We start from the raw sequence: 216,752 nt of genomic DNA, 5'->3' as shown, positions 1-216,752 counted from the left end.
TGGCGTCATTTCCCAATTGCTGCCCCTTTTCCGCCGCAACGAAAAGGTAGCCCCTTGCCGCACAGACCGCCTGTGAGGATGTGAGGAGACAGCCATGGCCAGACAAGAGGCAGAGCGCCGCTTTCTCTTCCTGCAGGGCCCGCACGGCCCCTTCTTCCACCGGCTGGGCCGGATGCTCACCGCCGCCGGGGCCGAGGTGCACCGCGTCGGCTTCAATGCCGGCGACCGGGCCTTCTGGATGGGCGCGCCGAATTACATCCCCTATTACGGCGGGCCGGAGGATTGGCCGGAAACCTTCGCCGGCATCGCCCACGCGCATGGCATCACCGATATCGTGCTCTATGGCGACACGCGGCCCGTTCATGCCGCGGCCGTCGCCCGCGCCAAGGCCTTGCGCCTGCGCGTGCATGTCTTCGAGGAAGGCTACATGCGCCCCTGGTGGGTGACCTACGAGCGCGGCGGCTCCAACGGCCATTCGCGGCTGATGGACATGAGCATCGCCGATATGGCGACGGCGCTGGAGATGTCCGACCTCGACGTGCCAGAGCCGCCCGCCCATTGGGGCGACATGCGCCAGCACATCTTCTACGGCGCGCTCTACCACTGGTTCCTGCTGTTCCGGAACAAGGACTATGCCCAGTTCAAGCCGCACCGCGAGCTGCCGATCTGGACCGAGGCCAAGCTCTACACCCGCCGCCTGGCGCTGATGCCCTGGCTGGCGCTGGAGCGCATGGCCCGCACCGCCCGCATCACCCGGGGCGGCTTTCCCTATCACCTCGTGCTGATGCAGCTGGAGCATGACAGCTCCTTCCAGGTGCATTCCCCCTTCGAGACGATGGAAGAGTTCATGAACGTGGTGGTCGAAGGCTTTGCCCGCGGCGCGCCCCGGCACCACCACCTCGTCTTCAAGGCCCACCCGCTGGAGAATGGCCGCGCCCCCTACCGCGCCCTGCTCGCCCGGCTGGCCGAGCGGCACGGGCTGACGGGCCGGGTGCATTACGTACCGGGCGGCAAGCTCGCGCGCCTGCTCAACCATGCCCGCACGGCGGTAACGGTCAATTCCACCGCCGCGCAGCAGGTGCTCTGGCGGGGCATCCCCCTGAAGGTGTTCGGCAAGGCTGTCTATGCCAAGGAGGAATTCGTCTCCACCCAGCCGCTGCCGGAGTTCTTCGCCCAGCCCACGCGGCCCGACGGGCGCGCCTATCGCGACTACCGGCGCTACCTGCTGGAAACCTCGCAATTGCCCGGCGGCTTCTATTCCACCTCCGGCCGCCGCCAGCTGATGCGCCAGGTCGTCGACATGATGCTGGCCGCCGAAGACCCCTACGATGCCCTCCGCTCCGGCCACGCCGGCCCCCGGCAGAGCTTGCGTCTCGTCCCCTAGCCGCAACGACATCTCGCCCCGGGCGGCCCCGAACGCGGCGCGGGCGCAACACCTTGGCGCCCCCGGGGCGGCGAAACCCCAAGGATATCTCGCTTTACGGTGAAAGTTCTTTAGGTTGCAGCCCAAAGCTGAGGCAAAAGAACAGGTCAGGAGACCGGGCAGTGATCTTTACATCCACGCGCATCGCGCGGGGCGTCGCAGCCCTTGCGGCCCTCACGCTCCTTGCCACCTGCGGCCTGCCGCGCAGCGGCCCCAGCCGCGACGAGATCTACGCCGGCTCGGTGCTGCGCGAAGGCGACAGTTTCATCCTCGTGGTCGATGACCGCATCAACCTGATCGCGGGCGTCTCGCCCTCGCTCGGCTTCTCGAACAGCTTCATCAACGCCGGCGTCCTCGGCTCCGATACAATCCAGCCGGGCGATATCCTCGGCCTGACGATCTGGGAGAATGTCGACGACGGCCTGCTGGTGCCCACCGGCCAGAACGCCACGGTGCTCGACGAGGTCCAGGTCGACGGGTCGGGCTTCATCTTCGTGCCTTATGCCGGCCGCATCCGCGCCGCCGGCAACACGCCCGAGGCGGTGCGCCGCATCATCTCCGAACAGCTCGAAGAGCAGACCCCCGACCCGCAGGTGCAGGTGCGCCGTCTCGCCGGCGACGGCTCCACCGTCTCGGTGGTCGGCGCCGTCGGCGCGCAGGGCGTCTATCCGATCGAGCGACCGACGCGCACGCTGGCCGCCATGCTGGCCGAGGCCGGCGGCGTGACCATCGAGCCCGAGATCGCCCAGGTCACCGTGGTACGCGGCGGCCAGCGCGCCACCGCCTGGTTCACCGACGTCTACGATTATCCGCAGAACGACATCCCGCTGCGCGCCGGCGACCGCATCGTGGTGGCAGAGGATACCCGCAGCTTCACCGCCCTCGGCGCCACCGGCGCGCAGGATCTGGTGCCGTTCGACAGCAAGACCATCAGCGCCATCGAGGCCATCGCCCAGGTCGGCGGCCTCTCGCCCACCTCGGCCGACCCGACGGGCGTCTTCGTCTTCCGCAACGAGCCCGAGGCCATCGCCCGCCAGCTTACCGGCGTGGAGACGCTGCAAGGCACGCAGCGCGTGGTCTATGTGCTCGATCTGACCCGGCCGAACGGCCTGTTCTACGCCCGCGACTTCGCCATCCGCGACGAAGACACGGTGTATGTGACAGAGGCGCCGTTCACCCAGTTCAGCAAGGTGATCGCCGCGATCACCGGCACGCTCACCTCGGTCGACACGCTCTCCTCGGCCGCCAGCTTCGAGTGACCGGATCAGGCAGCGCCGCCGCGGGGGAGACCTCGCGGCGGCTCTTTGTCTATAACGGCGGTTTCCTGAACCGCCGCATCCGCCGCATCCTCTCCCTCTCCGGCTACGAGCTGAGCTTCGGCCGCCCGGGGCCCGGTGATCTCGTCGGCCTCTGGGGCGCCTCGCCCACCAGCTGGCGGGGCGAGCGGGTGGCAGCCCGCTCCGGCGCCGGCATTCTGCGGGTCGAGGATGCCTTCCTGCGTTCGGTCCGCCCCGGCCGCAGCGGCGACGCGCCGCTCGGCCTGCTGATCGACGAGACCGGCCTGCATTTCGACGGCCGCGCGCCGAGTGATCTTGAGAACCTGCTCTCCACCCACCCGCTCGACGACCATGCCCTTTTGCAACGTTCCAAGGCGGTGATGGCCCGGCTTCGCGATGCCGATTTGTCCAAATACAACCAGCACGACCCAGGCCTCGCCCCGCCGCCCCCCGGCTACGTGCTGGTCATCGACCAGACAGCGGGCGACGCCTCGCTCCTCGGCGCGGGCCGCAACGACTTTCTGGAGATGCTCACCGATGCGCGCCTCGCCCATCCCGGCGCCCGCATCCTGCTGAAGACCCATCCGGAAACCCAGGCAGGTCACCGCCCCGGCCATTTCCGCGAGGGAGACCCCGGCGAACTCTATGACGCCCCCGTCTCGCCCCATGCGCTGCTCGAAGGCGCGATCGCCGTCTACACCTTCTCCTCGCAGCTCGGATTCGAGGCGATCCTCGCCGGCCACCGCCCGCATGTCTACGGCCAGCCCTTCTACGCCGGCTGGGATCTCACCGAAGACCGCGCCGATCTGCCCCGCCGCGGCCGCCGCCTGACCCGCGCCCAGCTCTTCGCCGCCGCCATGATCGTCGCGCCGCGCTGGTACTCGCCCTATCACGACCGGCTCTGCAGCCTGGAAGAGGTCATCGACACACTGGAGGCGGAGACGCGCGCCTGGCGCGAGGATCACCCCGGCTGGGTCGGCACGAACATTCGCCTCTGGAAGCGCCGCCCCCTCGGCGCCTTCCTCGGTACAGCTCACCCTGTGCGCTACGCCGACCCTCCGCCGAAGGCCGCCGCTCTTGCGGAGAAGACCGGCCGCCGCCTTCTCTCCTGGGCCGGCCGCGACGTGCCTGGCGCGGTGCAGGTGGAGGACGGGTTCCTGCGCTCGCGCGGCCTCGGGGCCGAGCTGGTGCCGCCGCTTTCCCTCGCCCTCGACGACCTCGGAATCTACTACGACCCGCGCCAGGAAAGCCGGCTGGAGCAGCTGATCAATGCCAGCGCCGCCCTGCCCGACCACGCCCGTGCCCGCGCCGAGGCTCTCGTCGCGGCGCTCATCGCCGCCGGCCTCTCCAAGTACAACCTCGGCGGCGCCACCCCCGCGCTGCCCGAGGGCCACCGCATCCTGGTGCCCGGCCAGGTGGAAGACGACGCCTCCATCCGCCTCGGCGCCGGAGAGGTGCGCACCAACCGCGCCCTCATCGAGGCCGCCCGCGCCGCCAATCCCGGCGCGCTCATCCTCTACAAGCCGCATCCAGACGTCGAAGCCGGCCTGCGCCCCGGCGCCGTCGAAGATGCCACCACCCTCGCCGACGCCGTGCTCAAAAACGCCGACCCCGTCGCTCTCCTCCGGGAGGTCGATGAGGTCTGGACGATCACCTCCACCCTCGGCTTCGAGGCCCTGCTCCGCGGCCTGCCTGTCACCACCCTCGGCCAGCCCTTCTACGCCGGCTGGGGCCTCACGACCGATCTCGGCGCCCCCCTGCCCCGCCGCACGGCCCGCCCAGATCTCACCGCCCTCGCCCATGCCGCCCTCATCGCCTATCCGCGCTACTTCGACCCCGTCACCCGCCGCCCCTGCCCGCCGGAGATCGCCCTCCACCGCCTCGCCACCGGCAGTATCCCGCATCCCGGCCGCGCCAACCGCCTCCTCGCCAAGGCGCAAGGCGCCCTCGCCTCCCGCGCCCATCTCTGGCGCTGAGCTTCCTCTCGCTTTTCTCGAAATATCCTCGGGGGGGCCGCAGGCGGGGGGCAGACAGCCCCCCTCCGTCCTCTCAGCCGGCGCTCCGCCAGACGCTCATCACATCGGCCCCCACCGGCCTGCTCTCCACGAGCCTGAGCCGCGGCGCCTCGGCCAGCGCACCCAACCCCATGGCCGCCAGCGCCGGGGTTCCCTCCGCGCCAATCGCGAGCCCCGCGGTGAAGAGCACCAGCTCATCCACCAGCCCGGCAGAGAGGAACGAGGCGGCCAGCCCGCCGCCGCCCTCGCAGAACACCCGCGTGATCCCCCGCGCGCCCAGCGCCTCCAACGCCCCGGCGGGGTCGATCTGGGTGCCCGCGACTGGCGCCTCGATCAGCTCCGCCCCCGCCGCAGCGAAGGGCTCCGCCGTCCCGGCGCGCAGCCCTGAGCCATGCAGCAGCCAGACCGGCGCATCGCGGGCGGTGCGCATCAGGTAGCTGTCCTGCGGCAGGTCGAGCCGGCGGGAAAGCACCACCCGCACGGGCTGCCGCCGCGCGTCGAAGCCGCGCAGGTTGAGCCGGGGGTCATCGGCCCGCGCCGTGCCGCCGCCGACCATCACCGCATCGTGCCGGGCGCGGAGCGCCTGCACGACGCTGCGGGCGGCGGGCCCGGTGATCCACTTGCTCTCGCCCGTCGCCGTGGCGATGCGCCCGTCGAGGCTTGCGGCGAGCTTCAGCGTCAGCCAGGGCCGCCCGGTGGAGAAGCGGCGGAGGAAACCGGCGAGGTCGTGCTCGGCTTCGTCCCGGCGCACGCCCTCGGTCACCTCGATGCCCGCCTCGCGCAGGATCGCCACGCCGCGACCCGCCACTCGGGGGTCCGGGTCGGAGGCGGCGATGACGACACGGGCCACCCCCGCCGCCACCAGCGCTTCAGCGCAGGGCGGGGTGTGGCCATGATGGGCGCAGGGTTCCAGCGTGACATAGGCGGTGGCGCCGCGCGCGGCGGCGCCGGCCATGGCCAGCGCTTGAGGTTCGGCATGGGGGCGGCCGCCCGGCGCTGTCCAGCCCCGGCCGACCACGCGGGGGCCATGGGCCATGACGCAGCCGACGGCGGGGTTGGGCCAGGCCTGGCCCATGGCGCGGCGGCCCAGCGCCAGGGCATGGGCCATGTGGCGCGCGTCGTCAGCGGCCACCGGGCTTACTCGTCGGGCGCTGTGCGGGGCCGCAGTTCGGAGACGAACTTGTCGAAATCGCCCGCCTCCTGGAAGTTCTTGTATACGCTGGCGAAGCGCACATAGGCGACCGTGTCGATGCGGTGCAGCGTCTCCATGACGATCTCGCCGATGACCTTCGAGGAGATATCGGTCTCGCCCATGCTCTCGAGCCGCCGCACGATGCCAGAGATGATCTGGTCGATGCGCTCGGGCTCGATGGGGCGCTTCTGCATGGCGATGCGGATCGAGCGCTCGAGCTTGTCGCGGTCGAAATCCTCGCGCCGGCCAGAGGTCTTGATGACGACGAGATCGCGCAATTGCACGCGCTCATAGGTCGTGAAACGCCCGCCACAGGCCGGGCAGAACCGCCGCCGCCGGATGGCGACATGGTCTTCCGCCGGGCGTGAATCCTTCACCTGCGTATCGACATTCCCACAAAATGGGCAGCGCATGTCGCCTCTTTCCGGCCCTCTTGGGGCAGCCCCTCGATTGTCCCACTGGCACTATAGGGGCCTTGGCAGGGGTTGGGTAGGGGCGAATTGGCGCCGCTAGATGCGGGGGTGGTCGGGTGCGGGGCGGTGACCCGACATCCGACCACCCCGCTCCATCCCCAATGCGGAATCGAGGCCGTCAGGCCGCCGCGCGAGCGCCTGTCCGTCCCGGCGGGCTGACAATCTGGTGACGGCAGCACGAAGCCCGCCGCTGAGAGGGGTGTGGCGGGCATAAAGCGAAGTAGCGGTGCCGTGGTTGTGCCACCCCACGGGCAGGCGTGAGACATGGTCACTTCCGCAGAGGCCTCCGGTGGACCGTCCAGAGACCCCTCACCGCAGCATCGCCACCACCTCGCGCCGGTGTGGTCTCCGCCGGTGCTCGAACAGGTAGATCCCCTGCCATGTGCCCAGCATCATCCGCCCCTCGACCACAGGGATATGCAGCGAGGTCGGCAGCAGCGCCGCCTTGATATGCGCCGGCATGTCGTCCGGCCCCTCGTAGGTATGCGTGAGATAGCTCATCGACGGATCGTCGCTCGGCGGCACCAGCCGGTCGAAGAAGTTGGCGAGGTCGGTCTGCACCTCGGGGTCGGCATTCTCCTGGATCACCAGCGAGCAGGAGGTGTGGCGCACGAAGAGCGTCAGCACCCCCTCGCCCTCGACCCAGCCGGCAACTGCCCGGGTGAATTCGTAGAGCCCGGGGCCCGAGGTTTCGATGGTGAAGCTGCGATGCATGGGGCCTCCCTTGGGCGCTCCGCCAAGTCTCTCCCGCCCGTCCATGCGGTGCAAGCTGCGGCCCCCGGCCCTCGCCCCTCGCTCAATTTCTCGGGAACGCTCTCACGCCGGAGGTGTTGGCCCAGCAACCGCGGAGGGCGCAATGGCCGAACGCAGCACGCAGACCGGCCGCCCCACGGGCGCGACCGATCACAGCCAGAACCCTGCCTGGCGAGACGGCCACAGCGTGGCCGGCTTCACCGTTCGGGTGCTCATCGTGCTGGGGCTCGCGGCTGCGTTCTTCCTGCTATGGCAGATGCGCCAGGCTGTTGCGCTGGTCTTCGGCGGCATCGTCGTCGCCACCATTCTCGACAGCCTCGCCCGCCCGCTCCTGCACATCCGCTTCATCAACCGGGGCATCGCCGTCGGGCTGGTCGTGCTCATGCTCGTCATCGCCCTTGGCCTCGCGGCCTTCTTCACCGCCGGCGACATGCAGCGCCAGGTCGCGATCCTCGCCGAGGGATGGCCCGCCGCCGTCGCGGCGGTGCAATCCTGGCTCGACGAAAGCTTCCCCAGTGCCCAGCTCCGCCTCGGCATGATGATGGACGAGATGACGGCCTATACCTTCAGCTTCGTCAACGCGCTGGCCGGCACGCTGCTGGTCATCATCACCGGCGCCTTTCTCGCCACCCAGCCGCGCGCCTATGCCGAGGGGCTGCTGCGCATCGCCCCGCCCAAGCGCCGCCCGCCGCTGGCCTTTGCGCTGGAGCGGGCGGGCCGGGGCCTGAAGGCCTGGCTGATGGGCAAGGCGATCTCGATGGCCATCGTCGCGGTGCTTACCGGCCTTGGCACCTGGTGGCTCGGGCTGCCGGCGCCGCTGCTGCTGGGGCTGATCGCCGGGCTGGCGGAATTCGTGCCGCTGATCGGGCCGGTGGTCTCGGCCATTCCGGCGGTGATCCTGGCGTTCAGCCTGGGCGGCAGCACGGTGCTGTGGACGGTGGCGCTCTACATTCTCGTGCAGCAGGTCGAATCGAACATCATCCTGCCGATCATCCACCAGAAGATCGCCTCGCTGCCCCCGGCGCTGCTGATGTTCTCGTTCGTCGGCATGGGGGCGCTCTTCGGCCCGGCCGGCATTGTCATTGCCGCGCCCTTCACGCTCACCATCTATATCCTAGTCCGCGCGCTCTGGGTCGAACCCATCGAAGACGCGCCGCCGCCCGAAAAAGGAGATACAGCATGACCCGCACCCTCTTCATCACAGGCGCCTCCACCGGCATCGGCGCGGCCACTGCCCGGGCTGCGGTAGCGGCAGGCTGGAACGTCGGCCTCTTCGCCCGCAGCGAAGACAAGCTGGCCGAGCTGGCCGGAGAGCTGGGTGAGGCCGCGCTGGCTCTGCCCGGCGATGCCACCGATCTGGAGGCGCAGACAGAGGCGCTCGGCCGCCTCGCCCGCCACTTTGGCCATGTCGATGCCGCCTTCGCCAATGCGGGGCGCGGCGCGAAGAAGGCCTCTGGCGTAGCGGAAGGCGACGCCGAGGATTGGGCGGGGATTATCGACCTCAACATCATGGGGCTGCTCTACACCGCCAAGGCGGCCCTGCCGCATCTGCGCGCCAGCACCGGCCATATCGTGCTGACAGGCTCTGCCGCCGGGCGGCGCCACCTGAAGGGCTCGATCTACGGGGCAACGAAATGGTTCGTGCACGGCTTCGCGGGCAACCTCGCCGAAGAGATGCGCGAATGGGGTGGGCGCTGCACCGTTGTCGCGCCCGGCATGGTCGACACGCCGTTCTTCGACAGCGGCGCCCCCGACAAGCTGCAGCCGGAGGACGTGGCGAATGCGGTCATGCATGCGCTGAGCGCCGATCCGCGGGCGGATGTGCGCGAGGTGTTCTTGATGCCGGTGAACTAGGGATGCCGGGCTGAGGCCGGGCCTACGCGATTTGCAGCGTAGGGCGGGCTTCAGCCTGCCAACTCAGACCTCAGTCGAAGATGCGCTCGCCCATCTGGTCTATCATCAGCTTGGCCTTGCCGAGGCTGGCCTGCACGGCCGCCTCTTCGCTTTCCAGCGTGTCTGCCCGGATCAGTTGGTGGACACGGCCATCTTTCTCGATCCGCGCCGCGATGCGCCACTTGTTCCCCTCGCGCATGGGCTCGGGATAGATGGCAAACCCCTCGTAGCGCTCGGGTTCGGCCTTGGCGCCGGCGGGGGCGTCGCCGCCCCTCCCGCCGAAGAGCTTGGAGAACAGCCCCACCTTACTGATCCAGGAAGCTGCGCAGCTTCCGGCTCCGGCTGGGGTGCTTGAGCTTGCGCAACGCCTTCGCCTCGATCTGGCGGATGCGCTCGCGGGTGACGGAGAACTGCTGGCCGACCTCTTCGAGCGTATGGTCGGTGTTCATGCCGATGCCGAAGCGCATGCGCAGCACCCGCTCCTCGCGGGGCGTGAGGGACGCCAGAACCCGCGTCGTCGTCTCCTTCAGGTTCTCCTGAATGGCCGAGTCCAGCGGCAGGATCGCGTTCTTGTCCTCGATGAAGTCACCGAGCTGCGAATCCTCCTCGTCGCCGATGGGCGTCTCGAGGGAGATCGGCTCCTTGGCGATCTTCATCACCTTGCGGACCTTCTCGAGCGGCATCTGCAGCTTCTCGGCCAGCTCTTCGGGCGTCGGCTCGCGGCCGATCTCGTGCAGCATCTGCCGGCCGGTGCGGACCAGCTTGTTGATCGTCTCGATCATGTGGACCGGGATGCGGATCGTGCGGGCCTGATCTGCGATGCTCCGCGTGATCGCCTGCCGGATCCACCATGTCGCGTAGGTGGAGAACTTGTAGCCGCGCCGATACTCAAACTTGTCCACGGCCTTCATCAGGCCGATGTTCCCTTCCTGGATGAGGTCGAGGAACTGCAGGCCGCGGTTCGTGTACTTCTTGGCGATGGAGATCACGAGCCGGAGGTTGGCTTCCACCATCTCCTTCTTGGCCTGACGGGCCTCTTTCTCGCCCTTCTGAACCTGCGCGACGATGCGGCGGAATTCGCTGATGTCGACACCGACATACTGGCCGACCTGCGCCATCTCGGCGCGGAGCTGCTCGATACGATCCGTCGAGCGCTCGATCAGGGCCTGCCAGCCGCGGCCGGATTTCTCGCCCATTTCGTCGAGCCAGTTGGGGTCGAGCTCGCGGCCCCGATAGGCGTCGATGAATTCGCGGCGGTTAATGCGGGCCTGGTCGGCGAGCTTCACCATGCCGCTGTCGATGGCCATGACGCGGCGGTTGAGGCCGTAGAGCTGATCCATCAGCGCTTCGATCCGGCCGTTGTGCAGGTGAAGCGAGTTCACGTGCACGACGATCTCGGAGCGGAGAGCCTGGTAGCTGCCCTCTTCCTTGTCGGAGAAACTGTCGTCCTCATTCAGGGTCGCCGACATGCGGGCGTCCTGCATCTCGGACAGGCGGCCGAAATCGTTGGCGATCTTCTCCAGCGTTTCCAGCACGCGCGGCTTCAGCGCGGCTTCCATGGCGGCGAGCGACATGTTGGCCTGCTCATCGTCATCGTCATCGTCGTCAGAGCGGATGGGGTTGCCGTCGGCATCGAGCTCGGTGCCCTTCTCGCGCTCGCCGCCGGAGCTTTCAGAGCCCGCGGCCTCAACGACCGGCTCGTCGTCGTCTTCATCACCCAGCTGGTTGCCGAAGGTCGCCTCGAGGTCGATCACGTCGCGCAGCAGAATGTCTTCGCTCAGAAGCTCGTCGCGCCAGATCGTGATGGCCTGGAAGGTCAGCGGGCTCTCGCAGAGGCCCGCGATCATCGTGTTGCGGCCAGCCTCTATGCGCTTGGCGATAGCGATCTCGCCCTCGCGGGAGAGCAGCTCAACCGAGCCCATCTCACGCAGATACATGCGCACCGGGTCATCGGTGCGGTCTAGCTTTTCCTGATCGCCCGAGCCCAGCGTAATCTCGCGGCCGCCGGAACTGGTGGTCGCAACCTCGCGGGAGCCCTTGTCGTCTTCGTCTTCCTCGTCATCCTCATCGGTGACCTGGATGCCCATCTCGGAGAGCATCGACATCACATCCTCGATCTGGTCGGACGAGACCTGATCGGGCGGCAGCACCGCGTTGAGCTGATCGTAGGTGATGGACCCTTTCTCGCGCGCCTCGGCAATCATCTTCTTGACGGCGGCCTGGCTCATATCGAGCGAGATGTCGCTGTCCTGCTCTTCGCTCTGCGGGGCGTCGTCGGTATCCTTCGCCATGGGGCGCTCCTCAAAACAGGGGATCGGGGCGGGCGGGTGATTCGCCCCTGAACCGATCTTCCGAATCAATCGCGCGTCCCGGTGATTCGCAACCGCTGCGCGCGAAAATCTAAATGACTGCGGCCCGGACATCGCCGGATCGCCCTCCCGGCCCTCACCGGGGGCCTAGCGCTGCCGCCGTTTTGGCGGTTTCATCTGGCCGATCTGGCCGATCAGCGCATCGAGAGCGGCGCTCTCTTCCCTGTCGACGGCAACGCCGTTCGGAGCGGTCAAGGTAGCCCGTTTGTCTCCCGCCTCAAGGCGCCGCGTCGGATCGAGTGCCGCGGCGGCCTCTTCAAGGCGGCGGGTGAGCCATTCATCCTCGACCTCGCCGATATCCTCCATTGCCTCGGCGAGCGCCGCCTGATGGCCGCGCCGCGCCTTCAGTCCCGCCAGGCCCTCCGCAACCGACAGACGCGCCAAATCGGCGTCGCCGGCACGGCGGATGGCGGGGATTACGGCCAGATGGCGGTCGGCCCGGAAGGTTTCAAGGGCTGCGGCCCCTATCTCTGCCTCCAGCGCAACGGCAGGGTCGTCCGCTTCGGCCGCGATCAGCAGCGCGCGGCGCAGGGTTTCATGCGGGCCATGGCGGCATTCGAACATCTCCAGTTCGCTCAGGAATTCGGGCAGCACGGCGGGCGTGGCGACGAGAATGCCGAGGATGGCGCCTTCCAGCATCCTGTCCTCGCTGCCCTCGGGCAGGACCATGGCGCGCGTCTCGGCACGCGCGGTGGCCGGCGGCGGCCCCTTCCAGTCGCGCCGGGGCTGCCACTCGCGCCGCTCGCCGCCGCGCCCGCGTCCCTGGTCACGCCCCTCATCACGCCCGCCGCCGAAGGCATCCCGGCGCAGGCGGCCGATCTCCTCGCCGTAATGGCGGCGGAGCGACTTGTCCTTGATGGTGCCGATCACCTCGCGCAGGCGCTTGTCGAGCGCGGCGCGCCGCTCGGGGCTGTCGAGCACGAGGCCCTCGGTCTCGCGCTGCCAGATGAGGTCGATCATCGGGCGGGCACCCTCGATCACCGCGGCCATGGCCTCGCGCCCTTCGGCCTTGATCAGATCGTCCGGGTCCTGCCCCTGCGGCATCAGCGCGATCCGCAGGCTCTTGCCCGCCTCGATCAACGGCAGGGCGAGGTCGACCACCCGCAGCGCCGCCCGCTGGCCGGCGGTATCACCATCGAGCGCCACGACCGGTTCGTCATGCATGCGCCACAGGAGGGCGAGTTGATCTTCCGTCACCGCGGTGCCGAGCGGGGCGACGGCGGCCTCGAACCCGGCCTCGCTGAGGGCGATCACATCCATGTAGCCCTCGGCCACGACCAGCGGATGCCCCTTGCCCGCCGCCTCACGGGCGCGCTGCTGGTTGTAGAGCGAGCGGCCCTTGTCGAAGAGCGGCGTTTCCGGCGAGTTCAGGTACTTGGCCCGCGCGTTCGGGTCCATCGCGCGGCCGCCGAAGGCGATGAGCCGCCCGCGCCCGTCGCGGATGGGAAAGAGGATGCGGCCCCGGAAGCGGTCATAGGGCGCGCCGCCATCGTCGGGCACGATGACGAGGCCCGCCTCGTCGGCCTGTTCGGTCGAGATGCCCTGGCCCTTGAGATGCTGCGTCAGCGCCTGCCGGTCGTTCGGGGCGAAGGCGATCTCCCAGCGGTCGAGGGCGGCGGGGCTCAGGCCCCTGCCCGCGAGGTAGTCGCGCGCGGCGGCGGCAGCGCCCGTCTTCAGCTGCAGGCGATAGAACTTGAGCGCGGCCTCCATAACATCGGCGAGCTTGGCGCGCGCATCGGCCTTTTCGACGGCGCGCGGGTCGCGGGCCGGCATCTCCATGCCGGCCTCGCGAGCCAGCACCTCGATGGCCTCCATGAAGCCGAGGTTCTCGGTCTCGCGCACGAAGGAGACGGCATCGCCCTTCGCGTGGCAGCCGAAGCAATAGTAGAAGCCCTTGCGGTCATCTACGTGGAACGAGGCGGTCTTCTCCTGATGGAAGGGGCACGGCGCCCAGAGATCGCCCTTGGCGGGGTTCGATTTCTTCCGGTCCCAGATGACCTTGCGCCCCACGACCTGGCCGAGGCTCAGGCGCGTCTTCAGATCATCGAGGAATGTCGGAGGGAGACTCATGCGCGCAGTATCGCCCCCTGGAGGCGGGCCAACAAGGCGCGGTGTTTGGGGGCGATGGCGGCGCATGCAGGAGACCTCGCCGCAGTCGCCCCGGTCGCGCGCCGGCCCGTGGGGTGGCGCCGCAACGCCCCCGCTAAAGCGCTTTATGCCTGCAACACCCCTCCTCGCGGAGAACTCGGCACTGCCTTCACCAGAGCGCCAGCCCGCCGGGACGGGCCGGCGCTCGCGCGGCGGGCTGAAGCCCTTGATACCGCGCGCGACAAGGAGCGGCCATGCGAGGCGTCGGCGCATCGCGTGCCTACAGCCCCCACCCTACAACCGACGCGCCCCGAAGAACCCGCGCATCAGCTCCGCCGCCTCCGCCTCCCTCACCCCGTCGATCACCTCCGGCACGTGATGCAACTGGCTGTGCGTGTAGAGCCTCGGCCCCTGCGCGATGCCGCCGCTCTTGGGGTCGGCCGCGCCGTAGACCAGCCGCCCGATCCGCGCGGCAGAGATGGCCGCCGCGCACATCGGGCAGGGCTCCAGCGTGACGTAGAGCGCCGCGCCCGGCAACCGCTCGCTGCTCAGCGCGGCGCAGGCGGTGCGGATCGCCAGCATCTCGGCATGGGCCGTCGGGTCGGCCAGCTCGCGCATCCGGTTGCCGGTGCGCGCCAGCACCTCGCCGCCCGGCGCCACCAGCACGGCGCCCACCGGCACCTCGCCGCGCCCGGCGGCGGCGCGCGCCTCGTCCAGCGCCTCGCCCATATGGCTGACAAAATTCATGACCCGCAGATGACCGCGCCCCGCCGCCGCTGGCAAGGGGCGCCAAGACCCTGTAGGGAGCGCACATGAGCACCCCGCCCCCGTCCTCTCCCCCTGGCGAACGCATCGCCAAGCGCCTCAGCCGCGCCGGCGCCGCCTCGCGCCGCGAGGCCGAGCGCATGATCGCCGAGGGCCGGGTCGCGGTGAACGGCACGGTCATCGACAGCCCGGCGCTCAACGTCACCGCCCGCGACAAGATCGCCGTCGACGGCAAGCCGCTGGCCGAGGCAGAGCCGGCGCGGCTCTGGCTCTATCACAAGCCGAAGGGCCTCGTGACGACCGCGAAAGACGAGAAGGGCCGCGAGACGATCTTCGACAAGCTGCCCGAAGACCTGCCGCGCCTGATGTCCGTCGGCCGGCTCGACCTCAATTCCGAGGGGCTGCTGCTGCTGACCAACGACGGCGAGCTCAAACGCAGGCTGGAGCTGCCCTCCACCGGCTGGCTGCGCCGCTACCGGGTGCGTGTGAACGGCGCCCCGGACGAGGCGCGGCTGGAGGTGCTTCGCCGTGGCATCGAGATCGAGGGCGAGCGCTTTCAGCCCATGCAGGTGGTGCTCGACCGGCAGAAGGGCGCCAACGCCTGGCTGACCATCGGCCTCCGCGAAGGCAAGAACCGCGAGATCCGTCGCGCAATGGAGGCGGTGGGCCTTGTCGTGAACCGGCTGATCCGCATCTCCTACGGGCCCTTCCAGCTCGGCAACCTGCCTGAGGGCGGCGTGGAAGAGGTGCGCGGCCGCGTGCTGCGTGACCAGCTCGGCGCCCGCGAAGGGGCCGAGGATGCGCCCGCCATGCCACGGCGGCCGACGGGCGGCGCCAAGAAGAAGAAGCCCGCTTTCCGAGGCGATCCGTCCAAGGCAGTGGCCCCTGCCTTTCGCGGTGAGGGCATCCGCGCCGGCTTCTCCTCGAACCGGGGCGGCGAGGCGAAGGGCGCCAAGTCCGGCGAGGCCAAGCCGCGCGTCTATGGCAAGCCGGCCGGCAAGCCCACCGGCAAGGTGGCCGATGCTGGGCTGGACAGGAAACCGGGCAAGCCTGGAGGCCGCGCTGCCGCCAAACCCGCCGGCAAGGCCGGGGAACGGCCCGCGGGCAAGCCGCCGGGCAAGGCAAAGCCGCGCCCCGCCTCGACCCGCAACAGCCCGGTGCCGCCAAAACGCCGGGGCTGAGAGGCCCTCTCTCCCGCCCGTGAGAGACATTTCGCCGTTTTCCCCCTTTCGAAACGGCCCGGCCGACCAAATCTATTGTCTGACCCCGCCCTCGACCTAATGTGAGCAGACATGATCCGTTTGATGCTCTTCATCTTCCTCGTCGCGCTCGTCGCCGTCTCCGCCCTGGCGGCGATGGTGCTGTTCCGCCTGGCCCGTGGCCGCCCCGGCCCGCAGGCATTGACGCGCGAGGGCGCCCTGCCCCCGGCCGTGACCGGCACCGCCTATGCGGCGCTGATCGCGCTGCTCGTCGGCGTCTCCAGCGGCCTGCTCGGAGGGCTGTGAGCATGGCGCGGCCCTACGGCGGCAAATATTCCCCGCGCGTGCCCAAGGCAGGCGAGCGCAACAACGCGCTCCGCGAGGCGACGCTCGACCAGGCGGCGATCGACAGCGCCGGCGGCGGCGCCAGCCTGCTCTACGTGCCGGCCGTGCTGCTGCTCGTCACCTCGTTCTTCGGCGGCGCCCTGTCGCTGGTCTCCGGCCTCGTGGGCGCAGCGCTGCTGGCCGGCGGCGCCACGCTGATGCGCGAGGGCCTTCGGGCCGAGGCGGCCTTTGCCGCCCGCGCCGCCGCCCGGCGCCCCCTGCCCCGCAAGATTCTCGCCGCGTTGCTCATCGGCCTCGGCACCCTCGCCGCGGGCTTTGCGCACGAAGACGGGCTGGCTGGCCCGGCGCTCTACGGCCTCGCCGCCGCCGTGCTCTCACTTGTGGCTTTCGGCATCGACCCGCTGCGCGACAAGCGCGCCGAGGGCGTCGATGCCTTCCAGCAGGATCGCGTCGCCCGCGTGGTGGATGAGGCGGAGAATTATCTCGCCCAGATGCAGGGCGCCATTGCCGCGCTGGCCGACCGGCGGCTCGACAACCGCGTCGCCGCCTTCCAGGCCACTGCCCGGCGGATGATCCGCACGGTGGAGGAAGACCCGCGCGACCTGACAGAGGCGCGCCGCTTTCTCGGCGTCTATCTGATGGGCGCCCGCGACGCCTCGACCAAATTCGCCGATCTTTACACCCGCCGCCGCGACGAGGCCGCCCGCGCCGATTACGAAGCGCTGCTGGCGGATCTGGAAGCGAATTTCGGCGCCCGCACCGAGAAGATGCTGGAAAGCGACCGCACCGGCATGGACATCGAAATCAAGGTGCTGCGCGAACGGCTGCAGCGCGAAGGCATTTGAGGGAGAGAGCATGTCCGATACCCGCACCCAGGCGAGTGCCGACATCAGCGAGATCGAGAAGGTGACAGCCGTCGTGCTGCCCGAACCGTCGAAGGCCGACGAGGTGGTGCCGCTGGAGCAGGCAAACCCCGAAGTCAGCGCCGCCATCCGCGAGCGGATGGAGCAGATCGACCTGTCCAGCACGCAGAGCATCGTCAGCTTCGGCTCTGCCGCGCAGAGCGAGCTGCAGAGCATCAGCCAGTCGATGCTGCAGGGCGTGCGCAACAAGGATGTCGGGCCGGCGGGCGACAGCCTGCGCCAGATGGTCTCGGCCATCCGCGGCTTCTCCGTCTCCGAGCTGGACATGCGCCGCAAGCGCAGCTTCTTCGAGCGGCTCCTCGGCCGGGCCACTCCCATGGCCAAGTTCACCGCTCGGTTCGAAGAGGTGCAGGGCCAGATCGACAAGGTGACCGGCGACCTCCTTAAGCACGAGCACCTGCTTTTGAAGGACATCGAGAGCCTCGACCTGCTCTACGAGAAGACGCTCGCCTTCTACGACGAGCTTGCGCTCTACATCGCGGCCGGCGAAGCCAAGCTGGCCGAGCTCGACAGCCAGACCATTCCCGCCAAGGAGGCCCAGACGGCAGGCGATGACGTGATGGCCGCACAAGAGCTGCGCGACCTGCGCGCCGCGCGCGACGATCTTGAGCGGCGGGTGCATGACCTCAAGCTCACGCGGCAGGTCACCATGCAGTCGCTGCCCTCGATCCGGCTGGTGCAGGAGAATGACAAGAGCCTCGTCACCAAGATCAATTCCACCCTCGTTAACACCGTACCGCTGTGGGAGACGCAGCTGGCGCAGGCGGTGACCATTCAGCGCAGCGCCGAAGCGGCGGGCGCAGTGAAGGAGGCCAACGACCTCACGAACGATTTGCTCACCGCCAATGCGGAGAACCTGCGCAGCGCCAATTCGGCGATCCGCACCGAGATGGAGCGCGGCGTCTTCGATATCGAGGCCGTGAAGGCGGCCAATGCCAACCTGATCGCCACGATCAACGAAAGCCTCGCCATTGCCGATGAGGGCAAGAAGAAGCGCGCCGCCGCCGAGCAGGACCTGCAGAAGATGGAGGGCGATCTGAAGACCGCCCTCGCCGCCGCCAAGTCGCGCGGCACCGGCACGGGGGAGGCGGTCGGCACCGCCGCCCCCCGCTGAGGCTTAGCTGAAGAGCTGCCCCACGCTGGTCTCGACCGGCGTGGTCGGCCGCCCGAGCAGGGTGGAGAGATCCTTCGAGCCCGGCGCCAGCACGCCCTCGCCGATGGAGGCATCGGAGGCGGCGAGCATCTCGGCGACCGGTGTGGGCAGGCCCATCTGCTCCAGCGCCTTGGCATAGGCCTCCTGCGGGAGCGGGGTGTAGGCGATGGTCTTGCCCGAGGCCTCGCTCGCGATCTCCGCCAGCTCCGGCATCGTGACCCCGTCATCGCCGGCAAGCTCGTAGGTCTTGCCCGTGTGGCCGTCGCTCGTCAGCACGATGGCGGCGGCCTCGGCGTAGTCGCTGCGGGGCGCCGCGGCGACCGGGGCATCGACATTGGCGCCGATGAAGCTGCCATGCTCGGCGCCCATCTGCAGCGATTGCGCGTAGTTCTCGAAATACCAAGAGTTGCGCAGCAGGGTGACTTTCAGCGGCGAGGCCGCCAGAGCCTCTTCCGTCGCCTGATGCTCCTGCGAGAGGATCGTGGCGCGATCACCCGTCCACTCACCCAGCTGGTAGAGCGAGGTATAGACCAGCTCGCCCACGCCCGCCTCTTCGGCGGCCTTGATGACAGCCTCGTGCTGCGGCCCGCGCCGGCCGACCTCTGAGGCGGAGATCATCAAGAGCTTGTCGAGCCCGGCAAAGGCGGGGGCTAGCGTTTCAGGCTTGTCGTAATCTGCGAGCCGCACCGTGACGCCCTTGTCGGCCAGCGGTTTGGCCTTCGCCTCGTCGCGCACGAGGGCGACGATCTCGCCGGGGCTCACGCGCTTCAGAAGCTCTTCGATCACCAGCCCGCCAAGCTGGCCGGTTGCACCTGTGACACCAATCATCTCTCGGTCTCCTTTATCCGTTGTCCCCCCTGACCTAGATGAGCTACTTACGAATAGTAAGTACCCACAGAAATGTAAGTGAGGGAAAAAGATGGCGACCCCCGAACAGGCTCAGACTCTCCGCGGCCGGCTGATGAGCGCCGACTGCCCCTCGCGGCAGGTGCTGCGCCATGTCAGCAGCCGCTGGGGGCTCCTGGTGATCCTCGCGCTGGGGGAAGGCGGGCAGATGCGCTTCTCCGAGCTGCGGAGCACCATCGGCAGACCTTTATATCAACAAACCAAATGGTGTTTGCGGTTATTGTGATACTGTGATGCGAAACATGCTGCCGAAAGGTTCAACGATGACAGTTCACTATCCGGGCGGAAGTGCCTCATATCTATGAGCAGTTCAGCTGTAAGTGCTAAACTGCTTTCGGATGGGAATTATATTCCAAACAAGAGAAGTATCACCTCAACCTCAGAAGCAATAGACCTTGCGAAATATACCGTTGAAACGGCATTGAAACGTCCGCTCCCAACTTACCTAGAGCTGAAGACCGAAAGGAATTCGATTGTTATACAGTCGAACCAATCAAGTCATTTCGTTCAATTATTTCGTGACGACGATAAGGACAGGGTGGGTTGGTTCACCGCAACTGAAGTTCCCTATTTGAATGACCAAGATGACGAATTGATCGTTTTGCGTTTTGAGGCTGATGTTGAGGCTGATGGTGATGTTGAGGAAGGCTACGTCAACTTGATCGGCGTCGAAGGAGTCTGTTTTTCGAAACAGTTATTGGTTTCAAAGGAAGCAGCGTTGAGCAGTTTGCAAGAGATTGATGACTACCTAACAAGCGGCACTTGGGCACCATTGGGAAAATGGGTGAATTTGGGATTGCTGTAGGTCGTCACTTCTGCACGCAGGGTCAGGACTCACAGCCAGTAGATGACCATGGCGGCGAGAGCGATAGCGGAGAGAGGGAAAAGATGGCGACCCCCGAACAGGCGCAAACCCTTCGCGGCCGGCTGATGAGCGCCGACTGCCCCTCGCGGCAGGTGCTGCGCCATGTCAGCAGCCGCTGGGGTCTCCTGGTGATCCTCGCGCTGGGGGAAGGCGGGCAGATGCGCTTCTCCGAGCTGCGGAGCACCATCGGCGGCATCTCCGAGCGGATGCTCACCGAGACTCTGCGCAACCTGGCGGAGGACGGCATCGTCACCCGGCAGGATCACCACGAGGTGCCGCCCCGGGTGGACTACACCCTCACCCCCCTCGGCCACGGGCTCGCAGAGCGGGTGCTCGGCCTCGGCGCCTGGATCGAGGAGAACATCGGCGAGATCGTCCGCGCCCAGCGCGCCATCGCTGCCGAGTAGGGTGGGATGCCGCACGGGCGCTCGGATATCTGGGTTTTGTCGGGGACCAGTGCCAAGCAGTCCTGACTTGGCTGCCAAACGTTTCCGACCCAAACCGGAGCTTCAACTTGGCTCGCACGAGTGACAGCGCTTTCTTTCGCTGCGGTTGCGCCAATGTCCGAATTGAAAAAATAGTTGTTCAAATCTCTGTAGAGGATGATCAACGAAAAGAGGATAAGCTTCTTGAACGGATCAAGGCGCCAATTTTTTCTGTGGATCGGGAGCTTTCTCCACTAATTCACCCGAATCGGGGTCCATGAAGAGTATGTCTTCAGTTTTGGTAAGAACCGAAACAAGCGTTGCCACCTGCCCAGCGGACATTTCCCGCGACAAATACCACATAGACACTCCGGTACGTGCCTCCCCTTCGGGCACTCCAATCCAGATGGTGCCAAGTTTTTCAACTTCTATAGGCAGCACTCGCCAGCAACCCAGACCATCCCGGGTCAATAGCTCTCCATGGACAGGTAAGTCATTCAGCGAACTCGCGCTGGAATCATCTGCTTTTGCAGCACCAGGTTGAAGGTTTCCGGCAGCCTCAAGTGCCCGGATTAAATCCGGAAATGTTATAGAAGCTTCCAAACGACTGTCAGCACCGTACTCTGCAAGTACGGCTTCAAATGATCCTATGTCTTGCTGCTGGACCATTCTTCGAACCATTCTATGGAGATAGCCGCGAAATTACCAATCAGACGCGCTTCTACACCTTCAATGTCAAGTCCCTTCGCCCCACATCCGACAACCAGGTCCGCGCCGCCGCGAGAGGGCGGCGGCGCGGCAAGAGGCGTCACTCGCAGGTGAAGCTCTCGGCACGCGCCTCGTCGCCGCTCTCGTAGCGGGCGACCTGCGGGTAGGGGCAGAGGGGCCGCGTGATGCTGCCGAGGTTCGCCTCGGCCTCGCTGCCGGGGAAGGTGCCGGCCACGATGGCGCCCGGCTGCTCGCCGCTCTCCACCCAGTCCACCAGCGCGGTGAAGAGGTCGAAATCGCCGGTCGAGTTCGCGCCGGCGCCATGCGGCATGCCCGGCACGGTGTAGAGCCGCGCGAACTCCGCCGCGTTGCCGCCGTTGTTGGCGTCGAGCGCCTCGTACCAGTCGATGGTGTCGACGACCGAGAACACCGGGTCGCTGATCCCATGCACGATGATCATCTTCGCCCCGGCATCGCGGAACTCGGCCAGCTCGGGGTCATCGGCGCCCGGCGGCGTCATCATCTCCATCGCCGATTCGGTGAAGGCGTCATCGCTGGCGTAGATCTTCGGCGCGTCCTCGTCGAAGTCGAACTCGAGGAGGAACGCCTCCAGCTCGGTCGGCGAGCCGCCCACCTCCGTCGGCGGCGTGGTGAAGACGGTTGCCAGCGAGCCGGCGCCCATCACCGCGATCAGGGGCATGTTGTCCCACGGCGGAATCGGGCTCTCCAGCTTCCAGAAGCGCCAGTCGCCGCTGCCGATGCCGGTATCGAAGACCCAAGGGGCGTAGAGCTGCTCGCCGGCGGAGTTCGTCGGCCCGGCATGGATGCGCGCCAGCACTTCGGTCTGCTCCGGCGCAAGGCAGCCGGCGTTCTGGCCGTCCTCGCAGGCCAGCGCGGTGACGTCGAAAGCCTCCTGGCAGGCGGGGCTGTCGTTGATGATCCCGTCCTCCAGCCCGTCGAGCCCGTCGCAGACGGCCAGCATCTCTTCGGCCACCAGCGACAGATCGTCGGTGGAGAAGGCGGTGCGCACGTCGCCGGTGATCGACTTGAAGGCCTGGATATCCCACGCGTGCTGCACGGCGGCCTTGGGCAGGTTGAAGCCCGGGTAGCCGATCAGCAGCCCGTCGAAGGCCTCCGGCATCCGCGCCGCCGCGATCATCGCGTGTCGCCCGCCGTTGGAGCCGCCGACGCCATAGGCATGGCCGATCTCGCTGCCGTAGAAGCCTTCCACCACGTCCCGGGCCAGCGGGTCGACAATGGCGACGGCGCCGTAGCCGTAGTTCCGCCGCGCCTCGGGATCGAGACCGAAGCGGTTGCCGGCGGCAAGGCCGGCCGTCTCGGCCTGGGCATCGCCCTCATGGCCGGCATCGCTGGAGACGACGGCATAGCCGCGCGACAGGGCGGTGTCGGAGCTGTCGGCGCTCAAGAGCGGCCCGAAGGCCGGCACGACGGCGCCGTCATTGCCGCCGTTGAACTGGTGCACGAAGTCGCCGTTCCACTCATCGGGCAGGCGGATCTCGAACATCACCGCATAGGGCTGGCCATCGGCGCCGGTGCGCTCGGCCGTCGTCAGGCTGATGAGGCAATGGGCGACAGGCGCCTCCTCGCCGCCCTCCACATGGCTCACGGCGGTGACACTCGTGCCATCGGGCACGAGGCCCTCGGCGGTGGCTGTGTCGCAGGCGGCCTGGGCCTGGGCGGCACCGCCGGCGAGCGACAGGGTGCCCGCCACCAGCGCGCCCGGCAGGCCGCGGATGATCTTGCGTTGCATTTGGTCTCCTCCCTTGCTGCGGGGACAGACCCCGTGGCAGGCAAATTGTTTACCGGGAAACTATTTCTGACAAGACAAATCCCGGGCGAGACATCGCCACCGGGGGGAACACTCTTGCCACGCCGCCAGTTGACTGGCCGGACCACAGGTTGGAATGGCTTCGGCGAGTTGCTACGACAGCCGCAAGAGCAGCGCAGATCAGGCGGGATGACGATGGGGCCAATGCCGACAGCACAGCGCATCCGCGCCGCGATCCGCCGCCCCGGCCTTCTGGGCCCCGGGCTTGCCGGGCTTCTTGCGCTTTCCGCCTGTGCCACGCCGCAAAGCACCGCTGTCATGGCCCCCACCACCGCACCGCCCAGCCGCCCCGTGGCCAGCGCCGCGCCCCCGCCCGCAGTGGCACCTTCCGCCGCCAGCGCCGACCTGGCGCAATTCTACCGGCGCGAGCAGAACCGCCTGTTGGCGCAGGGCCTGCTGCGCACAGATGGCGGCGGGGTGGATACGCCCTTCACCGACACGATGCTGGCGCGGAATTTCATCTCTATCGCGCTCTTCGACGAATATGTCGAAACCGGCGGCGCCTACACGGCCCGCGCCACAGCCAGCAAGCTGAACCGCTGGGAGAGGCCCATCGTCTTCAACGTCGAGGCGGGTGCCTCGGTGCCAGCGGCGCAGGCCGCCGCCGACCGGTCGACCATCGGCAGCTATGCGGCGCGGCTCTCGGGCGTCACGGGCCTGCCGATCAGCCTGAGCAACACGCCCGGCCAGGGCAACTTCCACGTGCTGCTGCTGGGAGAGGATGACCGGGGGGGCTATGCCGGCCGCATCCGCAGCCTGCTGCCCGGCATCTCGGAGGCCTCGCTGCGCGCCATCCTGAGCCCTCCGCGCGACACCTATTGCCTGGTGATCTCCTTCGCTGACAGTTCGGGCAACGCCTATGGCTCAGCTCTGGCGCTGATCCGTGCCGAGCACCCCGATCTGCTGCGGCTCGCCTGCATCCACGAAGAGCTGGCGCAGGGGCTTGGCCTGCCGAACGACAGCGCCACGGCCCGCCCCTCGATCTTCAATGACGATCAGGAATTCGCGCTGCTCACCCGGCAGGACGAGCTGATGCTGCGCATCCTCTACGACCGCCGCCTGCGCCCCGGCATGACGGCGAACGAAGCCTCCCCCATCGTGCGCCAAATCGCGGCGGAGCTGACGCGGGGCGGAGGGCCCGTCTGAGGGCTAGCCGCGCTGCAGCTTCACGGCCTCCTGCCGGGCCAGACGCACCAGATGCGCCATGAAGGGCAGCGTCGACTCCTCATCGCGCATCGCGGCATAGAGCCGGCGGGTCAGCCCGCCTTCCGTCACCGGCTTCACCACCAGCTCGGTCGAGCCCTTCAACTGCCGCACCACCCAGTCGGGCAGCACGGCGACGCCCCGGCCCGAGGCGACGAGCAGCAGGATCACCGCCGTCAGCTCGACCTGCCGCACGGCGCCGGGCTCGACGCGGGCTGGCGTGAGGAGCTGGCTGAAGATATCCAGCCGCGGCCGCTCGACCGGATAGGTGATCAGCGTCTCGCCGCGAAAATCCTCGGCCTCCACAAAGGGCTTGGCCGCCAGCGGATGCGACGAGGCGCAGATGAAGACGGGCGCGTAATCGAAGAGCGGCGCGAATTCGACGCCGGGCAGCGCCTCGGGGTCGGAGCTGACGACGAGGTCGACCTCCTCACGGCGCAGCGCGGGCAGAGCGTCGAAGGCGAGGCCGGGGCGGATATCGACATCGACATCGGGCCAGGCCTTGCGAAACTTCTCCAGCACCGGCAGCAGCCATTCGAAACAGGCGTGGCACTCGATGGCGATGTGCATCCGCCCCGCCTTGCCCGCCTGCAGCCCGGCAAACTCCGTCTCGAGCGCCGCCATGCGCGGCAGGATATCCTCCGCCGCCGCCAGCAGCTTCATCCCTGCGGACGAAAGCTTCAGCGGCTTGGAGCGCCGCACGAACAGCTCGACCCCCGCCTGATCCTCGATATTCTTGATCTGATGGCTGAGCGCGCTTTGCGTCATGCCCAGCTGATCGGCCGCCCGCGCCAACCCTCCGGTCTCGTGGATGGCGCGAATCGTGCGCAGGTGGCGGAACTCGATATGCATCGCCATGAAGGAAGCTCATCATAGAAGTGAAAGTTATGAGTTTGTCTCATGCCGCAGAAGCGAGCACAAGGGACCAACCCCGAACGGAGCCCCTGCCATGTCATCGCCGCGTATCAGTTTCGAGTTCTTTCCCCCCAAGAATATCGAGGGGTCGTTTCGCCTGTGGCATTGCGTGCAGGTGCTCTCGCCGCTGGCGCCGGAGTTCGTCTCCGTCACATATGGCGCCGGCGGCACCACGCGGCAGCTGACGCACGAGGCGGTGAGCGCGATCCACCGCACCTCTGGCCTCAACGTCGCCGCGCATCTGACCTGCGTGAACGCCAGCCGGGCGGAGACGATGGAAATCGCCGAGGCCTATGCCGCGGCCGGCGTGCGCGAGTTGGTGGCGCTGCGCGGCGACCCGCCCAAGGGCAGCGGCGCCTTCCAGCCGCATCCCGAGGGATTCGCCTCTTCCGTCGAGCTGATCGAGGCGCTGGCGGCGACCGGCAAGTTCCGTCTGCGCGTCGGTGCCTATCCCGAGCTGCACCCCGAGGCGCCGAGCCCCAAGGCCGATATCGAGCATCTCAAGCGCAAGCTCGATGCCGGGGCCGATGAGGCGATCACGCAATTCTTTTTCGAGGCCGAGACGTTCTTCCGCTTCCGCGATGCCTGCGCCGCCGCCGGCATAGACAAGCCGATCATCCCTGGGATCCTGCCGGTGGAAAACTGGGCCGGCACGCGCCGCTTCGCCGAGGCCTGCGGGGCCACGATCCCGGATGACATCGCCCGCGCTTTCGACAATGCCGCCCAGGCCGGCTGCAGCGAGCTGCTGGCCACGGCCCTGGCCACCGAGCTGTGCGAAGAGCTGGTTGCCGGCGGGGTGGATGGCCTGCATTTCTACACGCTTAACAAGCCCGAGATGAGCCGCGACATCTGTCACGCCCTCGGTCTCGCGCCCCGGCCCGCCCTCCAACAGGTGGCCTGAGGCGCCCCGCTCCGCGCCGACCAGGGAGGAGGGCGCGGAGCGTTCGGGATTGAAGACCGACGGCTATTCGCCCGGCACAGCCGTGTCGGGCATGGCCGCGGGCTTCGACCATGGCCAGCGGCGCGCCGGGGCGGCCTGAGCCTCTGCTGCCGTCGGGTGCAGCTTCTCCGACGGCCCAGTCAGCGCCACGCGGCGGCGGCGCAGCACCAGCGCCTTGCCCCAGCCGCGTCTTGTGCCCAGCGCCGGGGCGGTCGCGTCCATCGGGAAGCGTTCGTGCCAGCCCTCGGGCAGCGGCAGGCCATGCGCCTCCAGCTTCTCCAGCATCCAGACCAGCGGGATATGCGAGAGCGGTTTGGCAGGCGTGTAGCCATCGAGCTGGCCGCCGATGTCACCATGCGAGCCGCGAAACCACATCTGCTCGACATGGCCCTGAAAGCCCGGGTCTTCGGCGAAGAGCACGGGGTGGAAGGCCTCGCGTGTCTCGTCCAGCGCCAGCGCGTGGTAGGCATGGCGGATATGGGGGCCCAGCTCAGGCCGGTGAAAGGCCAGCGCCTCGCCCGCCGACGGCCGCCAGCCGGGCAGGCCGAAGCCGAGGGCTCGCACCGTGTCCCACGCGGCGATCACCTCGATCTGCACGGCCTCGTGGCAATAGAACGTGCTGAAGTCACGGGCCGCCGCGCTGCCCAACCCGCTGCGATAATGGCGGAAGGCCTGGCGGATGTTGCGCACCGTCGCCTCGTCGGCGCGCAGCAGCCCCAGCGCCCCGATCATCCCGGCGAGCGACCGGGCGGCGTAGGCGCCGCGAGAGAAGCCGACGAGGAAGATCCGGTCGCCCGGGCGATACCGGCTGGCGAGCACGCCATAGGCCCGTTCGATCTGCTTGTTGATGCCCTTGCCGGTGAGCACGTCGAGCGTGGAGGGCCAGTCCTTCCACTGGATGCCGGCGGAATACCAAGCGGTGACATTGGCCCCGCCGGCGCCGCCGGTCGCCTCTCGGATCAGCTTGAAGGTCTGGCCTGCGTTGGTCTCCCGCCCCTCTCGGAGCGAGGACATCGTGCCGTCGAGCACGATGACATGGCTTGCCTGCCCCCGCCGGCGCGGCTGCGTTTGTGCAACCTTGGGCCGGCGGCGGAAGAAGCCACGAAGACCGTCAAGCAGCGGCAACCCTGCTCTCCTCCATCGCCCGCCACACCCGTTCGGGCGTGAAGGGCATATCGATCTGGCGCACGCCGAGCGGCCAAAGCGCGTCGAGCACGGCATTCGAGACGGCGGCGAGCGCCCCCACGGTGCCAGCCTCGCCGCAGCCCTTCATGCCCATGGCATTGTTGGTCGAGGGCGTGCCCTCGTGGTTAAAGGTGATGGGCGGCATGTCGCCCGCCCGCGGCAGGGCGTAATCCATGTAGCTCGCGGTCAGCAGCTGGCCTTCGTCATCGAACACCACCCGCTCGTAGAGCGCCTGGCCAATGCCCTGCGCCACGCCGCCATGCACCTGCCCCTCGGCCAGCATCGGGTTGATGAGCACGCCGAAATCGTCGGTCACGCTGTAGCGCACCACCTTGGTCACGCCCGTCTCCATGTCGATTTCCACCTCGGCGAGATGGGCGCCATTGGGGAAGGACATGCTCTTCAACTGCCCCTTGTGCGTCTGCTTGAGCAGATCGTCGCGCCCCGCCTCGCGCGCCAGCTCGGCGGCCTCCAGCAGGGTCGGCGACAGGTTCGAGCCGGGGATGCGGAAGCGCTCGTCATCGAAGCTCACCTCACTGGCCTCGACGCCCTCGCGCTCGGCCAGGAAGGCGCTGAAGCTTTCGACGAGGCCGTCGCGGGCGGCCAGCGTGGCGGTGTTCTGCATGGTGACCGAGCGTGAGCCGCCGGTGCCGCCGCCCCAGGCGATGACATCGCTGTCGCCCTGGATCACGCGGATCCGCCCCATCGGAATGCCGGTCTGATCGGAGAGGAACTTGGCATAGACCGTCTCATGCCCCTGCCCGTTCGACTGGGTGCCGACGTGAAGCTCCACCACATCCTCCTTGAAGACCACGGTGGCGAACTCCTTTTTGTCACCCAGAATACTCTCGATGTAGTAACAAAGACCCAGGCCCCGGAGTTTCCCCGCCGCGCGGGATTCTTTCGCCCGCGCCTCGAAGCCGGCGATGTCGGCATCCTGCTCGGCCCGATCCAGCACCTTGGCGAAATCGCCGACGTCGTAGGTGACGCCGGTGGCGGAGGTGTAGGGGAACTTCTCGGGGGGGATGAAATTGGCGCGCCGCAGCGCCAGCGGGTCGACGCCGAGCTGCCGGGCGGCATGGCCCATGGCATGCTCCAGCACGAAGATCGCCTCGGGCCGGCCGGCGCCGCGATAGGCATCGACGGGGGCCGTGTTGGTGTAGATGCCCTTCACCTTCAGCAGAGCCTTGCCGATGTCGTAGGTGCCGGGCATCACCTTCGAGAACAGCTCCGACTGGATGAACTGCCCGTAGCTGGAATTGTAAGCGCCGAGGTTCGAGACGCTTTCCACCTTGTAGGCGGTGATCTTGTTGTCGTCGTCAAAACCCAGCGTGGCGACAGAGACGAGATCGCGCCCGCCATTGTCGGAGAGGAAGCTCTCCGTCCGGTCGCCCATCCACAGCACCGGCTTGCCGAGCAGCTTGGCGCCGGCGGCGACGGCCAGATATTCGGGGTAGGTGTTCGCCTTCATCCCGAAGCCGCCGCCGACATCGGGGTTGGTCACGCGCACCGAGGCCGCCTCGAGCCCAAGGCAATCGGCCAGCTCGTCGCGTGTGCCCCACACGCCCTGGCCGTTGACGCAGACGTGCAGCCGCTCGCCTTCCGTCTTGGCATAGCAGCCGCGCGGCTCCATCGGGCTGGCGGAGACGCGGTTGTCGGGGATCTCGACAGTGACGACGCGGGCGGAGGCCTTCAGCGCCGCCTCCACATCCGCCTCGTCGCCGAGCGACCAGTCGAAGGCGAGGTTGTCGGGCGCCTCGGGGTGAATGGGCTCGCCGCCGGGCTTGGTGCCGACCCAGACGGGCAGATCGTCGATATCGAGGCTGATCATCTCGGCCGCGTCGCGGGCCTGCATGTAGCTTTCGGCCACCACCATGGCGACCAGCTCGCCGACGAAGCGCACCTTGCTCTCGGCCAGCACCGGGCGGACGGGGGCGGCGCCCTCGCTGCCATCCGGCAGCTCAAGGATGTCGAAATCGAGCGCATTCTTGAAGCCGGCGCCGGTGAAGCTGTCGGCGGTCATAACCATCACGACGCCATCGGCCTCTTCGGCCATCGAGATGTCGAGCTCGGTGATCATGCCATGCGCGACGGGCGCACGCAGGAAATAGGCGTAGAGCCGCCCCTCGGGGGCGATGTCATCCACGTAGCGGCCCTTGCCGGTGAGAAAGCGCGTGTCCTCGACCCGTTTCACCGGCTGGCTCTTTCCGAACTTTTCCATGGCCGCAGCCTCCCGTCACATCCCGGCCGGCCCCCATGGCCAGCGCGTGTCGGGCGGCAGCCTATCGGGGCTTGCGCGCTTGTCCAGCGGTGCCGGTGCGAGAGGCGACGCCGCTCAGCTCAGCGAACTGACTGCGACCTCATCCCAGGCGCCATAGCCGTTGAAGGCCGTATTGACGCCAAAGAGATAGGCCCCCATCGCCGAGAAGATCAGCCAGTCGCCCTCCTCCACATCGGCGGGCAGCAGCGGCTCGCCCGGCAACCGGTCGAGGCTGTCGCAGGTGGGCCCCCACAGGCGGTGCGCGCTGAGCGACTCGCTCATCTCGCGTCCGTCATGCGCCATCACCTCGAAGGCCGGCAGGCCGAGCGTGATGAACTCGCTGAGGCCGCCATAGATGCCGTCGTTCAAGATGGCATCGCCCCGGTCGAGCGACTTGATGCGCACGGCATAGGAGAAGGCGTCGCCCACGAGGCCCCGCCCCGGCTCGCAGACAAAGCGGGCACCGGGGAAGCGCGGCTGGAAGCTGGCGATGGTTTCGAAGATCGGAGCGAGATCGACGGGCGTGCCCGCGCGCGACGAGGGGAAGCCGCCGCCCACGTTGACGCTGGCGAAACGCTGGCCGGTCTCTTCCACCAGCCGCGCGCCCTCTTCCAGGTAGGCGGCCCAGGCGGAGGGGTCTTCGCATTGCGTGCCGACGTGGAAGGTCAGCGACAGGCGGCGGCCTTCGGCGGCGGCGCGGCGCACCAGCCGCTCGGCCTCAACCGGGCCGGCGCCGAACTTGGCGGAGAACGCGTAGGCCGCGCCCTCGACCGGCAGATCGAGCCGGATCGCGAATTCCGCTTCGCGCGGCAGGTCGGAGGCGAGCAGCTTCTCCAGCTCGGGCATCCGATCGACGGAATAGGAGGCGACACCGGCGGCCTTGGCGATGGCGATCTCGCCCATGCTGCGCACGGGATTGTGGTAATGCAGCCGGGCCTCGGGCGCGATGCGCCGCACCAGCGCGATCTCTGCCGGAGAGGCGACGTCGAAGCCACCCATGCCGCCGGCGCTGAGCTGCGAGAGCACCACTTCAGAGGGGTTGGACTTCACCGCGAAGGTCACATCGCCGGGGAAGCCCTGGCGGAAGGCGCGGTGCTTCGCCTCGAGCGCCGAGGGGCAATAGAATTGCACCGGCGATTCGCCGCCCTGGCTCGCCAGCCAGTCTTGCGGCCTGTCGGCCAGGATCGCTCGTTCCAGCATCTGTCTCTCCTTGCCTGCCTGCTCGGGCCACCTTGCGGCGCTTTGGGTGAAATTAGTGCCAAGGCCTGTCAAATCGACGCGTCGGCTTGCTCGAAATGCTTCCGATTCTCGGCGCTTCGCCGTTAATATCGCCGCTATGACCAGTCTCGATGACAAAGACCGCGCCCTGATCGCCGTTCTGGCAGAAAACGCCCGGCTGCCTGTGGCGTCGCTGGCCAAGAAGCTGGGCCTCGCGCGCACCACGGTGCAGGCGCGGCTCGACCGGCTGGAGCGGCAGGGCGTGATCGCGGGCTATACGCTGAAGCTCGGCGACAGCGCCCTGCCCGGCGAGATCCGCGCGACGGTGCTCATCCAGATCACGCCCTCGGCGCAGGGGGCGGTGCTGTCGGGCCTGCGCAGGCTGACTGCGGTGGAGCGGGTATATACGACAGCGGGGCGCTTCGATTTTTGCTGCCAGCTTAGAGTGCCGAGCCCGCTGGCGCTGGACGAAGCGCTGGACGAGATCGGCGAGATCGACGGCGTGGTGACGCTGGAGAGCCTGATCCACCTGTCGACGCGGATCGACCGGGCGCTGTAGGGCGAAGTCTCACCATCACCTGCTCCGAACCTCGCCCGGCGCCTGCGGCTTGGTTCCGGGCGGGGAGAGAGCTGCACCCGTTGGCCGCAAAAGTGCCCATCACCACATCCCCCGCCCACACCTTCCCCTCGGCCCCCGCAAGGGTTATCTCCGCCCCGACCCGAAGGGAGCCCCGATCATGGCGATGGACAAGACATTCGACACGAGCGCCGCCGAGCCGCGCCTCTACGCCGCCTGGGAAGAGGCCGGCGCCTTCAAGGCCGGCGCCGGCAAGCGGCGCGACGAGACCTTCACCATCATGATCCCGCCGCCCAACGTCACGGGCGCGCTGCACATGGGCCACGGCTTCAACAACACGTTGCAGGACATCCTGACGCGCTGGCACCGGATGCGCGGCTTCGACACGCTCTGGCAGCCGGGGCAGGACCATGCGGGCATCGCCACGCAGCTGCAGGTCGAAAAGCAGCTCGCCGCCACCCAGCAGCCCAGCCGTGCCGAGCTCGGCCGCGCCGCCTTCATCGCCAAGGTCTGGGAGTGGAAGGGTGACTACGGCGGCCGCATCGTCGAGCAGCTCCGCCGCCTCGGCGCCTCCTGCGACTGGAGCCGCAATGCCTTCACCATGGCCGGCGCGCCGGGTGACCCGCGCACGGGCCACGAGAACTCCCCCGATTTCCACGACGCCGTCATCAAGGTCTTCGTCGATCTCTACGGCAAGGGCCTCATCTACCGCGGCAAGCGCCTCGTGAACTGGGACCCTCACTTCGAGACGGCCATCTCCGACCTCGAGGTCGAGAACATTGAGACCGCCGGCCACATGTGGCACTTCAAGTACCCGCTCGCCGGCGGCGAAACCTACGAATACATCGAGCGTGACGAAGACGGCACCGAGCTCTTCCGCGAAACCCGCGATTACATCTCCATCGCCACCACGCGTCCCGAGACGATGCTCGGCGACGGCGCCGTCGCCGTCCATCCGTCCGACGAGCGCTACGCCCCCATCGTCGGCAAGCTCTGCGAGATCCCCGTCGGCCCGAAGGAGAGCCGCCGCCTGATCCCGATCATCACCGACGAGTACCCCGACCCGACCTTCGGCTCGGGCGCGGTGAAGATCACCGGTGCGCATGACTTCAACGACTACGGCGTCGCCAGCCGTGGCGGCATCCCGATGTATCGCCTGATGGATACCAAAGGCCGGATGCGGGATGACGGCGCCCCCTATGCCGAGGCCGCCGCCCGCGCTCAGGAGATCGCGACCGGCGGCAGCTTCACCGGCGAAGAGGTCGACAGCCTCAACCTCGTGCCCGATCACCTCCGCGGGATGGACCGGTTCGAGGCCCGCAAGGCCGTGGTGCAGGAGATCACGGACGAGGGGCTCGCCGTGATGACGGAGGTCACCGACCCCCGCCTCGGCAAAAAGGCTGAGACGGCCCCCGTCGCCCCCGAGGAGGGCGGCGAGGCGCGCGACGAGAGCCAGAACTTCGTGCCGCTGGTCGAGGAAAAGCTCATCATGCAGCCCTACGGCGACCGCTCGAAGGTCGTCGTCGAGCCGATGCTGACCGACCAGTGGTTCGTCGATGCCGAGAAGCTCGCCGGCCCGGCGCTGGAGGCGGTGCGCTCCGGCGCCGTCACTATCATGCCCGAGAGCGGCGAGAAGACCTTCTACCACTGGCTGGAGAATATCGAGCCGTGGTGCATCTCCCGCCAGCTCTGGTGGGGCCACCGCGTGCCGGTCTGGTACGGGCTCGACCTCTCCGCCCCCGACTTCAAGGATGACGAGGGCGACGGCGAGCTCGACCAGGTCGAGCTGATGCGCCTGCTCACCGAGGGCGGGATGCTGCACCGGGGCGATGTCGCCCGCTGCGCCGCCTCGCTGGACGAGGTGCGCGACGGCTTCTTCGACGCCAATGCCGACGTGCCCGCGCCCATCTCCCACGCCCGGGTGATCGAGGTGGAGGACAAGCACGAGGCGATCCATCGCTTCGCCGAGGGCCTCGCCGAGTACAACGTCAGCCAGGACCTGACGAAGCTCGTCTACCCCGTCTGGCGCGACACCGACGTGCTCGACACGTGGTTCTCCTCCGGCCTCTGGCCCTTCGGCACGCTCGGCTGGCCCGAGAATACCGAAGAGCTGCGCCGCTACTTCCCGAGTGACGTGCTGATCACCGGGCAGGACATCCTCTTCTTCTGGGTCGCCCGGATGATGATGATGTCCCAGGCCGTGATGGGCGAGAACCCGTTCCACACCGTCTACCTTCACCAGCTCGTCCGTGACGAGAAGGGCAAGAAGATGTCGAAGACGGTCGGCAACGTCGTCGACCCGCTCGACATGGTGGACGAGTTCGGCGCCGACGCGCTACGCTTCACCATGGCGCAGATGGCGGCGATCGGCGGGGTGCTGAAGTTCTCGCGCGAGCGGATCACCGGCTTCCGCAACTTCGGCACCAAGCTCTGGAACGCCTGCCGCTTCGCCGAGATGAACGGCGTGTTCTCGGAGCCTTCGGACGGTATCCCGCAGCCCGAGCAGACAGTGAACAAGTGGATCCTCGGCGAAACCGGCCGGGTGCGCGAAGAGGTCGATGCAGCGCTGGAAGCCTACCGCTTCAACGACGCGGCCAACGCGCTTTATGCCTTCGTCTGGGGCAAGGTCTGCGATTGGTACGTGGAATTCTCCAAGCCGCTGCTGCTCGACGGCCCGCCCGACATCCAGGCCGAGACGCGCGCCACCATGCGCTTCGTGCTGGAGCAATGCGTGACCATGCTGCACCCCATCATGCCTTTCATCACCGAAGAGCTATGGGATGTCATGGGCGGGCACGAGCAGATGCTGATCCTCACGCCCTGGCCGGAATACACCGCCGATCAGCTCATCGACCCCGCCGCCGATGCCGAGATGACGCTCGCCATCTCGCTGATCGAAGCCGTCCGCTCGGCCCGCGCCCAGATGAACGTGCCCGCCGGCCTTTACGTGCCGCTGCTGGAGCTGGAGGCGGATGCCGCCGCGAAGGAGGCCTGGGCCCGCAACGAGACGCTCATCAAGCGCCTCGCCCGGATCGAGGGACTCACCCCCGCGGCCGAGGCGCCGAAGGGCTCGCTCAGCGTGGCCGTCTCGGGGGCACGCTATGCGATCCCGCTCGCCGATCTGATCGACGTGGACGCCGAGAAGGCGCGCCTGACCAAGGCGAAGGACAAGCTCGCCAAAGAGATCGGCGGGCTCACGGGGCGGCTCAGCAACCCGAAGTTTGCCGCCTCTGCCCCGCCAGAGGTGGTGGAAGAGGCCGAAGCCAATCTCACCGCCCGTCGCGAGGAAGAAGCGCAGCTGCAAGCCGCGCTCGCCCGGCTCGAAGAGATCGGCTGACCCCGGGGGAGCGAATTCCATATGGAATTCGCAGGCGGAAACCATATGGTTTCCGCCCTTCTCCACCCGGCGCGCGCTAAGGCGGCAAACGCGCTCCCGAACCAACTCGCACCGATTTCCGCGGGGAAATCGTGCCGGAAATCGCGCGATTTCCGGGGCCTAGCGGCGACCGGCCCGCGCCTGCTTTGGGAAGGCGAAAGCTGAACATTGGCCGATCCTTTGCCAATGCACCTTTCCTGAGGGCGTCCCCAACCCCAGGTTTCCCCTATGGCAAGCGCCGGCTTTCGGCGCCCGTCACCATGGGAGGAATTCACATGTTCAAGCAAACCACAGGCCTCGCTGCCGGCCTTCTCGCCCTGACCGCCGCCCTGCCGTCCGCTGCGCAGGAGGCAGAGGTATCCTGGAGCCTCGACGGCTTCTCGATGCCGGAATCGGTTATCTACGACCCCGACTCGGGCACGCTCTTCGTCACCAACATCAACAGCCCCGCGATGGCCGCCGACGGCGCCGGCTATGTCAGCCAGGTCTCGCTCGATGGCGAGATGCTCAACGCGGAATTCGCCACCGGCCTCAATTCGCCGAAGGGCACGCTGATCTCCGACGGCATGCTCTATGTCGCCGGCATCGAAGAGCTGGCGGTGATCGACCTGGCCACCGGCGAGGTGACCGAGCGCTATTCGGCCCCCGGTGCCACGTTCCTCAACGACGTGACGATGGGCGATGACGGCACGATCTACGTGACCGAAACCATGCAGAGCGCGATCTACGCCCTGAAGGACGGCGAGTTGACGGAATGGCTGGCCGACCCGGCCCTCGCCGGCGCCAATGGCATCACCTTCAATGACGGCATGCTCGAAGTCGCCACGATGGGCGATCTCAGCGGCGGGTTCGAGAACCTGACACCGAGCAACGTCAAGACGGTGAACATCGCCGACATGAGCGTCAGCGACTACGGCTCGGATGCCGGCATCGGCGCGCTCGACGGCATCGAGGCCTATGACGGCGGCATGCTGGTAACCGACAACATGGGCGGCAAGCTCGTCTCGGTTGCGCCAGACGGCACCGTAACCGACCTCGCCAATGTTGGCGGCGGCGCGGCCGACCATGAGTTCGTTGCCGACAGTGGCATGGCCTATGTGCCCGTCATGCAGGCGAACGAGCTGCTGGCAATTCAGGTCGAATAATGAACGCCCGCCCCCGTTCGCCGGGGGCCGGCGCCTAGCCGAGGGCGGTCTCGAACCGCCCCGGCAAGCTGACCTCGAGGATCTGCACATCCGCGCTCGGCTCGGCCCAGCGCGTGCGCATCCCGGGCGGGATGACGAAAGCATCGCCCGCGGAGAGGCGGTAGGGCTCTTTTCCCTCGCCCTCCAGCGTCATCGCCCCCTCCATGACAAAGCCGAACAGGATGTCGCCCTGATGGCTGGCCCAGCCGGACTCGCCCTCGCCCCGGCGCACCACCTGCACTCCCGCCACGCCCCCGGTGTTGTCGGCAATCGTGGTGTCGCGGGCCTCATAGCCCGGAAGGCGGAAAGGGAACCATTCCGCCCCGTCGGCAAGGCTATGCACGAAGCGCTGGCCCTGCCATTCCCGCTCCGGTCGATAGTCCGGCGTCGGCAGCGTCATCTCGTGGTCGATCTCGGTGACATGCTCGGCGGGCACGCCGATCTCGATCACCTCGATCCCGTCCGAGGCTTCCATCACCCGGTGGCGGATCTCGGGCGGCTGGATGAAGCAATCGCCCGCATAGAGCCGCCGCACGTCGCCCTGATCCTCGTAGAGCACGTCGACCCAGCCGCGCACGCAGAAGATCAGCTGAAAGCCGACCTTGTGGTAATGCACCATGTCGGGCACCGGCCCGCCATCGGGGATGCGGATGTGGCTGGCGATCATCGCGCCGCCGAGCCGCGTGGGCACGAGATCGCGGTACATCATGCCGGCCCGCCCGATCACCCATGGCGCCTGGTCGGCAAGCCGGCGCACGACGAAGGCATGCTCCGTCTGCGGCAGCACCAGCGGCGGGTTCAGCTCTTCCACAGTCACGCGGGTGCCGCCGGGGGCGGTCAGCTCACGCTGGCCGTCTGCGAACTCACCATCCGTGCGGATGCGGATGTGGCCGGGCGCGCCCTCGCCCTCCACCAGCCGCACCCGCAGGCCGTGGCCGGAATAGGTGGCGACCGAGGGCGCATCGGCGGGGTAGATGCTGTCGAGCCGCATCCCCAGCACCTTGCCGAAGAAGCCAAGATCCTGGCGCAGGTTGGCGGTGGGAAGCTCGATCTCGGCGCGGATTTCATCTGTCATGGCAAGATCATTGGCCTGCTGCTAGACGATTGGCAAGCACCCGCCCCGGGCGTAAGACCGGGGAGACCGTAGATAGTTTAATATTGAACAATCGGAGCGAGCGATGGACCGGCCAAAGGATTCCCTGCGCGAGGCGGCGCTGAATTATCACCGCTACCCCAAGCCGGGGAAGCTGGAGATCCGCGCCACCAAGCCGCTGGCCAACGGCCGTGACCTCGCCCGGGCCTATTCTCCCGGCGTCGCCGAGGCCTGCCTGGAGATCAAGGCCGATGCCGTCAGCGCCCGCGACTACACCTCGCGCGGCAACCTCGTGGCCGTCATCTCCAACGGCACCGCCGTGCTCGGCCTCGGCAATATCGGCGCGCTGGCGAGCAAGCCGGTGATGGAGGGCAAGGCCGTGCTCTTCAAGAAATTCGCCGATATCGATTGCTTCGACATCGAGGTGAACGAGCCAGACCCGGAAAAACTGGCCGACATCGTCTGCGCGCTCGAGCCGACCTTCGGCGCCGTCAACCTCGAAGACATCAAGGCGCCCGACTGCTTCATCGTCGAGAAGCTCTGCCGCGAGCGGATGAACATCCCCGTTTTCCATGACGATCAGCACGGCACCGCCATCGTCGTCGGCGCCGCGGCGACCAACGCGCTGCATGTGGCCGACAAGAGCTTCGAGGATATCAAGGTCGTCTCCACCGGCGGCGGGGCGGCCGGCATCGCCTGCCTTAACATGCTGGTGAAGCTGGGCGTGAAGCGCGAGAACATCTGGCTCTGCGACCTGCACGGGCTGGTGCACGAGGGCCGGGCGGAAGACATGTCGCCGCAAAAGGCGCTCTTCGCCCAGGGCAAAGACCCCGCCGGCCTGATCGACGTGATCGAAGGAGCCGACCTCTTCCTCGGCCTATCCGGCCCCGGCGTGCTCACCGCCGAGATGGTCCGCAAGATGGCGCCCCAGCCGATCATCTTCGCGCTGGCGAACCCGAACCCGGAGATCACCCCGGAAGAGGCGCGGGCCGCCGCGCCGGATGCGCTGATCGCCACCGGCCGGTCAGATTACCCCAACCAGGTCAACAACGTCCTCTGCTTCCCCTTCATCTTCCGCGGCGCGCTGGATGTGGGCGCGACCGAGATCAACGACGCCATGCAGATCGCCTGCGTCGAGGGCATTGCGGCGCTGGCCCGCGCCACCACCTCGGCCGAGGCCGCCGCCGCCTACCAGGGCGAGAAGCTGACCTTCGGCCCCGATTACCTGATCCCCAAGCCCTTCGACCCGCGGCTGATGGAGATCGTCGCAACTGCCGTCGCCGAAGCGGCCATGGCCTCCGGCGTTGCCTCGCGCCCGCTGGAAGATGTCGAGGCCTACAAGCGGCAGCTGCAGCACACCGTCTTCCGCTCGTCCTTCCTCATGCGCCCGGTCTTCGAGGCGGCCCGCACGGCGGAGCGTCGCATCGTCTTCGCCGAAGGCGAGGACGAGCGCGTCCTGCGCACCGCCCAGGCGATCATGGAGGAGATGACGGATCAGCCCATCCTCATCGGCCGCCCCGAGGTGGTCGAGCAGCGCTGCGAGCGCGCCGGCCTGACCATTCGGCCCGGCCGCGATTTCGAGCTGGTGAACCCCGAGGACGACCCCCGCTACCGCGACTATTGGGAGACCTACCACAGCCTGATGTCGCGCCGCGGAGTCTCGCCCGATCTCGCCCGCGCCATCATGCGCACCAATACCACAGCCATCGCGGCGGTCATGGTGCATCGCGGAGAGGCCGACACCATGATCTGCGGCACGTTCGGGCAGTTCCTGTGGCACCTCAACTACGTCACCCAGGTACTGGGCACCGATGCGATGGCCCCGGTCGGCGCGCTGTCGCTGATGATCCTCGAGGACGGGCCGCTCTTCATCGCCGATACGCAGGTAAACCCCGAGCCCAGCTCCGAGCAGATCGCCGAGACTGTGATCGCCGCCGCACGGCATGTCCGCCGCTTCGGGGTGGAGCCGCAGGTGGCGCTCTGCTCGCATTCGCAATTCGGCAACCTCGACACGGATTCAGGCCGCAAGATGCGCGGCGCCATGTCGATCCTCGACAGCCAGCCCCGCGACTTTGCCTATGAGGGCGAGATGCATATCGACGCCGCGCTCGACCGCGAGACGCGCGAGCGCATCTTCCCCGGCGGCCGTCTGACGGGCGAGGCGAACACGCTGGTCTTCTCCGGCGCCGACGCCGCCTCTGGCGTGCGCAACATCCTGAAGATGCGCGCCGGCGGGCTGGAGGTCGGGCCGATCCTCATGGGCATGGGCAACCGCGCCCATATCGTGACCCCCTCGATCACCGCGCGCGGCCTGCTCAACATCTCCGCTTTGGCGGGGATGCCGGTGTCGCACTACGGGTGAGGTGGCGCGGGGGGGGCTAGCCCCCCTCCCCGGCCCGCCCCAAGCCACCACGTCGCACGCCGGCCCGTGGGGTGGCATCACCACGGCTGCGCTATCGCGCTTTATTCCCCCAAGCCCCTCCTCGCGGAGGGCTAAGCGCCAACGTCACCAGAGCGCCAGCCCGCCGGGACGGGCCGGCGCTCGCGCGGCGGCCTGAAGGTCCTGATTCTGCACAAGGCAATGAGCGGCCAAATCGGTTTCATGCGCGCTGCCGCAATCCCACCCACACCAACCCCTTCCCAGCCCAGCATCTTTCCGGCTAACTGACCCAACGGGATGCCAGGGAGGAGACCATGGGATACCGCGAGACTTATGCCGCCTGGGCTGCCGATCCGGCCGCTTACTGGGCCGAGGCCGCCCGCGCCATCGACTGGGCGCGCCCCGCCACCCGCATCGCGCCCGAGGGCCACGGCCCCTGGTTCGCCGATGCCGAGGTCAACACATGCCACAACGCCGTCGACCGCCATGTCGCTGCCGGCCGTGGCGAGGCCATCGCCATCATCCACGACAGCCCGGTCACCGGCACCACCACCCGCCTCACCTTCGCCGAGCTGCAGGAGCGCACCGCCCGTCTCGCCGGGGCGCTCACCGCCCGCGGCGTCACGATGGGCGACCGTGTCGTCATCTATATGCCGATGATCCCCGAGGCGATCGTCGCCATGCTGGCCTGCGCGCGCATCGGGGCGATCCATTCCGTCGTCTTCGGCGGCTTCGCCTCGCATGAGCTGGCGGTGCGCATCGACGATGCCCAGCCCAAGGCCATCCTCGCCGCCTCCTGTGGTATCGAGCCGGGCCGCCTCGTCCCCTACAAGCCGCTGCTCGACGCCGCCCTCGACACCGCCTCGCACAAGCCCGATCTCTGCCTGATCCTCCAGCGCCCGCAGCTCGCCGCCGAGCTCACGCCGGGCCGCGACCTCGACTGGCACGAAGCGCAGGAAGACATCACCCCAGCCCCCTGCGTGCCCGTCCCCGGCGACCACCCCGCCTACATCCTCTACACCTCCGGCACGACCGGCGCGCCCAAGGGCGTCGTCCGCCCCACGGCGGGCCATCTCGTCGCGCTCACCTGGACAATGCGCAACATCTACGATGTCGGCCCCGGCGATGTGTTCTGGGCGGCCTCGGATGTCGGCTGGGTCGTCGGCCATAGCTACATCTGCTACGCTCCGCTCTTCGCCGGCTGCACGACGCTGGTCTACGAGGGCAAGCCGGTCGGCACCCCCGACGCCGGCGCCTTCTGGCGCGTCATGCAGGACCACAAGGTGAAGAGCTTCTTCACCGCCCCCACTGCCCTCCGCGCCATCAAGCGCGAAGACCCAGCGGGCGCGCTCGCGAACGGCTACGACCTCTCCGCCCTCAAGGCCCTCTTCCTCGCGGGCGAGCGGGCCGACCCGCCGACGCTGCACTGGGCGGAGGAGACGCTGGGCGTGCCGGTGATCGACCATTGGTGGCAGACGGAAACCGGCTGGGCCATCGCCGCCAACCCCTGGGGACTGGAGCAGCTGCCGGTAAAACCCGGCTCTCCCTCCGTGCCCATGCCCGGCTACGACGTGCAGGTCCTGGGGCCGAGGGGCGCACCCTTGCCGCCCGGCACGCTCGGCGCCATCGCCATCAAGCTGCCCCTGCCGCCTGGCTGCCTGCCGACGCTGTGGAATGCCGACGCGCGGTTCCGCAAGAGCTACCTCGCCCGCTTCCCCGGCTATTACGAGACGGGCGATGCCGGCTATATCGATGAGGACGGCTACATCTTCGTCATGGCCCGCACCGATGACGTCATCAACGTCGCCGGCCACCGCCTCTCCACCGGCGCGATGGAGGCGGTGATCGCGGGCCATCCCGATGTCGCCGAATGTGCCGTGATCGGCGTGGCCGACGAGGTGAAGGGCCAGCTGCCGATGGGCTTTCTCTGCCTCAACCGCGGCTGCACCCGCCCGGCAGAAGATATCGCGGCCGAGGCCATTGCCCGGGTGCGCAGCGAAATCGGCCCCGTCGCCGCCTTCAAGCTGGCGCTGGTGGTGCCGCGCCTGCCGAAAACCCGCTCCGGCAAAATCCTGCGCGCCACCATGGCGAAGATCGCCGATGGCGAGGCCTTCCGCCTGCCCGCCACGATCGACGATCCCGCCATTCTGGAAGAGATCGCCGCCGCCATGGCGCCCCTCGGCTACCCCCGCCAAGCCGACCCCGCTTGAAGCCGGCCCTGCCCCGCCCCACTTCAATGCCATCCAGGCGCTGAAGCGCGCCCCTGACCCAGGAGGACCACCCCATGGCCGACCAGAAGGACGACGTCGTCACCGAAGAGGTCGAAGTCTCGACCGACAATCTGATGGACAAGATCAAGGCCTGGGCGAATGACGCCTCGGTCAAGCGCGTCCGCATCAAGGAGCCCGATGGCGACATCGCCGTCGACCTGCCGCTCACGGTCGGCGCTCTCGCCGGCGGCGCCCTCGTGCTCGCCGCTCCCGCCCTCGCCATTGTCGGCGCAATCGTCGGCGCCTTCGCCAAGGTGAAGGTCGAGATCGTCCGCGACCCCAACGCCCCACGCGAAACCTGAGCAACAAAAGCGCTGCCCCCGCAGCCGCTCCCGTGTCTTTGCTCCAATAAATCCTGGGGTCCGGGGCAAAGCCCCGGGTCTCTCCACTTAGAGATCCCGGCCGATCTTCAGGGCCTCCCGCGAGGCGGCCCATCAGGGCCGACGAGCAAGCCTCAGGCGAATTGCTCGCGAATGAGCCGCTCCTCCAGCCCATGCCCCGGATCAAACAGCAACCGGTGCGCGATGTCGGGCTGCGAGCGCACCTCCACCTTCGACACCCGCCGCACCGAGCGGCTGTCGGCATCCGCCATCACCGGGCGCTTCAAGGGGTCCATCACCTCGAAGATCACATGCGCCGAGGCGGGCAGGATCGCGCCGCGCCAGCGTCGCGGCCGGAACGGCGCGATGGCCGTCAGCGCCAGCACCTCCGAGCGGATCGGCAGAACCGGGCCATGCGCCGAGTAATTATAGGCCGTCGAGCCCGCTGGCGTCGCCACCAGCGCCCCGTCGCACACCAGCTCGGCCAGCCGCAGCTTGCCATCGACGAAGATGCGCAGCTTGGCCGCCTGGGGCCCCGCGCGCAGCAGCGAGACCTCGTTGATGGCCAGCGCCTCCGTCGCCTCGCCCTCCAGCGTCTCCGCACGCATCGAAAGCGGGTTGATCACCGCCTCTTCGGCGCCGCGCAGGCGCTCGGGCAGACCGTCCTCGTGGTATTCGTTCATCAAGAAGCCGACGGTGCCGCGGTTCATGCCGTAGACAGGCGTGCCCTTCAGCTCGGCATCGTGCAGAGTCTGCAGCATGAAGCCGTCACCGCCCAGCGCCACGATCACATCGGCCTCACCCGTCGGCACATCGCCATAGCGCGCCGCCAGCCGCGATCGGCTGTCGGCCGCGATGGGGGCGTCGCTCGAGACGAAGGCGATATTCAGATCCAAGGGGCGCTCCTCTTCGGGCGGAGTGTTGGGGGAGCGGGTGCGGAATGGCAAGCCTCGCGGGGCCGCCGGCACCGCCCCGGTTTCCCAAAGGCGCCTGCCCGCGCCGATCGGCGCCGCGCCGTGCCGCCCGCGGTGCCTTCTGCGTCGCTTCGGCCCTTCCTTGCCTGCCCTGAGCGGTCTATTGACCCGCCAACCGTCACAACGGAGTGTCCCATGACCGCCGCCGAGACCGCCACCGCCTCTGAAGTCCGCGATTCCAGCTTCTTCACCGAAGACCTTCACAGCCGCGACCCCGAGCTCGCCGCCGCCATCGACAAGGAGCTCGGCCGCCAGCGCGACGAGATCGAGCTGATCGCCTCGGAGAACATCGTCTCCAAGGCGGTGATGGAGGCGCAGGGCTCCGTCCTCACCAACAAGTATGCAGAGGGCTACCCGGGCAAGCGCTACTACGGCGGCTGCCAATATGTGGATATCGCCGAGACTCTGGCCATCGAGCGCGCGAAAGAGCTCTTCGGCGCCGCCCATGCCAATGTGCAGCCCAATTCCGGCAGCCAGATGAACCAGGCGGTGTTCCTCGCGCTCCTTCAGCCCGGCGACACCTTCATGGGGCTCGACCTCAACTCCGGCGGCCACCTGACCCACGGCTCGCCCGTCAACATGTCGGGCAAGTGGTTCAACCCCGTGCCCTACGGCGTGCGCGCGCAAGACCAGCAGCTCGACATGGACGAGATCCGGGCCAAGGCGCTGGAGGCCAAGCCCAAGCTCATCGTCGCCGGCGGCACCGCCTATTCCCGCGTCTGGGATTGGGCGGCCTTCCGCGCCATTGCTGATGAGGTCGGCGCCTACCTGATGGTCGACATGGCCCATATCGCCGGGCTCGTGGCGGGCGGCCAGCACCCCTCGCCCCTGCCGCATGCGCATGTCGTCACCACCACCACGCACAAGAGCCTACGCGGCCCGCGCGGGGGCCTCATCCTCACCAACCACGACGACATCGCCAAGAAGGTGAACTCCGCCGTCTTCCCGGGCCTCCAAGGCGGCCCGCTGATGCATGTCATCGCCGCCAAGGCCGTGGCCTTCGGCGAGGCGCTGCGGCCCGAGTTCAAGGATTACGCCGCGCAGATCGTCAAGAATGCCCGCGCCATGGCCGATGAGCTGATGAAGGGCGGCATCGACATCGTATCGGGCGGCACAGACAACCACCTGATGCTGGCCGACCTGCGGCCCAAGGGCGTCACCGGCAAGGCGACAGAGGCCGCGCTCGGCCGGGCGCATATCACCTGCAACAAGAACGGCGTGCCCTTCGACCCCGAAAAGCCCTTCGTCACCTCGGGCATCCGCCTCGGAACTCCGGCGGGCACCACGCGCGGCTTCGGCGAGGACGAGTTCCGCCAGATCGCGCGCTGGATCGTCGAGGTCGTCGACGGGCTCTCGGCCAATGGCGAAGACGGCAACAGCGAGGTTGAAGAGCGCGTGAAGGGCGAAGTGACCGCCCTCTGCGCCCGCTTCCCGCTCTATAGCTGAGCGATCTTGCCGGCACCGTATTGATGGAGGCGCCGCCCCGCTTTATCCGGGGCGGCGGAGGTGCCCTGATGACGATACTCTGCTGCGGCGAAGCCCTGATCGACATGCTGCCCCGCGAGACGGCGGCGGGCGAGGACGCCTTCGCCCCCTATCCCGGCGGCTCTGTCTACAACACCGCCATCGCGCTTGGGCGCCTCGGCGCCGAGACGGCCTTCTTCTCGGGCCTCTCCACCGACCATTTCGGCACGGTGCTGCGCCGGGGTCTCGAGGCCTCCGAGGTCGACGCCTCCCCCGCCGCCCTGTCGGAGCGCCCGACCACGCTGGCCTTCGTGCGGCTGGTAAACGGGCAGGCCCGCTACATGTTCTACGATGAGAACACCGCTGGACGCATGCTGGCCGAGGCCGACCTGCCGCCTTCCGGCGCCGAGGCGCTGTTCTTCGGCGGCATCTCCCTCGTGGTGGAGCCCTGCGGCGCCGCCTACGAGGCGCTGCAGGCCCGCGAGGCCCCGGCCCGCGTGACGATGCTCGACCCCAACATCCGCCCGACCTTCATCACCGACGAGGTGGCCTACCGCGCCCGCATGGAGCGGATGATCGCCCGGGCGGATATCGTGAAGATCTCCGACGAAGACCTGCGCTGGCTCTCCGGCGAGGCGCCGCTGGAGGATCTGGCCGCCGAGATGCTCGCCAAGGGGCCGAAGCTCGTCTGCGTGACGGAGGGAGCCAAGGGGGCGACGGGGTATCACGCCTCCGGCGCCGTCTTCGTGGCGTCGCAGAAGGCCGAGGTGGTGGATACCGTGGGCGCGGGCGACACGTTCAATGCCGGCGTGCTTGCCAGCCTCTCCGCCGGGGGGCTCCTCACCAAGCCCGCGCTGGCCGAGCTTACCGAGGCGCAGATCGCCGCCGCGCTGGAGCTTGGCGCCAAGGCGGCGGGCGTGGTCGTGGCGCGGGCCGGGGCCAACCCGCCCTGGGCGAACGAGCTGTCGTGAGGGCGCTGGTTCAGCGCGTGACCGGGGCCGAGGTCGCCGTCGGCGGCGAGGTGATCGGGCGCTGCGGCGCGGGGCTGATGATCCTCGTCTGCGCCATGGCGGGCGATGACGACGCCAAGCCCGGCAAGCTCGCCGCCAAGGCCGCCAAGCTGCGCATCTTCGCTGACGAGGCGGGCAAGATGAACCGCTCGCTGAAGGACGTGGGCGGCGCGGCGCTGGTGATCTCGCAGTTCACGCTGGCGGCGGACACGCGCACCGGCAACCGGCCCGGATTCTCCACCGCCGCGCCCCCGGCGGAGGGCGAACGGCTCTACGAGGCCTTCGCCGAGGCGCTGCGGGCCGAGGGCGTGCCGGTCGAAACCGGACGTTTCGGGGCCGACATGGCCGTGACGCTCACGAATGACGGGCCGGTGACGATCTGGCTTGAGGTCTAACGCGCGGGGATCATTTGTAGCCCCACCCTAGCGCGCCTTCCCCGCCCGATGCGCGCCAAAGGCGCAGGGCGAGCGTCTGCCAATGTCGGCGCGCCCTACCCCGCCAGATACGCCTGCCGCAGCATGTCGGCCAAAGCCGCGACCGGGGTGCCGCCCTGCTCGCTGGCGTACATGTTCACCTTCACCGGCCAGAGCTCCGGCAGCGCGCCGCCGTGCTGGATGCGCTCGAAATGCCGCGGCTCGGTGCCCTCGATCATCGTGTGCACGGCAAGGTCGGCGCTGACCGTCGCCTCGATGGTGCGCGAGGAATTGGATGACACCGCCATCTCCCATTCCACCCCTTCCTGATCGAGCCGCTCCTGCACGCCGAGGCGGAAGATGCACTCCTGCTCATAGGCCAGCCGGAGCGGCCTCTGCTTCCACGCCTCGCCACCCGGCGCCCCGACCCAGCAGAGCGGACGCTCCACCAGAGTCTCGCCGCCCTGCCGTACCTCGCTTTCGGTCGTCAGGATCACATCGGCCTCGCCGCGCGAGAACTGGCTGACCAGCCGCCGCGTGAAGGAGGACAGAAGCTGCACCCGCACGCGCGGGAAATCGGCGGCGAACTTCTGCAGCACGAGCGGGATGGCGGGATAGATCACGTCATGCGGCACGCCGAGCACGACCTCGCCCTCGAATTCCTGCGCCGTGAGCCTTGCGTAGATCTCGTCATTCAGCCGCAACATCCGGCGCGCATAGGAGAGGAGCTGCTCACCTGTCGCTGTCAGCGCCACCCCGCGGCCGGCGCGCTCGAAGAGCGAGAGGTTCAGGCTCTCTTCCAGGCGCTTGAGCTGCATCGAAACGGCCGATTGCGTGAGGTTGAGAAAGCCCGCCGCCCTTGTAACGCCGCCCGTTTCGGCGACGGCGACGAAGCTGCGGAGGGCGACCATGTCGAGGTTCCGGGGCATATCACCAATCCTGATGGCTCAGATGCGAAACATTCGTTTTTCTTTTGGCATCCCGTCAACGATATATCAAGCATCGAAATACAGATAGCTCAGACATCACAAAAACCTTCGGAGACTACAATGACCACCGTTCTGCAAAACATCGCCCCGCTCGCGCTGCGGCTGCCCGCTGCTGGCATCGTGGCTGTCATGCACGGGCTGTGGCTTCAGCGCCGGGCTCTTGCCAGCCTAGATCAGGCCCGCCTCGACGATCTCGGCCTCAGCCAGGCCGACGTCGCCCGCGAAGCCGAGCGCCCGTTCTGGGACGTGCCGGCGACCTGGCGCTGCTGATACGGTGCCCTTGCTGCCCCCGTTCAGGCATCTGACGAAACCGTCAGGTCCAGGCGGCCTGAAAGCCTTGAAATAGAGGGCGCAGCCCCTCATATCTTGTCCAAAGCCCCGTGGCACACGGCTGCGGGGCACAGGCTTGTCAGGAGGGCTCGATGGCACAACCGAGATATGCACGTCCCGCCGCGGGTGTCCGCACCGCTGCGATTGATGAGGGCCTCAAGGCCCACATGAACAAGGTCTACGGCACGATGTCCGTGGGCATGGTGATCACGGCCTTGGCCGCGTGGGCAATCTCGGGCCTCGCCGTCACCAGCGATCCGTCCGGCGCCACGGCGCAGATCGGCGCCGATACCTATCTCACCAGCTTCGGCTACGCGATCTACGGCTCGCCGCTGAAATGGCTGATCATGTTCGCGCCGCTGCTGTTCGTCTTCGGCTTCTCGGCTGGGATCAACCGCATGTCGGCCGCCACGGCGCAGACGGTGTTCTATGCCTTCGCCGCCGTGATGGGCGTGTCGATCAGCTCGATCTTCCTGGTCTTCACCGGGTTCTCGATCGTGCAGACCTTCCTCGTGACCGCGGCGGCCTTCGCCGGCCTGTCGCTCTACGGCTACACGACGAAGCGCGACATCTCGGGCTGGGGGTCGTTCCTGATCATGGGCGTGATCGGCCTGATCATCGCCTCGATTGTGAACATCTTCCTCGCCTCTCCGGCGGTGATGTTCGCGATCTCCGCCCTTGGCGTGCTGATCTTCGCGGGCCTTACCGCCTACGACACGCAGAACATCAAGAACATGTATCTGGCCCACGCCGGCCAGGGCGATCAGGAGTGGCTCGGCAAGTCCGCCATCATGGGCGCGCTGAACCTCTACCTCGACTTCATCAACCTCTTCATGTTCCTGCTGCAGTTCATGGGCATGTCCCGCGAATAAGCGCAGACGAAGAGAGAGAGACTTTCGGAAGGGCCGGCATCTGCCGGCCCTTTTGCTATGCGCCCCTCAGAGCGCCCGCTGCATCGCCCGGCAGGGCAGCGACAGGGCGGGGCCGAGGGTGACCTGAGCGGGGCCGAGGCTGGTGAAGCCGCAGGCCTCGTAGAAGGGCACGGCGTTGAGCGTGGCGGTGCAGTGCATCGCGCTGCAGCCGGCGCGGCGGGCGGCGGCCATGCTGTGCTCCATCAGCGCCCGGCCGATGCCCCGGCCCGCAGCGGCGGCCTCCACGGCCACATGGCGGACATCGGCATGGCCGGGGCGAGACGGGCTCCACCCGCCCGCGCCGAGGATGCGGCCCGCCTCCTCCGCCACGTAGTAGCGGCCAGAGGCGACGAGCGCCGGCTGGGCGCGGGAGATGTAGGGGACAGCAAGGATGAGCAGCGAGGGCGGATAGGCGCTGGCCATCTGCTGCGACCAGGCGCGCGGCATCATGGCGTCGATCCCGGCGATGTCGGCAGCGGTGGCGGGACGGATCAGCATCGGCTCACTCCTGCAGCCGATCTGAGCATCGAGCGGCGGACGATCAAGAGACAGCGCTCAGCGCCAGCGCATGACGGGGCCACCGCAAAGAAAAAGGCCGCACCCGAAGGTACGGCCCGAACAGTCCCGGAAGGGGCAAGATTACTTGATCTTGCCTTCCTTGTATTCGACGTGCTTGCGCGCGACGGGGTCGTACTTCCGCACGCTCATCTTGTCCGTCATCGTCTTGGCGTTCTTCTTGGTCACATAGAAGTGGCCCGTGTCCGCCGTCGAGTTCAGGCGGATCTTGATGGTTGCCGGTTTGGCCATGACACTCTCCTTGCGAAGGCAGCAGCGCGCCCTGCGCCGCCTTCGTGAAATCCGTTGAAGCCTGCCTTTTACGGAAGGGCGGGCGCGAGTCAAGGGCGCCGGCGCTCTGCCGTGCGACATTCGGCATGGGCACGCCCCGGCAGGTCTGCCGGGTGGCCACGGAGTTTAAAGCGCGGAGGGCCTGTAAGCCGGATTCTGTGCCGGGCGAGCCCGGCGGCGACCATTCATCTCGTCGACGGATTGCTCCGCCGCTTTAGCTGCCAACCCGGACCGCTCGGGATCAAGCATCCCTGCCGGTTTCCCGGCGCGCGGCCCCTATTCGGCATTGCTCCCGGTGGGGCTTGCCATGCGGGCGCTGTTGCCAGCCCCCCGGTGGGCTCTTACCCCACCGTTTCACCCTGACCTGCCGCAGATCTCCGTTGGCGAACCTCCGGTGCGACAGGCGGTCTGTTTTCTGTGGCGCTGTCCCTCGGGTTACCCCGGCCGGGCGTTACCCGGCACCGTTGCCTGATGGAGTCCGGACTTTCCTCGAAGGTTACCCCCCGCGGCCGCCCGGCCCTCCGCGCCCCGCCTGCTAGGCCCGCGGGCGCAACGCGTCAACGGGAAAGCGCCGGGCCAAATCGACGGCGGCGCCGGCCTCGTCGGCCCCGGGCGCGCCATTGCGGCCCGGAAAGAAGCGCAGGCGAAAGGCGGCGAGCCTGTCAGCGGGATCGAGCGTGGGATCGTAGCCGAAAGCGACCAGCGAGCCCTGCAGCGCCGACAGCGGCGCCTGTGCCCCTGCGGTAGGCCAAATGCTCAGCCCCTGCCGCGCCAGACGCCGCCAGTCGAAGCGAGGCCCCGGGTCGGCCTTGCGCAGGGGGGCCATGTCGGAATGGCCGATGACGCGCTCAGGCGGGATCTCGTAGCGCTTCATCACGTCAGCCAGCAGCCGCTCAAGCGCCCGCATCTGCGGCGCGGCGAAGGGGGCGCGGCCGTCGTTGACCAGCTCGATGCCGATGGAGCGGGAGTTGACGTCCTTCGTCATGCCCCAGCGCCCTGCCCCGGCATGCCAGGCGCGCAGATGCTCTTCGACGAGCTGCAGCGATTCGCCCTCGGCAGAGATCAGGTAATGGGCAGAGACCTCGGAGGCCGGGTCGCAGAGCCGCTCAAGCGACTCGGCGAAACCCAGCACCGTGTAGTGCAGAACCACCATGTCGGGCCGGGGGCCCAGCCGCCGCTCGCCGGCATTCGGCGAGGGATAGGCGGTAACGCTCAGCCCCGCCCCACGGCGGCGCGGAACGGCGCCGGGTCCCATCCGCAGGCAAAGCCATCGCCATCGGGGTCGATGCCGCGCGGGTCACGCTCGGGCCCGCCGCGGGCGAGGAAGTCGCGCTGCGCTTCATCCGGCGAGTTGTAATCGGCGCAATGGCGGCTGAAGTTGCCGGGGATCTGGATGATCGAGCGGGAATACCATTCCTGCCCCTTCGCATTGGGGGCGGAGAGCGCGTATTCCACGATGTTCGGCCCGGAATCGCCCGTGCGCTGCGGCAGGGCGGTGGGCTGAACCACCTGATATTGCGCGGCATTCTCGGCAAGGCGCTCGGCGTCGCTCTCGATCGTCTCGCGGCTCGAGACGGCCTCGAAGCTGTTCTCGTCGGAGATGCCGGGGTTGTTGATCGGCGCGGCGTTGGCGGGCGAAGCCTCGACGCCTTGGCGCACCTGGTCGTTGTTGAGATAGCTCGGCGTCGGCGAAGCGGTCGTCAGCGGCGCGGCGGGCGTGATGGCCGGCGTGGCCGTCATCGGGGCGCCCGTGGTGCCTGCGCCACCGATACCGGCAGCGGCAAGATCAGTCGTGGTGACACTGCCGCCATTCGAGGGTGGCAGGGTGCTGGCGCCCGTGGGCGTGGGCCAGATGGCCTGGCCGGGCGTCACCTGAGCGGCTGACGCCGCCTCGGCCTGGGCCCGCTCGGTCTCGTACTGGGCATATTCCGACGGAAATTCCCCCGCCGGACGGTCGCTGCAGGCGGCCAGCAGAAGCGGCAGCCCCGCGAGGATCACCAGTTGACGCATGTCTCTCAAGATACCGATCCCTGAACGGCCCAATTGGGCGCGTGACCTACCACCACTTGGCCGGCTTTTCCACAAAACCTGCCTCACGCTCCAGTGCGTAGGCGGTATTCAGCAATTCGCCCTCTTCCCAGGGCTTGCCGATAAGCTGCAGGCCGAGCGGCAGGCCCTGACGGTCGAGCCCCGTGGGCACCGAGATGCCGGGCAGGCCGGCAAGGTTCACGGTGACCGTGAAGACGTCGTTGAGGTACATCTGCACCGGATCGGCCTCGGCCATCTCGCCCAGCCCGAAGGCGGCGGAGGGGGTGGCGGGCGTCAGGATCGCGTCGACACCATCGGCAAACGCCTGCTCGAAGTCGCGCTTGATGAGCGTGCGCACCTTGCGGGCGCGGTTGTAATAGGCGTCGTAAAAGCCGGCGGAGAGCACATAGGTGCCCACCATCACGCGGCGCTGCACCTCGGGGCCAAAGCCTTCGGCGCGGGTCTTCTCGTACATCTCGGTGATGCCGTCGCCCTGATCCAGCGCGGCGCGGTGGCCGAAGCGCACGCCATCGTAGCGGGCGAGGTTCGACGAGGCCTCGGCGGGGGCGATAACGTAATAGGTCGGCAGGGCGTATTTCGTGTGCGGCAGCGAGATGTCGCGGAGTGTCGCACCCGCCGCCTCCATCATGCGCCGGCCCTCGGCCCAGACGGCCTCGATCTCCTCCGGCATCCCGTCCATCCGGTATTCGCGCGGAATGCCGATGACCTTACCGCGGATGTCGCCGTCGAGCATCGCCTCGAAATCCGGCACCGCCAGATCGGCAGAGGTGGAATCGGCCGGGTCATGCCCCGCCATGCTCTGCAGCATGATCGCGCAGTCGCGCACATCCCGCGCCATCGGCCCGGCCTGATCGAGCGAGGAGGCGAAGGCGATGATGCCCCAGCGGCTGACACGCCCGTAGGTGGGCTTGAGGCCGGTGATGCCGGTGAACGCCGCCGGCTGGCGGATCGAGCCGCCGGTATCGGTGCCCGTCGCACCAAGGCAGAGGTCGGCCGCCACGGCCGAGGCCGAGCCGCCGGAGGAGCCGCCGGGCGTGAGCTTGGCCTCGTCATTGCCGCGGCGCCAAGGGTTCACCGCGTCGCCGTAGGTCGAGGTCTCGTTGGAGCTGCCCATGGCGAATTCGTCCATGTTCAGCTTGCCGAGCATCACGGCGCCATCGGCGAAAAGCTGGCGGGTGACGGTGCTCTCGTACTCCGGCTTGAAGTCCGTGAGGATCTTCGAAGCGGCCTGGCTGGGCACGCCCTTGGTGCAGAACAGATCCTTGATGCCGAGCGGGATGCCGCAAAGGCTGGGCGCCTCGCCCGCCTTGAGCCGCTCGTCGGCCTTAGCCGCCTGGGCGCGGGCAATGTCGGGCGTCTTGTGGGCATAGGCGTTCAGCGCATCGGCGCCCTCGACGCGGGCGATATAGGTCTCGGCCAGTTCGGTGGCGGAAACTTCGCCGGCGCGCAGGGCGTCGCGGGCGGCGGCAATGGTGCGATATTCGGTCATTCCACCACCTTCGGCACGGCAAAGAACCCCTCACGCGCATCGGGCGCGTTGCTCAGAACAGCCTCCGTCTGGCCGCCGTCGGTCACCACGTCGTCGCGGCGCTTCAGCCGCATCGGCGTGACCGAAACCATGGGCTCGACGCCATCGACATCCACTTCGTTCAGCTGCTCGATGAAGCCGAGAATGGCCGAGAATTCCTCGGCCAGCGCCGGCAGGCGCTCTGGTTCGACCTTGATGCGGGCGAGCTTGGCGACGCGCGCCGCGGTGCCTTCGTCGATCGACATGGGGGGCCTCGCTGGGGTCTGTATCCGGATCAGCCCGCCGTTTAGCCCGGCCCCGATGCCTTCGCAAGGCGCCCGGGCGCGCTGGCGGCCCAGCGCAGCCAGACATGGATCATCCAGCCGAGCATCATGGCGTTGAGGCAATGCCACAGGAAATGGGTGCCGAGCGGCCAGACAGAGCAGAGCCCCATGTCGACCGAGCGGATGGTGATCGACAGCGACAGGATCGCTGCGCCCACCGCCATCCCCGCCGCCACCTCCGGCAGGCGCCGGCGCAGGCCAATGGCATAGACAAACAAGAGCAGCGGCACCGTCCAGTAGAAATCCGAGATGCGGAAGAACGGCAGCGCATCGAGCAGCGGCACCATGACCGCCGCGTAGGGCGCAAAGCCCGCCGTTGCCAGCAGCGCGCCCCAGACCGGCAGGCCGATGAACTGCCGGTGCACCAGGTAGAGATAGACGATGATGAACAGCCCGATCGGCGCGGTATCCGCCAGCGAGGCCCATTGCGTGGCAAAGGTGTGGAAGAGGAACGAGCCGATGCCGATCACGAAGAGGATCGCGCAGAGCAGCATCGCCGGCCCCTGCCCCCGCGAGCGCGGCCAGAGCAGCAGCGCGGCGAGGACGAAGGCCAGGTTCGTCACCGCGTTCAGCGGCTCGGCCCAGAGGCCCGGCCCCAGCCGCTCGCAATAGATGTCGATCTGTTCCGACCAGTCCATGGCCACCCCGCCCCGCCTTGTCCGCCCTGCTTAGCAGCGGGGGCGGCGCCTGGGTAGCGCCGGGCTCAGCCGCCCTGCGCCGCCGCGGTCTCGGCAGCCAGCCCGAGCCGGCCGGCGGAGAAGCTGCGGCCCCAATGGCGCAGCGCGGCGTTCTGCAAGCCCCGCGAGCGGGCCAGCCAGGCGCTGGCGCCGGGAGGCGTCTCCTCCAGCGAATCCGCCGTCTCTTCGCGCAGCTCGTGGTTTACCGTCAGTGTGGCGAAGGCCAGATCCGCCGCGCCCATCGTGCGCTCGTAGCCCGCGAGGGCCGAGCAGAAGTTCAGCGTGCCGGTCTTGGCCTGCACCAGCGCCGGCGGCGGATCGAGCAGATTGCCTTGCGCATCCAGCATACGGATCGTCTTCAGCAGCGGCCGCAGCCTGTCTCGCGCCACCGGGTTGGCGAGGATCGCGGTGAGCTGAAGGGCGCTGACGCGGCTTTCGTCCGACAGGCCGGAATGGTCGACGAAATGCACCCGCTCGCCGAAGCGCTCGCGCACCCAGAGGTTCATCATCGCTGCAGAGACGCGCAGGGTCGCGGGCTGCAGGCTCCGCTCGGCGGAGGCAGCCAGGCCCAGCACCTCTGCCGTGAGGTTGGTCGAGTAATAGAGCATGTCGCGCGCGATCTCGGAAAGCTCGGGGCTCTCCACCCGCGCCAGCTCTCGGGCGCCCTCGGGCGCCGGGGCCGCGAGGGCCCGCTCGGGCGCCGGCAGGGTGATGCCCTGGAACTCCGCAATCGCGCGGAAGACCTGCCCCGCATAGATCCACGGCCGCCGCACCGGCAGCCAGCGCGACCCGCCGTTGCCGAGTGCGCCCTTGGCCACGGTCCATTCCTCGGTCTCGCCGCCATCGGCATAGGTGTAGATCGGCGCCGAGCGGTCGATCACGCTCATCCGCTCCGCCGGCACATCCGGCGAGTAGCGCGCGGCGCGGGCCTGCATCGTCACGTCATAGCCGGCGCCGGCGCGGGCCCACTCAAAATGGACCCGGTTGTAATTGAGGTTCAGTCCCGCCACGCCGGGATTGTAGCTGACATTGATCGGCTGGGTCGGCTCGATCTGCGGGAAGGTCGCGAGCGCCCCGTCCCAGATCAGCAGGCGGCCCTGCACCTCGGTGATGCCGGCCTCCTTCAGCTGGTCGACGAGCTCACCCAGCCCGTCGGAATCGAGCCCCGGGTCGCCACCGCCGGCCAGCACCAGATCGCCGGTCAGCACACCGCCCTCGATGGGCCCGAAGCTCACCACCCGGGTCGAGAACCGGTGCTGCTCACCCAGCGTGTCCAAAGCATAAAGCGTCGTCAGCGTCTTGGTGACAGAGGCCGGCGGCACGGCGACGTCGCCGGCATATTGCGCCCGCACCTCACCGGTGGCCGTGTCGCGCAGCGCGATGGAGACATCGCCGCCCAGCCGCGCCTGGCCGACGAAATCCTCCAGGCTGGGCCGGGCGAGCGGCCGCTTGCCGGGCACATAGGGCGCCGGCGGCTCGGTGCCGGGGCGGGCCAGTGGCCGTACGGATGTGAAAGGGGCATCGGCGAGAGCCATGCCGCCTGCACTGGCGGCGGCGCCTGTCAAAAAGGCGCGGCGGGAAAGACCTGGTCGCATCGGCGCAGACATTACCCGGTTTCGCCCCGGCTTCAACGCACGAGCCTGTCAGCTCGGCGGGTTTTCGGCGGCCTTCTGCCGGGCGCGGATGGCGGTGGAGCTGGCGGCGTTCATCGGCAGGTTCACGAAACACCAGGCCGGCGCCTCGGCCCGCCCCAGCCGCCCCGCCTCTGCCGCCGGAATTCGCGCCGCCCGGTAGGTGCGCGCCGCCACCGACAGCCGCGCCGAGATGCGCTGGCCGGGCCGGGCGAGCACGCCCACCGGCACGCTCTCCATGATCTCGCGCCAATCCTGCCAGCGATGAAACTGCGCGAGGTTGTCCGCCCCCATCAGCCAGACGAAGCGCACCTGCGGGTAGCGCCGGCGCAGGCCGCGCAGCGTCTCCGCAGTGTAGCGGGTGCCGAGCCGCGCCTCGACATCCGTCACCGTCACGCGGGGATGCTGGATCACCTCCTGCGCCGCCGCGATCCGCTCCGCCATCGGCGCCGGCCCGCGGGCCTTGAGCGGGTTGCCGGGGGAGACGAGCCACCACACGCGATCGAGCCCGAAGCGCAGCAGCGCCTGCCGGGTGATATTGGCGTGCCCCTCATGCGCCGGGTCGAACGACCCGCCGAGTAGGCCGATCACCTCGCCCCGCCGCGCTTTCGGATATGCCCATGCCTCGCTCATCGAGAGGTCACGTCCACCAAGCCGCCCCCCTTGTCAAACGCCGTCGAACGCCGCGCCCCCTCCGCCAGGGCGGCGCCCCTCTCGCTTTTCTCGAAATATCCTCGGGGGGGGCCGCAGGCGGGGGGCAGACAGCCCCCCTCCCCGCGCGCCTCAGGCGGCGCCCTCCGGCACGTAGTCGAACCGCGAGAACACGGCCTCCTTGGCCATCCCCGAGGTGTCCATCGCCACCATCCCCACGAAGGCGCCGGTGAAGGAGCCATGTTCCCCCCGCCCGCCTTCGTCGGAGATGACGGCGGCGTTCAGCTCCAGCCCGAAGGCCACCCACTCGCCGCCCTGCCGGTAGAAGAACTGCTGCACCGCGCCGCGCACCTCGACCTTCAGCTCGACCGGCCCATCGCCCAGCGCCACCGGCTCCGCGGGCCATTCCAGCTGCGCATCCGGCCAGTTGCCGGGGCAGGACATGAGCGTGAGCGCCCGCCCGATCCCCGGCTCGTCCGAGACGAGCGCGGCGTGGAACTTGTGGCGGTTGTAATAGGTCGTCAGGCCGGCGGCCTGCTGGTAGCTCTCCGGCGCGAACGCGGCGATCTCCGTCTCGGCGGTGTAGGAGATATCCTCCTGCCGCCGCGCCACCAGCGCCTGCTCGAACCAGCTGCCGATGCTCTCGCGCCCGATCAGGCTCAGCCCCTCCGGCCCCATGCGGAAGATCCGCTCCGGCTCCGGCGTGCGCAGCCACTGGAAGTCCATCGGCAGCGCGCCGCCGCCGAAGCTGTGCCGCACGGCTTCACGGGGCTTCGTCGGCACATCCACCGGTCCCGGCAGTTCCTGCCGCGGCACCAGTCCGCCCTCTTTCAGCCAGAGCCAGTCATCGCGCCAGACGACCTCCTCGATGCCGGTCTCGCGCCCGAGCGGGCAGAACCGCCCCGTGCCATCCGGCCCGGGGATCGGCCGGCCCATCAGGAAGGTGTGGAAATGGCTGCCCCAATGCGTCTCCACCCATTGGCCATGGCCCGTCCGCTGGATCGGCCCGTCCGTGCCCTTGGTGGAGATGACGTGATGCTCCGGATGGTCCTCGTAGGGCCCCCAGATGTCGCGGCTGCGCGCCAGCGTCACCGCGTGGTCATAGCCCGTGCCGCCCTCGGCGGTGGTCAGGTAGTAATACCCGTTCCGCTTGAAGAGATGCGGCGCCTCGGTCAGCCCGCGCGGGCTGCCCTTGTAGATGTTCTTGACCGGCCCGCTCAGCCCGCCCTCCGGCGACCATTCCTGCAGGAGGATCCCGTCGAAGCTGGCATTGGCCGGGTTGCCGCCCGTGCCCGGCCCCCGGTGGTTCCACACCATGTTGACGAACCACTTGCGGCCATCGTCATCGTGGAAGAGCGAGGGGTCGAAGCCGGAGGAGTTGATATACCACGGGTCGCACCACTCCCCGTCGATCGTCTCGCAAGCGGTGATGTAGTTATGCGCGTCCTTGAACGCGCCATCGAGCCGCTTCACGTCGGTATAGACGAGCCAGAACTTGCCGTCGGCGTAGGAGAGGCACGGCGCCCAGATACCGCAGCTGTCGGGGTTGCCGCGCATGTCGAGCAGCGCCGCCCGGTTCAGCGGCCGGCTGACCAGCTCCCAGTTCACGAGGTCGCGGGAGTGGTGGATCTGCACGCCGGGGTACCACTCGAAGGTGGAGGTGGCGATGTAGTAATCCTCGCCGACGCGGCAGAAGGACGGGTCGGCGTTGAAGCCGGGCAGGATGGGGTTCTGGATCATGGCGGGGCTCCTCCCTCGCGGCCGTTGGGGCTCAGGCGTTCTCGGACGACTTCGCCCAGAGGTTGATCTTCTCCTCGTCGGCGTACTCGTCGATCAGCTTCAGCTCCTCGGCGGTGAACTCGAGGTTGCTGACGGCGCCGACACAATCTTCGACCTGGGAGGGCTTCGACGCGCCGATGAGGGCCGTGGTGATGCCGCCCTCGCGCAGCACCCAGGCGATGGCCATCTGCGCCAGCGTCTGGCCGCGCGCCTCGGCGATCTCGTTGAGCTTGTTGAGGTTTCCGATGGCCTTTTCGGAGAGCATCGACGGGTTCAGGCTCTTGCCCTGCGTCGCCCGGCTGCCCTCCGGCACGCCGCCGAGGTACTTCTTCGTCAGCATCCCCTGCGCCAGCGGCGTGAAGGCGATGGAGCCGATGCCGAGCTCGGTCAGCGTCTCCTTCAGCCCGTCGCGCTCCACCCAGCGGTTGAGCATGTTGTAGCTCGGCTGGTGGATCAGGCAGGGCGTGCCGAGATCCTTCAGGATCGCCGCCGCCTCGCGCGTGCGCTCGGAATTGTAGCTGGAGATGCCCACGTAGAGCGCCCGGCCGGAGCGGACGATATGGTCGAGCGCGCCCATCGTCTCTTCAAGCGGCGTGTCGGGATCGAAGCGGTGCGAGTAGAAGATGTCGACGTAGTCGAGCCCCATCCGCTTCAGGCTCTGGTCGCAGGAGGAGATGAGGTACTTGCGGCTGCCCCATTCACCGTAGGGGCCGGGCCACATCTCGTAGCCGGCCTTGGAGGAGATGATCAGCTCGTCGCGGTAGCCCTTGAAGTCTGTCTTCAGGATCTCGCCGAAGGCTTCCTCGGCGGAGCCGGCGGGGGGCCCGTAATTGTTGGCGAGGTCGAAATGGGTGATGCCGAGGTCGAAGGCACGCTGCACGATGGAGCGCTTCAGGTCATGCGGGAAATCGCCGCCGAAATTGTGCCAGAGGCCGAGCGAGACCGCCGGCAGCTTGAGGCCGGAATTGCCGACGCGGCGGTAGGCCATGGTGTCGTAGCGGGTCTCGGCGGGTGTGTAAGACATGCAGGAGCTCCTTCTCGTCGCGCGCAATAGATAGCGCTATCGGCGCGGGGTAAAGGGGATTGTCTGACAATGTAGGGCGGATTGCGGTCGGGCGCCCGTAGGGTGGGTTTTCAACCCACCATGACGCAACACTGCCGCGCCGGGCGGGCGCCTGCCCGCGGGGTGGCGCAATGACGGAACCGCTTCTCGATTTATGCCCGCCACACCCCTCTTCGCGGCGAGCCTTGCGCTGCCGTCACCAGAACGCCAACCCGCCGGGACGGGCAAGCGCTCGCCCGGCGCCTTCGGCGTGATTCCGGGCGAGGGTAAGGAGCGGTGGGGTGGGCGGTGGGTTGGAAACCCACCCTACGTGGCCCGCCCTGTGGGGCGCGGTTTTACGCCGCTATTACTCCCCTCAAGCCGCCGCCTTGCCGAAGTACTTCCGCGAGGCGATGCGCGCGCCCTCGGCCAGCGCAGCGAGCTTGGCATAGGGCAGCTGCAGGTCGACATCGCCCATCCCGGCATGCACCGAGAAGCCGCAATCGACGCCGGCGACGACGTTCTCGCGGCCGACCATGTCGGCATAGCGCCCGATGCGCTGAGCGATCAGTTCGGGATGCTCGATATAGGTGGACTGGGGCTCGACCATGCCGGGCACCAGAACCTTGCCCTCGGGCAGCTTCACCTCTTCGAACAGCGTCCATTCATGGGCGTGGCGCGGGTTCGCGGCCTCGACCAGCACCGCATGCGGCTTGGCCTTCCAGACGATGTCGATGATGTCCTGCAGGGGCATGTCGCAATGGTGCGGCCCCGGGTAGTTGCCCCAGCACAGATGCATCCTGAGCTGCTCGGCGGGGATGTTCTGCACCGCGTGGTTCAGCGCCGCGATATGGATCTCGGAGACCTTGCGAAAATCCTCGATGCTGTCGTTCATGTAATGGACATGCCGGCCCATCGCCAGATCGGGGCAGTCGAGCTGCACCAGCGCGCCCGAGGCGGCGATGGTCTCGTATTCGTGGCGCATGCCCTCGGCGATCGCGAAGACGTAGTCTTCATGGCTGTCGTAATACTCGTTCTTGAAGAAGAGCGAGATGACGCCCGGCGAGGCGGCGGAGGTGAAGATGCCATTGGCACCGTAGGTCTCGGCGGCCGCGGTGAGGCGCTTCATGTCGTTGCCGGCGGCCTCGAAATCCTTGACCGAGATCGGGCCGTTGCAGCCCGGCGTGCGGCGATGCTTACGGCCGGGGTCGCCGGCGATGCGGGCGGCGATCTTGGGGAAGTCGATGATGTCGGCGAAGGGATAGCTCTGCCCCGTGCCGCCGAAACCGTTCAGCCGATCCTTCACATAGGTGGCATAGCTCGGCTTGGACATCTCGCCGTCGTTGACGATGTCGATCCCCGCCTCGACCTGCTTGGAGACGCTGTCGTTCACCGCCTCGACGATGGCGGCCTCGACCTTGGCCGGGTCGACATCGCCGCCGTCCTGCTGGGCGAAGATCAGCTCCAGAAGCTCATCGGGACGCGGCAGAGAGCCGGTGTGGGTGGTCAGGAATCTCTCGGTGCTGCGCATGTCATCTCCTCCTAGAGCCAGGGCCACGCGAGGGTGGCCAATTTTGCGCGAAAGGCAAGCGGGGGCGCGTTGCCGACGCGGGAACGCTTGTGGTGAGGGCGGAGCGGGGGCCAGCCCCCGCACCCCCGGGATATTTCGGGAAAAGCGAGAGGAAAGGCGGGAGCGCCCCCCGCCTCGCCTCTCTCAATTCGCCCATTCGCCCTTGCGCATGACGGGCACGCGGGTGCCGTCCTTGTGGATGCCGTCGATATCCACCTCGCCGGAGCCGATCATCCAGTCGACATGGATGAGCGAGCTATTGCCACCCTTGGCCGCGATCTCCTCCTTCGAGAGCGAAGCGCCATCGAGGAAGCAGTCGGAATAGCACTGGCCCTGGGCGATATGGCAGGAGGCGTTCTCGTCGAAGAGCGTGTTGTAATAGAGCAGGCCGCTCGCGGAGATGGGCGAGGAATGCGGAACTAGCGCCACTTCGCCAAGCCGGGCGGCGCCTTCGTCGGTGGCGATGAGATCGCGGAAGACCTCTTGGCCGCGGGTCGCCTTTGCCTCGACGATGCGGCCGCCCTCGAAGCGCACCTCGATCCCGTCGATAATGGCGCCCTGATGGCTGAGCGGCTTGGTGGCGCGCACCCAGCCCTCGGCGCGGCGGCAATCGGGGGTGGTGAACACCTCCTCCGTCGGGATGTTGGGGTTGCAGGTGATGCCGTTCTTGGCCTCGGCGGCGCCGCCCTTCCACTTGTGGCCCTCGGCGAGGCCGAGGGTGAAATCGGTGCCGGGGCCGGTGTAGTGCAGCGCATCGAAGCGCTGCTCGTTCAGCCAGGCCGAGCGGCTGCGCAGCGCAGCGTTGTGCTTGGCCCATTCGGCCACGGGGTCGTTGTTCTCCAGCCGGCTGGCGGCGAAGATGGCCTCGGCGAGCTTGGCCTGGGCGGCGTCATCCGAGAGATCGGGGAACATACGCCTTGCCCAGTCGCGGCCGGGATAGGCGGCGATGTTCCAGTTGACGTCGAAGCCCGCGATCTTCTGCAGCGCCGGCTGGTAGGCGGCGGAATTGGCGCGGCCGGCGCGCGAGACCTTGGCGGGGTCTTCATCGGCCAGCAGCATGGGGTCGTCGGCGACGATGGCCATGCGGGCGGCGCCGTCGCCAAAGGCCTTTGCCATGCCGTCGTAGAGCCAGCCCGGCGCCTTGTCGAAGCTGTCGTCGGGCGCGTGGCGGTAGCGGGCGAGCGTGATCTCGGCATCGGAGAGGATGGGCGTCACCAGCCCGGCGCCGGCGCGATAGGCGGCGGCCACGACGCGGCGCAGGAGCGGCAGCGCGGTGGTGGGGGCGGTGACCACGAGGTCCTGCCCTTCCTTGAGGCCGAGGCCCACCTTGACGGCGACCTCCGCGAGAAGGTCGAGCTTGGCGAGGTCGAAGGGCAGGTCTTTGTCGTCCTGGATCATCTGGGGGCTCCTTTCGGGCTTATGCGGTGGGGTGTAGCGCCGGGGCGGCGGGAGGGCCAGCCGGGGGGGCGGCGGCCACAGGCGACCACCTTGCACACCGGCCCGTGGGGTGGCGCCGCGAGGGTCCCGCTGGTGCTCCTTGTGCCGGCCACACTCCTCCCAGCGGAGGGCCGGGCATAGGCTTCATCAGAGCGGTGGCCTGAAGGCCTTGATTCCGCGCGAGGGGTAGAGCGGTGACGGCGGTCATGGTGCGGCGCCCTGCAGCAGTCCGCGCGCCGCCCGCAGAGATCGACCGCGTCGCCCCGCACACGCCCGCTGGACCTCCCCCCGCCCGCGTGCCAAGCCGCTGCCATGCTCGGCGCCATCCTCCCCATCGCTCTGACCATCGCCGCCGGGTTCACCCTGGTGCAGACGAAGGTGCTGCCGCGCGAGGCCTGGCCGCCGATCGAGACGCTCTGCTACCGGCTGCTCTTCCCCGTTCTGCTCATCCGCATCATCTCGTCGGCCGATCTCGCATTCGGCGCGCTCGCGGGCTACGCCGCCGCCATCCTCATCACGCTCGCCATCGGCGGCGCCGCGGCGCTGGCACTGCGCCTGATCCTCAACAAGGAGCGCCTGCCCGACCCCGCCCTCTCCACGCTCTTCCAGGCCGCGATCCGCTGGAACGGCTTCCTCGCCCTCGCCGCCGCGCCGGCCTTCCTGGGGGAGCAAGGCACCGCCCTGCTCGCCATGGCGATGGTCGTCATCATCGCGCCGGTCAACATCGCCTCGGTCCTCGCGCTCTCGCGCCTCGGCACGGCCGACCCGAGCTTGCGCGGCATCCTCCGCACCATTGCCGTGAACCCGCTGGTGCAGGGCAGCCTGCTCGGCATCGCGATGAACCTCGCCGGGCTCACGCTGCCCCCGGTTCTCGACACCACCTTCGAGCTCATCGGGCGCGGCGGCCTCGGTATCGCGCTGCTGGCGGTGGGCGCCGGCATCGAGCCGCGGCGGCTCTGGCGCTTCTCGGGCAACACCGCGCTCGGCCTCGCCTTCCGCCCGTTCCTGATGCCGGCGATCTTCCTTGTCGCCGCCCGCCTCCTTGGCCTGGGCGAGCTGCAAACCCTGGCCGGGCTTCTGGTCTTCGCCGTGCCGACTGCCGCCAACGGGTATATCGTTGCCCGGGCGATGGGCGGCGACGCGCCGCTCTATGCCGAGATCATGGCCTGGCAGACGCTGCTGGCCATGGCGGCGCTGCCGCTCTGGGCGCTCGCCGCCTGAGCATCTTGCAAGCCGCGGCGCGACGGGCGTAAATCCGCGCCATGCCCAGTCTCGACCCGCCAGACCTTCGCCTGACCTCGCCGCGCGCGCCCGAGGCCATCTCCTGCCTGCAGGCCTATTATTCCGAGCTGGCCTCGCGCTTTCCCGGCGGCTTCGACGTCTCGCTCTCGGCCGACCCCGAGGCCTCTGCGATGGAGCCGCCGCGCGGCGCCTTCTGGGTGGCGTGGTCGGCCGGCACGGCCATCGGCTGCTGCGGGCTGAAGGGCGACGGCAGCGCCACGGGCGAGGTCAAGCGCCTCTGGGTCTCGCCCGCCGCCCGCGGCATGGGGCTCGCCCGGCGATTCATGGAGACCTGCGAGGCCGAGGCGGCAAAGCTGGGGATGACGCGGCTGCGGCTCGACACCAATTCTGCCCTGCCCGAGGCGGTCGCCATGTACCACCGGCTCGGCTGGACCGAGATCGAGCGGTTCAACGACGATCCCTACCCGGATGTCTTTTTCGAGAAAGCCATCCCGCCTGCTTGACTTGCCCGCCGCCGATACCGACGCTCCGGGGGCAAGAGGAGAGCGCGCATGGGAACATTCGACAGCGAGCAAGCGGCAGAATTGCAGCGCGAGCTTCACAGCCACCTGCCCTCCGACCCTGCGCTGCGCGTCAAGACGCTTGAGAGCCTGCTCGTCGAGGCGGGCATGGTGAACCCCGCCAGCCTCGACGCCTGGACGGATTTCTACGCCGATGAGATGGGGCCCCAGCGCGGCGCCCAAGTCGTCGCCAGAGCGTGGACAGACGAGGAATTCCGCGACCGCCTGCGCGCCGATGCCGGGGCCGCTGTGGCGGAGATGGGGAATCAGGGCCACGCCACCGCCGATCTCGTGGCAGTCGAGAACGATGAGGCGACACACAACGTCGTCGTTTGTACGCTCTGCTCCTGCTACCCGTTCGGCCTGCTCGGCATGTCGCCGGCCTGGTACAAATCCGCCGCCTACCGCGCCCGCATCGTGCGCGAGCCGCGCAAGGTGCTGGCGGAATTCGGCGTGGAGCTGGGCCCGGAAGTGGCGGTGCGTGTCTGGGATTCGACCTCCGAGATCCGCTACCTCGTTGTCCCGCAGCGCCCCGCCGGCACCGAGGGGTGGAGCGCCGAGCGTCTGGCCGGCCTTGTCACCCGCAACGCCATGATCGGCACAGAGCGCGTGCTGGAGGCCGGCTGATGGACACGGTGCACGATCTTGGCGGCGTTCAGGGCTTCGGACCCGTCGATGTGGCGGCGCCGCCTTTCGCCCATGACTGGGAACAGCGCGTCTGGGCCATCTCGCGCTTCAGCCGCGGTGGCGGCGACTGGACGATCGACTGGTGGCGCCACATCATCGAGCGCATGCCGCCCGACGCCTATCTGACCCAGCCCTATTTCGTGAAATGGGCGCTGGCCGACATGGTTGGCTACATCTGCTCCGGCACCTTCACGCTGGACGAGGTCCTCTCCGGCCACCCGGAAGAGCCGCGCGAGCCGCCCGCCGCCATCGACCGGGAGGGCGCACGGGCCCTGCAATCGGGCGCCGCACGCTCGTTCGAGCGGCCCGCCGAAGCGCCGCCGCGCTTTGAAGCCGGAGACGCTGTGCGCACCATTCTGCATCCGGGCACCAACCACACCCGCCTGCCGCGGTATGCGCGGGGCCATACCGGCGAGGTCATCGCCCACCGCGGCGCCCATGTCTTTGCGGATGCCAATGCCGAAGGGCGGAGCGAGGCGCAGCATCTCTACACGATTGCCTTCCAGGCCACCGAGCTGTGGGGGCCAGAGGCCGACGCGCGCGACAGCGTGACCCTCGATCTGTGGGAGAGCCATCTTGAGCCGGGCTGAGCTGGACCACCCCGATTTCGACGCCCCCTGGCAGGCAGAGGCCATGGCCCTGGCCGAAAGCCTGAAGGAGCGCGCTGTCTTCACGGCGGCAGAGTGGGCAGAGGCGCTCGGCGCTGAGCGGGCCAGACAGGCAGCAGAGGGCGCACCGGACAGCAATGAAGCCTACTTCCTCGCCGTGCTCGCCGCGCTGGAAGGGCTGACCGCCCGCGCCGGCATCGCCCCCGCCGCCCGTGACCGCCGCCGCGCCGCCTGGGAAGAGGCCTACCGTCAGACCAGGCACGGCGATCCCGTCACCCTGCCGCCCGGCGCCTGAGCAGCCGCCTCAGAGGTCAGCCCCCTGCCCTCCACCAGGTAGGCCCCAAGGCTTCCAGCCTCATTGCTCCTTGCCCGCGCTCTCGTTATGGAGCGCCCTGCAATCCCAGCAACGGAGCATCGCCATGGCCGCCTATCAATACGTGTATCATATGGACGGCGTCTCGAAGGCCTATGCCGGCGGCAAGAAGGTGTTCGAGAACATCCGCCTGAACTTCCTGCCCGGCGTGAAGATCGGTGTGGTCGGCGTGAACGGCGCCGGTAAATCTTCGCTGCTGCGCATCATGGCGGGGCAGGACAAGGATTACACCGGCGAGGCCTGGGCCGCCGAGGGCACCAAGGTGGGCTACCTCTCGCAGGAGCCCGAGCTCGACGAGAGCAAGACCGTCCGCGAGAACGTCATGGAGGGCGTCGCCGCCAAGCAGGCGATCCTCGAGCGCTACAACGAACTGGCGATGAACTATTCCGACGAGACGGCCGACGAGATGGCCGAGCTGCAGGACAAGATCGACGCCGAGGATCTGTGGAACCTCGACGCCAGCGTCGACATCGCCATGGAAGCGCTGCGCTGCCCGCCCGACGATGCCAGCGTCGCCACCCTCTCGGGCGGTGAACGCCGCCGCGTGGCTCTGTGCAGGCTGCTGCTCGAAGCGCCCGACATGCTGCTGCTCGACGAGCCGACCAACCACCTCGACGCCGAGACGATCGCCTGGCTGCAGAACCACCTGATCGCCTACAAGGGCACGATCCTGATCGTCACGCACGACCGCTACTTCCTTGACGACATCACCAGCTGGATCCTCGAGCTCGACCGTGGCCAGGGCATCCCCTACGAGGGCAATTACTCCGACTGGCTCGGCCAGAAGGTGAAGCGGCTCGACCGCGAGGCCCGCGAGGACCGCACCAAGCAAAAGACGCTGGAGCGCGAGCTGGAATGGATGCGCCAGGGCGCCAAGGCCCGGCAGGCCAAGTCGAAGGCCCGCATCCAGGCCTATGAAGAGCTGGCCAGCCAATCCGAGCGCGAGCGGATCTCGAAGGCGCAGATCGTCATCCCGAACGGCAAGCGGCTCGGCAACAAGGTGATCGAGGTCGAAGGGCTGAAGAAGGCGATGGGCGACAAGCTCCTCATCGAGGATCTCAGCTTCTCGCTGCCGCCGGGCGGCATCGTCGGCGTCATCGGCCCCAACGGCGCCGGCAAGTCGACCCTGTTCAGGATGCTCACCGGCAAGCTGGAGCCCGATGCCGGCAGCATCGAATACGGCGATACGGTGCAGCTGAGCTTCGTTGACCAGTCGCGCGATACGCTCGATGACAACAACAACGTCTGGGAAGAGATCTCGGGCGGCGCCGAGCTGATCAATCTGGGCGATGCCGAGGTGAACTCCCGCGCCTATTGCGGCTCGTTCAACTTCAAGGGCACCGACCAGCAGAAGAAGGTCGGCCTGCTCTCGGGCGGTGAGCGCAACCGGGTGCACATGGCGAAGCTGCTGAAAAGCGGCGGCAACGTCCTCCTCCTCGACGAGCCGACAAACGACCTCGACGTCGAAACGCTGCGGGCGCTGGAAGACGCGCTGGTTGATTTCGCCGGCTGCGCCGTGGTCATCAGCCACGACCGCTTCTTCCTCGACCGGATCTGCACCCACATCCTCGCCTTCGAGGGCGAAGCGCATGTGGAATGGTTCGAAGGCAACTTCGAGGATTACGAGGAAGACAAGAAGAAGCGCCTGGGCGTCGATTCGCTCGAGCCGAAGCGGGTGAAGTTCAAGAAGTTCACCCGGTGATCACCAGCGCGCGCCGGCCCCCGGCGCGCGCCTGTCCGCCTGCAGCGAAGAGCCGGGCGATCATCGCGGGCATCCCGGCAAGCCGGGTGCACCACACCACCGGGGAGCGGGGGTCAGGGTGAAGAGCGAGATCACAAGCTGGACGGCCATCCGCGGGCTCGCCGCCTTGCAGGTCGTCATCCTGCACTTCTCGTTCCACTTCACCCCCGCCATCCACAGCAACCTCATCATGAACGGCCATCTGGCCGTCGACACCTTCTTCATCCTCTCGGGCGCGGTGCTCTATTACGTCTATGCCGCGGCCTTCGCAGAGGGGCGGTTCAGCTACCGCGACTTCATGATCCGGCGGCTGGCGCGGATCTATCCGGTTCATATCGTCACCATGATCGCCGCGCTGATGATCCTCGTGGTGGGGACGGCGGCGGGCCTGTCGGCACCGCCGCCCTATGAGATCGGGCCGGCGATCCTGCTGAACGTGTTCATGCTGCAGAACTGGCCAATCCTCGGCGGGCAAACGCTGAACTACCCGTCATGGTCTATCGGGGCGGAGTTCAACGCCTACCTGATCTTCCCGCTGCTCGCGGCCGTGGTCCTGAAGATCCCGGCGCGAGCCGCGGCCCTTGCCGCCTTCGCCTTCTTCGCCGCCTATTACGCGCTGCACGAAGCGCTGAAGCCCCCGGCGGCCTCGAACCTCTTCGACCGGACGTTCGACTATTCGGCGCTGCGCATCCTGCCCGACTTCCTGCTCGGCCTCGGCCTTTGCCGCACGCTTCTGGCAACGACTATTCGCCAGCGGGGCACCTGGCTGGCGCTCGCCGGCCTCGCATTGGTGGAGTATGTCTTTTGCCTGACGCGCGACCTCTACTTCATCGCCGTCTCGCTATCGGCGCTGATCCTCTTCGCCCTGGCGGCCGGCAACCCGCGCGTGCCGCGGGCGCTGCACTACCTCGGGCTCATCAGCTACTCGATCTACATGACCCATGCATTGATCGAGATGGTCGCCTTCAAGCTCATCGAGCTGGCCGGCGGCTACGGCGAAGACGCCCTGCCCTGGCCCTACCTCGCCCCCGTACTCGCGCTCACAATCGCCGCCGGGGCGCTCAGCTACCACCTGATCGAGGTGCCCGCCCGGGTGTGGACGATCAGGCTGGCGGACAGATGGGCGGCACGGCGGGGCCGGGCGGCGCGGTGAGGCTGTCCGCGACAGCCGGTCGCACCTCCCCCTTGCGCGACACCCCCCGGATGTGCGATACAGTGAATCGCTAAGATTTCTCTTCGATCCCCTGTTCCCTTCACCGGTACGCAGTCTCGAACTTGAACTGACGAGCCGGGCTGTCGCACTATCGCGGGCAGCGAACACAGAGGATATTCACATGGCCACTGGCACCGTGAAATGGTTCAACACCACCAAAGGCTTCGGCTTCATCGCTCCTGAAACCGGCGGCAAGGACGTTTTCGTCCACATCTCCGCCGTCGAGCGTTCGGGCCTGACCGGTCTGTCCGACAACCAGAAGGTCACCTACGACCTCGAGTCCGGCCGTGACGGCCGTGAGTCGGCGACCAACCTGCAGCTCGCCTGAGCCAGCAGCGGCCCCGCGGGGCCAAAGCCGAGAGATAAGAAGGGGCGCCCCGCGGCGCCCCTTTTGCTGTCCGGCCCCTAGTTGGGCACCCGGTCGTTGTCGCCGCCCATCGTGGCGGCGTAGGGCCGCGGCGCGCCGCCACCCGTGGCGACAGTGGCGCTGCCCTGGCCATAGAGCCAGTCGGCCTGCGAGCCGTAGAGATCGCCTTCCAGATCGACGGTGACATAGCTCTTGCGCGGGCCCCAATCGATCATGCCCTCGCCGCTGGCCACCACCGAGGCCGGCGCGTCCTCGGGCACCTCGCCCGTGACGGCGAAGCTGCCGCCCGCGATATTGCCGGCGCGATCGTGGAAATCCCAGAGCGTGCCTGAGACCTGGGAATTGGCGAAATTCACCGTCAGCGCCATGTCGGCGACCAGATCGGGGTCTTTCACGCGGTCGCCGAAGCTGACGGCGCCGTTGAACGTGGCCGAGCCGTTGGTCGGCGCCACCTGGGGCGGCATCGGGCGGCCACCCTGCACTTCGTCGAAGACGTGACCGATGGAATCGACGCTCTCTTCCTTGCCGTCGATATCCTGCGTCATCTGACCCGTGCTGATGGGCGGCGGATTGGAGCCGCCGCCTCCGCCACCGGCGCCGGTGCTGCCGCTGCTGCAGGCGGCGAGGGCCAGGGCCGAGCAAAGCGCGGCGAGGGGAAGGACGGGTGTCTCAAGACGCATTCGGGCAACTCCCATTCTAGGGGTTTGAAATCGATCGAATGCGCTATGCCGGTCGAATTTGGCGAAAACTCGACCGAGTCGAAACATCATCGGGGCGCGGCGGCGCAGCAGGGCTGCGGAACCGGCAGGTGCGCCGAGCGTTGTGCAACATAACCTTGTGAATTGGAGGCCAAAATGGCCCTTTCGACCATCCTGATCATTGTGCTCGTTCTGCTGCTCATCGGCGCCCTGCCGACCTGGGGCTATTCCCGCGGCTGGGGCTATGCGCCCTCCGGCGGTCTTGGGCTGATCCTCGTCATCGTCATCGTGCTGCTCTTGCTCGGTGTCTTCTGACAAACGACAGGGTGAGGCAGGGCCGGCCCCAGCCTCACCCCGCCTTTGTCCTGCAACGGCCCCCCACCTGCCCTTTTCTGGCCCAAATGGATGCCAAGATGAGGGCAACGAGGGAGCTGATAATGGTAAATGTTACGATGGTGTTCGCGTCAGCGATCGGGCTGACAGCCGCGGCGATCGGCCTCATTGCTTTTGGGCTGCCGTGGTGGGCCGCCATCTCATTGTATTTGCTGCCAGGACCGGCGATCGTCATCGCGCTTGTGCTGCGCAGCCTGCCCCGCAAGCCACCCTCAGAAGGCGACCACATCGCCGTGACCCTCTCGGCCCAGCCCGCCTGAGGGCCGCGAATCACCTTGATCGGTGGCCGCAAACTCGCAATCATTCATGACGCGAGTTCCTCTATCTGCCGACTCTTCCGACCGAAGGCCAAGCACGATCGACGCGACGCGCCAAGCCGCTGCACCCTGCGAGCGGCAACCGGGAAAGGAGAGATCACGATGGCCACCGGCACCGTGAAATGGTTCAACACCACCAAAGGCTTCGGCTTCATCGCCCCTGACGGCGGCTCGAAGGACGTCTTCGTCCATATCTCTGCCGTCGAGCGTTCGGGCCTGACCGGCCTCGCCGACAACCAGAAGGTCACCTACGACCTCGAAACCGGCCGCGACGGCCGGCAGAGCGCCGTAAACCTCGCGCTCGCCTGAGCCGACCGAGATAAGCCCAGGGCGCCGGCCTGCACCGGCGCCCTGACGCAGCCCTAACGGCCCGGGTCTGCCACCGGCTCTACCACGAGCGTGCCCGCGGGCGCAGGAGCCATCAGCGGGCTGACCACGGCCCGCTCCCCATTCAGCCAGACATCCACATCCTCGGGCCGCAGGATCACGCCCATTCGGTCGTGCACCGGGGCGACATCCTCATTAGGCTCGCAGGTCACCGGCGCCACCTGCAGCAACTCGCGCCCGCCCGGCGCCCGCCAGACATCGCTGATCGCCGCGAAAAGCACCGGCGCCCCATCGGCGCGGGCGATGCGCCAGGCCTGCTTCTGGCGGGTCTTGCCTGTCCATTCGTACCAGCCGGAGCAGGGGATCACGGCCCGCCCGGTGCCCGCATAGGCGGATTTGTCGAACACCGTTTCCGACCGCGCATTGACGATGCGTTCCATCACCGGGCGGCCCCGCGCATTCACCCGTCCTACGGGCACGATGCCCCAGCGCGCCATGGCCGGGCCGGCGGGGAGCAGCGCCAGCACCTCCTCGCCCGGCGCGATGTTGAGCCTTGGTGCCTGCTCCGGGACCGCTGTGCCCAGGGCTGCGGCCAGCTCGTCCACCGTCGCGGTCAGGAATAGCCGGCCGGGCATCGCTAGTTCGCCGGGGGCGCGGCGCCCTCGCCCAGGTTCTCCAGCGCCTCCAGAACCACGGGCCCCATGCCGGCGACGATGCGTTTCACGCCCTCTGCATTGGGGTGCAGCCCATCGGACTGGATGAAATCGGCGCGGGCGGCGTTCAGATCCTCGCCTTCTACCGCACCGAAGAAGTTCGGGTAGAGCGTCAGCCCGTAGGTCTCGGCCAATTCGGGATACATCCCCTCGAACGCCTGCTTGTAGCCCGCCCCGTAATTGCTGGCGGCGGTCATGCCGACGAGCATCACTTCGGCGCCACTGTCCTGCGCGGCGGCGATCATCTCGGCCAGGTTCTCCTTCGCATTGCCCGGGTCCATCCCGCGCAGCATGTCGTTGGCGCCAAGCTCGAGCAGCACCAGGTCGGGGTCGTCGCCCAGCGCCCAGTCGATGCGAGACAGGCCCATGGCCGTGGTATCGCCCGAGACGCCGCCGTTGATGACGCGCACATCGGCGCCCTGCGCCTGCAGCCAGCTTTCCAGCTGCGGCACGAACCCATCCTCAACCGGCAGGCCGTAGCCTGCGGTGAGCGAATCGCCGAACGCGAGGATCACATCTTCGGCAAGCGCCGGCCCGGCGCCGATACCAAGGATTCCCAAGCCGAAGGCGAGGTTGCGCAGCCCCCGCCCGCCCCCATATGCAAGACCACGCGCCCTGAGGAGGAGCCTCACCATGCCCGAGACCGCCCTGTCGCTTGCCGACGTCACCTTCTCGCTGATGGGCAATGCCGGGCGGGTGGATATCCTGAAGGGCATCTCGATGGATGTGGCCCAGGGCGAAACCCTGGGGCTGGTCGGGCCTAGCGGATCGGGCAAATCGTCACTCCTCATGCTCATGGGCGGGCTGGAACGCGCCACCTCGGGCCGGGTTACGGCGCTGGGAACGGACCTGACGCCTCTTGGAGAGGATGCGCTGGCCCGCTTCCGCAGGGATAATATGGGCGTGGTGTTTCAAAGCTTCCACCTCATCCCCACGATGACAGCGCTCGAAAACGTCGCCACCCCGCTGGAGCTGGCCGGCCATGCCGATGCGTTCGACCGCGCCGCGGCCGAGCTTGAGGCTGTCGGCCTCGGCCACCGCGCCGGGCATTACCCCAGCCAGCTGTCGGGCGGCGAGCAGCAGCGCGTCGCCCTGGCCCGCGCCTCGGCCCCCCGGCCGCGGCTGCTGCTGGCGGATGAGCCCACCGGCAATCTCGATGCCAAGACCGGGCAGCAGGTGATCGAGCTGCTCTTCGATCTGCGCGACCGTCACGGCGCCACGCTGGTGATGGTGACCCACGCGCCCGAGCTGGCCGAGAATTGCGACCGCGTCGTGCGCCTGCATGACGGCCGCATCGCGCCAGAGGATCAGCCGGCCGGGGCGCCGGCGTGAGCCTACCCATCGCCGCAAGGCTGGCGCGGCGCGAGCTGCGCGGCGGCCTGCGCGGCTTTGCGATCTTCCTCGCCTGTCTCGCCCTAGGCGTCGCCGCCATCGCGGCGCTCGGCTCTGTCCGCGCCGCCATCACCGGCGGGCTGGAAAGGGAGGGCGCCCGTCTGCTGGGCGGCGATGCCGAGATGACGCTCACCTACCGCTTCGCCGATGAGGCCGAGCTGGCGTTCATCGACGAGATCTCCACGGCCCGCTCGACCATGGTCGAGTTCCGCTCGCTCGCCACCATCGGCGAAGGCGACACCGCCGAGCGCGCGCTGACGCAGGTGGAAGCGGTCGACGACGCCTATCCGCTGATCGGCACTGTCACGCTCGACCCGCCGATTCCGCTGGCCGAGGCGCTGGCGGGCGACGATCTGCCCGGCGCGGTGATGGAGCCGGTGCTGGCCAACCGCCTTGGCCTTACACCGGGCGACGAGGTGCGCCTTGGCGAGCAGGCCTTCCGCCTGACTGCCATTCTGGAAAGCTACCCCGACAACGCCGCCGGCGGCTTCGGCTTCGGCCCGCGCACCATCGTGCTGACGGAGAGTCTGAGCGACTCGGGCCTCATCTCTGAAGGCACGCTGTTCGAGACGAAATACCGCCTGCTGCTGCCGCCCGGCGCGGATCTCGACGCCCTGAAAGCCGAGGTGCGCACCCGCTTCCGCGATGCCGGCATCCGCTGGGAAGACAGCCGCAGCGGTGCCGACGGGGCGGAGGAATTCGTCGACCGGCTCGCCGCCTTCCTCATCCTCATGGGCCTCGCCGGGCTGGCGGTGGGAGGCGTTGGCATCTCGTCCGCCGTGCGCGCCTATCTCGCCGGCAAGACGGCGACGATTGCCACGCTGCGCTCCATCGGCGCCTCGCGGGGCACGGTGTTCCTGACCTATCTCATCCAGATCGGCGCCCTGGCCATCGTTGGCATCGCCATCGGCCTCGTCATCGGCGCCGCCCTACCGCTGCTGCTGGCGCCGATCATCGGCGCGGCCCTGCCCATCCCCGCCGATTTCGCGCTCTACCCCGGCCCGCTGGCCGAGGCGGCACTCTACGGGGCGCTGACGGCGCTGATCTTCACACTCTGGCCGCTCGCCCGCACAGAGGATGTCGGCCCCGCCGCCCTCTTCCGCGATGCCGGCGCCGGCGGCCGGCTGCTGCCCCGGCCGCGCTACCTGGTGGCGACGGCGCTGCTGCTCGCGCTGCTCATCGCCGCGGCCTCCTGGTTCTCCGACAGCACCGAGCTGACGCTGTGGACGGCCGGCAGCATCGCCGGGGCCCTAGCGGCGCTGGCGCTCTCCGCTGTCGGCCTGCGCTGGCTGGCGCGCCGGCTGGGCCGCGCCGCCCGCGGCAAGCCCGCCCTGCGGCTGGCGCTTGGCGCCGTGGGCGCGCGCGGCGGCGAGACGCTGTCGACCGTGCTGGCGCTCGGCCTTGGCCTGGCGGTGCTGGCCGGCGTCGGCCAGATCGACGGCAACATGCGCCGCGCCATCACCGGCGAATTGCCCGATGTCGCGCCCTCATTCTTTTTCCTCGATATCCAGCCGGACCAGATGGAGGGCTTCATGGCCCGGCTCGATGACGACCCCGCCGTCAGCCGCGTCGACGCCGCGCCCATGCTGCGCGGCGTCATCACCGCCATCAACGGCACCCCCGCCTCCGAGCTGCCGCCGCATTGGGTGCTTCGCTCCGACCGGGGCATCACCTATTCGGCCGAGGTGCCGGATCGTACCACGGTGACCGCCGGCGAATGGTGGCCGCCGGATTACGACGGCCCGCCGCAGATCTCGTTCTCGGCCGCGGAGGCTGCAGAGATCGGGCTGCAGCTCGGCGATACCATCGACATGAACATCCTGGGCCGCGAATTCTCCGGCACCGTCACCTCGTTCCGCGATGTCGATTTCTCCGGCGCGGGCATCGGCTTCGTCATGTCGATGAACCCCTCGGCCCTCGCCGGCGCGCCGCACAGCTTCATCGCCACCGTCTATGCCGAAGAGCCGGCAGAGGCCGCGATCCTGCGCGACCTCGCCAACGCCTACCCCAACATCACCGCCATCTCGATCCGCGAGGCGGTGGAAGAGGCGGCGCGCCTGCTCGGCGGCATCGCCGCCGCCACGCGCTACGGCGCCGGGGTGACGCTGCTGACCGGCTTCCTCGTGCTCATCGGCGCCGCCGCAGCGGGCGAGCGGCAGCGGGCGTGGGAGGCGGCGCTCTTGAAAACGCTGGGCGCCAGCCGGGCCCGCATCCTGCTCTCCTTCGCGCTGCGCGCCGCGCTCATCGGCCTTTGCGCCGGGCTCGTGGCGCTGGCGGCCGGCCTCGCCGGCGGCTGGGCGGTGATGGAGCAGTTAATGGACCTGAACTTCGTGCCGGTCTGGGGCAATGCGCTCTTCATCGTCATCTTCGGCGCCCTGGCCTCGTTGCTCGCCGGCCTGGCCTTCGCGCTCCGCCCGCTTGCGGCCAAACCGGCGCAAGTGCTGAGGGCGCGCGAGTGAAGCCGCCCTTCCGCCGCATCTTCGGCTACGGCAGCCTCGTGAACCGGCTGACCCACAATTACGCCCAGGCCGAGCCCGCCCGCCTTCACGGCTTTCGCCGGCACTGGCAGGGCACCCGCCTGCGCGAGGTCGCCTATCTTTCGGTGACAGAGGGCGACGGCCACATCCTCGGACTCGCCGCCACAGTGCCCGAGGCGGAATGGGAGGCGCTGGACGAGCGCGAAGGCGCCTATCTGCGCCATGACCATGCCGACGGGCTGACATTCTACCGAGTAGCAGACGACAATGCCTCACCGCTTGGCGAGCGCCAGCCGATCCTGCTGAGTTATCTCGATGTGGTCGTCCACGGCTTCATGGAGGAATTCGGTGAAGACGGCGCTCACCATTTCTTTGAGACGACCGATGGCTGGGACAGGCCCGTCATCGACGATCGGGCCGAGCCGATCTACCCGCGCGCGCACCGGCAAACGCCCGACCTGATGGCGCTGGTCGACCGGCTGCTCCGCGAGGCAGGGCCGCTCTAGCGGCGACCGCGCCCGACGATCTCGTCGAGGATACGGGTGAGCAGCAGGGCGATCCCGCCGATCAGCAACGAGCGCCCGATGGAATCGGTGACATTGGTCGGCGCCAGCGCCTGCGCGCCGTCGCGCCCCATGCGGGCGGATTTGCGCAGCAGGCCCTTCGGCTTGTCGTCGCCCGAGAGCTTCGCCTCCGGCACCTCGCCCACCCAGGGCTCGGCCGCCAGCATCGCCGCGCCCAGCGCCACCATGCCGCCGGCATAGACAACCGGCACCAGCCGGTCGCGGTTGGAGGGCCAGAGCTCATCGACATCCTTGTGGGAGATCGCGTCTTTCAGCGCGCGGCTGGTTGTCCTCTTCGCCATCGGGGCTCTCCTTTTTGCTAGGGCAACTCCGGCACGGATCAAACCGTTCCGCCCCCCGCCCCTTGCGCTGTGCTGGACAAGGCCCGACCCTGCCCCACGTAAAGCTCAAGCCCAGTCGAGACGCCCGCTCACCTCAAACCGGATTCCGGAAGGCTGCATGCTCAACGATCTCGCCCTGCCGATCCTTCTGCTCATCTTCGCCATCGCCGGCGCCGCTGTTGTGGCCGCCTCGATCAAGGCGACCGAGCTCGCCGATAAGATCGCCGATCGCACCAAGATGGGCGAGGCTATGGCCGGCGGCATCATCCTTGGCGGTGCGACCTCGCTCTCGGGCGTGGTGGTCTCGGTGACGGCGGCCAGTTCGGGCGATGCCAGCTTCGCCATCTCCAACGCCGTCGGCGGGATTGCGGCGCAGACGCTGTTCCTCGCGCTGGCCGACCTGATCTACCGTCGCGCCAATCTGGAGCATGCCGCCGCCGAGCTGGCCAACCTGTTCCAGGCGGTCATGCTGATCGTGCTGCTCAGCCTGCCCATCGCCGCCATCGCGGGGCCGGACATTGCCTATTTCGGCGTGCATCCCGTCTCTGTCGTGCTGTTCCTGGCCTATCTGGCCGGCGTGCGCCTGTCGTCTGCCGTCAGCGATGCGCCGATGTGGACACCGGTGGAGACGAGCGACACCCGCCACGACGAGCCCGAGGATGAAGACGAGGCCGGCCGCCCCGTGCTGCGCCCGGCGCTGATCTTCGCGGCGCTGGTGGCGGTGATGGCCGGCTGCGGCTGGGTGATCAGCCAGGTGGGCGGCAATTTCATCACGCGCTTCGGCCTCTCCTCCAGCCTCGTCGGCGCGCTGGTGACGGCGGTGGTGACCTCCCTGCCTGAGCTGGTAACGACTTTGGTCGCCGTGCGGCGGGGGGCGCTGCAGCTGGCGGTGGGCGGCATCATCGGCGGGAACACGTTCGACACGCTGTTCATGGTGTTCTCCGACATCGCCTATCGGGACGGCTCGATCTATGCGGCCGTGGGGATGAACGATCTCTACTGGCTGGCGACGGGGATGCTGATGACGGCGATCCTGCTGGCCGGTCTGATCCTGCGGCAGAGGCAGGGGCCGGCCAGGATCGGCATCGAGAGCGTACTGATGATCGTGATCTACGCGACAGCGGTCGCCGTGGAGGTGTTCAACAGCGGGTCGGGCTCGGCGGGGTAGCGCCGCCCTCGCACGCCTGCCCGTGGGGTGGCGCCACGACGGCACGGCTATGGTGCTTTATGCCGGCCACATACCTCCTCGCGGAGAGCTGTGCGGTACCTGCACCAGAGCGCCAGCCCGCCGGGACGGGCAGGCTCTCGCGCGGCGGCCTGAAGGCCTTGATTCCGCGCGGGGGGATGAGCGGCGAGTCGGGGGTGGCGGGGTGAACCCCGCCCTACTCCGCCAGCGAGGGCTTCACCTGCATCAGCGGCAGCACGTCGGCCATCTCGGGGCCACGGTCGCGGCCGGTCACCGCGCGGCGCAGCGGCATGAACAGGCCCTTGCCCTTGCGGCCGGTCGCCTCTTTCACGGCGGTGGTCCACTCACTCCAGGCTTCCGGCCCGTAGGGCGGCTCGCCCAGCATGCCGAAGGCTTCGGCCACGAAGGCGGCGTCCTCTTCCTCGGCACGCCCGGCCTTGCCCGTGGAAAACACCTCCCACCAGCCGGCGAGGTCGCCTATAGTGGCGATGTTCTCATGCACCACGCGCCAGAAGGCCTCGCCCAGCTCCGCCGGCACGCCGGCCGCCTGCACATCCCCGGCCACCGCCTCGTAGGGCTTCGCCGCCAGCACGCGGGCCGTCAGCGGGCCAAGGTCCGCCTTGTCGAACTTCGTCGGTGCGGCGCCGAAGCTGGAAAGGTTGAAGCCCTCGACCACCTCGTCCACGCCGCCCCGCAGCTCGACCGGCTCCGACGAGCCGAGCCGTGCCATCAGGCTGAGCACGGCCTCAGGCGCGATCCCCTCGGCCCGCAGATCGCGCAGCGACAGCGTGCCGAGACGCTTGGAGAGCGCTTCGCCCTCCGGCCCCGTCAGCAGCGAATGGTGCGCAAAGCGCGGCACGTCGCCGCCCAGCGCCTGGATGATCTGGATCTGCGTGGCGGTGTTCGTCACGTGGTCAGAGCCACGCACGATATCCGTCACGCCCATCTCCACATCGTCGACCACCGAGGCGAGCGTGTAGAGCACCTGGCCCGAATCCTTGATCAGCACCGGGTCGGAGACCGAGGCCGCGTCGATCGAGATCGGCCCGAGGATGCCGTCGTCCCACTCGATGCGCTCAAGATCGAGCTTGAAGCGCCAGTGCGAGCCGCCGCGCTCTTCGCGCAGACGGTCCTTCTCGTCTTCCGTCAGCTTCAGCGCCGAGCGGTCGTAGACGGGCGGGCGGCCCATGCTCATCTGCTTCTTGCGCTTGAGGTCAAGCTCCGTCGGCGTGTCGAAGCACTCGTAGAGCCGGCCCATGTCGATCAGCCGCTGCTTGGCATCCATGTAGCGGCCAAGCCGCTCGGACTGCTTCTCGACCTTGTCCCAGCTTACGCCAAGCCAGGTCAGATCCTCGAAGATCCCTTCGATGAACTCGGGCTTCGAGCGCTCGGCATCGGTATCGTCGATGCGCAGGATGAACGTGCCGCCCTGCTGCCGCGCGATGGCGTAGTTGAACAGGGCCGCGCGCAGGTTGCCGATATGCAGCCAGCCGGTCGGAGAGGGGGCAAAACGGGTTGTTGTCATGGCGCTGGCTCTTTCACAGGGGGCCGGTTTTGTCCATATGGGCCGCATGGAATGGCAGGCCCCCAGCAATGACGAGATCGAGGAGCGCGCCCGCCAGGTGGCGGCCGAGCTGCCCGAGCCATTCCGCGCCCGCGCTGCGGAGGTGGCGATCCGCGTCGCCGATTTCGCCAGCGACGAGATGCTGGCCGAGCTGGAGATGGAGCCTTTCGAGCTGACCGGCCTCTACGAGGGCATCCCGCTCACCGAGAAGAGCGCCTTCGACCAGCCGATGCGCCCCGACACCGTCTGGCTCTTCCGCCGCCCGATCCTGGAGGAATGGGCCGAGCGCGGCGATGTCACTCTCTCGACGCTGGTGGCGCATGTGACGGTGCACGAGTTCGCGCATCATTTCGGCTGGTCCGACGACGACATCGCCGCCATCGACCGGTGGTGGGAATAACCCTGCCTCGGCGCTCCCTACCCCGCCCGTAAGCGCGCTGCAGGCGCCGGGCGAGCCCTTCCCCTCGCCCCGCTGGAGTGCTTCTCTGGGTCCAACCTCAGGAGGACATCCATGCCCCATCGCGTATTCAAGGTCGGCGAGATCGAGATCACCGTCATCAACGCCGCCGCCTTCCCCACGCCCGACCCGCACAAGACCTTCGGCAAGAACGTCGATCCTGCCACCTTCGCCAAGGCCGCCTATGACGACTTCGTCTCGGCCCATAGCTCGGTCTCCAGCTTCTCGCCCGTGGTGGTGAAGAGCGGCGGGCAGACGCTGCTGTTCGATACCGGGCTCGAGGCGCGGGGCCTGCGCGAGGCGCTGGCCGGCGCCGGGTTCAAACCGGAAGACATCGACATCGTGGTACTGACCCATATGCATGGCGACCACGTCAACGGGCTGAGCGGCCCGGATGGCGAGATCACCTTCCCCGATGCCGCCTATGTCACCGGCTCCACCGAATGGGCCCATTGGTCCAATGCCGATTACGAGCCCTTCGAAGAGAAGGTGCGCCCGCTGGCCGAGCTCTTCGAATTCATCGAGCCGGGGGCAGAGGTCGCGCCCGGCGTGACGGCGGTGGAGGCCTTCGGCCACACGCCCGGCCACATGGCGTACCTGGTCGAAAGCGGCGGCGACACGCTGCTGATGATGGTCGACACCGCCAACCACCATGTCTTCTCGCTCGCCCATCCCGACTGGGAGGTCGGTTTCGACAGCGACAAGAAGATGGCCGCCGCCACGCGGCACCGCCTGCTCGGCATGGCCGCCGACGAGCGCCTGCCGGTGATCGGCTACCACATGCCCTTCCCCTGCACCGGCTTCGTCGAGCGCAGGGGCGAGGACGGCTTTCGCTGGATCCCCGTGACCTATCAGCTCTGATCGACCTCGTCGGCGGGCGCGCCGGTGAGATCCCCCCACCACCAGGGGGTGCCGCCTTTCGGGTCGATGGCGAGGCGGATGGCGCTGCCCTCCTTGAAGCACGCCAGCGACACCTCGGGATACGACAGGCTCTTGCCCTTCGTCTCGTCGGGGCCTGCCCAGCGCAGCCGCGAGAGCATGGTGGTATGGCGGCGCCCGCCCTTGGTGACGGTCACCCGGCCGGCGCGCACCACCTCGGTCACCCTCGCGGTCACGCGCTCGCCCTTGCGCGCGGCGCGCAGGCCAGAGGCGACGCGGCGCAGGCCAGAGCCGATCATCGCCAGCCCGAACAGCGCCGCCAGGCCGGCGAGGATCGTGAACGTGCGGGCCTGCCCGCGCGAGGCGCCCGCCTCGATATCGATGAGGCTCGGGCGCGAGGGGGCGTAGGTCACCTCGATCCGGTCGCCGATCTCGGCGCTGTCGTAGAGGCCCGGCTCCACCTCCGTCTCGGCAGCTTGCAGGTCGTCTCCGCGCGGCATCTGCAGGGTGAGGAAGTAGCGGTCGACGTCGTTGTCGTAGACGTCTTCGGACCGCTTGCTCATCACCTCCGCCTCGACGCGCACGCCCTCCTCGGCCAGAAGCCGGGCATCGCCGGCCTCCATCCGGGCGAGGAGCAGCAGCCCCACAGCCACGGCGAAGGGCACCAGCGGGTGCCAGCCGATAAAGCGCCGGGCCAGGTGCCCGCCGCTCACCTCGAGGCGGGCCGGCTCACTCACCTCGCAGCGTGACGTCGATATGGCCGGACATCTCGATCGGCGATTCGTCGGGCATCGGCTCGTAGGTCATCTCGTCGACCGGAACCACGGTAGCGGTGAAATCGATGATGTAGTGGTCGCCGTCGACCTCGGCCGACTCGAGGGTAAAACTGCCCATCTCCATATCGCTGACATACATCGGCGCCGGGCCGCCGGGGAAGTACTGCATGTTGGTCGCTGCGATGTTCGGGCCGGGCCGCACGAACGACAGCGCCATGCGCGGGTCGCCCAGCTTGACGCCCGGCTCGCCGGTATGGGCGTTGATCGAGAGGACGCTCGCCCCCATGGGGCCGACGAGCTGCGCGTAGGGCTCTTCATGGTCGGTGAGGTAGGGCACCCAGAAGGTGAGAGACTCGCCGATGAACTCAACCTCGATGGTTCCCATGCTCTCCATCTCCAGCCCCTGGCCGAGAGCCGGCGTGGCGAAGAGAAGGGCGCAGAGGGGAGTCGCAAGACGCATCATTGGGTTACCTCCAGGTTTATGGGCATGGCTCCGGTGGGATTTGCCACCTCCATCGGGGGGCAGGCGCCTTCGGTGCAGGCGCCGATGGCGATCTGAAACTGCACCGGGTCGCTCGAGGCGTCGCAGGGCGAAATGCTGCGCTCGTAGATCCGCCAGGTCTGCGTGCCATCGCCGATCTCGGTGACACCGGCCCCGCTGAAAGCGGGGATCTCGGTGTTCACCACGAAGGGCTGTGAGGCATCGCTGTCGCGGATCGTCACCACCCGCCGGTGCGGGGTGACGCCATCGGGGTAGCGGATGCCGAATTCGGCGGTGCAGGCCGAATAGCTCGGCGCCAATGCGTCGGAGCCGATGCGGGTGCGGGTGACGAAGGCCACCGCCTCCGCTGACGCCCCGCCATCCGCCATCACATCGGGGCCGGCATCGTCGCAGCCGGCGAGCGCCAGAAGCACGGCGGCCAGACAGCTTGCGTGACGTCGCATGAGGGATCTCCTTGGACTATCGGGCTTTGAACGATCGGCTGCGTCAGCGATCGTCGGCAGGGTCGGGGATGCTGCGCATGTCGAAGGGCCGACGCTCAAGCACCGGAATGCCGTTCGCCACCGCGTCGACCTGCTGAAAGCCGAGGAGCTGCTTTTCCGACACGAGCCAGAGGTGCAGCGTGAAATGCATGGTCATGCCGCCGGATGTGAAATCCGCCTCTCCGACGAAGCGCGGCAGGTCGCTGATCGCGCAGCCGGCCCGCTCGGCCAGGGTTTGGCCGTCGTAGTTGAGCTCCGGCAGCTCGGCGCCTTCGGCAAGCTCCACGCCGTCGGGCAAAGGCGGCGACTGAGCGAAATCCCAGGTGCCCGAATCCACCCATTCAAGCGGGACATTGACACCCTCGCCGCCGACAGGGCGCAGCCAGAACTGGCCGTCGTCGTCGACGGAAAGGTACCCTTGCTGCGGCTCGAGCGACGAGGGGTGCGGCATCATCATGCCCGACGTGATGACGTAGCCGGGGCCGTGGCGGACCGTATAGAGCCCTTCAAGCCCGTACTCGATTATTTCGCGGTCGACCGCCCTGTCGCTGCCGCAGAGCGGATTGTCATCCTGTGCGATGGCAGCGGCGGGAAATGAAAGCAACGCCGGCAAGACGAGGCCGGCGAGCGCGGTGCGGAAATTGGGCAAAAAATGTTTCATGAGGCGAGGTAGCCTCAGCCGGGGCCGGTCGGGCAAGTCGTCGGTTTTGACGACAGGTCAAGTGAGCTTTAGTATTGGTGTCGATGCGACGCTTAGACATAGCCTCTCTGGCCGATGCCATAGCGGATGCCAGCTCGGCGCAGGACGCTTGGTCGCGCTTCGCCGGCGCGCTGGCCGAGCGGGGGCTCGGGCGTGTGGCGCTTCACGAAGATCTCGATCTCTCCGCGCCCAATCCCTTCGCCGACAGCAGCCACCGCCGCCAGTTCGGCGTGACCTGGTCGGCGAGGCATGACCGCCGGCTGCGGCATTTCCGGGGCAATGTCCGGGACGCCCCTGGGCCGGAGAGCTGGCCCATATCCGCCCCTCGCTGAGCTTCTTCTCGCGCTTCCGCACGCCGCTTTTCATCGACCATCACCAGATCGTGAGCGACGGGGCGCATGGGGCCTTCGGGCCGCTCTGCCTCTACCTCACCGAGCATATGGGCCAGCAGCAGGCCCTCGCCTACCCCCTGCAAGACCCGGCGACGGGGCGGGCCTCGATCCTTTCGGCCTGGGGCGACGAGGCACGCGGCGATTTCTCGGCCTATGTCGCCGGGCACGGGCCGGAGCTGCACATGGCCAGCCAGGCCTTCCTGGCGCTGCTGCAATTGCGCTGGCCGGTGACAGGTGGGCCGGTTCTGCGACCTGTCAGCCCGAGGTTCCGCGATCTGGCCCCGCCCGACCCGCCGCTTTCAGAGCGCGAGCGACAGGTGCTGGGCGGCCTCGCCGACGGACATGGGGCCCAGCACATCGCCGATGCGCTCGGCCTGTCGGACCGGTCCGTCCGCGAGTATATCCGCCGCGCCCAGGTCAAGCTCGCTGCCCCCAGCCGGACGGCGGCGGTGGCGCGGGCCACGGCGCTCGGCCTCATCTGAGCGCATCGGGGCAGGATCGGCCAGCCCCTTCGGCAAGCCGGGCATGGACATCGAGGCGCCGGCACGGCTAACTCAGCCGGCACTTCGGAGGGCCACCATGCGCGACATTCTCACGGTAACGCTGAACCCGGCACTCGACATTGCGACAGAGGTCGACGGCGTCGTGCCCGGCCTGAAGCTGCGCTGCGATGCGCCCCGGTCAGACCCGGGCGGCGGCGGCATCAACGTGAGCCGAGCGATCCGGCTGCTCGGCGGCCATGCCCGCACCTTCGCCGTGCTTACCGGCGCGACGGGCGCGCGGATGGCGCAGATCCTCACCGAGACAGGCCATCACCTGATCACCTTCTCGGGCGCCACCGAGACGCGCCAGAGCCTCGCCGTGATCGACCGGCTGACCGGCGCGCAATACCGCTTCATGCTGCCCGGCCCCGACTGGCCGGCGGATGTGGCGCTGCAGGTGGCGGCGCGGGTCGAGCATGAGGCCGAACCGGGCTCGCTCGTCGTCATCTCCGGCTCGCTGCCGCCCGGTTGCCCGGCGGAGATCCTGTCGGATCTGGTCGCCCGGCTGACGGTGAAACGGGTGGAGACGCTGATCGACACCTCGGGGCGAGGCCTGCATCACATCGCCGGGCCAGACCATGGCGCGCCGCCGACTGTGCTCCGCATGAACATGACGGAGGCCGACGATCTGGCCGGCCGGCCCCTGCGGTCGCTGGCCGAGACGGCCGATTTCGCCAGCTCGCTCGTCGCGCGCGGCATCACCAGCATCGCCATCGTGGCGCGCGGGCCGGAGGGCTCGGTGCTGGCCACGAAGGAGGGCCGCTGGCACAGCCACGCCGCCGATGTGCCGGTGCGCAGCAAGGTGGGGGCGGGCGACAGCTTCGTCGGCGCCTTCACGCTGGCCTTCGCGCGCGGCATGGCGCTGCCCGATTGCCTGTCCTGGGGCGTCGCCGCCGGCTCTGCCGCGGTGATGACAGAAGGCACGGCGCTCTGCGAGCCGGAGGATTTCAACCGCCTCTTGCCGCTCTGCCCCTCGAACGAGATTTGAGCGCTTGGGCTAGGCTCATAACCCACCTTCTATCTCTTTACCTACCTCGCCCGGCGCCTGCGGTTTGACTCGGGGCGGGGAGCGGAGCGGTGAAGGTGCAGCCTCAGCTCCCCGTCACCGGGTACTTCTTCGCAAGATCGTCCAGCCCGAAGCGGATAAGCTCGCCCAGCACGTCCAGATCCACGCCCTTCAACGCCCCGAGATACAGGCAAGACTTGCCGAGCTTGTGCTTGCCAAGCCGCTCCAGGATCGGCCCATACTCGCCGTAGCCCGGCATGATGTAGACCACCATGTTGGCCTTCCTCGGCGCGAAGCCGGTCGCTAGGAAATCCCCCTCGCGCCCGCTGTCATAGACGTAATGATAGCTCCCGTAGCCCACGATCGACGGGCCCCACATTTGCGGCTTCCAGCCCGTCACGTCGCGGAACAGCTGCTCCAGCGCCCGCGCATCCTCGCGCCGGCGGGCGGGCTCCACCGCATCGAGATAGGCACCCACATCGGCGCCGGTGGGGGTCGTCACAGGATCGGCCATGGCAGCTCCCTTCGCCGCCAGCCTAGTCCGGGCCCTGCCCTAGCGGAAGGCCGGCCCGTGCGCCCAGACGGTGAGCGACAGCCGCTCGCCCGCGGAAACCGGCGTCACCCGGTGCAGCAGGTAGGCGGGGAAGAGCGTCGCATCCCCACGGCCCCGCTTCGCCTCCACCACATGGCCCGAGGGCATGATCTCCAGCGCGCCTCCCGCGTAGCCCTCGGGCTCGGAGAGCTGCACCACAAGCGTCAGCTTCCGCCGTGCGGCGAGGCGCCCGTCGCCGATGTCGCTGTGCCAGTCGAAATGGCCCGCCCGCGCCCCGTCGTAGCGCGCGACCTGCGGGCTCTCGGCGAAATCGGTGAGGTCGAAGCGAAAGGTCTCGCGGTTGGCCTCGGCCACCAGCGCGATCAGCCGGTCCATCACCCAGCCCGCGCCCTCCACCTCGTCGAGCCAGACGAGATCGGCCCGCCGCATGTTGCTTTCCCGCTGGCCAACCAGCCGCGCCTCCCGGGCCGGCGCCTCGGCGGCGATGAGGGCGAGGTGGTCGCATTCGGCCGCCGAGAAGGCCGCGGCGATGGGGTGGACGTGGATCATGGGGTTAGGCGCCTTGCAGGGTGAAGCGCTCCTCTAGTGCGTGCCGCTCCCCGGCGCTGAGCTATCCGCGACGGAGCCAGCGTCGCTTTCGCGCCTCGCCAAGGGCCCGCCCTGCCCTACATGTCGGCCATGACCCAACGAATCCATGTCCCGCCCAACGGCGGTATCCCGAACCATCCTCGCTGGGCCGCGCTGGTTGTGCCCGGCGCCGCTCCCGTGAGCCTCGATGCGGCGGGGGCCAAGCGGCTGGTGCGCGAGCATGGCTGGGGCGGGGAATGGGACTGGACGGTCTACGACTTCCACCATTTCCACCCCGATGCGCATGAGGCGCTGCTCTGCATCGCGGGTCGCGCCAGCCTGAAGATCGGCGGCGAAGAGGGCGAAGAGATCGACATCCGCCCCGGCGACGGGCTGATCCTGCCCGCTGGCACCGGGCACAAGCTCCTGTCTTCGGGTGACGGCTTCCGGGTCGTGGGCTGCTACCCGCCGGGGCAGGAAGAGCCGCAGATCATTCGCGAGGATGAGGCCACGCCAGGCCAGTATGACGCTCAGATCGCCGCCCTGGCCGCGCCGGAGACAGACCCTTTCACCGGCAAGCCCTTCACCGGCTGGGAGTGACCCCGCCACAAGCGGCGATTTCCATATGGAAATCGTGCACGGAAACCATATGGTTTCCGGCGCCTCAGGAGGGGTCGCGCCAGCGGTTGACGATGGGATAGCGGCGGTCGAGCCAGAAGGCCCGGTTGCTCAGCCGCGTGCCGGGGGCCGACTGGAAGCGCTTGTATTCGCTGATGTAAATCAGGTGCTCGATGCGTTTGACCGTCTCGCGGTCGTAGCCCGCCGCCACGCACTCCGCCACGCTCGCCTCGCGATCCACCAGCATCTCCAGAATGCCGTCGAGCACGTCGTAGGGCGGCAGCGAATCCTCGTCCTTCTGATCAGCGCGCAGCTCGGCCGAGGGCGGCTTGTCGATGATCCGCTTCGGGATCACCTCGCCCTCGGGCGCCTTCATCCACGGGCGGTGATGGGCATTGCGCCAGCGGCAGATCTCGAAGACGCGGGTCTTGTAGAGATCTTTCAGCGGGTTGTAGCCGCCGTTCATGTCGCCGTAGATCGTGGCATAGCCCACGGCGACCTCGGACTTGTTGCCGGTGGTCAGCAGCATCTCGCCGAACTTGTTGCTCATCGCCATCAGCAGAAGGCCCCGCAGGCGGCTCTGGATGTTCTCCTCCGTCACGTCCGGCTCGGTGCCTTCGAAGAGCGGCGCCAGCGTGTCGGTGATGGCCCGGCGCCCTTCGGCGATGGGCACGAAATCATAGTGACAGCCCAGCCGCTCGGCGGCGAGCTTGGCGTCCTCCAGCGAATGCTCGGATGTGTATTCGCTCGGCAGCATCACGCAGCGCACCTTCTCCGGCCCGATCGCATCGGCGGCGATCGCCGCGGTCAAAGCGGAATCCACCCCGCCCGAGAGGCCGAGCAGCGCCTTCTTGAACCCGCATTTGCGCATGTAATCGGCGACCGACAGCACCATGGCGCGGTAGTCCTGCTCCAGCGACACCGGGTGCACAGCGCGCGCGCCCTCGACCGGCGCCCAGCCCTCGGGGTCCTGACGGAAATCGACATGCGCCAGCGCCTCGTCGAACACCGGCATCTGCAGCGCCAGCACGCCCTTGCGGCCAAGCACGAAGGAGCCGCCGTCGAAGACCTGATCGTCCTGTCCGGCCACCTGGTTGAGATAGACGAGCGGCAGATCGGTCTCGACCACGCGGGCCACCATGTGGTGCAGACGCACGGCGAACTTGTCGCGCCGGTAGGGCGAGCCGTTGGGTACGACGAGGATATCGGCGCCGCTCTCGGCCATCGCCTCGGCGACATCGGGGAACCAGGCATCCTCGCAGATCGGCAGGCCAATGCGCAGCGGACCGGCATCGAAGGGCCCGGCGAGAGGGCCGGCAGCGAAGACGCGCTTTTCGTCGAAGACGTTGTAATTCGGCAGCTCTGTCTTGAGCTTGCGGTAATGCACGGCACCGTCTTTCAGGATGGCGTAGCTGTTATAGAGCAGCCCCGTCTCCGCCAGATACGGCGCGCCGACTCCCAGCATCGGGCCCTCGGCGCAGTCTTTCGCAAGCTGCTCGACCACCGCCATCGCGTCGCGGGTAAAGGCGGGCTTCATCACCAGATCCTGCGGCTGGTAGCCGGTGATCCACATCTCGGGCATCACCACGAAGTCCGACCCGGCGTCGCGGCCCGCCTGCCACGCCTCTTTGGCGCGAGCGGCATTGCCGGCCAGATCGCCCAGAACCGGGTTCCACTGCACCAAGGTGAGGCGGAAAGTATCGCTCATCGCCGGCTCCTGCTTGCGGGTCCCGATTCCCATAAACTGGCCGCGAGGTGAGGGAAAGCATCGGGGGCGCGCAGTTGTCAGCCCGCCCCGGCACAGCTAGGCTGGCCCGCGCTGGCACGTGTGAGGGAGTGGGGCAGATGACGACAGGGCGCGGAACGTTTCGCCTCTTCGCGGCTGGGCTGACAGCGGCCGGCCTGGCTGCGGGTGCTCTTGTCGCGCCGGCGGCGGCGCAATCGGTCACCACCAAGCAATACGAAGACGGCGGCGTCTACGAGGGCCAGTTCCTGAACGGCAAGCAGCACGGGCAAGGCACCTACCGCCTGCCGAATGGCTATGAATACACCGGTGAATGGTACGAGGGCGAGATCCGCGGGCAAGGCACCGCGACCTACCCGAACGGCTCTGTCTACGAAGGCCAGTTCGCCGCAGGCAAGCCCGAGGGCGTGGGCCATATCACCTTCGCCGATGGCGGCACCTATGAAGGCGAGTGGACCGACGGCAAGATCACCGGCCAGGGCGTGGCGACCTATGCCAACGGCGTGCGCTACGAGGGCGAGTTCCGCAATGCCATGCACCATGGCCAGGGCACGATGACGACGCCCTCGGGCTATGAATACAGCGGCACCTGGGTGAACGGCGTCAAGGAAGGCACCGGCACGATCACCTTCGCCGACGGCTCTGTCTATGAAGGCGAGCTGACCAATGGCGAGCGCAACGGCACCGGCACGCTGACGATGCCTGATGGGCTCACTTATACCGGTGCCTGGGTCGACGGACAGATGGAGGGTGAGGGCGTGCTCACCCAGCCGGGCGGCGATGTCTACGAGGGCACGCTGGTTGCCGGCCGCCGCGAGGGCACCGGCACCGTCACCTACGCCAATGGCGACGTCTATCAGGGCGGCTTTCACGAAGATCGCCGCCACGGCCAAGGCACCTTCACCGCCAGCGACGGCTACAAATACGTGGGCGCCTGGGAGGCCGGCAAGATCGAGGGGATCGGCGAGGTCACTTACCCCGACGGCTCGGTCTACACGGGCGAGTTCTCGAACGATCTGGCCAATGGCCAGGGCAAGATCACCTATGCCGACGGCTCGACCTACGAGGGCGGCTGGGTGAACGGCGTGATCGAGGGCGAGGGCGTGGCGACTTACGCGAACGGCCTTGTCTATGAAGGTGAGTTCGTCGGCGGCCGCAACGAGGGCCAGGGCACTATGACCTATCCCGACGGCTACACCTACACGGGCGGCTGGGTCGACGGCCAGCGTGAGGGCGAAGGCACCGCCACCTATGCAGACGGCACGGTCTATACCGGCGAGTTCCTCGGCGGGCAGCGGCACGGGCAAGGCACGATCACGATGCCCGACGGCTTCACCTATGTCGGCACCTGGGAAGACGGCGAGATCTCTGGCAGCGGTGTTGCGACCTATGCCAATGGCGATGTCTACGAAGGCAATTTCGAAAGCGGCCGCCGCCAGGGTGAGGGCACCATGCGCTACGCCTCGGGCGAAGTGGCCGAGGGCGAATGGATGGACGGCGCGCTCACCGAAGGTTCCGTCGCCGAAGGCGCGGGCGACGGCAGCGCCGGTGCCATCGAAGCGCCGGACGAAGCCACGGCCACGGCGCCGGATGAAGCCGAAGCGCCGGCCGAGTAACGCCACAGCGGGCGTCCCTGAAGGGGCGCTGCACCCTCCCCTCCTGCGCCGCAGAGCGCCGCATAATCGGGCAAAACGATGCCGCCGCGTAAGCTGCGGCAGTATCGGGACTTTTCCCGGAACTATCCCTCTCCCGACCAGTTGGTCTCTCTGAAAGCCCCGGCCTGTCGGCTGGGTCTGGGTAGCTTGCGCGTCAACGTTCCATTCGAGCGGTACGCGCCGGACTTTCCCGACAATCAAGTTGAACCGGGCGACGAAGCCACGCTTCGGCCCCGAATGACAACAGACAGGAGCCACCCCTCCATATGACCGCACTCACCCGCAAGACCTCCCGCGCCCTGGCACTCGCCACCGGCAGCACCCTCGCCCTCGGCCTCGCCGTCACCTCTGTTCCGGCCGTCGCCCAGGAAACCCCTGTCGAGATCGAAACTGGGCAGAACGACCTGTTCTCCTCGCGCGTCCTCACCACCGAGCTCAGCAACCCCTGGGCCATGCAGTGGGGCCCTGATGAGATGATCTGGCTCACCGAGCGGACCTCGGGCGAAGTCACGCGCGTCGATCCCGTCTCTGGCGAGCAGCAGACGCTGCTGACGCTCGACGACGTCTACACCGGCGCCCAGCACGAGGGCCTTCTCGGCCTCGCGCTGCACCCCGAGCTGATGCAGGGCACGGGCAACGATTACGTCTACATCGGCTACACCGTGAACAACGGCACCGAAGAGGAGGTCGACCCCTCCGCCCAGATCATCCGCTACACCTGGGATGACGAGATCCAGCAGCTCGTCGACCCGATGCCGCTGATCACCGGCCTGCCCGCATGGAACGACCACAACGCCGGCCGCGTCGTCTATGGCCCCGATGACATGATCTACTATTCGATCGGCGAGCAGGGCGCGAACTTTGGCCGCAACTACCAGCGCCCGAACCGTGCGCAGCAGCTGCCCACCGCCGAGGAGGTCTCGGGCGAAGACTGGGTGAGCTACTCGGGCAAGATCCTGCGGATGACGCCCGAGGGCGAGATCCCGGAAGACAACCCGACGCTCGATGGCGTGCAGAGCCACATCTACAGCTACGGCCACCGCAACCCGCAGGGCCTCGCCTTCGGCAGCAACGGCGTGCTCTATGAGAGCGAGCATGGCCCGAGCACCGATGACGAGCTCAACATCATCCAGTCCGGCGGCAACTACGGCTGGCCGAACGTTGCGGGCTACATCGACGACAGCGGCTATCTCTACGGCAACTGGAGCGCCGCGCCCGAGGGCACGCCCCGGTCGGACGAGTTCCCGCCGGAAGTGCCGACCTACCCGGAATCCGAGTTCGAGCCCGAGATGGTGCCGCCGCTGGCGACCTACTTCACCGTGGGCGACGACTTCCCCTTCGGCGAGCAGTGCGGCTACATCTGCAACCCGACCATCGCGCCGTCCTCGATCCTCTATTACGACGCCGGTGAAGACGGCATTGAGGAGTGGGACAACTCGGTTCTGCTGCCGACGCTGAAGCACGGCACGCTCTACGTGCAGCAGCTCAGCGAAGACGGGATGGAAGCCGATGGCAAGCCGACCGCGTGGTTCAACACACAGAACCGCTACCGCGACGTGATGGTCGGCCCCGATAACCGCACCGTCTTCATCGCGACGGATGCCTTCGGTTCCGCCGCCGCGCTCTACGGTGACAGCCTGACGACCGACGTGATGCTGAACCCCGGCTCGATCCTGATGTTCACCTATGGCGGCGAAGACACCGGCGTGTCGGTGACCTCCGGCGCGGCCGCGGGTGACACCACCGGCGAGATGGGCGCGGACGACGCGGCCAATCAGGAAGAGTGGGAAGACGAAGCCTCTGCCGAGCCCATGGACGAGGGCACCGAGACCGCCGCGGCGCCGACCGAAGCCTCGGTCGCCGAGATGGTTCGCATCGGTGAAGCCAAGTACGGCATCAACTGCGTGACCTGCCACGGTGTGGACGGTGAAGGCGACGAAGGCGTGCCGCTCGCCGGCAACGAGAACATCGCCAGCGCGGAATATGTCGCCGAGACGCTCGTTCACGGCTTCGGCTACATGCCGCCCTTCGGCAACCAGCTCGACGACGAAAGCATCGCGCAGGTCGGCACCTACATCCGCAACTCCTTCGGCAACGACTACGGCGTCGTGACCGTCGAAGAGGTTGCCGCGGCTCGGTAATGTCGAGTTGAGCCAAGCCAAAGCGGGGCGGGGGAGCGATCCTCCGCCCCGTTTGCGTGTGGGGCTACCAGGGCACCTGTTTGCCCGCGTAATCGTAGAAGCCGCCACTCTCCTTCGGCCCCAGCCCCTCGAGCACCTGCCAGAGCGCTTCCGCCGCCTCCGCCGGCGCCAGCTTGTCGCGCGGGTAGCCTTGGGTGAAGGGGGTTTCCACCGTCCCAGGATGCAGCGCCGCAATCACCGCATCCGGATGCGTCCGCCCCAGCTCGATCGCCGCGCCGCGCACGATCTGGTTCAGCGCGGCCTTGCTCGCCCGGTAGGAATACCAGCCGCCCAGCCGGTTGTCGCCGATCGAGCCCACGCGCGCCGAGAGCACGCCCACTCGCGCTGGCGCGTCCCGGGCCAGCAGCCGCGGCACCTGCCCCAGCATGAGTGCCGGCCCGACGGCATTGACGGCGAAGACCTGCGCCATCGCCGCGGCCTCCACCGCCTTCAGCGCTTTCTCCGGCGTCCCGCCCGGCGGTGCCAGAATGCCCGTGGCTATCCAGATCGCCTCGAATGGCCCCTCCAGCGCGACCAGATGCTCCGCCACCGAGGCCGCGTCGGTGATATCGAACCCGTCAGCCTGCCGCGACAGGGTCACCACATCGGCCCCCTGCCCCGCCGCCCTTGCCGCCAGCGCGGCGCCGATTCCGCCGGAGGCGCCGATGATCAGAACCCGTGTCATGCCGCTCCCGCCTTCCTTGCCATCCGGAACCATTGCGCCGGGGCCGGGCTTGGTTCGTCAAGACCGGGAGGACAGCCAATGAAGGATGCCAGCAACCAGACCGCCACCATCTACCGGATGGTCATGCCAGACCACCTGTGCCCCTACGGCCTGAAGTCCGTCGACCTGCTGGAACGTGAGGGATTCGAGGTCGACGATCACTGGCTGACGACCCGCGAAGAAACCGATGCCTTCCTCGCCAAACACAACGTCGAAACCTCGCCGCAAACATGGATCGGCGGCAAGCGCATCGGCGGTTATGGCGACCTGCGCAATTACTTCGACAAGCCGGTGCAGCACGAGGGCGAGACCTCCTACCAGCCCGTCATCGCCATCTTCGCCGTCATGGCGCTTGCCGCGCTGGCCCTCACCTGGGGGCTGCTGGAGACGGTCTTCACCATGCGCACCGTGGAATGGTTCGTCGCGCTCTCGATGTGCGTGCTCGCCATCCGCAAGCTCGAAGACCTCGAGAGCTTCTCGACCATGTTCCTCAATTACGATCTGCTCGCCCGGCGCTGGGTGCCCTATGGAAAGGTCTATCCCTTCGGCGAGGCGCTGGCCGGCATCTTGATGGTTGGCGGCATCCTGCCCTGGATCTCGGGCCCGGTCGCGCTGTTCATCGGCACGATTGGCGCCATCAGCGTGTTCAAGGCGGTCTATATCGACAGGCGCGCGTTAAAATGCGCCTGCGTCGGCGGCGCCTCTTCCGTGCCGCTCGGCTTCATCTCGCTCACCGAGAACCTCGCCATGGTCGGCATGGGGCTTCGCTCGCTGCTCAAGCTCTTCGCCTGAGAAAACACTTTTCCTCAGCCGAATCGCCCCTATAGTTCGCCTTATGAGCATGAACGCCAATTCCACCGCCTTTGCCGTGCGCGACCCGCGCGCGCTGGCGCTTGGCCTGCTCCTTCTTAGCTGCCTCTGAGCGTGCCCTTCGGCGCGACCGCTCAGAGGTATCCACGCGCCAGGACCCGCAGCTAAGAAAGACCCCGACATGACCAGCAGAGCATACCCCCGGCCCACGGCTGGATTTCGCGCGCCCCGCGGCGTATCCCCCCGCCAGATGCAAAAGGGAGAGGCGCAATGAGCCCGGAAAATCGCGTCCTGATCTTCGACACCACCCTGCGCGACGGCGAGCAGAGCCCCGGCGCCACGATGACCCATGAAGAGAAGCTGGAGATCGCCTCCATGCTCGATGACATGGGCGTCGACATCATCGAAGCGGGCTTCCCCATCGCCTCCGAGGGCGATTTCCGCGCCGTCTCCGAGATCGCCAAGCTCTCGCAGCAGGCCACGATCTGCGGCCTCGCCCGCGCGAACTTCAAGGATATCGACCGCTGCTGGGAGGCGGTGCAGCACGCCAAGTCTCCCCGCATCCACACCTTCATCGGCACCTCGCCCTTGCACCGCGCCATTCCGAACCTCGACATGGACCAGATGGCCGAGCGCATCCACGAGACGGTCACGCACGCCCGCAATCTCTGCGACAACGTGCAATGGTCGCCGATGGACGCGACGCGGACGGAGTGGGACTATCTCTGCCGCACCGTCGAGATCGCCATCAAGGCCGGCGCCACCACGATCAACATCCCCGATACCGTGGGCTACACCGCGCCCGTCGAGAGCGCCGAGCTGATCCGCAAGCTGATCGAAACTGTGCCCGGCGCCGATGAGATCATCTTCGCCACGCATTGCCACAACGACCTCGGCATGGCGACGGCCAACTCCCTCGCTGCCGTCGCGGGCGGCGCCCGGCAGATCGAATGCACGATCAACGGCCTCGGCGAGCGGGCGGGCAACACCGCGCTCGAAGAGGTGGTGATGGCGCTGAAGGTCCGGTCGGACATCATGCCGTGGCACACGAATGTCGACAGCCGGAAGATCATGAATATCTCCCGCCGCGTCGCCACCGTCTCGGGCTTCCCGGTGCAGTTCAACAAGGCCATCGTCGGCAAGAACGCCTTCGCCCACGAGTCCGGCATCCACCAGGACGGCATGCTGAAGAACGCCGAGACCTTCGAGATCATGCGCCCCGAGGATGTCGGCCTCACCGCCACCTCGCTGGTCATGGGCAAGCACTCGGGCCGCGCTGCCCTGCGGAGCAAGCTGAAGGAGCTGGGCTTCGAGCTGGCCGACAACCAGCTCAACGACGTCTTCGTGCGCTTCAAGGAGCTCGCCGACCGCAAGAAGGAGGTCTACGACGAAGACCTCGTCGCCCTCGTCCGCCAGAACGAGGCGGTGGAAGACCGGCTGAAGCTGAAATCGATGCGCGTCGTCTGTGGCATGGGCGTGAAGGCCGAGGCCGGCATGACGATCGAGGTCGACGGGCAGGATCACAGCGTCACCGCCAATGGCGACGGCCCGGTCGATGCGACGTTCAACGCGGTGAAAGCCATCTTCGACCACGGCGCCCGCCTGCAGCTCTACCAGGTCAGCGCGGTGACCGAAGGCACCGACGCGCAGGCGACGGTCTCCGTCCGCCTCGAGGAAGAGGGCCGCATCGCAACCGGCCAGTCGGCGGATACCGACACGGTCGTGGCTTCCGCCAAGGCCTATATCAACGCGATCAACCGCCTGCTCGTGCGCCGCAAGAAGAGCGCGCCGGGCGCGGATGTGAAGGAAGTCAGCTACAAGGACGTCGGCTAAGATAGCAGCCCGGCCCCTCGGGGGCCGGGCGTTGCCGGGGGCGGTGGGTTACAAACCCACCCTACGCAACGTCCGTAGGGTGGGTTTCCAACCCACCTCCCCCCTCACCCTTCGAGCCACCCCTCGAGGTTGCGCAAGGTGACCGCCGTCCCGTCGGCGATCCCGCGCTGCAGGAACATCTCCAGCTGCTCGGCCGAGCTGCAGCGCATCTCCATCACCATCCGCGTCCCTTCGCCCTCGGGCTCGAACGTCACCTCCGACGTCGCCCCCATCGCCGCCATGCCGAAGCCGCGGGGCGGGTCGACCCTTGTGTACGTGCCCTCGAACGGGTGCGCGGCGTGATCCACGTTCACGAAGCGGAAGGTGCCGCCCTCCCGCAGGTCCATCTCGCAGGCGGCGAGTGGCTTGCCCGTCGGGTCCCACCATTGCGAAAGCTGCTCCGGCTCCGTCCATGCGGCATAGACGCGCTCGGGCGGGGCGGAGAAATGTCGGGTGAAGCGGATCGTGTGGGCGGCTCGGTCGATCTCGAAATCGGCGCGCGCTCTTGTCTCTGCGGTCATGTCTTCTGTCCCTTCTGCGGGGTTGAGAGAAAGTCGTCCAGATTGTCGAAGCGGTCCTCCCAGAGTTGGCGGAAGCCTTGCGTCCACTCGGCCAGCTCCTTCATCGCGCCCGGCACGATACGGCGGGGGCGGCGATTGGCGTCGCGCCCAGTCGTGATGAGCCCGGCCGTCTCCAGCACCTTCAGATGTTTCGAGATGCTCGGCTGCGACAGGTCGTGCGGCGCCGCCAGCTCGGCCACCGTCGCTTCCCCCTCCAGAAGCCGGGAAAGGATGGCGCGGCGTGTGGGGTCGCCGAGGGCGGAGAAGGCGAGATCAAGCTGCATGGGCACTCCCTAGGATAATTACCGAATCAGAATATAGCCTATTGTTCATATTGACGCCAGTTGATTTTGGGGGCCCGTTGGCGTATAGATGATTCACTATATAGAAAGTCACCCATGTCCGACGCGCTCGACCAGATCTTCGCCGCCCTCGCCAACCCGGCCCGCCGCCAGATGCTGCGGCGGCTGCAGGAGGGGCCAGCGACGGTGATGGAGCTTGCCGCGCCCTCCGGCCTGACCCAGCCGACCGTCTCATCGCACCTCAAGGTGCTGGAAAAGGCCGGCCTCGTCACCCGGGGCCGCGAGGCCCAGACGCGGCCTGTCGTGCTTAACGCCGAGAGGCTGGAGAAGGCGTGGAACTGGCTCGGAGACTACAAGGCGTTCTGGGAGGTCTCACTTGAGCGGCTCGAACGCTATGCGCAAACCCTGCCCGATGAGGAGACAGACCCATGACGGCGCATGCCCCCGCCGACGACAAGGCCGCCCGCACGCTCACGCTCATCCGCGTGATGCAGGCGCCCGCCGCCAAGATCTACCGCGCCTTCACCGCGCCGGAGCACATGAAGGCCTGGTTCGGCCCGGGCGACTATCCGGTGACCACCTGCGAGATGGATTTTCGCGAGGGGGGCAACTGGATGATGCGCATGACGGGCCCCGACGGGAAGGAAGGGCCGCCCTTCGGCGGCCATTACATCGAGATCGTGCCAGACGAGAAGGTCGTCTTCGAAACGAAGCAGCCGAACGATGAATGGATGCGGACCACGGCAACCTTCACCGAGCTGGGCGAGGGCACCACCGTCACAGTCTCCACCGAGTTCTCCTCGCTGGAGCTGCGCCAGGAGCAGGAGAAGTTCGGCTATGCCATCGGCCTGGGGCTGGGCCTCGACCAGCTCGCCACCTATGCCGCGGGGCTGCCGTAATGACCGCGCAAACCGCCATCGGCTGGGGCCTTTCCGGCCTCTTCATCGCCTTCATGATCTTCGACGGCGCGATCAAGCTGCCGCCCATTGCCCCCGTGACCCAGACGATGGAGACGATCGGCTGGCCGACCGATGCCGGCACTGCCCGCCTTCTAGGCATCATCGGCCTTCTCTGTACGGCGCTCTACGCCTGGCCGCCATCGGCCGTGCTCGGCGCGGTGCTGCTGACCGGCTACCTCGGCGGCGCAATCGCCACGCAGCTGCGCCTCGCTGAAGCGGCGCCGCTCTTCAGCCACAAGCTCTTCGGCGTCTATCTCGGGATGTTGATGTGGGGCGGCCTCCTCCTCCGCCTGCCCCAGCTTCGCACCCTCCTCTTCGCCCCGGCGAGCTGACGGCCCCATCGCCCCCTGTCTTTGCTCAAGGAAAACCTCGGGGGGGCCGCCTTCAGGCGGCGGGGGGCAGACAGCCCCCCTCCCCGGCTGCCCACTCTCGCGCCGCCGCGGCAGATTCCTGCCCATACGTCGGCCACCCTCCCTTTCGCCCGGCGGCGCCAGCCGTTAAAAGCCCCCTGCTTGCGCCTCCGGGGGGGAGTCGCGGGCACAGGGGCAATTACAGGCAGGACACCCACATGATCGGACTGGGCGGGCTATTCTCTTCCGACATGGCAATCGACCTTGGGACGGCGAATACGCTCGTCTACGTCAAGGGTCGTGGCATCGTCCTCAGCGAGCCCAGCGTTGTCGCCTACCACGTGAAGGACGGCGTGAAGAAGGTGCTGGCCGTCGGTGAGGATGCCAAGCTGATGCTCGGCCGCACGCCCGGCTCGATCCAGGCCATCCGGCCCATGCGCGAAGGCGTCATCGCCGATTTCGACGTGGCCGAGGAGATGATCAAGTACTTCATCCGCAAGGTCGCCAAGCGCGCGACCTTCTCGAAGCCGAAGATCATCGTCTGCGTCCCGCATGGCGCCACCCCCGTTGAAAAGCGGGCCATCCGCCAATCCGTGCTTTCCGCCGGCGCCCGCCGCGCCGGCCTGATCGCCGAGCCCATCGCGGCGGCCATCGGTGCCGGCATGCCGATCACTGACCCCACGGGGAACATGGTGGTCGATATCGGCGGCGGCACGACGGAGGTGGCCGTGCTCTCGCTCGGCGACATCGTCTATGCCCGATCCGTCCGCGTCGGCGGCGACCGGATGGACGAGGCCATCGTCTCGTACCTGCGCCGCCAGCATAACCTCCTTGTCGGCGAGGCCACGGCCGAGCGCGTGAAGACCTCCATCGGCACCGCCCGCATGCCCGACGACGGGCGCGGCCAGTCGATGCATATCCGCGGCCGCGACCTTCTGAACGGCGTGCCGAAGGAGACCGAGATCTCCCAGGCGCAGGTCGCCGAGGCGCTGGCCGAGCCGGTGCAGCAGATCTGCGAGGCGGTGATGACCGCCCTCGAAGCCACCCCGCCCGATCTGGCGGCCGACATCGTCGACCGGGGCGTCATGCTCACCGGCGGCGGCGCCCTTCTCGGCCAGCTCGACCTCGCGCTGCGCGAGCAGACGGGTCTGGCCATCTCCGTCGCCGATGAATCGCTCAATTGTGTTGCCATCGGCACGGGCAAGGCGCTGGAGTATGAAAAGCAGCTCCGGCACGTTATCGACTACGACAGCTAAGGGGGCGCTGAGCCCCACGGGGAGAGGCCCTTGGCCCAGGACCGACGTGGTGAGGATTACGTCACCCCGATCCGCAGGTTGCTGATCGGCATCCTCTGCCTTGCTCTGGCGGCGGTCTTCCTCGTGTGGCGGATCGACAGCCCGCGGGTGGAGCGGTTTCGCGCCGCGGTGATCGACAAGGTGGTGCCCAGCTTCGACTGGGCCATGGCGCCGGTGACGGGTGCGCTGAACCTCGTCAGCGATTTTCAAAGCTACGCCCAGCTCGCCGAGCAAAACCAGGAGCTGCGTCGCGAATTGCAGCGCATGCGCGCCTGGCGCGAGGCGGCCCTGCAGCTCGACCAGGAAAACGCCAAACTGCGCGACCTCAACAATGTGCGGGTCGATCCGGAGCTGACCCATGTCACCGGCGTCGTGCTCGCCGATTCGGGGGGGCCCTTCCGCCAATCCGTGCTGCTCAATGTCGGCGCCCGCGACGGCATCCTCGATGGCTGGCCGGCGATGGACGGGATCGGCCTCGTGGGCCGCATCTCGGGCGTCGGGCAGACGACGAGCCGGGTGATCCTGCTGACCGATGCCTCGAGCCGCATCCCGGTGGTCATCCAGCCTTCGGGCCAGCGGGCGATCCTGACCGGCGACAACACCATCAACCCCGCGCTCGACTTCCTCGAAGACCCGGATGTCGTGCGCCCCGGCGACCGCGTGGTCACGGCAGGCGACGGCGGGCTCTTCCCGCCCGATCTGCTGGTCGGCCAGGTGGCGCTCGGCACCGACAGGCGGCTGAGAGCGCGGCTGGCGGCCGATTACGAGCGGCTGGAATTCCTGCGCGTGCTGCGCAGCCCCGAGACCGAGCAGATCACCGACCCTGGCGCGCTGCTCGTGCCCGTGGAGGCAGAGCCCGACCCGGTGCCGGAGCCGCAGGTGCCCGAGGGCGCGGGCGAGGAGCTGGCCGATGAGCTGGCAGAGGGCGGAAATGGCTGAGGGTGCCGCCCGGCTGCGGCTGATGGAGGGGGGCTGTCTGCCCCCCGTCGCCAGAGGCGACTCCCCCCGAGGATTTTCTCAGAGCAAAGACAGGGGGGCCGGGCGCCGGGCCCGGAGGGGGCGGGCATGATCTCGAACCCGGTCAGCCGCCTTTGGATCGGGCGGGCGCTTTATCTGGTGCTGGCGCTGGTGCTGATCTTCGTGCGGCTTCTGCCGCTCGATACCATGCCGCAAAGCTGGGCGCCGCCCGACCTGCTGCTGGCCTTCACGCTGGTCTGGGCGGCGCGGCGGCCCGATCTGCTGCCCGCGCCGCTGGTGGCGCTGGTGTTCTTCACCGCCGATATCGTCTTTCAGCGGCCGCCCGGGCTTTGGGCGCTGATGGTGCTGCTGCTCACCGAATGGCTGCGCCGGCGCTCGGCGACGCTGCGCTCAGCGTCTTTCGGCCAGGAATGGCTCACGATCGCGGGAGGACTCACTGTCATCGCGGTGGCCTACCGCACCTGTCTTGCGTTAGTAGTAGCCCCGCTCGCCCCGCTTTCGCTGACCGCGTCGGAAATGCTGCTGACGGCGCTCATCTATCCGCTCGCCGCCGCAATCGCCCATTGGGTTTTCGGCGTGACGCGGCCGGCACCGGGGCAGGTCGACAGTCTGGGACATCGCATATGAGACGACCCACACGCAACGATGCCATCATTCAGCGCCGTTTCTCGCGGCGCGCCCTCGTGCTCGGCGGCCTGCAGGCCGGCGTGGTGGGGGTGCTGGGCTGGCGCATGCATTCGATGCAGGTCGACCATGCCGACGAATTCCGCATGCTGGCAGAAGAGAATCGGATCAACATCCGCCTGCTGCCTCCGGCGCGCGGGCTGGTGTTCGACCGCAACGGCACGCTGCTTGCCGGCAACGAGCAGAATTACCGCATCGTCATCACCCGCGAGGATGCGGGCGATGTCGAGGAGGCCTTCGCCCGGCTGACCAAGCTCGTCAGCCTCGACCCCGAAGTCGTCGAGCGCGCCAAGGAAGAGATGTCGCGCCGCTCGGCCTTCGTGCCCGTGACGATCGTGGATCGCGTGGCCTGGGACGATGTCGCCAAGGTCACCGCCAACGCCCCCGCCCTGCCCGGCATCACCGCTGAGGTCGGCCTCAGCCGCACCTATCCGCTCGGTTCGGACACGGCGCATCTGGTGGGCTATGTCGGCCCCGTCTCTGACTACGACCTGAACGAGGGCTACCTCGCCGAGGATGACGACCCGCTCCTGCAGATCCCCAAGTTCCAGGTGGGCAAGACGGGCGCCGAGGCACGGATGGAGCATCAACTGCGCGGCGCCGCGGGCACGCGGCGCATCGAGGTGAATGCGCTCGGCCGTGTCATGCGAGAGCTCGACCGGGCCGAAGGCGACGCGGGCTCCGACATCCAGCTGACCATCGACGCCCGGCTGCAGCGCTACGTACAAGCCAGGCTCGACGGCGAGAGCGCCGCCGCCGTAGTGATCGACACCGAGACGGGCGATATCCGCGCCATGGCCTCGGCACCGAGCTTCGACCCGAACCTATTCGTGCGCGGCATCTCGGTGGCCGATTACAACGACCTGCTCAATAACGACCATGTGCCGCTGTCGGGCAAGGCCGCTTCCGGCGGCTATCCCCCGGGCTCGACCTTCAAGCTCGTCACCTCGCTGGCGGCGCTGGAGGCCGGCGAGGTTGAGCCGGAAGAGACCATCTGGTGCGGCGGCTATACTGATATCTCGGGCATCCGCTTTCACTGCTGGCGCCCGGGCGGGCATGGCAATGTCACCTTCCACGAGAGCATCAAGCAGAGCTGCGACTGCTATTACTACGAGGCGAGCCAGCGCGTCGGCATAGACAAGATCGCCGACATGGCGCGCCGGCTGGGCCTGGGCGTGCGGCACGATCTGCCGCTTTCGGCCATAACCTCGGGCATCGCGCCGGACAAGGCGTGGAAGCGCGAGCGTTATGGCGAGGAATGGCGGATTGGCGACACCGTCAACGCCTCCATCGGCCAGGGCTATGTGCTGGCCTCACCGCTGCAGCTCGCCGTGATGACGGCGCGCGTGGCGACGGGGCGCGAGGTGACGCCGCGGCTGGTGCACACCATCAACGGCATCGAGCAGCCCTCGGGCCGGGGCGAGAGCCTGGGGCTGAACGAGAACAACCTGCGCCGGCTGCGCGCCGCCATGTTCGATGTGGTCAACCACCAGCGCGGCACCGGCTATGGCACCCGGACGGTGCTAGACGAGGCGAAGATCGCCGGCAAATCCGGCACCAGCCAGGTCCGCCGGATCACGCCGGAAGAGCGGGCGCGTGGCGTGACCCGCAACGAGGATCTGCCGTGGGGCCGGCGCGACCACGCGCTCTGGGTCGATTTCGCCCCCTACGACAACCCGCGCTATGCTGTCTGCGTGGTGGTGGAGCATGGCGGCGGCGGCTCCAGCGTCGCCGGGCCCATCGGGCGCGACATCACCCTGCAGGCACTCTACGACGGCGACCCGCCGCTCGAGGCCTATCCGTCGAATATCCGCGGCCGCATCAGCGAGCAGCAGGCGCATATCCGCGGGCTCGCCCCGCAGGGCGCCACGGCGACGATCAGGGCATGAGGGCCTGATGTCGTACCTTGAGTACAACACCAAATACGTCCCTTCCGGGCTGAGGAAGCTGCTCTACCTGAACTGGCCGGTCATCCTGCTGATCTGCGCGGTGGCCACCTTCGGCTTTCTGATGCTCTACTCGGTGGCGGGCGGAAACCCCGACACCTGGATGATGCCGCAGCTCAAGCGCTTCGGCTTCGGCATGATGCTGATGCTCATCATCGCCATGGTGCCCATCTGGTTCTGGCGAAACATGTCGGTGCTGGCCTATCTCACCGCGCTGGCCCTGCTGGTGGCGGTGGATTTCTTCGGCGACGTCAACATGGGCGCCCAGCGGTGGATCGACCTGGGGTTCATCCAGCTCCAGCCGTCGGAAATGATGAAGATCAGCCTCGTGATGATGTTGGCCGCCTATTACGACTGGCTGCCTGCCAAGCGCGTCTCCAACCCGATCTTCGTGCTGATGCCATTGGGGCTGATCGCCATGCCGGTGCTGCTGACGCTGGTGCAGCCCGATCTCGGCACCGCGCTTTTGCTGCTGCTCGGCGGCGGCGCGGTGATCTTCGCCGCCGGGGTGCACTGGGCCTATTTCGCCAGCGTCATCGGCCTCGGGGTGGGCGCTGTTCTGGCCGTGTTTCAAAGCCGGGGCACGCCCTGGCAGCTGCTGGAGGATTACCAGTACCGCCGGATCGACACCTTCCTCGACCCCGCGAATGACCCGCTGGGCGCGGGCTACCACATCACCCAGGCCAAGATCGCGCTCGGCAGTGGCGGCTGGACGGGCCGGGGCTTCATGCAAGGCACGCAGAGCCGGCTGAACTTTTTGCCCGAGAAGCACACCGATTTCATCTTCACCACGCTGGCGGAGGAGTTCGGCTTCGCCGGGGCGTTCGGCCTGCTGCTGCTCTATGCGCTGATCATCATGTTCTGCGTCTCCTCGGCGTTGAACAACAAGGACCGCTTCGCCGCCCTGCTGACGCTCGGCATCGCGGCGACGTTCTTCCTGTTCTTCGCGGTCAACATGAGCATGGTCATGGGCCTCGCCCCCGTCGTCGGCGTGCCGCTGCCGCTGGTGAGCTGGGGCGGCTCGGCGATGCTGATCCTGCTCTGCGGCTTCGGGCTGATGCAGTCGGCGCACGTCCACAAGCCGCGCTGATGCTGCGGCTGCTCTTCTCTGCCCGCCCGGGCCGGTTCGATGCCTATCGCGGCCCGCTTGAGGCGGCGCTGGCCGAGGCTGGCATCGCGGCGGAACTGGCTGAGGATTGGCCGCCCGGATCGGTGGATTACATCCTCTACGCCCCGAACGGCCCGGTGCAAGATTTCCGCCCGTTCACCCGCGCCAAAGCCGTGCTCTCGCTCTGGGCGGGGGTGGAGAAGGTGGCAGGCAACGAGACGCTGCATCTGCCGCTCGCCCGCATGGTCGATGACGGGCTTCGGCAAGGCATGGTCGATTACGTCACTGGCCACACGCTGCGGCACCACCTCGGCATGGATGCGCATATCGTGAACCCCGGGCACGTCTGGCAGGCGACACCGCCGAAGCTGGCCACGCAGCGCCGGGTCACCATCCTTGGCCTCGGAGAGCTCGGAGCCGCCTGCGGGCAGGCGCTGGCGGGGCTGGGCTTCGACGTGACAGGATGGAGCCGGCGTCCGAAGGAGGTGGCCGGCCTGCGCTGCCTGTCAGGCAGCGACGGGCTGGCCGAGGCGCTGGACGGGGCGGAGATCCTGGTCACCCTCCTGCCCCAAACAGCCGAGACGGAGAACCTGATCGACGCCGCTGCCTTGGCCCGCTTGGCGCCCGGCGCAGCGCTCATCAACCCCGGCCGCGGGCCGCTGATCGACGATAATGCGCTGCTCGCGGCGCTGGACTCGGGCCAGCTCGGCCATGCGACGCTGGATGTCTTCCGCATCGAGCCGCTGCCGGAGGATCACTCGTTCTGGGCGCATCCCAAGGTCACCGTCACCCCGCATATCGCGGCGGAGACACGGGCCGAGACATCGGCGCCGGTGCTGGTGGAGAACATCCGCCGCAGCGAGGCTGGCGAGCCGCTGCTGCATCTGGTCGACAGGGCGGCGGGCTATTAGCGGCGCCGCACCCGGCTGACCTTGCGCTCCTTCGCCGCCGCCTTCTTGCGGGCGGCGCCCTGCTTGCGGCGGGGCGGCTTGCCTGGCCGTTGCGAGGGGCCACGGGGCACGACGGCATCGTCGATGCTCACCAGCTCGCCGACCAGCCCGCCGGTCTCTGCCGCCGCCTCGCTCAGCTTGACCACGGCGCGCTGGCCCAGCTTCATGACGCGGCCCGTCTGGCTGCCCATCAGGCTCTGGCTCTCACGGTCGTAGTGGAAGAACTCGCCACCGAGCGTGCGGATCGGGATCAGCACATCGGCGCCGGCATCGTCGAGCTTCACGAACAGCCCGAACTTCGCCACCCCGGCGACGCGCCCCGGCATCTCGCTGCCCACCCGCTCGCTCATATAGGCGGCGAGGTAGCGGTCGACCGTGTCGCGCTCGGCCATCATCGAGCGGCGCTCGGTGTCGGAGATCTGCTCGCCGATCTGGCCCATCCGGTCGATCTCGCTCTGGCTGAGCCCGTCATCGCCCCAGCGATGCGCGCTCACCAGCGCGCGGTGCACGATGAGGTCGCTGTAGCGGCGGATCGGCGAGGTGAAATGGGCGTAGTTGCGCAAGGCGAGCCCGAAATGGCCGAAATTGTCGGGCCCGTAATAGGCCTGGGACATCGCGCGCAGGGTGCTCATGTTGATGAGCTCGGCCTCGTCCTTGCCCTCGGCCTGCGCGAGCAGCTGGTTGAGATGCTTCGTCTGCAGCACCTGCCCCTTGGCCAGCGTCAGCCCGGCGCCCTCGGCCACCTCACGCAGGCTTTCCAGCTTCTGCGGGTCGGGCTCTTCGTGGACGCGGTAGAGCAGCGGGGTCTTCTTCTCCTTCAGCGTCTCGGCGGCGCAGACATTGGCGAGGACCATGAATTCCTCGATCAGCTTGTGCGCCGTCAGCCGCTCCTTGAAATCGACAGAGGTCACCTCGCCCGCCTCGTTCAGCACGATCTGCCGCTCAGGCAGGTCGAGCTCCAAGGGCTGCCGCCGGCCCCGCGCCAGCAAAAGCGCGTCATAGGCGGCGTAGAGCGGGCGGATCACCTCGTCCATCAGCGCGGCAGCGCGCGCGCTCGGCGCGCCATCCATCGCGGCCTGCACCTCCTCGTAGGGGAAGGAGGCGCGGCTCTTCGTCAGCCCGCGGTGGAAGCGGTGATCGAGCTTGCTGCCATCCTCGCGGATGCGGATCTGAACCGCCAGCACCGCGCGGGGCACGCCCTCGTGCAGCGAGCAGAGGTCGCCCGAGAGCCGGTCGGGCAGCATGGGCACGACGCGGTCGGGGAAATAGGTGGAATTGCCGCGCTTGAACGCCTCGCGGTCGAGCTCGGAGCCGGGGCGGACGTAATGCGCCACGTCGGCGATGGCGACCCAGAGGACATGCCCGCCCGGGTTGTCCGCCGCCTCGTCGGCGCGTGCCAGCACCGCGTCATCGCGGTCGCGCGCATCGGCGGGGTCGATGGTGACGAGGGGCAGGTGCTGCAGATTCTCGCGCCCCTTCAGGCCGGCGGGCTTGGCGGCATCGGCCTCGGCCAGCACCTCGGAGGGGAACTCGTGCGGAATGCCGTGCTGGTGGATGGCGATGAGGCTCACCGCACGCGGCGCCCCCGGCGCCCCCAGCCTTTGGGTGATGCGCGCCTTCGGCAGGCCCATGCGCCCTTTGGGGCCGGCCTGCTCGGCCTCGACCAGCTCGCCGTCTTTCGCGCCATGCTCGTGCCCGGGCGAGACGATCCACTGCCGGTCGGCCTTCTTGTCGATGGGCATGATCCGCCCGCCCTCGGCGCCCTTGCGGTAGATCCCGAGGATCGACTGTGGCGCCCCGGCGATGCGGCGGATCATCCGGGCGGTGTAATCCTGCTCTTCCCCCGGCGTCGGCGTCAGCCGGGCGAGGATGCGGTCGCCCTGCCCCAGCGCCGGATCACCCTCTCGCGGCAGGATGCGGATCGTCGGCTCTTCGCCCTCGCCATGCCATTCCAGCGGCCGGGCCGTCAGGTCGCCATCGGCATCGGGCGCGCTGACCTGGAGGATGGAGACGGGCGGCAGCGTCTCGGGGTCTCGATAGCTGCGCCGCTTCTTCTCGACATGGCCCTCGATCTCCAGCTCCTTGAGCATCCGCTTGAGGTCGATCCGCTCGGCCCCCTTGATGCCGAAGGCCTTGGCGATGTCGCGCTTGTGCGTCTTCTCCGGATGCTCGGAGAGGAAGGCGAGGATCTCTTGCTTGGTGGGGAGCTTGGCCATGCCCTGGCAGGTAGCATGGGGTGGGGGTCGTGGCGAGGGGGCTACGGCCCGCCAGCCTCCCTCACCGCAAGCGTTTTGCCCGGCGCAGGCGCCCGGCGGAGAGGATCGCCGCCACCACCAGCGTCACGAACACCAGCTCGCACAGCTCCTCCGAGACGACGGTCAGCCAGTGGCCGATGACCGGCGAGATGAACCGATGCAGCTTTTCGAAGAGCTGCCCCACCGCCGCAAAGCCGAACCCCAGGAGCACGAGCTTTGGCCAGCTCTGCCGTTCCTTCAGCGCGCGCCAAAGGGCCGGAATCCCGAAGACGAAGAGGGTGACGACACTGGCCACCACAAAGATCGCGATGGCCCCGCCGAAGATGGCAGAGAGGGTGAACCCCTCCGCCGCGTAGAAGGCCGGGTTCAACAGGCGAAAGTCGATGATCCAGACATCGAAGGGCGCCTCGCGGAAGGCCAGCAGCAGCACCAGCGAGATCATGTGCGGATAGCGCGCCCATGCCCGCGGCGGGAACAGCCACAGGAACAGTAGGGGGCAGAGCATCCACAGGATGAACGACATCGTCTCGACCGCCCCGGTCTCCTCGATCCACGCGGCTGGCCCGCCGGTGAAGGGCGTCAGGAGGAGGACGGCGAGAAGGACGGCAGCGAAGAGGAGGAGGGGCTGGCGGTTCGGGAGGGTTCGGGTGTCGGTCATTCATCTTCCGCAAGACGCCGGACCCGGCCTGAGCGACGATCCCTGAGGGGCCGGCCCTCTGGATGGGGTGGGTCGACGTTGGGGGCTGTTGCGGTGGGTCCGGAAGGTTTTGTTCAGCAACCCAATTATGCAGCTTGGCCCGAAAGGCAAATCTGCGGGTCTGAGGGGGGGAGCTTGGGGTTGGGCTGCCGTGTGGAGAGACCTTGAGGCCGAGGGCCTTGGCGATGTTGGCTTGTGCGACTTTTCCTGATGTGCAGGAAGGAAGGGCGGATCTCTTGCTGAGTGAGGAGGTGGGCTATTCTGTGGGAGGTAGCCTGCGGCGAGGCGGAGAAAGCGGCTACCTTTTCCGGAGCCTCTCGTTGAAAGCGCTTCTAAGCGTAGCAGAGATTGGAAAGCTCTCCACGGCGGCCTCCATCACCACCCCAGCCAAAACAGTCGATATGCTCGAAACGGGTTGCTCTTTTCTTATCACCTTTAGGTCCGGCTGCCTTATGAGCACGTCCCATTCAGGACTGTCTCCTGATGCAAGGGCTCGCAGCGCAACCTCTTCTCCAGGATTAATATAGTCGAGATTTATGCTAGTCCTTCTCTCTCCTAAAGCGGCGACAGCGGCTCCGACACGAGTTTGATCGGTCGATTGATCAATCACATGTAAAGACATCAACTCCGACTTGCTTACCGGCTTAAGCTCGACATTCAGCTCCTTTACCGCAGCGTTTCCAGTATTGGAGATGAAGATCTCCGAAAGGAAAACACTTTGGACCACGTCCCCGTTTAGAGTGACTTGAACATCACCCGCAATTTGATCATGCACAAAGAGGAGATCGGAGGCGTTCGAGGTCGAAACAACGACCTCCATCTTATCCCGGGACTTCGATGCGGCTCTAATCGTGAAATAGCCCGTGATCAACGCGCCGCCGATTGCACCGCCCAGAGCAAAAAGGGCGTCCACCCATTCAAAAGGAAAATCCATCCAAATCCAATCTGACTGCTCCGAAAACTGAGTCCGTCGAGTTATAGCCACTTGGCATGAGGATGTGCGCGGGGCCTCTCAGCCCCGCGCCCTCATCTCATCCGATCAGAACGGGCTGTCCGGGAAGTAGAAGTCCTCGGCATTGTCCTGCGTCACCAGCACCGAGCCGATGATGAACTCGCCCGAGACCGGCGTCGGCGAGGTCATGCCCACCGCCGTCAGCTCGATGGCCGTGGCGATCATCGACGGCGGGTAGGTCACGTCGGCCGGCACCATGCTGTCGCCCTCGGACACACGCTGGATCATCTCCTTCATGCCGGCACCGCCGAGCACGAACTGGATGTCGTCGCGGCCCGCAGCGTCGATGGCGGCGAGCACGCCCACGGCCATGTCATCATCCGAGGCCCAGACCGCGTCGATCTCGGGGTATTTCGACAGGAAGTCCTGCATCACCGTGAAGCTGTCATCACGGTTCCAGTTGCCGTGCTCCATGCCGAGCACGTTGATGCCCGAGCCCTCGATCGCGGCCTCGAAGCCCTCGACACGCTCGTTGTCGATGGTCGTCGGGATGCCGCGCAGCACCACGATGTCGCCGCCGTCGGGCAGGGCTTCCGCCATGTACTCGCCGGAGACGCGCCCGAAGCCGGGGTTGTCGCCCGCGACGTAGAGGTCCTGGATACCCTCCTGGCTGAGGCCGCGGTCGACGACCGTGATCCACACGCCCTGATCGGCGACAGAGGCCACCGGCCCGGTGAGCGGCTCGCTTTCGAAGGGCAGCACGACGAGGGCCGAGATGCCGCGCGTCGCCACCATGTCTTCGATGTCAGAGACCTGCTTGGCCGGGTCCGACGCCGTGGCGAGCACGAAGTCGAGCTCGGGATAGACCTCTTCCAGACGGTCGATGGCTTCCTGGGCGTGGAAGTTCATGCCCCCGGCCCAGCCATGCGTGGCAGCGGGGATCGACACGCCGATCACCGTGGTGTCCTGCGCCAGCGCGGGGCCGGCCAGAAGCGCCAGTGCGGCGGCGGTATACTTGAGATGTTTCATTGTGTTTTCCTCCCTGGATAACAACAGGCCGTCAGCTGCCGGCCTTGTCTTCACGCTGCAAGATCACAGCGAGAACGATGATGACGCCCTGGATGGCGCCATTGAGATAGGGGCTGACGGCATCCGTCAGATTCAGGATGTTCCCGATCAGCCCAAGGATCAGAACGCCGATGACAGAGCCCCAGACGCGCCCGAAGCCGCCCTTCAGCATCGTGCCGCCGATGATCACGGCGGCAATGGCCTCCAGCTCCCACAAAACGCCGGTGGCGGACGAGGCCGAGCCGAGGCGCGGCACGTACATGATGGTGGCGACGCCCACGAGCAGGCCGAGGCCGACATAGGTGAGCAGGCGGATGCGGTTCACATTGACCGACGAATAGCGCGCCACGGTGTCGTTGCTGCCGATGGCGGCGCAATAGCGGCCGAAGGCGGTGCGCCGCATGACGATCTCGCCGATAATGGCGACGAGGGCGAAGGTGATGATCGGCCAGGACACGCCGAAGAGCCCGCCGTAATAGAGCGGCTGCAGCGCGGTGCGCAGGCCGAAATCGAGGCTGAGCGTGCCGCCGTCGGCCAGCCAGGTCACCAGGCTGCGGTAGATGCCCATTGTGCCCAGCGTCACGATGAAGGCCTCGATGCGCATGGTGGTGATGAGAAAGCCGTTGATCCACCCCGCCGCCAGCCCGGCCGCGAGCGCGGCAAGGATGCCGATAAGGATGGTGGCCAGCCCGGTGCCCATCGTGCCCATGGCGAGGTTCATCACCATGATCATCAGCCCGGCGATGAAAGCCGCCATCGAGCCGACGGACAGGTCGAGCCCGCCGGCGGTGATGACGAAGGTCATGCCCACGGCGATGATGCCGATGAAGGCCGAGCGGGCGAGCACGTTGGTGATGTTCGCATAGCTGAGGAAGTTGGAATTCATCAGCGCGCCCACGACGATCAGCACGATCAGCGCGATGATCGGGCCGAGCACGCGCAAATCGAGCCTGGGCCGCCCCCGGCCGGGGCTGCGCTCTTCGGTGGTGGTGCTCATGCGCTCTCCCGTTCTTCGCCTTCCAGCCCCATGGCGAGGCGGACGATGGCATCTTCCGTCTTGTCACTGCCGGCCACCTCGCCGGCGATCCGGCCCTGCCGCATGACCAGCACGCGGTCGGCGAGGCCGATGACCTCCGGCAGTTCGGACGAGATGACGATGATGCTCACCCCCTCTTCGGCCAGGCGGTGAATGAAATCGTAGATCTGCTGCTTGGTGCCGATGTCGATGCCACGCGTCGGCTCGTCGATGATCACGATGCGCGGGCCGGTCAGCATCACCTTGGCGACCAGCAGCTTCTGCTGGTTGCCGCCGGAGAGATTGCCGAGCTTGGCGTCACGCGAGGGGGCGCGAATGTCGAAATCGGCGATGGCCTTCGTCAGCGCCTCGTCCTCGGCGGATTTATCGAGGAAGGGATGGGTGAAGTCGCGCAAGCTCTGCAGCGTGAGGTTGTCGCGCAGCCCCATGTTGAGCAGCAGGCCGCGACCCTTTCGATCCTCCGTCAGGTAGACAAGGCCCCTGTCCTGCGCCTCGCGCGGGCTGCGGATCGTCGCGGGCGCGCCGTCGATCTCCACCTTGGCGGTGCTGCGGCGCAGCCCCACCAGCCCCTCCATCGCCTCGGTCCGGCCAGAGCCGATGAGGCCGGCGAGGCCCAGCACCTCGCCCCGGCGCAGGGTGAACGAGATGCCACGGGCAAAGCCCGGCACCTCAAGATCCTGCACCTTCAGCGCCAGCTCCTCGCCCACCGGCGCGCGGCGGGAGGGGTAGAGATCGGTCAGCTCGCGGCCCACCATGGCCTCGGCCATCTGGTCTTCGTTCATCTCGGCGGTCGGTTTGGTCGCGATCACGCGCCCGTCGCGCATCACCGTCACCCGGTCAGAGATGCGTTTGACCTCGTCGAGCTTGTGGCTGGTGAAGAGGATGGCCACGCCATCGGCCCGCAGCCTTTCGACCAGCTCGAACAGCACCTCCGCCTCGCGGTTGGTGAGCACGGCGGTGGGCTCGTCCATGATCAGCACCCGCGCCTCGCGGCCCAGCGCCTTGGCGATCTCGACCATCTGCTTGTCGGGGGTCGAGATGTCCTTCACCCGCGCCGAGGGCGAGACATGGCAATTCAGCCTGTCGAGCAGCTCCACCGTCTTCGCCCGCATGGCGCGCCGGTCGAGGAAAGGCCCGCGCTTCAGCTCGCGGCCGAGGAAGACGTTCTCCTCCACGGTGAGCTGCTCGGCGAGGTTGAACTCCTGGTGGATCAGCACGATCCCCTGCGCCTCGGCGGCCTGGCTATCCTCGAAGGAGGCCCTCGCCCCATCCAGCCGCAGCTCGCCCGAGGTCGGCTGCAGATAGCCCGACATGATCTTCATCGTGGTCGACTTGCCGGCGCCGTTCTCGCCGATCAGGGCGTGAACCTCGCCGGGATACAGCGCGATATCGACATCGAAGAGCACCTGCACGGGGCCGAAGCTCCGGCAGATGGCGCGCAGGTCCAGCCGCGGCTCATCCGTCATGGGGGCTCCTCACATGGCCACCGCCATGCCGGGCCCGGCGCATGCTGCGCCTTGCCTGAAACATATATCCTCCCAGCCGGCCCCTCCTCCAAGGGTTGTCCGGTCCGCCCAGCCTATCCGAGCATGTCGACTTCTCAAGTGATTTCTTCGGCCAGCGAACTTTGTCTTGACCGCGCGCCCAGGCGCCCCCCGTGAGTCGCTTCGGGTCAAGGACGGCCAAGGGCCGCCGCCGCAGGCGGGCGACGCTCCTTGACGCGGGGCGACGCGCAGACTCGCTTGATGAGGCCTGTTTGATGGCAGACCTGGCGTTGGGTAGAAAACGCACCAAGCAAATCGGCCGCTGAGCGTTAAGATACCCCATTCCATTTGACCGATACACCGACGAAGCCATCACCGCTTTCCTGCATCAACTAGGTTCCAAGATCATCCGAAACGGCAGCGATGGGCTGGAGCATGTGGAGGCGCTGTTGCGGCTCAGGGGTGCGATCCCGGCGAGACAAGACCGCCAAGACGGACAGGGAGGCAAAGGCAGCTTGCCTGCTCAAGGCCGAGCTGAAGCGAAAAGGGGTGACTTACGCCCAGCTGGTTGAGAGGCTGGAAGCCATCGGAATCAGCGAGAAGGAAGTGAACGTTCGCAACAAGCTTCCAAGAGACAAGTTCAGTGCTGCGTTCCTACTGCAATGTCTCAATTCAATTGGCGTAACGGATTTACGGTTGGGGTAAGTATAGGGATATTTGGGACGATCATATCGACCCTACTCCTTGAGACATACCCAGGCGAGCAAGCCAGCCCAAATGCCAGCGGCTATGAAGCCCACGATATAACACCAGAGAACCAGCGTTGGTGGCTGATCGGACGTGTGGTCTACATGGACGACACCGCTGCTCAATGGTTGATGACCTTTCTAACTTTGGCTGCCGTAGTCATGGTCTTTCTTACGCTTAGAGATACCCGTACGATGCTCTCTGACACTCGTGAAATCGGGCAGGCCCAAGTCAGGGCCTACTTGCTGCCCACTACTGTTCGATTCCAGCCCGAAATCGTGAACGATAAAGTCGTAACATACCAGATCATACCGATATTCAAGAACACCGGGCAGTCGCCTGCCGTTATTACGGACTCTCACGGCGCCTTCCTAATCAATGACAGAAAGACAACGATCAAATCTGGGGAACACCCCTCCGGGTATCAGGTTGGCGCGGGCGAATACGTATATTTTCCCAGTTTTGTCGTTCCCGCCAGCGCAATCATCAGTCTCTACGAATCAAGGGGCTCTTTGAAGATCGAGGCGGTCACAGAGTACCGAGACATCTTCTTCGAGACCACCGGAGAAACCCGCAGAGCGGAGTTCTCTGGCTACGTCCCGATAAACAACAGGCTCTTGAACTGCATGGACGTCGACGGGATTAAGGCAGATTTCTATTTTAGTTAGGAATGCTGCGAGTGCTAGTGCCTCAATCACCGCTTATCCCTCCCGCAGGAGGTTGGTGCGTCTGGTACATCACGCCGCAGACCTGCCAGCAAACGGCCTCTCAGCAGGCTCTCCCCGGCCCGAAGCCGGAACCCACGCCTGCCCGGCTACGCCGGCTCCTAGCCGAAGTAATCCTGCAGGATGCGGCTGTAGATCGCCTTCAGCCCCTCGATATCCGAGACTGCCACGCGCTCGTCGGCCTGGTGCATCGTCTGGCCGACGAGCCCGAACTCCACCACCGGGCAATGCGCCTTCACGAAGCGCGCGTCCGAGGTGCCGCCGGTCGTCGACAGCGTCGGCGTCACGCCCGTCACCGCCTGCACCGCGCCGCTCACGAGGTCGCTCAGCGGCCCAGGCGGCGTGAGGAAGCTCTCGCCCGAGATCTTCACCGCCACGTCGATGGTCACGCCGAAGCTTTCCGCCACCGCCGCGGCCTCGCCGCGCAGCCATTCGGTGAGCGCGCTGCCGGTGTGGTGGTCGTTGAAGCGGATGTTCAGCTTCATCTTTGCGGCGCCGGGGATCACGTTGGTCGCCGGGTTGCCGGTGTCGATCGAGGTCAGGGCCAGCGTCGAGGCGTCGAAATGGTCCGACCCCTCGTCGAGCTGCTCCGAGGCCAGCCTGTCGGCCAGCGCCGCCAGCGCCGGCAGCGGGTTCACCGCGCGATGCGGATAGGCGCTGTGGCCCTGCCGGCCTGTCACAGTCACCACCGCGTTCATCGAGCCGCGCCGGCCGATTTTGATCATGTCGCCCAGGGCCTCCGGGCAGGTCGGCTCGCCCACCACGCACATCGCCATGCGCTCGCCCTCGGCCTCCATCCAGTCTAGCAGGGCGATGGTGCCGTCATCGGCCTCACCCTCCTCGTCGCCGGTGATCGCCAGGATCACCGCGCCGTCGGGTGGCGTCTCGCGCACGAAATCCACCGCTGCAGCGGCAAAGGCGGCAACGCCGCTCTTCATGTCGGCCGCACCGCGCCCCCAAAGTTCGCCGTCCTTCACCTCACCGGCGAAGGGCATGACGCTCCAGAGGCCGGTATCGCCTGGCGGCACCACGTCGGTATGGCCGTTGAAACCGAAGCTCTTCGCCGCTCCCTTGGCGCCCCAGCGGGCGTAGAGGTTGCTCACCTCGCCCCGGTCGACGCGGGTGCACTCGAAGCCCGCGCCCTCCAGCAGCTCCTGCAGCAGCACCAGCGCCCCGCCCTCTTCCGGCGTGACAGAGGGGCAGCGGATCAGTGCCTGGGTGAGGGCCACGGGATCAGTCGTCATCGGTCTCGTCCTCGAAGAAGGGGGTCATCTGCGCCACGATCACAGCGTTCTCGGCCAGCGCCCGCTCCATCAGCGCGCGCTCCTCGGCCTCGATGTCGTGCCCCTCGGCGAGCCGCTCATCGAGCGTGCCGTAGCCGGAGACGTCGAGCGGCGCCATGTCGGCCTGCTTGAGGATGGCGACCGTCTCGCGCACCGCTTCGGCCTCGTCGATGCCCGAGGCATAGACCATCAGCGCGGCGCCCGTGGCCTCTTTCGGCAGGCCGTCGCCATCGCGGCGCCCGACCTCGACCAGCAGGGTATAGACCTGCTGGCGGCGCTCTTTCTTGGCGGGCTTCGCTGCGCCCGGCGTCTTGGCCGCGTCGTTCTTCGCCATGCTCTGGCCCCCCGGGAAAATGCGCGCCCTTGGTGGCGGCGGCCCTGCCCCATGTCAACTGGCGCGCCCCGTTCACAAACCGCGCGGCAAGGCCCATGCTCGGCACCATCGGCAAGCCGGGAGGGCACGATGCGGCAGGTGAAGGACATGGTGGAGGCGGCGAACCGCGAGGTCGCCCATGCCCCGGCGGCAGAGCTGCTGGCCCTGCACGGGCAGGATGGCGTCACCTTCGTCGATCTGCGCGACGTGCGCGAGCTGGAGCGCGAGGGGATGATCCCCGGCGCCTTCCATTGCCCGCGCGGCATGCTGGAATTCTGGCTCGACCCTGGAAGCCCCTACGCCCATGCCGAATTCCAGCAGGGCGGGCGCTATGTGTTCTACTGCGCCTCCGGCTGGCGCTCGGCCCTGGCCGCGCAGACGGCGCAGCAGATGGGGCTGGAGGGCGTGAGCCATATCGCCGACGGATTCTCCGGCTGGCGCGACGCCGGCGGCCCGGTGGCCGAGCGGCCCCGCAAGGGGTGAGAGGGCCTACTGTGGCTGCTTTACCAGACGGGCGCACGTCCGACTAATTTCCCCGCGATGGAACTCAGACGCCAACGTAACGTTAACAGAGTCGTTACAACCGGTGTGCCGGTTAAGAAAGCTCATACAAACCCGCGGGGTCTTACTCACATGACTGGAATAGGTTGGTTCGCCGCCATCATCATCGGCGGCATCGCTGGCTGGCTCGCCGAGCAGTTCATGAAGTCCAATATGGGGCTTCTGATGAACATCATTCTCGGCATCGTCGGGGCGCTCGTCCTCAATGCCATCCTCTTCGCCATCATCGGCGAGACCCTTGGTGGCTGGATCGGCCAGCTTATCATCGGTTTCGTCGGCGCCTGTATCCTGATCTGGATCGGCCGAATGTTCCGCAGCCGTACCTGACGGCGCACGAGGCGCTGCCGACGGGAAACCGGGCGGCTCGCCGTTGGTAACAAGTTCTTCTGGTATGCCCCCGCCGGTCACGGCGGGGGTTTTCTGATTTGGGCTGCCCGAGCCTCTTTCGCCCGCGGCATCCACCTCCTAGTCTGCGCTCCGGCCCAGCCCGGAGTCGCCGATGCCCACGCGCCAGAGCTACGACCTTGTCATCATCGGCGGCGGCATGCTTGGCGCCTCCATCGCCTTCTGGGCGATGAAGGCGCGGGCTGGCCTGAGCGTGCTCGTGCTGGAACGAGACCCGAGCTACGCCGGCGCCTCGACCACCCACACCAATTCCTGCATCCGCCTGCAATTCGGCACCGAGGTGAACATCCGCCTCAGCCAGGCGACGCTCGAACTGCTGCGCAATTTCTCCGAGGTGATGGAGGAAGACGCCCCCGCCCCCGCGCTCGACCCCTTCGGCTATCTCTACCTTGCGAGCACCGAGGACGGCGCCGCCCGCCTGCGCGCCCGGGCCGAGCTGCAGAACAGCCTCGGCGCTGCAACGGTGCTTTGCGGGCCGGAGGAGCTCGCCACGCGCTTCCCCTGGATGGATCTGGACGGTGTAATCCTTGGCAGCCATGGCACCGAAGGTGAGGGCTATTTCGACGGCGCCACGCTCTTTTCCACCTTCCGCCGCCGCTCGCGCGAGATCGGCGCGGAATGGGCTGTGGGCGAGGCGGTGGGGCTGCAGATGGACGGCGCCCGCGTCACCGGCGTGCAGCTTGCCGATGGCACGACGGTTGCCGCCGGCGCTGTGGTGAACGCCGCCGGCCCCCGCGCCGCCACCGTTGCGGGCTGGGCCGGCATCGACCTGCCGGTCGAGCCGCGTCGGCGCCACACTTTCACATTCGCCGCCGCCCCGCTGGCAGCCAAGCTGCCTCTGACCATCGATCCCACCGGCTTTCACGTCCGCCAGGACGGCGCCAATTTCATGGTCGGCTGCGCGCCAGAGGATGACGTCGCCGCCGCGCCCGACGACTTCTCGATGGCCCATGACCTCTGGGAAGAGCGGCTATGGCCCGCGCTCGCCACCCGCATCCCCGCCTTCGAGCAGCTGCGGGTGCTGCGATTCTGGACAGGCCATTACGCCTACAACACTTTCGACCAGAACGCCCTTGTCGGCCTGCATCCCGGCGCAGAAAACCTCTACTTCGCCAACGGCTTCTCGGGGCACGGGCTGCAACAGGCCGCCGGCATTGGGCGCGGGCTGGTGGAGCTCATCACCACCGGCAGCTACCAGAGCCTCGACCTCTCCGCCCTCTCCGTCTCCCGCCTCGTCACCGGGGCGCGGGTGGTGGAAGACGCCATCATCTGAAGAGACACCACCCGAAGAAGGACTTCCCCATGCGAAAGATCGTGCTCACCGGCGCCCGCGGCAATCTGGGCATGCAGCTGCGCGAGATGCTCGCCGGACAGGCCGCCGAGCTGCTCTCGACCGACATTGCCGACGCCCCGGAAGAGCTGCTGCCCAACGAGACATGGGTGAAGGCCGACCTCGCCGAGATGAGCCAGATCGAGCCGCTGCTGGAGGGCGCCGACATGGTCGTCCATTTCGGCGCCATCGTGGATGAAAAGCCGTTCGAAGAGCTGCTGGGCCCCAACTACATCGGCGCCTACAATATCTGGGAAGCCGCCCACCGCGCAGGCTGCCGCCGGGTGATCTACGCCAGCTCGATCCACGCCGTCGGGATGGAAGACACCAACGCCGGCGTCCCCTGCAATGGCCCACACCGCCCGGATACCTTCTACGGCCTCGCCAAGTGCTTCGCCGAGGACATGGGCCGGATGTACTGGGAGAAGCGCGGGCTGGAGGCCGTCTGCATCCGCATCCTGACCTGCGAGCCCGCCCCGAACAACCTGCGCGCCCTGAGCACGTGGCTCAGCTACGGCGACCTCCGCCGCCTCGTGATGGCCTCGATCAAGGCGCCGGTGACCGGCTTCACGACGATCTTCGGCGTCTCCGCCAACACCCGCTGCCCGGTCGACAACGCCCCCGCCTCCTTCCTCGGCTACCGCCCGCAGGACGATGCCGAGGATTGGGCCGAGCGCATCGAGGCCACGGCGAAGCAGCCCGACGCGCAGGACATGGGCCTGACGAAGTTGGGCGGCCCCTTCGCGAAGGTGCCGCTGGGCGAGAGCGGCGTGGACGCCATCCGCCGGATGACAGAGGGCAAGGCGTAAGGGCGCGGGGGCCACGGCTCCGTTCGATCCCACGCCGAGTCCGCGAGTTACGCCGCAGGATGGTGTTTAACCCCACCGCCCCTCCGGCTGCTCCAGGACCCATCTGCCACAAGAACCGCCTCCTCACGCCGGCCCGTGGGGTGGCGCCCCGACGGCGCCGCTGCGCGCTTTATGCCCGCAAAGCCCCTCCCCGCTCACCGCGAAGCACCAAGCCCAGCCAAAGCGCCAGCACGCGGGGACGGGCCGGCGCTCGCGCGGCGGCCTGCGGCCTTGATTCCGCGCGAGGGAAGCAGCGGCGACGGCGCCCCGGCAGCAAACAACACCGCCCCATTCGCTCGACAAAGGCCCAGGGACGGCCCCCTCCCCCTTAGAACCGGATCACGAAGGTCGCCCCCGGCCCCTCATCAGCCAGGTCGATCTCGGCCCCATGCGCCTCCAGCATCCGGCGCACGATGGGCAGGCCCATACCGGTGCCGCCATCGGCGCGGCGCGTGGTGAAGAAGGGATCGAAAATCCGCGCCCGGTTGCCGCCGGAGACACCCGGCCCGTTGTCGGCTACGCGCAGCTCGTCCGGCGCCGCAATCAGGCGCACGAGGGTCGCGCCGTGCGCCACCGCATTGCCGACGAGGTGATCCAGCACCAGGCGCATGCCATCTGCCGGCAAGGGCAGCTCCGCATCGGCGACAAGCTCCAGCTCGACCTCGGGATGGTCCCCCGCCAGGCTGCTTAGCAGCGGGGCAAGACGGGTGCTCCCCCGAACCACCGGCTCCTGCGCCCGCGCCAGCGCGCGCTGCGCATCGAGCAGCGCCGTCATCCTGTCGGCGGCGTCATCGATGCGGGCGAGCAGGCGGGCGCGCTCTTCCGCAGGGATGTCATCGCCGTCGAGTAGCTCGGCGGCGCCGCGCAGCACGGTCAGCGGCGCCTTCAGCTCATGGGTGGCATGGTCGGCATAGGAGCGCAGCACCGCCTCGCGGCCCATCAGGATGCGCCCCATCTCCAGCACGGCGCGGCCCGTCCGCTCCATCTCGCGGGTGCCGTATTGGCGCAGCGGCGCCGCCGCGCCCGCCTCGCCCCGGCCCAGCGCCTCGGCCCGCGCCGCAAGGCTGCGGATCGGGCGATAGAGCAGCCGCCAGAGCACCCAGCCCAGCAGTGCCGTTGCCGCCAGAACCGCCGCGCCGATGGCGATGGCTGCGCCGGCCGGCCCCAGAAGTGACGAGAGCAGCCCGTGCACCAGCAGCCCGGCGATGGGCAGGCAGAGCACCAGCGCCAGCACCAGCCCGATGACCAGCGCCAGTGACGGGCGCCACTTCACGCGGATGCCCCGCCCGATCATGCCCCGCGGTTCATCGCCCATTCACGCCGGCGCCTCGCCCCGGCAGGGCCCCATGCGGATGCCGATGCCATGCAGCGTGTCGATCGCATCGGGGCAGCCGGCCTCGGCCAGCTTGGCGCGCAGATTGCGCAAGTGGCTGTCCATCGTGCGGTCGGAGACATTGACGTTCGTGCCCCAGATCGCATCCACCAGCGCCGGGCGGGGGACGACATGCTCCGGCCGCTCCATCAGCCGGGCCAGCAGCTCCATCTCGCGGGCCGTCAGCACCACGTCGCGCCCCGCGACGCTCACCCGGTGGCGCGCCGTGTCGAGCGCCAGCACCCCGCGACTGATCGTGGCCTTCGCGTCGGCGACGGGCGCAGCGGGCTGGCTGCGCTTGAGCACCGCCTTGATGCGGGCGACCAGCTCGCGTGGCGAGAAGGGCTTGGTGACGTAATCGTCGGCCCCGAGCTCCAGCCCGACGACCCGGTCGATCTCGTCACCCTCGGCGGTCAGAAAGATCACCGGCACTTCGCTCTCGCGGCGCAGCTCGCGGCACACGTCGCGACCGTCGCGCTCCGGCAGGCCGATATCGAGCACGACAAGATCGGGGGTGAGCGCCCGGGCCTGGGCCAGCGCCGCCGCGCCATCGGCCGCCTCGGCATGGTCCAGCCCGGCGCGGGTAAGCGCGATGCCCACAAGTTCGCGGATCTGGGGATCGTCATCGACGATGAGGATGAGCGGGGTCACGCGCGGGCCTCCGGCTGAGTGCTGACGGCCAGAGTAAGCGGGGCGACGGCCCTCTGGAAGGGCTGCAGATGCAGCTCCCACGTCGTGCCGCGCAAGTGGTGATCGGTCATCTTGTCCCTCCGGCGTTTTCCCAAAGGGATAGCGCCGTGCCGTGCACACCGGTGAGACGCCCTGTGCAAGGCTCGTGCAGGGGCCGTCAGCCCTTTGCCGCCGCCCGGATCGCGCCGATGCGCTCGGCATAGTCGCCCCCGAACACGGCCGAGCCCGCCACGAGCACATCGGCCCCGGCCTGAGCCACGGCCGCGGCGTTCTTCGGCGAGACGCCGCCATCGGCCTCGATATGAATGGGCCGGTCGCCGATGAGGGCGCGGACGGCGGCGATTTTCTCCAGCATCGCGGGAATGAAGGCCTGCCCGCCGAAGCCGGGGTTCACGGTCATCACCAGCACGAGGTCGATGTCGTCCAGCACATGCTCGATATGGCTGATCGGCGTAGCCGGGTTCAGCGCCACGCCCGCCTTGGCCCCCGCCTCGCGGATGGATTGCAGCGAGCGGTGCAGATGCGGGCCGGCCTCGGCATGCACGGTCACCATGTCGCTGCCGGCACGGACGAAATCGCCGAGGTATGGGTCGGCGGGAGAGATCATCAGATGCGTGTCGATGAAGGTGCTCACATGCGGGCGGATCGCGGCAACGACATTGGGCCCCATCGTGAGATTGGGCACGAAATGCCCGTCCATCGCATCGACATGCACCCAGTCCGCGCCGGCCTTTTCGATGGCGGCGATCTCGTCGCCCAGCCGGGCGAAATCGGCGGAGAGGATCGACGGCGCGATCTTGATGCTGCGGTCGAATGCCATGGTTAAACCCTCCCTGTCGGCCCGGCCCTGCCCATGCCGCAGCGAGAGATGTATCACAAGAGCCCTGTCGCCGCAGCCTGCCTGCACCGCCCTCCCCTCGCGCCTCGGCCCGAGCGCCGGGCGGGCGCCTGCCCGTGGGGTGGTGCCGCTCCGGGGCCGCTTCTTGGTTTATGCCTGCAACACCCCTCCTAGCAGAGGGCTATGCGCTGCCTTCACCAGAGCGCCAGCTCGCCGGGACGGGCAGGCGCTCGCCCGGCGCCTTCGGCTTGTTTCCGGGCGGGCGTCGAGCGGCGACGTGCCAAAGCCAGCCCTGCGCCCGAATTTGACCAAACGGTCAAATCTTGCCAAGCGCCCGCCCCCATGCCACCTTCCCTGCGGGCAGACGCGCGAGGCCGACAGATGGACACCACCCACGACACCCGCGCCGCCACGGCGCACAATCAGTTGCCGCAGGTCGGAGAACACCTGCCCCGCAACCCCGGCATGCCGCTCGATCTCGACTGGGTCGCCTCCGTCCAGGCCAATACCTCGGCCATCGAGCGCCGGGCCGCGACGCTCCCCGGCCGCCGCTCGGTCAAGAAGGAGTTCCAGGCGGCGTGGCTCTGCAAGGCGGTCTCGCTGATCGACCTCACCACCCTTGCCGGCGACGACACCGACGGCCGCGTCCGCCGCCTCTGCGCCAAGGCCCGCCAGCCGGTCTCGCCCCAGATCCTCGATGCGCTCGGCATGGACGGCCTCACCACCGGCGCCGTCTGCGTCTACCACGACATGGTCGAGACCGCCGTCGACGCCCTCAAGGGCACGAACATCCCCGTCGCCGCCGTCTCCACCGGCTTCCCCGCCGGCCTCTCGCCCTTCCGCCTGCGTATCGCCGAGATCGGCGAGAGCGTCTCCGCCGGGGCCGCCGAGATCGACATCGTCATCTCGCGCCGCCATGTCCTCACCCAGAACTGGCAGGCGCTCTACGACGAGATGGCCGAGATGCGCGCGGCCTGCGGCGACGCCCATGTGAAGGCCATCCTCGCCACCGGCGAGCTCGGCACCCTGCGCAACGTCGCCCGCGCCTCGCTGGTCTGCATGATGGCCGGGGCGGATTTCATCAAGACCTCCACCGGCAAGGAGGGCGTCAACGCCACCCTGCCCGTCTCGCTCACCATGATCCGCGCCATCCGCGCCTACGAGGCGCGCTGCGGCGTGAAGGTCGGCTACAAGCCGGCGGGCGGCATCTCGAAGGCGAAGGACGCGCTCACCTACCTCGCCCTGATGAAGGACGAGCTGGGCGACCGCTGGCTGCAGCCCGACCTCTTCCGCTTCGGCGCGTCGTCCCTGCTGGGCGACATCGAGCGGCAACTGGAACACTACGTGACCGGCGCCTATTCGGCGAGCTGGCGGCATGGGATGGCGTGATGTCTGTCAAAGAGATCTTCGAGAGCATGGAGTACGGCCCCGCCCCCGAGAGCGCCAGGGAGGCGCTGGCCTGGCTTGAGGCGAAGGGCGGCATCGCCGGGCCGTGGGTGGGCGGCAAATGGGGCGAGCTTCGCGCCGATATGGAAAGCCGCAACCCCGCCACGGGCGAGCGCCTCGCCGGGCTCACCAAGTGCACGCCCGCCGAGGTGAACGCTGCCGTCAAAGCTGCCCGCAAGGCCCAGCCTGCTTGGGAGAAGCTTGGCGGCCACGGGCGCGCCAAGGTGCTCTACGCCATCGCGCGGGGGATGCAGAAGCAATCGCGCCTGCTCGCCGTGATGGAGAGCCTCGACAACGGCAAGCCGATCCGCGAGAGCCGCGATATCGACGTGCCGCTGGCGATCCGCCATTTCTACCACCATGCCGGGGCCGCCCAGCTCTTCGAAGCTACGATGCCCGGCCGCGCGCCGCATGGCGTCTGCGGGCAGATCATCCCGTGGAACTTCCCGCTTCTGATGCTGGCATGGAAGATCGCCCCGGCGCTGGCGGCGGGCAATACCGTGGTGCTGAAGCCCGCCGAGTACACCAGCCTCTCCGCCATGGTCTTCGCCGAGATCTGCGCCGAGGCCGGGGTGCCGCCGGGCGTGGTGAACCTCGTCACCGGCGACGGCGAGACGGGGCAGGCGCTGGTCGCGGCCGAGGTCGACAAGATCGCCTTCACCGGCTCCACCGAGGTCGGCCGGCGGATCCGCGAGGCGACGGCGGGGCGGAACATCCCTCTAACGCTCGAGCTCGGCGGCAAGTCCGCCTATATCGTCTTCGACGACGCCGATATCGACAGCGCCATCGAGGGGCTGGTCGATGCCATCTGGTTCAACCAGGGCCAGGTCTGCTGCGCCGGCTCGCGCCTGCTCGTGCACGAGGCGATTGCGGAGGATTTCCATGCCCAGCTGAAACGCCGGATGGACGGTCTGCGCATCGGCGACCCGCTCGACAAGTGCATCGACGTCGGCGCGGTGGTCGACCCGGTGCAGCTGGCGACCATCAAGGAAATGGTCGAGGGCAACACCGCCGGCGAAACCTACCACGCCGCCTGCCCCGTCCCCGCCAACGGCGCCTTCTACCCGCCGACGCTCATCACCGGGCTCGCGCCCTCCGACCGGCTGATGCAGGAGGAGATCTTCGGCCCGGTGCTCGTCTCCACCACCTTCCGCACGCCTGCCGAGGCGGTCGAGCTGGCGAACAACACCCGCTACGGTCTCGCCGCGACGCTGTGGACGGAAAACGTCAACCTCGCCCTAGACGTGGCCCCGAAGCTGCAAGCCGGCGTCATCTGGGTCAACGCCACCAACCTCTTCGACGCCGCCGCCCCCTTCGGCGGGCTCCGCGAGAGCGGCTATGGCCGCGAGGGCGGACCCGAGGGTCTGCGCGCCTATACCAAACCGGCGAAGCTGGCCGCCTCCCCGAAGGCCCCCAAGGCTTATCCCGGTGACGGCGCGCCTGCGGGCGGCATCGACCGCACCGCGAAGCTCTACATCGGCGGCAAGCAGGCCCGGCCCGACGGTGGCTATTCCCGCGCCATCCACGGGCCGAAGGGCGCGCTCCTCGGCCACGCCTCCCTCGCGAACCGCAAGGACGTGCGCAACGCCGTCGAGGCGATGAACGCCGCCAAGGGCTGGGGCAAGACGATCGGGCATCTGCGCGCCCAGATCCTCTACTACATCGCCGAGAACCTCTCCGCCCGCGCCGAGGAATTCGCCGCCCGGCTCGACGCCCTGCAGGGCGGCCGCACCGGCGAGGCAGAGGTCGAGGCCGCCGTCCGCCGCCTCTTCACCTACGCCGCATGGGCCGACCGCTACGACGGCCGCGCCGCCGGCGTGCCGATCCGGGGCGTGGCGCTGGCGATGAAGGCCCCCACCGGCAACATCGCCGGTCTCGCGCCCGCGGCCACCCCGCTCCTCGGCTTCGTCTCGCTGATGGCGCCGGCCATCGCCATGGGCAGCCGGGTGACGCTCGTCGCCTCCGAGCCCTTCCCGCTGGCCGCGACGGATTTCTACCAGGTGCTGGAGACCTCCGACGTGCCCGCCGGGGTGGTCAACATCCTCACCGGCGACCATTCCGAACTCGCGCCGACGTTGGCGAGCCACATGGACGTGGACGCGGTGTGGAGCTTCTCCGACCCTGCCCTCGCGCCTGGGATCGAAAAGGCCTCCGCCGGCAACCTCAAGCGCACCTGGGTCACGCAGCGCGACTTCACGACACCGGACGGCGAGGGCGAGGACTTCCTCGAGGCCGCGACCGAGGTGAAGACGATCTGGATTCCCTACGGCGAGTGAGGCCGGGCCACGATTTTCGCGCGAAAATCGTTTCGGAAATCACGCGACTTCCGCGCCCTAGGGGCGGCGATTTCCATATGGAAATCGCGGGCGGAAACCATATGGTTTCCGCCGCCCGCTACTTCTTGGGGCCCGTCCAGCTTTCCCACCAGCGACCCAGGCGGCCGCGGCGCTCTTTCGCGCTGGCCTCCACCCTGTCCCAGCGGTCCCCTGCCCGCTCCATCGCCGGATCGAGCCCGCGCTCGCGGAACTGGCGCCACATGGCGCGCAGCATCAGGAAGGCGATGATCAGGAAGATGAAGAAGCCGATGTTGAACCACGGGATCGGTCGCACATCCGGCCCGTCGATCTGGCGGATGTTGGTGGCGTTGGGAAAGATGGTCAGGAAGCGGTTGCGCCAGCCGTAGTGGCGGATCAGCACCCAGTCGGGATCGGCCGCCGTGCTCACCAGATCCTGCGCCTGGGCCTGCAGATCGGATGAGTCGAACTTGAAGTAGGGCGGCCAGATCCAGCCGGTATCCTCGTTACGGTAGACCATCGTCTGGTCTTTCCCGCGGATCAGGCCGAACAGATATGTCTTCTTGCGCACCGTATTGATCAGCCGCAGATCGCGTGTCGTGTTGTCGACATTTCCGCTGTCGGCCTGCGCGTAGAAGATGCGGTTTAGACCCGAGAAATCGGTGCGGATCACCTCTGTCCCCGTGATGCGCGCCACATCCTGCTGCGGCAGGGCGTAGTGCAGCAGCCCGCCCACGAGCAGCACCAGCAGCACTCGCCAGGCGATCCGGAATGCGCGCATGTCTTGTCCCTTCAGTTCGTGTTCGTCAGCCACAGGATGACGGCGACCGCCAGCATGGGCACGATATAGATCAGCAGGATCAGCCGGCGCCGGAACCCGGCGAAATATTTCTCCATGCCTGCTTCCACATAGGCGTCGCGGTCATCGAGGTCAGCCCCCGGATTCTCCTCGGCCCAGCGATTTTCCAGCTTTTCGCGCCGGACGGAGCGGGAATAGGCGCTGACGGAGAGGAAGATCACCGTGAGCAGCGCGAAGAACACCAGCACGAAGATGACAAAGCCCATCCTATCGCCTCCTCACCGCGCCCCAGGGGCCGACCGCGTCGACCACATCGAAGCCCCGCGCCGTTTTGGCGGGGCGCCCCGCGCTCCATGGGCCCTGGGCCGGCGCCGGCTCGGCCATCGGGGCTTCGTGCCCGAAGAGGGCCGCCCGCGTGCCGGCCTTGTCGACCATGTATTCGCCTGCCAGGAACTCGGCGACATAGGTCTTCTTCGCCTCGGGCCAGCTGGCATAGGCGCGGTAGAACGCCTCCTTGTGGCAGATGAAAAGCTGGCGGATGTCGAGCGGCGTCAGCTCGGCCAGCAACATGTTCACCAGCTCGGCCAGGGGCCCCGGCGCGGCGCGGAGCGTGTAGAAATAGGCCGGATGCTCGCTGTCGATGCGCGGCCACGGCCCGCCCGACTCCGCCCAGCGGGTGAGCGCGGCGAGGCCCTGCCATTCGGGCGGCAGGTGCTGGGCATGGCGCCGGCCCATGGCGCGCAGGTCGCGGCGGGTCGCGGCCTCCAGGCTCTCGCCCATGACGGCGGCAAGCTCGGCGGTGATGAAATCCATCTTCTGATGCAGGATCGCCGCCGCATCCACGCCCCGCGCCTCGACGATGGGTTCGGCGAGGCCGTTGTCCTTCAAGAAGCGCGCCACCCCGTTGCGGTCGGCCAGCGGGATCACCGGCAGCGGCAGGGGGCCGAGCGCGGCGGGGTCGCCGGCTGAGAGCACGGCGGGGTGCGGCACGGAGCGGAAGAGGTAGAGCCCGCCGAACAGCGCCGTCCAGAAATCCTCTTGCGCGAAGGTCATCTTCTGCAGGCGCACCGGGTTGCGGGTGAGGTCGCCCGTCTGCTTGGCGAGGCCGATCATCTCGCCGATCAGCACGTCGTCGTACCAGGCGTCCTCCTCGCGCTTGAAGCGGTCGATGAGGGTGCCGAGCTTGTCCGCCGTCGCGACGGTGCCCGCGGTGGTGTCGGCCTCGATGATGATCTGGCGGATATCGAAGAGCTTCGCCGCCGTGTCGGCCCGGTAGACGGAGTTGATCAGCTCGCCGGCCACCGCATCTCGGGCGGTGAGGGCGAAGAGCTCACGCTCGTTGGCATCGATGAACTGCCGCAGGATGGCGCGCGAGGTGGAGAACTTGGCGTTCAGCAGCGGGGCGGAGCGCTGGCGGGTGGTGAGCAGGATGAACTGCCGGTTGACGCCGGCCTGGTTGAGATAGGCGGGGTCGCCGAACTCATCGCCGATCTCGGGGGAGAAGCCCGAGATGTCGATATGGAACTCGGTCTGCTCGGTGGTGCGGCCGGTCAGCGCCTTGAGGGCACGGTTGTAACGCTCCACCCAGACGGGGGAGTCGACCCGGACGAGATTGCCGAACATGAGGCCGCGGGCGATCAGGCGGTGCATTTATTCCTCCCGCCTCAGATATATAGGAATGGTCATTTCCGACGCCCGCATTGTCAGATTGATATCTATATAATGTGCCGATTGACGAGCGACGATTCTATCTGTCTTGGAAGACATGATATTCTCGAAAAAGCGCGCGTGAATCGATCTAGCCGCCTTGCTAACCTTCAATGCCCATTCGAGCCACGCGGTGATAATTTGCCCGGGGTCCTTGAGTTCTGGATGGCCCTTCCCGTAAGAACTCAATCGGCCAGCGAAGACGATTTCCTCACCCATAGGGAAGCAGCAATTTCCATCCATGTCGTGAAGTAGGACGCGTGCGTCATAATCCGTATCCGCCGAGCGGATAGTCTTTCGAGCTTGTGACAGGCTGTAGTGATTTGTGGCCTGATCTCTAATAAGGCGGTTCAAAGCAAATCCTTGGTCAGCTTTCAGCTCATCAATCACCACTCGGCGTTCTTCTAGCAAATCTACCAGTGCCTGAGAGTCCAAACGTTCCTTGTAGGAACTTTCTAAGAACTGAAATAGCTCGAAGATCTTTGCTGCCCAGCACCGCAGTATCGTATGCCTCTGAATTGTTGCCTGCCACTCCACCGCTTTTGGGAGGCCTTCCGGGGGATAAGAAAAAATGTGAATCCGAGACAACGCGTTGAGCTCTGACACTCCGTAGCTAATCACAGCCAGAAAGGCTTTTTCATCGACAGACAGCCTCTCGAGATGTCGAGCATGAAGGTCTATTTCGTAGATGTGCTCAATGGCCTTGTTCACCACACCCCCTCCTTCCACCGCCCCGGCACGCTCGCGACGGACAGCACCAGCACCGGCGCCCAGAGCAGGCCGGCGCTCAGGCCCAGCCGCAGGAAGTGGCCGAGCGTGACGCCCGGGGCGAAGCCGAGCATCGCGCCCACCTGCGTCCCCGACCAGGCATAGGTCACTGCGAAGACCAGCGCCGCCAGCCCCGTCAGCAGCGCTGCCGAGATCACGCCGTTCAGCACCAGCCCCGCGAAGGTCTCCGGCAACCACCGCCCCAGCGCACGGGGCAGCAGGATCGCCAGCACCACGATCACCGCCGCGGGGAGGAGGACGCCGGTGATCACCCCTGCCCCTCCATGTACCGCCGCCGCGCCTCGTCGGTCAGGCCCATGTCGCGGACCATGCGGGCGATGGCCTCTTCATCCGACTTGCCCGAATAGCGGAATTCGCTGTCGGCGTAGCGGTTGATCTCCTGGATCACCATGTCGGTCGTGATCGGGCGGCGGAGCTCTTCGATCATGGCGCGCTTGGTGTCGTAGGGCTGGCGCAGGAAGAGGTCGGGCTCTTCCATCCACTCGTCCGGCAGTTCGAAATCCATGGCGCGGACCTTGATCGCATCCGTGATGTTCTTGATGGCGCGGCCGGTGAAGCGGTCGTCGGCCTCCTGGATGCCCTTGAGATAGGTGCCGAGCTTGGCGATGGTGTCGAGCTGGCCGTGGGCCTCCGTCACGCGATCGAACACCTCCGCCAGCGCTTCCTCATGGGGGCGCGCATGGCTGGCATAGCTGCGCTCGACCGCCTGCTGGATGGCCTGCGCGGCGTAGAGGTCATGCTCGCCCACCGGGATATCGTGGTTCTTGCCCATCAGCAGCGCGAGGATGTCGATGTAATCGGCGCGGCTCTGCGGCCCGTCGACGAGGAAGCGCCCGCCGGCGCGCTGGCGCAGGGCGTCATCGACGTTCTCGGGGTAGTTGGAGAACATGCCGAAGGTGCAATTGCCGCGCACCACCGTGTTGGCGCCGGCGAAGGCATCCATCAGGACGGAGGTGATCTCCAGCTGCCCGGCAGAGCTTTGGCGGTCGCCGCGCTTGCCGGCCAGCATGTCGATATCGTCGATGGTGCCGAAGCCGATGACGGTTGGGTCGAGGATATTGTCGATGAAGGCGCGGGCATTCTGGCCCGACTTGCCCTGGTAGCTGTCGATATTGTCGGTCGAGAGGTTCTGGTAGCGGAAGGGGTAGCCGGCCACCTGGCAATAACCGTGGATGAGGCCGGCCATCATCTGGATCAGCGTCGTCTTGCCGGTGCCGGGCGCGCCGTCGCCCATGAAGGTGAAGATGAAGCCGCCGAGTTCGGCGAAGGGGTTGAGCCGCCGCTCGAAATCATAGGCCATCAGCATCTTGGCGAGCCGCTGCGCCTGGCGCTTGGCGATGTGGTTGCCGACAACCTCGTGCGGCTGCTTGAAGGTCATCGTCAGCGTGGTGGAGCTGCCGCGGCTGGCGGGCTGGAAGCCGCGCAGGGTCAGCCCGTCAGCCTCCACCCGGAAGGCGCGGGCTGCGAAGCTTTCCAGCCGCCCGGCACTGGCGGCGCGCGTGGCGGCCTTGGCCATCAGCGCCTCGGCGAAGGCGATGACGGTGGCGGCGAGACGGGGCTCGTCGGTCGCATGGGCGGCGATGGCGCGCTCAAGCTCCCAGAGCGCGCCGTGGAGCGCGAGGGGGGCGTTGTCGGTGAGGATCTCCTCGACCTCGGCGATCTCCACCTCGGTGCCCCCATGGTCGGCCAGCAGGAAGGCGGCGGCATTGGCAAAGGCGTGCAGGGTAAGGAGCGCCTCGGCGGCCAGCAGCTCGGAGAATTCCGCGCGGCGCGCCTCGGGCAGCCGGCCTTCGAGGTTGGCGCGCTTCAGCTCGGCCAGCGGCGTGGCCTCGGCATAGGCCTCGCCCAGCGCCATGGCGATCGCGAGCGCGCGGCGGAGGGCCGATTGCACGGTCGCCTTGAGGGGGGAGAGCAGGCCGTCATCCTCGCCCGCCGCCTCGATGCGCTCGAGCAGGGCCACGCCGCGCGCGGGCGTGGTGCGGCGGGTGACGAGGCCGGGGGTGGTGGAGCGGAAGGCGCGGCGCTGGCCGATGCCCGGCGAGCGCTCGGGCGCCGCCGGGGGCTCGCCCTTCGCGATGCGGGGCGCATGGTCGAACCCTTCCAGCAGCGCGAGGGCGGCGGGGTAATGCGCGCGGATGTCTTCCTCGCGCAGCTCCATCAGGTCACCTTGCTGGCTCATCGCCCCCCCTTACCGGTAGCTCAACACGCGCCCGCCGGAGCCGACGACGAATTTGCGGACACCCGAAAACCCCGGCGGATTCAGCTCGGCGAGGCTCTGGTAGGGGCGCTCGGGCAGGATGACGGACCGCTCCTGCCGCGTGGCGCCGCTCTCGGGGCCGCCGCCGGAGAACGGATCGAGGGCGAAGACCTCGCGCTCGACCTTGCCGAACCAGCCGGCCTTCTCGACCTCGACCCGTTCGGAGGTCAGCTCCTCCTCCGTCCAGGCCAGGGCCCAATCCTCGCCCTCGGGGGCGTGGGCGCGCTCCAGCACCTCGCGGATGGGGCCGGACTGGGCGGTGAACTGATGCGAATACATCGGGCCGATGTGGAAACGGCGGAGGCGCTTGGGGTGCAGATCGGCGAAATCGGCGTCAAACCCCTTGGCGATGGTCAGCAGCTTCAGCCCGCCCACGGCCTGCGCCATCAGATGCGCCTGCACCTCGGGCCAGCGCCATTCGTCTTTCGGCAGGCCGACCCGGCCGGAATCCTCCACCTCCATCAGGTAGATGACCGGCAGGTTGACCGCCCCGTCATAGACCGCCCAGCGGATCAGGTAGGTGCGCCGCTCGTCGCCCTTCAGCCAGATCGCCTCGGGATCGTTGCGGGCGAGGAAGAGGTCGCCCTTCGCCAGCTCCTCGTAATAGAGCCGCTGCGACAGCGTGTATTGCAGCCGCGTCGGCACCTCCTGCTCGGCAAGGATGAAGCGGACCATCTCGTCCTTCAGCGCGGCGGCGGTAGGTGTTTGCGCGAGGTGGCTTTGTGCCTGCACGGCGTCGTTCGCGAGCACCAGAAGCTCAGCAAGCACGGGGAAGCCGCTTTCCACCCGGTCGATGGTGAGCTTGCCCGCCGTGGGCAGGCGCCCGGCGAAGCGGTACTTCAGCCCCAGCGCCTTGAAGGTGAGGGTGAGCCCGACGAGGTAGCGGGCCAGCGCCTCCACCTCGCGGCGGGAGAGGCGGCCCTCGGCCTCCATCTGCGCGGCGACGCGGGCGAGATGGCCGGTGATGCCGGCGAACTTGCCGAAGTAGCGCCGGGTGACGCGGGTGTCTTCCAGCTGGAAATGGTCGAGCGGCGTTTCGGTCATGGGGCGATCTGCCCGTTGCGGTCGATCCCGTAGAGCCGGGTGAGCACCGGCCCGGCGCGGCCGTCACAGCGGCGCTGCCAGCGCTCCATCATCGCCGCGCTTCGGGCGCCGTCCATCAGGCGCCAGACGCCCCGCTGGAAGAGCGGGATGCCCCCGGCGAGCACCAGCGCGAGGGCGGCGAAGGAGAGCGCCCGGCCCAGCACGGTGACATCGCCGGACATCGCCCAGGTCGTGGGCTCGATCTGGTGGGCAAGGAGGGCCAGCGCCACGCCGGCCACGACACAAAGCCAGCAGCGCAGGCGGATCATTCGGCCCCGTAGAGGTTCTTGTCGTGCTTCTCGACGATCTTGTTGAAGCGGCGGATGAAGCGCTCGTCGGCCTTGGCTTTCTGCTCCAGCACCTCGCGGGCGAAGACCATGTGGTCCTCGTGCTTTTCCAGCATGTCGGCCATCTTGTTGTTGGTGGCGGCGCCAATGGCGGCCATGGCCGTCTGCGCCTCCTGGTCCGTCTTCACGCCGATCTCGTTGATGCGGTGCGCGACGTCCTGCTGCTGCGCCGTCTTCAGCGAGGAGGAGAGCGCATCGTAGAGCACGACGCGCTGCTTGGTGTCCGTCTGCAGCTTGTTGATCAGCACCATCTGCGTCGCCGCCTGGTTCTGCAGCGAATCGACCCAGGTCTTGCCCTTCTCGATGTAGCGCTCCAGCGTCTGGCTCTTGGCGAGCTGCACCTGCTCCTGCTGCACCAGCTCGTTGTGGCGCTTGTTGAGCTCGGCCAGCTCACTCTCCAGCCGCGTGCGGGCGGCGGCGTCCTGCTCGACGGCGATCTTGTTCTCCAGCGCGATGATGTCCGGGTCCATCCCCGCCACCTCGGCGCGCACAGCCTCCAGCGTCGCGACCGTCTGCTCGCGCTCTTCCAGCGTGCCGGTGAGGTTCTTCTCCACCCGCGCCTTCTGCTCGTTGAGCATGGAAAGCTGGCCTTCGAGCAGCTTCACGATGACATCGGACTTGGCGATGAGATCCTGCAGCTTGTCGTCGATGCTGGCGGTGCGCATCCGCTCCTGCCGCAGCGATTCCGCCTTGTGACGCGAGAAGACGCCGACGAAGCTTTCCCAGCCCGTCTTGTTGCGCATCTCGTCGAAATCCTTCGAGAAGGCGGCGGTGACGTCATCGAGCCCCATGATGAGCTCGGCGATATTGGCGTTCATCACCTCGGTATGGGCGTGCACGTCTTCCAGCGAGGCGTTCTCGATGTCGATCGAGGCGTCGGTGCCCTCGGCCATCTTCTGGCGGGCACTTTCGATCCGGCCGGTCAGCTCGGCGATCTTGGCTTGGGATTCGGCAACCTGGGATTGGCTTTGGCGGATCTGGGCGTCGAAATCGGCCATGGGGACACCTCAAAATTGAATTCGGTTCAGTATCATCTGGGCGATGATACCCCAGCTTGCAATCTCGGTGTATGCGGAATCAGGCCGTTTCGGCCTCTGGAGGAGGGGGAATTGAGCGAGCGTTTTCTCAGACTTGCGCGCGAGGGCGCCGCGCCCGTGACAGAGCGGCCTGCGCCAGACCGGCTGATCGCGGGCGATCCCGTCGTCACGACATGGAGCCTGGAGGAGGCGGGCGATCTTTATGCCGGCCTCTGGCAATGCACGCCAGGCAAGTGGCGCATCGTCTATGACGAGTGGGAATATTTCCGCGTGCTGGAAGGGCTGTCCATCGTCACCGAAGAGGGCGGCGAGCCATTGCAGATGGGCCCCGGCGACAGCTTGATCCTGCGCCCCGGCTTTACCGGAACGTGGGAGGTCGTCCGGACCACGCTGAAGGAATACGTGGTCCGGCTTTGACGCGTCAGCCTTCGCTTTCCACCGAATAGCCGGCAGAAGCAGGGCCCTGATCGTTGGTGTGCAGCAGCTCTTCCGGCGGGATGTAGAGCGGCGGCAGCTCGACACCGCGGTTCGCCAGCGGTGCGCCCTCGATGGCGACCGATTGCTGATAGCTGCGGATCACCACGCGCGTGCCGTTGGGCACCCGCTCGAACAGGTCGATCACATCGTGGTTGAACATGCGGATGCAGCCGGCGGAGCCGGAATTGCCGATGCTCGTCAGATCGTTGGTGCCATGGATGCGATAGTAGGTGTCGCGCCCGCCCCGGTAGAGGTAGAGCGCACGCGCGCCGAGAGGGCTCGACAACCCGCCGGGCACGCCGCCGCGGAAGGGTTCGTAGATCTCGGGCTCGCGCCGCAGCATGTTGGCCGTCGGCGTCCAGCCCGGCCATTCGGCCTTGCGGTTCACGGTGACGGTGCCGGAAAGAGTGCGCCCCTCGCGGCCCACGGCGATGGGATACCGCATGGCCATGCCATCGGGCATCACCCAGTAGAGGAACTTGGCATAGGGATCGATCTCGATCGTCCCTGCCGGCTGACTGCCGGGATAACTGACGAAGGCGCGGCGGTTCACGCCTTCCAGGTATTGCGGCGGCACGGGCGGCAGCGTGTATTCGCCGTCGTTCAGCAGGCCGTAATCAGTGACGATCTGGTTGGAGGGGACGCCATTGATCACCTCCATCTCGCCGGTGGGGTTGGAGAGGGGGGCCGGCGCGCAGGCCGAGAGCAGCGCCAAAACGGCAAGGCACGGCCCGAGCAGGGACCGGCCCGACCGGGCGGGGGTGAGTTGAAACATGTGGCAGCCTTGAAATCACGAATTTCCTGCGACGTTAAGCAGATAAGGCGTTCAGCGCAAATACGAACGGCAGGGGCGGCCTGCGCCAGCGCGTCGCGCGTGAGCGCCCGGGATGGCCGGTGACAGCCCTGCCCGGCTGATCTAGCCTCGCCCCATGCAACCCGGCCCCCGTAACCTCATCACCGATGTCCCCGGCCTGCGCGTCGGCAACGCCCATAACGCGCGCCTCGCCTCGGGCACCACGGTGCTGACCGCGGATGCGCCGCTCACCGCCTCCTATTCGGTGATTGGCGGCGCGCCCGGCACGCGCGACACCGATCTGCTGGCGCCCGACAAGCTGGCTGGCGGGGTGGACGCGCTGGTGCTCTCGGGCGGCAGCGCCTTCGGGCTGGCGGCGGTGGATGGCGTGGCGGCAAGGCTGCGGGCCGCGGGGCGCGGCATGGCCTTCGGCGGCGTGACGGTGCCGATCGTGCCGGGGGCGATCCTCTTCGACCTGATGAACGGCGGCCGGAAAGACTGGGCCGAGAACCCCTACCCCGCCCTCGGCTCCGCCGCCTATGACGCGGCGGGCGAGGATTTCGCCCTCGGCTCCACCGGCGCGGGCTTCGGCGCCACCACGGCCGATCTGCGCGGCGGGCTGGGCAGCGCCTCTGCTGTGCTGCCCGGCAGACGGACGGTCGGCGCGCTCGTGGCGGTGAACCCTGTGGGCAGCACGCTCGTACCCGGCTCCGGCCAGTTCTGGGCCGCGCCCTGGGAGCTGGGCGAGGAGTTCGGCGGGCGCGGCGTGGCGCAGAACTACCCGGAAGGGCCGGTCCCGACCAAGGTGACGCCCGGAGAGAACACCACGATTGCCATCGTCGCGACGGATGCCAAGCTCGACAAAGCCGGCTGCCAGCGCCTCGCCATGGCCGCGCATGACGGCATGGCCCGCGCCATCGTGCCCTCGCACACGCCCTTCGACGGCGATCTGGTCTTCGCCGTCTCCGCCGGCGAGCACGAGGTCGACGCGGTGGGTCTCATGCAGCTCTGCCACGGCGCCGCCACCTGCCTCGCCCGCGCCATTGCACGCGCGGTCTATGAGGCCGAGCCGGGCGGCTTGCAGCCGAGCTTTCAGGAGCGGTTCGGCTAGAGCGGGTTCAAGTTCCCCACCCTGCACAACATTTGCCGGCGCAGGGCGAGCGTCGGCCCTTGGGGTGGCGCTCCTCCGGTTCCGCTATCGCACGTTATGCTAGCCAAGTCCCACACAGCGGATGGCTCTGCGCCGCCCCAACCGTAGCGCCAGCCCGCGGGACGGGCCGGCGCCCGCCCGGCGCCTTTGGTGCGCATCGGGCAGGGAGGAGGAGCAGAGCCGTCGCTCAATCCTCCAGCGAATCCTCCCGCTTCTCGTCGATCAGGCCGCGCTCTTCCTTCTTCCGCGCCAGGAACCGCTCACCATAGCCCTCGATCTCGTCGGCGGAGATCTCTTCGCGGGCGCGGGCAAAGACATCCTCTTCCTCCTCGTCGATATGGTGCCGGTAGTCGTGATCCAGCGACTTGAACTTCTGCAGCCAGCCGGGAGAAGACATGTCCATCTCGTTCAGCTCTTCCATCAGATCGTCGAGCTCCTTGTGCTCGCTCACCGAATGGCGCGCCGCATCCTGCCCCCAGGTCTTCGAGATCAGCTTGGAATAGAAGGTTTCCTCCTCTGCCGCCGCGTGGCTCTTCACGTCGGTGTAGAAGCTCTTCCACGCCTTCTTGCGCTCTTCGCTGTCGCCGCTCGTATCGGCGATGGTGTCGAGCAGGGCGCGGTGGTCGTCATGGTCTGCCTTGATGGCCTCATAGATATCCGGCATCGGAGCTCTCCTTCCGTCTGTCACTCGCTGCTGTAACCCCGGCCGGCGCCGCGCGGTTCCAGCCCGCCGCCACGGCAATCGGCGGCAGGCTGGAACAAGGCCCCGCCCCGCAATCTTGTCACCGCAAAGGCGCGGCGGGTCTGGCTGGACCTCGCCGCCACAAGCGCGTCAATTGGCGCGAACCTCAGGAGGCTCCCATGCTCGATTCCGCCACCGATCTCTCAACGCTTCTCAAGAACAAGTCGCTGCTGCTGCAGGACGCCTTCGTCGACGGCGAATGGCGCGCCGCCAAATCCGGCAAGCGCTTCGACGTCACCAACCCGGCCCGCGGCGATGTCATCGCCGAAGTCGCCGACCTCTCGCGCGAAGAGATTGCCCAGGCCATCGACGCCGCCCATGCCGCCCAGCCCGCATGGGCCGCCAAGACCGGCAAGGAGCGGGCGAAGATCCTGCACCGCTGGTACGAGCTGATGATGGAGAACCAGGAGGATCTGGCCATCCTGATGACCGCCGAGCAGGGCAAGCCGCTAACGGAAAGCCGCACCGAGATCGCCTATGGCGCCGGCTTCGTTGAATGGTTCGCCGAGGAGGCCAAGCGCGTGTACGGCGAGACCATCCCGGCCCATCAGCCCAACCTGCGCATCCAGGTTATCAAACAGCCCATCGGCGTGGCCGCCGGCATCACGCCCTGGAACTTCCCCACCGCCATGATCGCCCGCAAGGTCGCCCCGGCCCTGGCCGCCGGCTGCTCCTTCGTCTCGCGCCCCGCCTCGCTGACCCCGCTCTCCGCCCTCGCCATGGCCGTGCTTGCGGAAGAGGCCGGCGTGCCGGCGGGCGTGTTCTCCGTCGTGCCGACGACCAGCTCGTCGGAGGCCGGCAAGGAATTCTGCGAGAACCCCAAGGTGCGCAAGCTCACCTTCACGGGGTCCACGGAGGTGGGCCGCACGCTCCTCAAACAGGCCGCCGACCAAGTGATGAAATGTTCGATGGAGCTCGGTGGCAACGCGCCCTTCATCGTCTTCGACGACGCCGATCTCGACGAGGCGGTCAAAGGCGCCATCGCCTGCAAGTTCCGCAATAACGGGCAGACCTGCGTCTGCGCCAACCGCATCTATGTGCAGGAGGGCGTCTACGATGCCTTCGCCGAAAAGCTGACGGCGGCCGTGAAGGCCCTGAAGGTCGGCGACGGGCTGGAGGAGGGTACCGAGCTTGGCCCCCTCATCGAGCCCAAGGCCATCGAGAAGGTCGAGGCGCATCTGAAGGACGCGCAGGACAAGGGCGGCGAGCTGCTGACCGGCGGCAAGCCCAGCGACCTCGGCGGCCAGTTCTACGAGCCGACCATCGTGAAAAACGCGACGCAGGAGATGGCCGTCGCCAAGGAAGAGACCTTCGGCCCCTTCGCGCCGCTCTTCCGCTTCGCCGATGAGGAGCATGTCATCCAGATGGCCAACGACACGATCTTCGGCCTCGCGAGCTACTTCTACGCCAAGGACCTCAGCCGCGTGACCAAGGTCGCCGAGGCGCTGGAATACGGGATCGTGGGTGTGAACACGGGGATCATCTCGACAGAGGTCGCGCCGTTTGGGGGCGTGAAGCAATCCGGCCTCGGCCGCGAGGGCAGCCGCCACGGGATCGAGGATTACCTGGAGATGAAGTACATCTGCATGGACGTCTCGTAAGGGTGCCGAATGGGGGAGGCCGTACCGCCTCCCTCAAGAAGCCTTGCGCCACATCGCCGCGCCGGGCGAGCGACTGCCCCGGCGCGCCCCTCGCCTCGGCGCCGTCGGCGCGGATCGGGCTTAGTGCAAAGCGGCGGCGAGATGCCCCCATGGGACGGCGGGCGGGGCGATTGCCGCAGGCGAGCGCCGCTCCCGTCCCTCAGATCGTCACGCAGGCCAGCAGCCGCTCGCGGTCCACCTCGCTGCGGGGCTCGCTCATCTCCACCGCGCCGCGGCGGATGGCGACGAAGCTGTCCGCCAGCTCGTAGGCGAAGTCGAAGAATTGCTCCACCAGCACCACGGCCATCTCACCCTCGTCGCGCAGCTGGCTGATGACATGGCCGATCTGCTTGATGATGTTGGGCTGGATGCCCTCGGTCGGCTCGTCGAGCAGCAGCACCTTTGGCCGCGTGATCAGCGCCCTCGCAATCGCGAGCTGCTGCTGCTGCCCGCCGGAGAGATCGCCGCCGCGGCGGTTCGCCATCTCCTTCAGCACCGGAAACAGCTCGTAGATCCGCGCCGGGATGCCCCGCTCGCCGCGCGGCAGGCAGGCAAAGGCTGTCTCCATATTCTCCGTCACGCTCAGCAGCGGGAAGATCTGCCGGCCCTGCGGCACCAGCGCGATGCCGGCCTGCGCGCAAGCCGTGGCACTGGCATGCACCAGCGGCTGCCCGTCCAACGTAATCTTACCCCGATCGTAGGGGTGGCGCCCTGAGATCGCCTTGAGCAGCGAGGTCTTGCCCACCCCATTGGTGCCCATCACCGCCGTCACCTTGCCGGCCTCGGCGCTCAAATCAACATCGTAGAGGATCTGGCTCTGGCCGTATTTCAGCGTCAGGCCTTTGACCTCGAGCATCGCCATTTCTCTACCTCCCCAGATAGACGTCGATGACGTCCTTGTTGGAGGTGACGTGGTCGATCGAGCCCTCGGCCAGCACCCGCCCCTCGTGCAGCACCGTCACCTTGCACTCCAGCCGGCGCACGAATTCCATGTCGTGCTCCACCACGATCACCGCGCGGGTCTGCGCGGCGCGCTTGAGCAGATCGGTCGTGTGCTGCCGTTCCGCCGGGGTCATGCCCGCCGCCGGCTCGTCGACCAAGAGCAACCGCGGCTCCTGCGCCAGCAGCATGCCGATCTCCAGCCATTGCTTCTGCCCGTGGCTCAGCTCGCCGGAGACCCGCTCCAGCTCATCCGTCAGGCCGATCTCGGCGGCCAGCTCGGCAATGCGCTCGTCATCGCTGGGGCCGCGCGGGCGCAGCCACACATCGAAGGGCCCCCGCCGGTTCTTCAGTGCCAGCTGCAGGTTCTCGCGCACGCTCTGCGCCTCGAACACCGTCGGGCGCTGAAACTTCCGCCCTATCCCCTCCTGCGCGATGCGGCTCTCGCTCATCCCCAGCAGGTTGCGGCTCATCTCGCCCCAGAGGACGCGCCCTTCGTCGGGCTTGGTCTTGCCGGTGATGATATCCATCATCGTCGTCTTGCCGGCGCCGTTCGGGCCGATGATCGCCCGCATCTCCGGCTCGCCGATGGAGAGGGAGAGATTGTTGATCGCCTTGAACCCGTCGAAGGTGACGGAGACGCCAGAGACTTCGAGCAGCGTCGCCATCTATTCCTCCTCCCCTTCCCGCTTCCGCCAGGCGCCCGCATCCGGCCCGTAATCGCCGACGCGCTCTTCCCGGACGGGGCGGTTGATGACCAGCATGTCCACCAGCCCGCCAAGGCCCTTGGGGAAGAACAGCGTGACGAGCACGAAGACGAGGCCCAGCAGCACCAGCCACCAATCCGTCCAGACCACGCGGTAGACGCCAAGGTCGATGGGCGGCGCCCCGCCCCCGGTGAACCACGTCGAGGCCAGCGAGACGACCGCTGCCCCGATGACGGCGCCATAGAGCCGCCCGCGCCCGCCGATGGCCACCCAGACGGCGAGGTAGATCGAGGCGATGGGCGCGATCTCCGCCGGGTTGATGATGCCGGCTTGGGGGTAATAGAGCGCCCCGGCGATGCCGGCGACCACGGCGGTGATGACGAAGACGAAAAGCTTGTAGCTCTCCACATGATAGCCAAGGAAGCGCACCCGCGCCTCGTCATCGCGGATCGCCCGGATCACCGAGCCCATCTTGCCCGAGACGACCCAGGCGAAGAGCACGTAGCCAAGGCCCAGCGCAGCGGCAGAAGCCCAGAGGAAGCGGATCGACAGAACATCCTGCCCCACCTCCTGCCCCGGCATGTTCTGCAGGCCGGAGAGGCCGTTGTTGCCGCGGAGCCCACTGTCGTTCTGAAAGAGGTAGAGCGACAGCGCGAGCGTCATCGCCTGCGTGAGGATCGAGAGGTAGACGCCCGTCACGCGGCTGCGGAAGGCCAGCCAGCCGAAGACCAGCGCCAGCAGCCCCGGCACCAGCACCACCGCCAGCAATTGCAGCGGCAGCGAATGGGCGAACGCCCAGATGGGCGGGAAGTCCGACGAGCCGACGACGCCGAAGATCTGACTGCCGATGGCGTCCGACACCTCCTCCGGGGTCGGCGGCAGGGGGGCGCCGGCGAGGGAGGAGACCACGATCTCTTCGGTGCGGGCATACATCAGCCACATGCCGATGGCGTAGCCACCGATGCCGAAGAAGGCGAAATGGCCGAGGCTGAGGATGCCGCAATAGCCCCAGACGACATCCATCGCGATGGCGACGAGGCAGAGGCAGAGCGTCCGGCCCAGCGTCTTCACGAAAGAGGTCGAGATGGCGCCCGAGCCGGCGCCGGTGCTGAGCATCGTCGCTCCCAGGGTGAACAGCGCGAGCAGGCCGATGAAGACGAGGATGCTGGGGTTGCGGAAGAAGAAGCTACGCTGCATCGGGGCGCTCCTTTCCCACCGGGCGCGCGGAAATCGCGCGATTTCCGTGCACGATTTTCGCGCGAAAATCGGTGGCCCGCCGCTGCGAAGGGATAGCGGAAACCATATGGTTTCCGCCTGCGATTTCCATATGGAAATCGCCGCGTGTGACAGACGTCATTCTCAATCCCCCGCCGCGCGGCCCTTGAGGGCGACGATGCCCTTCGGCCGGAACTGGATGAACAGGATGATGAAGAGGATCATGTAGGTCTGTGCCGCCAGCGTGTTGGACGGGTTGAACCACTCGATGCCCTTCTGGAGGATGCCGATCATCCCGGCCCCCGCCAGCGTGCCCCAGACATTCCCCACCCCGCCGACGACGACGGTCATGAAGCTCTGCACGATGTAATTGGCCCCCATCTCCGAGGTCACCTGCGCATAAAGCCCGATGGCCACCCCCGCGATGCCGGCGATGCCGGAGCCGAGGCCAAAGGTCAGCATGTTGATGCGCCCGGGATTGATGCCCATCGAGGCGGCCATGCCCGGGTTCTGCGTCACGGCCCGCACCTCCAGCCCCAGCCGGGTGCGGTTGAGCAGCAGCAGGATCAGCACCAGGAAGATCAGCGCCAGCACGAAGATCGCGATGCGGATGTTCGAGATCGAGATGATGTCGTTGATGACCGTCTGCCCGCCGAGCCAGGCAGGGCTGGTCAGCGGTCGGGCCTGGGTGCCGAAGATGTTCTTGGCCAGCTGCTGCAGCGCGATGGAAATGCCGAAGGTCGCCAGCAGCGTCTCCAGCGGGCGATGATAGAGATGGCGGATCACCAGCCGCTCCAACAGCACGCCGGCCGCGAAGGTGACGGCGAAGGCCAGCGGCAGGGCAATGATGAGGCTCGCGGTGTAGTTCGGCACGATCTGCTGAACGACATAGCCCGTGTAGGCGCCCATCATGATGAACTCGCCATGCGCCATGTTGATCACCCCCATGACGCCGAAGGTGATGGCCAGACCGATGGCGGCGAGGAAGTAGATCGAGGCCAGCGACAGCGCGTCGAGCGCGATGTCGGCGAACTGGTAGAGCGCCACGCGTGCCTCGATGGCCCTCAGCGCCCCGTCGGCAGCTTCGGTGATGGCCGGGTCGGGCTCGGCATAGGCGGTGTAGAAGACATGGGAGTCGATGGCGGCGTCGACCTCTTCCTCCGTCACGAAGGGCGGCACGAGGCCCTCGTCGGCCAGAGCCTGATAGGCGGTGATGCGCAAGGCGGGGTCGCCCAGCGCGCTAACGGACTGGCCGCCGACCTCGCCATTCTCGATGTTCGCGATAAGCGCCGCCGCGACATCGGCATCCGACACACGGGGCGGGGCGAGATCGTCGCCGACTAGAATGTCGTAATATTCCTCGCGCGTCAGGTCGCGGGTACGGGCGACGTTCTGCCCCTCGGGCAGCTCCTCGGCCACCTCGTAGCTGGTCGAGAGGATCTGGTTCAGCGTCGCGCGCACCTCGATGGAGGTGTCGCCCGCCAGCGCCTCGATGGCCTCGATGCGGGCCGCGCTGTCTTCGCCGAAGCGGGCGGTGAGCAGCTGGGCGAGGCGCTGCTTGCGGATGCGAATGTCGGGGCTGGGCTCCTCCTCGATGGAATTGAGCAGCGGGCCGAGCTGGTCTGGGTCGGGCGAGCGGCTGATCGCATCGAGCGCAGCGATGCGGCGGCTTTCGTCGGGATCGGAAAGCTGGAACTGCACGAGGGCGGCGTTGATCACGCCGCGCACCCCGGCATTGACGCGGATGTTGTTCATCTCGCGGCTGGTGGCGGTACCGACCGGCTCCCCGGTGTCGATATCGATGAGGGTGAGCGCGTTGTCGCCCTCTTCGGCATAGAAGAACAACCCGTCGCCCGGCCGCTGCCAGACCTCGCGGGCGGCGTATTTCTCCAGAAAATTCGTCACCTGCGGCAGGCCGCTCTCGACCACCGGCTCCAGCGCTTCAGCGATGGTACGGCGGGAGGGGTCGCCGATCTCTTCGGCATTGAGCTGCAGCAGGGATTGCAGGTCCTGAGCGAGTGAGGCGCCGGCCGCAAGGCACAGGGCGCAGGCAAGAAGGAATGCGCGCATCAGGATTTCGCTGCCCCGGGTCTTTGTTTGGGTGGAAAGGGGGGCGAAGACCGCCCCCCTTCAGGAGCCTGCTAGCAGGACGCTTGGGCTCAGTAGTTGGACGTGCGCTGCACGCAGGTCTCGGTCTCGGTGTTGTACATACCGCAGTCGAGCTCGGCCCAATCGGATTCCAGCACCGCGCTCTCGGGCAGGAAGTCCGTCCAGGCGTCGCCGGCGACCGGCTCGGTCTGGCTGATGATGTCGAACTGACCATCGGCCTGGATCTCGCCGATGAGCACCGGCTTGGTCAGGTGGTGGTTCGGCAGCATCTCGGCCGTGCCGCCCGTCAGGTTCGGATAGGTCTGGCCGACCATCGCGGCAATGACGGTATCGACATCGGTCGTGCCGGCTTCTTCGACAGCCTGCACCCACATGTTAAAGCCGATGTAATGGGCTTCCATCGGGTCGTTGGTCACGCGGGCATCGTCGCCGATGTAGTCGTGCCAGGCGGCGATGAATTCTTCATTCTCCGGCGTGTCGGCGGACATGAAGTAGTTCCAGGCGGCGAGGTGGCCGACGAGGTCGGAGGTGTCGAAGCCGGAGAGCTCCTCTTCACCGACGGAGAAGGCGACGACCGGGATGTCGGCGGCGTCGATGCCGGCAGCGGCGAGCTCTTTGTAGAAGCCCACGTTGGCGTCACCGTTGATGGTGGAGATCACGCCGACCTGGCTGCCATCGGCGGCGAGCTCCTGCACGTCGGAGATGATGGTCGACCAGTCGGACTGACCGAAGGGCGTGTAGTTCACGAAGATGTCTTCTTCGGCGATGCCGTGATCGAGAAGGTAGGCTTCGAGGATGTTGTTCGTCGTGCGCGGGTACACGTAGTCGGTGCCGAGCAGCGCGAACTTCTCCACCCCGAGCTCTTCGAGGAAGTAATCCACCGCGGGAATGGCCTGCTGGTTGGGCGCGGCGCCGGTGTAGAAGACGTTGTAGGAGCTTTCCTCGCCCTCGTACTGCACCGGGTAGAAGACGAGCCCGTTCAGCTCTTCCACGACGGGCAGAACCGATTTGCGGCTGACCGACGTCCAGCAGCAGAAGATCACGTCGACCATGTCGACGGTCAGCAGCTCGCGGGCCTTTTCGGCGAAGAGCGGCCAGTCGGAGGCCGGGTCGACGACGACGGCTTCGAGATCGCAGCCCAGCAGGCCGCCGGCTTCGTTCTGCTGCTCGATGAGCATCAGCATCGTGTCTTTCAGCGTCGTCTCGGAGATCGCCATCGTCCCCGAGGTGGAGTGCAGAACGCCCACCTTGATCGGGCAGGACACATCTTGCGCAGAGGCTGTGCTGGCGAACAGCGCAGCCATCATCGCGAACGCCGCAGCAGCGGCGAGCTTGAATATCTTCATCTTGGAGCTTCCCCCGTTGAGTGGCCAGGCCCAATCCGCCCGGCCGATTATTCCGTTGCACACGCGGGCGGGTCTGACGCCCGTCTCCCCCTGTGAACCGTTCGGCGCGGTGAATGAGCGCCACGCCAAAGGCGCGCATGAATGTTCCGCCGCGCCCCGCAGTTCACGCAACGTCCGTTCAGTTTGCCGCTTTGTTGACCACTTGCTGCAGCGCAGAAATTGTGCGGCCGCCGGGGTTTTGCCCAGCGCGTGGGCAGAGTGTGAAAGATTTGGCACGGTTTTGGGGGCCCGACCTGTCCTGCGACACCCGCGCCAAGCCGGCGGCTTTCACCCACGCGTCACGATTCTGTCACCGCGGCGTTACGTCGCCGGCTCATGCCCCGATCGCCCGACAAAGAGGACGAGACATGACCTTCCCCACCCGCACGAGCACCTCGCTCGCCGCCCTGGCCCTGGCGCTCACCGCCGGCAGCGCCTCGGCGCAGGAGATGAACTTCAACCGCATCGCCAGCTTCGCCACCACCGGCAACAGCCCGCAGGCGGAAGAGACCTCGGCCGAGATCATCGCCGCCTCGGAAGACGGCATGACGCTGATCTACACCGACAGCCCCGCCGGCGTCGTCGGCCTGATCGACATCACCGACGCGGCAAACCCGGCCCCGCTTGGCCAGGTGGAGATGGATGGCGGCGAGCCCACCTCGGTCGCCGTCTTCGGCGGCATCGCCTATATCGGCGTGAACACGTCCGAGAGCTACACCGCCCCCTCCGGCTTCCTCATGGCGCTCGACATGGAGACCGAGGAAGAGCTCGCCCGCTGCGATCTCGGTGGCCAGCCCGACAGCATCGCCGCTGCCAAGGACGGCGCCTTCATCGCCGTCGCCATCGAGAACGAGCGCGACGAAGACCTCGGCGACGGCCGCGTCGGCCAGATGCCCGCCGGCGACCTCGTACTGGTGAACACCGCCGAGGATGGCCTCGACTGCGACAGCCTCTCGCGCGTGGATGTCACCGGCCTCTCCGACATCGCCCCCGAAGACCCCGAGCCCGAGTTCGTCGACATCAACGACGCGGGCGAGATCGTCATGACGATGCAGGAGAACAACTGGCTCGTCATCGTCTCCGCGGGTGGCGAGGTGCTGAACTCCTTCTCCGCCGGCACGGTCGACCTGACCGGGATCGACGCCACCGAGGATGACGCGCTCAGCTTCACCGAGAGCCTCACCGGCATCCCCCGCGAGCCCGACGCGGTGAACTGGATCGACAATGACCACTTCGCCATCGCCAACGAGGGCGACATGGACGGCGGCAGTCGCGGTTGGTCGATCTTCCACAAGGACGGCACGCTCGTCTACGACAGCGGCAACAGCTTCGAGCATGCGCTGATCGAGATCGGCCACTACCCCGAGGACCGCTCCGAGAACAAAGGCGTCGAGCCCGAGAGCATCGAGTTCGGCTCCTTCGGTGGCACGCCGATGGTCTTCGTCGGCTCCGAGCGTGGCTCTGTCGTGGGCGTCTATAACGTGACCGACCCGGCGACCCCCGAGCTGACCCAGCTGCTGCCCTCCGGCATCGGGCCGGAAGGCTACGTGGTGATCCCCGAGCGGAACCTGCTGATCTCGGCCAACGAGACCGACCTCGGCCCCGATGGCGGCATCCGCGCCCATGTGATGCTCTACGAATATCAGGAGGCGCCTGCCGCCTACCCGATGCTCACCTCCGCCGGCGCCGACGAGCTGATCGGCTGGGGCGCCATCTCCGGCATGGTCGGCGACGGCTCCACGATCTACGCGGTGAACGACAGCTTCTACGCGGGCAGCCCGACGATCTACACGATCGACACGACGACCACCCCGGCCACGATCACGGATGCGCTGCCCATCCAGTTCGGCGACATTATGCTCGACCAGGAAGGCATCACGCTCGACGGTGAGGGCGGCTTCTGGGTCGCCTCCGAGGGCAAGCTGGAGAAGGGCTTCTACAACGCCTTCTACCACGTCTCCGCCACCGGCGAGATCCTCGAAGAGGTGCGCCTGCCCGAGGAGCTGGAGGCGGTGCAGACCAACTCCGGCTTCGAGGGGGTGACCCTGATCGACGGCGTGCTCTGGGGCGCCCAGCAGCGCCCGTGGGAGGATGACGCGGAGAACACCGTGAAGCTAATCTCCTACGACACCGCCACCGGCGAATGGGGCGCCGTCGCCTACCCGCTGGAGGTCGCCGAGACCGGCTGGATCGGCCTCAGCGAAATCGTCGCCCATGGCGATTACGTCTATCTCATCGAGCGCGACAACCAGATCGGCGAGAATGTCGCCGTGAAGCAGGTGACCCGCGTTGCCCTCTCCGAGATGCAGCCGGTGCCGCTGGGCGAAGACTACCCGGTGGTGACGAAAGAGGTCATCTACGACATCGCGCCCGACCTGCTGCAGCTCAACGGCTACGCGCAGGACAAGGTCGAAGGCCTCGCCTTCACCGAGGATGGCCGGATGTGGATCTCCACCGACAATGACGGCGTCGATGACCACTCGGGCGAGACGCTGTTCTGGAGCGTCGAGCTGCCGATGTAAGGCTTGAGCAGGGCTGCACCATGCGGGCGGGGGCGCGAGCCTCCGCCCGTTTTCATTGGCCCTGCGGACAGTGTGTCAGGGCACGGCCCCCCTAAGCCGCCTCTTCCCGGGCCACGATCCAGTCCAGCGTCTTCGCCAGGCTGGCGGGCCGGCCATAGTAATAGCCCTGCCCCTTATGCACCCCGAGCCCGCGCAGCACCTCGTCCTCGGCGGCTGTCTCGACGCCCTCGGCCACGATACGCGCGCCGATATCCTGCGCGAAATGCATCATGCCGGTCACCAGCGAGCGCTTGGCGGAATTGGTGTCGAGGCCGCTGACGAGCTGCCTGTCGAGCTTCATCACCTCGGGCTGCAACCAGAGCAGCTGAGTCAGGCCCGAATGCCCGGCGCCCACGTCATCGGCGGCGATGCGCACGCCGAGGCTCCTCAGGATGTCGAGCTCCTCGCAGACCCGGTCGAAGTTCTGCACGAAAGTATGCTCGGTCAGCTCGACAACCACACAGGAAGCCGAGACATTGGCCAGCAGCCCCGGCAACAGGCCGGAGGCGACAGTCTCTGGCGAGGCGTTGACCGACATCGTCAGCCCATCCGGCAGCAGGCGCATCAGGTCGAGCGCCTTCGAGATGGCCAGCGTTTCAAGGTCGATCTGCCGGCCGACCGACAGGGCCTCGTCGAACCATTCGTCGGGGCCGCGGCGCGGCTCGCAATGGAAGCGGCTGAGCGCCTCGAACCCCGTCAGCAGGTTGGTCTCGAGTTCGATGATCGGCTGCAGCACGATCTCGAACTCTCCCGTCTCCAGCAGATGCTCGATGCGGCCGTGCACCTCGCTCGTTTCGGCGCGGCGGCGAATCTCGGCATTCACCTCGCGGGCGGCGATGCCGGCGAAGGTTTCCATTACGCTCAGATCGCGCGGATTGAGCGAGGGGTTGGGCCGCGGGCTGAGGCAGCAGAACATGCCGTAGACGCTGCCATCGTCGCGGTAGATGGGCACGCTGACATGGCTGCCGATGGGCAGATCATTGGTGATGGCAAGCGAGCGGGCGAGCGCGTAGTCGCTCGTGTCGTTCATCACATTGGGCAGATCGCCGTTGAGGATATGCTGGCAATAGACCTCCTGCAGGTCCACTTCCATGCCGGGAAAGGCAAGCTCCTCCAGCCCGGGCGCGCTGACGGCACGGAAAACCGAGCGTCCATCGACGAATTCCGACAGATACGCGACCTCCATCCCCAGATGGCTGCGCATCGTCTCTAGCGTGATGTCCAGAATGTCTGTTCGCTCGCCGGACATCTCCGACTGCGCGGGGTCAAGCTGGACGGGCAGCTTCGAAAAACGCATCTTCTGTCTTCGCCTCTACGATCAACGGGAGCACAACATCCCGAACTCTTCACCTTGGCGCCCTTCACGCGAAGAGCGGATCAACTGCCAGATGTATCGCTCGGCACCCGGCACAGACCGGTAGAGTCATTCCAGCAAATAAAACCTTAACGTCTACTAAGGCACTATAAAGGCAAGATTTCGTCGCCTCGATGCGCTCCCGGCCAGCGTAATCGTTTACGTGAGGTTGATCCGCCACATCTCTCACGCAACCGTCATCGGGCGTGAGGGTCAGGGGCCCGTTTCACGGCCCTCGCACTGCTCTTGCGCGGGCGACGGCCCGGGGATAGCGCGGTGCTATGACCACTGCCACAAAGATCGACCGACCGGCGCTCGGCATCATACTCATCCTGGTTGCCACTGCCGCGATCTCGGTAAACGACATGCTGATCAAGGCGCTCTCGGGCGGCTACCCGCTGCACCAGATGGTCTTCGCCCGTTCGATCCTGGGCCTCGCCTTCACCGTTCCGATGCTGCAGTTCGAGGGCGGTTTTCCGGCCCTCCTCACCAAGCGGCCCGGCCTGCACCTGCTGCGGGGCACCTGCCTCGTCATTTCCAACATGTGCTTCTTCGCCGGCATTGCCGCGCTGCCGCTGGCGGAGGCGACGGCGCTGTTCTTCGTGGCGCCGCTCTTCATCACCCTGCTCTCGATCCCGGTGCTGGGCGAGAAGGTGGGCCCGCTGCGCCTGTCGGCGGTGACGGTGGGCTTCATCGGCGTGCTGCTCATGCAGCGCCCCTGGGCGGGCGGGGAAGAGCTGCATGCCAGCCGCCTCGTGCTGGCCCTGCCGGTGCTGGCCGCCTTCACCTATGCGGCCACCATGGTGCTGACCCGCCGCCTCGGCACCGACATGCCGCCCGCCGGGATGGCCATCTATACGCAGGGCATCTTTCTCGTGGTCGCCGTCGCCTTCTTTCTGGCCGCCGGTGACGGGCGCTTCGCCGAGGGGGCGACGAACGAGAGCCTGATTTTCCTGCTGCGTGCCTGGGTCTGGCCAGAGGGGCGAGACCTGTGGCTGTTCATGGCGCTCGGCCTCTGTTCCGGCCTCGTCGGTTATTGCCTGGCCGGCGCCTACCGGGCGGCGGATGCGGCCACCATCGCGCCCTTCGAATACGCCGGCCTGCCGCTGGCGATCTTCTGGGGCTGGACGGTTTTCGGAACGCTGCCCGCGCCCATCACCTGGGTCGGCATCGCGCTGATCCTTGGCTCGGGCATCTTCGTCTATCTGCGCGAGCGCCGCCGGGGCCGCGAAGTGGCCGCGAAACGCCCGACTCGGCGGTTCTAACCAGCCATCGCGCGCCGCGCTGACCGGCCCTGCCCCGGGCCTACCACCCCGAGAGCAGGTCGCAAACCGGCGACAAGGCGCCGCTTTCCGGAAACCCGGTTGGCAACTCGGGCTGCGGCTGTCATTGTCTGACCAATCAATCAAAAAATCCGCAACCAATCGCGACACCACGAAAGGTTCGATATGACATTCCGCACAGCCCTGCTGATGACCACCGCCGCCGCCGGCTTCGCCGCCGCCCCGGCCCTTGCCGACGTCTCGATCACTGAAGGCCCCTCGGCCATCCCCGATGGCGAGGCGCTCTCTGCCGGCGACATCACGGTGATGAACGACAAGCTCGCCTTCACCCTCGCCATCGACAGCCAGGCCCCCTGGGGCGTGCCGCGGGGCGCCATCGTCGACCTCGCCGCGGTGAAGGACGGCAGCGCCGACCTCGACCGCATCGCCTTTGCTGATTTCATCCCGAACAACTGGTCGGCCTGGCCGAATGACGGGCTGAACGTCGAAATCGTCACCGACACGCCCGAAGAGGCGGTGATCAAGATCACCCGCAACTTCGGCGAGGCCGACATTGCCACGACCTACACGCTGGAGGACGGCTCCGACGCCATCCACCTCGTCACCGAGATGACGAACAATGGCGACGAGGCGCTGAGCGGCCTGCTCTCCGGCTTCACGCTCTGGCCCGACAGCGGCTATCTCTTCCCGGTGCCCGGCGTCGAGGACGGCAACGTCGAGGGGGCCCTCTCCGACCGCGTTGTCGCCTATGACAGCGACTGGTCCATCGCGCTGCACGCGCCCTATTTCGACCATGTCGAATACGACACCAAGGACCTCTACCAGACGCATGATCTCGCCCCCGGCGAGACGCGCAGCTTCGAAGGCTGGCTGCAGGTTGGCGGCTCGGGCGACCTCGCCCCCGTCGTGGCCAACGAGATCTCGCGCATGGACGGCCCCGCCGGTGAGCTGACCGGCGCCATCTCGGGCGCCGACGGCGCCATCGAGAACGCCGTGCTCGTCGTCGAGAAGGATGGCCAGCCCTATGCATGGACGCAGACGCCCGACGGCACCTACGACATCGCGCTGCCCGCCGGCGAGTACAGCGTCTATGCCACCGCCGAGGGCTATTCCGACAGCGAAGCGCAGACGATCACCGTCAGCGCCGACGGCGCGACAGAGCTCGACTTCGCCGATCTCGAAGCGCCGGGCACGCTCTCCTTCGTGGTCACCGACGATGAGGGCGAGCCGGTCGATGCGCGCATCACCATCACCGAAGGCCAGGCGCCGCTGGTGGAATTCCTCGGCCGCCAGACCTTCTTCACCACGCTGGACGATGTCGGCCAGGCCGAGGCCGTGCTCGCCCCGGGCGATTACGTGTTCACCGTCGGCCATGGCGCCGGTTTCCTTGGCGCGGGCGAAGAGGTGGCGATCACCGTCGGCTCGGGCGCCGAGCAGGATGTCGATGTCACCGTCGATCTGCTGGCCCGGCCCTATGAGAACGGCTGGTATGCCTCTGACATGCACCACCACGCCGACCAGCTGGAAGGCACGACGCCGCCGGAATTCCTCGCCCGCAGCGAGCTGGCCGCGGGGCTCGACCTGATCTTCGTCTCCGACCATGACAGCGTGGTGAACTATGCCGCCCTCGACGGTTTTGCCGAGGGGCGCGACGTGCCGTTCATCCCGTCGATCGAGTTCTCGTCGTCCTGGGGGCATTTCAACGCCTACCCGATGGATCTCGACGCCGAGCTGACCATCGACACCTCCACCGCGACCGCCGCCGAGGTCTTTGCCGAGGCGCGCCGCATGGGGGCCGATGCTATCCAGTCGAACCACCCCTACATCCCCTATGGCTACCTCGCGAGCCTGGAGGCGGGCGTGGTGCCGGGCGGCTTTGCCCCCGACTTCGACCTGCTGGAGCTGAACGGCCCCGGCGATGACGCCCGCGTCTTCGCCATCGCCGGCCAGCTGTGGAGCCAGGGCCGCGACATCTACCTCTCCGCCGGCTCTGACGCGCACGATGTGTGGAACGACGGCACCGGTTCTGCCCGCGCCTATGTGCATGTGCCGGGCGAGCTGAGCGCCGATGCGTTCGTGGCGAACCTGAAGGACGGCCACGCCTACATGACGCGCGGCCCGCTCATCGAGCCCTCGGTCATGTTCGGCACGCAGATGCGCAGCGCCGCGGGCGAAGAGCAGACGCTCTCGTTCGAGCTGACCTCCGTTGCCGGCCTGGCCTCTGCCACGCTCGTCGGCCCCGAAGGCGAGATCGAGACCGTGACCTTCGACGGCGAGACCGAAGCGACGGCCGAGTTCACCTTCACGCCCGAGGCCGGCACGGCCAACGACTGGGTGGCGCTGCAGGTGGCGGACAGCGCCGAGAAGATGGCCTTCACCAACCCCATCTGGATCGCGCCCATCGCCGAGGCGGACATTCTGCCGATGGAATGATCCGGCCCGCCGGATGAGAGACTGGCCGGGCCGCGGAGCAATCCGCGGCCCGGTTTCTTTTGGCTCGCCCGTGGCCGCTCCTTCCACCGCCCGATGCGCGCCAAAGGCGCAGGTCGAGCGCCGTTGGCACGCACTCCGGCGTCCCCGGCATCCGCCGCCCCAGAAAATTCTCACACCACCGCCAAGGATTGACGGCCCGCGCGCGTCTACCCATCCGTGATGCTGATGGAACGCAGTGACGAGACCCTGGCGAGCGAGGCGGCAGCGGGCGATGGCGAGGCCTTCGCGGCGCTGCTCGCCCGTCACTACGACCGTCTGTTCGCGCTCGCCTTCCGCCTCACCGGCCAGCGGGCCGAGGCGGAGGATCTGACGCAGGACATCTGCGCCGCCCTGCCCGCCAAGCTCGGCCGCTTCCGGGGTGAGGCGAAGTTCACCACCTGGCTCTACCGTGTCGCGGTGAACGCCGCACATGACAGGCGCCGCCGCCGCGCCACCCATGCCAGGGCCGCCGATGGCTGGGGCGATTGGGAGATGGCCCGGCAGGAGGATATCGCCGAGGCGAAGGCGCGCGGCGAATGGCTGATGGCCGCCATGACCCGCCTGCCCGACGATCTGCGCGACACGCTGGCTTTGGTGCTCGACGAGACCAGCCATGCCGACGCCGGCGCCGTGCTGGGCGTCAGCGAGGGCACGATTTCCTGGCGGGTGAGCGCGGCGAAAACGCGCCTGCGCGCCATGATGCAAGAGGAGGAGGGCCTATGACCTCCCGCGATGACGAGCTGTTCGAGCTGGAAGCACTGCAACGCGCCGCCAGCGCTGCGACGCCCGCCCCCGAGGCCGGCGCCAAGGCCGCGCATCTGCGGCTGGCGCAGGAAAATTTCGCCGCGCTCCAAGGCGCGCGCGATGCCGCCCGTCTCACCCCTGACAGCCCCGATGGCCGGGGCCCGATCAAAGGAGTGAGACGGATGCTCAATGCCATCACCAGCCGGGCCGGCCTTGGCCTGACCACCGCCATCGTCGCCTGCGGCCTCGTGCTCGTCAGCCCCGTGGGGGAGGATCTGCTGCGCCGCGCGCCCGGCCTCGGCAAGGAGACCGCACCGGCTCCGGCCCGTGATGAGGCCATTGAAGAGGCCACCGAGCAGGCGCTGCAGACAGCGCCCCTCGCCGCGCCGGAGCCCGCCGCCGACTGGGATGAGATGGAAGCCGACCTCTACGGCTATGCCCCGCCGGCGCCGGTGCTGGGCGATGCCGCAGGCGGCGCGGCAGACGCACCGCAGGCTGCCACACGCATCGCCCCGGCGGAGCAATCGCTGAGTATCGCCCCTCAGGCCCGCACCCGCACCGCCCCCATGGCCGAGATGGCGGCACCGCTCGCCGAGCCGATGCCCCTGCCCGGCCCGAACACCGAGACCTTCGCCAACGCGCCCGAAAACCCGCTTCGGGTGACGGCTGAAGAGCCCGTCTCGACCTTCTCCATCGATGTCGACACGGCCTCGTGGTCGATCATCCGCTCCTCTCTTCAACGCGGCACCCTGCCGCCGGCAGAAGCAGTGCGCATCGAGGAGATGGTGAACTACTTTCCCTACGATTACGCCGCACCCGAGGCCGGCGAGGCCCCCTTCCGCCCCGCCATCAGCATCTTCCCCACGCCGTGGAACGACGGCACCGAACTGGTGCGCATCGCCCTGCAGGGCGAGATGCCGGCGCTGGCCGACCGGCCGCCGCTCAACCTCGTCTTCCTCGTCGATACCTCCGGCTCGATGGCCGAGCCGGACAAGCTGCCGCTGCTCAAGCAGAGCTTCCGCCTGATGCTCTCGGAGCTGCGGCCCGAGGATCAGGTGGCGATCGTCGCCTATGCCGGCGAGGCCGGTGTGGCCCTGCCGACCACCGCCGCCGGCGAGCGCAGCGCCATCCTCGCCGCCCTCGATGGCCTTGGCGCCGGCGGCGGCACCAATGGCCAGGGCGGGCTGGAGGCCGCCTACCGCCTCGCCGCCGAGATGAGCGATGACGGAGAGGTCAGCCGCGTGCTGCTGGCGACGGATGGCGATTTCAACGTCGGCCTGTCGGACCCTACGGCGCTGGAAGATTACATCGCCCGCCAACGCGAGAGCGGGACCTATCTCTCCGTCCTCGGCTTCGGGCGCGGCAATCTCGACGATGCCACGATGCAGGCGCTGGCGCAGACCGGTAACGGCACGGCGGCCTATATCGACACGCTCAGCGAGGCGCGGAAGGTGCTGGTCGACCAGCTGACCGGCGCGCTCTTCCCCATCGCCGGCGATGTGAAGGCGCAGGTGGAATGGAACCCGGCCGAGATCGCCGAGTACCGACTGATCGGCTACGAGACGCGCGCCCTGAACCGCGAAGATTTCGCCAATGACCGCGTCGATGCCGGCGAGCTTGGCGCCGGTCACCAGGTGACGGCGCTCTACGAGGTCACACCGGTCGGCTCACCGGCGCGGATGACGGACGATCTGCGCTACGCTGCCGACACCCCCGCCGCCCCTGACGGGCACGAGGGCGAACTCGGCTTTCTCAGCCTGCGCTGGAAGGCCCCGGGAGAGGACGCCTCGCAGCTGATGGAAACCCCCATCCCCGCGGGCAGCGCCACCACGCCAGACCAAGACGCCGCCTTCGCCGCCGCCATCGCCGGCTTCGGGCAGCTGCTCAAGGGCGGCCAGTGGCTGGGTGACTGGGGCTATGAAGACGCCATCGCCGTCGCCGTCGCGAACCGGGGCGAGGATGCCTATGGCTACCGTGCCGAGGCGGTGGAACTGATGCGGCTGGCCGAGGCGCTGAGCGAGTGATGTGGTCCGGCCGGGCTGCATCTTGAAGTCAAACGACGGCTTCCGGGGATAACTCCGGGAGCCGTCTGCCCGTCAGCCGGCCATGCGAACACGGGCCGCCCGACGCCTCCGCTCAGGTCAACGGTGTCATGACCGCCTTGCGATAGGCCTCGCGCTGCGTCAGGCGTTCGTACCAAGCTTCGAGTGCGGGCATGGCTGGGCGCTCGATGGGCAGGTTGAACCAGCCGTATGCGATGCTCCCCAGCGGGATATCCCCGATCCCGAGGCTCTCGCCCGAGAACCAAGGTTGCTCGGCCAGGGCCGCGTCGGCGAGCTTCAGCAAGTCGGCGCATTGCTCGTGCCCGCGCAGCATCGCCGCCTCGTCGCGCGTCTCTGGCGTGCACCGCACCATGTTCCAGAACAGATCGCGGAACGGCCCGCCGAGTGAGATCGACGCCCAATCCATCCACTTGTCGGCCGCCGCCCAAAGCCGCTCATCCGCCGGGGCAAACCCGTCGGCCCCATATTGCCGGGCCAGATATCGAACGATGGCGTTGGATTCCCAAAGCACCAGTTCGCCGTCCTGCAGACAGGGCACCCGGCCATTGGGGTTGAGCGCCAGAAACTCGGGCGTCGACACCAGCCCGAAACTGCCCCCGGCAGGGACATGCTCGTAGGTCAGGCCAAGCTCTTCGGCGCACCACAGCACCTTGCGCACATTGGTTGAATTGTCGCGGCCCCAGATTTTCATGGTTTATCCTTCTCCATCACATGTGCGCCTCGCGGCCATTCCACTGCGCAAAGGGCTCGCGGAGCCTCACTCCCCAGCCCGTCTCAGGCCGTCAGCCGTGCCACGAGCCGCCGCACGATCGGCGCCACCACCAGCACGACGGGGAAGGAAATGATCCACGACGAAAACCACGCCCCGCCCCAGAGCCCGAATAAATCAGGCACGAAGCCCACGTTCCGCAATGTCGCGATGCCCGCCACGAGGCAGGACATGAAGACCGACAGGAAGAAGCCGAAAAGGATCGGCGCGTAGCGGACAGGGATCAAAGGCAGCTCCATCTGGCGGGCTAGTTACGGGCGGGGCTTATGCGTCCGGGCCAGTCTCCCCGGCCGGGTGTTGGGCGACGCACAGATTTGGCCTCTTGCCCCTACAGAAAACGTTGCAAAATCGTTCCGCTCTAAGACAGCTTTACTACTCTTATGTTCTTTTCCAGCTTCTTTTGTACTTCCATCAGCTCAACCTCAGAGTCAGACTCAACAACGAAGTAGACGGTTTCTTCGGGGTAGGGCCCGAATTCTTCGTATCCACAATCGTCATTCATGACATCAACCACGAGGCTGCCACGCTTAAAATGAATTAGATAATCAGAAATAAAAGTATGGACTCCTACGAGGGGCAACTCAAGAAAACCGAAGAATTCTAGAAGGCGTTTCTCGCGGTCAACGCTTTCCAAGGCGCTTTCAAAATATCCTACGCCATTCGCGTCTGGATCGACCGGGGCTGCGAAAGTAATTTTTGGCATCATTCGCTTTCTAGATGCGAGGGAGATCCTGCGAAAGCTGTACTAGACCGCTATAATTTCGGTTTCACAATGCGGCAGACTGGCTGGTCGCCCTCAGGCGGCGCGCCAGCCGAGGCCAGCCTCGGCCTTGCCAGAGGGGCGGTAATTGCCCGTGACCCAACCGGAAAAGCCGCTCTCTGCCAGCTGGGCGAAGAAGGCGGGATAGTCGATCTCGCCGCCCGACGGTTCCGTCCAGTCGGGGTAGCTCGCCACCCGCACATGGCCGACGAGATGGCCGAAGCGCTCCCAGGCGCCCGCCACATCGCCGGTCATCTCGTGCACATGCCAGGCGTCGAAGACGAGGCCGAACCGCTCTGTCCCCGCCTCTTCCACGATTTCCGCCGCAAGGCCGAGATCGGTGAGAAAGGCGCCGGGATGGGCCTTGGCCGAGACGGGGCGGAGCAGCAGCCGCGCCTCGCTAGGCGCGCCGGCCGCATGGGCGAGATTGCTCTTCAGCGTCGCCAGCGCCGCCGGCCCCTCGGCATCGCCGGCCATCAGGATCAGGTTGCGGGCGCCCAGCGCCTTCACGTAGCGCAGCGAGCGGCGCAGATCGCCGCGAAAGCGCACCTCGAGGTCCGGCACCGCGGCAAAGCCCCGATTGCCGCCGGTGTAGTTCGGCGGCGGGCAGGTGATCGCGCTCACGGTCAGGCTGTGCTCGTGCAACGCCTCGGCCAGCTCAGGCACGGAGGTTTCGTAGGGGTCGGCGATTTCAACGGCGGAAAAGCCGGCCTCGGCGGCGCGGGCGGCGCCCTCAACGAGGCTCAGTCCCGGCCAAAGTGCCGGAAGGCTGGCAGCGAAGCTTAGCATCAAAGGCGCCTTTCATCGGGCCGGTCTGCCTGGCGATCCGCCTGCGACACCCCGCCAGACCATTGGTGGCTATACGAATATTTTACGCCCGGCAACGCTCGCAAAGCCGCACCCCCCGATGTCGGCGGGTTTTCACACGTCGAGTTCGGAGGCCTCGATGATGGGAAAGAACTTGCCGCCAGAGGCCAGGCCGAACCACAGCACCCCGCCCTCTTCACGCCGCTCGCCGATGTCGACCAGCCGGTAGAAGCTCTTGCGGTCGATCAGCGCCCAGAGATCGGCGCGGATATGCACGTAAGGGCTCGGCTCGCCCGATTCGGCGTCGCGCAGAACGCGGATCTCGTGCTCCGGCCCCGCCAGCGCCCGGTCACCCACGTTGGTGACGAAGGTCAGCCCCTCGGGGCCCTTCTCGAAATCGACGGCGACGAAGGGCGCGTCATCGACCTGGATACGCACCTTCTCCACCGGGGTGACGAGGAAATACTCCTCGCCGTCCTTGCGCAGGATGGTGGAAAACAGACGCACCAGTTCCGGCCGGCCGATGGGCGTGCCGAGGTAGAACCACGTGCCGTCGCGGGCGATGCGCATGTCGAGATCGCCGCAGAACGGCGGGTTCCACTTGTGCACCGGCGGCAATCCGCGCTGGGCCGCGGCGCGTGCCGCGCCCGCCAGACGCTCGGCGCCGCCAGTCAAACCGCCGCCGTCACCCCCATCTCGCTCTATTGTGTTGGCCATGGGATTTGCGCCTCTTATCGGATTGCTGGCAGGGTAGCAGCGTGACAGGCAGGGCCAAGGGAGAATGATATGTCGGGCGACGAAGATCTGGTGAGTGCGATCGAGAGCCTCGGGTCGCGCCTGGGCGAGGCCCGCACGGCCATTGCCCGGCGCTTCATTGGGCAGGAGCGGGTGGTCGACCTCTCGCTCGCCGCGCTCGTCTGCGGCGGCCATGCGCTGCTCGTCGGCCTGCCCGGCCTCGGCAAGACGCGGCTGGTCGATACGCTCGCCACCGTCATGGGTCTGCAGCCCGGCCGCATCCAGTTCACGCCCGACCTGATGCCGGCAGACATCCTCGGTTCCGAAGTGCTGGAGACGGGGGCCGACGGCGCCCGCAGCTTCCGCTTCATCGAAGGGCCGATCTTCTGCCAGCTGCTGATGGCCGACGAGATCAACCGCGCCAGCCCCCGCACACAATCCGCCCTTCTGCAGGCCATGCAGGAGCGCGAGGTCACCATCGCCGGCGCGCACCACGCGCTGGGCAAGCCCTTCCACGTGCTCGCCACGCAGAACCCGATCGAGCAGGAGGGCACCTATCCGCTCCCCGAGGCCCAGCTCGACCGGTTCCTCATGCAGATCGACGTGCCCTATCCGACGCGGGCAACCGAGGCCGACATCCTGCTCGCCACCACCGGCGCCGCCGAAGGCGAGACGCATGAGGTCTTCTCCGCCGCCGAGCTGATCGACGCGCAGAAGCTGCTGCGGCGGATGCCGGTGGGCGAGGGCATCGTCGAGATGATCCTCGATCTGGTGCGCGCCTGCCGCCCCGGCGAGCCCGAGGCGCCCGATTACATCACCCAGTCGCTCTCCTGGGGCCCCGGCCCGCGCGCCGCGCAGGCGCTGATGCTGGCCGTGCGCGCCGAGGCGCTCATCAATGGCCGCCTCGCTCCCTCGGCCGAGGATGTCGCCCGCCTCGCGCCGCCGATCCTGAAGCACCGCATGGCGCTGGGCTTCGCCGCCCGCGCCCGCGGCGAGAGCCTCGACGCCATCATCACCCGCGTCACCGAAGACGTCACGCGGATCGGCCGCGCCGCGTGAGCCCCGCCCCCGCCTCCAGCCAGAATGCCGCCGGCCTGCGCAGCGCGGCAGAGGCTCTGGCCGCGCCGCTGCCGCCGCTGCTTGCCAGCGCCGAGCAGCTTGCGGCTTCGGTGGCGCTCGGCCAGCACGGGCGGCGCCGGGCGGGGATCGGCGACACGTTCTGGCAATACCGCCCGAGCCATCAAAGCGACGCCAGCCACCGCATCGACTGGCGCCGCTCCGGCAAGACCGACCAGACCTTCGTGCAGGACAAGGAATGGCAGATCGCGCAATCGGTCGCTCTCTGGGTCGACCGCTCCGCCGCGATGCGCCACGCCTCCTCCGAGAAGCTGCCGCAAAAGGCCGAGCGCGCCCGCCTGCTGGCCCTCGCCCTCTCCGCCCTGCTCATCCGCGGCGGCGAGCGCGTTGGCCTCACCGGCACGGGGGCCGAGGGCCAGGGCCTGCCGCCCCGCCCCGGCGAGACGCAGCTCACCCGCCTCGCTGCAGCGCTGACGGGCGAGGATGCCGCCGATTACGGCCTGCCCGGCCGCGAGGGCCTGCCCGCCCATTCGCGCGCCGTCTTCCTCTCCGATTTCCTCGGCGATCCCGCCCCGTTCGAGGCCGCGCTCTCCCGCGCCGCCGATCAGGGCATCCGCGGCGCCGTGCTGCAGGTGCTCGACCCCGAGGAAGAGAGCTTCCCCTTCCGCGGCCGCACCATCTTCGAAAGCGGCGCCGGCTCGCTCCGCCATGAGACGCTCAAGGCCGATGCGCTCCGCCAGCGCTACCTCGACCGTCTCGCCGAGCGGAAAGACCGTATCGCCGAGCTCGCCCGCCTCTCCGGCTGGCTTTTCACCACGCATGTCACCTCCGAGCCGGCGGCGCCCGCCCTCCTCTGGCTCTACACCGCGCTCGACCAGAGGTCCTGAGATGAGCCGCCCCCTCGCCCGCGCCTGCCGCCGCCCCCGGCGCGCTGCCCCCCTCCCCTCGCTTTTCTGCAAATATCCCGGGGTCCGGGGCAGGGCCCCGGGTCTCTCCACCCCTAGCGCCGCCCGGTCTGCTCGATGACCCTTCTCGGCCCCTTGGGCTTCACGGCCCCCTGGCTCCTGCTCGCCCTGGTCCTGCTGCCGGTGCTCTGGCTGATCCTGCGCGCCATCCCGCCCGCGCCGGTGCGCCGGCGCTTCCCGGCGGTGGCGCTGCTCCTCGGCCTCGGCGATGACGAAAGCCAGTCCGACCGGACACCGTGGTGGCTGCTGCTCCTGCGCCTTCTGGCCCTCGGCCTTGTCATTCTCGGTTTCGCCGGCCCGGTGCTGAACCCCTCCGAGCGGGTCGCCGGCGACGGCCCGCTGCTGATCCTCGCCGACGCGAGCTGGGCGGATGCGCCCGACTGGCCGGCGCGCAGCGACCGCATCGAGGCGCTGATCGACGAGGCCGGCCGCCTCGGCCGGCCCGTGGCGCTGGTTCCCCTCACCGAGCCGCCCGCAGAGGCGCCGGTCTTCTCGCCGGCCGAGGCGATCCAGCAATCGCTGCCCGGCGTGCAGCCTCGCCCGTGGGAGCCGCAGGACGACGCCCTGGTCGCCTTTGCCGATACGCTGGAAGGCAGCTTCGAGACCTACTGGCTCTCCGACGGGCTGGATCGCACCAGCCGTGCCCCCCTCCTCGCCGCCTTGCAAAGCCACGGCCCCGTCACGGTGTTCCAGACGCCGCGCTCCATCGTCGCGCTCCGCCCGCTGGCGGCGGAGAATGGCGAGGTGGTGCTGCGCGCCACACGCACGCCGGTGGGGCCCGAGCTGCAGGTCGCCGCCGCTGCCATCGGGCTCGACCCGGCCGGGCTGGAGCGCCCGCTGCAGGAGACCACGCTCGACTTTGCCCCCGGCGAGGCCGATTCCGAGGTGCGGCTAGATCTGCCGCCAGAGCTGCGCAACCGCCTGACCCGCGCCGAGCTGCCGGGCCGCCGCTCCGCCGGCGCCGTGCAGCTGACGGGCGATGCCCTCCGCCGCCGCGAGATCGCCCTGCTCGACGGTGGCTCCTCCGGCGAGCTGCCCGAGCTGCTGTCGCCGCTGCATTACCTGCACGAGGCGCTCGAGCCTTCAGCCGACCTCATCGAGGGCACGCTCGGCGACATCGTGCTCGCCAATCCCGATGCCATTGTCCTCGCCGACGTCGCCGAGATCTCGCCCGAAGAAAGCACCGCGCTCGTGGAGTGGGTGGAAAACGGCGGCCTGCTGCTGCGCTTCGCCGGTCCCCGCGTGGCCGCTGCCGACACACCCATCGGCGAGGACGACCCGCTGATGCCCGTGCGCCTGCGCGCCGGTGGCCGCTCAGTCGGCGGCGCGATGAGCTGGGGCGAGCCGAAAACGCTCGCCGCCTTCGAGCCGGGCTCGCCCTTCTTCGGCCTGCCGGTGCCCGAGGATGTGCAGGTCCGCGCCCAGGTGCTGGCCCAGCCCGGGCCGGACCTCACCCCCCGCGTCATCGCCGAGCTGACCGACGGCACCCCCCTCGTCACCCGCAAAGAGCTGGGGGCGGGGCAGGTGATCCTGTTCCACGTCACCGCCAATGCTGAATGGTCCACCCTGCCCCTCTCGGGCCTTTTCGTGCAGATGCTGGAGCGGCTGGCGCTGACCGCCGGCGCCCCCGGCGAGCAAGCCGAGGCGCTGGAAGGCACCATCTGGCAGCCCGAGCAGCTGATCGACGCTTTCGGTCGCCTGGAGCCGGCGGATGACATGCCGGGCGTCCCCGGCGCCCGCCTCGCCGCCGGTTTGCCCGGCCCGCAACTTCTGCCCGGCCTCTACACCTCCGGTGACCGGGCGATGGCGATCAATGTGGGCCGCGACGACACCAGTCTCGCCCCGGCGACCTGGCCAGCTGACGTTCCGGTAGAGGGGCTGGCGACCCGCGAAGAGATGCCGCTGCAGGGCCTGCTTCTCGCAGTTGCGCTCGGCTTGCTGCTCCTCGACCTGCTCGCCTCACTTTCCCTCACCGGGCGGCTGCGCAGCGGGCGCGGCGCCGCGGCGGCGGTGCTGGCTCTGGGGATCGTTCTCGCCGCGGCGGTGCAGCCCGGCGCCGCCCGCGCGCAGGACGACAGCTCCGCCCCGCTCAGCGAGGGCGATGCCTTCGCCGAGGCCGCAACCTCTGAAGTGGTGCTGGCGCATGTGCTGACCGGAGACGAGACGGTCGACGAGCTGGCCGAGGCCGGCCTGCTCGGCCTCTCCACCACGCTTTTCGCCCGCACCTCCATCGAGCCCGGCCCGCCCATGGGCGTAAATATCGAGCGCGACGAACTCGCCTTCTTCCCGCTGCTCTACTGGCCGGTGACCGCCGACATGGCGCTGCCCTCCCCCGCCGCCTACGACAAGCTCAACCGCTACCTGCGCGGCGGCGGCATGATCGTCTTCGATACGCGCGACGCCGATCTCGGCACCTTCGGCGGCGGCACGCCCGAGGGGCGGATGCTGCAGGCGCTGGCCCGCCCGCTCGACATCCCGCCGCTGGAGCCGCTGCCGGCGGACCATGTGCTCACCCGCAGCTTCTACCTGCTGCAGGATTTCCCAGGCCGCTTCGCCAGCCACGACATCTGGGTCGAGGCCAGTCCGCCCGGCGCCGAGCAGCTGGAGGGGATGCCCTTCCGCAACCTCAACGATGGGGTGACGCCGGTGGTGATCGGCGGCAACGACTGGGCGGCGGCCTGGGCGGTGGATCAGAACGGCGGCCCGCTTCTGCCCATCGGGCGGGGGATGAGCGGCGACCGCCAGCGTGAGCTGGCGCTGCGCTTCGGCGTGAATCTGGTGATGCATGTGCTGACCGGCAACTACAAATCCGACCAGGTGCATGTGCCGGCACTGCTTGAAAGGCTTGGCGATTGACCGGAGAGATCATCTTTGACCCCCTCCTGCCGTGGCTCTTCGTCTGGATCGCCGCCGGCCTGGGCCTGCTGACCTTTGCCATCTCGCTCTGGCGGCGCCAGCGCGGCGCCTGGATGCGCGGCCTCGCGGCAGCTGTACTGGTGCTCGCCCTCTCCGGCCCTTCGCTGCAGGAGGAGGAGCGGCAGGCCCTCTCCGACATCGTCATCGCGGTGGTGGATGAGAGCGCCAGCCAGCGCATCGCCACGCGCCCAGATCAGACAGAGGAGGCGCTGGAGCATCTCCGCCGGGCCGTCGAGGCGCGGGCGAACACGGAGCTGCGCGTAGTGACCGTGGGCGACGGGGCCGAGGATTCCGGCACACTGCTGATGACGGGACTCACCGAGGCCATCGCCGAAGAGCCGATGGGCCGCATCGCCGGCATCGTCCTGCTCTCCGACGGGCGGCTGCACGACCTGGCCAACGCCCCCGCCACCCTGCCCGCGCCCTCGCACCTGCTGCTGACCGGCGAGCCGGGCGATTGGGACAGGCGGCTGGTGGTGAAGAATGCGCCCGACTTTGCCATCCTCGGCGAACAAGTCTCGCTCACCCTACGTCTGGAAGATCAGGGCGACGCGCCCAACCCCGGCGAGGCCATTCCGCTCTCCATCGCCATCGACGGCGGCGCGCCGCTGGAATTCGAGGTGCCCGCGGGGCAGGATGTCGAGCTGCCGATCACCCTGCCCCATGGCGGGATGAACGTGCTGCAATTCTCCACCCCCGTGGTCGATGGAGAGCTGACGGGCCGCAACAACGCCGCCGTCGTGCAGATCAACGGCGTGCGTGACCGGCTGCGGGTGCTGCTCGTCTCTGGCGAGCCGCATGCCGGCGAGCGCACCTGGCGGAACCTGCTGAAGGCCGACGCTGCGGTGGATCTGGTGCATTTCACCATCCTCCGCCCGCCGGAAAAACAGGACGGCGTGCCGGTCGACGAGCTGTCGCTGATCGCCTTCCCCACGCGAGAGCTGTTCCTGGAGAAGATCGACGATTTCGACCTGATCGTCTTCGACCGCTACTCGCGCCGGGGCATCCTGCCTTCTGACTATTTCGAGAACATCGCCCGCTATGTGCGCGGCGGTGGCGCGGTGCTGGTCGCATCCGGCCCTGAATATGCCGGGGTCGCCTCGATCTACCGCTCGCCGCTCGGCTTCGCACTGCCCGGTAACCCCACAGCGCGTCTGGTGGAGGCGCCCTTCGCGCCGACGCTCACCGCGCCTGGCCTGCGCCACCCCGTCACCGCCGCGCTCGACGGCGCCAACCCGGATGTGGAGACCGCGCCGGACTGGGGCCGCTGGTTCCGCCAGGTCGAGGTCGACCCGGTGCCCGAGGCCGAGGTGGTGATGGAAGGCGCCGACGGGCTGCCGCTGCTGGTGCTCAACCGCGTGGGCGAGGGCCGCGTGGCGCTGCTCGCCTCTGACCAGGCCTGGCTATGGGACCGCGGCTACGAGGGCGGCGGCCCGCAGCAGGAGCTGCTGCGCCGCCTCGCCCACTGGCTGATGAAGGAGCCCGAGCTGGAGGAGGAGAGCCTCTGGGCCGAGCCCCAGGGCCAGACCATGCGCATCATCCGCCGCACCATGGACGAAGAGACACAGCCTGTCACCGTGACCGGCCCGGACGGGTCGGAGAGCGTGGTGGCGCTGGAGGAGGTCTCCCCCGGTCGGTTCGAGGCGCTGTGGCAGGCGCCCGAGATGGGCCTCTATCGCCTGACCGATGGCGAGGAAGAAACCGTCATCGCGGTCGGCCCGGCCGCGCCGCGCGAATTCGAGGAGACCATCGCTTCGGGCGATCTGCTGGAGCCGACTCTGGCGTCCACCGGCGGCGCCGTGGTGCCGATCTCGGAGGGGCTGCCCAGCCTGCGCGAGGTGCGCGAAGGCCGCCCCGCCGCCGGGCGCGGCTGGATCGGCATCACCCCGCGCGGCGCCTACCGCGCGACCGATATCACCATCGCCCCGCTGCTGCCGGCCTGGACCTTCCTGCTGCTGGCCGCCGCGCTCATCCTCGCCGCCTGGATCCGTGAGGGGCGGCGCTGACCGCAACGAAGCGGAGCGCCGGAGGCGCATTTCCTTTGGTGCGGTGGGGGCGCTGCCCCCACACCCCCGGAGTATTTTGAAGAAAGCGAGGGACAGGATGGACGCGCCGATTGTTGCCGTGCTGGCCTTGGTGGTTCGCGAGGCCGAGGTGCTGCTCGTCCGCCGGGCCAACCCGCCCGACGCGGGGATGTGGGGATTCGCTGGCGGGAAGGTTGAGTTCGGTGAGACCTTGCGTGCCGCCGCCGAGCGGGAGCTGATGGAAGAAACCGGAGTTACCGGCCGCGCCGGCGAAGTGCTGACGGCTTTGGAGGCCTGGGACAGGGAGGGCGGCGCGCTTCGGCGCCACTATGTGATGGTGGCGCTGCGCTGCACTTACGTCGCCGGCACACCGGTCGCCGCAGATGATGCGCTCGAGGCAGCCTGGGTGCCGCTGGACCGGCTGGAGACGCTGGACCTCAGCGAAGACGTGGCACAGCTGGCCCATGCGGCGGCCGGGCTGGACACCAGATAGCAAAAAGGGCGCACCGGCTAAGGCGCGCCCTTCTCTATGTCAGTCGGAGGAGAGGCCTCAGTGCAGCTTCTGCTCCACCGTGCCGATCGAATCGTCGATCAGCTTGCTGCCTTCGCTGTGGCCGACATGATCGGCGATCACGTCGCGCGCAGCCGCCACGGCCAGGGTGACGGCGCTGTTGCGCACGTCGCGGATGGCAGCGGCGCGGGCGCCTTCGATCTGCTCCTGGGCGCTGGCGAGCTTGCGGCTCACCGACTCGGAGATCTGACTCTTCGAGGCATCGGCGGCATCGGTCGCCTCTTTGCGGGCATTGGCGACGATGCGCTCGGCCTGCGCCTCGACTTCCTTGTGCTTGCGCTCGTAGGAGGCCAGCAGCGCCTGGGCCTCTTCGCGCAGGGCGCGGGCCTCTTCCAGCTCGCCCTTGATGCTCTCGGACCGGGCGTCGAGCATCTTGGTGAGCATCCGCGGCACGCGGAAGTAGAGCAGGATCCCGATGAAGACGATGAACGCCAGCAGCACGATGAAGTCGGTGTTGTAGAGCGACAGGAATGTGTCGTGCCCGCCGTCGGTGACTTCGGACTCTTCGATCACCTCCTGCGCGAAGGCAGGCGCGGCGGTGACGAGCGAGGCGAGAGCGATACTCAGCTTGCGCATGGCTTACCCTTTCACACGGGCGTCGACGGCGGCATCGGCTTTGGCCGGGTCCGCGCCTACACCGAAGGCGGCGACGATCTCGCGCGCCGTGTCGCGGGCCACCTCGGCCGCGGCCGTCTTGGCCTCGGCACGGATCGCTTCAATCTCCTTGGCGCCTTCGGCGGCGCGGGCGGAGATCTCGGCATCGGCCTTGGCCAGCTCGGCGTCGAGCTCGGCCTGGATCTCAGCGCGCGTCTCTTCGGCGATGCGGTTCGCCTCGGCGCGGGCATCGGCCAGAGCCTTCTCGTAGGAGGCTTCCGCCTCCTTGGCCTTGGCTTTCAGCTCTTCGGCGGAGGCGAGATCCTTGGTGATCGTCCCGGCCCGTTCCGCCAGCACCGAGCCGATGCGCGGCAGGGCAATGCGCGACAGAACGAAGTAGATGACGAGCAGCGTGATCGCCAGCCAGAAGATCTGGTTCGGGAAGGTCGCGAAATCGAGCTGAGGCATACCCGCCTCGGCCGCATGCGCGACGGTCTCGCCTTCAAGATGGCCAGGGTCGCCGAGTTCGTTCAGACCGCCCTCGACATGTTCGCCGGGCTCGTGGTCGATCGCCTCGTCGATGATGTCTTCTTCCATGTCCGCCTCCGAAAGGATGTTCGGGCCGGGTGCCCTTCAGGCGCCCGGCCCCGTCAAGGAGTGACCAAACGGTCTTAGACGGCGAACATCAGCAGCAGGGCGACGAGGAAGGCGAAGATGCCAAGCGCTTCGGCGAAGGCGATGCCGATGAAGAGCGTGGCGGTCTGCGACGCGGCAGCCGAGGGGTTGCGCAGGGCGCCGGCGAGGAAGTTGCCAGCAACGTGGCCCACACCGATGGCGGCCGTACCGGAACCGATGGCAGCGAGGCCGGCACCGATGAGCTGGCCCATTTCTGCGATATTGCCTTCCATGATCTTACTCCTTGAGGATGGAATGGATGTGTTCGGTCGAGAGAACTGCTCCGGCCCTTAGTGGCCAGGATGCAGGGCGTCTTTCAGATAGACGCACGTGAGAATGGCGAAGACATAGGCCTGGATCGCGGCGACCAGCACCTCGAGGCCGTAGATGGCGGTGATCGCCAGAACCGAGAGCGGCGAGATCAGCGCGATGGCGGCGAAACCGGCGAAGACCTTCATCACCGCGTGGCCGGCCATGATGTTGCCGCCAAGACGAATGGAGTGGCTGACCGGGCGCACGAAATACGAGATCAGCTCGATCACGGCCAAGATCGGGCGCAGCGCCAGCGGCGCCGAGCTCACCCAGAACAGCCCCAGGAAGCCCGCGCCGTTCTTGACGAAGCCGAGGATCGTCACGGTCAGGAACACGGCCAGCGCCAGCACGCCGGTGACGGCGATATGGCTGGTGGTGGCGAAGCTGGTGGGGATCAGGCCAAGCAGGTTGGCGAACAGGATGAAGACGAAGAGCGTCATGATGTAGGGGAAGTAGCGAAGACCATCCTTGCCGGCGACATCCTCGACCATCTTGTAGGTGAAGCCGTAGAGCATCTCGGCGGCCGATTGCACGCGGCTGGGCACCATGGCGCGGCCGCGGGTGCCGACGACGAGCAGCAGCACAATGGCCAGAACCGTCAGCGCCATCCACAGCGTCACGTTGGTCAGCGTGAACCAGCGCACGGGGCCGTCGCCGAACAGCGGCTCGACGATGAACTGGTCAAGCGGGTGAAAGACGAGTTCCCCGTCTGCCGAAGGCTCAGCCATGATCATCCCCCTTCGATGCGGGCGTCTGCCCGCCGTTCCCGATCTCTTTGGCCGTCCGCAGCATGACGTTCACGCCCGCGGCTAGGCCAAGCAATACAAACAGCACCAGAAAGATGGGCATTGTCCCGAACAAGCGGTCGAGCCCGTATCCGATGCCGAAGCCGATCGACAGACCGGCAACAAGTTCGATCACCATGCGCCAGGCCACCTGGCCTTGCGAATAATGCTCTTCCTGATGGGCCTTCTCTGGCGCCTTGCCCGTCACGCGCGCCAGACGATCCTCAAGAGCCTTGAGGCGGTCGGCATCGCTTGGGTTGGGGTCGGCCAATTCAGGGTCCGCATCCGGTTTTCGAGCTTGGTTGCTAGTTTGTGAAAGGGGGTGAGTCAAGCGGCGGGTGCCGGGCGCTAATGCATTGAATAGAAATGATTTACTAATTTCGCGAAGGCACACATGGCCCCGACAGCCGCCCCGGCCACATTCAACCTCTGGGTTGAGGTTTCCCGCCGCCCTGCACTAATGGCGCCATGGCCGCCCCGCTCGACATCGTCTTCGCCGCTCTCGCCGACCCGACACGGCGGGCGATCCTGTCGATGCTGCTGGAAGACGACATGGCCGTCTCCGACGTGGCCGCCCCCTTCGAGATGTCGCTCGCCGCCATCTCCAAGCACCTCGCCGTGCTCGCCGGGGCCGGCCTGATCAGCCAGGAGAAGCGCGGCCGCATCAACTGGTGCAAACTCGAGCCCGACGCGCTGCGCGAGGCCAGCAGCTGGATGGCGGGCTTCGGCCAGATGGAGGGCGTCGACTTCGACGCTTTCGAGCGGTTTCTGGAGCAGGAGCTGGGGCTGCCGCAAGCGGGCGACTAGCGCACGAAGGCGGCCGACATCAGAGCCTTGGTGTACTCGTGCTGGGGCGCGTCGAAGATGGCATCCGCCGTGCCTTCCTCCACCACGTCGCCCTGCTTCATCACCATGATGCGGTGGCTGAGGGCGCGCACGACCTTCAGATCATGGCTGATGAAAAGATAGGCCAGCCCGTGCCGCTGCTGCAGCTCGCGCAGGAGTTCCACGATCTGCGCCTGCACCGACATGTCGAGCGCGGACGTCGGCTCATCCAGCACCATGAGCTGCGGGCGCAGGATCAGCGCCCGGGCCACGGCGATGCGCTGGCGCTGGCCGCCGGAGAATTCGTGGGGGTAGCGGTCCATCGTCGCGGGGTTCAGGCCCACCTCGGCCATGATCTCGGCGACCATCTGGCGCTCGTCCTGCCCACGGTCGACGCCATGCACGCCCAGCCCCTCGGCGATGATCTGCGCCACGGTCATCCGCGGGCTGAGAGAGCCGAACGGGTCCTGGAAGACGATCTGCATCTCTTTGCGATGCGGGCGCATCTGCCGGGGGCTGAGATCGGCGATGTCATTGCCGAGAAAGACGATACGGCCCTCGCAGTCGATCAGCCGCAGGATCGCCAGGGCCAGCGTCGTCTTGCCCGAGCCGCTCTCGCCGACCACGCCCAGCGTCTCGCCGGAGCGGATGGAGAGGTTGGCGTCGTTCACCGCCTTCACATGGCCGACGGTGCGCTTGAGCAGGCCGCGCTGGATGGGGAACCAGATCTTCAGATGCTCGGTGCGCAGGATCTCTTTGGCGCCCTCGGGCACCGGCAGCGGGCGACCCGCCGTCTCGGCCGCCAGTAGCATCTTGGTGTAATCGTGCTGAGGGTTGGTGAAGATCTCCTCCACCGGCCCCGTCTCGACGATCTCGCCGTCTTTCATCACACAGACGCGGTCGGCGATGCGGCGCACGATGCCGAGGTCGTGGGTGATGAAGAGCATCGACATGCCCTCATCGCGCTTCACATCCGCAAGAAGGTCGAGGATCTGCGCCTGAATGGTCACGTCGAGCGCCGTCGTCGGCTCGTCGGCGATCAGCAGGCGCGGGCCGTTGGCGAGCGCCATGGCGATCATCACCCGCTGGCGCTGCCCGCCGGACAGCTGATGGGGGAAGGCGCCGAGCCGCTCTTCGGCATCGCGGATGCCCACCCTCTCCAGCAGGTGGATGATGCGGGCGCGCACGGCGTCGCCGCGCAGGTTCTGGTGCAGCTCGATGGCCTCGCGCAGCTGCTTCTCCAGCGTGTGCAGCGGGTTGAGCGAGGTCATCGGCTCTTGAAAGATGAACGAGATGCCGTTGCCGCGCACATCGCGCAGCATGGCATCCTTCGCCCCCACCATGTCGCGCCCCTCAAAGCGCACATGCCCGCCGACGACGGCATTGTCGCCGAGCAGCTCGACGGTCGAGAGGGCGGTGACGGATTTGCCCGAGCCGCTTTCGCCCACCAGCGCCACTGTCTCGCCCCGCCCGATGGCAAAGCTCACGCCCTTGACCGCCGGGATACGCTGACCATCCTGGCGGAAATCGACCGTGAGGTTGTCGACCTCCAGAACCGCGCCTGTCGTCTCACTCATGCAAAGGTCTTCCGCGGGTCGAAGGCGTCACGCACCCCCTCGAAGATGAAGACCAGTAGGGTCAGCATGATCGCGAAGGTGAAGAAGGCGGTGAAGCCCAGCCAGGGCGCCTGCAGGTTCTGCTTGGCCTGCAACGTCAGCTCGCCCAGCGACGGGGCCGAGCTTGGCAGGCCGAAGCCAAGAAAATCGAGCGCCGCCAGCGAGCCGATGGCGCCGGTGATGATGAAGGGCAGCATGGTGACGGTGGCGACCATGGCATTGGGAAGCATGTGGCGGAACATCACCGTCCAGTTGCTCACGCCCAGCGCCTTGGCGGCACGCACATATTCGAAGTTGCGTGCCCGCAGGAACTCGGCCCGCACCACGCCCACCAGCCCCGGCCAGCCGAAGAGGACGGAGAGGAAGACCAGCAGCCAGAAACTTCGCCCCAATATCGCGAAGACGATGATGATCACGTAGATCGATGGCGTGCCCGTCCAGATCTCGATGATCCGCTGGAAGATCAGGTCGGTCCAGCCGCCGAAGAAGCCCTGCACCGCGCCGGCGATGATGCCGATGATCGAGGTCAGGGCGGTGACGATGATCGCGTAGAAGATCGACAGGCGGAAGCCGTAGATCACCCGGGCCACCACGTCGCGTTTTGTGTCATCTGTGCCCAGCCAGTTGTCGGCAGAGGGCGGCGCGGGGGCGACGCCGCGCACATCGACGATGGTGTCGTATTTGTAGGGGATGATGGGCCAGATCATGCGGCCACGCTCGAAGCCTTCGATATCGACATCGCCGGCAATGGCGGCATCGCGCAGGCCGACGGGGTCGTCGAAGCACTCCACCAATCCGCCGGTGCGGATGAGGCATTGCACCTCGGGGCTGGAATAATTCGCCTCGGTCGGGAAATCGCCGCCGAAATCCTGCTCGGAATAGAACGAGAAGATCGGCATGCGCCATTCGCCACGATACTGCACGGCGATGGGGTGATCGTTGGCGATGAACTCCGCGAAGAGGCTGATCGTGAAGAGCACCGAGAAGATCGCCAGTGACCACAGCGCCCGCCGGTTGCGGCGGAAGTTGCGCCAGCGCCGCTGGTTGAGCGGCGACAGGCGGGCGCGGCGCTGCGGCGGCGGCACGGGCGGCTCGGCACGGCGGATGGTCTCCGATGCGGCCGGCGGCGGCAGGTGGTCGCCAATGGCAAACGGCCCGGCTGCGGCCTGGCGCATCGGCATGTCGTCCGAAATGCGGGCGTCGTTCGGCCCGCGCTTGTCGTCTGCCGGGCTCATCGGCGCGTCCCGAAATCAATGCGGGGGTCGATGAACATGTAAGTCAGGTCCGTGATGATGCCGACGACGAGGCCGAGCAACGAGAAGGCGAAGAGCGTGCCGAACACCACCGGGTAATCGCGCGCGACCGTCGCCTCGAAGCCCAGCCGGCCGAGGCCGTCGAGCGAGAACAGCGTTTCGATGATGAGGGAGCCGCCGAAGAACACGCCGATAAAGAGCGCGGGGAAACCGGAGATGACGATGAGCATCGCATTGCGGAAGACATGGCCGTAGAGCACCCGCCGCTCCGTCAGGCCCTTGGCGCGGGCGGTCATGACGTACTGCTTCTTGATCTCGTCGAGGAAGGAATTCTTGGTCAGCATCGTCAGGCCCGCGAAGGCGCCGATCAGCCCCGCGAAGACCGGCAGCGTGATGTGCCAGAGGTAATCGAGGATCTTGCCGCCGAGGCTGAGCGTCTCGAAATCGCTGCTGGTCAGCCCCCTGAGCGGGAATATTCGCCAGTAACTGCCGCCCGCGAACAGCACGATCAGCAGGATGGCGAAGAGGAAGCCGGGGATCGCGTAGCCCACGATGATGGCGCCGGATGTCCAGGTGTCGAAAGGCGTGCCGTCTTTCACCGCCTTGCGGATGCCGAGCGGGATCGAGACGATATAGGCCACCAGCGTGGACCACAGGCCCAGTGTCAGCGAGACGGGCAGCTTTTCTTTCACCAGCTCGACGACGGAGATCGAGCGGAAGTAGCTCTCGCCGAAATCGAAGCGGATGTAGTTCCACATCATGTCGAGGAAGCGCTCCAGCGGCGGCTTGTCGAAGCCAAATTCGCGCTCGAGCTGCTCGATGAAGGCCGGCGGCAGGCCGCGGGCGCCGATGTAGCGGTCGTTGGGCGAACTGCCGCCGCTGCCCCGCCCGGCACTGTCGCTCTGGTCGCCGAGACTGATGTCGCCCGAGCCTCCGGAGATCGTCTCGAAGACGTCGCCCCGGCCCTGCATCTGGGCAATGACCTGCTCGATCGGGCCGCCAGGCACGAATTGCACGAGCACGAAGTTGATGACCATGATGCCGAACAATGTCGGGATCACGAGCAGCAATCTGCGGATGATATAAGCGCCCATGCTCTCCCTTTGGGAAGCTGGTGGTTATGCGTCAGGCCCGGCGAGACGTTCCGTTACCGGAACGCCCCTTCGGTGCGAAGCTGCTCGGCGGCGTCCTGGTCGGCCCACCAGAAATCGAGCTGGCCGAGTGCATAGGGCGGCAGCTCGTCGGGGTGGCGATAGTAATCGTAATAGGCCACCCAGTACTTGCCGAGATACCACACCGGCACCATCCACAGATCGTGCCGCATGATCCGGTCGATGGCGCGCACGCCGGCGGCCATCTCGTCGCGGCTCTTCGCGTTGGCAACCGAGGGGATCAGCGCATCGACGGCGGGGTTGGAGTAATACGCCGGGTTGAACACGTCGCCCAACCCGTCAGAGCCGAAGCGCTGGCCCAGGCTCTCGCCCTCTTCGAGACCCACCGAATAGCCCGCGAAGGTCATGTCGTAGTCGAAGGTGTTCAGCCGCTCGGTGTACTGGCTGGGGTCGATCCGGTTGTAGACGGCGTCGATGCCCAGCGCCTTGAGGTTGTCGATGTAGGGGATGAGGATGCGGTCGAAGCTGGGGGAGTAGAACAGGAACTCCACGCTCAGCGGCTCGCCATCTTTCTGCATCACGCCGTTGACCACCTCGTAGCCAGCCTCCTCGAGCAGGCCGAGCGCCTGGCGCAGATTGCTGCGGTCGAGCTGGCTTTCGCCGGAGGTGTGCGGCATGCGCGCCTCGTCCGTCAGGATCGAGGGGTCGAGCATGTCGGAGACGCTTTCCAGCAGCTCCAGCTCGCGGCCCTCGGGCACGCCGGTGGCTTCGAGATCGCTGTTCTCCCAGAAGCTCTCGCGCTGCTGGAAGAGCCCGTATTGCAGCGTGTTGTTCGTCCAGGTGAAGTTGTACATCAGCGCCAGCGCTTCGCGCACACGCAGGTCAGAAAACTTGTCTTTCTGCATGTTGAAGATGAAGCCGGTCGCATTCGGCAGGTCGCCATCCGGCAGCTCTTCCGTCACCACCCAGCCGTTGTCGAGCGCGGGAAAGTCATAGGCCGTCGCCCAGTTGAGCGAGGAATTTTCCTGGCGGAAGGTGAATTCGCCGGCCTTGAACGCCTCGAAAGCGGCCGTGGTGTCAGCGAAATACTCCACGCGGATGGTATCGAAATTGTCGCGGCCGCGATTGAAGGGGATGTCTTCCCCCCACCAGTCGGGGACCTTCTTGTAGATGATCTGGCTGTTGATGTCGTAGCTGTCGAGCATGTAGGCGCCCGTGCCCGGCGGGATCTCGAAGCTCGACTCGTCCAGCCGGAAGCCCGTTTCCTCGAACCAGTGCTTCGGGCGGGCAGAGACGGCGCCGGCCTGGATGATCGCGTCGTTCGAGGCAAAGCCCTCGCCCAGCGCGAAACGCACAGTGTAATCGTCGAGCGCCTCGACCTCGGGCAGCATCTCGCTGACGACAGAGGCGAAGCTCGCGGTGCCCTGCTCGATGGAGATGTTGTGGCTGAAGACGATGTCTTCCGCCGTCATCGGCTCGCCGTCAGAGAAGGTGACATCGTCGCGCAGGTTGAAGATGATCCAGTCGCGCTCATCGGGGTCGGCCGGGTATTCCATCGTGGTGCAGAGGTAGCAGTAGACGGCGCCCACCTCGTCAGCCGTGCCCTGCACGATGCTTTCGAAGCCGATGCTCGACAGCGCGCCGGGCGTGCCCTCTTTGGTGGCATAGGGGTTCATGTTGTCGAACGTGCCCTGCGCCCAGATCGATATCTCGCCGCCCTTCGGCGCATCCGGGTTCACATAGGCCAGATGCTCGAAATCCGCCGGCAGGGCGAGTTCGCCGAAGTTGGAATAGCCGTGCGAGATGATCGTCTGCTCGCCGTCGCGCTCGCCCAGCGTGGCGCCCTCGGGAATGCGAAACTCGGAGGCCGGAGCGTCGCCCGCTGCGGCATCGTCCTGCGCGTGCAGCGCGCCAGAGGCCAGCAGGGCCGCGATGCCGATGCCGGTGGCCAGCACGAAGCGCCAGGGGGCCTCGGCGGGAACGGCGCGCGCCAGGGCGCGCGGAGATCGGGTCGACGGCTGGCCAGGGCGATGTGGCATGACTCACTCCTGTCATGAACGGGTGATAAACCTTGCGATCAGGCTAATGGGCCGAACCGACGATATTCAAGTTGAGATTGCGTTAACCTTCCGTGATCGCACGCCGGGCTGCACGGCTTTCTCGGCACGCCCGCATTCCCCGCATAGCAGAACGCCCGGCACCTTGCGGGCCGGGCGTTGCAAGCTGATCAGGTTCGCCGGCCTCAGCCGTCGAGCGTGTCGAGCCAGGCGATGATGTTGGCGCGGTCCTGGATCGAGCGCAGGCCGGCGTAGCTCATCTTCGTGCCGGGGGCGAAGCCCTGCGGATCGGTCAGGAAGGCGTTCAGAACTTCCGGCGTCCAGACATCGGCATGCTCTTCGAGCGCGCCGGAATAGGAATAGCCGGCGACCGTATCGACGCCACGGCCGACGACGCCATACAGCGTGGGGCCCGTCATGTTGGTGTCGGGCTCGATGGAGTGGCACGAGCGGCAGTTGCGGAAGACGCCTTCGCCGGCGGCCGGGTCGGCATTGGCGTAGACCTCTTCGAACGTCGGGCCTTCATCGGCCACCTCGCCCGTATCGGCGCCCTCTTCGGGCACTTCGACGACATAGGCCTGCACGTCACCGTCGTGCGAACCCACGTGGTACACCTCTTCCGCCACCCACTTGCCGAGCAGGAAGACGAGGAACGTGCCGGCAAATCCACCGAGCACCTTGGTAAAGGTCATTGTGTCGAACATGCCGCGTGACGCCCCTTTGCCGAATTTTGCGACCGTGTAGCCCTTTCGCCCTGCCCAGTGCAAGGTGTAGTGGCGCGGCCAATTGCCCGCCCCGTACGGGCGGAAGGACATGCCCATGACGACGCCGAAAATCGCCTTTCAAGGCGAGCTTGGAGCTTACGGCCACCAGGCTTGCCAAGATGCTAAGCCCGAATACGAACCGCTCCCCTGCCCAACCTTCGAAGCGGCGCTCGATGCCGTGCGCTCCGGCGAGGCCGAGCTGGGGATGATTCCGGTGGACAATTCCACCTATGGCCGCGTCGCCGACGTGCACCAGCTTCTGCCCGAAAGCGGGCTGCATATCATCGAGGAGGCCTTCGTGCGCGTGCGCATCGCGGTGATGGCCCCGAAAGGCGCGACGCTGGAGAGCCTCAAACGCGTGCGCGCCATGACCATCCTGCTCGGCCAGGCCCGCGGCTTTCTGCGCGCGCATGACCTCGCCCCCCTAGGCTGGTCGGACAATGCCGCCGCCGCCCGCGCGGTGGCCGAACTGAACGACCCCGCCGAAGGCGCGCTTGCCTCGGCGCTGGCCGCCGATGTCTACGGGCTGAACGTGCTTGCGGATGGAATCGAGGACGAGGCCAACAACACCACGCGCTTCTACATCATGGCGCGCGAGGCCGATCACTCGCGCCGGGGCGATACCGGCATGATCACCTCCTTCGTCTTCCGCGTGCGCAACATTCCCGCCGCGCTCTACAAGGCGATGGGGGGCTTCGCGACGAACGGCGTCAACATGACCAAGCTGGAGAGCTACATGGTGGGCGGCAACTTCACCGCCACGCAGTTCTACGCCGAGATCGAGGGGCACCCCGATGACGCCGCCGTGCAGCGCGCGCTCGAAGAGCTGGACTATTTCACCGATTATCTGCACGTCATGGGGGTCTTCCCCGCCGCCAAGCCCCACCACGCCACCTGAAAGGGAGCGCCCGATGACCGGAGAGCTTTCCCCCGCCGCGCAGGCCATCTTCGACGCCGGCGAGCCCCCGACGCCCTTCCGCATGATCGGGCTCGATCACGTGGTGCTGCTGGTCGGCGACATGGGCGAGGCGCTGCGATTCTACTGCGACGTGCTGAGCTGCCGGCCGGGCTATTCCTTCCCGCATCTGGCGATGGAGCAGCTCTGGTGCGGCCCGCAACTGATCGTGCTTGTCGACATCTCTGACGAGAAGGCCGCTGGCATGGTTCCCCCCGTCACCGGCGGGCGCAATGTCGATCATGTCTGCCTGAACATCACTGCTTGCTCGCGCGAGACTCTTCGCGCCCATTTCGCCGCCCATGGCGTCGCCATCGAAACCGAGGCGCTGCATTCCGGCGCGCGGGGCATGGGCGAGAGCACCTATATTCACGATCCCTGGGGCAACAGGCTCGAGATCAAGGGACCGCCGATCCTATGAACGACATGACAGACATCGACGATTCCGTGGACGACGCCACCGAGACCGGCGGAGACATCCATGTGCTCTTCGCCGGCGCGCCGAGCTCGGGCGAGTTCCGCAAGCTGCGCAAGCGCATCATCCGCTCCACCCGCGAGGCGATCGACCGCTACGGGATGATCGAGCCGGGCGGCAAATGGCTCGTCTGCCTCTCCGGCGGCAAGGACAGCTACACCCTGCTCGCCGCGCTGACAGAGCTGCAATGGCGGGGCCTGCTGCCGGTGGAGATTCTCGCCTGCAACCTCGATCAGGGGCAGCCAAACTTCCCCGCGACCGTGCTGCCGGAGTTTCTTGAGCGGATGGGCGTGCCGCACCGCATCGAGTATCAGGACACCTATTCCATCGTGAAGGACAAGGTGCCCGCCGGGCGCACCTATTGCGCGCTCTGCTCGCGGCTGCGGCGCGGCAACCTCTACCGTATCGCGCGCGAGGAAGGCTGCACCGCCGTCGTCCTTGGCCATCACCGCGACGATATTCTGGAGACGTTCTTTCTGAACCTCTTCCACGGCGGCAAGCTGGCGACCATGCCGCCGAAGCTGCTGAATGACGAGGGCGATCTCTTCGTCTATCGCCCCCTCGCCCATGTCGCCGAGGCCGATTGCGAGCGCTTCGCCCGCGCGCTGAACTATCCGATCATCCCCTGCGATCTGTGCGGCAGCCAGGACGGGCTGCAGCGCCAGCAGATCAAGGGCATGCTCGACGATTGGGAAAAGCGCGCGCCGGGCCGGCGGCAGAAGATGTTTTCGGCCCTGATGAACACGCGGCCGAGCCATCTGCTCGACCCGGAGCTGTTTGATTTCGCCGCGTTAGCGCGAACTGCCGGCGATAGTAACAATTTGAACGAAACAATCGGACCGTCGTAACTGTCATACCATTGGCATGCGGTATCCTTTCCTTGACGGTGCTCGCGCATAACGTGCGCACCGGAAAGGGTGATCGGCATGACAATCCGCGCAGGAAAACTGCGTATAGATGGCCTGAAGGGGCAATTCGGCCCGGCGCGCAAACGCCGTGTGGCCCTCGCCTGCTTTGCCGTCGGGATTGGACTTTCACTGCTATTCGCCGCCGTGGCCGACGGCGCCGGTATTGACCAGCCGATGAATGCCGCGATCATCGGCGTGGTCGTCTTCCTCGTTCCAGCCGCGATTGGCCTGCACCTGCTCGACAGTGCCAGCCGCGCCTCCTCGCGTATCGACAGGGTGACGGGGCTGCCAGGGCGCGAGGATTTGCTGCACTTTCTGGCTGAGGAGGCGTCTCGCGGGGCCCGGGGCGCGGCCACGATCTTCATCGAGATCGACGGCTTCAAGACGATCGAAGAGGGGCATACCCGCGCCTCGGTGGAAGATATCCTGCGCCGCACCGCCGCCCGCCTGCGGGAAACTCTGGGCGACCGCGACATGCTCGTCCGACTCGACGGGCCGGCTTTCGGCGTCGCCCCGGCGCCTGAGCTTGGCTACACGCTCGAGGGCGCCATGACACTGGCCGGCCGGCTGCAGCACGCCCTCGGTCGCGGCATGCAGGTGGGCGAAATGAACGTCTATCTCACCGCCTGCGTCGGCATCGCCCTTGGCAGCCGCACCCTTTGCCCCGGCGCCGAAGGGATGCTGCAGGCTGCCAACACCGCCCTGATCGAGGCGCAGCGTTCCGGCTCTGGCGCCATCCGCTCTTACTCGGAATCCATGCGCAATCGCATCGCCAGCCGCAACGGGCTGGCGTGGGAGGTGTCGAGCGCGCTCGACAAGGGCGAGATTGTGCCCTTCTTCCAGCCGCAGATCTCGTCAGAGACGCGCGCCATTTCCGGCATGGAAACACTGGCCCGCTGGTATCACCCCGTGCGCGGCCTGATCCCCCCGGCGGAGTTTCTGCCGGCGCTGGAGCAATCGGGTATGATGGACCGGCTGGGTGAGCACATGCTGCGCCAGGCCCTCATCACCCTCAGCGACTGGGACAAGGCCGGCTTCGACGTGCCGCAGATCGCCGTCAACTTCTCCGGCGCCGAGCTGGGCGACCCGCAACTGGTCGACAAGATCGGTTTCGAGCTGGATCGCCGAGGCGTGTCGCCGCGCCGGCTGGTGATCGAGGTGCTGGAAACCGTCGTCGCCGGCACCGCTGAAGACAATGTGCTGCGCAACCTCTCGGGCCTCACCCGGCTGGGCTGCTGGGTGGATCTCGATGATTTCGGCACGGGCCATGCCTCGATCACCACGATCCGCCGTTTCTCGATCCAGCGCATCAAGATCGACCGGTCGTTCATCACGCGCATCAACGAGGATGTCGATCAGCAGAACATGGTGGGCGCCATCCTCACCATCGCCGAAAAGCTCAACCTCGACACGCTGGCAGAAGGCGTCGAGACCCCCGAAGAGATCGAGATGCTCGCCCGGCTCGGCTGCGCGCATCTGCAGGGCTTCGGCATCGGCCGGCCCATGCCGCGGGCCGAGGTGGAAGAGTGGATGCGCCAGCGCATGAGTGTCGGCAGCGCGCCGATTCCCCTGCCTTCGCGGGCCGTCTAGGGGCACGGCGGGGCCGGGCTGCGTGCGGGCTGGCCGCCGAAGCCCCCGGCATCGGGCCCGTCTCTGCAAGGTGAAAAAGCTGCGGCACAATCCGCTTGACCTTTGAACCCGGCACCTATTGAACCCTGCTGATTATCGCACAGGGCAGGCAACGGGGCGATCATGGACGAAAACAACCGGAACCTCATCATCGCGACCGGCCTCTCAATGGCGGTTATGCTGGTGTGGCTTTTCCTGTTCCCACCGCAACCGGCCGAAGACACCCCGCTGCCCGAAGACGCGACGGCGACCAGTGTCGAGACCGACCCCTCCGCTGCCACGACGCCGCAGGCGAACGGTGCCGCCGGCACCGCCACAGCCGGAGACCCGGTCGACAGCGCTGCCGAAGCACCCCGCATCGAGATCGACACGCCCAACCTCGTGGGCTCGCTGTCGCTGCTCGGCGGCCGGTTCGACGATCTGCGCCTCGCCAATTACCGCGAAACGCTCGACCCCGACTCCGACCTCGTGCGCCTGCTCACGCCCCGCGGCGACGAGTTTTCCTATTACGCCGTTTACGGCTGGGCCCCTGCCGGCGGCCTTCCCGCCGATGCCGTGCCCGGCCCCAACACCCTGTGGGAGCTGGAAGCGGGCGAGGTGCTCACCCCCGACAGCCCCATCGAGCTGGTGTGGGACAATGGCGCCGGCCTGATCTTCCACCGCACGATCTCGGTCGATGAAGAATTCATGTTCAACATCGCCCAGACGGTGGAGAACACCGGCGACAGTGCCGTCTCGCTCGCCCCCTACGGTTTCGTCGCCCGCCATGGCACGCCCGATCACCGGGTGCTCTGGATCCAGCACGAAGGCCTCGTGCGGATGACGGATGGCGCGCTCGAAGAGGTGAAATACGCCAAGTTCGAAGATCTCGACCCGGCCGCCAACGGCGGCGTGGCCGAGACAGTTCAGGCAACCGAGAGCGGCTGGATCGGATTCTCCGACACCTACTGGATGACCAACCTCATCCCCGATTCCGGGTCGCCCTTCACTTCGACCGCCCGCTACAACGAGGCGACGGGCATCTACCAGGTCGAGGTTCTGCACCCCACCATCACCGTCCAGCCCGGCGCGACCGAAGAGGCCGATGGCCGCTTCTTCGCCGGCGCCAAGGAATGGGAGGTCCTGCGCGACTACCAGAACTTCGGGGGCATCGACCGCTTCCTCGACTCGATCGACTGGGGCTGGTTCTTCTTCCTGACCAAGCCGATCTTCTGGGTGCTGCACCACATCCATGCCCTCATCGGGAACATGGGCTGGTCGATCATCATCCTCACGCTCTTCCTCAAGGCGCTCGTCTTCCCGCTTGCCTACAAATCCTACGTCTCGATGGCCCGCATGCGCGAGCTGCAGCCCGAGATGGAGAAGCTGAAGGAATCGGCCGGCGACGACCGTGAGAAGATGCAGAAGGGCATGATGGAGCTCTACAAGAAGAACAAGGTGAACCCGGCCTCTGGCTGTGTGCCCGTGCTCTTCCAGATCCCCATCTTCTTCTCGCTCTACAAGGTGATCATCAACACGATCGAGCTGCGGCACGCCCCGTGGATCGGCTGGATTCGCGACCTCTCGGCGCCCGACCCGTCGTCGATCCTCAACCTCTTCGGCCTGCTGCCCTATGCGCCGCCGGACCAGGGCTCGATCCTGTTCATCCTGTCGCTCGGCGTGCTGCCGATCTTCCTCGGCATCTCGATGTGGCTGCAGCAGAAGCTGAACCCGGCCCCCGCCGACGCCACGCAGAAGATGATCTTCGCCTGGATGCCCTGGGTCTTCATGTTCATGCTGGGCAGCTTCGCCAGCGGCCTCGTGCTCTACTGGATCACCAACAACACGGTGACCTTCATCCAGCAGTACACGATCATGCGGCTGCACGGGCATAAGCCCGACGTTTTCGGCAACATCCGCTCGTCGTTCAAGCGGCGGCAGGATGAAGCGGCGGCGAACAGCAACGCCAAGTCGAGGAGCAAATGACAGGTGTTCTTGCCGGCATCGTCCGGCACCCGATCAAGTCGATCGGCTATGAAGAGCTGAAGCGCGTCTCTCTGACAGAGGGGCGCGCGCTGCCTTTCGACAGGCATTGGGCCGTGGCGCATGAGGCTGCGAAGTTCCCCCTGCACGAGCTGCAGGGCTGGGCCGCCAAACTGAACTTCGTGCGCGGCGTCGCCGCCGCCCCGCTGATGGCGGTGAAGGCGCGGATGGCGGAAGGCAAGGTCACGCTCTCGCACCCGAACCGCGAAGAGATCACCATCGACCCCGCCAACCAGGCCGACGAGCTGATCGCCTGGCTCGCCCCGCTCTGGCCCGACAGCCGCCCTGCCCCCCGGTCTGTCGAAGTAGCGGGCGACAAGGCCCTCACCGACGTGCCGCAGCCCTTCGTCTCGCTCCTCAGCACCAGCACCAACCGGGCGGTGGGCGAGCAGCTCGGGGCCGAGTTGTCGATGCACCGCTGGCGCGGCAACCTTTGGGTCGACGCTTGGGAGCCCTTCGCGGAGTTTGACCTGCTCGGCCGCCACATCGCCATCGGCGACACCATGCTGCGCGTCGAAGAGCGGATCACCCGCTGCGAGGCGACCACCGGCAACCCGGTGACGGGCGAGAAGGATCTCGACACGCTGGGCGCGCTCGAGGCCGGCTGGGGCCACCGCGATTTCGGCGTCTACTGCCGGGTCATCTCCTCCGGCGACATCACCCTGGGCGACGAGGTACGGCTGCCATGACCACCCTGCCCTTCCCGCTTGTCGATGCACCTGAGCCTGAAGAGGCCGAAGCCGGCCGCAAGCTCTTTGCCGGCGAGGTCGAGTTCCTCAAGGGCGTCGTCGCGATGGACGGCCTGCCGCCTTCTGACCGGCCCGAGATCTGCTTTGCCGGGCGCTCCAACGTGGGCAAGTCGACGCTGATCAACGCTCTGACGGGCCGCAAGGCGCTCGCCCGCGCCTCGAACACGCCGGGCCGCACGCAGGAGATCAACTTCTTCACGCTGGCAGAGAGCCATTACCTGGTCGACCTGCCCGGCTACGGCTTTGCCGAGGCGCCCCTGCCCAAGGTGCAGGCGTGGCAGCGGCTATTGAAGGCCTATCTCTCGGGCCGGCCCAACCTGCGTCGGGCCTTCGTGCTGATCGACAGCCGCCACGGCGCCAAGCCGGTGGATGAAGAGATCATGTCGCTGCTCGACAGCGCCGCCGTGACCTTTCAGGTCGTGATGACCAAGGCCGACAAGGTGAAAGCCGCCGATCGCGAGCGCGCGCTGAACGCCACGCGCACCGCGCTCGCCCGCCACCCCGCGGCCTTTCCGCAGATCGTGCAGACGTCGTCGGAAAAGGGCGATGGCATCGCCACGCTGCGCGCGATCATCTCGCAGATCGGCTGACCGGCGCCGGATTGCCGCTTTGAGGGCGGCGGTCACAGCCATCGCGCTTGACATGAGCCGCCCCGCGCTACCCTTGGCGTCGAGGGTGGGAATGGTTACCACCCCCTGAACGTGGACCCGGAGATGAAGACACAGGACATGGATCGCGACTGGCTGACAACCGCCCGCACGCTTCAGAAGGCCCTGCCCTATATGCAGCGCTATTCCGGCGCCGTGGTCGTGGTGAAATTCGGCGGCAACGCCATGGGCGGTGTCGAGGAGATGGCCGATTTCGCCCGCGACATCGTGTTGATGCGTCAGGTGGGGGTGAATCCCATCGTGGTGCATGGCGGCGGGCCGATGATCAACGAGATGCTGGGCAAGCTCGGCATCGAATCGACCTTCGTCAACGGCAAGCGCGTGACCGACAAGGCGACCGTCGAGGTCGTCGAGATGGTGCTGACCGGCCTCGTCAACAAGCGCATCGTGCAGGCGATCATGGATGAAGGCGGCCGCGCCGTGGGCTTGTCGGGCAAGGACGATGACCTGATGGTCTGCGAGGCCGACGACCCCGAGCTGGGCTTCGTGGGCCGGCCTATAGAGATGAACGTTCAGGTGCTGCGCGACCTCTTCAAGGCCGGCATCATCCCGGTCATCGCCCCCGTGGCGACGGGCATGGACCCCAACGAGACCTTCAACGTCAACGGCGACACCGCCGCCGGCGCCATCGCCGGCGCTCTGAAAGCCGACCGCCTGCTGCTGCTGACCGATGTGCCCGGCGTGAAGGACAAGGACGGCAATGTCGTGACCCAGCTCAGCCCCGAGCAGGTGCGCGCGATGATCGCTGACGGCACGATCTCGGGCGGGATGATCCCCAAGGTGGAGACGGCGCTGAAGGCGGTGGACGAGGGCGTGCGCGCCGCCGTCATCATCAATGGCAAGCTGCCGAACGCGGCCCTGCTGGAGCTATTCACCGAGCATGGCGCCGGCTCGATCATCCGCGCGACCGAACCGCGGGTGCCTGCCAGCGGCGAATGAGCCGGCTCGCCGCCATTGCCGGCGCCGCCGCCCCGCTGGGGCTGGAGGTGGCCGGCCATTGCGCGGCAGAGCCGAACGACGGGCTGGGAGAGGCGCGGAGCATCGTGCTCCTCTCCCCCGCCGAGCCGGGCTTCTGGCCACTCTTCCAGACCTCTCCCGAAGCGCAGGACGGCCTGCCTGACGCCATGGACCGCTGGTCAACGCGCATCGTCACCGCCCTGGCGGTGGAGATGGGGGCAACCCCGCTCTTCCCCTTCGGCGGGCCACCCTGGCACCCGTTCATCGGCTGGGCCCTGCGCACGGGCCGCGCTTGGGCCTCACCCGTGACGCTACTGGTGCATGAGAGGGCCGGGCTCTTCTTCTCGGTGCGCGGCGCGCTGGCGCTGAGCGAGCCGCTGGAACCCGCCTCCCCCGCCACGCGCCCATGCAACGACTGCGCCGCGCCCTGCCTTCCTGCCTGCCCGCCACGGGCGCTCACCGAAGAGGGCTATGATGTGCCGGCCTGTCACGGCTGGCTTGACAGAAAGGCCGGCGCCATGTGCATGGATGGGGGTTGCCTGGTGCGACGTGCCTGCCCCGTGGGAGCAGACCGCCGCGCCGAGGCGCAATCTGCATATCACATGAAGGCCTTTCACCCGTGAAGCGACTGATCCTCACCCGTCATGCCAAGTCCGACTGGGACCAGGAGGCCCCGGATCACGCGCGCCCGCTCAACAAGCGCGGTCGTCGGGCGGCGCCGCTGATCGGCCAATGGCTGGAGGCGGGTGGATATCTGCCCGATCTGGTGCTGTGTTCCGATTCCAAGCGCACGCGCGAGACGCTGGCGCTGATCCTGGCGGAATGGGAGAGCTGGCCGCCGGTGCGGCAGCGCAAGTCGCTCTATAACGCCTCGGCGGCGCGTATCCGCGAGATCGTGCAGGGCGAGACCACGGCGAAGGCCATCCTCATCATCGCGCATAACCCTGGCATCGGCGCGCTGGCCGGCGACCTGCTGGCCGAGGCGCCCAGCCACGAGCGGTTCGAGGATTACCCGACGGGCGCCACCAGCGTGATCGATCTGGAGATCGAAGATTGGGCGCGGCTCTCGAAGGGTTGCGGACGGCTGGTGGATTTCACCATTCCGGCGGATCTGGGCTGAGGCACGGCGATGCACGGGATTATTGGCAAGATCGTCGCATTGCCCGGTAAGCGGGACGAGCTGCGCGGGCTGCTGGCGGAAGGTTGCATCGTGCTGCCGGGCTGCACGAGCTATGTGGTGGCCGAAGATATCGATGAGATCGACGTGCTCTGGATCACCGAGATCTGGGAGAGCGCCGAGGCGCATTCCACCGCGCTGCGCTCGCCGGGATTTCTCGACATCGTCACGCGCATCAAGCCGACGACGGCGTCGATTGATAGGGTGGCTACGACGCATCCGGTAGCCGGGGCATGAGGCACGAAAAAGGGCGGCCCGAGCCGCCCCCTCGTCGCCCCCTTGCGGGCGCGCCTCGGATCAGTGCCCGAGGATCTGGCTGAGGAACAGCTTGGTGCGCTCGCTCTTGGGGTTGTTGAAGAACTCCTCGGGCTCGTTCTGCTCGACTATCTGGCCTTGATCCATGAAGATCACCCTATTGGCGACCTGCCGGGCGAAGCCCATCTCGTGCGTGACGCAGAGCATGGTCATGCCCTCCTGCGCCAGCTCGATCATGGTATCGAGCACTTCCTTGATCATCTCGGGGTCGAGCGCCGAGGTCGGCTCGTCGAAGAGCATGATGCGGGGCCGCATGCAGAGCGAGCGCGCGATGGCCACCCGCTGCTGCTGGCCGCCCGAGAGCTGGCCGGGATACTTGTCGGCCTGCTCGGGGATCTTCACCTTTTCCAGGAAGTGCATCGCCGTCTCTTCGGCTTCCTTCTTCGGCGTCTTGCGCACCCAGATCGGCGCCAGCGTGCAGTTCTCAAGGATCGTCAGATGCGGGAAGAGGTTGAAGTGCTGGAAGCACATGCCAACCTCGGAGCGCACCTTGTCGATATTCTTCAGGTCAGACGACAGCTCGGTGCCATCGACGACGATCTTGCCCGACTGGTGCTCTTCCAGCCGGTTGATGCAGCGGATCAGCGTGGATTTCCCCGAGCCCGAGGGCCCGGCGATGACGATGCGCTCGCCGCGATAGACGGTGAGGTCGATGTCGCGCAGCACGTGAAAGGTGCCGAACCACTTGTTCATCCCGGCGATCTGTACGGCGACCTCGTCGCTCACCTTCAGCTTCGAGCGGTCGATCGTCAGGTCTGTATCGAGTGCAGACATGGAAGGTCTCCTTAACGGTGCTCGCGGGTGAGCTTGCGTTCCAGATATTGGGAATATTGGGACATGCCGAAGCAGAAGACCCAGAAGAGGATGCCGATGAACAGAAAGAGCTCCCAGTAGATGCCGTTCCAATCGGTCGTGGCACGGATGGAGTTGCTCAGGCCGATCGGGTCGAGCAGGCCGATGAACACCACCAGCGTCGTATCCTTGAATAGGCCGATGAAGGTAGAAACGATGCCGGGAATGGCGATCTTCAGGCCCTGCGGCAGGATGATGAGCCGCATGGATTGCCAGTAATCGAGCCCCAGTGCATCAGCCGCCTCGTATTGGCCCTTCGGCAGGGCCGCGAGGCCGCCGCGCACCACCTCGGCGATATAGGCCGCCGAGAAGAGCGTCACCATGATGATGACGCGCAGCATAATGTCGAAGTTCGTGCCCGGCGGCAGGAAATAGTTGAGCAGCAGCGAGGCGGTGAACAGCCACACGATCAGCGGCACGCCGCGGATCAGCTCGATGAAGCCGACCGAGATCTTGTTGATCAGGAAGAGGTCCGACTGCCGGCCCAGCGCCAGAAGGATGCCGAGCGGCAGCGAAAGGATGATGCCGGTGACCCCGATGACGAAGGAGAGCAGGAAGCCCCCGAAATCCTTCGAGTTCACCTGTTCAAGGCCGATGGGCGCGAAGCTGGTGAAGGCGGCGGTCAGCGGACCGACAAGGAAGAACCAGTAGAGCACCGGCACGAAGATGGCCGCGAGGGTAGCGCCCAGCGTGCCGATCACCGGCGTCAGGAACCGCACGCAGGCCCAGCCAATGACGAAGCCCAGCGCCACGAACAGCGGCCCCCAGATGGCCCCGCCCCAAAGGAGCATGAACATCAGGAAGGGCGCGACGGCGGTGAACCACAGCATCTGGCGCGGCAGCTTGTCGAAGAGCACCGGGGCGATGGCCCCGAAGAACACCACCAGCGCCAGGATCGGGCGCCAGTAGAGATGGCGCGGATAGAAGCCGAAGAGCAGCTGCTGCCAGCGGTCGGTGATGACGGCGAAGCAGGCTGCATCCACCCCCGGCCCGTAGCGGGCGTCGCGGATCTCGCGGCACTGGGCCAGCGAATCCGCCTGCCAGATGCCACGGAACATCCAGGGCAGGGTATGCGCCAGCACATAATAGATCAGCGCCAGCGCCGCGATGGTCAGCAGCCCGTTCAGCCAGCCGGAGAACAGATTCTCGCGCAGCCATTTGAGCGCGCCCTGCTCGGTGATGGGCGGCTCTTTCTGGGCAAGCATGGTCTCGCGCACATAGGCGAGATCGGCTTCGGATTGAGTATCGGCCATCTCACCGCTCCCTTAGTTTGACGCGGTTGTTGTAGATATTCATCACGCCCGAGATGATCAGCGAGATCACCAGGTAGAAGAGGCCAAGCAGCAGCATCCCCTCCAGCTCCTTGCCGGTCTGGTTGATCGTGATGCCGCCCAGCGTGGAGCGGACATCCATGTACCCAACGGCAATGGCGAGCGAGGAGTTCTTCGTCAGGTTCAGGTATTGCGAGATCAGCGGCGGGATGATGACCCGCAGCGCCTGCGGCAGGATGACGAGGCGCATCGTCGTGCCGCCCCGCAGGCCCAGCGCATACGCGGCCTCTGTCTGGCCTTTAGAGATGGCGAGGATACCGCCGCGCACGATCTCGGCGATGAAGGCGCCGGTATAGAGCGACAGCGCCAGCCAGAGGGCGATCAGCGAGTTGCGCACCTGGATGCCGCCGGAGAAGTTAAAGCCCCCAAGCTCGGGATAGGCCAGGCTGATCGGCCGGCCGAGGATGAAGAACGCCAGCACCACCGGCACGATGAGGATGGCGATCGACGGCCAGAGCACCGGCACGACCTTGCCCTCGTCAAAGAGCTTCTTCACCGCGCGGCGGCGCCACCAGACGATGGCGGCGATGGAGAGAAGGAAGACCAGGCCGACGATCCACGCGCCCGCGCCCCAGATGGGGGCCGGGATGAAGACACCGCGGTTGGTGATGGCAACGGAGTCCCACAGCAGCATCGACGCGTCTGCCATGCCGTTCTCATCGAGGCGGAAGTCGCGGGGCTGCGGGGTGGCTTCCGTCATCAGCGCGAAGATCAGGATGATCCACAGCAGCAGCGGAATGTTGCGGAAGGCTTCGACATATACCGTCATCAGCCGCCCGATGACCCAGTTCTTCGACAAGCGGAGCACGCCGGCGATCACGCCGATCACCGTGGCGGTAACGCAGCCGAGGAAGGCAACCAGCAGCGTGTTGAGGATGCCGACGAGCGCTGCACGGGCATGCGTGTAGCCGCTGTCATAAGGGATCAGGGTCTGGTTGATGTCGTACCCGGCACGCTGGCCGAGGAAGCCAAAGTCGAAATCCTTACCGAGCGCGGCGAGGTTTTCGATGGTGTTGTTGATGAGCCAGCCAAAGAACGTCAGCAGCACGATCAGCGCGACGATCTGGATCGTCATCGAGCGATAGCGCGTGTCGTAGATCAGTTGGCTTAGCCGGAATCCCCCGTCCGGCGCGGACGCGTCTGTCGTCGTGGACATGTTGTCTCCCCGGCGAGACGCCCTCCTTCCCGGTGCCGGTTTATCCCGGCTTCTCGATCAGGGCGGCCCGATACTGTCCAATGTGGTTCAAGCACGGAGGCGGACAGGCCCCGGCTTCATTATTGGAAAGGGGCGCCGCTTTGCGCGGCGCCCCCTCCTGTTGTCTTACCGGAACGGCGGTGCGTAGAGCAGGCCACCGTTGGTCCATTGCGCGTTCAGGCCGCGCGCCAGACCGATCGGGGTGCTTTCACCGATGTTCTGCTCGAACAGCTCACCGTAGTTGCCGACCGCCATGATGGCGTTTTTGGCCCAGTCAGCGTCGAGGCCGAGCATGCCGCCCAGGTCACCTTCGGTGCCCAGCAGACGATTGATCTCAGGGTTGTCGGTGCCCTGGCTCAGCTCTTCCACGTTGGCAGAGGTGACACCGTATTCTTCGGCAGCGATCAGCGCATTGAGCGTCCAGCGCGCGATGTCGCCCCAGTCGTTGTCGCCGTGGCGAACGAGCGGGCCGAGCGGCTCTTTCGAGGTGATTTCCGGCAGGATCACGTGATCGCCGGGGTTCTCGAAGGTGGCACGCGTGGCGGCGAGGCCGGAGGCGTCCGTCGTATACACGTCACAGGCGCCGGCAAGGTACTGCTGCTGGGCCTCGGCGTTGGTTTCGATCGGCACCGGCTCGTAGCTGATGTTGTTGACGCGGAAGTAGTCCGCGAGGTTCAGCTCCGTCGTGGTGCCGGTCTGGATGCAGACCGTCGCGCCGTCGAGTTCCTTGGCCGAAGAAACGCCAAGCGCCTTCGGGACCATGAAGCCCTGACCGTCGTAGTAGTTGATGCCGACAAATTCGAACTTCAGGTCGACGTCGCGGCTGAAGGTCCAGGTGGTGTTCCGGGCCAGCAGGTCGATCTCGCCAGAGGCAAGGGCGGTGAAGCGCGTCTGGCCCGTGGTGGGCACGAAGTTCACGGCCGTCGGGTCGCCGAGCACGGCGGCGGCAACAGCGCGGCAGATGCCGACGTCGAAGCCTTCCCATTCACCGTTGGCATCGGGCGCCGCGAAGCCAACGAGGCCCGTGGTCACGCCGCAATTGAGAACGCCAGCTTCTTTGACGTCATCGAGCGTGGCGGCACTGGCCGCGCCGGCAGCAAGACCAGCAACGGTCAGCGCGCCGAAAAGAACGGATGTTTTCATATCAACCTCTTCCTGATGTCCTTCCACCGTCGCCGGCGAAGGTTTTTTGTCCCGGCTCTGCAACGAGTCGGCTTCGAGCGTTTGAGGGTCGCCCCCCTGTCGATGCGTTAAGCTTGGGCGAATTCCCAAGCCGCGGTCAAGGCTTCGGTCACCCCCGGGGCGGGGTTGACGCCCAATAAAGTGGCGATTCAAAGCGATTTGGGTGCTGGGTGACCGGGAAGGCAGCGCCGTAAAATAGCGGTTTGGCGCTGTTGCTTGATTGGTCAGTCAAGAAACGCCGCCCGCTCCTTGGGCGATTCACCCCTGCCGGGCGGCTGCCAGAAACGCTGCGGCATCAAGAAAGGCTGTGCGCTTCACCTCGGCCCGCGCATCAGCCTCTTCATCGGCGCCCCATTGATCGCGCTGCCAATTCTCGTCGATCCGGCTCATCGACCAGGCGGCCTCCGGCTCCAACCGGCCCTGCAGCACGGCGAGCGCCAGGATGAGCGAGCCGGAGAGATCGACGAGGTCGTGAAAGCCGGCGAGTTCGAAATCGCTGAGCGCATCGACATGGGCGCGCAGTCGGGCGAGCGAGCTTTCGGGCTGATCGACCGCCATGACACCTTGCGTCACTTCAAGCGGCGCGCCGAGGCTTTCGGCGGCCCAGGCGAGCAGCGGGTCCCACGCCGCGGATTCGCGGGCGACAAGCTCGGCGGGGGATTCGGCGCGGTAGCAGAGCAGATCGGTACTGCCGTAGCCGGCCAGCAGCTCGGCCACGCCGTCCCGTTGGGGCTCCACCTTCTCGATGGCGGAATTGGCGGTGCGGGTGGCGTGCATCGTCTCGGGCCGGATGATGCCCTCCTGCGCGCGCCAATCCTCCGCCACCCGCTCGGCCAGCGCCTGAGTGGGCAGCGCCAGCGGCTTGCGGCCCGGCGTGCGCACCGGCCGCCCATCGAGCATCACATGCCAGCCGCCCTCGCCCACCTCGATGGCGACCTCGCTCCAGAACACCTTCGCGGCCCATTCGGTCATGCCGGCACTCCCAACAACGCATCCACCGCACCCGGCAGCGCGGCGAAATCCTCGATCAGGGCGTCTGCGCCCAGCGTGTGCGGCTCGTGATAGCCCCAAGTCACCCCGATGCGGCCCAGGCCAGCGGCGGCCGCCATCTCCATGTCGAAGGTCGTGTCGCCCACCATCACCGCCCGCTCCGCGGGCACGCCGGCATCTGCGAGGCAGGCCTGCAACATGGAGGGATGCGGTTTGGAGGGGTGGGTGTCGGCCGTCTGGCGGCTGATGAAGAGGCCCTGCAGCCCGTGCCCCTCGATCAGCGCATCGAGCCCGCGGCGCGACTTGCCGGTGGCGACGGCCAGCAGCGTCTCTGGCTCATCCTGCAGCGCCTGCAGCGCGTCGCGCGCGCCGGGATAGAGCGGCGAGGAGGCCAGGGTGCCGGCCTCGCGGCGCAACTCGTGATAGGCGGCGCGGTAGCCCTCGGCGAGGCGCAGATGCGTTGCGGCATCCTCATGGCCGGTGAGCCGCGCCATCGCCACCTCCAGCGACAGTCCGACGATGGCCCGCACCTGGGCGCGCGGCGGCGGGGCGAGGCCAACGCTTTCGAAGGCGCGCGTCATCGCCGCGTGGATATGGCCCTCGCTGTCGACCAGCGTGCCGTCGACGTCGAACACCACGAGGCGCATCATTCCTCGTCCTCGAAGGGATCGGTCGCCGCGTCGCGCGGGTCCCAGCCGAAGAAATCCCAGGTGCGCTGCATATGCTCAGGCAAGGGGGCCGTGAGGGTGAGCATGGCGCCGGTGACGGGATGCTCGAGCGTGATCGAGCGGGCATGCAGATGCAGCTTGCGGCTGAGCGCGCCGCCCGCGGAGGCCCCCCAGCCGTCGCCGAGGTTCTCCTGCCCCGAGCCGCCGTATTTGCCGTCGCCCAGAATCGGATGGCCGATCTCGGCCATATGGGCGCGCAACTGGTGCGTGCGGCCGGTGATGGGCGCGAGCCCGACCCACGAGAGGCGCTGGCCCGCATTCTCGATGACGACGTAATCGGTCTGCGCGCGTTTGGCGCCCTCGACCTCGTTGATCTGGCCCGGGTGGATGGCACGCATCTTCTCGCCCTCGCCGCCCCGGCCACGGCCCGGCATCTTGGCGAGCGCGAACTTGATCGAGGCCTTGCGCGGCAGCGGCGCGCCGCCGACGACGGCCCAGTAGATCTTGCGGGTGTTGCGGTGGCGGAAGCCTTCACTCAGCCGACGAGCGACGCGATCGGTGCGGGCGAGCAGCAGGATGCCGGAGGTATCCTTGTCGAGCCGGTGCACCAGCTTGGGCTTTTCCTTGTAGCCGAACATGAGCGCAGAGCTCAGCCCGTCGACATGGCGCTCGCCCTGCCCCGAGCCGCCCTGGCTGGGCAGGCCCGGAGGCTTGTTGAGGGCGATGATGTGCTCGTCCTTCCACAAAACGGCATTGCGGATCATCTCCTCATCCGCCCTGACGGGCGGCTTCGGGGTGGCGGGAGCCGTCTTCTCCAGAGGCCCGAGCGGCGGGATGCGGATGGTCTGGCCATCCTCCACCCGGTCGGACGCCTTGGCGCGGGCGCCGTCGATGCGGATCTCGCCCTTGCGGCAGGCCTTCTCGATCCTGCCCTGGCCGAGGCCGGGGAATTGCTTCTTCAGCCAGCGATCGAGCCGCTGGTCGCCCTCGCCGGCCGGGACGATACGCTGCTCGGCACCGCTCATGTCAGGCTCCTTGCCAGAAGTAGGCCGCCCACGCAGGCCGAGACCGAGAGGACCAGCGAGAGCACCACATAGAGCCCAGCCGTGCCGGGCTGGCCACGCTCGAAGAGGGTGATCGCGTCGAGCGAGAAGGCCGAGAAGGTGGTGAAGCCACCGAGGAGGCCGGTCATCAGGAAGGGCGCGAAGCGGTTGGCCGACAATTCGGCCAGCACCACGATCAGACCACCCATGATGAACGAGCCGAGTATGTTCACCGCGAGCGTGCCATAGGGAAAGCCCGGCCCCATCAGCCGCAGCGTGCCGAGGCCGACCAGATAGCGGCAGGACGCGCCGAGCGCGCCGCCGATCGCGACTTGTCCGAGTGTGTTCAACATCGCGCTTCCCTCGCGCCGGGGGCGGGGCTTGTCAACTGCGGGCCGGGGGACTGGGTTGAGAGACCCGGGGCTCTGCCCCGGACCCCGAGGTATTTTGGGCCAGATGAATGGGGGCGCGGGGCCTAGGACGACTGACGTTTGGCGCGGAGCTGGGCGAAGTAGTCTAGGCGCTTCTTCAGGTCGCGCTCGAAACCGCGCTCGACCGGGGCGTAGAGCTCGGGGCGGGCGAGGCCGTCGGGGAAGTAGTTCTGGCCGGAGAAGGCGTCTTCCGCGTCATGGTCGTAGGCATAGCCGGTTCCGTAGCCCTGCTCTTTCATCAGCTTGGTCGGCGCGTTGAGGATATGTTTGGGCGGCGGCGCCGAGCCGGTGGATTTGGCGAGGCTGCGCGCGCCCTTGTAGGCGGCATACGCGGCGTTCGATTTGGGGGCGAGCGCGAGGTAGACCAGCGCATTGGCCAGCGCCAGCTCGCCCTCGGGCGAGCCGAGCCGTTCGTATGTTTGCCATGCCGAGAGGCAATGCGCCTGCGCGTCGGGGTCGGCGAGGCCGATGTCTTCCACGCTCATGCGGGTGATGCGGCGGGCGAGAAAGCGCGGGTCTTCGCCGCCTTCCAGCATCCGGGCGAACCAGTAAAGCGCGGCATCGGGGTCGCTGCCGCGAACGGATTTGTGCAGGGCGGAAATGAGGTTGTAATGCTCGTCGCCCGATTTATCGAAGAGCGCGGCCCGGCGGGTGAGCCGCTTGGCCAGCGCATCGGGCGCCAGCGGCTTGGTAACGGGCCAACCCATGACCTGCTCGATGAGGTTCAAGAGCGCGCGCCCGTCGCCATCGGCCATCGCGAGCAGCGCCTCGCGCGCGGCGGGGTCGAGCGGCAGGGGGCGGCCGAGTTCAGCCTCGGCGCGGGCGGCCAGCGCCTCCAGCTCTTCGGGGCCGAGGCGGGTGAGCACCAGCACCTGCGAGCGCGAGAGGAGAGCGGCGTTGAGCTCGAAGCTGGGGTTCTCGGTCGTGGCGCCGACGAGCAGGATGGTGCCGTCTTCCATATGCGGCAGGAAGCCGTCCTGCTGAGCCTTGTTGAAGCGGTGGATCTCGTCGACGAACAGCAGCGTGCCCTGCCCGTTCTGCCGGCGCATCTTGGCCGCCTCGAAGACCTTCCGCAGCTCGGGCACGCCCGAGAAGATGGCCGAGATCTGCACGAAGGCCAGATCGGTCTCGCGGGCGAGAAGCCGGGCGATGGTGGTTTTGCCCACGCCGGGCGGGCCCCAGAAGATCAGGCTGGAGAGATGGCCTGAGGCGAGCATGGCGCCGAGGGGGGCTTCCGGCCCCAGCACCTGCGGCTGGCCGATGACCTCGGCGATGGTCGCCGGGCGCAGGCGGTCGGCCAGGGGGCGCGGCGCATTGCCGGCGGGGGCCTTCGCCGCCGCCTCGGGCGCATCGTCGTCGTTGGAAAAGAGATCGGCCATGCGCCTCAGATAGGCCGGGCGGGCGCCGCAAGAAAGCCCCGGCGCGCCCGCTTCAATTCATCGTGCCGGTAAAATCCATCCAGACCGCCTGATATTCGATGCCGCCCATGTTCATGGTGCGGCCGGCGGGGCTGAGATTGAGATTGGCGCGCTTGGCCCAGCGGCCCCAGTTCGACGGCAGCAGCGCCAGACCGGTGCGCACGTTGTTCTCGCGCGCCGCCGAGGTGAGCTGACTGATGAGCTGCAGCCGCACGCGCAGGCGCATGGCGGCTGGGATGTCTTGCAGGATGAAGCCGCGGGTGACCTCCCAGATGCCCTCTTCGACCGGGGCCTCTTCGTAGAGCAGGTCAGCGGGGATCGAATCCAGCAGGCCGCGCTGCGCATCGCGGATCATGTAGGTGTAGATGCCGCATTTCGCGAGCGTCGGCGTCAGCCGCAGGCCAGCGAGCACCCGGCGGTCGCCATTATGCACGGCCACCCAGCGCGACACGGGCGTATCGTACTGGTCGAACTCCATTCCCATGGTCTCCGGCAGGTCCCAGCCCTTCTTCAGGATGAACGATTCCCGCCGCGCGCGAAACAGGTTTGCGAAAAGCTCGCCATGGTTGTGGAAATTCGCGAATGAGAGGGTCGTGGCTTCCATGGTGCCTCCGGAAGAGTGGCGAACCCGATCGTCGAGGCGCGGGTGATCGTCGAAGGGAACGCTCATAGCAGCCGGTGGTCGCGCGCGCGCTGGACAGCCTCGGTGGTCGTGCGGGCCAGAAGGCGGCTGCGGGCCGAAGCCAGCCGCGCCTTAAGGGCAGATTCCGAGATATCCAGCCGCGCGGCGGCCGCTGCATTGCGATCCCCTTCGGCGATACACCGCAGGGCTTCGACCTCCGCGCCGGTCAGGGCTTTCGGGGGCTCCGTGAGAACGTGCAACTCATGAACGACACTAGAAAAGCCTGAAATTTCACCGTCGGTGAATTCCCTGTCGCCCCGCGCGGCCGACGCAATACTGCGGCTCTGCTTGGGGCCGAGGGCCACGGCTAACCCGTAAACCATGCCGTGGCGGGCCGCCTGCCCGAGGATGTCGAAGGGATCGGGGATGCCGATCTCGCTCCACCGCGCCGTACCTTCAACGCTGAACCCCCAGGCGATGATCGGGTCACGAAGGGCATAGGCTTCCTCGGTGTAGTGATCGATCCAGTCCTGCGGGTAGGTCTGGTGGTGAAGCAGTGGCAGGGCGTAGCGGATGTGAAGACCGTAGAAGAAGCCGCTGGGCGCCAGCCTGCCCAAACTCTCGGTTCTCTGATCGATCACGGACCGCATGATCCCTAACTACAGGTGTATTGCCGCAGGATAGGTCAACTTTGAAGTGTAGTTTAACCAACTATCAATAATCATGTTTTTTCGCCACAGTTTGCCAATGCAAACATGCGTTTACGTCGCGGCCGCTGCATAGAAAAAGGGCCCGCGGTGAAGCGGGCCCTTTGGAACGTGCGCTCAGCCCCGGCAACAAGGCCGGGGGGCGAGGCTCAATCTTCTTCGTAAGCGGCTTCGGCCTCGATGCGCGCCTTGTCGGCGGCGCCCTTGGCGGCCGGGTCACGGTCGACCAGTTCGATGATGGCCATGGGAGCCATGTCACCGTAGCGGAAGCCGGCTTTCAGCACGCGGGTGTAGCCGCCGGGACGCTGGGCGTAGCGGGGGCCCAGCACGTCGAACAGCTTGGCGACGTGGATGTCTTGCTTGAGGGCAGCGGCGGCCTGGCGGCGAGCGTGAACGTCGCCGCGCTTGCCGAGGGTGATGAGCTTGTCGACGATACGCTTGAGCTCTTTCGCCTTGGGCAGGGTCGTCTTGATCTGCTCGTGCTCGATCAGCGAGCCAGCCATGTTGGCAAAGAGCGCCTTGCGGTGCTCGTGGGTGCGGTTGAGGCGGCGGTAGCCGGAACCATGACGCATGATGTATCTCCGTTACGTTTTATGTGGGCCACCGCTTGCGTGACGGCGGCTCCTTTGGTGGGGCGGGATGCCCGGGGTCGAAGCGGTGCGTGCAAGCACGCACCCTACGTAGGGTGCGTGCTCGTCACGCACCTTAAAACTGGTCTTCGAACTTCTTGGCCAGATCCTCGATGTTCTCCGGCGGCCAGTCTTCGACATCCATGCCGAGGTGCAGGCCCATGCCCGAGAGCACTTCCTTGATCTCGTTCAGCGACTTGCGGCCGAAGTTCGGGGTGCGGAGCATCTCGGCTTCGGTCTTCTGGATGAGATCGCCGATGTAGACGATGTTGTCGTTCTTCAGGCAGTTCGCCGAACGCACCGAGAGCTCCAGCTCGTCCACCTTCTTGAGGAGGAGCGGGTTGAACTCGAGCCCGTCGTCGGAGGAGCCGGCCGTGGCCGATTCCGGCTCGTCGAAGTTGACGAAGATCGACAGCTGATCCTGCAGGATGCGGGCGGCATAGGCCACGGCGTCATCCGGCGTCAGCGAGCCATCGGTCTCGATCTTCATGACCAGCTTGTCGTAATCGAGAACCTGACCTTCCCGCGTGGGCTGCACGTCGTAGCTAACGCGCTTGACGGGGGAATAGATGGCGTCGATGGCAATCATGCCGATCGGCGCATCTTCCGGCTTGTTCTTGTCGGCAGCGACATAGCCTTTGCCGCTGTTGACCGTCAGCTCCATGTACAGGCTCGCGCCGTCATCGAGATGGCAGATCACGTGATCCTTGTTGAGGATCTCGATGCCCGAGGATTCCGAGATGTCGGCGCCGGTGACGGCGCCAGGGCCTTTGGCCTGAATGGTCAGGCGCTTGGGGCCTTCCACATCCATGCGGATGTCGATGCCCTTGAGGTTGAGCACGATGTCGGTGACATCCTCGCGCACACCCGAAACCGAGGAGAATTCGTGCAGGACGTTGTCGATCTGCACAGAGGTGATGGCCGCGCCCTGAAGGCTCGACATCAGCACACGGCGCAGGGCGTTGCCCAGCGTCAGGCCGAAGCCCCGCTCCAGCGGCTCGGCGACGACCGTGGCCGACCGGCTGGGGTCGGCGCCGGGGCGCACGTCAAGCGCCGTCGGCTTGATGAGTTCGGCCCAGTTCTTATGGATCATGTTGCCCTCCATTCCTGCTTGCCCTCCATGACCAGATGGGCAAGCGCCCGAGGTTCCTAATGACGTATCCGGGCCGCGCAAACGAGGCGCGACCCGGAGCAATTCTTGTAGTGATTAGACGCGGCGGCGCTTCGGCGGGCGGCAGCCGTTGTGGGCGATCGGCGTGACATCACGGATCGACGTGATGTTGAAGCCGACAGCGGCCAGCGCACGAAGCGCCGATTCGCGACCGGAGCCGGGGCCCTGAACCTCAACTTCCAGCGTTTTCACGCCGTGCTCTTGCGCTTTCTTGCCCGCGTCTTCCGCAGCCATCTGGGCGGCGTAAGGCGTGGACTTGCGGGAGCCCTTGAAGCCCATCGTGCCAGCGGACGACCAAGCAATGGCGTTGCCCTGCACGTCGGAGATGAGGATCTTGGTGTTGTTGAACGAAGAGTTCACGTGAGCAACGCCAGCGGCGATGTTCTTGGAGACCTTGCGCTTGGTGCCAGCGCGGCGGGTATCTCGTGCCATGTGCTAAGCCTCCCTTACTTCTTCTTGCCGGCAATGGCCTTCGCGGGGCCTTTGCGCGTGCGAGCGTTGGTGTGCGTGCGCTGACCGCGCACAGGAAGGTTGCGACGATGGCGCAGGCCGCGGTAGCAGCCGAGGTCCATCAGACGCTTCACGTTCATCTGCACTTCGCGGCGCAGGTCACCTTCGACGGTGAGGTTCGCGTCGATATGTTCGCGGATGGCGAGCACTTCGGCGTCGGAGAGTTCGTTGACACGGCGCTCGAAAGCGATGCCCGCAGCTTCGCAGATTTCGCGAGCTTTGGAGGGGCCGATTCCGTGGATATAGGTGAGGGCTACGGGAACCCTCTTCGCTGTCGGGATGTTGACACCGGCGATACGGGCCAAGGGCATATTCCTTTACGTCGCGGGCCCGTAATACCAGGCCCTTTTTTCACAACTTCGCACCCGCAGCTTGAGGCGCGGGCGCGCGGCCAGACCGGCCATGATTCCCTTATGCGGGATGGCGCTATCTATGGAGATGCGCCCGGAGCGTCAACCCCCTGTCAAGAGGTTTGTTGCATCCAGACGGCGTGGGTCGCGGCTGGGCGCCTCAGGCGCGAGACTTCTGAGCACGCACATAGGCGGCCAGAACGTTCTGCATCCGCGTCAGATGGCCCTTCCCGCCGGCCTTGAAGAACTCGAAGACCTCCGGCTCAAGCTTGAGGTGGACGGACTTTCGGGCGGCCGCCTCGTACCACTCCGCCTCCTCCCAGAAACCGTCCGGCAACTTGCCGTCATCGATTGCCGCATCGGGCGAGCTGCCGATCTCACCGCGATCCTTCATCTCCCGTAATTCTTCGAGCGTGGCGCTTCTCAAGTTCTTCGAGGTCATAGACCCCTCCTTTCCAGGCGGTGATGAGCCGGATGACCGGCCCGCGGCCTGTATGAACCACCGTATAGATATCGGCCCCAACGCGACCGACCGAGACGAACCTGACCTCTCCGTAATCCGCACGTCTATCGACCTGGCTCAGGAATGGCCCCTCAAAGATCAGGGCGGCTTCCGCGAGATCGACGCCGCGCTTTAGAAAGACCGCTCGCCTCTTCTCTTCGTCCCATTCGAACTCCATCGCTGAGGTCTCGGGGCAGCCGGGCTAACACTTCGTAAATTTCGGAGCAGGCCTATCCGCATGATGTACGCAAATCGTGTACACTTTGCAACCGCCCTGCCCCAAAGCAAAGCGCCGGCCCCTCGGGACCGGCGCTCTTCTGTCGGGCTCTGGGGCAGCTCAGCCCAGCACGCCCTTGATCTCTTTCGCCACCGCTTCGATCTCGCCGAGGCCGTCGACCCCTTCGAGCTGACCCTTGGCGTAGTAATAGCCAACCAGCGGCGAGGTCTGCTTGTAATAGGCCAGCAGCCGCGTCTTCAGGCTTTCTTCGTTGTCGTCGGCCCGGCGCTTGAACTCGGTGCCGCCGCAATTGCTGCACTTGCCGTCCGCCGGGATCGGCTTGGTCTCGTCGTTATAGACCTCACCGCAGCTCGCGCAGGTCGAGCGGGCGATGATGCGGCTTACGAGCGCCTCATCGTTCACGCGCATCTCGATGACGTGGTCGAGCGTCTCGCCCTCTTCTTCCAGAAGCGCACCCAAGGCATCGGCCTGCGGCAGCGTGCGGGGGAAGCCGTCGAAGATATAACCGCCAGCGGCGCCGTCCTGCAGCTTCTCGCGGATCAGGCCGATGACGATCTCGTCGGTGACGAGATTGCCGGCATCCATCACCGCGGCAACCTGCTTGCCCATCTCGGTGCCAGAGGTGCGGGCGTCGCGCAGCATGTCACCGGTCGACAGCTGCACCATGCCGCGCTCTTCCACGAGCCGCCGCGCTTGAGTTCCCTTGCCCGCGCCGGGCGGCCCCAGAAGAATGATGTTCATCGACGAGCAGGCCCCCCCTTGGCCTTCGGTTTGTTGCCGCGCCGGCCGCGCAGCTGAGATTTCTCGATCAGGCCCTCATACTGATGGGCGAGCAGATGAGACTGTACCTGCTGGATCGTGTCCATCCCCACGGACACGATAATCAGCACTGAGGTGCCACCGAAGTAGAACGGGATCGACAGCTGGCTGCGCAGGATCTCGGGCAGCAGGCAAACGAGCGCCAGATAGGCCGAGCCGAGCACAAGGATGCGGTTCACGACGTAGTCGAAATACTCGGCGGTGCGCTTGCCGGGGCGGATGCCCGGCACGAAGCCGTTCTGGTTCTTCAGATTGTCGGCGACCTCGTCGGTCTTGAAGGCGACTTCCTTGGTGTAGAAGTAGGCGAAGAACACGATCATGGCCGTGAAGAACAGCAGGTAGAGCGGCTGGCCGGGCCCGAAATAGGCGAGAACAGTCGACATGATCGGCCCCGCCGTGCCGCCGCCCGAGAAGGTCGACAGCGTCGTCGGCAGCAGCAGAAGGGCGCTGGCGAAGATCGCCGGGATCACGCCCGCCGGGTTCACCTTGATCGGCAGGTGGCTGGAGCCGCCGTCGTACATCTTCATCCCCACCTGGCGGCGCGGATACTGAATGTGAACCTTCCGCAGGCTACGCTCCATGAAGACCACGAAGGCCAGCACGACCAGCACCATGACGATGACACCAAGGATCACGGGCACCGAGATGGCGCCGGCGCGGCCCTGGCTGAGGAACTGGCCGAGCGCGGCCGGGATTTCGGCGATGATGCCGACGAAGATGATCAGCGAGATGCCGTTGCCGATGCCGCGGGCAGTGATCTGCTCGCCCATCCACATCAGGAACATCGTCGCCCCCACGAGGCTGACGACGCAGCCCGCGCGGAAGAAGATGCCCGGGTCATGGGCCAGACCGCCGGACTCGATGGAAACGGCGAGCGCATAGGCCTGGAAGGTCGCCAGAATGACGGTGAAATACCGCGTGTACTGGTTGATCTTCTTGCGGCCCGCCTCACCCTCTTTGCGAAGGTTCTTCCAGGGCTCGTACATCGAGGCGACGAGCTGGATGATGATCGAGGCCGAGATATAGGGCATGATGCCGAGGCTGAAGAGGCCCATCCGCCCCAGCGCGCCGCCGGTGAACATCGACAGGATGCCGCCGATACCGGCTGCCGCATCGTCCATGAAGTCGCGCAGGGCGCCGGCGTCGATCCCCGGGACGGGGATGTAGGTGCCGATCCGGTAGACCACCAGAAGACCGATCGTGAAGAAGATGCGCTGGCGAAGCTCTGTCGCCTTGCCGAGCGTTCCCCACGAGAGGTTCGCGGCCATCTGTTCTGCTGCTGACGCCATCAGGGGCCCCTTTGTTCTTACGCAAACGCCGCCACCCGGAGGTCCGGACGGCGGCGCTGTTAGCGCGGGTCACACTTAAGTGCCCGCCCGGCGGCTCACAAGCCGCTTATTCCGAAGCCTGGGCCGCCGCCGCCGTCACGTTGAGCGTACCGCCCGCCGCTTTCACGGCCTCGACAGCACCGGCAGAGGCGCCGGTGACCGACAGCGTGACCTTCGAGGTGATCTCGCCCTTGGCCAGCACGCGCACACCGTCGCGCTTGCGGCGCACGAGGCCCGAGGCGACCAGCGCATCTTCGGTGATCTCATTCTTCACGTCGATCTTGCCGGCGTCGATGAACGTCTGGATCAGGCCCAGGTTGATGACCGTGTATTCCTTGCGGTTCGGCTTGTTGAAGCCGCGCTTCGGCAGGCGCTGGTAGAGCGGCATCTGGCCGCCTTCATACCCTTTGATCGCCACGCCCGAGCGGGACTTCTGGCCCTTGATACCGCGGCCGGCGGTCTTGCCCTTGCCAGAGCCCGGGCCGCGAGCAACGCGCATGCGCTTCTTGGTGGCGCCCGGATTGTCGGAAAGTTCGTGCAGTTTCATGTCGCTTCTCCTTCGCCGGAAACGGCCCCGAAGCGAGATGGACCGGACACGGCATAATGTGTGAGTCTCGGGCCCGACCGGGCCACCGGGGGCGTATAGAGTTCCACCGCGCCCGGATCAAGCCCGCTCTGGTGGGCCGGGTTCTGGCCGATGCGGCCAGCGGCGGCGCCTGCCAGTCTTGCAGCGAATGCCATTTCTCTGCCCCATCCTCAACACAACTCGAGGTGACGCTTCGCTCTATTGCAGCGAGAGATTGAGATGACTGAGATTGACCGTATTCCGCCCCGCATTCGCGCCCTGGTCACAGAGCGCGAGATTTACACGGTTTACGGTTTATTGGTCTGCGCCCGCGCTCAGGGGATCGAGACGGTTCTGGCGGTGATGGACCACGCCGACTGGGGCGATCTGCTGGAATTCTACCGCGGCGAAGAGATCGGCGGCGAAGACGATGACCTGCCCATCCTGCGCGCGCTGGCCGAGCGGCCGGAATGCGGGTTGGGGATGGTGCTGCAGATGCTGGAAGCGCTCGACATCCCCAATCGCGCTGGGCCGCTGAAAGAGCGCTGCCTCGGCGCCCGCTGCTCTCTCGTCGATCTGCTGGTGAACCGGCTGCAGCGCTGCGGCTACACCATCACCCCTTGGGACCAGCCCATCCGGCCTGGCCTGCCCACCCAGCTGCGGGCCGAGCTCTTCGCGGCCTGGCCGGAATGGCGCCTGTCGCGGCAACTGGTGGCTGTGGCCGAGGCCGCGGCACAGGCGTCTGAACGGGCCGTCGTCGGCGGGGTTGAGGATCAGGCGCCCCACAGCCTTCGGCTCGATGGGATGAATGCTCTGCACCCGCTGGTGAGCCTCGGCCGCCGGCTGAAACGGTTCGCAAAGCGGCGCGCGGCTCCCGCGCCGGTAGACCCTGAGGGGCTGGCCTGACCCGGCCGCCCGCATAGGGGTGGAGCGGCGGAGGAACCGCCGCCCATTTGAGGCCTGGGTCAGTACCAGGCGCCCATCTTCGTTTCGGTCGCATCGCCCGCCAGCTCGGCGAACTTCGCCGGGTCTTGTGAGCCCTCGCCGTCGCCGCCGTAGTGATAGGGGTACACGTAGGTCGGCTGGAACTCCTGCACGGCAGACGCGGCCTGCTCGGCCGTCATCGTGTAGGGCAGGTTCATGCAGATGAACGCCAGGTCGATCCCCTCCAGCGCCCGCATCTCGGGCGTGTCTTCGGTGTCGCCGGAGATATAGACGGTGAAGCCGTCCAGATGGAGCACGTAGCCGTTGTCGCGCCCCTCGGGGTGGAACATCAGCCGGTCTTCGGTGGTGTTGTAGGCCGGGATCGCGTCGATCGTCACACCTGCCCATTCGGCCAATTCGCCATTGCCGATCCGCGTGGTGCGGGCCTGAAGCTCTTCGGGCAGCATGCCGTAGACCGCCGGGTTGGAGATGAGCTGGGTGTTGTCGCCAACGAGGCCCTGCAGCGTGTTCACGTTGAAATGGTCGCCATGCTCATGCGTCAGCAAAATGAGATCCGGCGCCGGGTAGTCGGCATACATCGCGGGGTCGCCGACCGGGTCGGAGTAGATCACGCCGGCCGGCGTCTCCATCACGAAGGACGCGTGGCTGACAGGGTGGACGGTGACGTCGCCCGCATCGGTCGAGAATGTGTCGGACATCCCGTCCTGGGCCATGGCGGCATAGGGCAGAAAGCTGGTCGCGCCGGCAGTGGCCGCGGCGCCGATCAGGAATGTGCGTCGTGAATGTTTCATATGGGTTTCCTCCTCTGGTGAAGGAAAGGTGGCCCGGTAGAGGGTGCCTTTCAACCGCCGCGTGCAGGAAAGCGCTCATCCCTCACGATGTTAGCGTTCGCACATCCTCCAGCAGGCTCTCCAGCTCGTCATCGCGGATGCCGAAGGCCCTGAAATGGGCGACGACGCTCTCAACATACTCAAGGCTGGTGCCCAGCATGCCCTTCCCCGTGGCGACGTAGCGAATCTGCGTCTCGCGCGGCAGGTCGATCTCGATCATGTCCGCCGCCGGGTCGGCCACGAAGCACAGCGCTTCGACCCGGCCCTCGGCCGTATCCGCCGGCGTGAAGACGGCATGATAACCGGGGGCCACCATCTCGCGGCGGAAGAGCTGGTTGGTCTCCTCCTCGGCGATGGCGGCGGGAATGCGGAAGACCAGCCCGTCGCACTGGCCGCGGGGCACCAGGCCCGCCATCAGCCCCGGCGCCTCTGCCGTGCCGCGCCCGCCCATCCTGTCCACCAGGCAGAGCTGCCGCGTGTAGCCTTCGATCCGTGCGCGGCGGATCTCGCTGAACTCGATGCCCGGGTCCCACATGAGCGAGCCATAGGCGAAGACCCAGACATCCTGCCCCTCGCGCCCGGCCAGCGCCGCGCGGCGGAAGCCTTCGCGCTGCGCATCGGGATAGCGCCACGAGACATCGCCGCCATTGGCGCGCACCATCTCTTCGAGCGCTTCGTAATCCACATCGCGAAAGAACGAGGTCTGCGGGTCCTTGATGCGACCCTTCAGCTCCGGGTGATGGCGGAAGGCGGCGTCGTCCATCAGAACATCCCGTTGTCGTTGGCAGAGCCCTCGGGCAGCACCTGCAGCACATCCCAGTGCTCGACGATCTTGCCGGCCTCGTCGAGGCGGAAGATGTCGATGCCGGCATATTCCAGCCCCTCGGGCCAGATCTGGTGGCAATGCAGCACGACCTTGTCGCCCTCGGCGATCACGCGTTTGAACTCCACCCGCTTGCCCGGATACTCCGCCGCCATCTTCTCGAAATACGCAATGAAGCCATCCTTGCCCGTCGCGACATGAGGGTTGTGCTGGATGTAATCGTCACCCGCATAGCGCTCGATCGCCTCGGCGGGCCGGCACTGGTTGAACATCATGTCGTAGAAGGCCTGCACATTGGCCTTGTTGGATTCGAGGTCAGGCATTGCGCGCTCCCGTTCTTCGAGGGCGCATCCTTCACCCAGAGGCCGGGAATGGCAACGCCGCCTGGCTCAGCCAAAGACATGCCAGCAGACCGCATCGCCGCGGTGCATCATCCAGCGGCTCATGAGCTCCACTCATCCGGCTCAATCCCGAAGATGCGCCAGCCCAAACGCAAACGGGCGCCCGAAGGCGCCCGCTCGTTCGAAGAGAGAAACGGCTCAGCCGCGCTCTTCGATGATCTCAACCAGATGCGGGATCGATTCGACCATGCCGCGGACGGAGGGCGTATCCTCCAGCTCGCGCGTGCGGTGCATCTTGTTCAGGCCCAGGCCCACCAGCGTCTGGCGCTGGACGGCGGGGCGGCGGATCGGCGAGCCGATCTGCTTGACGACGATTGTCTTGGCCATGCGTCAGATCCTTCAGTTTTCTTCGGCGACGAGGCTCGACTCGGCCGGGGCGTCTTCACGCTTCGGCAGAATGTCGGCGACCTTCTTGCCGCGGCGTTGAGCGACCGAGCGGGGCGAGTACTGCTTCTGCAGACCGTCGAGCGTGGCGCGGATCATGTTGTAGGGGTTCTGCGAGCCCATCGACTTCGACACGACGTCCTGAACGCCGAGCATTTCGAAGACGGCACGCATCGGACCACCGGCGATGATCCCGGTACCGGGAACGGCGGTGCGCAGCGTGACCTTGCCGGCGCCGTGGCGGCCGTTGACGTCGTGGTGCAGCGTGCGGCCATCGCGCAGCGGAACGCGGATCATGTTGCGCTTGGCTTGCTCGGTGGCCTTGCGGATGGCCTCCGGCACTTCCTTGGCCTTGCCCTTGCCGAAGCCGACACGGCCCTTCTGGTCGCCAACGACGACGAGCGCGGCGAAGCCGAAGCGCTTACCACCCTTGACGGTCTTGGAGACGCGGTTGATCGCGACAAGGCGATCCTGAAACTCGGGGTTCTCGTCGCGGTCGCGGCGGTTGCCGCCTCGTTGGTTCGAATCTCTGGCCATGGGCCCTCACTTCGGTCAGGGCCGCAGCCCTTGGGTTTGTCCAATCCAGGTGGGTCTGTGCCCCCGGATCATCGAGGCGACGGATCGCCTGCGCTGGGGTGTAGCTGTGCGTGGCAAGCACGCACCCTACGGTGCGATGGCGGGGCGCGGGCTTTCAGGCCCGCACCCGCACCATCAGATCTTCAGGCCACCCTCGCGGGCAGCTTCGGCCAGGGCCTTGATGCGGCCGTGGAAGAGGAACCCCCCACGGTCGAAATAAGCCTCGGTCACACCGGCTTTCTTGGCGCGCTCGGCAAGTGCCGCACCCACCTTGGAAGCTGCGTCGACGTTGTTCTTGCCGACAACACCGAGGTCCTTCTCCAGCGAGGAGGCGGAGGCGACGGTGACGCCGTTCACATCGTCGATCAGCTGAACGCTGATGTTCTTGTTGCTGCGATGAACCGACAGGCGCGCGCGCCCGGCATTCACCTTGCGAAGCTTGCTCCGGACGCGCTGGCGGCGCTTCTGGAACAGATCCCTTTTCGTCAGTGCCATGATTGCGCGTCCTTACTTCTTCTTGCCTTCCTTGCGGAAGATATACTCGTCCTTGTAGCGGATGCCCTTGCCCTTATAGGGCTCCGGCGCGCGCCATTCGCGGATGTTGGCCGCGACCTGGCCGACGAGCTGCTGATCAGACCCTTCGACGACGATTTCCGTCTGCTTCGGGGCCGTGACAGTCACGCCCTCCGGCACCTGGAAGTCGACGTCATGCGAATAACCGAGCGCCAGCTTCAGAACATTGCCCTGCATCTGGGCGCGGTAACCAACGCCCTGGATCTCGAGGCTCTTCGTGAAGCCGGTGGTGACGCCGGTCACGCAGTTCTGCAGCATCGTGCGGGACATGCCCCACTGCTGCAGAGCGCGCTTCGACTTGCCGCGCGGGGTGACGGTGAGCGCACCGTCTTCCAGCGCGATCGTCACGTCGTCCGTCGCCGTGAAGCTGCGGGTGCCTTTCGGCCCCTTCACGTCGACATGCTGGCCCTTCACCTCGGCGGTAACGCCGTCGGGGAGGTCGATAGGTTTTTTTCCGATTCGAGACATGTTTCCCTCCTCAGAACACGGTGCACAGGACCTCGCCACCAACATTGGCAGCGCGGGCATGTGCGTCCGACATCACGCCCTTGGGCGTGGAGACAATGGAGACACCAAGGCCCTGGCGCACTTGCGGCAGGTTCATGGCGCCCGAGTAAACCCGGCGGCCGGGCTTCGAGACGCGCTTGAGTTCGCGAATGACCGGAATGCCCTCGTAGTACTTGAGGGAGATTTCCAGCGCCGGGTGGCCGTCGGCCCCCGCCGTCTCTTCGTAGCCGCGGATGTAGCCTTCATCGCGCAGCACATCGAGGACGTGGGCGCGGATCTTGGAGGCCGGGGTGATGACCGTGGATTTCCCGCGCATCTGCGCGTTGCGGATCCGGGTCAGCATATCACCGATGGGATCGTTCATCTCATGCTTCTCCTTACCAGCTCGATTTCACGAGGCCGGGGATCTCGCCGTTCGAGCCGAGCTCGCGCAGCATGATCCGGCTCACCTTGAGCTTCCGGTAGTAGGCGTGCGGACGCCCGGTGAGCTGGCAACGGTTGTGCAGACGGGTGGGCGAGGAATTGCGGGGCAGCTTGGCGAGGTCGAGCGACGCTTTGAAACGCTCTTCCACCGGCTTGTCCTTGTCCTCGATGATGGCCTTCAGCGCAGCGCGCTTCGGGGCATATTGCTTCACGAGACGCTCACGCTTCTTCTCGCGTTCGATCATGGATTTCTTAGCCATTTATCTTTCCTCCGCGATTCAGCTGTTGAACGGCATGTTGAAGGCTTTCAGAAGAGCCTTCGCTTCTTCGTCGGTCTTTGCGGTCGTGCAGATCACAACGTCGATGCCCCAGACCTCATCGACCTTGTCGAAGTTGATCTCGGGGAACACGATGTGCTCCTTGATCCCGCAGGCGTAGTTGCCGCGACCGTCGAAGCTCTTGCCGGACACGCCGCGGAAGTCGCGAACGCGGGGCATGGCCACGGTGATCAGGCGATCGAGGAATTCGTACATCCGGTCGCCGCGCAGCGTGACCTTGGCGCCCAGCGGCATGCCTTCACGAACGCGGAAACCGGCGATGGATTTCTTCGCCTTGGTCACCACGGCGCGCTGGCCGGCAATGGTCGTCAGGTCGTCCTGAGCGGATTTGACCTTCTTGGTGTCACGAACGCTTTCAGAGCCGGCGCCGATGTTGAGGACAATCTTGTCCAGCGCCGGGATCATCATGTCGTTCTTATAGCCGAACTGCTCTTTGAGCGCCGGCTTGATGTTTTCCCGGTACGCCGCTTTCAGGCGCGGGGTGTAATTGGCGGTATCGAGCATCAGATCGCCTCCCCGGTGGTCTTGAAGAACCGAACCTTCTTGCCGTCTTCCTCACGGAAGCCGACGCGGCTGGCTTTGCCATTGCCATCGACGAGGGCAAGGTTGCTCAGGTCGATCGGCATCGCCTTGGGGATGCGGCCGCCTTGGGCAGACTGGCTTTGTTTGGTGTGGCGAATGGCGATGTTCACGCCGCCGACCACGGCCTTGCCGGCCTTCGGGTCAACGCTTTCGATCTCGCCGGTCGTGCCCTTGTCCTTGCCGGCAAGCACGACGACCTTGTCACCTTTGCGGAGTTTGGCAGCCATTACAGCACCTCCGGAGCAAGCGAAATGATCTTCATGAAGTTCTTCGCACGCAGCTCACGCACGACCGGCCCGAAGATACGGGTGCCGACCGGCTCATTCTGGTTGTTCAGAATGACGGCGGCATTGCGGTCGAAGCGGATGGCGGTGCCATCTTCGCGGCGCACTTCCTTGGCGGTGCGAACCACCACGGCTTTGCGAACGTCGCCTTTCTTGACTCGGCCACGCGGGATCGCTTCCTTGACGGAAACGACGATGATGTCGCCCACCGAGGCATAACGGCGGTGCGAACCGCCGAGAACCTTGATGCACTGCACCTTCCGCGCGCCGGAATTGTCGGCAACGTCCAGATTGGTCTGCATCTGGATCATGTAGGTGTCTCCCGACCTTTGAGGGGTGTTCTGTTTTCGCCCTCAGGGTTTCGTTCAAACAGGGGGGTGGGCCTTAGGAGGCGACCACCTCCCAGCGTTTCGTCTTGGACTTCGGCGCACATTCCTGGATGCGCACGGTGTCGCCCACGTTGAAGGTGCCGATCTCGTCATGAGCGCGGTATTTCTTGGTGGAACGGACAGTCTTGTGCAGCAGCGGGTGCTTGTAGCGGCGCTCGACAGTCACGGTAACGGTCTGGGCGTTGGCCGTGGAGGTCACGGTGCCTTGCAGGATACGCTTGGGCATGTGGTTACTCCTCGGTCGCGGCGGCAGCCGCCTTCTGGTTCAGGATCGTCTTCACACGGGCCACGTCACGCTTGACCTGGCGCATGCGCGCGGTGTTCTCGAGCTGGCCGGTGGCCTGCTGGAAGCGGAGGTTGAAGGCCTCCTTCTTGAGATCGACAAGAGACGTGCGGAGCTCGTCCGGCGTCTTGTCACGCAGTTCGCTGGCGTTCATCGCCTATTCCTTTCAACATCACCGGAGAGCCCCCCATCGTTCGTACGAGGGTCACCCTGATTCCCGGTGGAGTACGTGGATGAGGGGCGCAAATACGTGAGAGCCCCCCACTTGGCAAGCCCCTTAAGGGTTTGGCGCCCTGAGTGGCGACAGGTGGCCGTCGGGGAAGGCCAGAAATTCGGAAAATTATGGAACGGCCCCGTGATCTGCCCGTTGGTTGGTCAAACGAGCAACAAAGGAGCTGAACGAAATGAAACGTCTTTTCGCAAGCACCCTCGCCCTTACCGTCGCCGCCACCGGCGCTTTCGCCCAGGACATGATGAGCCTGGAAGATCAGTCGGCCATGCTGGCTGACCGCGACAACCTGATCCGCACCCGTGATATCACGGGCGGCGACATCTACACCTTCAACGAAGCCAACGACGAAGGCTGGGACGCGACCACCGTCTATGACGGCGTCGGCGCCGACTGGAACGAGATCGGTGAGATCGAAGACCTCATCCTTTCCCGTGACGGCCAGCTTATCGGCATCGTGGCCGAAGTCGGCGGTTTCCTCGACATCGCTGACAAGCATGTCGTGATCCCGCTGGGTGACGTCAGCCTCGTGGCGGTCGACGACCGTGAATATGCCTACGTGACGCGTTATAACGAAGAGCAACTCGAAGAGCTCGAAGACGTCGACGAAGGCTGGTGGGACTAACCCGCAGGGTTAATTCCAACACCTCTAATGCGGCCCCTCGGGGCCGCATTTTTCATGCGCGCCGCTGCCCCGCCGCCTGTCAGCCCCAGCGGTAGTTGAAGCTCACCGAGATGCGCTCTTCCTCGGCCATGTTCATGGGCACCTCGTGGCGCAGCCAGCTTTCCCACAGCAGCACCTCGCCCACCTCGGGCTTCTCGTAGATGAACTGGCGCAACTCTTCGGCCACGCCCTTCTTGCGCGAAGGGGCCGCCATCATCATCGGCAGGCGCGGGTCTTCCAGCTTCAGCGCGCTCGTGCCGCCCGGCATGGCTACGTAAGTGGTGCCAGATATCACCGAATGCGGGTGGATGTGGCTGCCATGCGTGCCGCCCTCGGGCAGGATGTTGATCCATAGATCTTCCAGTACCAGCGGCTTCTCTTCCAGATCGAAGCCCAGATGCTCGGCAAATGCCGCCACATGCGCATCGAGCGACGTGACGAGCTGGCCGAAGATGTCGAACCGCCAGGGCAGATCGGTCAGCGACGCATAGGAGGTGTAACCGGGGTAGCCGTTCGCCTCGCACCATTCCTGGCCCGCCTCGTCATCGTCGGCGATGGACAGGCACGACGCCTCCAGCTCGGCAGCGTCGATAGGCGCGCCATGCTCAGAGAGGGTGGAGCGGTAGAGCGGGGTCACGAAGAGATTGCGGATGTTTGCCATGGCGTCTCTCTAGCCGGGGCCGTTGCGCTTGGCGAGGCCCTACCCTTCCGAGGCTTTGGCCATCTCCTTGGAGAATTGCTTGCGCAGATCTTTCCGCAGCAGCGCCGCCCGCTGCCGCCTTGCCTCGCCATCTGTCAGCACCTTCAGTTCAGGCACCTCCACCGGGCGGCCATCGTCATCGACGGCGACCATGGTGAAGTAGCACGAGTTGGTGTGCCGGCTGCGGCCGGAGCGGATGTCTTCCGCCTCAACGCGGATGCCAACCTCCATCGAGGTGCGGCCGGCATGGTTGATGCTCGCCTTGAAGGTGACGAGCTCGCCAACGTTGATGGGCTCCTTGAACACCACCTGGTCGACCGAGAGCGTCACCGCATAGCGCTGCGAGAAGCGCGAGGCGCAGGAGAAGGCCACCCTGTCGAGCAGGTTGAGCAGCGCGCCGCCATGCACCTTGCCCGAGAAATTCGCCATGTCGGGCGTCATCAGCTCGGTCATCTCTAGCTTGCGGGAGTCCATCGGCATCTCATGGGTTTGGGCACTGGCACTCGGCGACTTAAAGATGGCAGTTGCCGCCAAGTCTACGCCGCGCAAACGAAAACCCCGCCGTTTCCGGCGGGGCCCTCAAATTTCAGGCGATCGAACCGGAATTACCAGTCTTCGCGCATCACCGTCTTGGTCTTGATCGGCAGCTTCATCGCGGCCAGGCGCAGCGCCTCGCGGGCGATGTCCTCGGCGACGCCGTCGATCTCGAACATGATCCGGCCGGGCTTCACTTTGGCAGCCCAGAAGTCCACCGAGCCTTTACCTTTACCCATCCGAACTTCGGTGGGCTTGGACGACACGGCGACATCCGGGAAGATCCGGATCCAGACACGGCCCTGGCGCTTCATGTGGCGCGTCAGGGCACGGCGGGCGGCTTCGATCTGCCGGGCGGTGACCCGCTCGGGCTCAAGCGCTTTCAGGCCGAAGGTGCCGAAGTTCAGGGCGCTGCCGCCCTTGGCTTCGCCGTGGATACGGCCCTTGAATTGCTTGCGGAATTTTGTGCGCTTCGGTTGCAGCATCTCTTATCCCCCTTACCGGTCGCCGCGGCCGTGAGGCCGGGCACCGCGCGGAACGGAGCTGTCCTGCAGTTCCTGCGCCTTGCGGTCGCGGGCCTGCGGGTCGTGCTCCATGATCTCGCCTTTGAAGATCCACACCTTGATGCCGATGATGCCGTAGGGCGTCATCGCTTCGGACAGGGCGTAGTCGATGTCGGCGCGAAGGGTGTGCAGGGGCACGCGGCCCTCGCGGTACCATTCCGTCCGGGCAATCTCGGCACCGCCAAGACGGCCCGCGAGGTTGATCCGGATGCCGAGGGCGCCCATGCGCATCGCGTTCTGCACCGCACGCTTCATGGCGCGGCGGAAGCCGACCCGGCGCTCGAGCTGCTGGGCGATGCTCTCGCCAACCAGCGCGGCGTCGAGTTCCGGCTTGCGGACTTCGACGATGTTCAGGTGCAGTTCACTGTCCGTCAGATTGGCCAGCTTCTTGCGCAGCACCTCGATATCGGCGCCTTTCTTGCCGATGATCACACCCGGGCGGGCGGCGTGGATCGTGACGCGGCACTTGCGGTGCGGACGCTCGATGATCACGCGGGAGATGCCGGCCTGCTTGGCTTCCTTCTTGATGAACTCCTTGATGCGGATGTCTTCAAGAAGGAGGTCGCCGAAATCCTTGGTATTCGCATACCAGCGGCTGTCCCAGGTCCGGTTGACCTGAAGACGCATGCCGACGGGATTGACCTTGTTACCCATTATGCTTGCTCCTCGACCTGACGGACCTTGATGGTGAGCTCAGAGAACGGCTTCATGATCTTGCCGTACCGGCCACGGGCCCGCGGACGGCCGCGCTTCATGACCAGGTTCTTGCCCACATAGGCCTCGGCGACGACGAGATCGTCGACATCCAGGTTGTGGTTGTTTTCAGCGTTGGCGATAGCCGACTGCAGGCACTTCTTGACGTCCTGCGCGACGCGCCGCTTCGAGAAGGTGAGATCGGCCAGAGCCGTTTCAACCTTCTTGCCGCGGATCAGACCGGCAACGAGATTCAGCTTCTGCGGCGAGGTCCGAAGCATGCGCAGTTTCGCCATTGCTTCGTTATCGGCCACGCGGCGGGGGTTCTTTTCCTTGCCCATGACTTATTTCCGCTTCGCTTTTTTGTCGGCGGCGTGACCGTAATAGGTCCGCGTCGGCGCGTATTCACCGAACTTCTGGCCGATCATGTCCTCGGAGACGTTCACCGGGATATGCTTGTGGCCATTGTAGACACCGAAGGTGAGGCCCACGAACTGGGGCAGGATGGTCGAACGGCGCGACCAGATCTTGATGACTTCGTTGCGCCCGCCTTCGCGCGACTTCTCGGCCTTCTTCAGGACGTAGGAGTCGACGAACGGGCCTTTCCAAACAGAACGTGCCATGGATTAGCGGCCTTTCCTGGCGTGACGCGAGCGTACGATGAGCTTCGACGACGCCTTCTTGCGGTTGCGCGTGCGGTTGCCTTTGGTGCCCTTGCCCCACGGAGTAACCGGGTGGCGGCCACCGGAGGTGCGGCCTTCACCACCACCGTGCGGGTGGTCGATCGGGTTCATCGCGACACCGCGGACGGAGGGACGCACGCCCATGTGGCGCACGCGGCCGGCCTTGCCGAGATCCTGGTTGGAATTGTCGGGGTTCGACACGGCACCGACGGTGGCCATGCATTCCTGACGCACCAGGCGAAGTTCACCCGACGAGAGGCGCAGCTGAGCGTAGCCGCCCTGACGGCCCACGAACTGGGCGTAGGTGCCGGCGGCGCGGGCGATCTGGCCGCCTTTACCGGGCTTCAGCTCGACATTGTGGACGATCGTGCCGATCGGCAGGCCCGAGAAGGGCATCGCGTTGCCCGGCTTGATGTCGACCTTCGCGCCAGCGTAGATCTTGTCGCCCACCGCCAGCCGCTGAGGGGCCAGGATGTAGGCGCGTTCGCCGTCTTCGTACTGGATCAGCGCGATGAAGGCGGTGCGGTTCGGGTCGTATTCGATCCGGGCCACGACGGCCGCCATGTCATGCTTGGTGCGTTTGAAATCGACGATGCGATAGAGGCGCTTTGCCCCGCCGCCTTTGCGGCGCATCGTGATCCGGCCGGTGTTGTTCCGGCCGCCGTTCTTCGTCAGACCTTCGGTCAGCGCCTTGACGGGGCGCCCTTTCCAAAGCTCTGAACGGTCGATCAGCACCAGCCCGCGCTGGCCCGGCGTCGTCGGCTTATACGACTTGAGTGCCATGCTTTCTGTCTTCCGTTGCTGTGCAGGCCGTTGTCCGGCAGGTGACCGGGGCCTGTCTGTGATGAAGGGCCCCGAAGGTCCCAAGTTTAGGGCCCCGAAGGTCCCCGATGCCATTGCTCGGCTGAGCAAAAACGAAGCCCCGGACGAATCCGGGGCCTCGCGGATGGCCTCCCTTAAGGGAGATGCACCATCTGGTCAAGCGGCGCCCCGCCTGCCCTGAATCAGCCCCGTGCGGCCGCCGAATAGTTCACCATTGACAGAACTATCCGTCTCGGTATTAGTTCACCACATGGAAAACAATCAGACCGACCTCGACACCATCTTCCAGGCCCTCGCCGATCCGACCCGGCGGGCCGTGGTACAGCGGCTGGGGGAAGGCTCGGCCACGGTCAGCGACCTCGCCGCGCCCTTCCAGATGGGCCTGCCCGCCTTCCTCAAGCACATCGCTGTTCTCGAGGCCGCCGGGCTCGTCACCTCGATCAAGGTCGGCCGCGTGCGCACCTGCACGCTGGAGGAAGCCAAGCTGGCAGCGGCGGAGGGATGGTTTCAGCACCAGCGAGAGCAATGGAAAGCCCGCTACGAGCAGCTCGACGCGCTGCTGGACACCCTCAAGGCAAGGAAGAAAAGATGAGCCCCTCGCTGCGCTACGAAATCACCCCCGACCTGGAGAACGCCACCATCATTATGGTGCGTGAGTTCAACGCCCCGCGCTCGCTGGTCTGGGAGTGCTACACGACCGCCGACCTGCTCGACCGCTGGTACGCCCCGAAACCCCTCACTGCCCGCACGAAGCACATGGACTTCCGGGAGGGCGGCTACTGGCTCTTCGCCATGATCACGCCTGAGGGGCAGGAATACTGGAGCCGGCAGGACTACCAGGCCATCCAGCCGACCGAGAGCATCACCCTGCTCGACGCCTTCAGCGATGCCGAGGCCAGCATCGACCCCGACCTGCCCCGTGCCACGGTGGAGATGCACTTCGCCCCGGCAGAGGACGGGTGCGTGGTGACCTCTGTCACCCGCTATCCGTCAAAGGACGACCTTCAAAAGGTCATCGACATGGGCATGGAGGCCGGCATGGCCTCGACCCTCGAGCGGCTCGACGAGCTGCTCGCCACGCTCACCGAGAAGGACGCGCAATGACAGCCCCGACCATCACCATCGACACCCTCGTCCCCGCCCCGCCCGAGACGGCCTGGGAGGCCTATGTCGAGCCGGAGCACATCACCCAGTGGAACTTCGCCAACGACGAGTGGTGCTGCCCCTCTGCCAGCAACGAGCTTCGCCCCGGCGGGCGCTATGTCGCCCGGATGGAGGCCAAGGACGGCTCCATGGGCTTCGACTTCGAGGGGACCTACGATTCCGTCACGCCCGGCAATGGCTACGTCATGACGATGAGCGACGGCCGCAAGATGGAGACGCACTTCCGCCCCGAGGGGACCGGCACGCGGGTGACAGTCGCCTTCGAAGCAGAGAGCGAGAACTCCGCCGAGATGCAGCGGGCCGGCTGGCAGGCGATCCTCGACAATTACAAGGCGCATGTCGCCTCTCTGTGAGGTCAGCAAACCGCAAACGCAAAAGGCCCCCGCTCTCGCGGGGGCCTTTCGTTTGGCTTGTGACTGGCTCAGAGGCCGGTCGAGACGTCGATCGTGTTGCCCTCAGCGAGGGTGACATAGGCCTTTTTCACGTCTTTGCGCGTGCCGAGCTGGCCGCGGAAACGCTTGACCTTGCCTTTGGTGATCGAAGTGTTCACCCCGGTCACCTTCACGCCAAAGAGCTCTTCGACAGCTTCTTTGATCATCGGCTTCGTCGCGGCGATATCCACCTCGAAGACAACGGCGTTGGCTTCAGAAGCCATCGTCGCTTTCTCGGTGATGATCGGCGAACGGATCACGTCGTAATGGTCTGCCTTGGCACTCATTTCAGGCGAGCCTCCAGAGCTTCGACCCCCGCCTTCGTCAGCACCAGGGTGCCCGAACGCAGGATGTCATAGACGTTGGCGCCCATCGAGGGCAGCACGTCCAGGTTTGCGATGTTGGCCGCAGCGCGGGCGAAGCCCTCGTTGACGTCGGCGCCGTCGATCACCAGCGGCTTGTTCCAGCCGAGCTGCTTGACCGATTTGGCCAGGATGCTCGTCTTGGCGTCAGCCAGTTCGGCGGTGTCGATGATCACCAGCTCGCCCGCTTTCAGCTTGGACGACAGCGCATGGCGCAGGCCCAGCTTGCGGAACTTCTTGGTCAGCTCGTGCTCGTGGCTGCGCGGCGTCGGGCCCTTGTAGGTACCACCGTGACGGAAGATCGGCGCCTTCTTCGAGCCGTGGCGAGCGCCGCCCGTGCCCTTCTGGCGATAGATCTTCTTCGTCGAGTAGCTCACATCGGAGCGCCCCAGCGTCGCGTGGGTGCCCTGCTGGGCGCGGGCACGCTGCCAGCGCACAACGCGGTGCAGGATGTCGGCCCGCGGCTCCAGCCCGAAGATCTCGTCGGCGAGATCGACGGAGCCGGCGCTCTTGCCGTCGAGATTGATGGCATCAGCTTTCATTGGACTCGTCTCCTTCCGACTTGATGTCGGCCTCGGCCTCCTTCAGCGCTGCTTCTTCGGCAGCGGCCTGCTCGGCGGCGAGACGTTCGGTTTCGGCGGCCTCCTCGGCAGCAGCCTGCTCGGCGGCTTCAGCAGCCACACGCTCGGCTTCGGCCTTGGCGCTCTTCAGGGCGGCGGGGTAGATCAGGTTTTCCGGCAGCGGCTTTTTCACCGCGTCCTTCACCGTCACCCAGCTGCCTTTGACGCCGGGAACGGCGCCTTTCACCATGATGAGCCCGCGGTCGCTGTCGGTCTTCACGACCTGCAGGTTCTGCGTCGTCACGCGGGCAGCGCCCATGTGACCGGCCATCTTCTTGCCCTTGAACACCTTGCCCGGGTCCTGGCACTGGCCAGTCGAACCGTGCGAGCGGTGCGAGATCGACACACCGTGCGTGGCACGCAGACCGCCGAAGTTGTGGCGCTTCATCGCACCGGCAAAGCCCTTACCGGTGGAGGTGCCGCACACGTCGACGAACTGGCCGGCGAAGTAATGGTCGGCAATGATTTCCTCGCCCACCTCGATGAGGTTCTCGGGGGCAACACGGAATTCAGCCACCTTGCGCTTCGGCTCGACCTTGGCGGCCGAGAAATGGCCGCGCATGGCGCGCGTGGTGTTCTTGGCCTTGGCGGTGCCGGCGCCGAGCTGAACGGCGGCATAGCCGTCGCGCTCGAGCGTGCGGGTCGCCACGACCTGCAGGTTATCAAGTTGAAGCACGGTGACGGGCACCTGCTTGCCATCTTCAAGGAAGAGCCGGGTCATGCCGACCTTCTTTGCGATCACGCCTGAACGCAACATCGGGGTACCCTCCTTAAACCTTGATCTCGACGTCCACGCCGGCGGCGAGGTCGAGCTTCATCAGCGCGTCCACCGTCTGCGGGGTCGGGTCCACGATATCGAGCAGCCGCTTGTGGGTGCGGATCTCGAACTGGTCGCGGCTCTTCTTGTCGATATGCGGGCCACGGAGAACCGTGAACTTCTCGATCTTGTTCGGCAGCGGGATCGGGCCCCGCACGGAAGCACCGGTGCGCTTGGCGGTCTGCACGATCTCATGCGTCGAGGCATCGAGCACGCGATAGTCGAACGCCTTGAGCCGGATGCGAATGTTTTGGCTTTGAGCGGCCATTTTGCTTGCCCTTCGCGGCTTGGTCTACCCGAGAGGTGGACGGCACGGGATTGTGCGGCCCACATCGGTGCTTGTTCTTGATGCCCGGCCTGCCCCCGTTACCCGGGTTGTGGCAGGCCGGACCTGTCCCTCTTTGCGAGAGGCTTAGGCGAGGATCTTCGAGACCACGCCGGAGCCGACGGTGCGGCCGCCTTCACGGATGGCGAAGCGCAGGCCCTCTTCCATGGCGATCGGGTAGATCAGCTCGGCCGACAGCTTCAGGTTG

232 protein-coding genes and 1 other RNA gene are annotated in these 216,752 nt (G+C 67.1%); 98 read left to right on the top strand and 135 right to left on the bottom strand.

Annotated features, from left to right (window positions below; translation table 11 throughout):
• Positions 1–94: 94 nt before the first annotated feature.
• The 3 genes from ACXN5S_RS11770 to ACXN5S_RS11760 all read left to right on the top strand — a co-directional run bounded on the left by ACXN5S_RS11770 (position 95) and on the right by ACXN5S_RS11760 (position 4,676).
• Entirely contained in the window at positions 95–1,384 is a 1,290-nt protein-coding gene (locus tag ACXN5S_RS11770) for a capsule biosynthesis protein (RefSeq protein ID WP_458605627.1), read from the top strand.
• A 161-nt stretch (positions 1,385–1,545) separates the two neighbouring features.
• Positions 1,546–2,682, top strand: a complete 1,137-nt coding sequence (locus ACXN5S_RS11765; RefSeq protein WP_458605626.1) for a polysaccharide biosynthesis/export family protein — start codon at positions 1,546–1,548, stop codon at positions 2,680–2,682.
• Positions 2,679–4,676, top strand: coding sequence for a capsular polysaccharide biosynthesis protein (locus ACXN5S_RS11760; RefSeq protein WP_458605625.1), 1,998 nt, complete (start codon positions 2,679–2,681; stop codon positions 4,674–4,676). Before ACXN5S_RS11765 ends, ACXN5S_RS11760 begins: the two co-directional genes overlap by 4 nt.
• A 73-nt stretch (positions 4,677–4,749) precedes the next feature.
• On the opposite strand, the gene ribD is transcribed toward ACXN5S_RS11760, so the two are convergent.
• The 3 genes from ribD to ACXN5S_RS11745 form a co-directional block, all read right to left on the bottom strand.
• A complete protein-coding gene (gene ribD / locus ACXN5S_RS11755; RefSeq protein WP_458605624.1) occupies positions 4,750–5,847 on the bottom strand; it encodes a bifunctional diaminohydroxyphosphoribosylaminopyrimidine deaminase/5-amino-6-(5-phosphoribosylamino)uracil reductase RibD in 1,098 nt (365 codons plus the stop codon).
• Positions 5,848–5,852: 5 nt separating this feature from the next.
• Complete coding sequence (gene nrdR / locus ACXN5S_RS11750; RefSeq protein ID WP_458605623.1) at positions 5,853–6,320, bottom strand: transcriptional regulator NrdR; 468 nt, start codon at positions 6,318–6,320, stop codon at positions 5,853–5,855.
• 369 nt (positions 6,321–6,689) lie between these two features.
• Positions 6,690–7,094: a secondary thiamine-phosphate synthase enzyme YjbQ gene (locus tag ACXN5S_RS11745; RefSeq protein ID WP_458605622.1), complete on the bottom strand. Its 405-nt coding sequence runs from the start codon at positions 7,092–7,094 to the stop codon at positions 6,690–6,692.
• 142 nt (positions 7,095–7,236) lie between these two features.
• Between ACXN5S_RS11745 and ACXN5S_RS11740 the strand changes: the two genes are divergently transcribed.
• Both ACXN5S_RS11740 and ACXN5S_RS11735 read left to right on the top strand, forming a co-directional pair.
• Positions 7,237–8,316 carry an AI-2E family transporter gene (locus ACXN5S_RS11740; RefSeq protein ID WP_458605621.1) on the top strand — a complete coding sequence of 360 codons (1,080 nt, stop codon included), beginning with the start codon at positions 7,237–7,239 and terminating at the stop codon, positions 8,314–8,316.
• Positions 8,313–8,987, top strand: a complete 675-nt coding sequence (locus ACXN5S_RS11735) for an SDR family oxidoreductase (protein WP_458605620.1) — start codon at positions 8,313–8,315, stop codon at positions 8,985–8,987. The genes ACXN5S_RS11740 and ACXN5S_RS11735 overlap by 4 nt, the downstream gene beginning before the upstream one ends.
• A gap of 70 nt (positions 8,988–9,057) precedes the next feature.
• On the opposite strand, the gene ACXN5S_RS11730 is transcribed toward ACXN5S_RS11735, so the two are convergent.
• The 4 genes from ACXN5S_RS11730 to ACXN5S_RS11715 all read right to left on the bottom strand — a co-directional run bounded on the left by ACXN5S_RS11730 (position 9,058) and on the right by ACXN5S_RS11715 (position 14,230).
• On the bottom strand, positions 9,058–9,330 hold the full coding sequence (locus tag ACXN5S_RS11730) for an HlyU family transcriptional regulator (protein ID WP_458605619.1): 273 nt from the start codon (positions 9,328–9,330) through the stop codon (positions 9,058–9,060).
• A 1-nt stretch (position 9,331) separates the two neighbouring features.
• The gene (gene rpoD / locus ACXN5S_RS11725; RefSeq protein ID WP_458605618.1) at positions 9,332–11,317 is read right to left on the bottom strand and encodes an RNA polymerase sigma factor RpoD; all 1,986 of its coding nucleotides are present in this window, start codon (positions 11,315–11,317) and stop codon (positions 9,332–9,334) included.
• Positions 11,318–11,482: 165 nt separating this feature from the next.
• Positions 11,483–13,465, bottom strand: a complete 1,983-nt coding sequence (dnaG, locus tag ACXN5S_RS11720) for a DNA primase (RefSeq protein ID WP_458605617.1) — start codon at positions 13,463–13,465, stop codon at positions 11,483–11,485.
• A gap of 312 nt (positions 13,466–13,777) precedes the next feature.
• Positions 13,778–14,230: a nucleoside deaminase gene (locus tag ACXN5S_RS11715; RefSeq protein WP_458605616.1), complete on the bottom strand. Its 453-nt coding sequence runs from the start codon at positions 14,228–14,230 to the stop codon at positions 13,778–13,780.
• A gap of 65 nt (positions 14,231–14,295) precedes the next feature.
• Between ACXN5S_RS11715 and ACXN5S_RS11710 the strand changes: the two genes are divergently transcribed.
• The 4 genes from ACXN5S_RS11710 (at position 14,296) to ACXN5S_RS11695 (ending at position 17,829) form a co-directional block, all read left to right on the top strand.
• Complete coding sequence (locus tag ACXN5S_RS11710) at positions 14,296–15,429, top strand: pseudouridine synthase (RefSeq protein ID WP_458605615.1); 1,134 nt, start codon at positions 14,296–14,298, stop codon at positions 15,427–15,429.
• 111 nt (positions 15,430–15,540) lie between these two features.
• On the top strand, positions 15,541–15,753 hold the full coding sequence (locus ACXN5S_RS11705) for a hypothetical protein (RefSeq protein ID WP_458605614.1): 213 nt from the start codon (positions 15,541–15,543) through the stop codon (positions 15,751–15,753).
• A gap of 2 nt (positions 15,754–15,755) precedes the next feature.
• Positions 15,756–16,637: a 5-bromo-4-chloroindolyl phosphate hydrolysis family protein gene (locus ACXN5S_RS11700; RefSeq protein ID WP_458605613.1), complete on the top strand. Its 882-nt coding sequence runs from the start codon at positions 15,756–15,758 to the stop codon at positions 16,635–16,637.
• A gap of 10 nt (positions 16,638–16,647) precedes the next feature.
• The gene (locus ACXN5S_RS11695) at positions 16,648–17,829 is read left to right on the top strand and encodes a toxic anion resistance protein (RefSeq protein ID WP_458605612.1); all 1,182 of its coding nucleotides are present in this window, start codon (positions 16,648–16,650) and stop codon (positions 17,827–17,829) included.
• 3 nt (positions 17,830–17,832) lie between these two features.
• On the opposite strand, the gene ACXN5S_RS11690 is transcribed toward ACXN5S_RS11695, so the two are convergent.
• Complete coding sequence (locus tag ACXN5S_RS11690; RefSeq protein ID WP_458605611.1) at positions 17,833–18,696, bottom strand: SDR family oxidoreductase; 864 nt, start codon at positions 18,694–18,696, stop codon at positions 17,833–17,835.
• 91 nt (positions 18,697–18,787) lie between these two features.
• On the opposite strand from ACXN5S_RS11690, the gene ACXN5S_RS11685 reads away from it, so the two are divergent.
• The 4 genes from ACXN5S_RS11685 (at position 18,788) to ACXN5S_RS11670 (ending at position 20,046) form a co-directional block, all read left to right on the top strand.
• Positions 18,788–19,000: a winged helix-turn-helix transcriptional regulator gene (locus ACXN5S_RS11685; RefSeq protein ID WP_458605610.1), complete on the top strand. Its 213-nt coding sequence runs from the start codon at positions 18,788–18,790 to the stop codon at positions 18,998–19,000.
• 4 nt (positions 19,001–19,004) lie between these two features.
• Positions 19,005–19,079, top strand: coding sequence for a hypothetical protein (locus ACXN5S_RS11680; RefSeq protein WP_458606045.1), 75 nt, complete (start codon positions 19,005–19,007; stop codon positions 19,077–19,079).
• On the top strand, positions 19,076–19,579 hold the full coding sequence (locus tag ACXN5S_RS11675) for a hypothetical protein (RefSeq protein ID WP_458605609.1): 504 nt from the start codon (positions 19,076–19,078) through the stop codon (positions 19,577–19,579). Before ACXN5S_RS11680 ends, ACXN5S_RS11675 begins: the two co-directional genes overlap by 4 nt.
• Before the next feature lie 83 nt (positions 19,580–19,662).
• Positions 19,663–20,046, top strand: a complete 384-nt coding sequence (locus ACXN5S_RS11670; RefSeq protein WP_163889196.1) for a winged helix-turn-helix transcriptional regulator — start codon at positions 19,663–19,665, stop codon at positions 20,044–20,046.
• A 231-nt stretch (positions 20,047–20,277) separates the two neighbouring features.
• Here the strand turns inward: ACXN5S_RS11670 and ACXN5S_RS11665 are convergent, their stop codons facing one another.
• A complete protein-coding gene (locus ACXN5S_RS11665) occupies positions 20,278–20,733 on the bottom strand; it encodes a hypothetical protein (protein WP_458605608.1) in 456 nt (151 codons plus the stop codon).
• A 139-nt stretch (positions 20,734–20,872) separates the two neighbouring features.
• Entirely contained in the window at positions 20,873–22,543 is a 1,671-nt protein-coding gene (locus ACXN5S_RS11660) for a tannase/feruloyl esterase family alpha/beta hydrolase (RefSeq protein ID WP_458605607.1), read from the bottom strand.
• A gap of 222 nt (positions 22,544–22,765) precedes the next feature.
• Here ACXN5S_RS11660 and ACXN5S_RS11655 point away from each other — a divergent pair, with 222 nt between their 5' ends.
• Complete coding sequence (locus tag ACXN5S_RS11655) at positions 22,766–23,767, top strand: DUF2927 domain-containing protein (protein WP_458605606.1); 1,002 nt, start codon at positions 22,766–22,768, stop codon at positions 23,765–23,767.
• A 3-nt stretch (positions 23,768–23,770) separates the two neighbouring features.
• Here ACXN5S_RS11655 and ACXN5S_RS11650 read toward each other — a convergent pair whose 3' ends face one another.
• A complete protein-coding gene (locus tag ACXN5S_RS11650) occupies positions 23,771–24,676 on the bottom strand; it encodes a LysR family transcriptional regulator (RefSeq protein WP_458606044.1) in 906 nt (301 codons plus the stop codon).
• A 97-nt stretch (positions 24,677–24,773) separates the two neighbouring features.
• On the opposite strand from ACXN5S_RS11650, the gene metF reads away from it, so the two are divergent.
• Entirely contained in the window at positions 24,774–25,640 is an 867-nt protein-coding gene (metF, locus tag ACXN5S_RS11645) for a methylenetetrahydrofolate reductase [NAD(P)H] (protein WP_458605605.1), read from the top strand.
• 63 nt (positions 25,641–25,703) lie between these two features.
• On the opposite strand, the gene ACXN5S_RS11640 is transcribed toward metF, so the two are convergent.
• The 3 genes from ACXN5S_RS11640 to ACXN5S_RS11630 all read right to left on the bottom strand — a co-directional run bounded on the left by ACXN5S_RS11640 (position 25,704) and on the right by ACXN5S_RS11630 (position 30,324).
• Positions 25,704–26,804 (bottom strand): DUF2235 domain-containing protein, encoded by a 1,101-nt coding sequence (locus ACXN5S_RS11640; RefSeq protein ID WP_458605604.1) that lies wholly within the window; start codon positions 26,802–26,804, stop codon positions 25,704–25,706.
• Positions 26,791–29,085, bottom strand: a complete 2,295-nt coding sequence (locus tag ACXN5S_RS11635; protein ID WP_458605603.1) for a xanthine dehydrogenase family protein molybdopterin-binding subunit — start codon at positions 29,083–29,085, stop codon at positions 26,791–26,793. The genes ACXN5S_RS11640 and ACXN5S_RS11635 overlap by 14 nt, the downstream gene beginning before the upstream one ends.
• A gap of 114 nt (positions 29,086–29,199) precedes the next feature.
• Entirely contained in the window at positions 29,200–30,324 is a 1,125-nt protein-coding gene (locus ACXN5S_RS11630) for a type III PLP-dependent enzyme domain-containing protein (protein ID WP_458605602.1), read from the bottom strand.
• A 136-nt stretch (positions 30,325–30,460) separates the two neighbouring features.
• Between ACXN5S_RS11630 and ACXN5S_RS11625 the strand changes: the two genes are divergently transcribed.
• The 3 genes from ACXN5S_RS11625 to ACXN5S_RS11615 all read left to right on the top strand — a co-directional run bounded on the left by ACXN5S_RS11625 (position 30,461) and on the right by ACXN5S_RS11615 (position 35,440).
• Complete coding sequence (locus ACXN5S_RS11625) at positions 30,461–30,901, top strand: Lrp/AsnC family transcriptional regulator (protein ID WP_458605600.1); 441 nt, start codon at positions 30,461–30,463, stop codon at positions 30,899–30,901.
• A gap of 178 nt (positions 30,902–31,079) precedes the next feature.
• Positions 31,080–34,256, top strand: coding sequence for a valine--tRNA ligase (locus ACXN5S_RS11620; protein WP_458605599.1), 3,177 nt, complete (start codon positions 31,080–31,082; stop codon positions 34,254–34,256).
• 314 nt (positions 34,257–34,570) lie between these two features.
• Positions 34,571–35,440: an SMP-30/gluconolactonase/LRE family protein gene (locus ACXN5S_RS11615; protein ID WP_458605598.1), complete on the top strand. Its 870-nt coding sequence runs from the start codon at positions 34,571–34,573 to the stop codon at positions 35,438–35,440.
• A gap of 34 nt (positions 35,441–35,474) precedes the next feature.
• Here ACXN5S_RS11615 and ACXN5S_RS11610 read toward each other — a convergent pair whose 3' ends face one another.
• Complete coding sequence (locus tag ACXN5S_RS11610) at positions 35,475–36,554, bottom strand: cupin domain-containing protein (protein WP_458605597.1); 1,080 nt, start codon at positions 36,552–36,554, stop codon at positions 35,475–35,477.
• 103 nt (positions 36,555–36,657) lie between these two features.
• On the opposite strand from ACXN5S_RS11610, the gene ACXN5S_RS11605 reads away from it, so the two are divergent.
• The 3 genes from ACXN5S_RS11605 to ACXN5S_RS11595 all read left to right on the top strand — a co-directional run bounded on the left by ACXN5S_RS11605 (position 36,658) and on the right by ACXN5S_RS11595 (position 41,524).
• On the top strand, positions 36,658–38,934 hold the full coding sequence (locus ACXN5S_RS11605; protein WP_458605596.1) for an NADP-dependent malic enzyme: 2,277 nt from the start codon (positions 36,658–36,660) through the stop codon (positions 38,932–38,934).
• Between the two features lie 332 nt (positions 38,935–39,266).
• Positions 39,267–41,162, top strand: coding sequence for an AMP-binding protein (locus ACXN5S_RS11600; RefSeq protein ID WP_458605595.1), 1,896 nt, complete (start codon positions 39,267–39,269; stop codon positions 41,160–41,162).
• A gap of 74 nt (positions 41,163–41,236) precedes the next feature.
• Positions 41,237–41,524: a DUF4342 domain-containing protein gene (locus tag ACXN5S_RS11595; protein ID WP_458605594.1), complete on the top strand. Its 288-nt coding sequence runs from the start codon at positions 41,237–41,239 to the stop codon at positions 41,522–41,524.
• A 152-nt stretch (positions 41,525–41,676) separates the two neighbouring features.
• On the opposite strand, the gene ACXN5S_RS11590 is transcribed toward ACXN5S_RS11595, so the two are convergent.
• Positions 41,677–42,438, bottom strand: a complete 762-nt coding sequence (locus ACXN5S_RS11590; protein WP_458605593.1) for an NAD kinase — start codon at positions 42,436–42,438, stop codon at positions 41,677–41,679.
• A 213-nt stretch (positions 42,439–42,651) separates the two neighbouring features.
• On the opposite strand from ACXN5S_RS11590, the gene glyA reads away from it, so the two are divergent.
• From glyA to dtd, 3 genes are all read left to right on the top strand, one after another.
• Positions 42,652–43,962: a serine hydroxymethyltransferase gene (glyA, locus tag ACXN5S_RS11585; RefSeq protein WP_458605592.1), complete on the top strand. Its 1,311-nt coding sequence runs from the start codon at positions 42,652–42,654 to the stop codon at positions 43,960–43,962.
• A 68-nt stretch (positions 43,963–44,030) separates the two neighbouring features.
• A complete protein-coding gene (locus ACXN5S_RS11580; RefSeq protein ID WP_458605591.1) occupies positions 44,031–44,951 on the top strand; it encodes a carbohydrate kinase family protein in 921 nt (306 codons plus the stop codon).
• Positions 44,948–45,385 carry a D-aminoacyl-tRNA deacylase gene (gene dtd / locus ACXN5S_RS11575; protein WP_458605590.1) on the top strand — a complete coding sequence of 146 codons (438 nt, stop codon included), beginning with the start codon at positions 44,948–44,950 and terminating at the stop codon, positions 45,383–45,385. The genes ACXN5S_RS11580 and dtd overlap by 4 nt, the downstream gene beginning before the upstream one ends.
• Positions 45,386–45,480: 95 nt before the next feature.
• On the opposite strand, the gene ACXN5S_RS11570 is transcribed toward dtd, so the two are convergent.
• Positions 45,481–46,332: a LysR family transcriptional regulator gene (locus tag ACXN5S_RS11570; RefSeq protein ID WP_458605589.1), complete on the bottom strand. Its 852-nt coding sequence runs from the start codon at positions 46,330–46,332 to the stop codon at positions 45,481–45,483.
• A 120-nt stretch (positions 46,333–46,452) separates the two neighbouring features.
• On the opposite strand from ACXN5S_RS11570, the gene ACXN5S_RS11565 reads away from it, so the two are divergent.
• The gene (locus ACXN5S_RS11565) at positions 46,453–46,662 is read left to right on the top strand and encodes a DUF1127 domain-containing protein (protein ID WP_458605588.1); all 210 of its coding nucleotides are present in this window, start codon (positions 46,453–46,455) and stop codon (positions 46,660–46,662) included.
• Positions 46,663–46,814: 152 nt separating this feature from the next.
• On the top strand, positions 46,815–47,594 hold the full coding sequence (locus ACXN5S_RS11560; RefSeq protein ID WP_458605587.1) for a Bax inhibitor-1/YccA family protein: 780 nt from the start codon (positions 46,815–46,817) through the stop codon (positions 47,592–47,594).
• Between the two features lie 66 nt (positions 47,595–47,660).
• Here the strand turns inward: ACXN5S_RS11560 and ACXN5S_RS11555 are convergent, their stop codons facing one another.
• The 14 genes from ACXN5S_RS11555 to ACXN5S_RS11490 all read right to left on the bottom strand — a co-directional run bounded on the left by ACXN5S_RS11555 (position 47,661) and on the right by ACXN5S_RS11490 (position 61,127).
• On the bottom strand, positions 47,661–48,131 hold the full coding sequence (locus ACXN5S_RS11555) for a GNAT family N-acetyltransferase (RefSeq protein WP_458605586.1): 471 nt from the start codon (positions 48,129–48,131) through the stop codon (positions 47,661–47,663).
• 141 nt (positions 48,132–48,272) lie between these two features.
• A complete protein-coding gene (gene rpmG / locus ACXN5S_RS11550) occupies positions 48,273–48,440 on the bottom strand; it encodes a 50S ribosomal protein L33 (protein ID WP_163895475.1) in 168 nt (55 codons plus the stop codon).
• Between the two features lie 168 nt (positions 48,441–48,608).
• An RNA gene (rnpB, locus tag ACXN5S_RS11545) (RNase P RNA component class A) lies at positions 48,609–49,004 on the bottom strand.
• A 10-nt stretch (positions 49,005–49,014) separates the two neighbouring features.
• Entirely contained in the window at positions 49,015–49,632 is a 618-nt protein-coding gene (locus ACXN5S_RS11540) for an N-acetylmuramoyl-L-alanine amidase (protein ID WP_458605585.1), read from the bottom strand.
• A 59-nt stretch (positions 49,633–49,691) separates the two neighbouring features.
• A complete protein-coding gene (locus ACXN5S_RS11535; RefSeq protein ID WP_458605584.1) occupies positions 49,692–50,489 on the bottom strand; it encodes a hypothetical protein in 798 nt (265 codons plus the stop codon).
• A 46-nt stretch (positions 50,490–50,535) separates the two neighbouring features.
• Positions 50,536–52,017: an Asp-tRNA(Asn)/Glu-tRNA(Gln) amidotransferase subunit GatA gene (gatA, locus tag ACXN5S_RS11530; RefSeq protein ID WP_458605583.1), complete on the bottom strand. Its 1,482-nt coding sequence runs from the start codon at positions 52,015–52,017 to the stop codon at positions 50,536–50,538.
• On the bottom strand, positions 52,014–52,301 hold the full coding sequence (gene gatC / locus ACXN5S_RS11525; RefSeq protein WP_458605582.1) for an Asp-tRNA(Asn)/Glu-tRNA(Gln) amidotransferase subunit GatC: 288 nt from the start codon (positions 52,299–52,301) through the stop codon (positions 52,014–52,016). The genes gatA and gatC overlap by 4 nt, the downstream gene beginning before the upstream one ends.
• A 41-nt stretch (positions 52,302–52,342) precedes the next feature.
• Complete coding sequence (locus ACXN5S_RS11520; protein WP_458605581.1) at positions 52,343–53,017, bottom strand: ceramidase domain-containing protein; 675 nt, start codon at positions 53,015–53,017, stop codon at positions 52,343–52,345.
• A gap of 65 nt (positions 53,018–53,082) precedes the next feature.
• The gene (gene dacB / locus ACXN5S_RS11515) at positions 53,083–54,591 is read right to left on the bottom strand and encodes a D-alanyl-D-alanine carboxypeptidase/D-alanyl-D-alanine endopeptidase (protein WP_458605580.1); all 1,509 of its coding nucleotides are present in this window, start codon (positions 54,589–54,591) and stop codon (positions 53,083–53,085) included.
• Between the two features lie 108 nt (positions 54,592–54,699).
• A complete protein-coding gene (locus tag ACXN5S_RS11510; RefSeq protein WP_458605579.1) occupies positions 54,700–55,320 on the bottom strand; it encodes a nicotinate-nucleotide adenylyltransferase in 621 nt (206 codons plus the stop codon).
• 150 nt (positions 55,321–55,470) lie between these two features.
• The gene (locus ACXN5S_RS11505; protein ID WP_458605578.1) at positions 55,471–57,078 is read right to left on the bottom strand and encodes a glycoside hydrolase family 43 protein; all 1,608 of its coding nucleotides are present in this window, start codon (positions 57,076–57,078) and stop codon (positions 55,471–55,473) included.
• 31 nt (positions 57,079–57,109) lie between these two features.
• Positions 57,110–58,141 carry an L-glyceraldehyde 3-phosphate reductase gene (gene mgrA, locus ACXN5S_RS11500; RefSeq protein ID WP_458605577.1) on the bottom strand — a complete coding sequence of 344 codons (1,032 nt, stop codon included), beginning with the start codon at positions 58,139–58,141 and terminating at the stop codon, positions 57,110–57,112.
• A gap of 394 nt (positions 58,142–58,535) precedes the next feature.
• Entirely contained in the window at positions 58,536–59,690 is a 1,155-nt protein-coding gene (locus ACXN5S_RS11495; protein WP_458605576.1) for a cobalamin-independent methionine synthase II family protein, read from the bottom strand.
• A 183-nt stretch (positions 59,691–59,873) separates the two neighbouring features.
• On the bottom strand, positions 59,874–61,127 hold the full coding sequence (locus tag ACXN5S_RS11490; protein WP_458605575.1) for an aminopeptidase: 1,254 nt from the start codon (positions 61,125–61,127) through the stop codon (positions 59,874–59,876).
• 351 nt (positions 61,128–61,478) lie between these two features.
• On the opposite strand from ACXN5S_RS11490, the gene ACXN5S_RS11485 reads away from it, so the two are divergent.
• The 8 genes from ACXN5S_RS11485 to ACXN5S_RS11450 all read left to right on the top strand — a co-directional run bounded on the left by ACXN5S_RS11485 (position 61,479) and on the right by ACXN5S_RS11450 (position 67,918).
• Complete coding sequence (locus tag ACXN5S_RS11485; protein ID WP_458605574.1) at positions 61,479–62,387, top strand: AEC family transporter; 909 nt, start codon at positions 61,479–61,481, stop codon at positions 62,385–62,387.
• A gap of 41 nt (positions 62,388–62,428) precedes the next feature.
• On the top strand, positions 62,429–62,911 hold the full coding sequence (locus ACXN5S_RS11480; RefSeq protein WP_458605573.1) for a GNAT family N-acetyltransferase: 483 nt from the start codon (positions 62,429–62,431) through the stop codon (positions 62,909–62,911).
• A gap of 48 nt (positions 62,912–62,959) precedes the next feature.
• Positions 62,960–63,595, top strand: coding sequence for a nitrile hydratase subunit alpha (nthA, locus tag ACXN5S_RS11475; protein WP_458605572.1), 636 nt, complete (start codon positions 62,960–62,962; stop codon positions 63,593–63,595).
• The gene (nthB, locus tag ACXN5S_RS11470) at positions 63,595–64,245 is read left to right on the top strand and encodes a nitrile hydratase subunit beta (RefSeq protein ID WP_458605571.1); all 651 of its coding nucleotides are present in this window, start codon (positions 63,595–63,597) and stop codon (positions 64,243–64,245) included. The genes nthA and nthB overlap by 1 nt, the downstream gene beginning before the upstream one ends.
• The gene (locus ACXN5S_RS11465; RefSeq protein WP_458605570.1) at positions 64,232–64,558 is read left to right on the top strand and encodes a nitrile hydratase accessory protein; all 327 of its coding nucleotides are present in this window, start codon (positions 64,232–64,234) and stop codon (positions 64,556–64,558) included. The genes nthB and ACXN5S_RS11465 overlap by 14 nt, the downstream gene beginning before the upstream one ends.
• Positions 64,559–64,682: 124 nt before the next feature.
• A complete protein-coding gene (gene ettA / locus ACXN5S_RS11460) occupies positions 64,683–66,338 on the top strand; it encodes an energy-dependent translational throttle protein EttA (RefSeq protein WP_458605569.1) in 1,656 nt (551 codons plus the stop codon).
• Positions 66,339–66,456: 118 nt separating this feature from the next.
• Positions 66,457–67,530, top strand: a complete 1,074-nt coding sequence (locus tag ACXN5S_RS11455) for an acyltransferase family protein (RefSeq protein ID WP_458605568.1) — start codon at positions 66,457–66,459, stop codon at positions 67,528–67,530.
• Between the two features lie 181 nt (positions 67,531–67,711).
• The gene (locus ACXN5S_RS11450) at positions 67,712–67,918 is read left to right on the top strand and encodes a cold-shock protein (protein ID WP_458605567.1); all 207 of its coding nucleotides are present in this window, start codon (positions 67,712–67,714) and stop codon (positions 67,916–67,918) included.
• Positions 67,919–67,995: 77 nt separating this feature from the next.
• Here the strand turns inward: ACXN5S_RS11450 and ACXN5S_RS11445 are convergent, their stop codons facing one another.
• On the bottom strand, positions 67,996–68,637 hold the full coding sequence (locus ACXN5S_RS11445) for a HupA family protein (RefSeq protein ID WP_458605566.1): 642 nt from the start codon (positions 68,635–68,637) through the stop codon (positions 67,996–67,998).
• Between the two features lie 174 nt (positions 68,638–68,811).
• Here ACXN5S_RS11445 and ACXN5S_RS11440 point away from each other — a divergent pair, with 174 nt between their 5' ends.
• The 3 genes from ACXN5S_RS11440 (at position 68,812) to ACXN5S_RS11430 (ending at position 69,674) form a co-directional block, all read left to right on the top strand.
• The gene (locus tag ACXN5S_RS11440) at positions 68,812–68,970 is read left to right on the top strand and encodes a DUF3309 family protein (RefSeq protein ID WP_458605565.1); all 159 of its coding nucleotides are present in this window, start codon (positions 68,812–68,814) and stop codon (positions 68,968–68,970) included.
• Positions 68,971–69,092: 122 nt separating this feature from the next.
• Positions 69,093–69,308, top strand: coding sequence for a hypothetical protein (locus ACXN5S_RS11435; protein WP_458605564.1), 216 nt, complete (start codon positions 69,093–69,095; stop codon positions 69,306–69,308).
• 159 nt (positions 69,309–69,467) lie between these two features.
• Positions 69,468–69,674 (top strand): cold-shock protein, encoded by a 207-nt coding sequence (locus ACXN5S_RS11430; protein ID WP_458605563.1) that lies wholly within the window; start codon positions 69,468–69,470, stop codon positions 69,672–69,674.
• Positions 69,675–69,727: 53 nt separating this feature from the next.
• On the opposite strand, the gene ACXN5S_RS11425 is transcribed toward ACXN5S_RS11430, so the two are convergent.
• Together ACXN5S_RS11425 and ACXN5S_RS11420 are read right to left on the bottom strand one after the other, a co-directional pair.
• Positions 69,728–70,327, bottom strand: a complete 600-nt coding sequence (locus tag ACXN5S_RS11425; RefSeq protein ID WP_458605562.1) for an SOS response-associated peptidase — start codon at positions 70,325–70,327, stop codon at positions 69,728–69,730.
• Between the two features lie 2 nt (positions 70,328–70,329).
• Positions 70,330–71,040 carry an arylesterase gene (locus ACXN5S_RS11420; protein WP_458605561.1) on the bottom strand — a complete coding sequence of 237 codons (711 nt, stop codon included), beginning with the start codon at positions 71,038–71,040 and terminating at the stop codon, positions 70,330–70,332.
• Here ACXN5S_RS11420 and ACXN5S_RS11415 point away from each other — a divergent pair.
• From ACXN5S_RS11415 to ACXN5S_RS11405, 3 genes are read left to right on the top strand one after another with little or no spacing between them, the layout of a single operon-like run.
• Positions 71,039–71,737: an ABC transporter ATP-binding protein gene (locus ACXN5S_RS11415; protein WP_458605560.1), complete on the top strand. Its 699-nt coding sequence runs from the start codon at positions 71,039–71,041 to the stop codon at positions 71,735–71,737. The genes ACXN5S_RS11420 and ACXN5S_RS11415 overlap by 2 nt on opposite strands.
• A complete protein-coding gene (locus ACXN5S_RS11410; protein ID WP_458605559.1) occupies positions 71,734–74,256 on the top strand; it encodes an ABC transporter permease in 2,523 nt (840 codons plus the stop codon). The genes ACXN5S_RS11415 and ACXN5S_RS11410 overlap by 4 nt, the downstream gene beginning before the upstream one ends.
• Positions 74,253–74,780 carry a gamma-glutamylcyclotransferase family protein gene (locus tag ACXN5S_RS11405; RefSeq protein WP_458605558.1) on the top strand — a complete coding sequence of 176 codons (528 nt, stop codon included), beginning with the start codon at positions 74,253–74,255 and terminating at the stop codon, positions 74,778–74,780. Before ACXN5S_RS11410 ends, ACXN5S_RS11405 begins: the two co-directional genes overlap by 4 nt.
• Here ACXN5S_RS11405 and ACXN5S_RS11400 read toward each other — a convergent pair.
• The gene (locus ACXN5S_RS11400; protein ID WP_458605557.1) at positions 74,777–75,139 is read right to left on the bottom strand and encodes a hypothetical protein; all 363 of its coding nucleotides are present in this window, start codon (positions 75,137–75,139) and stop codon (positions 74,777–74,779) included. The two genes, ACXN5S_RS11405 and ACXN5S_RS11400, sit on opposite strands and share 4 nt — an antisense overlap.
• A gap of 157 nt (positions 75,140–75,296) precedes the next feature.
• On the opposite strand from ACXN5S_RS11400, the gene ACXN5S_RS11395 reads away from it, so the two are divergent.
• Entirely contained in the window at positions 75,297–76,346 is a 1,050-nt protein-coding gene (locus ACXN5S_RS11395; protein ID WP_458605556.1) for a sodium:calcium antiporter, read from the top strand.
• A gap of 214 nt (positions 76,347–76,560) precedes the next feature.
• On the opposite strand, the gene gltX is transcribed toward ACXN5S_RS11395, so the two are convergent.
• Entirely contained in the window at positions 76,561–77,889 is a 1,329-nt protein-coding gene (gltX, locus tag ACXN5S_RS11390; RefSeq protein WP_458605555.1) for a glutamate--tRNA ligase, read from the bottom strand.
• 46 nt (positions 77,890–77,935) lie between these two features.
• On the opposite strand from gltX, the gene ACXN5S_RS11385 reads away from it, so the two are divergent.
• Both ACXN5S_RS11385 and ACXN5S_RS11380 read left to right on the top strand, forming a co-directional pair.
• A complete protein-coding gene (locus tag ACXN5S_RS11385; protein WP_458605554.1) occupies positions 77,936–78,328 on the top strand; it encodes a metallopeptidase family protein in 393 nt (130 codons plus the stop codon).
• Between the two features lie 111 nt (positions 78,329–78,439).
• A complete protein-coding gene (locus ACXN5S_RS11380; RefSeq protein ID WP_458605553.1) occupies positions 78,440–79,246 on the top strand; it encodes an MBL fold metallo-hydrolase in 807 nt (268 codons plus the stop codon).
• Here ACXN5S_RS11380 and ACXN5S_RS11375 read toward each other — a convergent pair.
• From ACXN5S_RS11375 to ACXN5S_RS11360, 4 genes are read right to left on the bottom strand one after another with little or no spacing between them, the layout of a single operon-like run.
• On the bottom strand, positions 79,237–80,001 hold the full coding sequence (locus tag ACXN5S_RS11375; protein WP_458605552.1) for a hypothetical protein: 765 nt from the start codon (positions 79,999–80,001) through the stop codon (positions 79,237–79,239). The genes ACXN5S_RS11380 and ACXN5S_RS11375 overlap by 10 nt on opposite strands.
• Positions 79,994–80,503 carry a hypothetical protein gene (locus ACXN5S_RS11370; protein WP_458605551.1) on the bottom strand — a complete coding sequence of 170 codons (510 nt, stop codon included), beginning with the start codon at positions 80,501–80,503 and terminating at the stop codon, positions 79,994–79,996. Before ACXN5S_RS11370 ends, ACXN5S_RS11375 begins: the two co-directional genes overlap by 8 nt.
• Positions 80,500–80,985: a hypothetical protein gene (locus ACXN5S_RS11365; protein ID WP_458605550.1), complete on the bottom strand. Its 486-nt coding sequence runs from the start codon at positions 80,983–80,985 to the stop codon at positions 80,500–80,502. Before ACXN5S_RS11365 ends, ACXN5S_RS11370 begins: the two co-directional genes overlap by 4 nt.
• 43 nt (positions 80,986–81,028) lie before the next feature.
• Positions 81,029–81,685: a hypothetical protein gene (locus ACXN5S_RS11360; protein ID WP_458605549.1), complete on the bottom strand. Its 657-nt coding sequence runs from the start codon at positions 81,683–81,685 to the stop codon at positions 81,029–81,031.
• A gap of 83 nt (positions 81,686–81,768) precedes the next feature.
• Between ACXN5S_RS11360 and ACXN5S_RS11355 the strand changes: the two genes are divergently transcribed.
• From ACXN5S_RS11355 to ACXN5S_RS11345, 3 genes are all read left to right on the top strand, one after another.
• Positions 81,769–82,056, top strand: coding sequence for a hypothetical protein (locus tag ACXN5S_RS11355; RefSeq protein WP_458605548.1), 288 nt, complete (start codon positions 81,769–81,771; stop codon positions 82,054–82,056).
• Positions 82,057–82,106: 50 nt separating this feature from the next.
• The gene (locus ACXN5S_RS11350; protein WP_458605547.1) at positions 82,107–82,598 is read left to right on the top strand and encodes a helix-turn-helix transcriptional regulator; all 492 of its coding nucleotides are present in this window, start codon (positions 82,107–82,109) and stop codon (positions 82,596–82,598) included.
• A gap of 97 nt (positions 82,599–82,695) precedes the next feature.
• Entirely contained in the window at positions 82,696–83,646 is a 951-nt protein-coding gene (locus ACXN5S_RS11345) for a 1-phosphofructokinase family hexose kinase (protein WP_458605546.1), read from the top strand.
• A gap of 103 nt (positions 83,647–83,749) precedes the next feature.
• On the opposite strand, the gene ACXN5S_RS11340 is transcribed toward ACXN5S_RS11345, so the two are convergent.
• Together ACXN5S_RS11340 and ACXN5S_RS11335 are read right to left on the bottom strand one after the other, a co-directional pair.
• The gene (locus tag ACXN5S_RS11340; protein WP_458605545.1) at positions 83,750–84,178 is read right to left on the bottom strand and encodes a DUF1801 domain-containing protein; all 429 of its coding nucleotides are present in this window, start codon (positions 84,176–84,178) and stop codon (positions 83,750–83,752) included.
• A 39-nt stretch (positions 84,179–84,217) separates the two neighbouring features.
• Positions 84,218–84,766, bottom strand: coding sequence for a 2OG-Fe(II) oxygenase (locus ACXN5S_RS11335; RefSeq protein WP_458605544.1), 549 nt, complete (start codon positions 84,764–84,766; stop codon positions 84,218–84,220).
• Between the two features lie 129 nt (positions 84,767–84,895).
• Between ACXN5S_RS11335 and ACXN5S_RS11330 the strand changes: the two genes are divergently transcribed.
• Positions 84,896–85,384 carry a cupin domain-containing protein gene (locus tag ACXN5S_RS11330; protein ID WP_458605543.1) on the top strand — a complete coding sequence of 163 codons (489 nt, stop codon included), beginning with the start codon at positions 84,896–84,898 and terminating at the stop codon, positions 85,382–85,384.
• A gap of 64 nt (positions 85,385–85,448) precedes the next feature.
• Here ACXN5S_RS11330 and ACXN5S_RS11325 read toward each other — a convergent pair whose 3' ends face one another.
• A complete protein-coding gene (locus ACXN5S_RS11325) occupies positions 85,449–87,110 on the bottom strand; it encodes an NAD+ synthase (RefSeq protein ID WP_458605542.1) in 1,662 nt (553 codons plus the stop codon).
• 137 nt (positions 87,111–87,247) lie between these two features.
• On the opposite strand from ACXN5S_RS11325, the gene ACXN5S_RS11320 reads away from it, so the two are divergent.
• Both ACXN5S_RS11320 and ACXN5S_RS11315 read left to right on the top strand, forming a co-directional pair.
• Positions 87,248–88,762, top strand: a complete 1,515-nt coding sequence (locus ACXN5S_RS11320; RefSeq protein ID WP_458605541.1) for an MORN repeat-containing protein — start codon at positions 87,248–87,250, stop codon at positions 88,760–88,762.
• 305 nt (positions 88,763–89,067) lie between these two features.
• Positions 89,068–90,942 (top strand): glucose/sorbosone family PQQ-dependent dehydrogenase, encoded by a 1,875-nt coding sequence (locus ACXN5S_RS11315; RefSeq protein WP_458605540.1) that lies wholly within the window; start codon positions 89,068–89,070, stop codon positions 90,940–90,942.
• A gap of 64 nt (positions 90,943–91,006) precedes the next feature.
• Here the strand turns inward: ACXN5S_RS11315 and ACXN5S_RS11310 are convergent, their stop codons facing one another.
• Positions 91,007–91,666 carry an SDR family NAD(P)-dependent oxidoreductase gene (locus ACXN5S_RS11310; protein WP_458605539.1) on the bottom strand — a complete coding sequence of 220 codons (660 nt, stop codon included), beginning with the start codon at positions 91,664–91,666 and terminating at the stop codon, positions 91,007–91,009.
• A 78-nt stretch (positions 91,667–91,744) separates the two neighbouring features.
• Here ACXN5S_RS11310 and ACXN5S_RS11305 point away from each other — a divergent pair, with 78 nt between their 5' ends.
• Positions 91,745–92,497, top strand: coding sequence for a MauE/DoxX family redox-associated membrane protein (locus ACXN5S_RS11305; RefSeq protein WP_458605538.1), 753 nt, complete (start codon positions 91,745–91,747; stop codon positions 92,495–92,497).
• Between the two features lie 288 nt (positions 92,498–92,785).
• Positions 92,786–94,348, top strand: a complete 1,563-nt coding sequence (locus tag ACXN5S_RS11300) for a 2-isopropylmalate synthase (RefSeq protein ID WP_458605537.1) — start codon at positions 92,786–92,788, stop codon at positions 94,346–94,348.
• A 104-nt stretch (positions 94,349–94,452) separates the two neighbouring features.
• Here ACXN5S_RS11300 and ACXN5S_RS11295 read toward each other — a convergent pair whose 3' ends face one another.
• Positions 94,453–94,908, bottom strand: a complete 456-nt coding sequence (locus ACXN5S_RS11295) for an SRPBCC family protein (RefSeq protein ID WP_458605536.1) — start codon at positions 94,906–94,908, stop codon at positions 94,453–94,455.
• Positions 94,905–95,231 (bottom strand): ArsR/SmtB family transcription factor, encoded by a 327-nt coding sequence (locus tag ACXN5S_RS11290; RefSeq protein ID WP_458605535.1) that lies wholly within the window; start codon positions 95,229–95,231, stop codon positions 94,905–94,907. The genes ACXN5S_RS11295 and ACXN5S_RS11290 overlap by 4 nt, the downstream gene beginning before the upstream one ends.
• A gap of 114 nt (positions 95,232–95,345) precedes the next feature.
• On the opposite strand from ACXN5S_RS11290, the gene ACXN5S_RS11285 reads away from it, so the two are divergent.
• The 9 genes from ACXN5S_RS11285 to ACXN5S_RS11245 all read left to right on the top strand — a co-directional run bounded on the left by ACXN5S_RS11285 (position 95,346) and on the right by ACXN5S_RS11245 (position 103,480).
• Positions 95,346–95,681 (top strand): ArsR/SmtB family transcription factor, encoded by a 336-nt coding sequence (locus ACXN5S_RS11285; RefSeq protein WP_458605534.1) that lies wholly within the window; start codon positions 95,346–95,348, stop codon positions 95,679–95,681.
• Positions 95,678–96,148, top strand: a complete 471-nt coding sequence (locus ACXN5S_RS11280) for an SRPBCC family protein (protein ID WP_458605533.1) — start codon at positions 95,678–95,680, stop codon at positions 96,146–96,148. Before ACXN5S_RS11285 ends, ACXN5S_RS11280 begins: the two co-directional genes overlap by 4 nt.
• Complete coding sequence (locus ACXN5S_RS11275; RefSeq protein ID WP_458605532.1) at positions 96,148–96,540, top strand: DoxX family protein; 393 nt, start codon at positions 96,148–96,150, stop codon at positions 96,538–96,540. The genes ACXN5S_RS11280 and ACXN5S_RS11275 overlap by 1 nt, the downstream gene beginning before the upstream one ends.
• Positions 96,541–96,776: 236 nt before the next feature.
• Positions 96,777–97,814, top strand: coding sequence for a rod shape-determining protein (locus ACXN5S_RS11270; RefSeq protein ID WP_458605531.1), 1,038 nt, complete (start codon positions 96,777–96,779; stop codon positions 97,812–97,814).
• 30 nt (positions 97,815–97,844) lie between these two features.
• A complete protein-coding gene (gene mreC, locus ACXN5S_RS11265) occupies positions 97,845–98,792 on the top strand; it encodes a rod shape-determining protein MreC (RefSeq protein WP_458605530.1) in 948 nt (315 codons plus the stop codon).
• A 126-nt stretch (positions 98,793–98,918) separates the two neighbouring features.
• Positions 98,919–99,458 carry a rod shape-determining protein MreD gene (locus ACXN5S_RS11260; RefSeq protein ID WP_458605529.1) on the top strand — a complete coding sequence of 180 codons (540 nt, stop codon included), beginning with the start codon at positions 98,919–98,921 and terminating at the stop codon, positions 99,456–99,458.
• Positions 99,455–101,404, top strand: coding sequence for a penicillin-binding protein 2 (gene mrdA, locus ACXN5S_RS11255; RefSeq protein WP_458605528.1), 1,950 nt, complete (start codon positions 99,455–99,457; stop codon positions 101,402–101,404). The genes ACXN5S_RS11260 and mrdA overlap by 4 nt, the downstream gene beginning before the upstream one ends.
• 7 nt (positions 101,405–101,411) lie before the next feature.
• Positions 101,412–102,551, top strand: coding sequence for a rod shape-determining protein RodA (rodA, locus tag ACXN5S_RS11250; RefSeq protein ID WP_458605527.1), 1,140 nt, complete (start codon positions 101,412–101,414; stop codon positions 102,549–102,551).
• Positions 102,551–103,480 carry a 2-hydroxyacid dehydrogenase gene (locus ACXN5S_RS11245; protein WP_458605526.1) on the top strand — a complete coding sequence of 310 codons (930 nt, stop codon included), beginning with the start codon at positions 102,551–102,553 and terminating at the stop codon, positions 103,478–103,480. Before rodA ends, ACXN5S_RS11245 begins: the two co-directional genes overlap by 1 nt.
• Here ACXN5S_RS11245 and rnr read toward each other — a convergent pair.
• From rnr to ACXN5S_RS11215, 6 genes are all read right to left on the bottom strand, one after another.
• Complete coding sequence (rnr, locus tag ACXN5S_RS11240; protein ID WP_458605525.1) at positions 103,477–105,735, bottom strand: ribonuclease R; 2,259 nt, start codon at positions 105,733–105,735, stop codon at positions 103,477–103,479. The genes ACXN5S_RS11245 and rnr overlap by 4 nt on opposite strands.
• Before the next feature lie 61 nt (positions 105,736–105,796).
• Positions 105,797–106,432 carry a hypothetical protein gene (locus tag ACXN5S_RS11235; RefSeq protein ID WP_458605524.1) on the bottom strand — a complete coding sequence of 212 codons (636 nt, stop codon included), beginning with the start codon at positions 106,430–106,432 and terminating at the stop codon, positions 105,797–105,799.
• A gap of 337 nt (positions 106,433–106,769) precedes the next feature.
• Positions 106,770–107,405 (bottom strand): hypothetical protein, encoded by a 636-nt coding sequence (locus ACXN5S_RS11230; RefSeq protein WP_458605523.1) that lies wholly within the window; start codon positions 107,403–107,405, stop codon positions 106,770–106,772.
• 105 nt (positions 107,406–107,510) lie between these two features.
• Complete coding sequence (locus ACXN5S_RS11225) at positions 107,511–108,452, bottom strand: ABC transporter substrate-binding protein (protein WP_458605522.1); 942 nt, start codon at positions 108,450–108,452, stop codon at positions 107,511–107,513.
• 31 nt (positions 108,453–108,483) lie between these two features.
• On the bottom strand, positions 108,484–109,488 hold the full coding sequence (locus ACXN5S_RS11220) for an ABC transporter permease (protein ID WP_458605521.1): 1,005 nt from the start codon (positions 109,486–109,488) through the stop codon (positions 108,484–108,486).
• Complete coding sequence (locus tag ACXN5S_RS11215; protein WP_458605520.1) at positions 109,485–110,993, bottom strand: sugar ABC transporter ATP-binding protein; 1,509 nt, start codon at positions 110,991–110,993, stop codon at positions 109,485–109,487. The genes ACXN5S_RS11220 and ACXN5S_RS11215 overlap by 4 nt, the downstream gene beginning before the upstream one ends.
• Positions 110,994–111,434: 441 nt before the next feature.
• Between ACXN5S_RS11215 and ACXN5S_RS11210 the strand changes: the two genes are divergently transcribed.
• Both ACXN5S_RS11210 and ACXN5S_RS11205 read left to right on the top strand, forming a co-directional pair.
• On the top strand, positions 111,435–111,716 hold the full coding sequence (locus tag ACXN5S_RS11210) for a DUF6471 domain-containing protein (protein WP_458605519.1): 282 nt from the start codon (positions 111,435–111,437) through the stop codon (positions 111,714–111,716).
• The gene (locus ACXN5S_RS11205; protein WP_458606061.1) at positions 111,674–112,426 is read left to right on the top strand and encodes a hypothetical protein; all 753 of its coding nucleotides are present in this window, start codon (positions 111,674–111,676) and stop codon (positions 112,424–112,426) included. The genes ACXN5S_RS11210 and ACXN5S_RS11205 overlap by 43 nt, the downstream gene beginning before the upstream one ends.
• 158 nt (positions 112,427–112,584) lie before the next feature.
• Here ACXN5S_RS11205 and dapE read toward each other — a convergent pair whose 3' ends face one another.
• The gene (gene dapE, locus ACXN5S_RS11200) at positions 112,585–113,727 is read right to left on the bottom strand and encodes a succinyl-diaminopimelate desuccinylase (RefSeq protein WP_458605518.1); all 1,143 of its coding nucleotides are present in this window, start codon (positions 113,725–113,727) and stop codon (positions 112,585–112,587) included.
• Positions 113,717–114,100: a hypothetical protein gene (locus ACXN5S_RS11195; RefSeq protein ID WP_458605517.1), complete on the bottom strand. Its 384-nt coding sequence runs from the start codon at positions 114,098–114,100 to the stop codon at positions 113,717–113,719. The genes dapE and ACXN5S_RS11195 overlap by 11 nt, the downstream gene beginning before the upstream one ends.
• Positions 114,101–114,229: 129 nt before the next feature.
• Between ACXN5S_RS11195 and ACXN5S_RS11190 the strand changes: the two genes are divergently transcribed.
• From ACXN5S_RS11190 to ACXN5S_RS11175, 4 genes are all read left to right on the top strand, one after another.
• The gene (locus ACXN5S_RS11190) at positions 114,230–114,622 is read left to right on the top strand and encodes a rhodanese-like domain-containing protein (RefSeq protein WP_458605516.1); all 393 of its coding nucleotides are present in this window, start codon (positions 114,230–114,232) and stop codon (positions 114,620–114,622) included.
• A 150-nt stretch (positions 114,623–114,772) separates the two neighbouring features.
• Positions 114,773–115,027: a GlsB/YeaQ/YmgE family stress response membrane protein gene (locus ACXN5S_RS11185; RefSeq protein WP_458605515.1), complete on the top strand. Its 255-nt coding sequence runs from the start codon at positions 114,773–114,775 to the stop codon at positions 115,025–115,027.
• 172 nt (positions 115,028–115,199) lie between these two features.
• Positions 115,200–116,378 (top strand): NAD(P)/FAD-dependent oxidoreductase, encoded by a 1,179-nt coding sequence (locus ACXN5S_RS11180; protein WP_458605514.1) that lies wholly within the window; start codon positions 115,200–115,202, stop codon positions 116,376–116,378.
• A gap of 29 nt (positions 116,379–116,407) precedes the next feature.
• Complete coding sequence (locus ACXN5S_RS11175; RefSeq protein WP_458605513.1) at positions 116,408–117,244, top strand: NAD-dependent epimerase/dehydratase family protein; 837 nt, start codon at positions 116,408–116,410, stop codon at positions 117,242–117,244.
• A 367-nt stretch (positions 117,245–117,611) separates the two neighbouring features.
• On the opposite strand, the gene ACXN5S_RS11170 is transcribed toward ACXN5S_RS11175, so the two are convergent.
• The 3 genes from ACXN5S_RS11170 to rpe all read right to left on the bottom strand — a co-directional run bounded on the left by ACXN5S_RS11170 (position 117,612) and on the right by rpe (position 120,165).
• On the bottom strand, positions 117,612–118,598 hold the full coding sequence (locus tag ACXN5S_RS11170; protein ID WP_458605512.1) for a sensor histidine kinase: 987 nt from the start codon (positions 118,596–118,598) through the stop codon (positions 117,612–117,614).
• The gene (locus ACXN5S_RS11165) at positions 118,599–119,306 is read right to left on the bottom strand and encodes a response regulator (protein WP_458605511.1); all 708 of its coding nucleotides are present in this window, start codon (positions 119,304–119,306) and stop codon (positions 118,599–118,601) included.
• A 196-nt stretch (positions 119,307–119,502) separates the two neighbouring features.
• A complete protein-coding gene (rpe, locus tag ACXN5S_RS11160; protein WP_458605510.1) occupies positions 119,503–120,165 on the bottom strand; it encodes a ribulose-phosphate 3-epimerase in 663 nt (220 codons plus the stop codon).
• A gap of 399 nt (positions 120,166–120,564) precedes the next feature.
• Between rpe and deoC the strand changes: the two genes are divergently transcribed.
• Positions 120,565–121,572 (top strand): deoxyribose-phosphate aldolase, encoded by a 1,008-nt coding sequence (deoC, locus tag ACXN5S_RS11155; protein ID WP_458605509.1) that lies wholly within the window; start codon positions 120,565–120,567, stop codon positions 121,570–121,572.
• Entirely contained in the window at positions 121,572–123,905 is a 2,334-nt protein-coding gene (locus ACXN5S_RS11150; protein WP_458605508.1) for an aldehyde dehydrogenase family protein, read from the top strand. The genes deoC and ACXN5S_RS11150 overlap by 1 nt, the downstream gene beginning before the upstream one ends.
• A gap of 118 nt (positions 123,906–124,023) precedes the next feature.
• Here ACXN5S_RS11150 and ACXN5S_RS11145 read toward each other — a convergent pair whose 3' ends face one another.
• The 9 genes from ACXN5S_RS11145 to ACXN5S_RS11105 are packed head-to-tail and all read right to left on the bottom strand — an operon-like array spanning position 124,024 to position 131,903.
• On the bottom strand, positions 124,024–124,704 hold the full coding sequence (locus ACXN5S_RS11145) for a DUF1523 family protein (RefSeq protein ID WP_458605507.1): 681 nt from the start codon (positions 124,702–124,704) through the stop codon (positions 124,024–124,026).
• An 11-nt stretch (positions 124,705–124,715) separates the two neighbouring features.
• Positions 124,716–124,988: a hypothetical protein gene (locus ACXN5S_RS11140; RefSeq protein WP_458605506.1), complete on the bottom strand. Its 273-nt coding sequence runs from the start codon at positions 124,986–124,988 to the stop codon at positions 124,716–124,718.
• A gap of 1 nt (position 124,989) precedes the next feature.
• Positions 124,990–126,372: a DUF6638 family protein gene (locus ACXN5S_RS11135; RefSeq protein WP_458605505.1), complete on the bottom strand. Its 1,383-nt coding sequence runs from the start codon at positions 126,370–126,372 to the stop codon at positions 124,990–124,992.
• A complete protein-coding gene (locus tag ACXN5S_RS11130; RefSeq protein WP_458605504.1) occupies positions 126,373–127,140 on the bottom strand; it encodes a hypothetical protein in 768 nt (255 codons plus the stop codon).
• Positions 127,137–127,469, bottom strand: a complete 333-nt coding sequence (locus ACXN5S_RS11125) for a hypothetical protein (RefSeq protein ID WP_458605503.1) — start codon at positions 127,467–127,469, stop codon at positions 127,137–127,139. The genes ACXN5S_RS11130 and ACXN5S_RS11125 overlap by 4 nt, the downstream gene beginning before the upstream one ends.
• Positions 127,466–129,397 carry an AAA family ATPase gene (locus ACXN5S_RS11120; protein WP_458605502.1) on the bottom strand — a complete coding sequence of 644 codons (1,932 nt, stop codon included), beginning with the start codon at positions 129,395–129,397 and terminating at the stop codon, positions 127,466–127,468. Before ACXN5S_RS11120 ends, ACXN5S_RS11125 begins: the two co-directional genes overlap by 4 nt.
• 9 nt (positions 129,398–129,406) lie before the next feature.
• On the bottom strand, positions 129,407–130,519 hold the full coding sequence (locus tag ACXN5S_RS11115; protein ID WP_458605501.1) for a hypothetical protein: 1,113 nt from the start codon (positions 130,517–130,519) through the stop codon (positions 129,407–129,409).
• On the bottom strand, positions 130,516–130,827 hold the full coding sequence (locus tag ACXN5S_RS11110) for a hypothetical protein (protein WP_458605500.1): 312 nt from the start codon (positions 130,825–130,827) through the stop codon (positions 130,516–130,518). Before ACXN5S_RS11110 ends, ACXN5S_RS11115 begins: the two co-directional genes overlap by 4 nt.
• Positions 130,824–131,903 (bottom strand): hypothetical protein, encoded by a 1,080-nt coding sequence (locus ACXN5S_RS11105; RefSeq protein WP_458605499.1) that lies wholly within the window; start codon positions 131,901–131,903, stop codon positions 130,824–130,826. Before ACXN5S_RS11105 ends, ACXN5S_RS11110 begins: the two co-directional genes overlap by 4 nt.
• 111 nt (positions 131,904–132,014) lie before the next feature.
• Here ACXN5S_RS11105 and ACXN5S_RS11100 point away from each other — a divergent pair, with 111 nt between their 5' ends.
• Positions 132,015–132,359 carry a cupin domain-containing protein gene (locus ACXN5S_RS11100; RefSeq protein WP_458605498.1) on the top strand — a complete coding sequence of 115 codons (345 nt, stop codon included), beginning with the start codon at positions 132,015–132,017 and terminating at the stop codon, positions 132,357–132,359.
• A 4-nt stretch (positions 132,360–132,363) separates the two neighbouring features.
• Here ACXN5S_RS11100 and ACXN5S_RS11095 read toward each other — a convergent pair whose 3' ends face one another.
• Complete coding sequence (locus tag ACXN5S_RS11095) at positions 132,364–133,194, bottom strand: L,D-transpeptidase (RefSeq protein WP_458605497.1); 831 nt, start codon at positions 133,192–133,194, stop codon at positions 132,364–132,366.
• 154 nt (positions 133,195–133,348) lie between these two features.
• Here ACXN5S_RS11095 and ACXN5S_RS11090 point away from each other — a divergent pair, with 154 nt between their 5' ends.
• Positions 133,349–134,323, top strand: a complete 975-nt coding sequence (locus ACXN5S_RS11090; RefSeq protein WP_458605496.1) for a P1 family peptidase — start codon at positions 133,349–133,351, stop codon at positions 134,321–134,323.
• Between the two features lie 226 nt (positions 134,324–134,549).
• On the opposite strand, the gene ACXN5S_RS11085 is transcribed toward ACXN5S_RS11090, so the two are convergent.
• On the bottom strand, positions 134,550–135,026 hold the full coding sequence (locus tag ACXN5S_RS11085; protein WP_458605495.1) for a hemerythrin domain-containing protein: 477 nt from the start codon (positions 135,024–135,026) through the stop codon (positions 134,550–134,552).
• Between the two features lie 197 nt (positions 135,027–135,223).
• Between ACXN5S_RS11085 and ACXN5S_RS11080 the strand changes: the two genes are divergently transcribed.
• Positions 135,224–136,705 carry an NAD-dependent succinate-semialdehyde dehydrogenase gene (locus ACXN5S_RS11080; protein ID WP_458605494.1) on the top strand — a complete coding sequence of 494 codons (1,482 nt, stop codon included), beginning with the start codon at positions 135,224–135,226 and terminating at the stop codon, positions 136,703–136,705.
• A gap of 199 nt (positions 136,706–136,904) precedes the next feature.
• Here the strand turns inward: ACXN5S_RS11080 and urtE are convergent, their stop codons facing one another.
• The 5 genes from urtE to urtA form a co-directional block, all read right to left on the bottom strand.
• Complete coding sequence (urtE, locus tag ACXN5S_RS11075; RefSeq protein WP_458606043.1) at positions 136,905–137,600, bottom strand: urea ABC transporter ATP-binding subunit UrtE; 696 nt, start codon at positions 137,598–137,600, stop codon at positions 136,905–136,907.
• 10 nt (positions 137,601–137,610) lie between these two features.
• Entirely contained in the window at positions 137,611–138,351 is a 741-nt protein-coding gene (gene urtD, locus ACXN5S_RS11070) for an urea ABC transporter ATP-binding protein UrtD (RefSeq protein ID WP_458605493.1), read from the bottom strand.
• Entirely contained in the window at positions 138,352–139,587 is a 1,236-nt protein-coding gene (urtC, locus tag ACXN5S_RS11065; RefSeq protein WP_458605492.1) for an urea ABC transporter permease subunit UrtC, read from the bottom strand.
• A 162-nt stretch (positions 139,588–139,749) separates the two neighbouring features.
• Entirely contained in the window at positions 139,750–141,675 is a 1,926-nt protein-coding gene (gene urtB, locus ACXN5S_RS11060; RefSeq protein WP_458605491.1) for an urea ABC transporter permease subunit UrtB, read from the bottom strand.
• 89 nt (positions 141,676–141,764) lie between these two features.
• Positions 141,765–143,060, bottom strand: coding sequence for an urea ABC transporter substrate-binding protein (urtA, locus tag ACXN5S_RS11055; RefSeq protein WP_458605490.1), 1,296 nt, complete (start codon positions 143,058–143,060; stop codon positions 141,765–141,767).
• 407 nt (positions 143,061–143,467) lie between these two features.
• On the opposite strand from urtA, the gene ACXN5S_RS11050 reads away from it, so the two are divergent.
• Entirely contained in the window at positions 143,468–145,621 is a 2,154-nt protein-coding gene (locus tag ACXN5S_RS11050) for an esterase-like activity of phytase family protein (RefSeq protein WP_458605489.1), read from the top strand.
• Between the two features lie 91 nt (positions 145,622–145,712).
• Here ACXN5S_RS11050 and ACXN5S_RS11045 read toward each other — a convergent pair whose 3' ends face one another.
• Positions 145,713–146,957, bottom strand: coding sequence for a sensor domain-containing phosphodiesterase (locus tag ACXN5S_RS11045; protein WP_458605488.1), 1,245 nt, complete (start codon positions 146,955–146,957; stop codon positions 145,713–145,715).
• 338 nt (positions 146,958–147,295) lie between these two features.
• Here ACXN5S_RS11045 and ACXN5S_RS11040 point away from each other — a divergent pair, with 338 nt between their 5' ends.
• The 4 genes from ACXN5S_RS11040 to ACXN5S_RS11025 all read left to right on the top strand — a co-directional run bounded on the left by ACXN5S_RS11040 (position 147,296) and on the right by ACXN5S_RS11025 (position 153,537).
• The gene (locus ACXN5S_RS11040; RefSeq protein WP_458605487.1) at positions 147,296–148,279 is read left to right on the top strand and encodes a DMT family transporter; all 984 of its coding nucleotides are present in this window, start codon (positions 147,296–147,298) and stop codon (positions 148,277–148,279) included.
• 183 nt (positions 148,280–148,462) lie between these two features.
• A complete protein-coding gene (locus tag ACXN5S_RS11035) occupies positions 148,463–150,730 on the top strand; it encodes a CehA/McbA family metallohydrolase (protein WP_458605486.1) in 2,268 nt (755 codons plus the stop codon).
• A 225-nt stretch (positions 150,731–150,955) separates the two neighbouring features.
• Positions 150,956–151,492 carry an RNA polymerase sigma factor gene (locus ACXN5S_RS11030; RefSeq protein ID WP_458605485.1) on the top strand — a complete coding sequence of 179 codons (537 nt, stop codon included), beginning with the start codon at positions 150,956–150,958 and terminating at the stop codon, positions 151,490–151,492.
• Complete coding sequence (locus tag ACXN5S_RS11025) at positions 151,489–153,537, top strand: vWA domain-containing protein (RefSeq protein WP_458605484.1); 2,049 nt, start codon at positions 151,489–151,491, stop codon at positions 153,535–153,537. Before ACXN5S_RS11030 ends, ACXN5S_RS11025 begins: the two co-directional genes overlap by 4 nt.
• Positions 153,538–153,649: 112 nt before the next feature.
• Here the strand turns inward: ACXN5S_RS11025 and ACXN5S_RS11020 are convergent, their stop codons facing one another.
• From ACXN5S_RS11020 to ACXN5S_RS11000, 5 genes are all read right to left on the bottom strand, one after another.
• Positions 153,650–154,267 (bottom strand): glutathione S-transferase family protein, encoded by a 618-nt coding sequence (locus ACXN5S_RS11020; protein ID WP_458605483.1) that lies wholly within the window; start codon positions 154,265–154,267, stop codon positions 153,650–153,652.
• Between the two features lie 83 nt (positions 154,268–154,350).
• A complete protein-coding gene (locus ACXN5S_RS11015) occupies positions 154,351–154,584 on the bottom strand; it encodes a DUF2798 domain-containing protein (protein WP_458605482.1) in 234 nt (77 codons plus the stop codon).
• Between the two features lie 119 nt (positions 154,585–154,703).
• On the bottom strand, positions 154,704–155,051 hold the full coding sequence (locus tag ACXN5S_RS11010) for a hypothetical protein (protein ID WP_458605481.1): 348 nt from the start codon (positions 155,049–155,051) through the stop codon (positions 154,704–154,706).
• Between the two features lie 90 nt (positions 155,052–155,141).
• Complete coding sequence (locus ACXN5S_RS11005) at positions 155,142–155,894, bottom strand: TIM barrel protein (RefSeq protein WP_458605480.1); 753 nt, start codon at positions 155,892–155,894, stop codon at positions 155,142–155,144.
• Positions 155,895–156,026: 132 nt separating this feature from the next.
• Positions 156,027–156,629 carry a DUF1285 domain-containing protein gene (locus ACXN5S_RS11000; RefSeq protein WP_458605479.1) on the bottom strand — a complete coding sequence of 201 codons (603 nt, stop codon included), beginning with the start codon at positions 156,627–156,629 and terminating at the stop codon, positions 156,027–156,029.
• A gap of 69 nt (positions 156,630–156,698) precedes the next feature.
• Here ACXN5S_RS11000 and ACXN5S_RS10995 point away from each other — a divergent pair, with 69 nt between their 5' ends.
• The 5 genes from ACXN5S_RS10995 to ACXN5S_RS10975 all read left to right on the top strand — a co-directional run bounded on the left by ACXN5S_RS10995 (position 156,699) and on the right by ACXN5S_RS10975 (position 164,122).
• Positions 156,699–157,706, top strand: coding sequence for an AAA family ATPase (locus tag ACXN5S_RS10995; protein WP_458605478.1), 1,008 nt, complete (start codon positions 156,699–156,701; stop codon positions 157,704–157,706).
• The gene (locus ACXN5S_RS10990; protein ID WP_458605477.1) at positions 157,703–158,611 is read left to right on the top strand and encodes a DUF58 domain-containing protein; all 909 of its coding nucleotides are present in this window, start codon (positions 157,703–157,705) and stop codon (positions 158,609–158,611) included. Before ACXN5S_RS10995 ends, ACXN5S_RS10990 begins: the two co-directional genes overlap by 4 nt.
• A gap of 135 nt (positions 158,612–158,746) precedes the next feature.
• On the top strand, positions 158,747–161,545 hold the full coding sequence (locus ACXN5S_RS10985) for a DUF4159 domain-containing protein (RefSeq protein ID WP_458605476.1): 2,799 nt from the start codon (positions 158,747–158,749) through the stop codon (positions 161,543–161,545).
• Entirely contained in the window at positions 161,542–163,611 is a 2,070-nt protein-coding gene (locus ACXN5S_RS10980; RefSeq protein WP_458605475.1) for a hypothetical protein, read from the top strand. Before ACXN5S_RS10985 ends, ACXN5S_RS10980 begins: the two co-directional genes overlap by 4 nt.
• Before the next feature lie 97 nt (positions 163,612–163,708).
• On the top strand, positions 163,709–164,122 hold the full coding sequence (locus ACXN5S_RS10975; RefSeq protein WP_458605474.1) for an NUDIX hydrolase: 414 nt from the start codon (positions 163,709–163,711) through the stop codon (positions 164,120–164,122).
• A gap of 57 nt (positions 164,123–164,179) precedes the next feature.
• Here the strand turns inward: ACXN5S_RS10975 and ACXN5S_RS10970 are convergent, their stop codons facing one another.
• The 5 genes from ACXN5S_RS10970 to ACXN5S_RS10950 form a co-directional block, all read right to left on the bottom strand.
• Complete coding sequence (locus tag ACXN5S_RS10970; protein WP_458605473.1) at positions 164,180–164,776, bottom strand: F0F1 ATP synthase subunit B; 597 nt, start codon at positions 164,774–164,776, stop codon at positions 164,180–164,182.
• A 3-nt stretch (positions 164,777–164,779) separates the two neighbouring features.
• Positions 164,780–165,391: a F0F1 ATP synthase subunit B' gene (locus tag ACXN5S_RS10965; protein WP_458605472.1), complete on the bottom strand. Its 612-nt coding sequence runs from the start codon at positions 165,389–165,391 to the stop codon at positions 164,780–164,782.
• A gap of 74 nt (positions 165,392–165,465) precedes the next feature.
• A complete protein-coding gene (locus tag ACXN5S_RS10960; protein WP_458605471.1) occupies positions 165,466–165,702 on the bottom strand; it encodes a F0F1 ATP synthase subunit C in 237 nt (78 codons plus the stop codon).
• 57 nt (positions 165,703–165,759) lie between these two features.
• Positions 165,760–166,509, bottom strand: coding sequence for a F0F1 ATP synthase subunit A (locus ACXN5S_RS10955; protein WP_458605470.1), 750 nt, complete (start codon positions 166,507–166,509; stop codon positions 165,760–165,762).
• On the bottom strand, positions 166,502–166,837 hold the full coding sequence (locus tag ACXN5S_RS10950; RefSeq protein WP_458605469.1) for an AtpZ/AtpI family protein: 336 nt from the start codon (positions 166,835–166,837) through the stop codon (positions 166,502–166,504). Before ACXN5S_RS10950 ends, ACXN5S_RS10955 begins: the two co-directional genes overlap by 8 nt.
• A 197-nt stretch (positions 166,838–167,034) precedes the next feature.
• Here ACXN5S_RS10950 and ACXN5S_RS10945 point away from each other — a divergent pair, with 197 nt between their 5' ends.
• Positions 167,035–167,373, top strand: coding sequence for an ArsR/SmtB family transcription factor (locus tag ACXN5S_RS10945; protein WP_458605468.1), 339 nt, complete (start codon positions 167,035–167,037; stop codon positions 167,371–167,373).
• On the opposite strand, the gene ACXN5S_RS10940 is transcribed toward ACXN5S_RS10945, so the two are convergent.
• The 5 genes from ACXN5S_RS10940 to ACXN5S_RS10920 form a co-directional block, all read right to left on the bottom strand.
• The gene (locus tag ACXN5S_RS10940) at positions 167,370–168,968 is read right to left on the bottom strand and encodes an ABC transporter ATP-binding protein (RefSeq protein WP_458605467.1); all 1,599 of its coding nucleotides are present in this window, start codon (positions 168,966–168,968) and stop codon (positions 167,370–167,372) included. The two genes, ACXN5S_RS10945 and ACXN5S_RS10940, sit on opposite strands and share 4 nt — an antisense overlap.
• Positions 168,965–170,182: an ABC transporter permease gene (locus tag ACXN5S_RS10935; RefSeq protein ID WP_458606042.1), complete on the bottom strand. Its 1,218-nt coding sequence runs from the start codon at positions 170,180–170,182 to the stop codon at positions 168,965–168,967. The genes ACXN5S_RS10940 and ACXN5S_RS10935 overlap by 4 nt, the downstream gene beginning before the upstream one ends.
• A gap of 56 nt (positions 170,183–170,238) precedes the next feature.
• Positions 170,239–171,354 (bottom strand): microcin C ABC transporter permease YejB, encoded by a 1,116-nt coding sequence (locus ACXN5S_RS10930; RefSeq protein ID WP_458605466.1) that lies wholly within the window; start codon positions 171,352–171,354, stop codon positions 170,239–170,241.
• Between the two features lie 53 nt (positions 171,355–171,407).
• Positions 171,408–173,411 (bottom strand): extracellular solute-binding protein, encoded by a 2,004-nt coding sequence (locus tag ACXN5S_RS10925; protein ID WP_458605465.1) that lies wholly within the window; start codon positions 173,409–173,411, stop codon positions 171,408–171,410.
• A gap of 203 nt (positions 173,412–173,614) precedes the next feature.
• Entirely contained in the window at positions 173,615–174,133 is a 519-nt protein-coding gene (locus ACXN5S_RS10920; RefSeq protein WP_458605464.1) for a c-type cytochrome, read from the bottom strand.
• 115 nt (positions 174,134–174,248) lie between these two features.
• On the opposite strand from ACXN5S_RS10920, the gene ACXN5S_RS10915 reads away from it, so the two are divergent.
• The 11 genes from ACXN5S_RS10915 to ACXN5S_RS10865 all read left to right on the top strand — a co-directional run bounded on the left by ACXN5S_RS10915 (position 174,249) and on the right by ACXN5S_RS10865 (position 183,970).
• The gene (locus tag ACXN5S_RS10915; protein ID WP_458605463.1) at positions 174,249–175,091 is read left to right on the top strand and encodes a prephenate dehydratase; all 843 of its coding nucleotides are present in this window, start codon (positions 174,249–174,251) and stop codon (positions 175,089–175,091) included.
• Positions 175,092–175,104: 13 nt separating this feature from the next.
• Positions 175,105–175,569, top strand: coding sequence for a VOC family protein (locus tag ACXN5S_RS10910; protein WP_458605462.1), 465 nt, complete (start codon positions 175,105–175,107; stop codon positions 175,567–175,569).
• Positions 175,566–176,471: a tRNA 2-thiocytidine(32) synthetase TtcA gene (gene ttcA / locus ACXN5S_RS10905; protein ID WP_458605461.1), complete on the top strand. Its 906-nt coding sequence runs from the start codon at positions 175,566–175,568 to the stop codon at positions 176,469–176,471. Before ACXN5S_RS10910 ends, ttcA begins: the two co-directional genes overlap by 4 nt.
• 78 nt (positions 176,472–176,549) lie before the next feature.
• The gene (locus ACXN5S_RS10900) at positions 176,550–178,121 is read left to right on the top strand and encodes a putative bifunctional diguanylate cyclase/phosphodiesterase (RefSeq protein WP_458605460.1); all 1,572 of its coding nucleotides are present in this window, start codon (positions 176,550–176,552) and stop codon (positions 178,119–178,121) included.
• A gap of 162 nt (positions 178,122–178,283) precedes the next feature.
• Positions 178,284–180,125, top strand: coding sequence for a membrane protein insertase YidC (gene yidC / locus ACXN5S_RS10895; protein ID WP_458605459.1), 1,842 nt, complete (start codon positions 178,284–178,286; stop codon positions 180,123–180,125).
• On the top strand, positions 180,122–180,871 hold the full coding sequence (locus tag ACXN5S_RS10890; protein WP_458605458.1) for an MOSC domain-containing protein: 750 nt from the start codon (positions 180,122–180,124) through the stop codon (positions 180,869–180,871). The genes yidC and ACXN5S_RS10890 overlap by 4 nt, the downstream gene beginning before the upstream one ends.
• Positions 180,868–181,521 (top strand): ribosome biogenesis GTP-binding protein YihA/YsxC, encoded by a 654-nt coding sequence (gene yihA / locus ACXN5S_RS10885; protein WP_458605457.1) that lies wholly within the window; start codon positions 180,868–180,870, stop codon positions 181,519–181,521. The genes ACXN5S_RS10890 and yihA overlap by 4 nt, the downstream gene beginning before the upstream one ends.
• Positions 181,522–181,644: 123 nt before the next feature.
• The gene (gene argB / locus ACXN5S_RS10880) at positions 181,645–182,538 is read left to right on the top strand and encodes an acetylglutamate kinase (protein ID WP_458605456.1); all 894 of its coding nucleotides are present in this window, start codon (positions 181,645–181,647) and stop codon (positions 182,536–182,538) included.
• Entirely contained in the window at positions 182,535–183,179 is a 645-nt protein-coding gene (locus ACXN5S_RS10875) for a ferredoxin (protein WP_458605455.1), read from the top strand. Before argB ends, ACXN5S_RS10875 begins: the two co-directional genes overlap by 4 nt.
• Positions 183,176–183,676, top strand: coding sequence for a SixA phosphatase family protein (locus ACXN5S_RS10870; RefSeq protein ID WP_458605454.1), 501 nt, complete (start codon positions 183,176–183,178; stop codon positions 183,674–183,676). The genes ACXN5S_RS10875 and ACXN5S_RS10870 overlap by 4 nt, the downstream gene beginning before the upstream one ends.
• Before the next feature lie 9 nt (positions 183,677–183,685).
• On the top strand, positions 183,686–183,970 hold the full coding sequence (locus ACXN5S_RS10865) for a putative quinol monooxygenase (protein WP_458605453.1): 285 nt from the start codon (positions 183,686–183,688) through the stop codon (positions 183,968–183,970).
• 60 nt (positions 183,971–184,030) lie between these two features.
• Here the strand turns inward: ACXN5S_RS10865 and ACXN5S_RS10860 are convergent, their stop codons facing one another.
• The 20 genes from ACXN5S_RS10860 to rplO all read right to left on the bottom strand — a co-directional run bounded on the left by ACXN5S_RS10860 (position 184,031) and on the right by rplO (position 200,581).
• A complete protein-coding gene (locus tag ACXN5S_RS10860; RefSeq protein WP_458605452.1) occupies positions 184,031–184,822 on the bottom strand; it encodes an amino acid ABC transporter ATP-binding protein in 792 nt (263 codons plus the stop codon).
• Between the two features lie 11 nt (positions 184,823–184,833).
• The gene (locus ACXN5S_RS10855) at positions 184,834–186,153 is read right to left on the bottom strand and encodes an amino acid ABC transporter permease (RefSeq protein WP_458605451.1); all 1,320 of its coding nucleotides are present in this window, start codon (positions 186,151–186,153) and stop codon (positions 184,834–184,836) included.
• 1 nt (position 186,154) lies between these two features.
• Positions 186,155–187,387, bottom strand: coding sequence for an amino acid ABC transporter permease (locus tag ACXN5S_RS10850; protein ID WP_458605450.1), 1,233 nt, complete (start codon positions 187,385–187,387; stop codon positions 186,155–186,157).
• A 165-nt stretch (positions 187,388–187,552) separates the two neighbouring features.
• Positions 187,553–188,569, bottom strand: coding sequence for an amino acid ABC transporter substrate-binding protein (locus tag ACXN5S_RS10845; protein WP_458605449.1), 1,017 nt, complete (start codon positions 188,567–188,569; stop codon positions 187,553–187,555).
• Between the two features lie 297 nt (positions 188,570–188,866).
• The gene (locus ACXN5S_RS10840) at positions 188,867–189,580 is read right to left on the bottom strand and encodes an ATP12 family chaperone protein (protein WP_458605448.1); all 714 of its coding nucleotides are present in this window, start codon (positions 189,578–189,580) and stop codon (positions 188,867–188,869) included.
• Positions 189,577–190,248, bottom strand: a complete 672-nt coding sequence (locus ACXN5S_RS10835; protein WP_458605447.1) for an HAD-IA family hydrolase — start codon at positions 190,246–190,248, stop codon at positions 189,577–189,579. Before ACXN5S_RS10835 ends, ACXN5S_RS10840 begins: the two co-directional genes overlap by 4 nt.
• Positions 190,245–191,291 carry an RluA family pseudouridine synthase gene (locus ACXN5S_RS10830; protein ID WP_458605446.1) on the bottom strand — a complete coding sequence of 349 codons (1,047 nt, stop codon included), beginning with the start codon at positions 191,289–191,291 and terminating at the stop codon, positions 190,245–190,247. Before ACXN5S_RS10830 ends, ACXN5S_RS10835 begins: the two co-directional genes overlap by 4 nt.
• Entirely contained in the window at positions 191,288–191,662 is a 375-nt protein-coding gene (crcB, locus tag ACXN5S_RS10825) for a fluoride efflux transporter CrcB (protein ID WP_458605445.1), read from the bottom strand. Before crcB ends, ACXN5S_RS10830 begins: the two co-directional genes overlap by 4 nt.
• A 122-nt stretch (positions 191,663–191,784) precedes the next feature.
• The gene (locus ACXN5S_RS10820; RefSeq protein WP_458605444.1) at positions 191,785–193,119 is read right to left on the bottom strand and encodes a replication-associated recombination protein A; all 1,335 of its coding nucleotides are present in this window, start codon (positions 193,117–193,119) and stop codon (positions 191,785–191,787) included.
• Positions 193,120–193,171: 52 nt separating this feature from the next.
• A complete protein-coding gene (locus tag ACXN5S_RS10815; protein WP_458605443.1) occupies positions 193,172–193,762 on the bottom strand; it encodes an acyl-homoserine-lactone synthase in 591 nt (196 codons plus the stop codon).
• A gap of 62 nt (positions 193,763–193,824) precedes the next feature.
• Positions 193,825–194,430 carry a helix-turn-helix transcriptional regulator gene (locus tag ACXN5S_RS10810; protein ID WP_458605442.1) on the bottom strand — a complete coding sequence of 202 codons (606 nt, stop codon included), beginning with the start codon at positions 194,428–194,430 and terminating at the stop codon, positions 193,825–193,827.
• Between the two features lie 206 nt (positions 194,431–194,636).
• Positions 194,637–195,059: a 50S ribosomal protein L17 gene (gene rplQ, locus ACXN5S_RS10805; RefSeq protein WP_458605441.1), complete on the bottom strand. Its 423-nt coding sequence runs from the start codon at positions 195,057–195,059 to the stop codon at positions 194,637–194,639.
• 133 nt (positions 195,060–195,192) lie between these two features.
• Positions 195,193–196,209 (bottom strand): DNA-directed RNA polymerase subunit alpha, encoded by a 1,017-nt coding sequence (locus tag ACXN5S_RS10800; RefSeq protein ID WP_458605440.1) that lies wholly within the window; start codon positions 196,207–196,209, stop codon positions 195,193–195,195.
• A gap of 114 nt (positions 196,210–196,323) precedes the next feature.
• Entirely contained in the window at positions 196,324–196,719 is a 396-nt protein-coding gene (rpsK, locus tag ACXN5S_RS10795) for a 30S ribosomal protein S11 (RefSeq protein WP_458605439.1), read from the bottom strand.
• A gap of 14 nt (positions 196,720–196,733) precedes the next feature.
• Positions 196,734–197,102, bottom strand: a complete 369-nt coding sequence (gene rpsM, locus ACXN5S_RS10790) for a 30S ribosomal protein S13 (protein ID WP_458605438.1) — start codon at positions 197,100–197,102, stop codon at positions 196,734–196,736.
• A 205-nt stretch (positions 197,103–197,307) separates the two neighbouring features.
• Positions 197,308–197,541 (bottom strand): BrnA antitoxin family protein, encoded by a 234-nt coding sequence (locus ACXN5S_RS10785; RefSeq protein WP_458605437.1) that lies wholly within the window; start codon positions 197,539–197,541, stop codon positions 197,308–197,310.
• The gene (locus ACXN5S_RS10780) at positions 197,525–197,827 is read right to left on the bottom strand and encodes a BrnT family toxin (RefSeq protein ID WP_458605436.1); all 303 of its coding nucleotides are present in this window, start codon (positions 197,825–197,827) and stop codon (positions 197,525–197,527) included. Before ACXN5S_RS10780 ends, ACXN5S_RS10785 begins: the two co-directional genes overlap by 17 nt.
• Positions 197,828–197,986: 159 nt before the next feature.
• Positions 197,987–198,628: an adenylate kinase gene (locus ACXN5S_RS10775; RefSeq protein WP_458605435.1), complete on the bottom strand. Its 642-nt coding sequence runs from the start codon at positions 198,626–198,628 to the stop codon at positions 197,987–197,989.
• A complete protein-coding gene (gene secY / locus ACXN5S_RS10770; RefSeq protein WP_458605434.1) occupies positions 198,625–199,995 on the bottom strand; it encodes a preprotein translocase subunit SecY in 1,371 nt (456 codons plus the stop codon). Before secY ends, ACXN5S_RS10775 begins: the two co-directional genes overlap by 4 nt.
• 106 nt (positions 199,996–200,101) lie before the next feature.
• Positions 200,102–200,581 carry a 50S ribosomal protein L15 gene (gene rplO / locus ACXN5S_RS10765; RefSeq protein WP_458605433.1) on the bottom strand — a complete coding sequence of 160 codons (480 nt, stop codon included), beginning with the start codon at positions 200,579–200,581 and terminating at the stop codon, positions 200,102–200,104.
• A 258-nt stretch (positions 200,582–200,839) separates the two neighbouring features.
• Here rplO and ACXN5S_RS10760 point away from each other — a divergent pair, with 258 nt between their 5' ends.
• A complete protein-coding gene (locus tag ACXN5S_RS10760; RefSeq protein WP_458605432.1) occupies positions 200,840–201,505 on the top strand; it encodes a hypothetical protein in 666 nt (221 codons plus the stop codon).
• Positions 201,506–201,564: 59 nt separating this feature from the next.
• Here the strand turns inward: ACXN5S_RS10760 and ACXN5S_RS10755 are convergent, their stop codons facing one another.
• From ACXN5S_RS10755 to rpmC, 14 genes are all read right to left on the bottom strand, one after another.
• On the bottom strand, positions 201,565–202,335 hold the full coding sequence (locus ACXN5S_RS10755) for an MBL fold metallo-hydrolase (RefSeq protein ID WP_458605431.1): 771 nt from the start codon (positions 202,333–202,335) through the stop codon (positions 201,565–201,567).
• Between the two features lie 82 nt (positions 202,336–202,417).
• Positions 202,418–203,137 (bottom strand): gamma-glutamylcyclotransferase, encoded by a 720-nt coding sequence (locus ACXN5S_RS10750; protein ID WP_458605430.1) that lies wholly within the window; start codon positions 203,135–203,137, stop codon positions 202,418–202,420.
• Positions 203,137–203,520 carry a nuclear transport factor 2 family protein gene (locus tag ACXN5S_RS10745; protein ID WP_458605429.1) on the bottom strand — a complete coding sequence of 128 codons (384 nt, stop codon included), beginning with the start codon at positions 203,518–203,520 and terminating at the stop codon, positions 203,137–203,139. Before ACXN5S_RS10745 ends, ACXN5S_RS10750 begins: the two co-directional genes overlap by 1 nt.
• A 216-nt stretch (positions 203,521–203,736) precedes the next feature.
• On the bottom strand, positions 203,737–203,925 hold the full coding sequence (rpmD, locus tag ACXN5S_RS10740; protein ID WP_458605428.1) for a 50S ribosomal protein L30: 189 nt from the start codon (positions 203,923–203,925) through the stop codon (positions 203,737–203,739).
• A 12-nt stretch (positions 203,926–203,937) separates the two neighbouring features.
• Entirely contained in the window at positions 203,938–204,519 is a 582-nt protein-coding gene (gene rpsE, locus ACXN5S_RS10735) for a 30S ribosomal protein S5 (RefSeq protein ID WP_458605427.1), read from the bottom strand.
• 174 nt (positions 204,520–204,693) lie between these two features.
• On the bottom strand, positions 204,694–205,053 hold the full coding sequence (gene rplR / locus ACXN5S_RS10730; RefSeq protein ID WP_458605426.1) for a 50S ribosomal protein L18: 360 nt from the start codon (positions 205,051–205,053) through the stop codon (positions 204,694–204,696).
• A 12-nt stretch (positions 205,054–205,065) separates the two neighbouring features.
• Positions 205,066–205,599: a 50S ribosomal protein L6 gene (gene rplF / locus ACXN5S_RS10725; protein ID WP_458605425.1), complete on the bottom strand. Its 534-nt coding sequence runs from the start codon at positions 205,597–205,599 to the stop codon at positions 205,066–205,068.
• A gap of 10 nt (positions 205,600–205,609) precedes the next feature.
• Positions 205,610–206,002 (bottom strand): 30S ribosomal protein S8, encoded by a 393-nt coding sequence (rpsH, locus tag ACXN5S_RS10720; RefSeq protein ID WP_458605424.1) that lies wholly within the window; start codon positions 206,000–206,002, stop codon positions 205,610–205,612.
• Positions 206,003–206,015: 13 nt separating this feature from the next.
• On the bottom strand, positions 206,016–206,321 hold the full coding sequence (gene rpsN, locus ACXN5S_RS10715; protein ID WP_458605423.1) for a 30S ribosomal protein S14: 306 nt from the start codon (positions 206,319–206,321) through the stop codon (positions 206,016–206,018).
• A gap of 18 nt (positions 206,322–206,339) precedes the next feature.
• Positions 206,340–206,903 (bottom strand): 50S ribosomal protein L5, encoded by a 564-nt coding sequence (rplE, locus tag ACXN5S_RS10710; protein WP_458605422.1) that lies wholly within the window; start codon positions 206,901–206,903, stop codon positions 206,340–206,342.
• Positions 206,903–207,208, bottom strand: a complete 306-nt coding sequence (gene rplX / locus ACXN5S_RS10705; RefSeq protein WP_458605421.1) for a 50S ribosomal protein L24 — start codon at positions 207,206–207,208, stop codon at positions 206,903–206,905. Before rplX ends, rplE begins: the two co-directional genes overlap by 1 nt.
• Positions 207,208–207,576, bottom strand: a complete 369-nt coding sequence (rplN, locus tag ACXN5S_RS10700) for a 50S ribosomal protein L14 (RefSeq protein WP_458605420.1) — start codon at positions 207,574–207,576, stop codon at positions 207,208–207,210. Before rplN ends, rplX begins: the two co-directional genes overlap by 1 nt.
• Before the next feature lie 73 nt (positions 207,577–207,649).
• A complete protein-coding gene (gene rpsQ, locus ACXN5S_RS10695) occupies positions 207,650–207,880 on the bottom strand; it encodes a 30S ribosomal protein S17 (RefSeq protein ID WP_458605419.1) in 231 nt (76 codons plus the stop codon).
• A gap of 4 nt (positions 207,881–207,884) precedes the next feature.
• Entirely contained in the window at positions 207,885–208,091 is a 207-nt protein-coding gene (gene rpmC / locus ACXN5S_RS10690; RefSeq protein ID WP_458605418.1) for a 50S ribosomal protein L29, read from the bottom strand.
• A gap of 250 nt (positions 208,092–208,341) precedes the next feature.
• Between rpmC and ACXN5S_RS10685 the strand changes: the two genes are divergently transcribed.
• Positions 208,342–208,791 carry a PRC-barrel domain-containing protein gene (locus ACXN5S_RS10685; protein WP_458605417.1) on the top strand — a complete coding sequence of 150 codons (450 nt, stop codon included), beginning with the start codon at positions 208,342–208,344 and terminating at the stop codon, positions 208,789–208,791.
• A gap of 79 nt (positions 208,792–208,870) precedes the next feature.
• Here ACXN5S_RS10685 and ACXN5S_RS10680 read toward each other — a convergent pair whose 3' ends face one another.
• The 7 genes from ACXN5S_RS10680 to rplB form a co-directional block, all read right to left on the bottom strand.
• Positions 208,871–209,491, bottom strand: a complete 621-nt coding sequence (locus ACXN5S_RS10680) for a TIGR02466 family protein (RefSeq protein ID WP_458605416.1) — start codon at positions 209,489–209,491, stop codon at positions 208,871–208,873.
• 39 nt (positions 209,492–209,530) lie between these two features.
• Positions 209,531–210,004: an acyl-CoA thioesterase gene (locus ACXN5S_RS10675; RefSeq protein ID WP_458605415.1), complete on the bottom strand. Its 474-nt coding sequence runs from the start codon at positions 210,002–210,004 to the stop codon at positions 209,531–209,533.
• 131 nt (positions 210,005–210,135) lie between these two features.
• A complete protein-coding gene (rplP, locus tag ACXN5S_RS10670) occupies positions 210,136–210,549 on the bottom strand; it encodes a 50S ribosomal protein L16 (protein ID WP_458605414.1) in 414 nt (137 codons plus the stop codon).
• A gap of 12 nt (positions 210,550–210,561) precedes the next feature.
• Positions 210,562–211,281: a 30S ribosomal protein S3 gene (gene rpsC, locus ACXN5S_RS10665; RefSeq protein WP_458605413.1), complete on the bottom strand. Its 720-nt coding sequence runs from the start codon at positions 211,279–211,281 to the stop codon at positions 210,562–210,564.
• Positions 211,281–211,661 (bottom strand): 50S ribosomal protein L22, encoded by a 381-nt coding sequence (gene rplV / locus ACXN5S_RS10660; RefSeq protein ID WP_458605412.1) that lies wholly within the window; start codon positions 211,659–211,661, stop codon positions 211,281–211,283. Before rplV ends, rpsC begins: the two co-directional genes overlap by 1 nt.
• 3 nt (positions 211,662–211,664) lie before the next feature.
• Complete coding sequence (gene rpsS / locus ACXN5S_RS10655) at positions 211,665–211,943, bottom strand: 30S ribosomal protein S19 (RefSeq protein WP_458605411.1); 279 nt, start codon at positions 211,941–211,943, stop codon at positions 211,665–211,667.
• A 3-nt stretch (positions 211,944–211,946) separates the two neighbouring features.
• Positions 211,947–212,786, bottom strand: coding sequence for a 50S ribosomal protein L2 (gene rplB / locus ACXN5S_RS10650; protein ID WP_458605410.1), 840 nt, complete (start codon positions 212,784–212,786; stop codon positions 211,947–211,949).
• 289 nt (positions 212,787–213,075) lie between these two features.
• On the opposite strand from rplB, the gene ACXN5S_RS10645 reads away from it, so the two are divergent.
• Genes ACXN5S_RS10645 through ACXN5S_RS10635 form a run of 3 tightly spaced genes read left to right on the top strand, consistent with a single transcriptional unit; the run spans position 213,076 to position 214,342 of the window.
• Positions 213,076–213,417 (top strand): ArsR/SmtB family transcription factor, encoded by a 342-nt coding sequence (locus ACXN5S_RS10645; protein WP_458605409.1) that lies wholly within the window; start codon positions 213,076–213,078, stop codon positions 213,415–213,417.
• A complete protein-coding gene (locus ACXN5S_RS10640) occupies positions 213,414–213,929 on the top strand; it encodes an SRPBCC family protein (RefSeq protein ID WP_458605408.1) in 516 nt (171 codons plus the stop codon). The genes ACXN5S_RS10645 and ACXN5S_RS10640 overlap by 4 nt, the downstream gene beginning before the upstream one ends.
• Complete coding sequence (locus tag ACXN5S_RS10635; RefSeq protein ID WP_458605407.1) at positions 213,926–214,342, top strand: SRPBCC family protein; 417 nt, start codon at positions 213,926–213,928, stop codon at positions 214,340–214,342. Before ACXN5S_RS10640 ends, ACXN5S_RS10635 begins: the two co-directional genes overlap by 4 nt.
• Before the next feature lie 68 nt (positions 214,343–214,410).
• Here ACXN5S_RS10635 and ACXN5S_RS10630 read toward each other — a convergent pair whose 3' ends face one another.
• From ACXN5S_RS10630 to ACXN5S_RS10610, 5 genes are all read right to left on the bottom strand, one after another.
• Positions 214,411–214,707, bottom strand: a complete 297-nt coding sequence (locus tag ACXN5S_RS10630) for a 50S ribosomal protein L23 (RefSeq protein WP_458605406.1) — start codon at positions 214,705–214,707, stop codon at positions 214,411–214,413.
• Positions 214,704–215,324 carry a 50S ribosomal protein L4 gene (rplD, locus tag ACXN5S_RS10625; protein WP_458605405.1) on the bottom strand — a complete coding sequence of 207 codons (621 nt, stop codon included), beginning with the start codon at positions 215,322–215,324 and terminating at the stop codon, positions 214,704–214,706. Before rplD ends, ACXN5S_RS10630 begins: the two co-directional genes overlap by 4 nt.
• The gene (rplC, locus tag ACXN5S_RS10620; RefSeq protein WP_458605404.1) at positions 215,314–216,159 is read right to left on the bottom strand and encodes a 50S ribosomal protein L3; all 846 of its coding nucleotides are present in this window, start codon (positions 216,157–216,159) and stop codon (positions 215,314–215,316) included. Before rplC ends, rplD begins: the two co-directional genes overlap by 11 nt.
• A 13-nt stretch (positions 216,160–216,172) precedes the next feature.
• Positions 216,173–216,487, bottom strand: a complete 315-nt coding sequence (rpsJ, locus tag ACXN5S_RS10615; RefSeq protein ID WP_163895395.1) for a 30S ribosomal protein S10 — start codon at positions 216,485–216,487, stop codon at positions 216,173–216,175.
• Between the two features lie 144 nt (positions 216,488–216,631).
• Positions 216,632–216,752 (bottom strand): EF-Tu C-terminal domain-related protein (locus ACXN5S_RS10610; RefSeq protein WP_458606041.1); only part of this gene is annotated, 121 nt, incomplete at its 5' end.

This window comes from Pseudoroseicyclus sp. H15 (assembly GCF_054353345.1).
The sequence above is the reverse complement of the archived record's forward strand: the minus strand, read 5'-3'. Positions and strand labels throughout refer to the sequence as shown.

What these genes read in the sequence shown, in the direction of transcription:
- ACXN5S_RS11770 (WP_458605627.1), top strand. Translation starts at nt 95, where the DNA reads ATGGCCAGACAAGAGGCAGAGCGCCGCTTTCTCTTCCTGCAGGGCCCG.
- nrdR (WP_458605623.1), bottom strand. Translation starts at nt 6,320, where the DNA reads ATGCGCTGCCCATTTTGTGGGAATGTCGATACGCAGGTGAAGGATTCA.
- ACXN5S_RS11745 (WP_458605622.1), bottom strand. Translation starts at nt 7,094, where the DNA reads ATGCATCGCAGCTTCACCATCGAAACCTCGGGCCCCGGGCTCTACGAA.
- ACXN5S_RS11740 (WP_458605621.1), top strand. Translation starts at nt 7,237, where the DNA reads ATGGCCGAACGCAGCACGCAGACCGGCCGCCCCACGGGCGCGACCGAT.
- ACXN5S_RS11735 (WP_458605620.1), top strand. Translation starts at nt 8,313, where the DNA reads ATGACCCGCACCCTCTTCATCACAGGCGCCTCCACCGGCATCGGCGCG.
- rpoD (WP_458605618.1), bottom strand. Translation starts at nt 11,317, where the DNA reads ATGGCGAAGGATACCGACGACGCCCCGCAGAGCGAAGAGCAGGACAGC.
- dnaG (WP_458605617.1), bottom strand. Translation starts at nt 13,465, where the DNA reads ATGAGTCTCCCTCCGACATTCCTCGATGATCTGAAGACGCGCCTGAGC.
- ACXN5S_RS11715 (WP_458605616.1), bottom strand. Translation starts at nt 14,230, where the DNA reads ATGAATTTTGTCAGCCATATGGGCGAGGCGCTGGACGAGGCGCGCGCC.
- ACXN5S_RS11710 (WP_458605615.1), top strand. Translation starts at nt 14,296, where the DNA reads ATGAGCACCCCGCCCCCGTCCTCTCCCCCTGGCGAACGCATCGCCAAG.
- ACXN5S_RS11705 (WP_458605614.1), top strand. Translation starts at nt 15,541, where the DNA reads ATGATCCGTTTGATGCTCTTCATCTTCCTCGTCGCGCTCGTCGCCGTC.
- ACXN5S_RS11700 (WP_458605613.1), top strand. Translation starts at nt 15,756, where the DNA reads ATGGCGCGGCCCTACGGCGGCAAATATTCCCCGCGCGTGCCCAAGGCA.
- ACXN5S_RS11695 (WP_458605612.1), top strand. Translation starts at nt 16,648, where the DNA reads ATGTCCGATACCCGCACCCAGGCGAGTGCCGACATCAGCGAGATCGAG.
- ACXN5S_RS11690 (WP_458605611.1), bottom strand. Translation starts at nt 18,696, where the DNA reads ATGATTGGTGTCACAGGTGCAACCGGCCAGCTTGGCGGGCTGGTGATC.
- ACXN5S_RS11685 (WP_458605610.1), top strand. Translation starts at nt 18,788, where the DNA reads ATGGCGACCCCCGAACAGGCTCAGACTCTCCGCGGCCGGCTGATGAGC.
- ACXN5S_RS11675 (WP_458605609.1), top strand. Translation starts at nt 19,076, where the DNA reads ATGAGCAGTTCAGCTGTAAGTGCTAAACTGCTTTCGGATGGGAATTAT.
- ACXN5S_RS11670 (WP_163889196.1), top strand. Translation starts at nt 19,663, where the DNA reads ATGGCGACCCCCGAACAGGCGCAAACCCTTCGCGGCCGGCTGATGAGC.
- ACXN5S_RS11665 (WP_458605608.1), bottom strand. Translation starts at nt 20,733, where the DNA reads ATGGTCCAGCAGCAAGACATAGGATCATTTGAAGCCGTACTTGCAGAG.
- ACXN5S_RS11660 (WP_458605607.1), bottom strand. Translation starts at nt 22,543, where the DNA reads ATGCAACGCAAGATCATCCGCGGCCTGCCGGGCGCGCTGGTGGCGGGC.
- ACXN5S_RS11655 (WP_458605606.1), top strand. Translation starts at nt 22,766, where the DNA reads ATGCCGACAGCACAGCGCATCCGCGCCGCGATCCGCCGCCCCGGCCTT.
- ACXN5S_RS11650 (WP_458606044.1), bottom strand. Translation starts at nt 24,676, where the DNA reads ATGCATATCGAGTTCCGCCACCTGCGCACGATTCGCGCCATCCACGAG.
- metF (WP_458605605.1), top strand. Translation starts at nt 24,774, where the DNA reads ATGTCATCGCCGCGTATCAGTTTCGAGTTCTTTCCCCCCAAGAATATC.
- ACXN5S_RS11635 (WP_458605603.1), bottom strand. Translation starts at nt 29,085, where the DNA reads ATGGAAAAGTTCGGAAAGAGCCAGCCGGTGAAACGGGTCGAGGACACG.
- ACXN5S_RS11630 (WP_458605602.1), bottom strand. Translation starts at nt 30,324, where the DNA reads ATGCTGGAACGAGCGATCCTGGCCGACAGGCCGCAAGACTGGCTGGCG.
- ACXN5S_RS11625 (WP_458605600.1), top strand. Translation starts at nt 30,461, where the DNA reads ATGACCAGTCTCGATGACAAAGACCGCGCCCTGATCGCCGTTCTGGCA.
- ACXN5S_RS11620 (WP_458605599.1), top strand. Translation starts at nt 31,080, where the DNA reads ATGGCGATGGACAAGACATTCGACACGAGCGCCGCCGAGCCGCGCCTC.
- ACXN5S_RS11615 (WP_458605598.1), top strand. Translation starts at nt 34,571, where the DNA reads ATGTTCAAGCAAACCACAGGCCTCGCTGCCGGCCTTCTCGCCCTGACC.
- ACXN5S_RS11610 (WP_458605597.1), bottom strand. Translation starts at nt 36,554, where the DNA reads ATGACAGATGAAATCCGCGCCGAGATCGAGCTTCCCACCGCCAACCTG.
- ACXN5S_RS11605 (WP_458605596.1), top strand. Translation starts at nt 36,658, where the DNA reads ATGGACCGGCCAAAGGATTCCCTGCGCGAGGCGGCGCTGAATTATCAC.
- ACXN5S_RS11600 (WP_458605595.1), top strand. Translation starts at nt 39,267, where the DNA reads ATGGGATACCGCGAGACTTATGCCGCCTGGGCTGCCGATCCGGCCGCT.
- ACXN5S_RS11595 (WP_458605594.1), top strand. Translation starts at nt 41,237, where the DNA reads ATGGCCGACCAGAAGGACGACGTCGTCACCGAAGAGGTCGAAGTCTCG.
- glyA (WP_458605592.1), top strand. Translation starts at nt 42,652, where the DNA reads ATGACCGCCGCCGAGACCGCCACCGCCTCTGAAGTCCGCGATTCCAGC.
- ACXN5S_RS11580 (WP_458605591.1), top strand. Translation starts at nt 44,031, where the DNA reads ATGACGATACTCTGCTGCGGCGAAGCCCTGATCGACATGCTGCCCCGC.
- ACXN5S_RS11570 (WP_458605589.1), bottom strand. Translation starts at nt 46,332, where the DNA reads ATGCCCCGGAACCTCGACATGGTCGCCCTCCGCAGCTTCGTCGCCGTC.
- ACXN5S_RS11565 (WP_458605588.1), top strand. Translation starts at nt 46,453, where the DNA reads ATGACCACCGTTCTGCAAAACATCGCCCCGCTCGCGCTGCGGCTGCCC.
- ACXN5S_RS11560 (WP_458605587.1), top strand. Translation starts at nt 46,815, where the DNA reads ATGGCACAACCGAGATATGCACGTCCCGCCGCGGGTGTCCGCACCGCT.
- ACXN5S_RS11555 (WP_458605586.1), bottom strand. Translation starts at nt 48,131, where the DNA reads ATGCTGATCCGTCCCGCCACCGCTGCCGACATCGCCGGGATCGACGCC.
- rpmG (WP_163895475.1), bottom strand. Translation starts at nt 48,440, where the DNA reads ATGGCCAAACCGGCAACCATCAAGATCCGCCTGAACTCGACGGCGGAC.
- ACXN5S_RS11540 (WP_458605585.1), bottom strand. Translation starts at nt 49,632, where the DNA reads ATGGTGGTTCTGCACTACACGGTGCTGGGTTTCGCCGAGTCGCTTGAG.
- ACXN5S_RS11535 (WP_458605584.1), bottom strand. Translation starts at nt 50,489, where the DNA reads ATGCGTCAACTGGTGATCCTCGCGGGGCTGCCGCTTCTGCTGGCCGCC.
- gatA (WP_458605583.1), bottom strand. Translation starts at nt 52,017, where the DNA reads ATGACCGAATATCGCACCATTGCCGCCGCCCGCGACGCCCTGCGCGCC.
- gatC (WP_458605582.1), bottom strand. Translation starts at nt 52,301, where the DNA reads ATGTCGATCGACGAAGGCACCGCGGCGCGCGTCGCCAAGCTCGCCCGC.
- ACXN5S_RS11520 (WP_458605581.1), bottom strand. Translation starts at nt 53,017, where the DNA reads ATGGACTGGTCGGAACAGATCGACATCTATTGCGAGCGGCTGGGGCCG.
- dacB (WP_458605580.1), bottom strand. Translation starts at nt 54,591, where the DNA reads ATGGCTCTCGCCGATGCCCCTTTCACATCCGTACGGCCACTGGCCCGC.
- ACXN5S_RS11510 (WP_458605579.1), bottom strand. Translation starts at nt 55,320, where the DNA reads ATGAGCGAGGCATGGGCATATCCGAAAGCGCGGCGGGGCGAGGTGATC.
- ACXN5S_RS11505 (WP_458605578.1), bottom strand. Translation starts at nt 57,078, where the DNA reads ATGATCCAGAACCCCATCCTGCCCGGCTTCAACGCCGACCCGTCCTTC.
- mgrA (WP_458605577.1), bottom strand. Translation starts at nt 58,141, where the DNA reads ATGTCTTACACACCCGCCGAGACCCGCTACGACACCATGGCCTACCGC.
- ACXN5S_RS11495 (WP_458605576.1), bottom strand. Translation starts at nt 59,690, where the DNA reads ATGCGCAGCACCGAGAGATTCCTGACCACCCACACCGGCTCTCTGCCG.
- ACXN5S_RS11490 (WP_458605575.1), bottom strand. Translation starts at nt 61,127, where the DNA reads ATGATCCAGGACGACAAAGACCTGCCCTTCGACCTCGCCAAGCTCGAC.
- ACXN5S_RS11485 (WP_458605574.1), top strand. Translation starts at nt 61,479, where the DNA reads ATGCTCGGCGCCATCCTCCCCATCGCTCTGACCATCGCCGCCGGGTTC.
- ACXN5S_RS11480 (WP_458605573.1), top strand. Translation starts at nt 62,429, where the DNA reads ATGCCCAGTCTCGACCCGCCAGACCTTCGCCTGACCTCGCCGCGCGCG.
- nthA (WP_458605572.1), top strand. Translation starts at nt 62,960, where the DNA reads ATGGGAACATTCGACAGCGAGCAAGCGGCAGAATTGCAGCGCGAGCTT.
- nthB (WP_458605571.1), top strand. Translation starts at nt 63,595, where the DNA reads ATGGACACGGTGCACGATCTTGGCGGCGTTCAGGGCTTCGGACCCGTC.
- ettA (WP_458605569.1), top strand. Translation starts at nt 64,683, where the DNA reads ATGGCCGCCTATCAATACGTGTATCATATGGACGGCGTCTCGAAGGCC.
- ACXN5S_RS11450 (WP_458605567.1), top strand. Translation starts at nt 67,712, where the DNA reads ATGGCCACTGGCACCGTGAAATGGTTCAACACCACCAAAGGCTTCGGC.
- ACXN5S_RS11445 (WP_458605566.1), bottom strand. Translation starts at nt 68,637, where the DNA reads ATGCGTCTTGAGACACCCGTCCTTCCCCTCGCCGCGCTTTGCTCGGCC.
- ACXN5S_RS11440 (WP_458605565.1), top strand. Translation starts at nt 68,812, where the DNA reads ATGGCCCTTTCGACCATCCTGATCATTGTGCTCGTTCTGCTGCTCATC.
- ACXN5S_RS11435 (WP_458605564.1), top strand. Translation starts at nt 69,093, where the DNA reads ATGGTAAATGTTACGATGGTGTTCGCGTCAGCGATCGGGCTGACAGCC.
- ACXN5S_RS11430 (WP_458605563.1), top strand. Translation starts at nt 69,468, where the DNA reads ATGGCCACCGGCACCGTGAAATGGTTCAACACCACCAAAGGCTTCGGC.
- ACXN5S_RS11425 (WP_458605562.1), bottom strand. Translation starts at nt 70,327, where the DNA reads ATGCCCGGCCGGCTATTCCTGACCGCGACGGTGGACGAGCTGGCCGCA.
- ACXN5S_RS11415 (WP_458605560.1), top strand. Translation starts at nt 71,039, where the DNA reads ATGCCCGAGACCGCCCTGTCGCTTGCCGACGTCACCTTCTCGCTGATG.
- ACXN5S_RS11420 (WP_458605561.1), bottom strand. Translation starts at nt 71,040, where the DNA reads ATGGTGAGGCTCCTCCTCAGGGCGCGTGGTCTTGCATATGGGGGCGGG.
- ACXN5S_RS11400 (WP_458605557.1), bottom strand. Translation starts at nt 75,139, where the DNA reads ATGGCGAAGAGGACAACCAGCCGCGCGCTGAAAGACGCGATCTCCCAC.
- ACXN5S_RS11395 (WP_458605556.1), top strand. Translation starts at nt 75,297, where the DNA reads ATGCTCAACGATCTCGCCCTGCCGATCCTTCTGCTCATCTTCGCCATC.
- gltX (WP_458605555.1), bottom strand. Translation starts at nt 77,889, where the DNA reads ATGACAACAACCCGTTTTGCCCCCTCTCCGACCGGCTGGCTGCATATC.
- ACXN5S_RS11385 (WP_458605554.1), top strand. Translation starts at nt 77,936, where the DNA reads ATGGAATGGCAGGCCCCCAGCAATGACGAGATCGAGGAGCGCGCCCGC.
- ACXN5S_RS11380 (WP_458605553.1), top strand. Translation starts at nt 78,440, where the DNA reads ATGCCCCATCGCGTATTCAAGGTCGGCGAGATCGAGATCACCGTCATC.
- ACXN5S_RS11370 (WP_458605551.1), bottom strand. Translation starts at nt 80,503, where the DNA reads ATGATGCGTCTTGCGACTCCCCTCTGCGCCCTTCTCTTCGCCACGCCG.
- ACXN5S_RS11365 (WP_458605550.1), bottom strand. Translation starts at nt 80,985, where the DNA reads ATGCGACGTCACGCAAGCTGTCTGGCCGCCGTGCTTCTGGCGCTCGCC.
- ACXN5S_RS11360 (WP_458605549.1), bottom strand. Translation starts at nt 81,685, where the DNA reads ATGAAACATTTTTTGCCCAATTTCCGCACCGCGCTCGCCGGCCTCGTC.
- ACXN5S_RS11355 (WP_458605548.1), top strand. Translation starts at nt 81,769, where the DNA reads ATGCGACGCTTAGACATAGCCTCTCTGGCCGATGCCATAGCGGATGCC.
- ACXN5S_RS11345 (WP_458605546.1), top strand. Translation starts at nt 82,696, where the DNA reads ATGCGCGACATTCTCACGGTAACGCTGAACCCGGCACTCGACATTGCG.
- ACXN5S_RS11340 (WP_458605545.1), bottom strand. Translation starts at nt 84,178, where the DNA reads ATGGCCGATCCTGTGACGACCCCCACCGGCGCCGATGTGGGTGCCTAT.
- ACXN5S_RS11335 (WP_458605544.1), bottom strand. Translation starts at nt 84,766, where the DNA reads ATGATCCACGTCCACCCCATCGCCGCGGCCTTCTCGGCGGCCGAATGC.
- ACXN5S_RS11330 (WP_458605543.1), top strand. Translation starts at nt 84,896, where the DNA reads ATGACCCAACGAATCCATGTCCCGCCCAACGGCGGTATCCCGAACCAT.
- ACXN5S_RS11325 (WP_458605542.1), bottom strand. Translation starts at nt 87,110, where the DNA reads ATGAGCGATACTTTCCGCCTCACCTTGGTGCAGTGGAACCCGGTTCTG.
- ACXN5S_RS11320 (WP_458605541.1), top strand. Translation starts at nt 87,248, where the DNA reads ATGACGACAGGGCGCGGAACGTTTCGCCTCTTCGCGGCTGGGCTGACA.
- ACXN5S_RS11315 (WP_458605540.1), top strand. Translation starts at nt 89,068, where the DNA reads ATGACCGCACTCACCCGCAAGACCTCCCGCGCCCTGGCACTCGCCACC.
- ACXN5S_RS11310 (WP_458605539.1), bottom strand. Translation starts at nt 91,666, where the DNA reads ATGACACGGGTTCTGATCATCGGCGCCTCCGGCGGAATCGGCGCCGCG.
- ACXN5S_RS11305 (WP_458605538.1), top strand. Translation starts at nt 91,745, where the DNA reads ATGAAGGATGCCAGCAACCAGACCGCCACCATCTACCGGATGGTCATG.
- ACXN5S_RS11300 (WP_458605537.1), top strand. Translation starts at nt 92,786, where the DNA reads ATGAGCCCGGAAAATCGCGTCCTGATCTTCGACACCACCCTGCGCGAC.
- ACXN5S_RS11295 (WP_458605536.1), bottom strand. Translation starts at nt 94,908, where the DNA reads ATGACCGCAGAGACAAGAGCGCGCGCCGATTTCGAGATCGACCGAGCC.
- ACXN5S_RS11290 (WP_458605535.1), bottom strand. Translation starts at nt 95,231, where the DNA reads ATGCAGCTTGATCTCGCCTTCTCCGCCCTCGGCGACCCCACACGCCGC.
- ACXN5S_RS11285 (WP_458605534.1), top strand. Translation starts at nt 95,346, where the DNA reads ATGTCCGACGCGCTCGACCAGATCTTCGCCGCCCTCGCCAACCCGGCC.
- ACXN5S_RS11280 (WP_458605533.1), top strand. Translation starts at nt 95,678, where the DNA reads ATGACGGCGCATGCCCCCGCCGACGACAAGGCCGCCCGCACGCTCACG.
- ACXN5S_RS11275 (WP_458605532.1), top strand. Translation starts at nt 96,148, where the DNA reads ATGACCGCGCAAACCGCCATCGGCTGGGGCCTTTCCGGCCTCTTCATC.
- ACXN5S_RS11270 (WP_458605531.1), top strand. Translation starts at nt 96,777, where the DNA reads ATGATCGGACTGGGCGGGCTATTCTCTTCCGACATGGCAATCGACCTT.
- ACXN5S_RS11260 (WP_458605529.1), top strand. Translation starts at nt 98,919, where the DNA reads ATGATCTCGAACCCGGTCAGCCGCCTTTGGATCGGGCGGGCGCTTTAT.
- mrdA (WP_458605528.1), top strand. Translation starts at nt 99,455, where the DNA reads ATGAGACGACCCACACGCAACGATGCCATCATTCAGCGCCGTTTCTCG.
- rodA (WP_458605527.1), top strand. Translation starts at nt 101,412, where the DNA reads ATGTCGTACCTTGAGTACAACACCAAATACGTCCCTTCCGGGCTGAGG.
- ACXN5S_RS11245 (WP_458605526.1), top strand. Translation starts at nt 102,551, where the DNA reads ATGCTGCGGCTGCTCTTCTCTGCCCGCCCGGGCCGGTTCGATGCCTAT.
- rnr (WP_458605525.1), bottom strand. Translation starts at nt 105,735, where the DNA reads ATGGCCAAGCTCCCCACCAAGCAAGAGATCCTCGCCTTCCTCTCCGAG.
- ACXN5S_RS11235 (WP_458605524.1), bottom strand. Translation starts at nt 106,432, where the DNA reads ATGACCGACACCCGAACCCTCCCGAACCGCCAGCCCCTCCTCCTCTTC.
- ACXN5S_RS11230 (WP_458605523.1), bottom strand. Translation starts at nt 107,405, where the DNA reads ATGGATTTTCCTTTTGAATGGGTGGACGCCCTTTTTGCTCTGGGCGGT.
- ACXN5S_RS11225 (WP_458605522.1), bottom strand. Translation starts at nt 108,452, where the DNA reads ATGAAACATCTCAAGTATACCGCCGCCGCACTGGCGCTTCTGGCCGGC.
- ACXN5S_RS11220 (WP_458605521.1), bottom strand. Translation starts at nt 109,488, where the DNA reads ATGAGCACCACCACCGAAGAGCGCAGCCCCGGCCGGGGGCGGCCCAGG.
- ACXN5S_RS11215 (WP_458605520.1), bottom strand. Translation starts at nt 110,993, where the DNA reads ATGACGGATGAGCCGCGGCTGGACCTGCGCGCCATCTGCCGGAGCTTC.
- ACXN5S_RS11210 (WP_458605519.1), top strand. Translation starts at nt 111,435, where the DNA reads ATGGGCTGGAGCATGTGGAGGCGCTGTTGCGGCTCAGGGGTGCGATCC.
- ACXN5S_RS11205 (WP_458606061.1), top strand. Translation starts at nt 111,674, where the DNA reads ATGTCTCAATTCAATTGGCGTAACGGATTTACGGTTGGGGTAAGTATA.
- dapE (WP_458605518.1), bottom strand. Translation starts at nt 113,727, where the DNA reads ATGACGACTGATCCCGTGGCCCTCACCCAGGCACTGATCCGCTGCCCC.
- ACXN5S_RS11195 (WP_458605517.1), bottom strand. Translation starts at nt 114,100, where the DNA reads ATGGCGAAGAACGACGCGGCCAAGACGCCGGGCGCAGCGAAGCCCGCC.
- ACXN5S_RS11190 (WP_458605516.1), top strand. Translation starts at nt 114,230, where the DNA reads ATGCGGCAGGTGAAGGACATGGTGGAGGCGGCGAACCGCGAGGTCGCC.
- ACXN5S_RS11185 (WP_458605515.1), top strand. Translation starts at nt 114,773, where the DNA reads ATGACTGGAATAGGTTGGTTCGCCGCCATCATCATCGGCGGCATCGCT.
- ACXN5S_RS11180 (WP_458605514.1), top strand. Translation starts at nt 115,200, where the DNA reads ATGCCCACGCGCCAGAGCTACGACCTTGTCATCATCGGCGGCGGCATG.
- ACXN5S_RS11175 (WP_458605513.1), top strand. Translation starts at nt 116,408, where the DNA reads ATGCGAAAGATCGTGCTCACCGGCGCCCGCGGCAATCTGGGCATGCAG.
- ACXN5S_RS11170 (WP_458605512.1), bottom strand. Translation starts at nt 118,598, where the DNA reads ATGGGCGATGAACCGCGGGGCATGATCGGGCGGGGCATCCGCGTGAAG.
- rpe (WP_458605510.1), bottom strand. Translation starts at nt 120,165, where the DNA reads ATGGCATTCGACCGCAGCATCAAGATCGCGCCGTCGATCCTCTCCGCC.
- deoC (WP_458605509.1), top strand. Translation starts at nt 120,565, where the DNA reads ATGGACACCACCCACGACACCCGCGCCGCCACGGCGCACAATCAGTTG.
- ACXN5S_RS11150 (WP_458605508.1), top strand. Translation starts at nt 121,572, where the DNA reads ATGTCTGTCAAAGAGATCTTCGAGAGCATGGAGTACGGCCCCGCCCCC.
- ACXN5S_RS11145 (WP_458605507.1), bottom strand. Translation starts at nt 124,704, where the DNA reads ATGCGCGCATTCCGGATCGCCTGGCGAGTGCTGCTGGTGCTGCTCGTG.
- ACXN5S_RS11140 (WP_458605506.1), bottom strand. Translation starts at nt 124,988, where the DNA reads ATGGGCTTTGTCATCTTCGTGCTGGTGTTCTTCGCGCTGCTCACGGTG.
- ACXN5S_RS11135 (WP_458605505.1), bottom strand. Translation starts at nt 126,372, where the DNA reads ATGCACCGCCTGATCGCCCGCGGCCTCATGTTCGGCAATCTCGTCCGG.
- ACXN5S_RS11120 (WP_458605502.1), bottom strand. Translation starts at nt 129,397, where the DNA reads ATGAGCCAGCAAGGTGACCTGATGGAGCTGCGCGAGGAAGACATCCGC.
- ACXN5S_RS11115 (WP_458605501.1), bottom strand. Translation starts at nt 130,519, where the DNA reads ATGACCGAAACGCCGCTCGACCATTTCCAGCTGGAAGACACCCGCGTC.
- ACXN5S_RS11110 (WP_458605500.1), bottom strand. Translation starts at nt 130,827, where the DNA reads ATGATCCGCCTGCGCTGCTGGCTTTGTGTCGTGGCCGGCGTGGCGCTG.
- ACXN5S_RS11105 (WP_458605499.1), bottom strand. Translation starts at nt 131,903, where the DNA reads ATGGCCGATTTCGACGCCCAGATCCGCCAAAGCCAATCCCAGGTTGCC.
- ACXN5S_RS11095 (WP_458605497.1), bottom strand. Translation starts at nt 133,194, where the DNA reads ATGTTTCAACTCACCCCCGCCCGGTCGGGCCGGTCCCTGCTCGGGCCG.
- ACXN5S_RS11090 (WP_458605496.1), top strand. Translation starts at nt 133,349, where the DNA reads ATGCAACCCGGCCCCCGTAACCTCATCACCGATGTCCCCGGCCTGCGC.
- ACXN5S_RS11085 (WP_458605495.1), bottom strand. Translation starts at nt 135,026, where the DNA reads ATGCCGGATATCTATGAGGCCATCAAGGCAGACCATGACGACCACCGC.
- ACXN5S_RS11080 (WP_458605494.1), top strand. Translation starts at nt 135,224, where the DNA reads ATGCTCGATTCCGCCACCGATCTCTCAACGCTTCTCAAGAACAAGTCG.
- urtE (WP_458606043.1), bottom strand. Translation starts at nt 137,600, where the DNA reads ATGCTCGAGGTCAAAGGCCTGACGCTGAAATACGGCCAGAGCCAGATC.
- urtD (WP_458605493.1), bottom strand. Translation starts at nt 138,351, where the DNA reads ATGGCGACGCTGCTCGAAGTCTCTGGCGTCTCCGTCACCTTCGACGGG.
- urtC (WP_458605492.1), bottom strand. Translation starts at nt 139,587, where the DNA reads ATGCAGCGTAGCTTCTTCTTCCGCAACCCCAGCATCCTCGTCTTCATC.
- urtB (WP_458605491.1), bottom strand. Translation starts at nt 141,675, where the DNA reads ATGCGCGCATTCCTTCTTGCCTGCGCCCTGTGCCTTGCGGCCGGCGCC.
- urtA (WP_458605490.1), bottom strand. Translation starts at nt 143,060, where the DNA reads ATGAAGATATTCAAGCTCGCCGCTGCTGCGGCGTTCGCGATGATGGCT.
- ACXN5S_RS11050 (WP_458605489.1), top strand. Translation starts at nt 143,468, where the DNA reads ATGACCTTCCCCACCCGCACGAGCACCTCGCTCGCCGCCCTGGCCCTG.
- ACXN5S_RS11045 (WP_458605488.1), bottom strand. Translation starts at nt 146,957, where the DNA reads ATGCGTTTTTCGAAGCTGCCCGTCCAGCTTGACCCCGCGCAGTCGGAG.
- ACXN5S_RS11040 (WP_458605487.1), top strand. Translation starts at nt 147,296, where the DNA reads ATGACCACTGCCACAAAGATCGACCGACCGGCGCTCGGCATCATACTC.
- ACXN5S_RS11035 (WP_458605486.1), top strand. Translation starts at nt 148,463, where the DNA reads ATGACATTCCGCACAGCCCTGCTGATGACCACCGCCGCCGCCGGCTTC.
- ACXN5S_RS11030 (WP_458605485.1), top strand. Translation starts at nt 150,956, where the DNA reads ATGGAACGCAGTGACGAGACCCTGGCGAGCGAGGCGGCAGCGGGCGAT.
- ACXN5S_RS11025 (WP_458605484.1), top strand. Translation starts at nt 151,489, where the DNA reads ATGACCTCCCGCGATGACGAGCTGTTCGAGCTGGAAGCACTGCAACGC.
- ACXN5S_RS11020 (WP_458605483.1), bottom strand. Translation starts at nt 154,267, where the DNA reads ATGAAAATCTGGGGCCGCGACAATTCAACCAATGTGCGCAAGGTGCTG.
- ACXN5S_RS11015 (WP_458605482.1), bottom strand. Translation starts at nt 154,584, where the DNA reads ATGGAGCTGCCTTTGATCCCTGTCCGCTACGCGCCGATCCTTTTCGGC.
- ACXN5S_RS11010 (WP_458605481.1), bottom strand. Translation starts at nt 155,051, where the DNA reads ATGATGCCAAAAATTACTTTCGCAGCCCCGGTCGATCCAGACGCGAAT.
- ACXN5S_RS11005 (WP_458605480.1), bottom strand. Translation starts at nt 155,894, where the DNA reads ATGCTAAGCTTCGCTGCCAGCCTTCCGGCACTTTGGCCGGGACTGAGC.
- ACXN5S_RS11000 (WP_458605479.1), bottom strand. Translation starts at nt 156,629, where the DNA reads ATGGCCAACACAATAGAGCGAGATGGGGGTGACGGCGGCGGTTTGACT.
- ACXN5S_RS10995 (WP_458605478.1), top strand. Translation starts at nt 156,699, where the DNA reads ATGTCGGGCGACGAAGATCTGGTGAGTGCGATCGAGAGCCTCGGGTCG.
- ACXN5S_RS10985 (WP_458605476.1), top strand. Translation starts at nt 158,747, where the DNA reads ATGACCCTTCTCGGCCCCTTGGGCTTCACGGCCCCCTGGCTCCTGCTC.
- ACXN5S_RS10975 (WP_458605474.1), top strand. Translation starts at nt 163,709, where the DNA reads ATGGACGCGCCGATTGTTGCCGTGCTGGCCTTGGTGGTTCGCGAGGCC.
- ACXN5S_RS10970 (WP_458605473.1), bottom strand. Translation starts at nt 164,776, where the DNA reads ATGCGCAAGCTGAGTATCGCTCTCGCCTCGCTCGTCACCGCCGCGCCT.
- ACXN5S_RS10965 (WP_458605472.1), bottom strand. Translation starts at nt 165,391, where the DNA reads ATGGAAGAAGACATCATCGACGAGGCGATCGACCACGAGCCCGGCGAA.
- ACXN5S_RS10960 (WP_458605471.1), bottom strand. Translation starts at nt 165,702, where the DNA reads ATGGAAGGCAATATCGCAGAAATGGGCCAGCTCATCGGTGCCGGCCTC.
- ACXN5S_RS10955 (WP_458605470.1), bottom strand. Translation starts at nt 166,509, where the DNA reads ATGGCTGAGCCTTCGGCAGACGGGGAACTCGTCTTTCACCCGCTTGAC.
- ACXN5S_RS10945 (WP_458605468.1), top strand. Translation starts at nt 167,035, where the DNA reads ATGGCCGCCCCGCTCGACATCGTCTTCGCCGCTCTCGCCGACCCGACA.
- ACXN5S_RS10940 (WP_458605467.1), bottom strand. Translation starts at nt 168,968, where the DNA reads ATGAGTGAGACGACAGGCGCGGTTCTGGAGGTCGACAACCTCACGGTC.
- ACXN5S_RS10935 (WP_458606042.1), bottom strand. Translation starts at nt 170,182, where the DNA reads ATGCGCCAGGCCGCAGCCGGGCCGTTTGCCATTGGCGACCACCTGCCG.
- ACXN5S_RS10930 (WP_458605466.1), bottom strand. Translation starts at nt 171,354, where the DNA reads ATGGGCGCTTATATCATCCGCAGATTGCTGCTCGTGATCCCGACATTG.
- ACXN5S_RS10925 (WP_458605465.1), bottom strand. Translation starts at nt 173,411, where the DNA reads ATGCCACATCGCCCTGGCCAGCCGTCGACCCGATCTCCGCGCGCCCTG.
- ACXN5S_RS10920 (WP_458605464.1), bottom strand. Translation starts at nt 174,133, where the DNA reads ATGTTCGACACAATGACCTTTACCAAGGTGCTCGGTGGATTTGCCGGC.
- ACXN5S_RS10915 (WP_458605463.1), top strand. Translation starts at nt 174,249, where the DNA reads ATGACGACGCCGAAAATCGCCTTTCAAGGCGAGCTTGGAGCTTACGGC.
- ACXN5S_RS10910 (WP_458605462.1), top strand. Translation starts at nt 175,105, where the DNA reads ATGACCGGAGAGCTTTCCCCCGCCGCGCAGGCCATCTTCGACGCCGGC.
- ttcA (WP_458605461.1), top strand. Translation starts at nt 175,566, where the DNA reads ATGAACGACATGACAGACATCGACGATTCCGTGGACGACGCCACCGAG.
- ACXN5S_RS10900 (WP_458605460.1), top strand. Translation starts at nt 176,550, where the DNA reads ATGACAATCCGCGCAGGAAAACTGCGTATAGATGGCCTGAAGGGGCAA.
- yidC (WP_458605459.1), top strand. Translation starts at nt 178,284, where the DNA reads ATGGACGAAAACAACCGGAACCTCATCATCGCGACCGGCCTCTCAATG.
- ACXN5S_RS10890 (WP_458605458.1), top strand. Translation starts at nt 180,122, where the DNA reads ATGACAGGTGTTCTTGCCGGCATCGTCCGGCACCCGATCAAGTCGATC.
- yihA (WP_458605457.1), top strand. Translation starts at nt 180,868, where the DNA reads ATGACCACCCTGCCCTTCCCGCTTGTCGATGCACCTGAGCCTGAAGAG.
- argB (WP_458605456.1), top strand. Translation starts at nt 181,645, where the DNA reads ATGAAGACACAGGACATGGATCGCGACTGGCTGACAACCGCCCGCACG.
- ACXN5S_RS10875 (WP_458605455.1), top strand. Translation starts at nt 182,535, where the DNA reads ATGAGCCGGCTCGCCGCCATTGCCGGCGCCGCCGCCCCGCTGGGGCTG.
- ACXN5S_RS10865 (WP_458605453.1), top strand. Translation starts at nt 183,686, where the DNA reads ATGCACGGGATTATTGGCAAGATCGTCGCATTGCCCGGTAAGCGGGAC.
- ACXN5S_RS10860 (WP_458605452.1), bottom strand. Translation starts at nt 184,822, where the DNA reads ATGTCTGCACTCGATACAGACCTGACGATCGACCGCTCGAAGCTGAAG.
- ACXN5S_RS10855 (WP_458605451.1), bottom strand. Translation starts at nt 186,153, where the DNA reads ATGGCCGATACTCAATCCGAAGCCGATCTCGCCTATGTGCGCGAGACC.
- ACXN5S_RS10850 (WP_458605450.1), bottom strand. Translation starts at nt 187,387, where the DNA reads ATGTCCACGACGACAGACGCGTCCGCGCCGGACGGGGGATTCCGGCTA.
- ACXN5S_RS10845 (WP_458605449.1), bottom strand. Translation starts at nt 188,569, where the DNA reads ATGAAAACATCCGTTCTTTTCGGCGCGCTGACCGTTGCTGGTCTTGCT.
- ACXN5S_RS10840 (WP_458605448.1), bottom strand. Translation starts at nt 189,580, where the DNA reads ATGACCGAATGGGCCGCGAAGGTGTTCTGGAGCGAGGTCGCCATCGAG.
- ACXN5S_RS10835 (WP_458605447.1), bottom strand. Translation starts at nt 190,248, where the DNA reads ATGATGCGCCTCGTGGTGTTCGACGTCGACGGCACGCTGGTCGACAGC.
- ACXN5S_RS10830 (WP_458605446.1), bottom strand. Translation starts at nt 191,291, where the DNA reads ATGAGCGGTGCCGAGCAGCGTATCGTCCCGGCCGGCGAGGGCGACCAG.
- crcB (WP_458605445.1), bottom strand. Translation starts at nt 191,662, where the DNA reads ATGTTGAACACACTCGGACAAGTCGCGATCGGCGGCGCGCTCGGCGCG.
- ACXN5S_RS10820 (WP_458605444.1), bottom strand. Translation starts at nt 193,119, where the DNA reads ATGGCCGATCTCTTTTCCAACGACGACGATGCGCCCGAGGCGGCGGCG.
- ACXN5S_RS10815 (WP_458605443.1), bottom strand. Translation starts at nt 193,762, where the DNA reads ATGGAAGCCACGACCCTCTCATTCGCGAATTTCCACAACCATGGCGAG.
- ACXN5S_RS10810 (WP_458605442.1), bottom strand. Translation starts at nt 194,430, where the DNA reads ATGCGGTCCGTGATCGATCAGAGAACCGAGAGTTTGGGCAGGCTGGCG.
- rplQ (WP_458605441.1), bottom strand. Translation starts at nt 195,059, where the DNA reads ATGCGTCATGGTTCCGGCTACCGCCGCCTCAACCGCACCCACGAGCAC.
- ACXN5S_RS10800 (WP_458605440.1), bottom strand. Translation starts at nt 196,209, where the DNA reads ATGATCCATAAGAACTGGGCCGAACTCATCAAGCCGACGGCGCTTGAC.
- rpsK (WP_458605439.1), bottom strand. Translation starts at nt 196,719, where the DNA reads ATGGCACGAGATACCCGCCGCGCTGGCACCAAGCGCAAGGTCTCCAAG.
- ACXN5S_RS10785 (WP_458605437.1), bottom strand. Translation starts at nt 197,541, where the DNA reads ATGAAGGATCGCGGTGAGATCGGCAGCTCGCCCGATGCGGCAATCGAT.
- ACXN5S_RS10780 (WP_458605436.1), bottom strand. Translation starts at nt 197,827, where the DNA reads ATGGAGTTCGAATGGGACGAAGAGAAGAGGCGAGCGGTCTTTCTAAAG.
- ACXN5S_RS10775 (WP_458605435.1), bottom strand. Translation starts at nt 198,628, where the DNA reads ATGAACATCATTCTTCTGGGGCCGCCCGGCGCGGGCAAGGGAACTCAA.
- secY (WP_458605434.1), bottom strand. Translation starts at nt 199,995, where the DNA reads ATGGCGTCAGCAGCAGAACAGATGGCCGCGAACCTCTCGTGGGGAACG.
- rplO (WP_458605433.1), bottom strand. Translation starts at nt 200,581, where the DNA reads ATGAAACTGCACGAACTTTCCGACAATCCGGGCGCCACCAAGAAGCGC.
- ACXN5S_RS10760 (WP_458605432.1), top strand. Translation starts at nt 200,840, where the DNA reads ATGACTGAGATTGACCGTATTCCGCCCCGCATTCGCGCCCTGGTCACA.
- ACXN5S_RS10755 (WP_458605431.1), bottom strand. Translation starts at nt 202,335, where the DNA reads ATGAAACATTCACGACGCACATTCCTGATCGGCGCCGCGGCCACTGCC.
- ACXN5S_RS10750 (WP_458605430.1), bottom strand. Translation starts at nt 203,137, where the DNA reads ATGGACGACGCCGCCTTCCGCCATCACCCGGAGCTGAAGGGTCGCATC.
- ACXN5S_RS10745 (WP_458605429.1), bottom strand. Translation starts at nt 203,520, where the DNA reads ATGCCTGACCTCGAATCCAACAAGGCCAATGTGCAGGCCTTCTACGAC.
- rpmD (WP_458605428.1), bottom strand. Translation starts at nt 203,925, where the DNA reads ATGGCCAAGACAATCGTCGTCAAGCAGATCGGCTCGCCGATCCGCCGC.
- rpsE (WP_458605427.1), bottom strand. Translation starts at nt 204,519, where the DNA reads ATGGCCAGAGATTCGAACCAACGAGGCGGCAACCGCCGCGACCGCGAC.
- rplR (WP_458605426.1), bottom strand. Translation starts at nt 205,053, where the DNA reads ATGGCACTGACGAAAAGGGATCTGTTCCAGAAGCGCCGCCAGCGCGTC.
- rplF (WP_458605425.1), bottom strand. Translation starts at nt 205,599, where the DNA reads ATGTCTCGAATCGGAAAAAAACCTATCGACCTCCCCGACGGCGTTACC.
- rpsH (WP_458605424.1), bottom strand. Translation starts at nt 206,002, where the DNA reads ATGAACGATCCCATCGGTGATATGCTGACCCGGATCCGCAACGCGCAG.
- rpsN (WP_458605423.1), bottom strand. Translation starts at nt 206,321, where the DNA reads ATGGCTAAGAAATCCATGATCGAACGCGAGAAGAAGCGTGAGCGTCTC.
- rplE (WP_458605422.1), bottom strand. Translation starts at nt 206,903, where the DNA reads ATGCTCGATACCGCCAATTACACCCCGCGCCTGAAAGCGGCGTACCGG.
- rplX (WP_458605421.1), bottom strand. Translation starts at nt 207,208, where the DNA reads ATGGCTGCCAAACTCCGCAAAGGTGACAAGGTCGTCGTGCTTGCCGGC.
- rplN (WP_458605420.1), bottom strand. Translation starts at nt 207,576, where the DNA reads ATGATCCAGATGCAGACCAATCTGGACGTTGCCGACAATTCCGGCGCG.
- rpsQ (WP_458605419.1), bottom strand. Translation starts at nt 207,880, where the DNA reads ATGCCCAAGCGTATCCTGCAAGGCACCGTGACCTCCACGGCCAACGCC.
- rpmC (WP_458605418.1), bottom strand. Translation starts at nt 208,091, where the DNA reads ATGAACGCCAGCGAACTGCGTGACAAGACGCCGGACGAGCTCCGCACG.
- ACXN5S_RS10685 (WP_458605417.1), top strand. Translation starts at nt 208,342, where the DNA reads ATGAAACGTCTTTTCGCAAGCACCCTCGCCCTTACCGTCGCCGCCACC.
- ACXN5S_RS10680 (WP_458605416.1), bottom strand. Translation starts at nt 209,491, where the DNA reads ATGGCAAACATCCGCAATCTCTTCGTGACCCCGCTCTACCGCTCCACC.
- ACXN5S_RS10675 (WP_458605415.1), bottom strand. Translation starts at nt 210,004, where the DNA reads ATGGACTCCCGCAAGCTAGAGATGACCGAGCTGATGACGCCCGACATG.
- rplP (WP_458605414.1), bottom strand. Translation starts at nt 210,549, where the DNA reads ATGCTGCAACCGAAGCGCACAAAATTCCGCAAGCAATTCAAGGGCCGT.
- rpsC (WP_458605413.1), bottom strand. Translation starts at nt 211,281, where the DNA reads ATGGGTAACAAGGTCAATCCCGTCGGCATGCGTCTTCAGGTCAACCGG.
- rplV (WP_458605412.1), bottom strand. Translation starts at nt 211,661, where the DNA reads ATGGGCAAGGAAAAGAACCCCCGCCGCGTGGCCGATAACGAAGCAATG.
- rpsS (WP_458605411.1), bottom strand. Translation starts at nt 211,943, where the DNA reads ATGGCACGTTCTGTTTGGAAAGGCCCGTTCGTCGACTCCTACGTCCTG.
- rplB (WP_458605410.1), bottom strand. Translation starts at nt 212,786, where the DNA reads ATGGCACTCAAGTCGTATAAGCCGACGACGCCGGGCCAGCGCGGGCTG.
- ACXN5S_RS10645 (WP_458605409.1), top strand. Translation starts at nt 213,076, where the DNA reads ATGGAAAACAATCAGACCGACCTCGACACCATCTTCCAGGCCCTCGCC.
- ACXN5S_RS10640 (WP_458605408.1), top strand. Translation starts at nt 213,414, where the DNA reads ATGAGCCCCTCGCTGCGCTACGAAATCACCCCCGACCTGGAGAACGCC.
- ACXN5S_RS10635 (WP_458605407.1), top strand. Translation starts at nt 213,926, where the DNA reads ATGACAGCCCCGACCATCACCATCGACACCCTCGTCCCCGCCCCGCCC.
- ACXN5S_RS10630 (WP_458605406.1), bottom strand. Translation starts at nt 214,707, where the DNA reads ATGAGTGCCAAGGCAGACCATTACGACGTGATCCGTTCGCCGATCATC.
- rplD (WP_458605405.1), bottom strand. Translation starts at nt 215,324, where the DNA reads ATGAAAGCTGATGCCATCAATCTCGACGGCAAGAGCGCCGGCTCCGTC.
- rplC (WP_458605404.1), bottom strand. Translation starts at nt 216,159, where the DNA reads ATGTTGCGTTCAGGCGTGATCGCAAAGAAGGTCGGCATGACCCGGCTC.
- rpsJ (WP_163895395.1), bottom strand. Translation starts at nt 216,487, where the DNA reads ATGGCCGCTCAAAGCCAAAACATTCGCATCCGGCTCAAGGCGTTCGAC.